The sequence below is a fragment of the Achromobacter sp. ACM04 genome (assembly GCF_014851465.1).
In the GTDB taxonomy this organism is placed as follows: domain Bacteria; phylum Pseudomonadota; class Gammaproteobacteria; order Burkholderiales; family Burkholderiaceae_B; genus Achromobacter; species Achromobacter aegrifaciens.
The window spans coordinates 274,759-502,377 of the sequence record NZ_JACUZS010000001.1; the positions used below are offsets into that span (position 1 = coordinate 274,759).

The 227,619-nt window shown below is 66.7% G+C and carries 201 protein-coding genes, 1 tRNA gene, 1 pseudogene and 1 riboswitch (2 of these 204 cut by a window edge); of the genes and pseudogenes, 104 read left to right on the forward strand and 99 right to left on the reverse strand.

Translation table 11 applies throughout. The annotated features are described in order from the left end of the window. The 4 genes from napA to IB259_RS01470 all read right to left on the reverse strand — a co-directional run. On the reverse strand, positions 1-1,664 hold the 5' portion of the coding sequence (gene napA / locus IB259_RS01455; RefSeq protein WP_054459212.1) for a periplasmic nitrate reductase subunit alpha. Its footprint begins 832 nt before the window's first position; 1,664 of the gene's 2,496 nt are visible here — the first part of the coding sequence; the start codon lies at positions 1,662-1,664; its stop codon lies beyond the left edge, outside the window. Beyond that, positions 1,648-1,965 (reverse strand): chaperone NapD, encoded by a 318-nt coding sequence (locus IB259_RS01460; protein ID WP_054459214.1) that lies wholly within the window; start codon positions 1,963-1,965, stop codon positions 1,648-1,650. The genes napA and IB259_RS01460 overlap by 17 nt, the downstream gene beginning before the upstream one ends. A 23-nt stretch (positions 1,966-1,988) precedes the next feature. Then, positions 1,989-2,147, reverse strand: a complete 159-nt coding sequence (gene napE / locus IB259_RS01465; RefSeq protein ID WP_013393095.1) for a periplasmic nitrate reductase, NapE protein — start codon at positions 2,145-2,147, stop codon at positions 1,989-1,991. Between the two features lie 127 nt (positions 2,148-2,274). Next, positions 2,275-3,183, reverse strand: a complete 909-nt coding sequence (locus tag IB259_RS01470) for a LysR family transcriptional regulator (RefSeq protein ID WP_192328827.1) — start codon at positions 3,181-3,183, stop codon at positions 2,275-2,277. A gap of 450 nt (positions 3,184-3,633) precedes the next feature. Here IB259_RS01470 and IB259_RS01475 point away from each other — a divergent pair, with 450 nt between their 5' ends. Further along, positions 3,634-8,898 (forward strand): YadA-like family protein, encoded by a 5,265-nt coding sequence (locus tag IB259_RS01475; RefSeq protein WP_192327185.1) that lies wholly within the window; start codon positions 3,634-3,636, stop codon positions 8,896-8,898. A 71-nt stretch (positions 8,899-8,969) separates the two neighbouring features. After that, positions 8,970-9,494 (forward strand): preprotein translocase subunit SecD, encoded by a 525-nt coding sequence (locus IB259_RS01480; protein ID WP_156337482.1) that lies wholly within the window; start codon positions 8,970-8,972, stop codon positions 9,492-9,494. Between the two features lie 16 nt (positions 9,495-9,510). Here the strand turns inward: IB259_RS01480 and IB259_RS01485 are convergent, their stop codons facing one another. After that, the gene (locus IB259_RS01485) at positions 9,511-10,365 is read right to left on the reverse strand and encodes a 3-keto-5-aminohexanoate cleavage protein (protein WP_175182201.1); all 855 of its coding nucleotides are present in this window, start codon (positions 10,363-10,365) and stop codon (positions 9,511-9,513) included. After that, complete coding sequence (locus IB259_RS01490) at positions 10,362-11,324, reverse strand: 3-hydroxyacyl-CoA dehydrogenase family protein (protein ID WP_192327188.1); 963 nt, start codon at positions 11,322-11,324, stop codon at positions 10,362-10,364. The genes IB259_RS01485 and IB259_RS01490 overlap by 4 nt, the downstream gene beginning before the upstream one ends. A 122-nt stretch (positions 11,325-11,446) precedes the next feature. Between IB259_RS01490 and IB259_RS01495 the strand changes: the two genes are divergently transcribed. Further along, positions 11,447-12,388 (forward strand): LysR family transcriptional regulator, encoded by a 942-nt coding sequence (locus tag IB259_RS01495; RefSeq protein ID WP_175163839.1) that lies wholly within the window; start codon positions 11,447-11,449, stop codon positions 12,386-12,388. Between the two features lie 87 nt (positions 12,389-12,475). Then, the gene (locus tag IB259_RS01500; protein WP_370127811.1) at positions 12,476-12,943 is read left to right on the forward strand and encodes a MarR family winged helix-turn-helix transcriptional regulator; all 468 of its coding nucleotides are present in this window, start codon (positions 12,476-12,478) and stop codon (positions 12,941-12,943) included. Positions 12,944-12,964: 21 nt separating this feature from the next. Here the strand turns inward: IB259_RS01500 and IB259_RS01505 are convergent, their stop codons facing one another. Beyond that, positions 12,965-13,954, reverse strand: coding sequence for an XdhC family protein (locus IB259_RS01505; protein ID WP_192327191.1), 990 nt, complete (start codon positions 13,952-13,954; stop codon positions 12,965-12,967). A gap of 61 nt (positions 13,955-14,015) precedes the next feature. Between IB259_RS01505 and IB259_RS01510 the strand changes: the two genes are divergently transcribed. From IB259_RS01510 to IB259_RS01530, 5 genes are all read left to right on the forward strand, one after another. Next, complete coding sequence (locus IB259_RS01510; RefSeq protein WP_192327194.1) at positions 14,016-14,642, forward strand: NTP transferase domain-containing protein; 627 nt, start codon at positions 14,016-14,018, stop codon at positions 14,640-14,642. Positions 14,643-14,890: 248 nt separating this feature from the next. Continuing rightward, entirely contained in the window at positions 14,891-15,853 is a 963-nt protein-coding gene (locus IB259_RS01515) for an amidohydrolase family protein (RefSeq protein ID WP_059378445.1), read from the forward strand. 20 nt (positions 15,854-15,873) lie between these two features. After that, a complete protein-coding gene (locus IB259_RS01520; protein WP_175163647.1) occupies positions 15,874-16,698 on the forward strand; it encodes an alpha/beta fold hydrolase in 825 nt (274 codons plus the stop codon). 30 nt (positions 16,699-16,728) lie between these two features. After that, positions 16,729-17,778, forward strand: coding sequence for a 2,5-dihydroxypyridine 5,6-dioxygenase (locus tag IB259_RS01525; protein WP_054459034.1), 1,050 nt, complete (start codon positions 16,729-16,731; stop codon positions 17,776-17,778). Between the two features lie 30 nt (positions 17,779-17,808). Then, positions 17,809-18,429: an N-carbamoylsarcosine amidohydrolase gene (locus IB259_RS01530; RefSeq protein ID WP_119451813.1), complete on the forward strand. Its 621-nt coding sequence runs from the start codon at positions 17,809-17,811 to the stop codon at positions 18,427-18,429. A 77-nt stretch (positions 18,430-18,506) separates the two neighbouring features. On the opposite strand, the gene IB259_RS01535 is transcribed toward IB259_RS01530, so the two are convergent. From IB259_RS01535 to IB259_RS01550, 4 genes are read right to left on the reverse strand one after another with little or no spacing between them, the layout of a single operon-like run. Beyond that, positions 18,507-19,025 carry an aromatic-ring-hydroxylating dioxygenase subunit beta gene (locus IB259_RS01535; RefSeq protein ID WP_054459037.1) on the reverse strand — a complete coding sequence of 173 codons (519 nt, stop codon included), beginning with the start codon at positions 19,023-19,025 and terminating at the stop codon, positions 18,507-18,509. A gap of 17 nt (positions 19,026-19,042) precedes the next feature. Further along, positions 19,043-20,332 (reverse strand): aromatic ring-hydroxylating dioxygenase subunit alpha, encoded by a 1,290-nt coding sequence (locus IB259_RS01540; RefSeq protein ID WP_119451812.1) that lies wholly within the window; start codon positions 20,330-20,332, stop codon positions 19,043-19,045. A gap of 38 nt (positions 20,333-20,370) precedes the next feature. Next, complete coding sequence (locus IB259_RS01545) at positions 20,371-21,669, reverse strand: NAD(P)/FAD-dependent oxidoreductase (RefSeq protein ID WP_192327198.1); 1,299 nt, start codon at positions 21,667-21,669, stop codon at positions 20,371-20,373. A gap of 2 nt (positions 21,670-21,671) precedes the next feature. Further along, complete coding sequence (locus IB259_RS01550) at positions 21,672-21,986, reverse strand: non-heme iron oxygenase ferredoxin subunit (protein WP_054459045.1); 315 nt, start codon at positions 21,984-21,986, stop codon at positions 21,672-21,674. A 403-nt stretch (positions 21,987-22,389) separates the two neighbouring features. Here IB259_RS01550 and IB259_RS01555 point away from each other — a divergent pair, with 403 nt between their 5' ends. The 9 genes from IB259_RS01555 to IB259_RS01595 all read left to right on the forward strand — a co-directional run bounded on the left by IB259_RS01555 (position 22,390) and on the right by IB259_RS01595 (position 33,162). Next, entirely contained in the window at positions 22,390-23,493 is a 1,104-nt protein-coding gene (locus IB259_RS01555; protein WP_054459047.1) for a TRAP transporter substrate-binding protein, read from the forward strand. A gap of 185 nt (positions 23,494-23,678) precedes the next feature. Further along, positions 23,679-26,081 (forward strand): xanthine dehydrogenase family protein molybdopterin-binding subunit, encoded by a 2,403-nt coding sequence (locus tag IB259_RS01560; RefSeq protein ID WP_192327201.1) that lies wholly within the window; start codon positions 23,679-23,681, stop codon positions 26,079-26,081. Continuing rightward, positions 26,078-26,905 carry a xanthine dehydrogenase family protein subunit M gene (locus IB259_RS01565; protein WP_192327204.1) on the forward strand — a complete coding sequence of 276 codons (828 nt, stop codon included), beginning with the start codon at positions 26,078-26,080 and terminating at the stop codon, positions 26,903-26,905. The genes IB259_RS01560 and IB259_RS01565 overlap by 4 nt, the downstream gene beginning before the upstream one ends. Before the next feature lie 5 nt (positions 26,906-26,910). After that, the gene (locus IB259_RS01570) at positions 26,911-28,131 is read left to right on the forward strand and encodes a 2Fe-2S iron-sulfur cluster-binding protein (protein WP_192327207.1); all 1,221 of its coding nucleotides are present in this window, start codon (positions 26,911-26,913) and stop codon (positions 28,129-28,131) included. Positions 28,132-28,195: 64 nt separating this feature from the next. After that, a complete protein-coding gene (locus IB259_RS01575; RefSeq protein ID WP_192327210.1) occupies positions 28,196-29,221 on the forward strand; it encodes an ABC transporter substrate-binding protein in 1,026 nt (341 codons plus the stop codon). Then, complete coding sequence (locus tag IB259_RS01580; RefSeq protein WP_054459062.1) at positions 29,218-30,027, forward strand: ABC transporter ATP-binding protein; 810 nt, start codon at positions 29,218-29,220, stop codon at positions 30,025-30,027. The genes IB259_RS01575 and IB259_RS01580 overlap by 4 nt, the downstream gene beginning before the upstream one ends. Continuing rightward, a complete protein-coding gene (locus tag IB259_RS01585) occupies positions 30,024-30,800 on the forward strand; it encodes an ABC transporter permease (RefSeq protein ID WP_054459065.1) in 777 nt (258 codons plus the stop codon). Before IB259_RS01580 ends, IB259_RS01585 begins: the two co-directional genes overlap by 4 nt. 74 nt (positions 30,801-30,874) lie before the next feature. Continuing rightward, a complete protein-coding gene (locus IB259_RS01590; RefSeq protein WP_054459069.1) occupies positions 30,875-31,501 on the forward strand; it encodes a TRAP transporter small permease subunit in 627 nt (208 codons plus the stop codon). 2 nt (positions 31,502-31,503) lie between these two features. Next, positions 31,504-33,162 (forward strand): TRAP transporter large permease subunit, encoded by a 1,659-nt coding sequence (locus IB259_RS01595; RefSeq protein ID WP_054459071.1) that lies wholly within the window; start codon positions 31,504-31,506, stop codon positions 33,160-33,162. Between the two features lie 35 nt (positions 33,163-33,197). Here IB259_RS01595 and IB259_RS01600 read toward each other — a convergent pair whose 3' ends face one another. The 4 genes from IB259_RS01600 to IB259_RS01615 form a co-directional block, all read right to left on the reverse strand. After that, the gene (locus IB259_RS01600; protein WP_192327213.1) at positions 33,198-33,995 is read right to left on the reverse strand and encodes a class I SAM-dependent methyltransferase; all 798 of its coding nucleotides are present in this window, start codon (positions 33,993-33,995) and stop codon (positions 33,198-33,200) included. 301 nt (positions 33,996-34,296) lie between these two features. Continuing rightward, a complete protein-coding gene (locus tag IB259_RS01605; protein ID WP_119451805.1) occupies positions 34,297-35,121 on the reverse strand; it encodes a class I SAM-dependent methyltransferase in 825 nt (274 codons plus the stop codon). Positions 35,122-35,243: 122 nt separating this feature from the next. Continuing rightward, entirely contained in the window at positions 35,244-35,927 is a 684-nt protein-coding gene (locus tag IB259_RS01610) for a GntR family transcriptional regulator (RefSeq protein ID WP_125471616.1), read from the reverse strand. Positions 35,928-35,938: 11 nt separating this feature from the next. Beyond that, a complete protein-coding gene (locus tag IB259_RS01615) occupies positions 35,939-37,714 on the reverse strand; it encodes an IlvD/Edd family dehydratase (RefSeq protein ID WP_192327216.1) in 1,776 nt (591 codons plus the stop codon). Positions 37,715-37,934: 220 nt separating this feature from the next. Here IB259_RS01615 and IB259_RS01620 point away from each other — a divergent pair, with 220 nt between their 5' ends. Together IB259_RS01620 and pdeR are read left to right on the forward strand one after the other, a co-directional pair. Then, positions 37,935-38,930, forward strand: coding sequence for a tripartite tricarboxylate transporter substrate binding protein (locus tag IB259_RS01620; RefSeq protein ID WP_054459082.1), 996 nt, complete (start codon positions 37,935-37,937; stop codon positions 38,928-38,930). A 287-nt stretch (positions 38,931-39,217) separates the two neighbouring features. Next, the gene (pdeR, locus tag IB259_RS01625; RefSeq protein ID WP_192327218.1) at positions 39,218-41,215 is read left to right on the forward strand and encodes a cyclic di-GMP phosphodiesterase; all 1,998 of its coding nucleotides are present in this window, start codon (positions 39,218-39,220) and stop codon (positions 41,213-41,215) included. A 24-nt stretch (positions 41,216-41,239) separates the two neighbouring features. Here the strand turns inward: pdeR and IB259_RS01630 are convergent, their stop codons facing one another. Together IB259_RS01630 and IB259_RS01635 are read right to left on the reverse strand one after the other, a co-directional pair. Beyond that, positions 41,240-42,124: a crotonase/enoyl-CoA hydratase family protein gene (locus IB259_RS01630; protein ID WP_054459094.1), complete on the reverse strand. Its 885-nt coding sequence runs from the start codon at positions 42,122-42,124 to the stop codon at positions 41,240-41,242. 346 nt (positions 42,125-42,470) lie between these two features. Further along, a complete protein-coding gene (locus IB259_RS01635) occupies positions 42,471-43,214 on the reverse strand; it encodes an SDR family oxidoreductase (RefSeq protein ID WP_119451801.1) in 744 nt (247 codons plus the stop codon). Between the two features lie 114 nt (positions 43,215-43,328). Here IB259_RS01635 and IB259_RS01640 point away from each other — a divergent pair, with 114 nt between their 5' ends. Further along, positions 43,329-44,240: a LysR family transcriptional regulator gene (locus IB259_RS01640; RefSeq protein WP_054459096.1), complete on the forward strand. Its 912-nt coding sequence runs from the start codon at positions 43,329-43,331 to the stop codon at positions 44,238-44,240. Here the strand turns inward: IB259_RS01640 and IB259_RS01645 are convergent. The 4 genes from IB259_RS01645 to IB259_RS01660 form a co-directional block, all read right to left on the reverse strand. After that, positions 44,219-45,613: a GntP family permease gene (locus tag IB259_RS01645; protein ID WP_175163626.1), complete on the reverse strand. Its 1,395-nt coding sequence runs from the start codon at positions 45,611-45,613 to the stop codon at positions 44,219-44,221. The genes IB259_RS01640 and IB259_RS01645 overlap by 22 nt on opposite strands. Before the next feature lie 86 nt (positions 45,614-45,699). Then, complete coding sequence (locus tag IB259_RS01650) at positions 45,700-46,509, reverse strand: aminoglycoside phosphotransferase family protein (RefSeq protein ID WP_175163624.1); 810 nt, start codon at positions 46,507-46,509, stop codon at positions 45,700-45,702. Between the two features lie 28 nt (positions 46,510-46,537). Then, complete coding sequence (locus tag IB259_RS01655) at positions 46,538-47,803, reverse strand: MFS transporter (protein WP_192327221.1); 1,266 nt, start codon at positions 47,801-47,803, stop codon at positions 46,538-46,540. Positions 47,804-47,811: 8 nt separating this feature from the next. After that, positions 47,812-49,236 carry an amidase gene (locus tag IB259_RS01660; RefSeq protein ID WP_192327224.1) on the reverse strand — a complete coding sequence of 475 codons (1,425 nt, stop codon included), beginning with the start codon at positions 49,234-49,236 and terminating at the stop codon, positions 47,812-47,814. A 124-nt stretch (positions 49,237-49,360) separates the two neighbouring features. Here IB259_RS01660 and gcvA point away from each other — a divergent pair, with 124 nt between their 5' ends. Then, entirely contained in the window at positions 49,361-50,257 is an 897-nt protein-coding gene (gene gcvA, locus IB259_RS01665) for a transcriptional regulator GcvA (protein ID WP_054459106.1), read from the forward strand. Positions 50,258-50,261: 4 nt separating this feature from the next. On the opposite strand, the gene IB259_RS01670 is transcribed toward gcvA, so the two are convergent. Continuing rightward, complete coding sequence (locus IB259_RS01670; RefSeq protein ID WP_175163618.1) at positions 50,262-50,705, reverse strand: NUDIX hydrolase; 444 nt, start codon at positions 50,703-50,705, stop codon at positions 50,262-50,264. A gap of 149 nt (positions 50,706-50,854) precedes the next feature. Here IB259_RS01670 and IB259_RS01675 point away from each other — a divergent pair, with 149 nt between their 5' ends. From IB259_RS01675 to IB259_RS01690, 4 genes are all read left to right on the forward strand, one after another. Beyond that, a complete protein-coding gene (locus tag IB259_RS01675; RefSeq protein WP_192327227.1) occupies positions 50,855-51,730 on the forward strand; it encodes a LysR family transcriptional regulator in 876 nt (291 codons plus the stop codon). A 130-nt stretch (positions 51,731-51,860) separates the two neighbouring features. Continuing rightward, positions 51,861-52,646, forward strand: a complete 786-nt coding sequence (locus IB259_RS01680; RefSeq protein WP_192327229.1) for an aldolase — start codon at positions 51,861-51,863, stop codon at positions 52,644-52,646. A gap of 45 nt (positions 52,647-52,691) precedes the next feature. Next, complete coding sequence (locus IB259_RS01685) at positions 52,692-54,029, forward strand: MFS transporter (protein WP_082401350.1); 1,338 nt, start codon at positions 52,692-52,694, stop codon at positions 54,027-54,029. A gap of 11 nt (positions 54,030-54,040) precedes the next feature. Beyond that, positions 54,041-54,634 carry a 2-hydroxychromene-2-carboxylate isomerase gene (locus IB259_RS01690; RefSeq protein WP_119451794.1) on the forward strand — a complete coding sequence of 198 codons (594 nt, stop codon included), beginning with the start codon at positions 54,041-54,043 and terminating at the stop codon, positions 54,632-54,634. 60 nt (positions 54,635-54,694) lie between these two features. Here IB259_RS01690 and IB259_RS01695 read toward each other — a convergent pair whose 3' ends face one another. Together IB259_RS01695 and IB259_RS01700 are read right to left on the reverse strand one after the other, a co-directional pair. Continuing rightward, complete coding sequence (locus tag IB259_RS01695) at positions 54,695-56,017, reverse strand: MFS transporter (protein WP_225590486.1); 1,323 nt, start codon at positions 56,015-56,017, stop codon at positions 54,695-54,697. A gap of 247 nt (positions 56,018-56,264) precedes the next feature. Continuing rightward, a complete protein-coding gene (locus IB259_RS01700; RefSeq protein ID WP_125473083.1) occupies positions 56,265-57,155 on the reverse strand; it encodes a LysR family transcriptional regulator in 891 nt (296 codons plus the stop codon). 99 nt (positions 57,156-57,254) lie between these two features. Here IB259_RS01700 and IB259_RS01705 point away from each other — a divergent pair, with 99 nt between their 5' ends. Further along, positions 57,255-58,610 carry a dihydroorotase family protein gene (locus IB259_RS01705; RefSeq protein WP_175163603.1) on the forward strand — a complete coding sequence of 452 codons (1,356 nt, stop codon included), beginning with the start codon at positions 57,255-57,257 and terminating at the stop codon, positions 58,608-58,610. Between the two features lie 11 nt (positions 58,611-58,621). After that, a complete protein-coding gene (locus IB259_RS01710) occupies positions 58,622-59,884 on the forward strand; it encodes a Zn-dependent hydrolase (protein ID WP_192327236.1) in 1,263 nt (420 codons plus the stop codon). Between the two features lie 34 nt (positions 59,885-59,918). Here the strand turns inward: IB259_RS01710 and IB259_RS01715 are convergent, their stop codons facing one another. The 4 genes from IB259_RS01715 to IB259_RS01730 form a co-directional block, all read right to left on the reverse strand. Next, a complete protein-coding gene (locus IB259_RS01715) occupies positions 59,919-61,157 on the reverse strand; it encodes an ABC transporter substrate-binding protein (protein ID WP_175182363.1) in 1,239 nt (412 codons plus the stop codon). Positions 61,158-61,281: 124 nt separating this feature from the next. Continuing rightward, a complete protein-coding gene (locus tag IB259_RS01720; protein ID WP_119449196.1) occupies positions 61,282-62,025 on the reverse strand; it encodes a GntR family transcriptional regulator in 744 nt (247 codons plus the stop codon). Positions 62,026-62,027: 2 nt separating this feature from the next. Then, positions 62,028-63,644, reverse strand: a complete 1,617-nt coding sequence (locus IB259_RS01725) for an AMP-binding protein (RefSeq protein ID WP_370528685.1) — start codon at positions 63,642-63,644, stop codon at positions 62,028-62,030. 3 nt (positions 63,645-63,647) lie between these two features. Continuing rightward, positions 63,648-64,688 (reverse strand): cyclase family protein, encoded by a 1,041-nt coding sequence (locus IB259_RS01730; protein ID WP_192327239.1) that lies wholly within the window; start codon positions 64,686-64,688, stop codon positions 63,648-63,650. Positions 64,689-64,791: 103 nt separating this feature from the next. Between IB259_RS01730 and IB259_RS01735 the strand changes: the two genes are divergently transcribed. Together IB259_RS01735 and IB259_RS01740 are read left to right on the forward strand one after the other, a co-directional pair. Then, complete coding sequence (locus IB259_RS01735; protein ID WP_175164493.1) at positions 64,792-65,787, forward strand: tripartite tricarboxylate transporter substrate binding protein; 996 nt, start codon at positions 64,792-64,794, stop codon at positions 65,785-65,787. After that, a complete protein-coding gene (locus IB259_RS01740; protein WP_125473708.1) occupies positions 65,784-66,506 on the forward strand; it encodes an SDR family oxidoreductase in 723 nt (240 codons plus the stop codon). Before IB259_RS01735 ends, IB259_RS01740 begins: the two co-directional genes overlap by 4 nt. A 24-nt stretch (positions 66,507-66,530) precedes the next feature. Here the strand turns inward: IB259_RS01740 and IB259_RS01745 are convergent, their stop codons facing one another. After that, a complete protein-coding gene (locus IB259_RS01745) occupies positions 66,531-67,430 on the reverse strand; it encodes a GlxA family transcriptional regulator (RefSeq protein WP_054454793.1) in 900 nt (299 codons plus the stop codon). Between the two features lie 90 nt (positions 67,431-67,520). Between IB259_RS01745 and IB259_RS01750 the strand changes: the two genes are divergently transcribed. After that, complete coding sequence (locus IB259_RS01750; RefSeq protein WP_054453759.1) at positions 67,521-68,195, forward strand: DJ-1/PfpI family protein; 675 nt, start codon at positions 67,521-67,523, stop codon at positions 68,193-68,195. A gap of 19 nt (positions 68,196-68,214) precedes the next feature. Here the strand turns inward: IB259_RS01750 and IB259_RS01755 are convergent, their stop codons facing one another. After that, positions 68,215-68,697, reverse strand: a complete 483-nt coding sequence (locus IB259_RS01755) for an Lrp/AsnC family transcriptional regulator (RefSeq protein WP_054454795.1) — start codon at positions 68,695-68,697, stop codon at positions 68,215-68,217. Positions 68,698-68,839: 142 nt separating this feature from the next. On the opposite strand from IB259_RS01755, the gene IB259_RS01760 reads away from it, so the two are divergent. Further along, positions 68,840-69,463 (forward strand): LysE family translocator, encoded by a 624-nt coding sequence (locus tag IB259_RS01760; RefSeq protein WP_225596758.1) that lies wholly within the window; start codon positions 68,840-68,842, stop codon positions 69,461-69,463. Positions 69,464-69,507: 44 nt separating this feature from the next. On the opposite strand, the gene IB259_RS01765 is transcribed toward IB259_RS01760, so the two are convergent. Both IB259_RS01765 and IB259_RS01770 read right to left on the reverse strand, forming a co-directional pair. Further along, positions 69,508-71,394: an ABC transporter ATP-binding protein gene (locus IB259_RS01765; protein WP_192327245.1), complete on the reverse strand. Its 1,887-nt coding sequence runs from the start codon at positions 71,392-71,394 to the stop codon at positions 69,508-69,510. A gap of 350 nt (positions 71,395-71,744) precedes the next feature. Continuing rightward, positions 71,745-72,458 (reverse strand): GntR family transcriptional regulator, encoded by a 714-nt coding sequence (locus IB259_RS01770; RefSeq protein ID WP_054453767.1) that lies wholly within the window; start codon positions 72,456-72,458, stop codon positions 71,745-71,747. Positions 72,459-72,597: 139 nt separating this feature from the next. Here IB259_RS01770 and IB259_RS01775 point away from each other — a divergent pair, with 139 nt between their 5' ends. From IB259_RS01775 to IB259_RS01840, 14 genes are all read left to right on the forward strand, one after another. Further along, the gene (locus IB259_RS01775; RefSeq protein WP_054456504.1) at positions 72,598-73,461 is read left to right on the forward strand and encodes a VOC family protein; all 864 of its coding nucleotides are present in this window, start codon (positions 72,598-72,600) and stop codon (positions 73,459-73,461) included. After that, a complete protein-coding gene (locus IB259_RS01780; RefSeq protein WP_233564475.1) occupies positions 73,458-74,183 on the forward strand; it encodes a class II aldolase/adducin family protein in 726 nt (241 codons plus the stop codon). Before IB259_RS01775 ends, IB259_RS01780 begins: the two co-directional genes overlap by 4 nt. Further along, a complete protein-coding gene (locus tag IB259_RS01785; RefSeq protein WP_175162561.1) occupies positions 74,180-75,634 on the forward strand; it encodes a 2-hydroxymuconic semialdehyde dehydrogenase in 1,455 nt (484 codons plus the stop codon). The genes IB259_RS01780 and IB259_RS01785 overlap by 4 nt, the downstream gene beginning before the upstream one ends. Positions 75,635-75,708: 74 nt before the next feature. Next, positions 75,709-76,884 carry an ABC transporter substrate-binding protein gene (locus IB259_RS01790; RefSeq protein WP_054456506.1) on the forward strand — a complete coding sequence of 392 codons (1,176 nt, stop codon included), beginning with the start codon at positions 75,709-75,711 and terminating at the stop codon, positions 76,882-76,884. A gap of 18 nt (positions 76,885-76,902) precedes the next feature. Further along, entirely contained in the window at positions 76,903-77,823 is a 921-nt protein-coding gene (locus IB259_RS01795; RefSeq protein WP_042793142.1) for a branched-chain amino acid ABC transporter permease, read from the forward strand. Positions 77,824-77,851: 28 nt separating this feature from the next. After that, a complete protein-coding gene (locus tag IB259_RS01800; RefSeq protein ID WP_192327248.1) occupies positions 77,852-78,883 on the forward strand; it encodes a branched-chain amino acid ABC transporter permease in 1,032 nt (343 codons plus the stop codon). Beyond that, positions 78,880-79,653 carry an ABC transporter ATP-binding protein gene (locus IB259_RS01805; protein ID WP_054456507.1) on the forward strand — a complete coding sequence of 258 codons (774 nt, stop codon included), beginning with the start codon at positions 78,880-78,882 and terminating at the stop codon, positions 79,651-79,653. The genes IB259_RS01800 and IB259_RS01805 overlap by 4 nt, the downstream gene beginning before the upstream one ends. A gap of 9 nt (positions 79,654-79,662) precedes the next feature. Then, complete coding sequence (locus IB259_RS01810) at positions 79,663-80,361, forward strand: ABC transporter ATP-binding protein (protein WP_118932987.1); 699 nt, start codon at positions 79,663-79,665, stop codon at positions 80,359-80,361. Position 80,362: 1 nt separating this feature from the next. Beyond that, complete coding sequence (locus IB259_RS01815) at positions 80,363-81,133, forward strand: SDR family NAD(P)-dependent oxidoreductase (RefSeq protein WP_119449067.1); 771 nt, start codon at positions 80,363-80,365, stop codon at positions 81,131-81,133. Positions 81,134-81,223: 90 nt separating this feature from the next. Next, positions 81,224-81,667 (forward strand): aminoglycoside 6'-N-acetyltransferase, encoded by a 444-nt coding sequence (gene aac(6'), locus IB259_RS01820; protein ID WP_119449068.1) that lies wholly within the window; start codon positions 81,224-81,226, stop codon positions 81,665-81,667. 98 nt (positions 81,668-81,765) lie between these two features. Continuing rightward, entirely contained in the window at positions 81,766-82,017 is a 252-nt protein-coding gene (locus IB259_RS01825; RefSeq protein WP_082401205.1) for a hypothetical protein, read from the forward strand. Positions 82,018-82,020: 3 nt separating this feature from the next. Further along, positions 82,021-82,689, forward strand: a complete 669-nt coding sequence (locus IB259_RS01830) for a hypothetical protein (protein ID WP_225588702.1) — start codon at positions 82,021-82,023, stop codon at positions 82,687-82,689. Positions 82,690-82,757: 68 nt separating this feature from the next. Further along, positions 82,758-83,060: a helix-turn-helix transcriptional regulator gene (locus tag IB259_RS01835; RefSeq protein ID WP_054456511.1), complete on the forward strand. Its 303-nt coding sequence runs from the start codon at positions 82,758-82,760 to the stop codon at positions 83,058-83,060. A 61-nt stretch (positions 83,061-83,121) separates the two neighbouring features. Then, positions 83,122-84,108: a zinc-dependent alcohol dehydrogenase family protein gene (locus tag IB259_RS01840; protein WP_192327251.1), complete on the forward strand. Its 987-nt coding sequence runs from the start codon at positions 83,122-83,124 to the stop codon at positions 84,106-84,108. A 529-nt stretch (positions 84,109-84,637) separates the two neighbouring features. Here IB259_RS01840 and IB259_RS01845 read toward each other — a convergent pair. The 9 genes from IB259_RS01845 to IB259_RS01885 all read right to left on the reverse strand — a co-directional run bounded on the left by IB259_RS01845 (position 84,638) and on the right by IB259_RS01885 (position 94,138). After that, positions 84,638-85,147 (reverse strand): flavin reductase family protein, encoded by a 510-nt coding sequence (locus IB259_RS01845; protein WP_054456513.1) that lies wholly within the window; start codon positions 85,145-85,147, stop codon positions 84,638-84,640. A 73-nt stretch (positions 85,148-85,220) separates the two neighbouring features. Continuing rightward, a complete protein-coding gene (locus IB259_RS01850) occupies positions 85,221-86,249 on the reverse strand; it encodes a methionine synthase (protein ID WP_118933039.1) in 1,029 nt (342 codons plus the stop codon). Between the two features lie 27 nt (positions 86,250-86,276). Beyond that, the gene (locus IB259_RS01855) at positions 86,277-87,260 is read right to left on the reverse strand and encodes a DUF1852 domain-containing protein (protein ID WP_192327254.1); all 984 of its coding nucleotides are present in this window, start codon (positions 87,258-87,260) and stop codon (positions 86,277-86,279) included. Between the two features lie 243 nt (positions 87,261-87,503). After that, the gene (locus IB259_RS01860; protein ID WP_054456516.1) at positions 87,504-88,394 is read right to left on the reverse strand and encodes a LysR family transcriptional regulator; all 891 of its coding nucleotides are present in this window, start codon (positions 88,392-88,394) and stop codon (positions 87,504-87,506) included. Between the two features lie 56 nt (positions 88,395-88,450). After that, positions 88,451-90,829 carry a TonB-dependent receptor gene (locus tag IB259_RS01865; RefSeq protein ID WP_225596759.1) on the reverse strand — a complete coding sequence of 793 codons (2,379 nt, stop codon included), beginning with the start codon at positions 90,827-90,829 and terminating at the stop codon, positions 88,451-88,453. Between the two features lie 239 nt (positions 90,830-91,068). Further along, on the reverse strand, positions 91,069-92,037 hold the full coding sequence (locus IB259_RS01870) for a FecR domain-containing protein (RefSeq protein ID WP_192327259.1): 969 nt from the start codon (positions 92,035-92,037) through the stop codon (positions 91,069-91,071). Continuing rightward, positions 92,034-92,546, reverse strand: coding sequence for a sigma-70 family RNA polymerase sigma factor (locus IB259_RS01875; RefSeq protein WP_054456519.1), 513 nt, complete (start codon positions 92,544-92,546; stop codon positions 92,034-92,036). Before IB259_RS01875 ends, IB259_RS01870 begins: the two co-directional genes overlap by 4 nt. Before the next feature lie 52 nt (positions 92,547-92,598). Beyond that, a complete protein-coding gene (locus IB259_RS01880) occupies positions 92,599-93,741 on the reverse strand; it encodes an NADH:flavin oxidoreductase (protein WP_192327262.1) in 1,143 nt (380 codons plus the stop codon). Between the two features lies 1 nt (position 93,742). After that, on the reverse strand, positions 93,743-94,138 hold the full coding sequence (locus tag IB259_RS01885) for a RidA family protein (protein ID WP_054456521.1): 396 nt from the start codon (positions 94,136-94,138) through the stop codon (positions 93,743-93,745). Positions 94,139-94,277: 139 nt separating this feature from the next. On the opposite strand from IB259_RS01885, the gene IB259_RS01890 reads away from it, so the two are divergent. Beyond that, on the forward strand, positions 94,278-95,186 hold the full coding sequence (locus IB259_RS01890; RefSeq protein ID WP_054456522.1) for a LysR substrate-binding domain-containing protein: 909 nt from the start codon (positions 94,278-94,280) through the stop codon (positions 95,184-95,186). 31 nt (positions 95,187-95,217) lie between these two features. On the opposite strand, the pseudogene IB259_RS01895 reads toward IB259_RS01890, so the two are convergent. Beyond that, positions 95,218-95,909, reverse strand: a pseudogene (locus IB259_RS01895) (TetR/AcrR family transcriptional regulator). A gap of 15 nt (positions 95,910-95,924) precedes the next feature. Between IB259_RS01895 and IB259_RS01900 the strand changes: the two are divergent. Then, a complete protein-coding gene (locus IB259_RS01900) occupies positions 95,925-97,352 on the forward strand; it encodes an MFS transporter (RefSeq protein ID WP_175162573.1) in 1,428 nt (475 codons plus the stop codon). Here the strand turns inward: IB259_RS01900 and IB259_RS01905 are convergent. After that, a complete protein-coding gene (locus IB259_RS01905; RefSeq protein WP_054456525.1) occupies positions 97,330-98,259 on the reverse strand; it encodes a LysR family transcriptional regulator in 930 nt (309 codons plus the stop codon). The two genes, IB259_RS01900 and IB259_RS01905, sit on opposite strands and share 23 nt — an antisense overlap. Positions 98,260-98,411: 152 nt before the next feature. On the opposite strand from IB259_RS01905, the gene IB259_RS01910 reads away from it, so the two are divergent. Then, complete coding sequence (locus IB259_RS01910; RefSeq protein WP_175182262.1) at positions 98,412-100,994, forward strand: penicillin G acylase; 2,583 nt, start codon at positions 98,412-98,414, stop codon at positions 100,992-100,994. On the opposite strand, the gene IB259_RS01915 is transcribed toward IB259_RS01910, so the two are convergent. Beyond that, complete coding sequence (locus tag IB259_RS01915) at positions 100,966-104,577, reverse strand: ABC transporter ATP-binding protein (RefSeq protein WP_192327265.1); 3,612 nt, start codon at positions 104,575-104,577, stop codon at positions 100,966-100,968. The genes IB259_RS01910 and IB259_RS01915 overlap by 29 nt on opposite strands. Before the next feature lie 92 nt (positions 104,578-104,669). On the opposite strand from IB259_RS01915, the gene IB259_RS01920 reads away from it, so the two are divergent. Continuing rightward, entirely contained in the window at positions 104,670-105,638 is a 969-nt protein-coding gene (locus IB259_RS01920) for a LysR substrate-binding domain-containing protein (RefSeq protein ID WP_054456528.1), read from the forward strand. A gap of 15 nt (positions 105,639-105,653) precedes the next feature. On the opposite strand, the gene IB259_RS01925 is transcribed toward IB259_RS01920, so the two are convergent. The 10 genes from IB259_RS01925 to IB259_RS01970 all read right to left on the reverse strand — a co-directional run bounded on the left by IB259_RS01925 (position 105,654) and on the right by IB259_RS01970 (position 115,818). Then, the gene (locus IB259_RS01925) at positions 105,654-106,382 is read right to left on the reverse strand and encodes a GntR family transcriptional regulator (protein ID WP_054456529.1); all 729 of its coding nucleotides are present in this window, start codon (positions 106,380-106,382) and stop codon (positions 105,654-105,656) included. Continuing rightward, the gene (locus IB259_RS01930) at positions 106,379-107,908 is read right to left on the reverse strand and encodes an AMP-binding protein (protein WP_054456530.1); all 1,530 of its coding nucleotides are present in this window, start codon (positions 107,906-107,908) and stop codon (positions 106,379-106,381) included. Before IB259_RS01930 ends, IB259_RS01925 begins: the two co-directional genes overlap by 4 nt. A gap of 29 nt (positions 107,909-107,937) precedes the next feature. Next, entirely contained in the window at positions 107,938-109,176 is a 1,239-nt protein-coding gene (locus IB259_RS01935) for a thiolase family protein (RefSeq protein ID WP_054456531.1), read from the reverse strand. After that, entirely contained in the window at positions 109,173-109,880 is a 708-nt protein-coding gene (locus IB259_RS01940; protein WP_192327268.1) for an ABC transporter ATP-binding protein, read from the reverse strand. Before IB259_RS01940 ends, IB259_RS01935 begins: the two co-directional genes overlap by 4 nt. Beyond that, the gene (locus IB259_RS01945; protein ID WP_175162579.1) at positions 109,877-110,632 is read right to left on the reverse strand and encodes an ABC transporter ATP-binding protein; all 756 of its coding nucleotides are present in this window, start codon (positions 110,630-110,632) and stop codon (positions 109,877-109,879) included. The genes IB259_RS01940 and IB259_RS01945 overlap by 4 nt, the downstream gene beginning before the upstream one ends. After that, complete coding sequence (locus tag IB259_RS01950; protein ID WP_054456534.1) at positions 110,629-111,645, reverse strand: branched-chain amino acid ABC transporter permease; 1,017 nt, start codon at positions 111,643-111,645, stop codon at positions 110,629-110,631. Before IB259_RS01950 ends, IB259_RS01945 begins: the two co-directional genes overlap by 4 nt. Then, positions 111,642-112,499, reverse strand: a complete 858-nt coding sequence (locus IB259_RS01955) for a branched-chain amino acid ABC transporter permease (protein ID WP_054456535.1) — start codon at positions 112,497-112,499, stop codon at positions 111,642-111,644. The genes IB259_RS01950 and IB259_RS01955 overlap by 4 nt, the downstream gene beginning before the upstream one ends. An 85-nt stretch (positions 112,500-112,584) precedes the next feature. After that, a complete protein-coding gene (locus IB259_RS01960) occupies positions 112,585-113,766 on the reverse strand; it encodes an ABC transporter substrate-binding protein (RefSeq protein WP_192327271.1) in 1,182 nt (393 codons plus the stop codon). A 176-nt stretch (positions 113,767-113,942) separates the two neighbouring features. Then, on the reverse strand, positions 113,943-114,746 hold the full coding sequence (gene hutG / locus IB259_RS01965) for an N-formylglutamate deformylase (protein WP_192327274.1): 804 nt from the start codon (positions 114,744-114,746) through the stop codon (positions 113,943-113,945). 118 nt (positions 114,747-114,864) lie between these two features. After that, entirely contained in the window at positions 114,865-115,818 is a 954-nt protein-coding gene (locus IB259_RS01970; protein WP_175162587.1) for a LysR family transcriptional regulator, read from the reverse strand. 105 nt (positions 115,819-115,923) lie between these two features. Here IB259_RS01970 and IB259_RS01975 point away from each other — a divergent pair, with 105 nt between their 5' ends. Then, entirely contained in the window at positions 115,924-117,189 is a 1,266-nt protein-coding gene (locus IB259_RS01975) for an MFS transporter (RefSeq protein WP_192327277.1), read from the forward strand. Here the strand turns inward: IB259_RS01975 and IB259_RS01980 are convergent. Continuing rightward, entirely contained in the window at positions 117,150-117,788 is a 639-nt protein-coding gene (locus IB259_RS01980) for a TetR/AcrR family transcriptional regulator (RefSeq protein WP_192327280.1), read from the reverse strand. The two genes, IB259_RS01975 and IB259_RS01980, sit on opposite strands and share 40 nt — an antisense overlap. Positions 117,789-117,940: 152 nt before the next feature. Here IB259_RS01980 and IB259_RS01985 point away from each other — a divergent pair, with 152 nt between their 5' ends. Genes IB259_RS01985 through IB259_RS02000 form a run of 4 tightly spaced genes read left to right on the forward strand, consistent with a single transcriptional unit; the run spans position 117,941 to position 121,764 of the window. Then, a complete protein-coding gene (locus IB259_RS01985) occupies positions 117,941-118,624 on the forward strand; it encodes a MarC family NAAT transporter (protein ID WP_054456540.1) in 684 nt (227 codons plus the stop codon). Next, on the forward strand, positions 118,611-119,645 hold the full coding sequence (locus tag IB259_RS01990) for a DUF4105 domain-containing protein (protein ID WP_192327283.1): 1,035 nt from the start codon (positions 118,611-118,613) through the stop codon (positions 119,643-119,645). Before IB259_RS01985 ends, IB259_RS01990 begins: the two co-directional genes overlap by 14 nt. Further along, positions 119,642-121,546 carry a triacylglycerol lipase gene (locus IB259_RS01995; RefSeq protein WP_175162592.1) on the forward strand — a complete coding sequence of 635 codons (1,905 nt, stop codon included), beginning with the start codon at positions 119,642-119,644 and terminating at the stop codon, positions 121,544-121,546. Before IB259_RS01990 ends, IB259_RS01995 begins: the two co-directional genes overlap by 4 nt. Further along, entirely contained in the window at positions 121,546-121,764 is a 219-nt protein-coding gene (locus IB259_RS02000) for a hypothetical protein (protein ID WP_175162594.1), read from the forward strand. The genes IB259_RS01995 and IB259_RS02000 overlap by 1 nt, the downstream gene beginning before the upstream one ends. A gap of 47 nt (positions 121,765-121,811) precedes the next feature. On the opposite strand, the gene IB259_RS02005 is transcribed toward IB259_RS02000, so the two are convergent. After that, positions 121,812-123,092 (reverse strand): LLM class flavin-dependent oxidoreductase, encoded by a 1,281-nt coding sequence (locus IB259_RS02005; RefSeq protein ID WP_054456544.1) that lies wholly within the window; start codon positions 123,090-123,092, stop codon positions 121,812-121,814. Positions 123,093-123,266: 174 nt separating this feature from the next. After that, positions 123,267-123,373: riboswitch (TPP riboswitch) on the forward strand. A 107-nt stretch (positions 123,374-123,480) separates the two neighbouring features. Between IB259_RS02005 and IB259_RS02010 the strand changes: the two genes are divergently transcribed. Further along, entirely contained in the window at positions 123,481-124,932 is a 1,452-nt protein-coding gene (locus tag IB259_RS02010; RefSeq protein WP_119449093.1) for a sodium:solute symporter family protein, read from the forward strand. A 47-nt stretch (positions 124,933-124,979) separates the two neighbouring features. On the opposite strand, the gene IB259_RS02015 is transcribed toward IB259_RS02010, so the two are convergent. Genes IB259_RS02015 through IB259_RS02025 form a run of 3 tightly spaced genes read right to left on the reverse strand, consistent with a single transcriptional unit; the run spans position 124,980 to position 128,856 of the window. Beyond that, a complete protein-coding gene (locus tag IB259_RS02015) occupies positions 124,980-126,485 on the reverse strand; it encodes an AMP-binding protein (protein ID WP_192327286.1) in 1,506 nt (501 codons plus the stop codon). Further along, on the reverse strand, positions 126,482-127,696 hold the full coding sequence (locus IB259_RS02020; protein ID WP_192327289.1) for a thiolase family protein: 1,215 nt from the start codon (positions 127,694-127,696) through the stop codon (positions 126,482-126,484). The genes IB259_RS02015 and IB259_RS02020 overlap by 4 nt, the downstream gene beginning before the upstream one ends. Before the next feature lie 26 nt (positions 127,697-127,722). Continuing rightward, complete coding sequence (locus tag IB259_RS02025; RefSeq protein WP_192327292.1) at positions 127,723-128,856, reverse strand: ABC transporter substrate-binding protein; 1,134 nt, start codon at positions 128,854-128,856, stop codon at positions 127,723-127,725. Between the two features lie 121 nt (positions 128,857-128,977). Between IB259_RS02025 and IB259_RS02030 the strand changes: the two genes are divergently transcribed. Both IB259_RS02030 and IB259_RS02035 read left to right on the forward strand, forming a co-directional pair. Continuing rightward, a complete protein-coding gene (locus tag IB259_RS02030; protein ID WP_119449089.1) occupies positions 128,978-129,934 on the forward strand; it encodes a LysR substrate-binding domain-containing protein in 957 nt (318 codons plus the stop codon). A gap of 161 nt (positions 129,935-130,095) precedes the next feature. After that, positions 130,096-130,809: an autoinducer binding domain-containing protein gene (locus IB259_RS02035; protein WP_192327295.1), complete on the forward strand. Its 714-nt coding sequence runs from the start codon at positions 130,096-130,098 to the stop codon at positions 130,807-130,809. A 134-nt stretch (positions 130,810-130,943) separates the two neighbouring features. Here the strand turns inward: IB259_RS02035 and IB259_RS02040 are convergent. Together IB259_RS02040 and xth are read right to left on the reverse strand one after the other, a co-directional pair. Beyond that, positions 130,944-131,019 (reverse strand) — tRNA-Ala (locus IB259_RS02040). A 66-nt stretch (positions 131,020-131,085) separates the two neighbouring features. Continuing rightward, on the reverse strand, positions 131,086-131,868 hold the full coding sequence (gene xth, locus IB259_RS02045; RefSeq protein ID WP_054456551.1) for an exodeoxyribonuclease III: 783 nt from the start codon (positions 131,866-131,868) through the stop codon (positions 131,086-131,088). Between the two features lie 360 nt (positions 131,869-132,228). Between xth and IB259_RS02050 the strand changes: the two genes are divergently transcribed. Next, a complete protein-coding gene (locus IB259_RS02050) occupies positions 132,229-132,750 on the forward strand; it encodes a sigma-70 family RNA polymerase sigma factor (RefSeq protein WP_175162606.1) in 522 nt (173 codons plus the stop codon). Positions 132,751-132,901: 151 nt separating this feature from the next. Next, positions 132,902-133,150: a DUF4880 domain-containing protein gene (locus IB259_RS02055; RefSeq protein WP_175214466.1), complete on the forward strand. Its 249-nt coding sequence runs from the start codon at positions 132,902-132,904 to the stop codon at positions 133,148-133,150. 430 nt (positions 133,151-133,580) lie between these two features. On the opposite strand, the gene IB259_RS02060 is transcribed toward IB259_RS02055, so the two are convergent. Further along, complete coding sequence (locus tag IB259_RS02060; protein ID WP_225596760.1) at positions 133,581-135,794, reverse strand: TonB-dependent siderophore receptor; 2,214 nt, start codon at positions 135,792-135,794, stop codon at positions 133,581-133,583. A gap of 248 nt (positions 135,795-136,042) precedes the next feature. Here IB259_RS02060 and IB259_RS02065 point away from each other — a divergent pair, with 248 nt between their 5' ends. From IB259_RS02065 to IB259_RS02085, 5 genes are all read left to right on the forward strand, one after another. After that, entirely contained in the window at positions 136,043-136,876 is an 834-nt protein-coding gene (locus tag IB259_RS02065; RefSeq protein WP_192327298.1) for a N(5)-hydroxyornithine transformylase PvdF, read from the forward strand. A gap of 66 nt (positions 136,877-136,942) precedes the next feature. Then, the gene (locus tag IB259_RS02070; RefSeq protein WP_225596761.1) at positions 136,943-139,450 is read left to right on the forward strand and encodes a penicillin acylase family protein; all 2,508 of its coding nucleotides are present in this window, start codon (positions 136,943-136,945) and stop codon (positions 139,448-139,450) included. A 126-nt stretch (positions 139,451-139,576) separates the two neighbouring features. Then, the gene (locus tag IB259_RS02075; RefSeq protein WP_192327302.1) at positions 139,577-141,238 is read left to right on the forward strand and encodes a cyclic peptide export ABC transporter; all 1,662 of its coding nucleotides are present in this window, start codon (positions 139,577-139,579) and stop codon (positions 141,236-141,238) included. 200 nt (positions 141,239-141,438) lie between these two features. Then, complete coding sequence (locus IB259_RS02080) at positions 141,439-141,681, forward strand: hypothetical protein (RefSeq protein ID WP_054456554.1); 243 nt, start codon at positions 141,439-141,441, stop codon at positions 141,679-141,681. A gap of 18 nt (positions 141,682-141,699) precedes the next feature. After that, positions 141,700-141,918, forward strand: a complete 219-nt coding sequence (locus IB259_RS02085; protein WP_125472666.1) for a hypothetical protein — start codon at positions 141,700-141,702, stop codon at positions 141,916-141,918. 31 nt (positions 141,919-141,949) lie between these two features. On the opposite strand, the gene IB259_RS02090 is transcribed toward IB259_RS02085, so the two are convergent. Continuing rightward, entirely contained in the window at positions 141,950-142,735 is a 786-nt protein-coding gene (locus IB259_RS02090; protein ID WP_175162609.1) for a 3-oxoacyl-ACP reductase, read from the reverse strand. A gap of 18 nt (positions 142,736-142,753) precedes the next feature. Next, positions 142,754-143,557 carry a FadR/GntR family transcriptional regulator gene (locus IB259_RS02095; protein ID WP_054456557.1) on the reverse strand — a complete coding sequence of 268 codons (804 nt, stop codon included), beginning with the start codon at positions 143,555-143,557 and terminating at the stop codon, positions 142,754-142,756. Between the two features lie 245 nt (positions 143,558-143,802). On the opposite strand from IB259_RS02095, the gene IB259_RS02100 reads away from it, so the two are divergent. Together IB259_RS02100 and IB259_RS02105 are read left to right on the forward strand one after the other, a co-directional pair. Continuing rightward, complete coding sequence (locus IB259_RS02100) at positions 143,803-145,239, forward strand: aldehyde dehydrogenase family protein (RefSeq protein WP_119449139.1); 1,437 nt, start codon at positions 143,803-143,805, stop codon at positions 145,237-145,239. A 90-nt stretch (positions 145,240-145,329) separates the two neighbouring features. Then, the gene (locus IB259_RS02105; RefSeq protein ID WP_192327303.1) at positions 145,330-146,034 is read left to right on the forward strand and encodes a riboflavin synthase subunit alpha; all 705 of its coding nucleotides are present in this window, start codon (positions 145,330-145,332) and stop codon (positions 146,032-146,034) included. Between the two features lie 37 nt (positions 146,035-146,071). On the opposite strand, the gene IB259_RS02110 is transcribed toward IB259_RS02105, so the two are convergent. The 3 genes from IB259_RS02110 to IB259_RS02120 all read right to left on the reverse strand — a co-directional run bounded on the left by IB259_RS02110 (position 146,072) and on the right by IB259_RS02120 (position 149,476). Next, positions 146,072-146,593 carry a 2'-5' RNA ligase family protein gene (locus IB259_RS02110; RefSeq protein ID WP_054456560.1) on the reverse strand — a complete coding sequence of 174 codons (522 nt, stop codon included), beginning with the start codon at positions 146,591-146,593 and terminating at the stop codon, positions 146,072-146,074. A 64-nt stretch (positions 146,594-146,657) separates the two neighbouring features. Next, positions 146,658-148,151, reverse strand: a complete 1,494-nt coding sequence (locus tag IB259_RS02115; protein ID WP_192327306.1) for a M81 family metallopeptidase — start codon at positions 148,149-148,151, stop codon at positions 146,658-146,660. A gap of 23 nt (positions 148,152-148,174) precedes the next feature. Then, the gene (locus tag IB259_RS02120; protein ID WP_175162611.1) at positions 148,175-149,476 is read right to left on the reverse strand and encodes an MFS transporter; all 1,302 of its coding nucleotides are present in this window, start codon (positions 149,474-149,476) and stop codon (positions 148,175-148,177) included. Between the two features lie 195 nt (positions 149,477-149,671). On the opposite strand from IB259_RS02120, the gene IB259_RS02125 reads away from it, so the two are divergent. Together IB259_RS02125 and speG are read left to right on the forward strand one after the other, a co-directional pair. Beyond that, positions 149,672-150,586 carry a LysR family transcriptional regulator gene (locus IB259_RS02125; protein WP_175162613.1) on the forward strand — a complete coding sequence of 305 codons (915 nt, stop codon included), beginning with the start codon at positions 149,672-149,674 and terminating at the stop codon, positions 150,584-150,586. A 57-nt stretch (positions 150,587-150,643) separates the two neighbouring features. Then, positions 150,644-151,228 (forward strand): spermidine N1-acetyltransferase, encoded by a 585-nt coding sequence (speG, locus tag IB259_RS02130; protein WP_013393257.1) that lies wholly within the window; start codon positions 150,644-150,646, stop codon positions 151,226-151,228. Between the two features lie 60 nt (positions 151,229-151,288). Here the strand turns inward: speG and rtcR are convergent, their stop codons facing one another. Continuing rightward, positions 151,289-152,902 (reverse strand): RNA repair transcriptional activator RtcR, encoded by a 1,614-nt coding sequence (gene rtcR / locus IB259_RS02135; protein WP_175162615.1) that lies wholly within the window; start codon positions 152,900-152,902, stop codon positions 151,289-151,291. Positions 152,903-153,110: 208 nt separating this feature from the next. Between rtcR and IB259_RS02140 the strand changes: the two genes are divergently transcribed. The 3 genes from IB259_RS02140 to rtcA all read left to right on the forward strand — a co-directional run bounded on the left by IB259_RS02140 (position 153,111) and on the right by rtcA (position 157,369). After that, positions 153,111-154,673, forward strand: coding sequence for an RNA-binding protein (locus tag IB259_RS02140; RefSeq protein WP_175162617.1), 1,563 nt, complete (start codon positions 153,111-153,113; stop codon positions 154,671-154,673). Between the two features lie 283 nt (positions 154,674-154,956). Continuing rightward, complete coding sequence (locus IB259_RS02145; RefSeq protein WP_192327309.1) at positions 154,957-156,180, forward strand: RtcB family protein; 1,224 nt, start codon at positions 154,957-154,959, stop codon at positions 156,178-156,180. Positions 156,181-156,325: 145 nt separating this feature from the next. Further along, positions 156,326-157,369: an RNA 3'-terminal phosphate cyclase gene (gene rtcA / locus IB259_RS02150; protein ID WP_192327312.1), complete on the forward strand. Its 1,044-nt coding sequence runs from the start codon at positions 156,326-156,328 to the stop codon at positions 157,367-157,369. Between the two features lie 12 nt (positions 157,370-157,381). Here the strand turns inward: rtcA and IB259_RS02155 are convergent, their stop codons facing one another. After that, a complete protein-coding gene (locus tag IB259_RS02155) occupies positions 157,382-159,790 on the reverse strand; it encodes a cation-translocating P-type ATPase (protein WP_225596763.1) in 2,409 nt (802 codons plus the stop codon). Between the two features lie 133 nt (positions 159,791-159,923). Here IB259_RS02155 and cadR point away from each other — a divergent pair, with 133 nt between their 5' ends. The 6 genes from cadR to IB259_RS02185 all read left to right on the forward strand — a co-directional run bounded on the left by cadR (position 159,924) and on the right by IB259_RS02185 (position 165,209). Beyond that, the gene (gene cadR, locus IB259_RS02160) at positions 159,924-160,358 is read left to right on the forward strand and encodes a Cd(II)/Pb(II)-responsive transcriptional regulator (RefSeq protein WP_054456564.1); all 435 of its coding nucleotides are present in this window, start codon (positions 159,924-159,926) and stop codon (positions 160,356-160,358) included. A gap of 188 nt (positions 160,359-160,546) precedes the next feature. Beyond that, the gene (locus IB259_RS02165) at positions 160,547-161,728 is read left to right on the forward strand and encodes a CaiB/BaiF CoA-transferase family protein (RefSeq protein ID WP_054456565.1); all 1,182 of its coding nucleotides are present in this window, start codon (positions 160,547-160,549) and stop codon (positions 161,726-161,728) included. Between the two features lie 81 nt (positions 161,729-161,809). Beyond that, on the forward strand, positions 161,810-162,556 hold the full coding sequence (locus IB259_RS02170; RefSeq protein WP_054456566.1) for a FadR/GntR family transcriptional regulator: 747 nt from the start codon (positions 161,810-161,812) through the stop codon (positions 162,554-162,556). Then, on the forward strand, positions 162,553-163,368 hold the full coding sequence (locus IB259_RS02175) for an enoyl-CoA hydratase (RefSeq protein ID WP_054456567.1): 816 nt from the start codon (positions 162,553-162,555) through the stop codon (positions 163,366-163,368). The genes IB259_RS02170 and IB259_RS02175 overlap by 4 nt, the downstream gene beginning before the upstream one ends. A gap of 177 nt (positions 163,369-163,545) precedes the next feature. Further along, positions 163,546-164,529 carry a tripartite tricarboxylate transporter substrate binding protein gene (locus tag IB259_RS02180; protein ID WP_192327315.1) on the forward strand — a complete coding sequence of 328 codons (984 nt, stop codon included), beginning with the start codon at positions 163,546-163,548 and terminating at the stop codon, positions 164,527-164,529. Positions 164,530-164,615: 86 nt separating this feature from the next. Further along, positions 164,616-165,209, forward strand: a complete 594-nt coding sequence (locus IB259_RS02185) for a nitroreductase (RefSeq protein WP_041653427.1) — start codon at positions 164,616-164,618, stop codon at positions 165,207-165,209. A gap of 60 nt (positions 165,210-165,269) precedes the next feature. Here IB259_RS02185 and IB259_RS02190 read toward each other — a convergent pair whose 3' ends face one another. Next, positions 165,270-165,596 (reverse strand): hypothetical protein, encoded by a 327-nt coding sequence (locus IB259_RS02190; protein ID WP_119449127.1) that lies wholly within the window; start codon positions 165,594-165,596, stop codon positions 165,270-165,272. 144 nt (positions 165,597-165,740) lie between these two features. Between IB259_RS02190 and IB259_RS02195 the strand changes: the two genes are divergently transcribed. The 7 genes from IB259_RS02195 to lpdA all read left to right on the forward strand — a co-directional run bounded on the left by IB259_RS02195 (position 165,741) and on the right by lpdA (position 174,868). Then, the gene (locus tag IB259_RS02195; RefSeq protein WP_175162625.1) at positions 165,741-166,253 is read left to right on the forward strand and encodes a sigma-70 family RNA polymerase sigma factor; all 513 of its coding nucleotides are present in this window, start codon (positions 165,741-165,743) and stop codon (positions 166,251-166,253) included. Then, positions 166,250-167,221, forward strand: a complete 972-nt coding sequence (locus IB259_RS02200) for a FecR domain-containing protein (protein WP_175182245.1) — start codon at positions 166,250-166,252, stop codon at positions 167,219-167,221. The genes IB259_RS02195 and IB259_RS02200 overlap by 4 nt, the downstream gene beginning before the upstream one ends. Before the next feature lie 61 nt (positions 167,222-167,282). After that, the gene (locus IB259_RS02205; protein ID WP_192327317.1) at positions 167,283-169,679 is read left to right on the forward strand and encodes a TonB-dependent siderophore receptor; all 2,397 of its coding nucleotides are present in this window, start codon (positions 167,283-167,285) and stop codon (positions 169,677-169,679) included. A gap of 172 nt (positions 169,680-169,851) precedes the next feature. Next, on the forward strand, positions 169,852-171,084 hold the full coding sequence (locus IB259_RS02210) for a 3-methyl-2-oxobutanoate dehydrogenase (2-methylpropanoyl-transferring) subunit alpha (RefSeq protein ID WP_054456572.1): 1,233 nt from the start codon (positions 169,852-169,854) through the stop codon (positions 171,082-171,084). 2 nt (positions 171,085-171,086) lie between these two features. Next, complete coding sequence (locus IB259_RS02215) at positions 171,087-172,130, forward strand: alpha-ketoacid dehydrogenase subunit beta (protein WP_054456573.1); 1,044 nt, start codon at positions 171,087-171,089, stop codon at positions 172,128-172,130. 3 nt (positions 172,131-172,133) lie between these two features. Then, the gene (locus tag IB259_RS02220; RefSeq protein WP_192327319.1) at positions 172,134-173,462 is read left to right on the forward strand and encodes a dihydrolipoamide acetyltransferase family protein; all 1,329 of its coding nucleotides are present in this window, start codon (positions 172,134-172,136) and stop codon (positions 173,460-173,462) included. Between the two features lie 2 nt (positions 173,463-173,464). Next, positions 173,465-174,868, forward strand: coding sequence for a dihydrolipoyl dehydrogenase (gene lpdA, locus IB259_RS02225; RefSeq protein ID WP_054456575.1), 1,404 nt, complete (start codon positions 173,465-173,467; stop codon positions 174,866-174,868). A 56-nt stretch (positions 174,869-174,924) separates the two neighbouring features. Here the strand turns inward: lpdA and IB259_RS02230 are convergent, their stop codons facing one another. After that, positions 174,925-175,812: a LysR substrate-binding domain-containing protein gene (locus IB259_RS02230; protein WP_233564481.1), complete on the reverse strand. Its 888-nt coding sequence runs from the start codon at positions 175,810-175,812 to the stop codon at positions 174,925-174,927. Between the two features lie 113 nt (positions 175,813-175,925). On the opposite strand from IB259_RS02230, the gene IB259_RS02235 reads away from it, so the two are divergent. Together IB259_RS02235 and IB259_RS02240 are read left to right on the forward strand one after the other, a co-directional pair. Further along, positions 175,926-177,209 carry an amidase gene (locus IB259_RS02235; RefSeq protein WP_192327321.1) on the forward strand — a complete coding sequence of 428 codons (1,284 nt, stop codon included), beginning with the start codon at positions 175,926-175,928 and terminating at the stop codon, positions 177,207-177,209. Between the two features lies 1 nt (position 177,210). Further along, positions 177,211-178,188, forward strand: a complete 978-nt coding sequence (locus IB259_RS02240; RefSeq protein ID WP_192327323.1) for a tripartite tricarboxylate transporter substrate binding protein — start codon at positions 177,211-177,213, stop codon at positions 178,186-178,188. Positions 178,189-178,191: 3 nt separating this feature from the next. Here IB259_RS02240 and IB259_RS02245 read toward each other — a convergent pair whose 3' ends face one another. Further along, positions 178,192-180,201, reverse strand: a complete 2,010-nt coding sequence (locus IB259_RS02245) for a PEP/pyruvate-binding domain-containing protein (RefSeq protein WP_192327325.1) — start codon at positions 180,199-180,201, stop codon at positions 178,192-178,194. 431 nt (positions 180,202-180,632) lie between these two features. On the opposite strand from IB259_RS02245, the gene IB259_RS02250 reads away from it, so the two are divergent. Both IB259_RS02250 and IB259_RS02255 read left to right on the forward strand, forming a co-directional pair. Beyond that, positions 180,633-181,559 (forward strand): tRNA U-34 5-methylaminomethyl-2-thiouridine biosynthesis protein, encoded by a 927-nt coding sequence (locus IB259_RS02250; RefSeq protein WP_054456579.1) that lies wholly within the window; start codon positions 180,633-180,635, stop codon positions 181,557-181,559. Between the two features lie 16 nt (positions 181,560-181,575). Then, entirely contained in the window at positions 181,576-182,394 is an 819-nt protein-coding gene (locus IB259_RS02255) for a tRNA U-34 5-methylaminomethyl-2-thiouridine biosynthesis protein (RefSeq protein WP_175182094.1), read from the forward strand. 46 nt (positions 182,395-182,440) lie between these two features. Here the strand turns inward: IB259_RS02255 and IB259_RS02260 are convergent, their stop codons facing one another. The 8 genes from IB259_RS02260 to IB259_RS02295 are packed head-to-tail and all read right to left on the reverse strand — an operon-like array spanning position 182,441 to position 190,686. Beyond that, positions 182,441-183,994, reverse strand: coding sequence for a fumarate hydratase (locus IB259_RS02260; RefSeq protein WP_192328837.1), 1,554 nt, complete (start codon positions 183,992-183,994; stop codon positions 182,441-182,443). Between the two features lie 38 nt (positions 183,995-184,032). Then, positions 184,033-185,385, reverse strand: a complete 1,353-nt coding sequence (locus tag IB259_RS02265) for an MFS transporter (protein WP_175163930.1) — start codon at positions 185,383-185,385, stop codon at positions 184,033-184,035. Positions 185,386-185,438: 53 nt separating this feature from the next. Then, positions 185,439-186,107: a maleylacetoacetate isomerase gene (gene maiA, locus IB259_RS02270; protein ID WP_119449485.1), complete on the reverse strand. Its 669-nt coding sequence runs from the start codon at positions 186,105-186,107 to the stop codon at positions 185,439-185,441. Between the two features lie 12 nt (positions 186,108-186,119). Beyond that, positions 186,120-187,154 carry a fumarylacetoacetate hydrolase family protein gene (locus tag IB259_RS02275; protein ID WP_192327327.1) on the reverse strand — a complete coding sequence of 345 codons (1,035 nt, stop codon included), beginning with the start codon at positions 187,152-187,154 and terminating at the stop codon, positions 186,120-186,122. A 56-nt stretch (positions 187,155-187,210) separates the two neighbouring features. Then, complete coding sequence (locus IB259_RS02280; RefSeq protein ID WP_054456584.1) at positions 187,211-188,170, reverse strand: MBL fold metallo-hydrolase; 960 nt, start codon at positions 188,168-188,170, stop codon at positions 187,211-187,213. 35 nt (positions 188,171-188,205) lie between these two features. Further along, positions 188,206-188,787, reverse strand: coding sequence for a VOC family protein (locus tag IB259_RS02285; RefSeq protein WP_192327329.1), 582 nt, complete (start codon positions 188,785-188,787; stop codon positions 188,206-188,208). 17 nt (positions 188,788-188,804) lie between these two features. After that, the gene (locus IB259_RS02290) at positions 188,805-189,011 is read right to left on the reverse strand and encodes a hypothetical protein (protein WP_054456585.1); all 207 of its coding nucleotides are present in this window, start codon (positions 189,009-189,011) and stop codon (positions 188,805-188,807) included. Next, positions 188,986-190,686 carry an FAD-dependent oxidoreductase gene (locus IB259_RS02295; RefSeq protein ID WP_192327332.1) on the reverse strand — a complete coding sequence of 567 codons (1,701 nt, stop codon included), beginning with the start codon at positions 190,684-190,686 and terminating at the stop codon, positions 188,986-188,988. The genes IB259_RS02290 and IB259_RS02295 overlap by 26 nt, the downstream gene beginning before the upstream one ends. A 148-nt stretch (positions 190,687-190,834) precedes the next feature. On the opposite strand from IB259_RS02295, the gene IB259_RS02300 reads away from it, so the two are divergent. From IB259_RS02300 to IB259_RS02315, 4 genes are all read left to right on the forward strand, one after another. After that, positions 190,835-191,644 carry a helix-turn-helix transcriptional regulator gene (locus tag IB259_RS02300; protein WP_192327335.1) on the forward strand — a complete coding sequence of 270 codons (810 nt, stop codon included), beginning with the start codon at positions 190,835-190,837 and terminating at the stop codon, positions 191,642-191,644. A 56-nt stretch (positions 191,645-191,700) separates the two neighbouring features. Further along, positions 191,701-191,925, forward strand: coding sequence for a LysR substrate-binding domain-containing protein (locus IB259_RS02305; RefSeq protein WP_225596764.1), 225 nt, complete (start codon positions 191,701-191,703; stop codon positions 191,923-191,925). A gap of 162 nt (positions 191,926-192,087) precedes the next feature. Continuing rightward, positions 192,088-192,273: a type II toxin-antitoxin system HicA family toxin gene (locus IB259_RS02310; RefSeq protein ID WP_119449491.1), complete on the forward strand. Its 186-nt coding sequence runs from the start codon at positions 192,088-192,090 to the stop codon at positions 192,271-192,273. Positions 192,274-192,328: 55 nt separating this feature from the next. Further along, complete coding sequence (locus IB259_RS02315; protein ID WP_054456849.1) at positions 192,329-192,748, forward strand: type II toxin-antitoxin system HicB family antitoxin; 420 nt, start codon at positions 192,329-192,331, stop codon at positions 192,746-192,748. Between the two features lie 83 nt (positions 192,749-192,831). Here IB259_RS02315 and argH read toward each other — a convergent pair whose 3' ends face one another. Beyond that, on the reverse strand, positions 192,832-194,250 hold the full coding sequence (argH, locus tag IB259_RS02320) for an argininosuccinate lyase (protein WP_054456589.1): 1,419 nt from the start codon (positions 194,248-194,250) through the stop codon (positions 192,832-192,834). Positions 194,251-194,385: 135 nt separating this feature from the next. Between argH and IB259_RS02325 the strand changes: the two genes are divergently transcribed. The 3 genes from IB259_RS02325 (at position 194,386) to IB259_RS02335 (ending at position 198,349) form a co-directional block, all read left to right on the forward strand. Then, positions 194,386-195,735, forward strand: coding sequence for a mechanosensitive ion channel family protein (locus IB259_RS02325; RefSeq protein ID WP_119449493.1), 1,350 nt, complete (start codon positions 194,386-194,388; stop codon positions 195,733-195,735). Between the two features lie 90 nt (positions 195,736-195,825). Continuing rightward, positions 195,826-197,883, forward strand: a complete 2,058-nt coding sequence (locus IB259_RS02330; RefSeq protein WP_054456590.1) for an NAD(+) synthase — start codon at positions 195,826-195,828, stop codon at positions 197,881-197,883. Between the two features lie 127 nt (positions 197,884-198,010). Continuing rightward, positions 198,011-198,349, forward strand: coding sequence for a P-II family nitrogen regulator (locus IB259_RS02335; RefSeq protein ID WP_013393295.1), 339 nt, complete (start codon positions 198,011-198,013; stop codon positions 198,347-198,349). A 117-nt stretch (positions 198,350-198,466) separates the two neighbouring features. On the opposite strand, the gene gspF is transcribed toward IB259_RS02335, so the two are convergent. Next, on the reverse strand, positions 198,467-199,672 hold the full coding sequence (gspF, locus tag IB259_RS02340) for a type II secretion system inner membrane protein GspF (RefSeq protein WP_059374497.1): 1,206 nt from the start codon (positions 199,670-199,672) through the stop codon (positions 198,467-198,469). Between the two features lie 176 nt (positions 199,673-199,848). On the opposite strand from gspF, the gene gspD reads away from it, so the two are divergent. Continuing rightward, positions 199,849-202,206, forward strand: coding sequence for a type II secretion system secretin GspD (gene gspD / locus IB259_RS02345; protein WP_054456591.1), 2,358 nt, complete (start codon positions 199,849-199,851; stop codon positions 202,204-202,206). Beyond that, positions 202,203-203,630, forward strand: a complete 1,428-nt coding sequence (gene gspE, locus IB259_RS02350) for a type II secretion system ATPase GspE (protein ID WP_175163913.1) — start codon at positions 202,203-202,205, stop codon at positions 203,628-203,630. Before gspD ends, gspE begins: the two co-directional genes overlap by 4 nt. Positions 203,631-203,666: 36 nt before the next feature. On the opposite strand, the gene gspN is transcribed toward gspE, so the two are convergent. The 9 genes from gspN to IB259_RS02395 form a co-directional block, all read right to left on the reverse strand. Continuing rightward, positions 203,667-204,419 (reverse strand): type II secretion system protein N, encoded by a 753-nt coding sequence (gene gspN, locus IB259_RS02355; protein WP_192327338.1) that lies wholly within the window; start codon positions 204,417-204,419, stop codon positions 203,667-203,669. 1 nt (position 204,420) lies between these two features. Continuing rightward, on the reverse strand, positions 204,421-205,008 hold the full coding sequence (gspM, locus tag IB259_RS02360; RefSeq protein WP_192327341.1) for a type II secretion system protein GspM: 588 nt from the start codon (positions 205,006-205,008) through the stop codon (positions 204,421-204,423). Next, on the reverse strand, positions 205,005-206,015 hold the full coding sequence (gene gspL, locus IB259_RS02365) for a type II secretion system protein GspL (RefSeq protein WP_225596765.1): 1,011 nt from the start codon (positions 206,013-206,015) through the stop codon (positions 205,005-205,007). The genes gspM and gspL overlap by 4 nt, the downstream gene beginning before the upstream one ends. Then, positions 205,994-206,938, reverse strand: a complete 945-nt coding sequence (gene gspK / locus IB259_RS02370) for a type II secretion system minor pseudopilin GspK (protein WP_192327344.1) — start codon at positions 206,936-206,938, stop codon at positions 205,994-205,996. The genes gspL and gspK overlap by 22 nt, the downstream gene beginning before the upstream one ends. Continuing rightward, a complete protein-coding gene (locus IB259_RS02375; RefSeq protein ID WP_175213206.1) occupies positions 206,935-207,540 on the reverse strand; it encodes a type II secretion system protein J in 606 nt (201 codons plus the stop codon). The genes gspK and IB259_RS02375 overlap by 4 nt, the downstream gene beginning before the upstream one ends. A gap of 2 nt (positions 207,541-207,542) precedes the next feature. Beyond that, positions 207,543-207,944: a type II secretion system minor pseudopilin GspI gene (gene gspI / locus IB259_RS02380; protein WP_175163274.1), complete on the reverse strand. Its 402-nt coding sequence runs from the start codon at positions 207,942-207,944 to the stop codon at positions 207,543-207,545. Beyond that, complete coding sequence (gene gspH / locus IB259_RS02385) at positions 207,931-208,419, reverse strand: type II secretion system minor pseudopilin GspH (RefSeq protein WP_119449500.1); 489 nt, start codon at positions 208,417-208,419, stop codon at positions 207,931-207,933. Before gspH ends, gspI begins: the two co-directional genes overlap by 14 nt. Further along, positions 208,391-208,819, reverse strand: coding sequence for a type II secretion system major pseudopilin GspG (gene gspG / locus IB259_RS02390; RefSeq protein WP_054456600.1), 429 nt, complete (start codon positions 208,817-208,819; stop codon positions 208,391-208,393). Before gspG ends, gspH begins: the two co-directional genes overlap by 29 nt. 133 nt (positions 208,820-208,952) lie before the next feature. Beyond that, a complete protein-coding gene (locus tag IB259_RS02395) occupies positions 208,953-209,387 on the reverse strand; it encodes a general secretion pathway protein GspC (RefSeq protein WP_192327347.1) in 435 nt (144 codons plus the stop codon). Between the two features lie 211 nt (positions 209,388-209,598). Between IB259_RS02395 and IB259_RS02400 the strand changes: the two genes are divergently transcribed. The 4 genes from IB259_RS02400 (at position 209,599) to IB259_RS02415 (ending at position 217,668) form a co-directional block, all read left to right on the forward strand. Beyond that, the gene (locus IB259_RS02400; RefSeq protein WP_192327350.1) at positions 209,599-211,605 is read left to right on the forward strand and encodes an alkaline phosphatase family protein; all 2,007 of its coding nucleotides are present in this window, start codon (positions 209,599-209,601) and stop codon (positions 211,603-211,605) included. A gap of 18 nt (positions 211,606-211,623) precedes the next feature. Next, complete coding sequence (locus tag IB259_RS02405) at positions 211,624-211,806, forward strand: hypothetical protein (protein WP_054456602.1); 183 nt, start codon at positions 211,624-211,626, stop codon at positions 211,804-211,806. A gap of 35 nt (positions 211,807-211,841) precedes the next feature. Continuing rightward, positions 211,842-214,013 carry a phosphocholine-specific phospholipase C gene (locus IB259_RS02410; protein WP_192327353.1) on the forward strand — a complete coding sequence of 724 codons (2,172 nt, stop codon included), beginning with the start codon at positions 211,842-211,844 and terminating at the stop codon, positions 214,011-214,013. A gap of 235 nt (positions 214,014-214,248) precedes the next feature. After that, positions 214,249-217,668 (forward strand): methyltransferase regulatory domain-containing protein, encoded by a 3,420-nt coding sequence (locus tag IB259_RS02415; protein WP_192327356.1) that lies wholly within the window; start codon positions 214,249-214,251, stop codon positions 217,666-217,668. Between the two features lie 136 nt (positions 217,669-217,804). Here the strand turns inward: IB259_RS02415 and IB259_RS02420 are convergent, their stop codons facing one another. The 8 genes from IB259_RS02420 to IB259_RS02455 all read right to left on the reverse strand — a co-directional run bounded on the left by IB259_RS02420 (position 217,805) and on the right by IB259_RS02455 (position 225,163). Continuing rightward, positions 217,805-218,581, reverse strand: a complete 777-nt coding sequence (locus IB259_RS02420) for a cephalosporin hydroxylase family protein (RefSeq protein WP_192327359.1) — start codon at positions 218,579-218,581, stop codon at positions 217,805-217,807. An 11-nt stretch (positions 218,582-218,592) separates the two neighbouring features. Then, entirely contained in the window at positions 218,593-219,258 is a 666-nt protein-coding gene (locus IB259_RS02425) for an acetyltransferase (protein ID WP_192327362.1), read from the reverse strand. Beyond that, positions 219,255-220,361 carry a DegT/DnrJ/EryC1/StrS family aminotransferase gene (locus IB259_RS02430; RefSeq protein WP_192327365.1) on the reverse strand — a complete coding sequence of 369 codons (1,107 nt, stop codon included), beginning with the start codon at positions 220,359-220,361 and terminating at the stop codon, positions 219,255-219,257. The genes IB259_RS02425 and IB259_RS02430 overlap by 4 nt, the downstream gene beginning before the upstream one ends. Then, positions 220,358-221,581, reverse strand: coding sequence for a class I SAM-dependent methyltransferase (locus tag IB259_RS02435; protein WP_192327368.1), 1,224 nt, complete (start codon positions 221,579-221,581; stop codon positions 220,358-220,360). The genes IB259_RS02430 and IB259_RS02435 overlap by 4 nt, the downstream gene beginning before the upstream one ends. Next, the gene (locus IB259_RS02440) at positions 221,578-222,144 is read right to left on the reverse strand and encodes a dTDP-4-dehydrorhamnose 3,5-epimerase family protein (RefSeq protein ID WP_192327372.1); all 567 of its coding nucleotides are present in this window, start codon (positions 222,142-222,144) and stop codon (positions 221,578-221,580) included. The genes IB259_RS02435 and IB259_RS02440 overlap by 4 nt, the downstream gene beginning before the upstream one ends. After that, the gene (rfbG, locus tag IB259_RS02445) at positions 222,141-223,271 is read right to left on the reverse strand and encodes a CDP-glucose 4,6-dehydratase (RefSeq protein WP_192327375.1); all 1,131 of its coding nucleotides are present in this window, start codon (positions 223,269-223,271) and stop codon (positions 222,141-222,143) included. The genes IB259_RS02440 and rfbG overlap by 4 nt, the downstream gene beginning before the upstream one ends. Beyond that, entirely contained in the window at positions 223,232-224,005 is a 774-nt protein-coding gene (rfbF, locus tag IB259_RS02450; protein WP_192327378.1) for a glucose-1-phosphate cytidylyltransferase, read from the reverse strand. The genes rfbG and rfbF overlap by 40 nt, the downstream gene beginning before the upstream one ends. A gap of 255 nt (positions 224,006-224,260) precedes the next feature. Continuing rightward, positions 224,261-225,163 carry a LysR family transcriptional regulator gene (locus IB259_RS02455; RefSeq protein WP_192327381.1) on the reverse strand — a complete coding sequence of 301 codons (903 nt, stop codon included), beginning with the start codon at positions 225,161-225,163 and terminating at the stop codon, positions 224,261-224,263. A 93-nt stretch (positions 225,164-225,256) separates the two neighbouring features. On the opposite strand from IB259_RS02455, the gene ggt reads away from it, so the two are divergent. Next, on the forward strand, positions 225,257-226,885 hold the full coding sequence (gene ggt / locus IB259_RS02460; protein WP_054456605.1) for a gamma-glutamyltransferase: 1,629 nt from the start codon (positions 225,257-225,259) through the stop codon (positions 226,883-226,885). Between the two features lie 35 nt (positions 226,886-226,920). Further along, positions 226,921-227,619: the 5' end (the start) of an ABC transporter substrate-binding protein gene (locus IB259_RS02465; RefSeq protein ID WP_175182115.1), read on the forward strand. It continues 813 nt past the right edge of the window; 699 of the gene's 1,512 nt are visible here — the first part of the coding sequence; it begins with the start codon at positions 226,921-226,923; its stop codon lies off the right edge, out of view.

Here is a 227,619-nt window from a genome sequence, read left to right on the forward strand (position 1 = left end):
GGCGCGTTGACCAGCTGGTGCCAGAACTGGGTGCGGCGTTCCGCGTTGCCGTAGGCGCCTTCCTTTTCGACCCACATGGCGGCCGGCAGGATCAGGTCGGCCGAAATAGTGGTGACGGTGGGGTAGGCGTCCGACACCACGATGAAGTTGTCGGGGTTGCGGTAGCCGGGCAGGCCTTCATTCATCAGGTTGGCCGCGGCCTGCATGTTGTTGTTGACCATCACCCAATAGGCGTTGATCTTGCCGTCCTTGAGCATGCGGTTCTGCAGGACCGCATGCGCACCCACCTTGCTGGGGATCGTGCCGTCGGGTAGCTGCCAGATTTCCTCGGCGTGCGCGCGGTGCTTGGGATTGGTCACCACCAGGTCGGCCGGCAGGCGGTGCGAGAAGGTGCCCACCTCGCGGGCGGTGCCACAGGCCGAGGGCTGGCCGGTCAACGAGAACGGGCTGTTGCCCGGCGTGGAGATTTTGCCGGTCAGCAGATGGATGTTGTAGACCATGTTATTGGCCCATACGCCGCGGGTGTGCTGGTTGAAACCCATGGTCCAGAAGGATGTGACGCGCACCTTCGGGTCGGCATAGAGTTCGGCCAGCTCTTCCAGCTGCTTCTTGGGCAGGCCGCTCAGCTTGGCGGTGTAGTCCAGGTCGTACTTGGCAACGAACTTGGCGAAATCGTCGAACGTGATGGGCTTGGAGCCGCCGGCGTCGCCCGCGTTCTTGGCGGCCTTCTGCAGCGGATGATCGGGCCGCAGGCCGTAGCCGATGTCGGCATTGCCTTCGCGGAAAGTCGTGTGCTTGTCCACGAAATCCCGGTTCACGCGCTTGGTCTGGATGATGTGGTTGGCGATGTAGTTCAGGATCGCCAGGTCCGTCTGCGGCGTGAAGGTCAGCGCGATGTCGGCCAGCTCGTAGGAACGGTGCTCGAAGGTGGACAGCACGACGACTTTGGTCTTGGGCGCGGACAGTCGGCGATCGGTCACGCGGGTCCACAGGATCGGGTGCATCTCCGCCATGTTGGAGCCCCACAGTACGAAGGCATCGGCGTTCTCGATGTCGTCGTAACAGCCCATGGGCTCGTCAGCGCCGAAGGTGCGCATGAAGCCCACCGCGGCCGAGGCCATGCAGTGGCGCGCGTTCGGGTCCAGGTTGTTGCTGCGAAAGCCCGCCTTCATCAGCTTGAGCGCGGCATACCCTTCCCAGACGGTCCATTGGCCCGAGCCGAACATGCCCACGGCCTCGGGACCCTTGTCCTTCAGTACGCGCTTGAACTGCTCGGCCATGACGTCGAAGGCCTGGTCCCAGGACACCGGGGCAAATTCACCGTCCTTGGCGTACTTGCCGTCCTTCATGCGCAAGAGCGGCGTGGTCAGCCGGTCGTTGCCGTACATGATCTTGGACAGGAAATAGCCTTTGACGCAGTTCAGGCCCTTGTTCACCTCGGCGTTGAAATCGCCGTGCGTGGCCACGACCTGGTTGTCCTTCACGGCGACGTTCACGCCGCAGCCGGTCCCGCAGAACCTACAGGGCGCCTTGGACCACTTGAGCTTGGCGGCCTCGGATTCGGTGACGATGTTCTGCGTGTAGCCGACGATGGGTATGCCAGCCACAGTCGCGGCCGCGGCCGCGGCAGATTGCTTGATGAAGTCTCTACGAGCCATTGCCATCGTCAATCTCCTCGTTCATCGCGTCCAGCGAGTCGGCGTGCTGGTAGACCAGCGCCGAAGCCAGCACGCCATCCAGGCGCTGGATCTCTGAGATCCGGGCCATCATGTCGTCGGTGGAGGGGGCTTCCAGGGTGACCACCAGCTTTCCGGTGTCGGAAGCGCCATGGATTTCCGCTCCGGCAATTGCAAGAATCGCCTGGCGGACGTCGGGCAAGCGGCGCGGCGCGGCGTGCACCACCATGCTGGCGATGTGCAGCTCTGGCGGCGCCGCAGGCGGCGCGGAGTGGGGGAGCGCGGACATGGGAGGGGTTCCGTCGCGTCGCATCAGCTACCGGGAGGGCCGGCAATCAGCTGATAGAACCAGACGAGGAAACCGTAGCCTGCCACGATGATGACCGACAGGACGGGGGCCATGACGGCCGTCAGGAACAGGAAACTTCGTAGTTCCTGAGGCTTGGTGTAGCCATCGGACTCGTTTTGCACACAGCACCTCACTACGACAGTTGGGGCATTGCGTTTAACGTGCGGATACCGAAGCTTTTAGCAGATGGCTTTGAAGGGCGTCAATGTTGCACCACGGCGTAACAATGTGCTGGGACGGATGGGCGGTTCAAGCAGCTGGCGGGAGCAGCGCTGGAATGTCCCGCTTCAACAGGTCCAGGACCGCCCGCACGCGCTGCGGCATCGGACGCAGGGGCGGAATCAGCGCATTGAGCGGAAGCGGCGGAACGCGATAGCCGTCCAGCAGTTCGACGAGGCGTCCTTGCGCCAGTGCCTTGGCGCACGCGGGATGCTGCAGGATGCCGATGCCGCCGCCGCAGAGGATCAGATCGTACATGGGACGCCAGTGGCTGACCGTCATGGCGGTCTTGATGCGCGTCTGGACCACCGGCCCGTTTTCGCGCGAGAGCGGCACCTGGTCGTTCGCGAAAATGGCCTTCAAACGAATGAACGGATGGAAGGCCAAGTCCGCCGGCGTTTCTATGGGGCCGTGAGCCGCAAGGTAACAAGGCGCCGCGACCAGCTTGCGGGCCACCCAGCCAAGCGGGAAAGCTATATAGCCTCCGTTTTCATTGAGGCGGCCCAGCCGCAGCGAAATGTCGAGGCCCTCGGTGACCGGGTCGGCGATGGTGTCGTTCAGCATGAGATCCACGTGCAGATCGGGGTGTGCCGTGCGCACGTTCATCAGGGCCTTGGGAACCACGATCTCGCCCAGGCACTGCGGCGCGGCGAGTCTCAGGCTTCCTTGTATCTTGGCGTTACTTAACGATACGGAATTTATTGTCAATTCCGCCGCGTCCAGCAGCTGCTTGCCCTGTTCGTAGAACGTCCGGCCTTCAGCCGTGCAGCTCAGCTTGCGCGAACTGCGCACCAAGAGGCGGGCGCTTAGGAAACGCTCCAGCTTGTCGATGCGTTCGCTCACGGATGGTTGGCTCATGTCGAGATCGCGCGCCGCGCCCGAGATGGTTCCGCGTTCCACCACGCGGAGAAAAATGCGTATCGCTGCCAACAAATCCACGGAACGCTCCTCATGAAACCAATGCCCCGATTCTGAGACGGATGAGCGGTCCATTTGTTTAGTGGGTGGAACGGCGGAAATGTTGGTTTCCGCTGTTACCTACCTGCGGCCAGCCGGCATAGGAAGGCTGCGCCGATACGTCCCATAGGCCCAAGTGCAATGTGCGATTGCAATTGCGCGCCGTAGTCTTGGCCTCAATGCATCACCCGATGCAGTCGCTGCGGGACTCCTCCGCCGGCAAGCGAGGCGTCCCGCGTTGGTCCTGGCGCATTTCCTTTTCCATCTCCATCAATAGATCGACCGCTTGCGTGGCGCAGTTGGCGAGAGCCCGGCCGCTTGCATAGCGGGTGGCGTTAGTCGCCGCAGCGTGTTCCGGGTGCCGTTTGAGTCACACGTAATGGCTGCGTAGACGAGAACTTCCCTAGAGTTTTTGAACTGGAGCATCCATTCATGAACAAGATACTCAGGAACGTTTGGATCGATGCGGACGAAGACGCGGCGGGAGGCCGGCAGTCCATTCGGAAGCGCCTGAAGCTGAACATGCGGCTGGATATCGCAGCGGGGCTTGCGATACTTGCCGGTCTGGCGGGTACGGGTCCGCAGGTTCATGCATCAACGTACAACCCGAATGGTTGCGCCTCTCCCAAGGCGACGGGACCCGACGGCGTAGCCTATCCTGCGGGCAAGACTCCGAGCGATGGATCCGGCCTGTGGTCCAACGTTATCGGATGCGATGCCGATGGCGGCGGCTACACCGGCGTGCAGGTCCTGGGCTTTCAAGCGACGGCGACGGGCAATGCCGCGACCGCCCTGGGGTTTGCGGCTACGGCGGCAATTCGGAGCACCGCTGTAGGCATGCAGGCCGGAGCCCTTGCCCTGGGTTCGACCGCTCTTGGTCAATGGGCGCGTGCCACGGCCGTCGGCAGCGTCGCGATCGGCGGCAATAATTCCTCCAATTCGGCGGTGGCGGGTGCGCAGGCATCGGGGCTCAACGCCGTTGCGGTCGCAGGAGAATCGCGTGCCATGGGGGCGGATTCCGTTGCGATAGGCACGCGTGCGCAGGCACGGCGCGATGGCGATGTGGCCCTGGGCATCGGCAGCGTGGCTGATGGCGCAACAGGAAACTTCTCCGCGGTGGCTATCGGTCGCGGCAGCTCGGCGATCGGTGAAAACTCGGTGGCGTTGGGCAATGCCAATCGGGCCTCGGGACCAGGCGCCGTCGCGCTGGGCAATAGCTCGGCGGCTGCGGGCGCCGCGGCGTTGGCCGTAGGCAACGATGCCAACGCGCTGGCGGCGCGGAGCATGGCGTTGGGGTTCGATTCGGTCGCAACCAACTCGGACGACGTCGCGCTGGGGGCGGGCTCCGCGACTGCTGCCGCCGTCGGCACGTCTGGCGCCGCGATCGCGGGGCGGTCCTATTCGTTCGCCGGGTCGGCGCCCGCCAGCACGGTCAGCGTGGGCAGCACGGGTGCGGAGCGCTCCATCACGAACGTTGCGGCGGGGCGGCTTGGCGCCCTTAGCACGGATGCCGTCAACGGTTCGCAGCTCAATGCGACGAATCAGGCGGTGAATGCCCTGGGCGACCGGGCGGTGACGTATGACGGCAACGAAGGTGATTCCAAGAGCCTGATCACGCTGGCGGGATCGGCATCCACGGACGGCGGCATGACGGGCGGCACCAGGCTCACCAACCTGGCGCGTGGGGCCGTGTCGGCCACCAGCACCGATGCGGTGAACGGTGCGCAACTGCATGACACGAACCAGGAGGTGCAGCGCGTGGGCGACAGGGTGACGACCATGGGCGATACGGTGACCAGCATGGGCAACACCGTCACGACCCTGGGCGACACCGTGACGAATCTCGGCGATACGGTCACGACCATCGGCGGTACGGTCACGACCTTGGGCGATACGCTCACCAACCTCGGCGGCTCGCTGGCGAATCTCACCGGGGACACGAACGCGACATACACCGACGCCAACGGCCTGGGCATCCGCTATGCGCGGACCAACGAGCGCGGGTTGACGCCCAGCGATGCCTACGCGCAGAACCCCGGCAGTACGGCGCTGGGCTACAACGCGCGAGCCACGGCCGACAACGCGCTGGCGCTGGGCCGCGAGGCCCAGGCAAGCCACGCCGGTAGCGTGGCGTTGGGCGCGAACGCGGTCGCCAACGGCGCAACGCTGGGCGCGGCGGCGTACCGCTCAGGTACGGCGGCGGTGGCGGGCGCTGCCCCGGTGGGCGAAGTGAGCATAGGTTCGGCCGGTGCGGAGCGCCGTCTCAGCCATCTGGCTGCGGGCGCGTCCGACACGGATGCGGTGAACGTAAGCCAGCTCAAGTCCGTGGCCGAGAACGTGGGCAGCCTGGGCGACCGGGCGGTGACCTATGACGGCAACGCGGGCGATCCCAAGAGCCTGATCACGCTGGCGGGATCGGCATCGACGGACGGCGGCATGACGGGCGGCACCAGGCTGACCAACCTGGCGCGCGGGGCCGTGTCGGCCACCAGCACCGATGCGGTGAACGGTGCGCAACTGCACGAGACGAACCAGGACGTGCAGCGCGTGGGCGACAGGGTCACGACCATGGGCGACACGGTGACCAGCATGGGCAACACCGTCACGACCCTGGGCGACACCGTGACGAATCTCGGCGATACGGTCACGACCATCGGCGGTACGGTCACGACCTTGGGCGATACGCTCACCAGCCTCGGCGGCTCGCTGGCGAATCTCACCGGGGACACGAGCGCAACGTACACGGACGCCAACGGCCTGGGCATCCGCTATGCGCGGACCAACGAGCGCGGGTTGACGCCCAGCGACGCCTATGCGCAGAACCCCGGCAGCACGGCGCTGGGCTACAACGCGCGAGCCACGGCCGACAACGCGCTGGCGCTGGGCCGCGAGGCCCAGGCAAGCCATGCCGGCAGCGTGGCGCTGGGCGCGAACGCGGTCGCCAATGGCGCGACGCTGGGCGCGGCGGCGTACCGCTCAGGTACGGCGGCGGTGGCGGGCGCTGCGCCAGTCGGCGAAGTGAGCATAGGCTCGGCGGGCGCGGAACGCCGCCTCAGCCACCTGGCCGCGGGCGCGTCCGACACGGATGCGGTGAACGTAAGCCAGCTCAAGTCCGTGGCCGAGAACGTGGGCAGCCTGGGCGACCGGGCGGTGACCTATGACGGCAACGCGGGCGATCCCAAGAGCCTGATCACGCTGGCGGGATCGGCATCGACGGACGGCGGTATGACGGGCGGCACCAGGCTGACCAACCTGGCGCGCGGGGCCGTGACGGCCACCAGCACCGATGCGGTGAACGGTGCGCAACTGCACGAGACGAACCAGGACGTGCAGCGCGTGGGCGACAGGCTGACGGGCATGGGCGATACCCTGACGACCATGGGCGACACGTACACACACCTGACGGGGAACCCTAGCCTGATCAGCAAGGCCGACAATGGGCTGGGCTTGCGTTATGCGCGGACCAACGAGTTGGGGCTGGCGGAAGATGATGCCTACGCGCAGGGCGTGGGCAGCACGGCGCTGGGCTACAACGCGCGGACGTCGGCCGGCGACGCGCTGGCGTTGGGACGCGATGCCCAGGCGAGCCAGGAAGGGAGCGTGGCGCTGGGTTCAGGCTCCGTGTCCGCCCGGGCGCTGACGCCGACCTCGGGCAGCCTTGCGGTCGGCAGCGGTGGCGCCCTGGTGCCGTTCAACACGGCGGATCTCACCTTGCTGGGAGCGGTATCCGTGGGTCGCGATGGCGCGTACCGCCAGATTACCAACGTGGCGGACGGGACCGAGGAGCATGATGCGGTGACTTTGCGCCAACTGACCGGCGCGATCGGCTCCTTGACGACCACTGGGACCCAGTACTTCCATGTGAACTCGACGACTTCCGATTCGCTGGCGGTAGGGCTTGAGTCGATCGCGGTCGGCCCGCAGGCCGTGGTCAATGGGGACCGCGGCCTGGGGATCGGGGATCGGGCGGTAGTGGACCAGGGGGCGCCCGGCGGCATCGCCCTGGGACAGCAGGCGCGTACCACGTCAGCGGATAGCATTGCGGCGGGAACGCAGGCCCTGGCTGATGCCGTCCAGGGGGTGGCCCTGGGCGCCGGCAGCCAGGTTGTCGCGGGCGGTGGCGTAGCGCTGGGTGCGAGATCGGTCGCCAAGACGGTGGCCGGGGCAGCAGGATATGTGCCCCTGGGCGCCAATGGCGCGTCCGTGAACGCCACGCGCAGCACCTTGGCCGCGTTGTCTGTGGGTGACGCCGATGCCGGCATGTATCGGCAGATCAACGGGGTGGCTGCGGGTACTGTGGATTCCGACGCCGTGAACGTCAGCCAGTTGAAGGCGCTGGCCTCGAATGTGAGCGGGCTCGACGCGGGAGGGGTGAAATACGACCTCAATGCGGACGGCACCAGCAACTACGGCATGGTGACCTTTAATCCCGGCGGGGCGGCCACCGTGCTGAGGAATGTGGCGCGGGGCGCGCTGTCGGCGGACAGCACGGATGCGGTCAATGGTTCGCAGTTGTTCGAGACCAACCAGTACGTGAAGGCTATAGGCGATACGGTTGACAACTTCACCAAGGGCGGCGCCGGAATCAAGTACTTCCATGCCAACGGCGGGGCGTCGGCGGCGCTGCCGGATTCACAGGCCAATGGTCCAGGCAGTATCGCGGTCGGACCGGGCGCGGCCGCCAATGGGGTGAACTCGGTGGCCTTGGGCAACGGCGCGGTCGCAGGGAAGGATGGCGACGTGGCGTTGGGCGGGGGCGCCGTGGCGGACCGGGGAGCGCAGAGCTATGCCGGCAAGTATTCGGAGGTGCAAAACAAGTCGGCCGGCACGGTGTCGGTGGGCTCGTCGGGCGCGGAACGCACGCTCAGCAATCTGGCCGACGGCCGCGAGGCCACGGACGCCGTGAATCTGCGGCAGCTGGACGGCGCGCTCAAGCAGGCCAACGACTATACCGACAAACGCTTGCAGGACGTGGCAGGCAATGTGCTCCAGGTCGGGGACCAACTCACCGCGCTGGACGAACGCATGACCGGCATCGAAGGCGATGTGACGAACATCGGCAATGGCGCCGCGGGCATGTTCCAGACCAGCCAGGAAGTAAAGGCGGCCAAGCCGCCCAAGGCCAGCGGCGGCAACTCGGCGGCGGGCGGCGCGGGCGCCGTGGCCTCGGGTAAGAACAGCACCGCGATCGGCAATGGCGCGCAGGCGTCCGGCGCGGGAGCCACGGCGTTGGGCAACGGCAGCAAGGCGTCGGGCAGTAATGCCGTGGCGCTGGGCGCGGGGTCTGTCGCCGACCGCGACGACACGGTTTCGGTCGGCGCGGCCGGAGCCGAACGCCAGATCACGAACGTGGCCCGCGGCGCTGCGGGAACCGACGCGGTGAACGTGAGCCAGTTGCGAGAAGTAGAAAGCGGCCTGAGCAACCAGGTGGCGGGCTTGCGCAAGAACGTGCAAGGGCTGGACAACCGGTTGAGCGCCGGCGTGGCTTCCGCTATGGCGATGTCGGCGCTGCCGCAGGCCTATCTGCCCGGCAGGAGCATGTTCAGCATGGGCGGCGGTACGTGGCGCGGGGAAAGCGGCTTCGCCATGGGGCTGTCCACGGTGTCCGACAGCGGAAGATGGGTGGTGAAGGGCCTGGCCAGCAGCAGTTCGCGCGGCGACTACGGCGCTAGCGTGGGAGTGGGATATCAATGGTGAATACATGTGGCACGAACGCAGGCTCGCGGCCCGCAGCTGCGGCCTCAATGATTCATGAGAGGTATACAGCCATGACACGTCGCATCATTCTTCCGGCTTTGATTGCATCGAGCGCATTGCTGGCGGCTTGCCAGCCCATGGTGGCTCAGAAGGGCGCGAATGCCGCGCCCCGCGCCGCCCAGCCTGCGCCGCAAGACACCGCGGCGCGGGCGCGGATGGCCATCCCGGCGGTCGAGTTCCGCCTGGCGCAGGACCAGCCGGGCGCCGATCTGCGCGAGCTGCGCATGTCCGACAAGACCTACTACTTCCTGCTGGCGCCCGCGCTTACCCGGGCAGACCTGAATACCGCCACGCCCATGAAGACCCGGGAGGGGCAGCCTTTTGTCAGCTTGCGATTCACGCCGCCAGGCGCGCGCAAGCTGGCGCAGATCGGCCGCCAGTACCCCGGGAAGTGGCTGGTGTTCACGATAGACGGCAGGCTGGTGGGCGTGCCGCGCATCGCAGGCCCCATGGAGGAGGGCATCCTGAACCTGACGATGAACTCGGAGGAGCAGGCAATCAGCGTTGCGCAAGCGATAGAAGGGGCGGCGCAGTAGCGCCGCCCAGGCGGAGTCAGCCGATCGCCCCGTAGATGCGGCGCGCGTCGGCGGCCGTGGCCAGCGGGCGGCCCAACGCCTGCGCGCCTTGCGCGGCCTGCAATACCAGCGCCGAGTTGCCCGGTGCGGTGCTGCCGTCGCGCAGCTTCAGGTTGTTCTCGAAACCCACGCGCATGTGGCCGCCGAACGCTGCGGCCGTGGTGACGCAGGCGTTTTCCTCGGGGCCGAAGGCGCATACCGCCCACGGCAGGGACTGGTCGTACGCGGCCAGGAAGGGCAGCAGGTCATAGGCCGAAGAGGTCTGGCCCGCGCTGTAGCGGCCCAGCACGAACAGCACCGACCACGCTCCTGGCGGCACCAGGCCGCGCGCGCGCAGGGACAGCCAGCGGCGCACGTCGCCTTCGTCGTACAGGATGATCTGGGTCATGATGCGGCGCTCGGCGATCCAGGCGAGGAAAGCCGCCAGCTCGCTTTCCGGGATCTCCGGCACGGCGATCTCGCGCAGCCCGATGGACACGGCCTCGGGTTGCAGCTCGCGCACCAGGGCGATCTGTTCCGCCGCCTTGTAGACGCCGGCGGCTTCGCTGGTCACCTGCACCAGCAGTTCGTCGCCCACGGCGCCGCGCACCGCGGCCAGGGCGTCACGGTAGGCCTGGGCGTCCAGCAGGTGGCTGCCGTCAGGCTTGCGCACGTGCATGTGCATCATGGCGGCGCCGGCGTCCAGGCAGGCGCGCGCTTCGTGCGCCAGAGCCTCGGCGGTAAGCGGCACGGCCGGATGGTCGGCGGCCTTTTTGTAGGCGCCATTGGGCGCCACGGTAATGATGACGGGCGAGTCGGCCAGCGCGGCGCGGGGCAGGGGGGTGTTGCTCACGGCTTGATCTCCGGCAGTTCGGGTGCAATCAGGTCCAGGCCGGCGCGTAACAGGCGGTCGTAGCGCGCGCGCTCGGCAGCAATGGTTTCGGGCGTCCAGGTGTAGAAACCTTCGCCCGTCTTCATGCCGTGGCGTCCGTCCTGGGCGCGTTCGGTCAGGCAGCGCGCCGGCTCGCTGGCGTTGCAGAAGGTGGGGTACATGGTGGCGCCGGCGGCGGCATGCACATCGATGCCGGCATGGTCGCGCTGCATCACCGGGCCGGCCGCCAGGAAGCGGAAGCCGAAGCCGAAACGCACTGCCGCGTCCACGTCTTCCGGCGAGGCGATGCCGCGGTCGATCAGGTCGAAGGCTTCGCGCGACAGCGCGTGCTGCAGGCGGTTGGCCAGAAAGCCAGGCAGGTCCTGGCGCACCTTCACCGGCACGCTGCCGCAGCGCCGCATGAATGCGATCAGCGTGTCGGCGCAGGCGTTGTCGCTGGCTTCGCCCAGCACCACTTCCACCAGCGGCACCAGATGCGCGGGCATGAAGAAGTGCAGGCCCAGCATGCGGCCGCGGGTAGCCAGGCCCTGGCTGATGGCGCTGATCGGGAAGCTGGAGCTGTTGCTGGCCAGGATGGCATCGGGCCGGGCGCGTTGCGCCAGGTCCGCAAACAGCGCCTGCTTGATGTTCAGGCGTTCGGGTATGCACTCGATGACCAGGTCCACGCCGGACCAGTCCACCTCGTCCAGGCTGGCGGCGGTGGACAGCAGGGCGGCGTTCGCTTCCCGGCCTATGGTCTTGAGGTTTTCCGCGACACGGGCGGGTACGCCCGCCGCGCGCTCGGCATTCGATTCGATCACCGTGGTCCGGCAGGCCGCGCGGGTCAATACCACGGCCACGTCGGCGCCCATGGTGCCGCCGCCCACCACCACCGCATGCGCCGCGCCCGGATTGGGCAGCGCGATCGCGTCCGTCTGCATGGTTCGCTCCTTCATCTGAAACTACGCTGCGGGCGAGTGTAGAGAACCTGTTTTGATTGATGAATCAGATTTTTTGGATAGAATGATCTTATATTTAGATCAATAGAGGGACCGCGCCAGGCATGCAGATCAATCTTTCGATGCGCGATATCGATACCACGCTGGTGCTGGGCCGCACGCTCAACTTCCGCCAGGCCGCCGCGCAGTTGCACCTGTCGCAATCGGCTCTGTCCACGCAGATCCAGCGCATCGAAGAGGCGCTGGGCGTGCGCCTGTTCGACCGCACCACGCGCACCGTCCGCCTCACCGCCGCCGGCGAGGTCTTCATGCAGCAGGCTGCTGCGCTGCAAGTGGCCTTCCGCGACGCCATTGCCGCGGTCAGCGGCATCGTCAACGCGGAACAGGGGCAGGTGTCGGTGGCGGCCTTGCCCTCGATTGCGGCCCGCCTGCTGCCGCGGGTGCTCATGACCTATCGCCAGGCCCATCCGCTGGTCGCCCTGAAAGTACGCGATACCTTGTCCGGGCCGGCTTTCGACCTGGTGCGCGCGGGCGAAGTCGACTTCGCCCTGACCGCGGCGGACCCGCAGCATGCGGATCTGCACTACGTGCCGCTGATGTCCGACAGTTTCCTGCTGTTGATCCCCGAAGCCCATCCACTGGCGCGCGCCCGCGGTCCGCTGCGTTGGGCCGATACGGCGGATGCGGCGCACGTGTCCATGGTGCAGCCCAGCAGCGTGCGGCAGTACACGGAATGGGCTTTCCTGCAGAACCGGATACGCTTTACGCCGGCCTTCGAGGCCGAGCATCTGACCACCATCGTCGCCATGGTCGAATGCGGATTCGGCGTTGCCGCGCTGCCCGAAATCGCCGCCGCGGCGGTAGCGCAAAATGGCATCGTCCAGCGTCCGCTGATCGGACCGGTGGCCGAGCGTTCGATCGGGCTGGTCACGGCCCGCAACCGCAGCCTGTCGCCCGCCGCGGCGGCGTTGGTGCAGACCTTGAAGGAGTATCTGGCGCAGCAGGCGCGCCAGGCCGGGCCGGTGGTATTATCCTCAGTACACTAACTAAACTGGAGCTGCCTCAACGTGCCGGATGTACAGAAAAAGACGACGTCCCAGAAGCGCGTCGCAACTCATAAGACAGACACCAAGATCTTCGATCCGGCCAAGCAGGTGCTTTGGTCGCGTCCGGGATATCTGGTGCGGCGCCTGAACCAGATCCACTACGCCATGTTCTACGAGGAGTGCAAGACGCAGAACGTGACGCCGGTGCAGTATGGCGTGCTGACCGCGCTGTCGCTCAGTCCCTGGCTGGACCAGACCGCCATCGGCATGGAGCTGGGGCTGGATCGCACCACCACCGCAGACGTGGTCAAGCGCCTGCAGGAGCGCGGCCTGGTGGAACGGCGCATCAATCCCAACGACAAGCGCTCGCGCCAGGCCGTCATCACCCAGGAAGGCCTGCGCATCATGGGCATCCTGCAGGAAGGCATGGCGCGCGCCCAGCAGCGCCTGCTGGAGCCGCTGTCCACGCGCAATCAGGAAATCTTCATGAAGCTGCTTTCCACCCTGGTGGAAGCCAATAACCAGTACAGCCGCACCACGCTCAAACCCATGTAGGGCCGAGGCCGGCTGCCTGGCTCAGCCTTGCAGCGCGCTGGTCTGCGGCGCGCTGCGGGCGGCTTCGCCGTCGCCCAGCGTGTTGCGCACCCAGATCAGTTCGGCCGCGATCGCCACGGCGATCTCGGCCGGCGTCTTGCTGGCGATGCGCAGGCCCACCGGGCCGTGCAGGCGGGCGATCTGGCTGTCGTCCAGGTCGAACAGCCGCAGCCGCTCGCGGCGCTTCTGCTGGTTGGCGCGCGAACCCAGCGCGCCCACATAGAAGGCCCGCGATTTCAATGCTTCCAGCAAAGCCATGTCGTCGAGCTTGGGATCGTGGGTGACCGCCACGATGGCGGTCCGCTCGTCGGTGCCGATTTCCAGCACGGCGTCGTCGGGCATGCTGGTGAGCAAGGTAGCCTGGGACTGGTTCCAGTCGCCGTAGAACTCCTCGCGGGGGTCGCAGACCGTGACGTGGAAATCCAGCGTGGCGGCGATGCTGGCCAGCACCTGGGCGGTCTGGTTGGCGCCGATGATGAGCAGCCGCCAGCGCGGGCCGTACACGCTGCGGAAGATGCGGCCGTCGAAGTCCGGGCCGTCGGCCGGACTGGCGGGAGACACCGAGCTGCTGCCGTCCTGCAGGTCCACCGTGCGTTGGATCAGGCCATGGCCGCGTATGGCTTGCAGCACCAGGTCCAGCCATTGCGTGTCGCGCAGCGGTTCGCTGATCAGGCGCAACGTGCCGCCGCAAGGCAGGCCGAAGCGCGCGGCCTCGTCGCGGGTGACGCCGTAGGTCAGGCGCGCCGGGGCATCCTCGAGCGTGCCTTCGCGGGCGCGCAGCATCAGGTCGTCTTCGATGCAGCCGCCGGAAACCGACCCGACCATGCGGCCGTCCTCGCGCAGCGCCAGCATGGCCCCGGCCTGGCGCGGGGCCGATCCCCAGGTCTGCACCACGGTCACCAGGTGCACGCGGCTGCCCGCGGCTACCCAGTCCCGCGCATGTTGCAATACGTCCAGATCCAGAGCGTTCATCGGCTTCTCACAGTGAAAGGCCGCGGCGCTGCCACGGCTTATATTCACTATACTGATCATCATGGCGACTGTCTCTAGTGTCTATCCCTACCCGATCCCCGCGCGCGTCGGCATCCTGTTGGCTGCGGGGCGGGGCTCGCGCTACGCCGCGCAGCGGCCCGGTGCCGACAAGCTGCTGGCGCCGCTGCCGCAGGGCGCGCGCGTGGCGGCGGCCAGCGCGCGCACGCTGCGCGCGGCGGTGGAGATGGTCGTCGCCGTGGTACGGCCCGGCAGCGCCGCGTTGGCCGGATTGCTGCGGGCCGAAGACTGCGTGGTGTTGGAGACCGACCGGGCAGAGGAGGGCATGGGCGCCAGTCTGGCCGCGGCGGCGCAGTATTTGCAGGGCCTGCCCGGCACGCCTGCCACGGTGCTGGTCGCGCTGGCCGACATGCCCTGGATCCAGCGCGCCAGCCTGGCGAGCGTGCTGGAGGCGCTGCGCGATGCGCCCAGGGCCGCGCCCTCGTACCAGGGGCAGCGCGGCCACCCGGTGGGATTCCGCGGAGACCTGCTGGCGCAACTTGCCGCGCTGAGCGGGGACGAAGGCGCGCGGCGGCTGCTCAAAGGGCCCGGCCTGCAATTGGTCCCCGTCGATGATCCCGGGGTGTTGCGCGATGTCGACACGCCTGCCGACCTGGACGAAGACGGCTGAACGCCGCCTGCAGGCAAGGCCGCCGCGGCGGCTTTTTTTTGCGCTTCGGGATTTCCCTAATTTGTCAGTACGCTGACTATAAAGTCAGTATACTGACGTAAATTCGGAAGCCCTCGCAGGGCTTTTCCCAATGGGAAAGCGGCTGCGCACGATTCCGGTTGTTCCGATGTAATAGTCAGTGTACTGATAAACAATGCTGACGCGCCGTGGCAGGACAGGGTCCGCGCCATCAAACTGGGAGTAGGGGAATGAGCAAAGTACGCAAGATCGCGTTTGAGGAGCACTACACCGCGGTCGGATTCAAGGACTATTCGAAGAGCTTCGCGCAGCACATCGATCCCGCCGTGCTGGCCGACCTGGCCGCGCGCCTGGTGGATTTCGACGAAGTCCGGCTGGGCGAAATGGACCGCGGGGGCATCGACTATGTCATCCTGTCGCAGACCGGGCCGGGCGTGCAGGCCGAAGCCGACGCCGCCGTCGCGCTGCGCCGCGCCAAGGAGAACAACGATTTCCTGGTCGAGCAGGTGGCCCGCCACCCGACGCGCTACGGCGCCTTCGCCACCGTGCCCATGCACGATCCTCTGGTCGCCGCCGCAGAACTGGAGCGCTGCGTCAAACAGCTGGGCTTCAAGGGCGCGCTGATCAACGGCCACACCAATGGCGTGTACTACGACGGCCGCGCCTATGACCCGTTCTGGGAAAAGGTGCAGGAGCTGGACGTGCCCGTCTACCTGCACCCGTCCGATCCCTACGTCATTCCGCAGGCCTACTCGGGCCACCCCGAGCTGGTGGGGGCATGCTGGGGCTGGGGCGTCGAAACCGCCACCCATGCGCTGCGTTTGCTGTTCGGCGGCGTGTTCGACCGGTTCCCCGCCGTCAAGCTGATCCTGGGCCACATGGGCGAAGGCCTGCCGTTCCTGCGCTGGCGCTTCGACAGCCGCTTCGCGGTCTATTCGCATGGCATCAAGCTGGCGCGCGCGCCTTCCGAATACCTGGGCAGCAACATCCTCATCACCACGTCCGGGGTCTGTTCGCCTCCCACGCTGATGGCCGCCATCGCCGAAATGGGCCGCGAGGCGGTGATGTTCTCGGTCGACTATCCCTACGAATCGACCGCGCTCGCCGTGGAATTCATCGAGCAGACGCCGATGGACGACGCGACCCGCGAACTGATCTGCAACGGCAACGCGCGACGCCTGTTCAAACTCTGAATCCAGCCCGGGAGACCGACATGAACAACTTCCTGTACGGCGGCAACGTCCATGCCAATGGCATCCGCCAGCATTACCTGCGCTACGGCGGCGAACGTGGGGCGGGGCGCGATCCGGTCATCATCGTGCCGGGCATCACCAGCCCGGCGGTCACCTGGGGCTTCGTCGGCGAGCGCTTCGGCGCGGCCTTCGACACCTATGTGCTGGACGTGCGGGGCCGCGGCCTGTCCGCAGCCGGCGCGACGCTGGACTACAGCCTGGACGCGCAAGCCGCCGACGTGCTGGCCTTCGCAGAGGCGCTGGGCCTGGCGCGCTACAGCGTGGTCGGCCATTCGATGGGCGGACGCATCGGCGTGCGCGCCGGGCGCGGCAAGCCGGCAGGACTGAGCCGCCTGGTCCTGGTGGACCCGCCGGTGTCCGGTCCCGGCCGCCGGCCGTATCCCGCCAAACTGCCCTGGTACGTCGATTCCATGGCGCAGGCGCGGCACGGCATGGACGCCGAGGCCATGCGCGCGTTCTGCCCGACCTGGACCGAGGAGCAGCGCCAGCTGCGCGCCGAATGGCTGCACACCTGCGACGAGCGCGCCATCATCCAGAGCTTCGAGGCCTTCCAGAGCGACGACATCCATGCCGACCTGCCGCGCCTGGACGTGCCGGTGCTGCTGATCACGGCGGAGCGGGGCGACGTGGTGCTGGACGCCGACGTGGCCGAGATCCAACGGCTGGCGCCCGGCACGCAACACCACCGCGTGCCCGCCGCCGGCCACATGATTCCGTGGGACAACGAGGAAGGCTTCTATGCCGCCTTCGGCGATTTCCTGGGCGCGCCGCTGGCGCGCGGCTGAAGCGCGCGACCGTCAAGCAAGGAGGGCATCATGCCTATAAGCGACTATGAAATGGTGAAGGCCTGGCAGCAGGTGCTGACCCTGTCCAAGCTGCAAGCGGGGCAGACCGTCACGGTGCTGACCAGCGCGGCCACCCATCCGCAAACCCTGGCGACGGCGCTGATCGCGACGCAAGCCATGGGCGCCATCGTGAACCGCCTGGACCTGCCGCCCGTCAATGGCGAGCGGGCGCTGAGCCGGGACTCGCTGGCCTACCTGGGCACCACGCCGCTGACCGGCAACAAGGCCGCCATTGCGGCCTTGAAGGAAAGCGACCTGGTACTGGACCTGATGACGCTGCTGTTCTCTCCGGAACAGCACGAGATCCTGGCGACCGGCACCAAGATCCTGCTGGCGGTGGAGCCGCCGGAAGTGCTGGCGCGGCTGGTGCCGACCGAGGCCGACCGTGCGCGGGTCAAGGCGGCCGCCGCGCGCATCGGCGCGGCACGCGAGATGAGCGTGGTATCCGAGGCGGGTACGGACCTGCGCTGCCCGCTGGGCGAGTTCCCGGCCATCAGCGAATACGGCTTCGTCGACGAACCCGGGCGCTGGGACCATTGGCCCAGCGGCTTCGTGCTGACTTGGCCGAACGAAGGCGGCGCCAACGGCAAGATCGTGATCGACGTCGGCGACATCCTGCTGCCGCAGAAGCTCTACGTGCGCTCGGCCATCGAGCTGACGGTCGAGAACGGCTACGCCACGCGCATCGACGGCGGCGTGGACGCGGAACTGCTGCGCGAGTACGTGGCCTCGTTCAAGGACCCGGAAGCCTACGCGATTTCGCACATAGGCTGGGGCCTGCAACCGCGCGCGCACTGGACCACGCTGGGGCTGTACGACCGCGAGGCCACCATAGGCATGGACGCGCGCGCCTACGAGGGCAATTTCCTGTTCTCGCTGGGTCCCAACAACGAGGCCGGCGGCAACCGGACCACCACCTGCCACATCGACATCCCCCTGCGCGCCTGCACGGTGCGGCTGGACGGGGAGGACGTGGTGCGCCAGGGCAAGGTGCTGGACGGTGCCGGCCTCCAGGCTTAGCACGCAATCACCGTACTAGGAGTTCCCTACATGAATGACGATATCTCGGCCTACGCGCGCCAGGGTTTCGGCACGGCGATGGCGCCCAAGGCGCCCTATGGCCTGCTGATCGTGGACCTGGTCAACGGCTTTGCCGATCCGGCTGTGTTCGGCGGCGGCAACATCCCCCAGGCCATCGAGCAGACCGTAGGCCTGCTGGCGCATGCGCGCAAGCAGGGCTGGCCGGTGGCGCACAGCCGCATCGTGTTCGCCGACGACGACGCGGACCACAACATCTTCACCTTGAAGGTGCCGGGCATGCTGACCCTGAAGGAAGCGGACCACAACAGCGCCATCGTGCCGCAGCTTGCGCCCGCGGCCGGCGAACTGGTGGTGCGCAAGACGGTGCCTTCGGCGTTCTTCGGCACCAGCCTGGCGGCCTGGCTGTCGCAACGCGGCGTGCAGACGCTGCTGGTGGCGGGCGCGGTCACCAGCGGCTGCGTGCGGGCCAGCGTGGTGGACGCCATGCAGTACGGCTTCCGGCCGCTGGTGGTGTCGGATTGCGTGGGCGACCGCGCCATCGGCCCGCATGATGCCAACCTCTTCGACATGCAGCAGAAGTACGCCACCGTGTTGACGCGGGACGAAGCCATGCGCGCTACGCAGGCCTGAGCTGGCGCCGCAGACCGGCACAAAAAAAGGGTTGCGCCCCGTGGCGCAACCCTTTTTTTGCATTGCTCTTCCGCGTTCTAGACGGGATAGACCAGGTCGTTGGCCAGGATGGTGGTGTCATACACCACCTGCCGTTCCTTCAGCTTGAGCACGCCGTCCTGCCGCGTGTAGCGGTCGTAGTAGGTGCCGGCCAGGTGCAGGGTGGTGGGACCTTCCACCAGCGTCTGCATCAGCATGAATGCCGCCTGGGACTCGATCTCGCCATCCGCGGATTCGCTGATGACGCGGGTGTTGCTGACCAGATGCAGCATGTAGCGCGGGGCGAACATCTGGGTGCGAGAAATGGCCACGGCGCGGTCATGCATCATGGCGCGGCCTTCGGAGTACACCAGGCCGACGGGCAGGCCCAGTTCGGCGTTCTCGCGCGCGGTGACGCGGTACAGGCCGTCCTCGGTGAAGAAGTCTGGCCAGGCCTCGACCTGGCCCGCGTCCAGGGCGGCGCAGTAGTCGGCGTGGAATTCCTCGATCTCCAGTCGCAGCGCGATGGCGCGCGCGGGATCGATCTTGCGGGGGGAGTATTCGAATCGGGTTCTCATGTTTCCTGGTTCCTGCCTCAGAAGCCCATCACGCTGCGGTAATAGCTGTACATGGAGCGGATCGCGGCTTCCGAGATCAGCGTGTTGGAGGTGCCTTGCTTGCCGGACTCCAGCTTCAGCACGTTGACGTCGGTGCTGGCGCGGCGCACGCCTTCCTGCACGAACTTCATGGCTTCGTTGTCTTCCAGGCCGAGGAAGCCCGCCGGCCCCATCAGGTTGCCCTGGCGCAGACGATGGCGCTCCATCTCGGGCGTGTCGTCCTCGTAGCCGAACATGGTCCATTGCATGATCATGCTGTCGGGCCCGTTGGGCACGATCTGGCGCACGCCCAGCGTGTTCATTTCACGTTGCACGATCAGGTTGGGCCAGACGGTCTGCATGGTGACCGACCAGGGCGAGTCGAATTCCTTGACGAACTCCAGGAAGCGGTCGTCCTGCAGGTGCAGGCCGTCGTGGAAGGAGCGCATTTCCTTCTTGTTCTCTTCGCTGACGTTGGCGTACTTGTCCTCGCTCTTGGCCGAGGCCATGGTGCCATGGCGGCCATGCACCGGATCGACCAGCATGGCGGACTTGTTGCCCGCCACCAGCAGCCCGAACACCACCAGGAACGAATGCAGCAGGGTTGCGTGGTACGGATCCTTCAGGTTCTCGTGATACATCTTCCAGTTGCACGGCAGCTCGTTGCGGTAGTAACCGTGGATCTTGAGCTTCTTGCCCGGGAAGACGGTGTCGAAATCGGCCAGGATTTCGGGTGTCAGGTATTCCTCGATGGGTTCGACCTCATCGCTGTAGGACGCGAAGATGACGCCGTTGCGCGTGGTGACGCGCAGCTTGCGCAGGCCGTGGTCTTCGTTCTTGAAGTCCTTGGGCATGCCGCCCTCGCGGTTCACGCCGCGCTTGAAGGGGATGCCCTGCAGATTGCCCTTCAGGTCGTAGGACCACTGGTGGTAGGGGCAGACGAATTCCTTGGCGTTGCCCTGGCTGTGGCGGCAGAACTCCGCGCCGCGGTGGGCGCAGCGGTTCTCGAACACATTGACCGAGCCGTCTTCGGCGCGCGACACCACCACCGGGGTCGGCCCCACATAAGACCGCTTGTAGTCGCCCGGGTTCGGCAGCTCGGCTTCCAGGGCCACGTAGTTCCAGGTCTTGCCGTGGAAGATCTTTTCCACTTCCTGGTCGTAGACGGCGCGGCTGGTGTAGACCCAGTCGGGGATGTAGTGCAGCGCGTCTTCCGGCCAGACACAGTCGGCCAGGGCGGTGTCCTTGGACGCCATCGTAAGGCCGATGACGGTTTGCGATTGATACATGAAAAGCTCCTGTCGATGCGGGGGCGGTAATGGTGGGGTCAGGACGCGGTGGCGTTTTGCTGGCAGGCTTTCACCAGCGGCTTGAGCGCCACGGTCTCGTCGGCATAGCGCTCGGGATCGATGGCGATGCCTTGTTCGAACAGCACGCGCAGCTGGCGCAGGTCGCCGCCGGCGTTGATGGCGATGGCATGCACCGGCACGCCGTCGCGGTGGCCAAGCCAGATGAACTTGGGCGCCTCGGCCTGCGCCTGGGGCACGCCGCGGCAGGCATAGACGAGGTCCGGCTGGGGCAGGCCCAGCATCTGTACGTTGCAGCCATATTGGTCCGTCCAGAACCACGGATAGGGCTCGGCCGGCGCGGGCTGGTCCAGCATGCCGGCCGCGGCCGCGCGCGCCTGTTCGTTGGCGTTCTGCCAGGATTCCAGCCGCAGCGCCATGTTCAGGTGACGCCGGTGCTGGCTGGCGCAATCGCCGGCCGCATATATATTTGGGTCGCTGCTACGGCAGGCGGCGTCCACCGCGATGCCGCCATTGGCGGGATCCAGCGCCAGACCGGCTTGTGCGGCCAGCGATACGTCGGGCACCAGGCCGATGGCCACCACCACGACGTCGGCCTCGATAGAGGAAGCGTCTTGCAGTTCTATATTGAAGCGCGCCTGATGCCGCACAGCGGCATCCGCATGGGGCTGCCAGTAGGTGCGCGCGATGCGCGCGTCCAGGCGCAGGTCCACGCTGGCGTGGCGGGCGCGTTCGGCCAGCCAATCCGACAGGGCCGCGGGCAGCACGCGTTCCAGCAAGCGGGGCGCGCTTTCCAGCACGGTGACTGCGGCGCCCAGGGCGCGCGCAGTGGACGCCACCTCCAGGCCCAGGAAGCCGCCGCCGATGACGGCCACGCGCGACTGCGGCGTGAGGGCGGCGCGCAGCGCCGCGGCATCGTCCAGCGTCCTGATGTAATGCACGCCCGGCGTGCCGCGCGGCAGGCTGGGCAGTTCGCGCGCCCGCCCGCCGGTGGCGAGCAGGCAGCGGCTATAGGGGAGGCTGCGGCCGTCGGCCAGTTCGACCAGACGGTTGGCAGCGTCGATCCGCAAGGCCTGCATGCCGGTCAGCAGGGTGACGCCTTGCTGCGCATAGAAGTCTTGGGGGTGCACAGCGGTCTGGCCATGCGCGCCGGGGCTTTGCAGCACGTCCTTGGACAGGGGCGGGCGCTCATAGGGCGCGTGCGCTTCCTGGCCGATCAGCGTGATGGGGCCGGCATGGCCCAGGCCGCGCAGCGTGGCCGCCGCCACCGCGCCGGTCTGGCCGGCGCCGATGATGAGGATCGGATCTGCGTCAGCCATGGTCAGCCTTGCAGGTTGGCATAGATGTCCTGGCCTTCGACCTTGACCGGATAGATGCGGATGCCAGTGGTGGCGGGTGCGCACATGGCCTGGCCGGTGCGGATGTCGAATTTGGCCTGGTGGAGCGGGCATTCGATGCAGCCGTCTTCCAGATAGCCGTCGGACAGCAGCGCGTAGGCGTGGGTACAGACATTGTCGGAGGCGTGGAACTCGCCTTCGATGCGATACAGCGCAAGCTGCTTTTCGCCGGCGGCGACGGGGATCACCTCGTCGTCTTCGGTCAGTTGGTCGGTAGAGGCAATGCGGATCCAGTTCATATCAACTCGCTCGTCAGTATGCTGAGTAATTGTCGTCAGTGTACTGCCTAAAAAAACAAGTCAGGAGCTAGGGATTTCCCCGACAGGCGGCGGGTCGAAGGGCGGCGGCGCGGGCCTATTATGCACGGCGTTCGCGGCGTGCAATCGCGACCGTCCGCTATATGTAAGGAGTACCCGCAAATAGCCCTCGGACCCGTGAAAAAAAACCGCCGGAATGAGTGGAAACCCAGGCGTTTCGCGGGCGTCGGCAGTGGGGATTTACCTTGTTGACACTCAAAATTACTGTCAGTATGCTGATCAACAATTCAGTGTGCTAACGTTTTTTTCGGATGTACGCGAGTGGCGTTGGCATGAGTTGAGGCGGGTCCAAGGGGACTCAATCGAACCAGATCGGGAGCAATGAATGCAACGACGCCGTTTCCTCGCACAAGCCGCCGGCGCAGCCGGCGCGGGCCTCGCCACCGTGGGCATGCCCGCCGTCGCGCAATCCGCGCCGTCGGTGCGCTGGCGCATGTCCACCAGCTGGCCCAAAAGCCTGGACACTATCTACGGCTCGGCCGAAGAACTCTGCAAGCGCGTGGCGCAGCTGACCGACGGCAAGTTCGAGATCCGCGCCTTTCCCGGCGGCGAACTGGTGCCCGCGGCGCAGAACATGGACGCGGTCAGCAATGGCACGGTGGAATGCAACCACGTGCTGAGCACGGCCTACATCGGCAAGAACACCGCCCTGACCTTCGACACCGGCCTGTCCTTCGGCCTGAGCGCGCGCCAGCATAACGCCTGGATCGCCTACGGCGGCGGCTTGAAGATGCTGCGCGCGCTCTATAAGAAGTACAACATCGTCAACCACGTCTGTGGCAACGTCGGCGTGCAGATGGGCGGCTGGTACCGCAAGGAGATCAAGTCGGTCGCCGACCTGAAGGGCCTGAACATGCGCATCGGCGGCATCGGCGGCATGGTGCTGTCCAAGCTGGGCGCGGTGCCGCAGCAGATCCCGCCGGGCGACATCTATCCCGCGCTGGAAAAGGGCACCATCGACGCGGCCGAATGGATCGGCCCCTACGACGACGAGAAGCTGGGCTTCAACAAGGTGGCGCCGTACTACTACTCGCCGGGCTGGTTCGAAGGCAGCGCCTCGATCACCAGCATGGTGCACGACAAGGCATGGGAAGCCCTGCCGCCGGCCTACCAGGCAGCGTTCGAGGCGGCGGCCGGCGAGCAGACCATGCGCATGCTGGCCAACTACGATGCGCGCAATCCGCTGGCGCTGCGCAAGCTGATCGCCGGCGGCGCCAAGGTCAGTTTCTTCCCCAAGGAAGTGATGGACGCGGCGTACAACGCCTCGCAGGAACTGTGGGCCGAACTCTCGGCCAAGAACCCGGACTTCGCCGCCATCTTCCCCGATTGGAAGAAATTCCAGGCCGAGCAGGCGGCTTGGTTCCGTGTGGCTGAAAGCCCGCTGGACAACTACACCTTCGCCGCCGTGGCGAAGGCCCAGGCCAAGTAACCAGTGTCCTGCCCCGCAGATACGCCCGCACGAAATCCCCCCATGAACGTCGGGGCGTCGTTGCAAATCCTCGCGATACCTTCGGGTATCGCTGCGGTTTGCGCCTAGCCCCGACGCTCGTGGAGGAATTTCGCCAGGCGGACGCATCTACGGGACAGGACACTAACAGGAGATAAAGGGTAGTCATGACGACAGCAAACGCCGATACGCACGGCCGGCCAGGCAAGCCGCAGGGAGTGGGCGCGCGGGTGCCGCGCAAGGAGGACGCGCGCCATCTGCACGGCAAGGGCAATTTCGTGGCCGACATGGCCATGCCCGGTCTCTGCGAGGTGGCCTTCCTGCGCAGTCCGCTGGCGCATGCGCGCATCGCTTCGGTGCGCGTGGCCGAGCAGATCGCGGACAAGGCGTTTGTGCGTCAGGCCATGGCCGATGCGCGCGACATCGTGGCGGATTCCACCTTGCCCAGCTACCAGGTGTCGGCCCAGCCGCCGCTGGCCTCGGGCAAGGTGCGCTTCGTGGGCGAGCCCGTGGCCATGGTGTTCGCGCCGACCCGCGCCGAAGCCGAGGACTACGCCGAGATGATCGAGGTCGACTACGACGACCTGCCGGTGTATGCGGACGTCGTCAGCGCCCAGGCGGCCCAGGGCGATTTCGTGCATGAGCAGTGGCGCGACAACGTCTTCGTCACCCTCAATGTCGACAAGCAGTTCGATGAGCTGGCAGCGCAGGCGGACGTGGTCGTGCGCCGCAAGATCGACCTGTCGCGGCAATGCATGGTGCCGATGGAAGGCAAGGCCGTGCTGGCCTACTGGGACCATCAGGCCGACCAGCTGGTGGTGGTCAGCGCGACCCAGGTGCCGCATATGATCCGCAGCGTGCTGGCCCAGTGCCTGGACCTGGAGCAGGGCCGGGTGCGGGTGGTGTCGCCGGACGTGGGCGGCGCCTTCGGCTACAAGTGTGTGCTGCAGCAGGAAGAGCTGTGCGTGGCTTGGCTGGCCAAGACCTTCAAGAAGCCGTTCCGCTTCATCGAAGACCGCCGCGAACACCTGACCGCGGGCGCCAATTCGCGCGAGCACCATTATGAAATGGTGGCCTACGCGGATCGCCGCGGCAAGCTGCTGGCGCTGGACGCCAAGATCACCATCGACGGCGGCGCCTATTCAGTCTGGCCGTTCACCATCGGCCTGGAGCCGGGCCAGGCCATCGGCAACCTGCCGGGACCCTATGCATTCAAGGGCTATCGCTGCGTGACGCGGGCGGTGGCCACCAACAAGCCGGGCTTCGTGCCGTATCGCGGCGTGGCGCGCACGGGCGTGTGCTTCGCCATGGAATTGACGATGGACGCGATCGCCCGCGAGGTCGGACGCGAGCCTTGGGAAATCCGCCAGGAAAACCTGGTGCAGGGCGAGCAGATGCCCTACGTCAACGTCACCGGCAAGCACCTGGACAGCGGCGATTATCCCGCCAGCCTGCAACAGGCCATGGACATGATAGGGGTGGACGCGATCCGCGAACGCCAGCGCCAGGGCGAGGCCGACGGCCGCCTCATTGGCGTGGGGCTGGCGACGTACACCGAACAGGCCGCGCACGGCACCTCGGTGTTCGCGGCCTGGGGCACGCCCGTGATACCGGGCTTTGACCAAGCCACCGCGCGGGTCACGCCGGACGGCGGGCTGGAACTGCGGGTCGGCGTGCATTCGCACGGGCAGGGCATGGAAACCACCTTCGCCCAGATCGCCAATGAAATCCTGGGCGTGGACGTGGCCAGCATCAAGCTGCTGCATGGCGACACCGGTCAGACGCCGTTCTCCACCGGCACCTACGCCTCGCGTTCGCTGGTGATGTCCGGCGGCGCCGTGTCGCAGGCCTGCAAACGCCTGCTGCCGCGGCTCACGCATATCGGCGCGCATCTGCTGCAGGCCGATCCCGCCAGTGTGACCTGGAACGGCGACCGGCTGGAAGCCGGCGGCAAGTCGGTGTCGGTCAAGGACGTGGCCGACGCCTGGTACTTGCGGCCGCAATTGCTGCCGCCCGACGTGGACGCCGCTGGCCTGGAAGTCACCGTGGGCTACAAGCCCAAGGTCGACACCGGCTGTTTCACCTATGCGACCCATGCGGCGGTGGTGGCGGTGGACCCGGGCACGGGCGGCGTGGAAATTCTGGATTATGTGGTGGTGGAGGACTGCGGGACCATGATCAACCCCATGGTGGTCGAAGGCCAGACCATAGGCGGCGTGGCCCAGGGCATAGGCACCGCGTTCTACGAGGAAACGCCTTACGACGACAATGGCCAGCCGCTGGCTTCGACCCTGGCGGACTATATGCTGCCTGGGGCCACCGAGGTTCCGAACATGCGCCTGCATCACTTCGAGACGCCGTCGCCGCATACCGAGTTCGGCGCCAAGGGCATGGGCGAGGGCGGCGCCATCGCGCCGCCGGCGGTGCTGTTCAACGCGGTCAACGACGCGCTGCGGCCGTTGGGCGCGGCTGAACTGCTGCGCACGCCGCTGTCTCCGACCCGGGTGCTGGCCGCCATCGCTCAGGGCAGCCGCAAGACCGCCACCGTTGCCGCGGAGGTGACGGCATGAAGGCCGCTGCATTCGAATACTCCCGCCCGGACACCCTGCAGGACGCCTTGCGGGCGCTGCGTGGACACGAGGGCCGCGCCAAGCTCATGGCCGGCGGCCAATCGCTGGGCCCCATGTTGAACCTGCGCCTGGCGCGTCCGCCCGTCGTCATCGACATCTCCGGCCTGTCCGAACTGCGCACGGTTTCGCGCCAGAACGGCAAGCTGCGCGTCGGCGCGGCCGTGACCCATGCCGAGATCGAGGACGGCGTGCACGAACTGCTGCGCGGCACGCCCATGCAGCAGGTGGCGCCGGGCATCGCCTATCGCGCCATCCGCAACCGCGGCACGCTGGGCGGCAGCCTGGCGCATGCCGATCCGGCGGCCGACTGGGTGCTGACCGTGGTCGGCCTGGGCGCGACGCTGGAGATCGCGGGGCCGGACGGCGTGCGCATGCTGCCGGCGGAAGACTACATGCAGGGCGCCTATACCACCGGGCTGCGCGAAGACGAGCTGATCGCCGCCGTGCACATCCCGGAAGCCGGGCCGCAGGCGCGCTGGGGCTACTACAAGTTCTGCCGCAAGACCGGCGAGTTCGCCGAGGCCAGCTGCGCCGCGTGGTTCGATCCGTCCTCGAAGACGGCGCGCATCGCGGTGGGGGCCCTGGACGGCGCGCCCAGATTGCTGCCCCAACTGGCCGCGCGCATCGCGCAGCAGGGGCTGGCGGGCCTGGATGAAGCGCTGCTGGCCAACGAGCTGGCCGGGGTCATGCAGGACAAGGATGAACACCATCGCAAGCTGCACGGGACCGCGGTGACGCGCTGCCTGGCGCAGGCCTTGGGTTGACAGGAATGAGCATGGTTCAGGTGACATTGGAAGTAAACGGCAAGCGCGTATCGCACGAGGCGCCCGCGCGCATGCATCTGGGGGATTTCCTGCGGGATCAGGCACGCCTGACCGGCACCCATCTTGGCTGCGAGCACGGCGTCTGCGGCGCCTGCACGGTGCTGGTGGATGGCGCACCGGTGCGCTCCTGTATCTCGTTCGCGGTGGCCTGCGAAGGCCGGCAGGTGACCACCATCGAAGGCTATGACGCCGATCCGGTGATGCAGCGGCTGCGCGCCGCCTTTACCAAACACCACGCCCTGCAATGCGGCTATTGCACCCCGGGCATGCTGGCGACCTCGCGCGATATCGTGCTGCGCCTGCCGGATGCGGACGAAGGCCGGGTGCGTGTGGAGCTGTCCGGCAATCTGTGCCGCTGCACCGGATACATGGGCATCGTCGCCGCCGTCATGTCGGTGCTGGCCGAACTCAGGGAACAGCCCGATCCCGCGGTAGAGACGCTGCGCGCCGCTCAGGCGCAGGGCCGGGGCGCCGCGCCAGCAGCGGAAAAACCGGTGGCGTTCGCGGGGTTCACGCCAGCGTCGGCCAGCCAGCCGGCCGCAAGCGCCGCTGCGGCGCCGGCGCCGGCCGCAGCCCCGGCCGGTAAGAAGGAAGGCAAGAAAGAGGGCCGTGGCAGCCACATCGACGGCGGCTTCAAGGTGCCTTTCCCGGCTGCGGACGTCTGGGCCTTCATGGTGGACCTGCCAGCCCTGGCCAGCTGCCTGCCGGGCGCGTCGATCGAGGAACACGAAGGCGACCGGGTCAAGGGCAAGATCGCGATCAAGTTCGGCCCCATGTCCGCCGCCTTCAATGGCGCGGCCCGCCTGGAACGCGACGACGCGGCCATGCAGGCGGTGTTTCGCGGCGCGGGGCAGGACTCGCTCAGCCAGTCGCGCGCCAACGGCGACATCACGTATCGCCTGGAGGCGCTGTCGGCCAACGAGACGCAGGTCCACGTGAACCTGCTGTATTCGCTGCAGGGGCCGCTGGCGCAGTTTTCGCGTTCGGGCCTGGTGCAGGACTTCGTGCGCCGCATGATCGCGGACTTCGGCAACAACGTCACGGCCAGACTGCGCCGACCCGCTGCCGCGGGTGAGGCGCCGGTCCAGGCCAGCTTCAATCCCACAGCCATGTTCTTCAGCGTGCTGTGGGCGCGCATCAAGCGGTGGTTCGGCCGCGGCGGCTGAACACGCGGGGTACCAGCGGCCGCGGGGCGCGGCCGCGCTGTGTCGGCACATAACGGGGAAAATCATGCTCGCGGTATTCGCAAGAAACTGGCGCAACGCGTTGTTGGGCCTGGCTGCTGTCGCGCTCAGCGCGCCCGCCTGGTCCCAGGCTTTGGAGCCTTTGAAGGTGCGGCTGGATTGGACGCCCTGGGGCGTGCACGGCGCATTCCATCTGGCGCAGCAGAAGGGCTGGTACAAGCAGGCCGGCCTGGACGTGACGCTGGAGGACGGCAATGGATCCGTGACGACGGTGCAGATCGTTGGCGCCGGCGACAGCTTCGATCTGGGGCATGCCGCCCTGGCCTCGGCCATGATCGCCCGCGAGAAAGGCATGCCGGTCAAGGCCGTGGCTGTGTTCGCCAGGCAGAGCGACATCGGGCTGCTGGTGCCGTCCGATGCCGGCATCACCGGCCCGGCGCAGCTCAAGGGCAAGAAGGTGGCCTATACGGCGGGCTCCTTGGAAGCGCCGTTCATCGATGCCTTCCTGGCCGCGGGCAAGCTCAAGAAGAGCGACCTGGAACTGATCAACGTGGACGCCGCCAGCAAGGCGTCGACCTATGCCGTGGGGCGGGCCGACGCGGCATTCTCCACCATTCCGTTCTTCCTGCCCGTGGTGTCGCAGAATCGCCCGTCCAGCGCGGTGCGCTTCGCCGATTTCGGCCTGAACATGCCCAGTTTCGGCCTGTTCGCCAATGAGTCCAAGCTGGCGCAGCGGCGCGACGCCATCGCGCGCTTTGCGAGCGTCAGCGCGCGGGCCTGGGAGTACATCTACGCCGGTCACCAGGACGAGGCGGTCGCCGCCATCCTGGCGCAGCGGCCGCAGGCCCGGTTGGACAAGAAGGTGCTGCGCGGGCAGATCGACGCCTTGCAGCCGTATTTCGGCCAGCCGGCGGCGGGCGCGCGGCTGGGCGCCATCGTGCCGCAGGACTGGACGCAGGCCGTCGCCACCTTGTCGACGGTCGGGCTGATCAGCGCCAGCGCGCAGCCCGCCACGTTCTATGCGCCCGACCTGGTGCATCCGGAACGCTACGACAGCCTGGTGCAACCATGACGCAGTGGGCCGTGTCCGCAACGGACGTGCGCAAGCGCTACCCCGGCGCGGCGGGGGTGGAAGCGCTGGCGTCGGTGTCGGTCGACGTGCCGCGCGGCCGCTTCGTCAGCATCCTGGGACCCAGCGGCTGCGGCAAGAGCACCTTTCTGCGTTGCGTGGCCGGGCTGGAGACCGTTTCCAGCGGCGAGCTGCGGGTGGAGGGCGTGCCCGTGCAGGGGCCGCCGGACGGCATGGGCATGGTGTTCCAGCGCGACGCGCTGCTGGAGTGGCGCAACGTGCGCCGCAACATCCTGCTGCCGGTGGAGTTTGCGCACAAGCCGGTGGCCGCCTATGCCGACAAGGTGCGCGCGCTGCTGGCCCTGACCGGGCTGGAAAAGTTTGCCGAAAGCTATCCGCGCGAACTGTCCGGCGGCATGCGGCAGCGCGCCGCCATCTGCCGGGCGCTGGTGGACGATCCGAAGCTGCTGCTCATGGACGAACCGTTCGGCGCGCTGGACGCGCTGACGCGCGACCAGATGAACGTCGAGCTGCAGCGGATCTGGATGGAAACTCGCAACACGGTGTTGTTCGTGACGCACGGCATCGCCGAGGCGGTATTCCTGGGCGACGTGGTGATGGTGTTCTCGCCGCGCCCGGGCCGGATCCTCGAAACCATAGAAATCGACCTGCCGCGGCCCCGGCCGCTGGCGTTGCGCGAGACGCCGCAATTCGGCGAATACGTGCGGCACATCCGCGGCATGTTCCAGAGCATGGGCCTGATAGATGAGGGCGCGCGCGCCGCGTCCGGACTGGAGTCCGTCCAATGAGCGCGCTCTTGAAAGGGGCGGGCCGGCGCATGGCCGGATTGGTGTCGGTGCTGGTCTTCCTGCTGCTGTGGGAAGCCGCCGCGCGGATCTTCCATGTACGCGCCATCATGCTGCCGCTGCCCGGCCAGGTGGCGCTGGAGCTGGCCGCGGAATGGAGCTGGTATGCCGGCCACGCCGCCTACACACTGATGACCACGCTGGCGGGCTTTGCGCTGGCAGTGGTGGCCGGGGTGGCGATTGCCGTCATGCTGGTGGGGTCGCGCTGGTTCGAACGCTTCATCTATCCCCTGATCGTGGCGCTGAACAGCGTGCCCAAGGTCGCCATCGCGCCGCTGTTCGTGATCTGGATGGGCACGGGCGCGGAACCCAAGATCGCCATCGCCTTCCTGATCGCCGTGTTCGCGATGATCGTGGACACCGTCCATGGCCTGCGCTCGGTGCCGCAGGACGTGCTGGACCTGGGGCGCGTGCTGAAGGGTTCGCGGCGCGATTTCTTCTTCAAGGTGCGGCTGCCCAGCGCGTTGCCTTCGATCCTGGCGGGCATGAAGGTCTCGATTTCGCTGGCGCTGGTGGGCGCCATCGTGGGCGAGTTCGTGTCCTCGCAGCGCGGTTTGGGCTACGTGATCATGAGTGCCCAGGGCACCTTCGACACGGTGCGGGTGTTCGCCGCGATCTTCGTGCTGGCCCTGATGGGCATGCTGCTGTTTGCCTTGCTGGTGTGGCTGGAACGGCGCCTGACGCCCTGGCTGCGCCACCACCGCGAAGACGATTGATGGGTTCAAGCCCGGGGCACCACGGGCTGAATGTGGGGCAGGTGCGTGATTAGAAACGATTCTGGGGAAAACAGATGCAAGCACTACTCGCCTTGTCGCGTGGCATAGACGCGATCAATCTACGCATGGGCCGGGCCGTGTCCTGGGTCACGCTGCTGGTTGTGCTGGTCAGCGCCGGCAACGCCATCATGCGCAAGATATTCCACGACAGCTCCAACGCCTGGCTGGAGCTGCAGTGGTACATGTTCGGCGCCATGTTCCTGCTGACCGCAGGCTACACCCTGCTGAAAAACGACCACGTCAGGGTGGACATCATTGCGTCGCGGCTGTCGCGCCGCGCGCAGATCGGGATCGAGATCTTCGGCGTGCTGTTCTTCCTGATGCCGGCCTGCCTGCTGATCATGTACCTGTCCTGGCCGGTGTTCATGGATTCGTACCTCAGCAACGAATATTCCTCCAATTCGGGCGGACTGATCCGCTGGCCGGTGAAGCTGCTGATTCCGGTGGGCTTCGCGCTGCTGGTGCTGGCCGGGCTGTCGCATCTGATCAAGTGCGTGGGCTTCCTGATGGGACGTTGCCGCGATCCGCGCGAACGCGAGGGAGCCAAGAGCGCGGAAGAAGAACTGGCCGAGGAAATCGCCCGCGAAGCGCAGGCGCGCGAGGCGGCCGCGCAGAACGAACTGAACAACAAGGGTCGCTGATCATGGAGTTTCTCATTGCCAATCTGGCGCCGATCATGTTCGCGACGCTGATCATCTTTCTACTGTTGGGCTTTCCGGTGGCGTTCGCGCTGGCGGCCAACGGCATCCTGTTCGGCCTGGTCGGCATGGAGCTGGGCCTGCTCAACTCCTCGCTGTTCCAGGCGCTGCCGCAGCGGGTGTTCGGCATCATTTCCAACGACACGCTGCTGGCGGTGCCGTTCTTCACGCTGATGGGCCTGGTACTGGAGCGATCCGGCATGGCCGAGGACCTGTTGGAGACCATAGGCCAGCTGTTCGGCTCGATCCGCGGCGGCCTGGCCATCGCGGTGGTGTTCGTGGGCGCGATGCTGGCCGCGACCACGGGCGTGGTGTCGGCGTCGGTCATTTCCATGGGCTTGATATCGCTGCCGATCATGTTGCGCAACGGCTATGACCGCAAGCTGGCCAGCGGCGTGATCGCCGCGTCCGGCACCTTGTCGCAGATCATTCCGCCTTCGCTCGTGCTCATCATCCTGGCGGACCAGCTTGGACGTTCCATCGGCGACATCTACCGCGCCGCCATGGTGCCGGGCTTCATCCTGGCCGGCCTGTACATCGTCTATGTCGTCATCATGAGCCTGCTGAAGCCGGATTCGGCGCCCGCGCTGCCGGAAGAGGCTCGCCGCTTCCAGGAGCCGAATGGTGGCCGCGGCGGACGTTCGCTGCTGGTGCTGATGACGATTTCCGCCGTGTCGGCATACTTTCTGGGCCGCTGGGTCGAGAACCACACCGCGCCGATGGATGAGCGCATCGTGGTGGCGCTGCTGTTCTGGGGCGCGACCGCCTTCGTCATCGCGCTGGTGAACAAGGCGCTGGGCCTGGGCCTGCTGTCGGCCCTGGCCGAGCGCGTGACCTTCGTGATGATCCCGCCGCTGGCGCTGATCTTCCTGGTGCTGGGCACCATCTTCATCGGCGTGGCCACGCCGACCGAGGGCGGCGCCATGGGCGCGGTGGGCGCCATCCTGATGGCGGTGGCGCGCCGCCGCCTGTCGCTGGACCTGCTCAAGCAGGCCATGGACACGACCACCAAGCTGTCTTGCTTCGTCGTGTTCATCCTGGTGGGTTCCACCGTGTTCGGCCTGACCTTCCGCGCCGTCAACGGCGACCTGTGGGTCGAGCATCTGCTGACCGGCCTGCCGGGCGGACAGTGGGGCTTCCTGATCGTGGTCAGCATCCTGACCTTCGTGCTGGCATTCTTCCTGGACTTCTTCGAACTGGCGTTCATCATCGTGCCGCTGCTGGGGCCGGTGGCCGACAAGCTGGGCATCGACCTGATCTGGTTCGGCGTGATCCTGGCCGTCAACATGCAGACCTCGTTCATGCATCCGCCGTTCGGATTCGCGCTGTTCTACCTGCGGTCGGTGGCGCCACGGGACCGCTACAAGGACCGGGTCACGGGCAAGATGATCGAGCCGGTCACGACGGGGCAGATCTACTGGGGCTCGGTGCCGTTCATCGTGATCCAGCTGCTGATGGTGGCCGCGGTGATGGCCTTCCCGGGCATGGTGATGCACTACAAGGGGACGGCTGCGGTGGTCGACCCGAGTTCGGTCTCGCTGGAGGTCGGGGGCAGCGGCTACGGGGGCAGCGCCTACGGCGCGGACGCCAATCCGTTCAAGTGAGGTGGCAGGGGCGTCCAGGGGACGCCCCTTGATCTTTAGGGCTTGACTGCGTATGTGGCCAGGAACGTCGGCAGGAAGCGGTCGATCAGGAAGCGCGGCTGGGGCTGTTCATCTTCATAAAACCCCTTCAGCAGGAACCCGGCTTCCAGCTGGCCGCCGATCTGTTCGCCCAGGCTGTGCCCGAACACCAGCGCGTCGCCCCGGCCTTGCTTTTCCGCCAGTTCCGATGCGCTCAGGTCGCGCAGGTCCGAGTAGGGCAGCCGGAAGCGCGGCCGGATCAGGCCCTGCTCGGCCAGTTCCGGCGCGCGGTCGCCGACGAACACGACCGGGTTGTAGAAGCTGCTGAGCAGCCTGCCGCCATGCTTCAGCACCCTGAAGCACTCCCGCCAAACAGGCCGCACGTCGGGCACGTACAGGTTGGAGATCGGATGCACGATGCAGTCGAAGGACGCGTCGGCGAACGCCGAGAGATCCCGCATGTCTCCCTGCACGGTTGCGAGCGCCAGGCTGTCGCGGCGCGCGACCATGTCGTCCTGGGCCAGTTGCAGCGGCGAAGCGTCGAACACGGTCACGTCCGCGCCGGCCGCGGCCAGCACGGGCGCCTGTTGGCCGCCGGCGGAGGCCAGGCACAGGATGCGCGGAACCGGATACATCGCCGGCAGCCAATCCGCGGGCAGGGCGCGCGGCGTGATGTGCACCTGCCAGTCTCCGCGGCGCGCGGCCTCGATCGTTTCGGGGCCGACAGGTTGCGACCAGGCGCATTGCTGCGCGGCCTGGCGGTCCCAGGCGGCGCGGTTGTGTTCATAGATATCGATGGTGTCAGTCGCAGGCATTGCGTTTTCCTTCTGTCAAAAGGGGAAAACTGCCGATGGACACGCGATCCGCGAGCCTGTGCCTGAAGGGAGCAGGACGCGGCGCGCCGATAGGGGCCAGGTCCTGCAAGACATCAGAATCGAACAAGCAATGCGGCTCGCGCGCCAGGCAGCGAGGGGGGCAAGATGCGTGGGCATCCCGGCATTTACTTGTTCACTCTGAGTGCTCCGGTGGAAGGGGAGAAGGTTGCAAGCTTAACCGGGACGGCGCGGCGGGACAAACGGCCGCCCGCCGCCGGTTCATCGCGCGGCCGTCGCGCAGCTATGCGCCGCGCGGCGCCGTGATCACATGCGCCTGGATCTTTCCTGCGATGGGCCCCGCGCCGTAGCGCGCACGCAGCGCATCGGTCGCGGCATGGACCGCCTGCCCCAGCATGTCCGCGCCGCGGGCCTCGATCTCGTTGCGCAGCGGCGTGCCCTGGCAATAGGCGATTGCAGCCGTCTGCGGCGTGTCGGCGCGGCTTTCGAATGCAATGGTTTCCAGCGTCTGGCGGCCGGTGAATCCGGCGCGGGCCAGGTCGGCTCTGATGACGGCCGCGTCGTAATAACCATGCGGAATCCGGCTCATGAACCTGGGAGGATCACCGGGGAACAGCCGCGCCAGGGCCTGTTCCACCGTATCGGCAAACGCGTTGTCCTCGATGCGGTCCCAGACGTTGAACAGGAAGGCGCCGCCCGGCCGCAAGACCCGGCGCGCTTCGGCGTAGGCCGCAGCCTTGTCCGGCAGGAACATGTAGCCGAACTGGCACACCACGGCATCGAAGGCCTGGTCCTCAAAAGGCAGTTGCAGGGCGTCGGCCTGGCGCCAGGTGATGGCGCGGCTTGCGCCCAGCGTCTGGGCTTGTTCCAGCATGGCCGGGTTCAGATCGGTGGCGACGATGGCCGCGCCGGCGGGCAACTGCTCCGCGAGTTGGCGCGTCACTACGCCTGTGCCTGCGGCGATCTCCAGCACGGCCGCAGGATGCAGCGCCGCCGTTCGTGCGGCGATGTCTGCGGCATAGGGCTGGAAGACGAGAGGAACCATGTACCGCTGGTAGAACTGCGGGATGGATCCGGAGAAAACACGATCACTAGGAGCAGTGTTCATGATGTTCGACTCCAAAGCGGCCGCGCGGGGCGGTCTTCAGATTCAACGCAGCCGCGTCCTGCGGCTGGGAACACCATTTTAGGCGCGGCGCGGTCGCCTGGCGACCGGCGCCGGGTGTGGGCTCATGCCCCCAGCCGCGCCTGTTCCGCCGCCAGATAAGCGTCCCGCGACGGCAGCAGGTGCTCCCGGCACAGCGCCATCAATCCCTCCCGGTCGCCATCCCGCAGTGCGTGGATCATGGCCCAGTGTTCCTGGCGGGCGCGTTCGCGGTAGCCGGCCGCGGCCAGCGAACCGAAGCGGATGGGGTGGGTGCGCCGGGCGTATTCCTCGATGGCCTGGCCCAGCACCGCGTTGTCCAGCAAACCGAAGAACTCGCGATGAAAGCGCTGGTTGCTGCGGAACACGCGGCGCGCGTCGCCATCGGCTACCGCCGCATCGTGTTCGCGCTGCACGGCCACCAGCGCCGCCAGCCGCGCCTGCGGCACGGGCAGCGGGATCTGGCTGGCGGCATGCACTTCCAGCATTTGGCGCAGCGCATACAGCTCCATGACTTCGCGCACCGCGTATGCGCGCACGACCGCGCCGATGTTGCGCTTTTTTTCCACTACGCCCAGCGCCTCGAGGTCGGCCAGGACCTGGCGCACCACATGGCGCTTGAGCGAAAAGCGCGCCATGAGTTCATCTTCGGTCAGGCGCTGGCGCGGGTGCAGCCGGCCGAAGACAATGTCTTCTTCCAGGATGGCGACCGCGGCCTGCGCGGCGTCCGGGGCCGGCATCGGCATGGAGTCGGGTGCGATGGCGTCCATGGGCTTGCCGCCTACTTTTTCGGCACGGTGTCGCGCGTGACGGCGGCGCGCAGGAAGTCGAAGTCGACGCCCTGGTCGGCCTGGGTCACGGTCTGCAGGAACAGCTTGCGGTAGCCGCGTTCGGCGACGGGGCGGACGATGGGCTGGGCCGCGGCGCGGCGCGCCAGTTCGGCGTCGTCCACCAGCAGCGCGATCTCGCGGTTGGCCACCGACAGGCGGATGCGGTCGCCGTTCTGCACGTAGGCCAACGGGCCGCCGATGGCGGCTTCGGGCGTGACGTGCAGCACGATGGTGCCGGCGGCAGTGCCGCTCATGCGGCCGTCGGAGATGCGCACCATGTCCTTCACGCCGGCGCGCGCCAGCTTCCTGGGGATGGGCATGTAGCCGGCTTCGGGCATGCCGGGCGCGCCGGTCGGGCCGATGCGCTTGAGCACCAGGATGTCTTCGGCGGTGACATCCAGCGCCTCGTCGTCGATGCGCCGCGCCATGTCCTCGGCGTCCTCGAACACGACGGCGCGGCCCTCGTGCTCCATCAGCTTGGGATTGGCGGCGGATTGCTTGATGATGGCGCCGCCCGGCGCCAGATTGCCGCGCAGCACGGCCAGGCCGCCCACCGGGTAGATGGGCGAGGCCGCGGTGCGGATCACGTCCTGCGCGAAGGCGGGCGGGGCGTCGTCGAGTTCCTCGCCCAGCGTGCGGCCCGACACGGTCAGCGCGTCCAGGTGCAGGTAGGGGCGCAGCTCGCGCAACAGGGCTGGCATGCCGCCGGCGTGGTGGAAGTCTTCCATGTAGTGCTGGCCGGAGGGCTTCAGGTCGACCAGCACGGGCGTTTCGCGGCTGATGCGGTCCAGGCCGGCCAGGTCGATGTCTATGCCCAGGCGGCCGGCGATCGCCGTCAGGTGCACGATGCCGTTGGTGGAGCCGCCGATGGCCAGCAGCACGCGCAGGGCGTTCTCGATGGATTTGCCGGTAAGGATACGGTCGGGCGTCAGGCGCGAGGCGGCCATGGCGACCGCCGTGGCGCCGGTCTTCTCGGCGACGCGCACGCGGTCGGCGGTGACGGCCGGGGCCGACGCACCGCCGGCCACCATCATGCCCAGGGCTTCGGTGATGCAGGCCATGGTGCTGGCCGTGCCCATCACGGAACAGGTGCCCACGCTGGCGACCAGCTGGTTGTTCACGTCCGAGATCTCGGCCGCGTCGATCTCTTCGGCGCGGTAGCGGCCCCAGTAGCGGCGGCAGTCGGTGCAGGCGCCCACGCGCTCGCCGCGGTGCGAGCCGGTCAGCATGGACCCCGTGACCAGCTGGATGGCGGGCACGCCGGCAGACGCCGCGCCCATCAGTTGGGCCGGCACGGTCTTGTCGCAGCCACCGATCAATACCACCGCGTCCATGGGCTGGGCCCGGATCATCTCCTCGGTGTCCATGGACATGAGGTTGCGCAGGTACATGCTGGTGGGCTGGGAGAAGCTCTCGTGCACCGAAATGGTGGGAAAGTCCATGGGCAGGCCGCCGGCCAGCATGACGCCGCGCTTGACCGCTTCGATCAGTTGCGGCGCGTTGCCATGGCAGGGGTTGTAGCTGCTGCCCGTATTGACGATGCCTATGATGGGGCGCGACAAGGCGTCGTCGGTCAAGCCCGCGCCCTTGATGAAGGCCTTGCGCAGGAACAGCGAAAAGCCGGTGTCGCCGTAGTTGGTGAGCCCGCGGGCCACGCCTCGAGCGGTGGCGCCGTCACTGCTGAAAGGGCCCGGCGCGGCTGCGTCCTTCTTGATCTCGTCCTTCATTATTTATCTCGATAATATTATTGATAATCTGATGGCGGCATCATATCCAGCCTTTGGAAATGGCTGCAAGCGATTTATCGGCGCCTTTTGATTGATCCTTTATGTAGATCAGTCGATAGAAAAATTCTGATTCTTCAATCAAGAAGGTGAACCTACACTGGCGCGGTTGACGAGCCGGGCGTCCGTTTCATTCCTATACTCATCCCGGCAGGAGACCTACATGTCAGACCTGCGTCTGCGGCCGCGCCGCGCCGTGTTGTTTTCCCTGCTGGCCTTGTGCGCCGGCGTGTCCGCTCCCGCCCTGGCCGCCGACGCCTACCCCGACAAGCCCATCCGCATGATCGTGCCGTACCCGCCCGGAGGCGCGACCGACGTCATCGGCCGCGTGCTGGCGCAGGAGCTGACCGGCGCGCTGGGCCAGTCGGTGATCGTGGAGAACCGCGCGGGCGCCGCCGGCAACATCGGCGCCGACCAGGTCGCCAAGGCGCAGCCCGATGGCTACACGCTGCTGATGGGCGCGCTGACCAGCCATTCCATCAACGCCGCCTTGTACCGCGGCCGCGTCACCTATGACGTGGAGAAGAGCTTCGCGCCGGTGTCCATCGTGGGCACGGTGCCGCTGGTGTTCGTGGTGAATCCGTCGGTGCAGGCGAAAACGCTGGCCGAGTTCATCGCGCTGGCCAAGTCCAAGCCCGGGTACATCACCATGGGTTCGGCCGGCAACGGCTCGCCGCAGCATCTGGCCGCCGAAATGTTCAAGCGCACCGCCGGCGTGGACGTACTGCACGTACCCTACAAGGGCAGCGGCCCGGCGATGACCGACCTGATGGGCGGGCAGGTGCTCAGCATGATCGAGACCGTGCCCGCGGCACAGGGCAACATCAAGGCCGGCAAGCTGCGCGCGCTGGCGGTGACGTCGGCGCAACGCGTGGACGCGCTGCCGGACGTGCCGACCGCGGCCGAAGCCGGCCTGAAGGATTTCGAGGTCAGTTCGATGTTCGGCATTGTGGCGCCCGCCAATACTCCGGCGCCCGTGATCCAGCGCTTGAATGGCGAACTGAAGAAGATCCTGGCCAAGCCTGAGGTCCAGGCCTCGCTGCTGAACCAGGGCGCCATCGCCACCTGGACCACGCCGGCCGACGCCGGCGCCCGCGTGTCGGCCGAACTGGCGCGTTGGACCAAAGTCATCGACGACGCGGGCGTGAAGGGGGATTAATACCCCTAAAGTTGTGGCTATACGTCACCCGCCGGAAGTTCCGCCCGGAACCTCCGGCGATTTTGTTTGCGCGCGCGCTCGTGAAAGACGCAACAAGGCTTGCGCGCAAACTGGGGAATACGCACTGAAAAAAGGGTGGATGCAAACTTTTGCGCTATGAACCGCCAAAGGGGACGCAATAAACCGCAATAAAACCCTCGCGAGATTGTATACAGTGGTTGACCCCGAATAGACTAGGCCGTAATGTAGTTTGCGGGCCTTCCCGGGACGGCAGAAGGGGGATAACAATGACAGACGACCAGGACGAAAAGTCGATTCTGTACACGCATTTCGGAACGCACAGTCCGTATTGGCGTCTGTCCGCCGATAGCGACGCGTTCGAACTTGCAGCAGTCAAGGGCGCAGCCAATATCGCAATGGCATTGCGCCCGGAACAAGCCGAGACGATACGCAGCCTGACGGGCATCACTTCCAGCGTGCGCATCGACATCTCGTTGTACGGCGACATGCTCCGGCTCCATCTGGTGGGCCGCAAGATCAATCCCAACGAATGGGCCGGCACCGCGTCCGCCCATTCCGATACCGAATCCGTGGCCAAGGATCTGGTCGAAGGCCTGTCCTTCGCCGAGACCGTCGTGTCCGAGGCCAACTCGGTTATCGTCATCGTGGACCAGAACGGCCGGGTGCAGCGCTTCAACAAGCTCAGCGAGGAATACACCGGCAAGCGCGAGCAGGACATCATCGGCCGCAGCGTGTTCGAGATGTTCATGACGCGCGAAGAGGCGATCGCCTCGCGCCGCAATATCGCCGAGTTCTACAAGCGCGGGCAATCCTACGAGGCCGAACGCCTCATCAATACGGTCAAGGGGCCGCGCCTTTTCCTGTTCCGCAACAAGTTCGTCACCAGCGGCAGCGGCGAAAAGCGCGTCTACCTGATCTGCTCGGGCACCGACATCACCGAGGAACGCCAGGCGCAGGAGCGCCTGCGGGTGCTGGCCAACACCGACATGCTGACCAACCTGCCCAACCGCCACGCGATCACCACGCGGCTGAAGGCGGCGCTGGCGGCGGGCCAGGATGGGCGCGGCGGCGTGCTGTTCCTGGACCTGGACAATTTCAAGCGCATCAACGACCACTACGGCCACGGCTTCGGCGATCGGCTGTTGAAGTCGGTCGCGGTCGCGATTTCCTCCTGCCTCTCCGAAGGCCAGACCCTGGCGCGGTTGGGCGGCGACGAATTCATCGTGCTGCACGAGGCCGCGCAGACCTGGGAACTGGAGGCGACCGCCCAGCGCATCATCGAACGGCTGCGCGAGCCTTTCCGCCAGGGGCTGATCGAGGTCTACACCAGTTGCTCCATCGGCATCGCCATGTATCCCGACCACGGCGCCGACCTGGACAGCGTGGTGCGCAGCGCCGACATCGCCATGTATGTGGCCAAGGAAGCGGGACGCCATACCTACCGCGTATTCCAACCCGAGATGGACCGCCGCAACGCGGACTACGTCTGGCTGGACACCAATCTGCGCAAGGCGCTGGCCGAAGACCATCTGATGCTGTACTACCAGCCCAAGCTGGCCGGCCGCAACGGCGAGGTCGATGGGGTCGAAGCCCTGGTGCGCTGGCGCTCGCCGGAGCGCGGCATGGTAGGCCCCAGCGTTTTCATTCCCTATGCCGAGGAATCCGGCCTGATCTCGCCGCTGGGCGTGTGGGTCATGCGTGAAGCGGCCAGGCAGGCCGCGGCCTGGAAGCGCGACGGCCTGAACATCCGCATCGCCATCAACGTGTCGGCGCGGCAGTTGAACGACAAGGGCGTGGTCAGCGACTTCATGCGCGCCATCGGCGACGCCAGCCTGGATCCCTGCCTGCTGGACATCGAACTGACCGAAAGCTGCCTGATCGACGACGAAGGCGCCGCCATCGAACTGATCAAGCAGTTCCGGCAACTGGGCGCGCGCGTTCATCTGGACGACTTCGGCACGGGCTATTCCTCGCTGTCGCAGCTTGCCCGCATTCCGCTGGACGCGATCAAGCTGGACGCGAGCTTCGTGCGCGGCGTCAACGAGAACCCGGTGTCGCAGGCGCTGGCGCGCGCCATCGTCGCGGTGGCGCGCACGCTGGAGCTGAAGGTGATCGCCGAGGGCGTGGAAACGACCGAAGAGGCCGTGTTCGTCGACACCCTGGGCGTGGACGCCAAACAGGGCTACCTGTACGCCAAGCCCATGCCGGCGGCGGAGTTCACCGCCTGGCTGGCCCAGCGCCGCCGGCTGCATCTCATTGCCTGACGCAGCCGGCAGCGCCTTACCGCATCAATGCATGGTGGCTTCCAGCGCGGACTCCGCGCTGGAAGAACTGCGGCGGTTCTGCGCCATCACCAGGCGCTCCATGTAGGCGCGGTCCTTCGGGTCGATCGAAAACGCGGCTTCGACCCAATCTTCCGTGATGTCCATCAGCTCCGAGCGCGACAGGCTCAGCACGCGCTGGCGCGCACGCAGCATGGCGCGCATGCCGTTGAGCTTGGGCCGCATCACGTCGATGAAGGTGCGCGTGGCCTTGTAGGCGTCGCCCGGCTCGAACAGCACGTCGACCAGGCCGCGGCCATGGAACCATTCGGCGGTGTGGGATTCGCCCGTGCCGATCAGCTCTTCGGCCAGCTTCATGCCCGAACGCCGTGCCACCAGCGAGTAGCCGCCCATGCCAGGGAAGAGGTTGAACGCCATTTCAGGAAAGCCCATGCGGGCGGTGTTCTGCGCCAGCACGAAGTGGTGGGCCAACGCGGCCTCGAAGCCGCCGCCCAGGGCGGTGCCTTCGATCATCGCCAGCGAGATCGCGCCGGTGTCGAAGCCGCGGGTGGCGGCATGCACGCAATCCACGCAAGCCCGGGCGTACGCCCGCAGCGCTTCGCGCTTGCCGGTGCGTATGGCTTCCGCGAAGAAATTCAGATCGCCGCCCACGTTGTAGATCTGAGGAACGAGCGAGCCGGTGACCCAGAAATCGATGGGCAGGCCGGAGTCCTTGGCGGCGCGCGCCAGGGTCATGATCTCGTCGATCAATTCATGGTTGAAGCACGGACGCGGTTGAGCGCGCAGCATCATCCACATGACCCGACGTCCCTCCTCGTAGAACGCCGAGAGCTGCTTCAGGTTGCCTGCGGCGGTGAAGGGGTGGCAATCCGGATGAATGAGTTGATTCATTTACTTTCGTCCAATTGATCAAGGTGAGTCGGAGTACTACGGGATCAGCCTAATACAGACCTTCCGGCTCTCGTCTCATGCAAACCTCGTCCAGCTGGCCAGACTTGTCCGTAAGTCAAAGGCCCGAGTGATCAATGGAGAAACGCGGCGAGCGGGCGCAGCCGCTCAACCCATCAGGCGATGGGGGCATGGGTAAAACGGATGAGGGATACACGCAAATTCGCGGCTGTCGGGGCGATGCGCCGCGCACGCGCCGAAAGCGGCGCGCTCATGCGTAGGGATGAGGGATGGCGCGGCCGAATGGCCGCGCGCGGGCTTGCGTTGTACCGCTTCGGAATGCGGCGGATCAGGCGACGCCGCCGTTGGCGCGCAGGATCTGCCCGTTGACCCAGCCTGCCTCGGGGCCTGCCAGGAACGACACCACGTTGGCAATGTCATCGGGCTGGCCCAGGCGTTCGAGCGGCGGCATCTTGGCGTAGTGCTCGATCAGCTCGGGGCTCTTGCCGTTCAGGAAGAGGTCGGTGGCGACGGGGCCGGGCGCCACCGCGTTGACCGTGATGCGGCGGCCGCGCAATTCCTTGGCGAACACCTGTGTCAGGCTTTCCACCGCTGCCTTGCTGGCGATGTAGACGGAGTAGTTCGGCAGGTTGAGCGCGATGGTGGTGCTGGACACGTTGACGATGCTGCCGCCGTCGGCCAAGCGCGTGGCAGCCTCGCGCAGCGTGTTGAAGGTGCCGCGGGTGTTGATGCCGAAGGTCTGCTCGTAGAGCTCGTCGCTGGTCTCGGCCAGCGGCACCATCTTCAGGATGCCGGCGCTGTTGACCAGGACGTCGATGCGGCCCAGTCCCGCTTCCACCTGGTCGAACATGGCGCGCACCTGGTCCGCCCGGGACACGTCGGCGCGCACTGCCAGGGCGCGGCCGCCCGCGGCGCGGATTTCGTCGGCAAGCGCCTCGGCCTCGGCGGCGCTGGAGGCGTAGTTGATGGCGACGGCGTGGCCGTCGCGCGCCAGGCGGCGGACGATGGCGGCGCCTATGCCGCGCGATCCGCCGGTGACGAGCGCGATGCGTTGCGTGGCCTGGGTGTTCATGTCGTATCTCCGGTTGGATGGGGGTGAGGCGTATCTTGAACTATTCCAGAAAAAAGATAATTACTCTATATCCGCTAATATAATTTCATATGCATTAATAATGGGCGAGTGACAATGGACCGGTTCCAGGAAATGCAGGTGTTCGTGCGCATCGCCGAAAGGCGTAGCTTTTCCAAGGCGGCAGAGGACCTGCAGATTCCGCGGCCCACGGTCACCAATCTGGTCAAGCGGATGGAAGCGCGCCTGGGGGCGCGCCTGCTTGAACGCACCACGCGCCAGGTACGGCTGACCCATGATGGCGAGGCCCACTACCAGCGCTGCGTGCGGCTCCTGGCGGATCTGGAAGAGGCCGACGGCGCCTTCCTGGACACCTCGCCCAAGGGCCTGTTGCGCGTCAATGCGCAGGGCACGCTGGCCAGGTTCTTCGTCATGCCCGGCCTGCCGGCCTTTCTGGAACGCTATCCCGACATCGTGCTGCAACTGGGCGAGGACGACCGGCTGGTGGACCTGGTGCGCGAAGGCGTGGACTGCGTGCTGCGCACCGGCACGCTGCAGGATTCCTCGCTGGTGGGACGCCAGATCGCGCTGATGCCGCAAGTCACGGTGGCCAGCCCCGCCTATCTGGCGCGCCACGGCGAGCCGCGGCGGCTGGAAGATCTGGAAGGCCATCGGGCGGTGGACTACCTGTCCAGCGCCACTGGGCGCAGCCTGCCGCTCGATTTCATGGTCGACGGCAAGAACGTGCAGGTACGCCCCAGGGCCGTGGTCAGCGTGACTGGCGCGGAGCTCTACACCGGTGCGGCGCTGGCCGGCCTGGGATTGGTGCAGGTGCCGCGCTACCGCGTCGAGCGCGAGCTGGCGGCGGGCGAGTTGAAGATCGTGCTGCCCGGCGCGCCGCCCGCGCCCATGCCCGTGTCGGTGCTGTATCCGCAGAACCGCCAGGTGTCGGCGCGGGTGCGCGTCTTCACGCAATGGCTGGCGGAGGTCATCGCAGCCGGCCTGGCTCAGACGATGCCGGTCAGGTAGTACACCGCGATCGCCAGGAAGACCGAAGTGGTCGATATCAGCGTGATGGCGAAGATGTCGCCGTAGGACTGCCGGTGCGTCAGGCCCGTGACCGCCAGCAACGTGATCACCGCGCCGTTGTGCGGCAGCGTGTCCATGCCGCCGCTGGCCATGGCGGCGATCCGGTGCAGCACTTCCATCGGGATGCCCGCCGCGTGGGCGCTGTCGATGAAGGTCTGCGCCATGGCCGCCAACGCGATGCTCATGCCGCCCGAGGCGGAACCCGTGATGCCGGCCAGCGAGGTCACGGCCACCGCCTCGCCCACCAACGGGTCGGGGATGGCCTTGAGCGCGTCGGCCACCAGCAGGAAGCCGGGCAGGGCGGCGATGACGCCGCCAAAGCCGTATTCCGCTGCGGTGTTCATCGAGGCCAGCAACGCGCCCGACACCGCGCTCTTGCTGCCTTCGGCGAAATGCGCCTTGATGCCGCGGAACGAGAACAGCAGGATGGTGACGATGCCCGCGATCAGCGCGCCCATCACCGCCCACAGCGCCACCTGGTCCTCGGCGTTGACGGGCATGGGCTTGGGCAGGCCCGGCAGCGCGACTTCGGAGCCTGCCGGATACCAGTCCGGTATCCAGCGCGTCAGCAGGTAGTTGGCGACGCCCACCACCACCAGCGGCAGCAGCGCGATCAGCGGATGGTGCTCGCGTTCATTGGGCGGCGTGACCGGTTCGTTGCGCAGGTCGGTGCCGTAGGTCTCGCCCGCGGCTGCCGCGCGCTTGCGCCGCCACTCCAGGTAGGCGATGCCGGCGGTCAGCGTGAAGCAGGCGCCGATCAGGCCCAGCCACGGCGCGGCCCAGGTGGTGGTTTCGAAGAAAGTGGTGGGGATGATGTTCTGGATCTGCGGCGTGCCGGGCAGCGCGGTCATGGTGAACGTGAACGCGCCCAGCGCGATCGCGCCCGGCATCAGCCGTTTCGGGATGCCGCCCTGGCGGAACATCTCGGCCGCGAACGGATACACCGCGAACACCACCACGAATAGCGACACGCCGCCGTAGGTCAGCACCGCGCAGACCAGCACGATGGCCATGATGGCGCGTTCGGCGCCGATCAGGCGCAGCACTGCCTGCACGATGGCGCGCGAGAAGCCCGACAGCTCGATCAGCTTGCCGAACACGGCGCCCAGCAAAAACACGGGGAAGTAGAGCTTGGCGAAGCCCGCCATGCGCTCCATGAAGATGCCCGAGAACACGGGCGCCAGCGCCGACGGGTCGGTCAGCAGCACCGCGCCCATGGCCGCGATGGGCGCGCACAGGATCACGCTATAGCCTCGATACGCCGCCAGCATCAGGAACGCCAGCGCCGCCACCACGATGAACAATCCGGTCATTCGGTACTCCGGGAATGAAGAGATAAGGGGTGTGGGGCTACACCTTACCGCATCGAGCCGAATGCCTTGTTTACAACGGCGGCGATTCAGCGTTCCAGCAGCGCGTGCGCCTGGCGGGCGATGTCCAGGTCGATCGCGGCGTCTTCGCCGCCGCCCATGAACCAGGCGGCGGAGAGTCCGCACCAGGCCAGGATCCATTGCAGCAGCCTGCGGCGCTCCAGGCCCGACTGAGCAACGATGAGCTCCAGCCGCCGCTCGAAGCGCCCAGGCACGATGGCGACGGGCGGAACGGGATCCGCCAGGTCCGGGTTGCAGAAGATGTTGGCGTAGTCGAAGGCGCGCTCGCCATGCAGGCGCTTGGGGTCGATGACCAGCCAGCCGCGTTCGCCGAAGTCCAGGATGTTGTCGTGGTGTACGTCGCCGTGCAGCACCGTCAGGTCGCGCGGACTGTCGAGCAGGGCGCGGGCGTGGCGCGCGCTGTGCGCCAGGATGCCGCCTTGCGCCTGCGCCATGGGCCACAGTTCCTCGAACCATTCTTCCAGCGGACGCAGCGCGGGCAGCGGCTGGGCTCGTGGGGCATGCAGGTCCCGCAGCACGCTGCAGATGATGCGGGTGGCCTCGTCGTCGCGCCCGTTGCGGGCGTAGTCCGCCAGCGAGCGCGTGCCGGTGGCCCGCTCCAGCAGGATGGCTGCGTCGTCGTGAGCCAGCACGCGCGCCGCGCCCTGGCCGTCCCACCAGCGCATCAGCACGCCGCCTTGCTTTTCGTCTTCCTCGTGCGAGACCTTGAGCATGGCGGGCAGGCCGCGATGGCGCACGGGCAGCAACTGGGCGGCGTGCGTGATGACGGGAGCGCCGTCGGGAGTAAGTTGCCAGCGGGAAAGGTAGGTGTCGAACATGGGGCGCCGGAAGTGCCTGGATGGACCCCTATAGTAGAGCTGGGCGCGGCGCGGCCTGCGTCGCGCCTTGCCGCGGCAGCAGTGCCGTGATCGCCGCCGCCAAAGCGTTGCCCGCCGCACTGGCGACGATGGGCAGCAGATAGGAGCCGCTGAGGTCGTACGCATGGCCCGCCGCCACCGGACCGATCAGCGTTCCGAACGCCACGCTGGTGTAGAGCGCGCCGATGATGCCGCTGACGTGGCGGCCGCCGAAGTAATCCATGACCACCGCCGGCATCAGCGCCACCCAGCCGCCGTAGAACGCGCCGAACACCAGGGCGAACAAAGCCAGCGTCCAGAACTGGCCGCAAGCGCCCCATAGCGCCAGCGACGCCGCCATGCCGCCATACATCGTGGCGAGCGAGGCGCGCCGGCCCAGGCGGTCGGCCAGCGTGCCCAGCAGGAATCGGCCGGCCGTGCTGCCCACGCCGACCAAGCCCAGCAGCAGCACGGCCAGCCCCGGCGCGATCCCATGATCCAAGGCGTACGGGATGAGATGCACGAAAGGCACGAAGACGCCGAAGGCGCCGGCCATGGCTGCCAGGTACAGCAGCAGGAAGACCCTGCTGCGGATGGCGGTGAGCACCGGCACGCCGGCGGGCGGGGAGGCCGACGCTGCGCGGACGGTGGAGGCTGCGTCGCCGTCGGGTTGCAGTCCGCGGTCTTGCGGCGAATTTTCAACCCAGCGCGCCGCGGCGCAGCCCAGGACAGCCACCGCCGCGGCCAGCGCCAGATACGCGGCGCGCCAGCCCCACAGTTCGATCAGCGCCGACGCCAGCGGCGGCACCAGCAGCGTGCCCACGCCGATGCCGCTGACGGCCAGCCCCGAGGCCAGCCCGCGGCGGCGCAGGAACCAACGCTGTACCGCGCCCACCACCGGCACATAGGCGCAGCCCACGCCCAACCCGACGCCCAGGCCGTAGGCCAGGTAGATCTGCATCATGCTCTGCGCGGCGCTGGCAAGCGCCAGGCCCAGCGCCACCAGCAGCATGCCTATCCAGGCCATGCGACGCGAGCCGTAGCGGTCCGCCAGCGGACCGCTGACCACGCCGAAACCGAAGTAGAGAAAGCCCGCCAGCGAGAACACCAGCGACACCGCGCCGCGCGTGGCGGAGAAGTCGCGTTGCAAGGCGTCGACGAAGGCGCTGAAGGAATAGGCGCTGCCAAAGCCGAGCAAGGTGATGGCGAAGGCCGCGGCCACCACCCGCCAGCCGTGGAAGATCCGGCTGGCGCCGTGCCGCGCATGCATGTTCATCTTTGGCCTCACAGTGCCGGCCGGCGCAGATGCCAGCTTGTCGCCGCCTGGAAAGCGGCGCCCAAGCGGAACAGCACGGGCTCGCCCAGATGGGCCGCCACCAGTTGCAAGCCCATGGGCATGCCGGTTTCGCACTGCCCGGCGGGCAGCGTCAGGCAGGGATGCCCGGTCATGTCGAACACGCAGGTATAGCGTTGCAGCGCTTCGACCAGCCCGGGCTGTAGTCCCAGGACGCTGATGGCTTCGAGCGTGAGCGGCGCCATGGGCTGCACTGGCGTCAGCAGCGCATCGACGCGGCCGAACAAGGCGTCGACCTTGCCTCGCATGGCCATGCGACGCAACAGGATGCGCTGGTAGTCGAGGCCGGATAGCGAGCGTCCCGCTTCGATCACGCCGGCCAGCACCGGTCCGTACTCCGCCTTGCGGGATGGATAGGTGCTGGCGTGCGCCACCGCCGCTTCGACCGCGCAGAGCGGCGCCCAGTCGCGCACGGCCTGCGCCGCGTCTTCGATGGGGAACTGCAGCGGCACCAGGGTTGCGCCCAGCTGTTCGAAGGCCTGCATTGCCGATTCCATCATGCGTTGAGTCTGCGCATCGACGTTGCGGTGGTTCCAGTTCATATCCACGCCGATCCGCAGGCCGGCAGCGGGAACGGCGGCCTCCAAGGCGTAGCGCGGCACGGGCGCTTGCAACGCGGTCGGATCCTTCGCGTCGGGTCCGGCAATCGCTTCCAGCAGCGCCGCGGCGTCGGCCGCGCTGCGCGCGATGACGCCGGCGTGATCCAGCGAGGCCGCCAGTTCGAACATGCCGTGGCGGCTGACACGGCCCCAGGTCGGCTTGATGCCGGTCAGCCCCGCGGCCGCGCAAGGCCAGCGGATGGATCCGCCGGTGTCCGAGGCGGTCGCGCCGAAGCACAAGCCCGCGGCCGTCGCCGCCGCCGATCCGCTGGATGAGATGCCGATCCAGTAATCCGCGTGCCAGGGGTTGCGCGGCGGCGCGACGTCGGGGTGATGGTCGGAGTACGCGCCTTCGGTCATTTGCAGCTGCCCCAGCAGCACGGCGCCCGCGTCGCGCAGGCGGCTGGCTACCGTGGCGTCATGGTCGGCGGGCACGCCCCGGTGGATCGCGGCGCCGGCAGCCGTAGGCACGCCCTTGCGCCGGAACAGGTCCTTCAGCGCGAGGGGGACGCCATGCAGGGGGCCGCGGTAGCGCCCCTGGCGTATTTCGATTTCGGCGGCCTGGGCTTCCTGCAGCGCAGAGGCCGCGGTCACATGGGCGTAGCTGCGCAGGTCGCCGTCCAGCGCTTCGATGCGCCGCAGTTGCGCGCGCGTGATCTCCACGGGCGAGACCTCGCCCGACTGGATCAGGGCGGCAAGCGCCAGCAGATCGAGTTGGTACAGGTCGGCGGCCTTGATGTCTTCCGTATAGTTCATCTATTCTTTATCCATCTTCTATTCGTCACAGACCCGATCAAGTTAATGTCTGCTGGAACAGCGTACAAACCATGATTTCTATTCGGTTTGAATTAGAAAAACTAAATCATTGAACTCTTCGGAAATGACCGCTCCACGACTGCCTCCGCTCAACGCGTTGCGCGCCTTTGAAGCCGCGGCCCGCCATCTGTCGGTCAAGGACGCGGCGCAGGAGCTATGCGTGACGCCCGGCGCGGTCAGCCAGATGATCAAGTCGCTGGAGCAGCATCTGGGCGTGGCGCTGTTTCTGCGCGTGAACCGCGGCATTCAGTTGACGGATGCCGGCCACGGTTACCTGCCGCCGGTGCGCAATGCCTTCCGCCAGATCCTGGCCGCGTCCGCCCGTGTCGCCCAGCCGCCCGAGAGCCGCGTGCTCACCCTCAGCACCACCGCGTTCTTCGCGTCGGCCTGGCTGATCCCTCGATTGCATGACTTCCATGCCCGCCATCCGGAGATCGACCTGCAGCTCGTCACCAGCAACGCGCTGGCGGCCTTCGGCCGGGACGGCGCGGACATCGCGATCCGCCACGGACTGGGCCGCTATGCGGGATTGCAAAGCGAACACCTGCTGACCGTGGAAGTCGTGCCGGTGGCATCGGCCGGCTTGGTGGCGAAGCTGGGGATGCCGGCTGGCGCGCGGGAACTGCTGCGCTGGCCGCGCGTGCATGACGAAGCGCGCAACGGCTGGCAACTGTGGTTTGCGGCGCAGGGCGTGGAGGACGCGGGCATGCCGCGTGGGCCCGCGTTCGATGATGGCAGCCTGCTGCTGCAGGCCGTGGCCGCTGGCCAGGGCGCAGGACTGCTGCCCGTGGCGATGGTGCAGGATGACGTGGCTGCTGGACGCCTGGTCCGGCTGGCCGGCGACGCCTGGCTGGAGGAGTTTGGCTACTACCTCGTGTGGCCGGGCAGGGGCGCCATGCCGGAAAAGGCGCGGGTGTTTCGCGATTGGCTGCTGGAAAGCGGCCTGGGGGAGCCAGCCTGAAACGCTACGGCGCGGCCGATGATAGCGCCGCCGCCTTGCGCGCCAGTTCGGCCACGCCGAAGCTGGTCGCGAGCGAATGATTGTCCAATGCTTCCAGCGGCACCCAGCGGGCGTCGGCGGCATCGTCGCCCGCCACCGGCTCGCCGGATTGCCAGCGGCACAGCACCGCGATCAGGATGAAGTGGCGGCGTAGCGCGCCCGCGTCGTCGCGGTCGTAGACGTCCACCGCGTCGAACACGTGCAGCGGTTGCGCGCGCACGCCGGTTTCTTCCAGCAGTTCACGCGCGGCGGCGGCAAGCACGCCTTCGCCCGCGTCGATCTTGCCGCCGGGAAAGGCCCAGCGGCCCTGGTCAGGCGGGTTGGCGCGTTGCACCAGCAGCACGCGGCCGTCGCGCACGACTGCTGCGATGGTGGCGGCGATGGGACGCTGGGGCGGGGACGCGGTCATGCGAGGTTCCTTTTCGTGGCAGAGGCCTGGGTATGCCAGGGTACGCCAACCCGGCCTTAGCGCAAATCCCCGTAGTGCCGGACCGGTCGCTGGTGCACACTGTCAACCGCGCCAGCATGAGCGCATCGAAAAGGGGGCGGGAGGGCAGCATGGATACACCGGACCGGCAGTTGCGCTATTTCTTGCGCATCGCGGAACTCAAATCGCTATCGCGTGCTGCGGAGGACCTGGACCAGACCCAGTCCGGGCTGAGCCGGCAACTGGCGGCGCTGGAGGCCCACGTGGGCAAGCCGCTGTTCGTGCGCACAGGCCGCGGCGTGGAATTGACCGAAGCCGGCGCGCGGCTGCTCGACGGCATCCAGCCCGCCTATCGGAACATCGACCGGGTACTGGAGGCCGTGCGCCAGCGCGAAGGCGTGACGCAGGGAACGGTCCGGCTCGCCACCGTGCACACGCTCAGCTACTACTTCATGGCCGAGGTGGTGGCCAGTTTCGTCAGCAGCCATGAACACGTGAACCTGTCGGTGATGGGCCGCAGTTCGCCCGAGGTGGTGGCGCTGGTGGAAAGCGGCAAGGCGGACGTGGGCTTCGTCTACGACGCGGCGGTCGCCTCGGACAACCTGGCGTCGGCCACGCTGTTTGACGACGACATGTGCCTGATCGTGCGCGGCGAGGTGCAACTGCCGGACGACGTCGACCTGGCCGGCATGGACCTGCGGCTGGTGGGCTTTCCGCCGCATTACGCGCTGCGCAAGATGATCCACAGCGCGGGGCTGGAGCCGGAGTTCGTGGCCGAGGCCGAAACCATAGACGCCATGCTCAAGCTGGTGTCCTCGGGCGTGGGCGCCTGCATCCTGCCGTCCCGCATCCCCGACAAGCTGCTGACCGAGTACGGCCTGCGCAAGGTCCGGGTCCATAGCCCCATCTTGCGGCGGCGCGTGGTCGCCATCACGCTGGCCAACCGCCAGCCCCTGCCGCTGGTGAGCGAGCTGCTGGCCGTCGCCCACCGCATCGCGGCGCAATAGCCGGCCTGGCGGGTCGAATAGCAGCTATGACCGTGGCTGCATGGCTGTATTGCGCATGGCTTTCCATACTGTGCATACCTCGCGCGGCGTCCGGTGGCGCCGATGGCGCGGGCATTACACAGGGGAAGACATGAGCACCGCATTACGAGAGAAATCCTATTTCGACACCCGCGCCACGCAGGAAATGGCGCACCATCTGCGCGCCGTGCCGCGCAGCATCCAGGAAACCATGGCCTATGCCTGTCGCATCCTGGCCATGACCGAGCAGGAAGCCGGGCTCGCCGGCCAGATCAGCGTGCGTTCGCAGCGCCCGGGGGCCTACTGGACCCTGCGCTTCGGGCTGGGCTTTGACGAAGCCACGCCGGCCGACTTCATCGAAGTAGACCGCGACCTGCACACGCTGACGGGCGAGGGCATGGCCAACCCGGCCACCCGCTTTCACCTGTGGGTATACGAAGCGCGGCCCGACGTGCAATCCATCATCCACACGCATTCGCCGTGGGCCTCGGCGCTGGCCGCGGCGCGCCAGCCGCTGGTGATCTCGCAGATGGACATGACGCCCTTGCACGACGACTGCGCCTTCCTGGGGGAATGGCCAGGCGTGCCGATCGCTGACCAGGAAGGGGTGATCATCTCCGGCGCGCTGGGCAAGAAGCGCGCCATCATCCTGGCGCATCACGGCTACCTGACGGCCGGCGTGTCTTGCGAAGAGGCGACCTACCTGTCGGTCTACCTGGAACGCGCGGCGCGCATGCAGATCCGCGCGCAGGCCTTCGGCCCGCTGACGCCGGTGGACGACACGCTGGCGCGCGAAGCGCACGACTATCTGCTCAAGCCCTCGATCGTCAATGCGACGTTCAATTACTGGGCCCGGCAGACGCATGGCATTGCGCCCTTGCCGCTGCCCGCCGCCTGATACCGCGCAGCCCCATTCCTCCAGAACTTTTTTCGGGGAGTCATGATGATGACGACCAAGCCTGCGGCTGCGCGCTCGCGCCGCGATTACGTGACGGCCGGACTGGCCAGCATGATGGGCACCACCATCGAGTGGTACGACTTTTTCCTTTACGGCACCGCTGCCGCGCTGATTTTCAACAAGATCTTCTTTCCTTCCTTCGATCCGCTGACGGGCACGCTGGCGGCGTTCGCCACCTATTCCGTGGGCTTTTTCGCACGGCCGCTGGGCGGCGTGATCTTCGGCCACTACGGCGACAAGATCGGCCGCAAATCCATGCTGCTGATCACCCTGTTGCTGATGGGCGTGCCCACCATCCTGATCGGACTGATCCCTTCCTATGAACAGATCGGCTACTGGGCCGCGGTGCTGCTGGTGCTGATGCGCTTCCTGCAAGGCATCGCGGTCGGCGGCGAATGGGGCGGGGCAGTGCTGATGGCGGTGGAGCATGCGCCGGATGGCAAGAAGGGCTTTTTCGGCAGCCTGCCGCAAGCCGGCGTGGCGCCGGGCCTGATCCTGTCGTCGTTGGCGATGGGGGCGGTCGCGACCTTGCCCGAGGCCGACATGCTGGCCTGGGGCTGGCGCCTGCCTTTCCTGGCCAGCGTGGTTCTGCTGCTGGTGGGCTGGTTCATCCGGGTCAAGGTGGCCGAGTCGCCAGACTTCGAGCAGATGAAGGAGAAGGGCGCCAAGGTCGAAGTGCCGGTGGCGGAAGTCCTGAAGCACCATCGCCGCGCGCTGTTGGTGGTGGTGGGCGCAAGGCTGGCGGAAGTGACCTGGTTCTATACCGTGGTGACGTTCTCGCTGGCCTACGCCACGGGCACGCTGGGCATTGCGCGTTCCGTGATGCTGGACGCCACGATCTGGGGCGCGGCCGTGGCGCTGTTCACCATGCCGCTGTTCGGCATGCTGGGCGACAAGATCGGGCACAAGTGGGTGTTCATGGCCGGCACCCTGGGCATCCTGGCGTGCGCGCCGGTGTTCTTCCATCTGCTGGGCACGCGGGACACGGGCTGGATCATCCTGGCGGTTTGCCTGGCGGTCGGCCTGGTCTACGCTTGCCTCTATGGGCCGGAAGGCACCTTGTTCTCCAGCCAGTTCCCGGCCGAGGTGCGCTACACGGGCATATCGCTGGCGGTACAGGTGTCCGGCGCCATCGGCGGCGGCCTGGCGCCCATCGTGGCGACCTGGCTGCTGGCCAAGGGCGGGGGCGATCCCCAGTACGTGGTGTGGTACCTGAGCATCCTGGGTGTGATCGCCCTGTTCAGCGCCTGGCTGATGCGCAGCGAGGCGCCTGCGGTTGCGGCCTTGCGGGTGCCGGCCCGCGCCAACCTGAGGACGCCATGATTGTGGACGCCATGAAGACCATCGACTATTACTTCTGGATGAACTCCGACTGGGCCTACCTCGGCGCCGACAGGCTGGAGGCGCTGGCGGCGCGCCAGCAGGCGGTGATCCGCTACCTGCCGGTGGACCTGCCCGAGGTCTACGCCCGCACCGGCGGCATCCTGCTGGGCCTGCGCGCACCTGAGCGCCAGGCTTACCGCGTGACGGAGCTGGCGCGCTGGTGCCGCAAGCTGGACATCCGCGTCAATCCGCAACCGGCCTATATGTGCCCGGATGCCAGCCTGGCTTCGCGCATCGTCATCGCGGCGGACCATGCCGGCCTGCCGGTGGCGGCGCTGTACAAGGCGATCCTGAAAGCGGAGTGGTGCGACGAGCAGGACATCTCCGACGAGGCCACCCTGCGCGCCATCCTGGCACAGCAGGGGCTGGATGCTCCGGCGCTGCTGGCCGCGGCGGCCGAGCCCGGCATCGAGGCCGTCTACCGCCGCAACACCAACGACGCGGTCGCGGCTGGGGTGTTCGGATCGCCGTCGTATGTGTACCGGGGCGAGGTGTTCTGGGGGCAGGACCGGCTGGAGATGCTGGAGGAGGCGGTGGCGGCCTGAATGAAGCAGGGGCTGGCGGGCTGTCGCGCACTTTTGGCACGGCGGCCCGCCAGGGCGATTTCAGATGTGCTTGCCCTGCGGCAGTACGGTCAGAGCGAGCAGCGCGACGAGACTGGCGGCCATGACATACAGCGCCGGGGCAAAGGCCACGCCCGTCGTGTAAGTGATCCAGGTCAGGATGGCCGGAGCGAAGCCTCCCAGCACGGTTACGGCGGTGTTGTACGTCAGGGACATGCCCGAGGAACGCACCGCGGTGGGGAACACTTCGGACAGCGCGGCGGGCGCCACGCCGACGTACATCGCTACCATCAGGCAGAACAATGACTGCACCACGATCAGCGTCATCTGCGTGTGCGATGCCTGCAGCCACATCATCAGCGGGTAGACAGCAACCAGCAGCACTGCGGCGGCTGCGCGCAGCATGTTGCGGCGTCCGTAGCGGTCCGACAGGGTGCCCGAGAATACACAGCCACCGGTCAGGAATAGATTGCCTACCAGCGCAGCCAGGAAGGCTTCCGAACTCGTGAATCCCATCGATTTCTGTACGTAGATCGGCATGAAAATGATGAGGGCATAGGGGCCGACTGCCCAGAGCACCGACATGCAGAGGCCGGTCAGCAGTTCCTTGGGATAGTCACGGATGACAGCCAATAGCGGCGCCTTGACGCGGGCATTCTGGCGGGCCTGGCGTTCCTGTTCCTCGCGGAAGTGGGGCGTTTCGTCCAGCGCCGCGCGCATCCACAAGCCCACCGGTGCGATTGCCAAACCCAGGATGAAGGGTATGCGCCAGCCCCATTCGCCAACCTGTTCTTCGGTAAGCAGGGTGGTGACCAGGGTTGCCACCAGTGCGCCCAGCAAGTTGGAGATGCCCATGCTTGCCTGCAGCCAGGACGCGTACTGGCCGCGCTTGCCTGCGGGGGCGTGCTCCACCAGGAACGCAGTGGCGCCACCAACTTCGCCGCCGGCGGAAAAGCCTTGCAATACACGGCCGCAGACGATCAACAGCGGAGCGCCCACGCCGATGGCGGCATAGGGAGGCGCGGCGGCGATCAGCAGTGTGCCCAGGGCCATCAGCATGATGGTCAGCGTCAGGGTCGCCTTACGGCCGGCCCGGTCGCCATAAGAGCCAAGCACCAGCGCGCCCAGCGGGCGGACGACGAAGCCCAGGCCAAAGGCCAGGAACGACGTCATCAATTGCACGGTCGGGTTGGCGTTCTGAAAAAAGTTCTGTCCGATGTAGACCGCGAACAGGGCATAGACGGTGAAGTCATACCATTCGAGCGCATTGCCGGCCGAAGCGGCAATGACTGCCTTGCGGCCGCTGTGATGCCGCGCGGATTGGGTCGCGTTGCGGGTCGGCACGGCCTCGGCTCCCAGGTTCATCGAGATGTCCTTCATTGTTTCCCAGTTCAGATCGTGAGCGTTCGGGGGGCGTTGTGGCGAGTAGGTGGCCAGTTCCCCGGAACAGACGAGCGCATCATAGGAACCAATGCCGATAATGTCGTATTACCTTTTGTTCCTGGTCCATAACATCAGATTAATCGCTCGCCCACGCCATAGCGGGGCTGGGGGACGGTTCGGCTCGGGCTAAGGGATAACCCCAGGGGAGGTTAAGCGGGGCCAGATGAGCCTAATTGTGCCGTTCCAACTCGTGCAGCACGTTGATGAAAGCCAGCGCGGGGCGCGACAAGGGCTGCAACTGCAAGTAGAAGACGTTCACTGGCGCGTTGACGGTGCCCCGGATGGGCACCGCCACCACGTTTGACCACGTAGGGCCAGCCACCGTGATTTCGTCCACCAACGCCACGCCTGCGCCTGCCTGCACCAGGGCGCAGGCGACATGGGCCTGCTGCACTTCGATGAGCGGCTCGGGCCGTGAGTCCTCGTTGCCGAACAGCCGGTTGATCAGCATGCCAAAAGGGATGTCGGCGCTGTAACCGATCAAGGGTTCCTTGACCAGATCGCGCACCTCTACCTGGCCTTGAGCCGCCAGCGGATGCCCCTTCGGCAAGACCGCGACGATCTTGTTTTCGTAAAGAGGCTGCGAAGCCAGGCTGGGGTGTTCCACCGGCATGTAGGCCACACCCAATTCAATCTGCTGCGTCAACAGCGCCTGTTGCAGCGTTGCCGGTATCTGAGTCTGCAGCACGATGCGCATCTGGGGATACCGCTTGCGGAACAGCGCGATGGCGCGGGGCAGCAAGGACTGGCCCAGGCTGGGGCTGCAGGACAGGCGCAGTTGCCCCTCGCGGTTTTCGGCGAGATTGTCGGCGACCTCGTTCACGCGCTGCACGTTCTGGTACAGCGCCGTGACCTCCACGAACAGCCGGTGGGCCTCAGGGGTGGGGTACAGCCGGCCCTTGATGCGCTGGAACAGCATCAAGCCCAGGCGCTGCTCCGTATAGGCGATCAGCCGGCTGACCGCGGGCTGCGAAACAAACAGCAGCTTGGATGCGCCGCTGATGGAGCCGCTGAGCATGATGGCCCGGAAGACTTCGATCTGCCGCAGATTCAATTTCATATGCTTAACCTGATGTTAATTCTCACGCACATATAAGCATAAGACGTTTTGGATGACCGCTCCTACACTGCCTGCACTCAACACAGGATGGAAGCGGTCATGAGCGATTTCGATTTGGTGGTGCGCGGCAACATCGTCGACCCGGATGGCGTGGTGATGGACGGCTGGCTGGCGGTCAGGGACGGCAAGGTCGCGGCGCGCGGCGCTGGCGAGGCCCCCGCGGGCCGCGACAGCGTGGATGCGCGGGGCCAGTGGATCGTGCCCGGCGTGGTCGACGGCCAGGTGCATTCGGGCAGCCAGCTGAACCAGGAAGGACTGGGCTGGGCATCGCGCGCGGCTGCCGCCGGCGGGGTGACGGTCATGGTCGACATGCCCTACGACGATCCGGAACCCGTGGCTTCGCGTCCGCAGCTCGACGCCAAGATCGCCGAGGTGGAGCGCGATTGCCATGTGGACGTGGCGCTGTTCGGCACCCTGAACACCCAGCACGGCCTGGCGGCCGCGGCGGGGCTCATCGAAGGCGGCGTATGCGCCTTCAAGTTTTCGACCTTCGAAGCGACCCCGGGCCGATTTCCCCGCATCGAGGAAGACGATCTGTACGAAGCCTTCCGCCTGATCGCTCCATCCGGACTGGTTTGCGGCGTGCACAACCAGATGCAGGAACTGACCCGCAAGAACATCGCGCGGCTGGTCGAGGCCGACGACACCGGCTGGGACGCGTTCATGCGCGCGCATACGCCGCTGATCGAGAACCTGGCGACGGCGCTGATCTATGAGATCGGCGCCGAAACCGGCGCGCGCGCCCATGCGGTACACGTGTCGACTTCCCGCGGTTTCGAGATCTGCAACATGTACCGCCGCAACGGCCATCGCGCCAGCATCGAAACCTGCGTGCAGTATCTGATGCTGAACCACGAAGAGCACACCCGCCGCTTCGGCGCGAAGACCAAGCACTATCCGCCGATCCGTCCCAAGGCCGAGGTCGACCTGCTCTGGACCCATATCGCCAAGGACGAATGCACCTTCGTGTCGTCGGACCATGTCAGCTGGGGCCTGGAGCGCAAGCAGAATCCGAACGTATTCAAGAACTCGTCCGGCGGCCCGGGCCTGGAAACGCTGTTGCCCGCTTTCTGGACCGGCTGCGAAGAGCATGGCATCGCGCCGTCCATGGTGGTGCGCCAACTGAGCCGCAACCCCGCGCAGCACTTCCTGCTGGATGACCGCAAGGGCTCGTTGGAGGTGGGCAAGGACGCCGACATCGTCATCCTCAAGCCGGAACGCTATGCCTTCGATCCGTCTACCAGCCTGTCGGCGGTGCAATGGAGTTCGTTCGAAGGCCGCGAGTTCACCGTGCGCGTCGCGGGCACCTGGTGCCGCGGCCAGCAGGTCTACGATGGCAAGGGCATCGTCAATCAGAAGGGCGACGGCCGCTTCCTGCGTCCGCGCCAGGCCTGAGGGAAACGGCAATGTCTGTGCAGTTTCCTCCCCTGAACGCCGAGCGCCTCTGGGCCCGCGTCGAAACCCTTTCCCGCTTCACCCTGCCCGACGTCCCCTGGACGCGCCGCGCGTTCTCGCCGTTGTTCGACGAGGCCCGCGCCTGGCTGCGCAGCGAGTTCGAGGCCGCGGGCCTGGCGACCCGCCTGGATGCCGGCGGCAACCTGATAGGCACGCTGGCCGGGCGCGATCCCGCGCGCAAGCCCATCGCCACCGGCTCGCATTGCGACACCGTGATGGCCGGGGGCCGTTTCGACGGCATCATCGGCGTGCTGGCCGGCATCGAAGTGGCCCACACCCTGCGCGAGCAAGGCGTGCAGCTGGAACATCCCTTCGAGGTCATCGACTTCCTGTCCGAGGAGCCCAGCGACTATGGCATTTCCTGCGTCGGCAGCCGCGCGCTCTGTGGCCAGCTGACGCCCGACATGCTGGCGGCCCGCAATCCCGAAGGCGAGACGCTCGCCGCCGGCATCGCCCGCATCGGCGGCGACCCCTCGGCGCTGGGCGCGCCGCTGCGCGGCCCTGACGGCACCGCGGCGTTCGTCGAACTGCATATCGAACAAGGCCCGGTGCTGGAAAGCCGCGGCCTGCCTATCGGCGTGGTCACCAACATCGTCGGCATCCGCCGCGTGCTGATCACGGTGGAAGGCCAGCCGGATCATGCCGGCACCACGCCCATGGACATCCGCCGCGATGCCTTGGTGGGCGCGGCCCGTATCATCGATGCCGCCCACCGCCAGGCCAGCGCCGCCAGCGGCAATCCGCACTACGTGGTCGCCACCGTGGGCCGGTTGTCCATGACGCCGAACGCCGCCAACGCGGTGCCGGGCCGCGTCGAGCTGACGCTGGAAATGCGCAGCGACAGCGACGCGGTGCTGGACGCCTTCCCCGAAACGCTGATGGCCGGCGTGGCCACCGACCTGACCGCGTTGCGCCTGTCCGCAAGCTTCACCCAGCTGAGCCGCGCGCGGCCCACGGACTGCACGCCGCTGGTGATGGACGCGGTGCATGCCGCCGCCGACCAGCTCGGCTACGCCTCCATGCGCCTGCCCAGCGGCGCGGGCCACGACGCGGTCTACATGGCGCCCACCGGCCCCATCGGCATGATCTTCATCCCCTGCCTGAACGGCCGCAGCCACTGTCCGGAAGAGTGGATCGAACCCGCGCAGCTGCTGGATGGCACCCGCGTGCTGTACCAGTCGGTGCTGGAACTGGACCGCAAGCTGCGGGCATGACATGGCGGGCGCCCACCGGGCGCCCGCGTCACCGCTACTTCTTCACCAACGGGCAGGACGAGCGCGACAGCGGCATGAAGGCCTGGTCGCCGGGCAGGGTGGCCACCAGCTTGTAGTAGTCCCAGGGCCGCTTGGACTCGGACGGCTTCTTGACTTCGAACAGGTACATGTCATGCACCATGCGGCCGTCCTCGCGGATGCGGCCGTTGGTGGCGAAGAAGTCGTTGATGGGCATGGACTTCATCTGCTTCATCACCGCCGTGGGCTCGTCGGTGCCGGCTGCCTGCACCGCCTTCAGGTAGTGCATCACCGACGAGTAGGTGCCGGCCTGGCTCATGTTGGGCATTTTCTTGAGCTTGTCGTAGTAGCGCTGGGACCAGGCCCGGGTCTGGTCGTTCATGTCCCAGTAGAAGGCCTCGGTCAGCGTCAATCCGGCGGCGGCGTCCAGGCCGATGGCGTGGATGTCATTGATGTAGAGCAGCAGCCCGGCCATTTTCTGGCCGCCCTTGGTCAGCCCGAATTCGCTGGCGGCCTTGATGGCGTTGACCGTGTCGCCGCCGGCGTTGGCCAGGCCCACGATCTGCGCGCGGCTGGCCTGGGCCTGCAGCAGGTACGAGGCGAAGTCGCTGGAGCCCAGCGGGTGGCGCGATGCGCCCAGCACGGTGCCGCCGTTGGCCTTGACGACTTCGGTGGCGGACGCTTGCAAGGTGTGGCCGAAAGCGTAGTCGGCCGTCAGGAAATACCAGCTCTTGCCGCCTTGTTCGACCGTGGCGCGCGCCGTGGTGTTGGCCAGCGACCAGGTGTCGTAGGTGTAGTGCACGGAATAGGGCGAGCACAGGTCGTTGGTGATGCGCTCGGTGCCGGGTCCGCTGAACACCACGATCTTCTTTTTCTCGCGCGCCACTTCCAGCACGGCCAGCGCGGGGGCGGAGCCGGCCACGTCCATGATGGCGTCGACCTTCTGGGTGTCGTACCACTCGCGTGCCTTGGCGGCGGCGATGTCGGCCTTGTTCTGGTGGTCCACCACCATCAGGTCGATCTTCTTGCCCAGCACCTTGCCGCCGAAGTCGGCGATGGCCATTTCGGCGGCGGTCGCGCTGCCCTTGCCCGTGACGTCGGCGTACACGCCGCTCATGTCCAGGATCAGGCCCAGGCGGACCACGTCGTCGGAGATCGCCTGCGCCATGGCGCAGGGCGCGGCGGCAAAGGCGGATAACAGGGCTAGCGTGCTGCGCAACTTCAGGGAAATCCGGGGGGGTCTACGGCATTTCATGGTGGGTCTCCTTTATGCCGGATCTTGTTCGGATACTGCTGGCGCTTGGGGATCTGCTGCGGCGCTCTGTTCTGGCTTGACGCTGGCGGGTCGAGGTGGGATGCCTCCTTGTCTTGAATGTGGTCTAGCGATGGGACAGCAGGTCGAATTCCATCCGCACCTTGCTGAACGGGAACTCCAGCCGCGCGAAGTACACCACGCGGCCATCGATGCAGGCGTAGCGGCGTATTTCCGCCACGGGCGAGGACACGGGAATCTGCAGGGACTCGGCGGATTCCTGGCCGGCCTGGATCACGTTCAGCACCTGGCGCGCTTCGCTGATGCGTGCGCCGTAGTACTGGTCCAGCACCGGCGCCACGGTGCTTTTGCGGATGCGGGCGCGATGCTTGCGGAACAGCGCGCTATCCAGGAAGACCTCGCTATAGCAGAAGGGGGCGCCATCGGTCGTGTGCACCCGTCGCAAATATTGGAAGCTGCCGCTGCGGTCGGCGCCGCAAGGCATGCCCAGCGTGTCGGGCAGGGGCGAATCGGCGTTGGACTCCACCAGTGAAACCGTGCCCAGCTGATTGCTGAGTTCCACGGTTTCGGCCCAGGTCTTGGGGATCAGCAGGGTGGGCGTTTCGGGCAATTCGGCATTGACGAAGGTGCCCGACCCGCGCGAGCGGCGGATCAGGCCATCGTCTTCCAGCAGGCCGAACGCCTGGCGGATGGTCGCCCGCGATATGCCATAGGTTTCCATCAGCGCTTCCAGCGGCGGGATCTGCTGGCCGGGCCGCCAGGTGCGGTTCTGGATATTGCTACGAAACAGCGCCGCCGCCTGCAGATACAGCGGCTGGGGACTGCGCGAGAAGAGCTTGGGGTCGGGCATGTTCAGGCGGAAGGCGTCGTGGTCGGGGCCGCGAGTATGGCATCGGCCATTTCGCGCAGCCGGTGCTTCTGGATCTTGACCGAGTTGGCGCTTTCCACCGAGGGGAATGCATCCAGCACGGTAAAGCCCGCCGGCGTCTTGAAGCCCGCCATCGCGGCTTTGCACGCGGCGGTCCAACCCGCGGGGTCGGCGGCTGCGCCCGGCTGCAGCAGCACGAAGGCATAGGGCACGGTCTTGCCCTTTTGCGTGGCGCCGACCACCTGGCAGGCGCGCACGCCCGGCAGGGTTTCGACCACCTGTTCGATTTCCACCGGATTGACCAGAAAGCCGGACAGGCGCAGCGAATCGCCCATGCGGGTCTGGAACACGAACTGGCGCGGATTCAGCGTGTAGCCGAGATCGCCGGTCTTGAAGTAGCCGTCATCCGTGCAGGCGCCGCGGGTGGCCTTGGGATTGTCCAGATAACCCTGCATCAGGCTGGGCGAGAGGATTTCGAGTTCGCCGGATTGGCCATGCGACAGGATTTCGCCCGTGGCGGGATCGCGGGCGCGCACGCGCGCCTCGGGGTAGATCAGCGTGCCGCCGGGCTGGTGGCGCGCGGACACGTCGCCCTCGGCGGGATCGCGCGGCTGGCCGGCGACCAGAGCCACCAGCTCGCTGGAACCATACAGGCCGGTCAGCGGCACGCCGGCCTCGCGGGCCAGGTCCAGCATGTTGTCCAGCGCCGGCGTGAAGCTGGCGAAGCCAAACAGCCGTACCGAGGCGAAGTCGCCTTGGGCTCCCGCCCGCATCATGCCGACCAAGGCCTCGTTGTTGGCGTAGGTGTGCGTCACCGCGTGGCGGCGCACCGCTGCGGCGGATTGGGCGGCGTCGAACACCGGCGCGCAGACCACGGGCGCGCCTTGCGCCAGGCCGCCGACCAGCGTCGCGAAGCCAAAGGCGCCGCAGAACGGCGCGCTGGCGAGTACGCAGCTTCCCTCGTCATAGCCATAGGCCCGCGCCACGGCCGCGCCGTGATTCAACAGGGTGCGCTGGTCGTGCAGCACGAACTTGGGCTTGGAGGTGGTGCCGGACGTGGTGAAGCACAGCACGCCCGCATTGGGCTGGGCCGGCGGCGCTGTGTCGGTGCAGGACTGCAGGTCCTGGTAGCGGTGCGCCGGCTTGCCATGGAAGCTGGGGGGCAGCGCCTCGTCGGCATTCGTCAGCGCGATCACGCCTTGCAGGCGCTCCAGGTGTTCCGGCGCGACTTCGCCCAGGATGCCCTGGAAGTCTATGCCCTTGAACCCCGGCCAGAACACCAGCCAGTCCGCCTTGCCGCGTCCCAGGATGTCGGCCAGCTCCAGCGCCCGAAAGCGCGTGTTGACCGCCAGCACCAGCGCGCCCAGGTGCGCGCAGGCCAGGAAGGATTCCACCCAGGCGGCGCAATTGGGTAGCCAGACCGCCACGCGCTGTCCCGGGCGCACGCCGATGCGGGCAAGGCCGGCGGCCAGCGCGCGGCTTTGCGTCCGCAGTTGCGCGGCGCCGATGGGCTGGTCCTGGTCGATCAGCAGCGGCGCATCGGGCCGGCGCGCGACCAAGGCGTCCAGGTGTTCGGAGAACGTCGAGTACGGCATGTTCATGGCTTACACCGTGGCGATGGGCGTCACGGGAGAACCCACCGCGCCAGGCATGCGCAAGGGCGGGGCAGTCAGCAGGAAGCGGCTGCGGCCTTGCGCATGCAGCCAGTCGGCCAGGTCCTTCAGGTACCAGAGTTCGGCCAGCGGCAGGCCCAGCTTGAAGAGGCAATGGTGGTGCAGCGGCAGGATGGAGTGGCCGGGGCCGGAGGTGCGCGCCGGATAGGCTTCGACCGCGTAGTTGTCGGCGCAGATCGCGGCGATGCCGGATTGCGTGATCCAGTCCAGCAGCGCCGGGTCGGAGCCGTCCAGCACGGCGCCGGTCTGCTCCAGCTTGTGCGGATCGGGCTGGCCGTCCATGGCAACGATCGCCTCGGCAAAGCCCGTGCGCAGCACCAACATGTCGCCGTGTTCGACCGTCACGTTCTGTGCCCGCATGGCGGCCTGCAGGGCCGCCAGGTCGACGACCGTGCGGCCGGGGCCGTAGGCGCGCGCCAGGTCCACCAGCACGCCGCGGCCCTGCATGCCTTTTTCGGCGTAGCGGTTGATACCCAGCTTGCGCGCGTACGAGCCGCCGGGCGGGCAGCAGGCGTCGTCCGATTTGTCGGGATCCGCGCCGCCGAACACGTCCACGCCGGCCGCGTAGCCGTTGTAGTAGACGCGGCGCGCCTGGCCATCCCCTTGGATGTCGAACAGCGCGCCCACGTGGCACAGGCCGTCCCACTGGGTGGAGTACTGCATGGACAGCGTGACCTGGTCGTCGGACAGCACGTCCACGGCTTCGGGCTGCACCTGGGACATCTGGAAGTTCAGGTAGGGCGTGCCTTCGCGGAAGGTGGGCTGGAGCGTCGGCGCGTGGCGGCGCGGGTTCAGCACGTTGCCGCCCGGCAGGTCCAGCGGCAGCGACAGGCAGAACACCTTGCCCGTGCGCACCTCCCGCACCGCCTGCAGTACTTTTTCCTCAGTCAGCAGGTTGAGGCGGCCGATCTCGTCATCCGGGCCGAAGTCGCCCCAGGTGGAGCCTTCGGGGCGTTGGGTCCAGCGTTTCATCTGCTTGTCTCCTGGAGGTTTTCTATGTTCTTATGAATATAGTACGTATTTACGTACTTTAAAAAGAAATCCGCAATCAGCGGGTTCGATAGGAGACAAGCCCATGACGCAATTCCTGCAGCGCAGGTTGGCGATCACTGCGCCGGCCCTGGCCGCGCTGGCCTTCCTGACCTTGCCCGCGGCCCAGGCCGCCGGCTATCCCGATCATCCCGTGACCGTCGTCGTGCCGTATCCGCCGGGCGGCGGCGCCGACATCTTTGGCCGCGCCATCGCTCACGCGCTGGAGCCGGGCCTGAAGCAGACCGTGCTGGTCGAGAACAAGCCCGGCGCGGGCGGCAATATCGGCATGGCCTACGTGGCGCGCGCCAAGCCCGACGGCTACACGCTGGGCCTGGGCACCATCGGCACCCAGACCATCAACCAGTTCCTCTACAACAACATGGCGTTCGACCCCGAACGCGACCTGGTGCCCATTGCGCTGGTGTCCACCACGCCCAACGTCATCGCCGTCAGCGCCAAGTCGCCCTACAAGACGGTGGCCGACGTGATCAAGGCGGCCCAGCAGTCCAAGGACAAGAAGCTGACCTATGCGTCGCCGGGCATAGGGTCCTCGGTGCATCTTACCGGGGCCTATTTCGAGGCCATGGCCGGCGTGACCATGCTGCACGTGCCTTTCAAGGGCACGTCCGCCTCGCTGCCGGCGGTGGCGGGCGGGCAGGTCGACCTGCTGTTCGACAACCTGCCGGGCGCGCTGGCGCAGATCAAGGATGGCAATCTGGTGCGGGGCGTGGCGGTCACGTCGGCCGCGCGCGACGCCTCGGTGCCCAACCTGCCCACCGTGGCGGAATCGGGACTGCCGGGCTTTGACGTCACCGCCTGGTTTGCGCTCTACGCCCCGCGCAATACCCCGGAACCCGTGGTCAAGCAGTTGATCGAAGCCGCGCGCAGCGGGCTGAAGAACCCGGCCGTCGCGGCCAACTTTGCCGGCATGGGCGCCAAGCCCGGCACGCTCTTCGGCGCGGACCTGGCGGCCTTCGAAGCCGGGGAACGCAAGAAGTGGGGCGGACTCATCAAGGACAAGGGAATCACCGCGCAATGAAAACGCCCACCGCACTGGTCACCGGCGGCAGCCGGGGCATAGGCCGCGCCATCGTCGCGCGCCTGATCGAAGATGGCTTCGAGGTCGTCAACTTCAGCCGCGGCGCGCCCGCAGCGCTCCTGCCCGGCGAAACGTTCCGTTCGGTCGACCTGGGCGACGCGCTGGCCACCATTGCCGCGGCGCAGGCGTTGGCGGCCGAGCGCCAGGTCCTGCATCTGGTCAACAACGCCGGCATGATCCAGGTCGCGCGCATCGGGGACGTGACGCAGGAACAGATGGCGCGGATCATGGCGCTGAACGTCACGGCGCCGGTGCTGCTGATGCAGGCCCTGCTGCCCGGCATGCGGGCGGCGGGCTACGGGCGGGTGGTGAACATTGGCAGCCGCGCCGCCCTGGGCAAGGACGGGCGCACGGTTTACGGCGCTTCCAAGGCGGCGCTGGCCGGGATGACGCGCACCTGGGCGTTGGAGCTGGCGGGCAGCGGCATCACGGTGAATACCGTGGCGCCCGGACCCATCGCGACTGAACTGTTCAACCAGTCCAACCCGCCGGGCGCGCCGCAGACGCTGGCTTTGGAGGCGGCAATCCCGGCGGGGCGCGTGGGCCGACCCGAAGAGGTCGCCCATGCCGTGTCCATGTTCATGGACCCGCGGGCGGGCTTCATGACGGGACAGATGCTGTATGTGTGCGGGGGAGTGTCGGTGGGGCTTGCCGGCTAGCCGCTTGTTGCGTTGCGCGGTTGCTCAGGCTTGCGGCGCCGTCCCTTGCGGCGGCGCGTGTATGGCGAACTCGCGCGCCATTTCCTTCCTGGACACCTTGCCGGACGCCGCCAGCGCCTGCGCACGCTCCAGGCGCAGGCGCTTGAGCACTTCCGTGGGCGCGACGCCGAAATGCGCGGCGAATTTACGCTGGAAGGTGCGGCGCGACATCTGGCAGGCGTCGGCCATGTCGTCGACCGACCAGCGCGCCGATAGCTGCGCCTCAATTTTTTCCACCAGGTCCCGGAATGGCGCGGCCACGCGGTCCTGCAAACGCAGCGCCTGGCTGTACTGGCGCTGGTCGCCGTTGCGGCGCATGAAGACCACCAGCCGCCGCGCAACCCGTTGCGACAGGTCCGCGCCGAAGTCGCGTTCGATCAGCGCCAGCGCCAGGTCGATGCCGGCGGTGACGCCGGCAGAGGTCCAGTATTTGCCGCTTTCGACGTAGATGCGGTCGTCTTCGACGCGCAGGGCGGGATGAAGCTGGCGCAGCCGGTCGGCCGATCGCCAGTGGGTGGTGACGGCGCGGCCGTCCAGCAGGCCGGCGGCGGCCAGCACGAAGGCGCCGGTGCATACGCTGCAGGTGCGCCCGGCGGTCGCGTCGCGGCGGCGCAGCCAGGCGCGCGTCTCGCCATGGGCGCCCGCGAAATCGGCGCCGGGGCCGCCGGGCACGAACATCATGTCCAGGCGCTCATCGCCATCGTCGGCAAAAGTGCCGTCCACCTGCATGCGCAGGCCCTGTTCCCAGGTGGAGACCAGCGGCGTCGCGGCGATGGTGCCCAGGCGGTACAGCTTGCGGCCGGCTTCCTCGTTGGCCGAACTGAAGGCTTGCCACGGTCCGGCCAGATCCAGCGGCTGGAAGCCGTCATACAGGACGAACTGCACGCGCAATGGCGCATCCGGCGCAGTATTTGGCGCACGCGTCCGGGCGCGTCCGCCTATGCTGGGAGTCGTCGTTTCTAACGGAGCATCGTCATGCATGTGAATTTTCTCTTGTTCGAAGGGCTGACCCAGCTGGATATGACCGGGCCGTATGAAGTGCTGGCAGGCGCGCCGGGCTTCACCGTGGATTTTGTCGCAAAAACGCGCGATCCGGTGCGCAGCGATCGCGGGCTGTGTTTCGTGCCCACGCAGACCATCGCATCGGCGCCGCCCTGCGACCTGCTGGTGGTGCCAGGCGGGCCGGGCACGGATGATGCCATTGTCGACGCCGACTGGGTAGCGTTCACGCGCGCGCAGGGGCTGGGGGCACGCTACGTATTCGGCATCTGCACCGGTTCGCTGTTGCTGGGCGCGGCTGGCCTGTTGCGCGGCAGGCGCGCTTCCAGCCATTGGCGCGCGCGCGAACTGCTGTCGCGCTTCGGCGCCATCCCCAGCGACGAGCGCATGTGCGTGGACGGCAACCTGTACACCGCGGGCGGCGTGACCTCGGGCATCGACATGGGGCTGAAGGTGGTGGCGGACCTGTGCGGCGAGGACGTGGCCAAGCTGATACAGCTGCAGATCGAATATGACCCCCAACCACCGTTTCCCGGTGGCACGCCCAAGACCTCGGAGCCGGCCGTGGTGCAGCGCTATCTGGAGATGTCGCAAGCGCGCTTCGAACGCCGCTCGCAGGCGGTGGACCGGGCCGCGGCCGCGATGGCCTGAGTTCGAGCGCGCGGCGCGCTCACTTCGCCAGATGATCCAGCGGCAGCGGGCTTTGCGGCTTGACGGTCTGGATCGCGAAGTTGCTGCGTATGTCCTTCACGCCGGGCAGCTTCAATAGCGTGCCCAGCAGGAAGCGTTCGTAGGCGCGCAGGTCGGGCACCACTACCTGCAGCAGAAAGTCGGACTCGCCCGACACCAGATGCGCGGCGATGACTTCCGGCAAGGTGCTGACCTCCTCGCGGAACAGGGCGGAGTCGCGCTCGTGGTGCCGCTCCACCTTGATGCCGACGAAGACGGTCAGGCCCAGGCCGACTTCGTCCGGCGCCAGGCGGGCTTCGTACCCCTGGATGACGCCGGCTTCTTCCAGCAGCCGCACCCGCCGCAGGCAGGGCGAAGGGGACAGGCCAATCTGCTCGGCGAGTTCGACATTGGTCAGCCGGCCGTTCTGCTGCAGGGCCTCGAGGATCCGGCGGTCGTAGGCGTCCAATTCGCGTTTTGGCATGAAATCAGGATAAGGATTATTGGATTGGCGGAATATGCCAATCATCATAAATCGAATGGCATGAATAGGATGCACATGCCAGCCTGGTTTTCCTAGAATGATCGCCTGAGCCAGGACGAAAAGGAGCGGGAAAATGGCGGATATGGCGATGTTTCTAGGGGCTTTGCTGATCGTCTACGTGGTGCCGGGACCCGACATGATCCTGCTGCTGGAAACCGGCGTGCTGCGCGGCAGAGGGCAGGCGCTGGCGGTGGCCGTGGGGCTGGCCATCGCGCGGGCCGCGCACGTGACCCTGGCCGCGCTGGGACTGGCGGCGCTGTTCAAGACGCATCCCTGGGCGTTCGACGCGGCGCGCACGGTGGGGGGATGCTATCTGGTCTGGTTGGGCGTGCGGCTATTGCGCGCAGGACCCGTGTCCTACGATGCCACCGGGCAGGCGCCCGCGAGCCGCGCGGGGCTGGGGCCGGCGCTATTGAGCGGCGTGCTGACCAATGTGCTCAATCCCAAGGCCTTGCTGTTCTGCTCGGTGCTGCTGCCGCAATTCGTGTCGCCCGCCCAGGGGCCGATAGGCCAGCAGTTCGCCGTGCTGGGCGTGATCCTGGTCAGCCTGGGCCTGGCGCTGGACGTGCTGTGCGCGTTGGCGGGCGGGGCGGTGGGGCGCTGGATGTCGGCCAGCCCCCGTGCGCAGAAGATCCAGAGCCGGGCGTTCGGGCTGGCATTGATCGGCTTCGGCCTGCGCCTGACCGTGGCCCAGCGTCCGGCCTGAAGCGGCCGGTCCCGCAGCTTGCGCTACGGGACCGGCTGTCCGCCCTATTTGGCGTAGGCGTACGAGGACTCGTCGGCTTCCTCATCCTTCGGCAGCGGCGGAACCGCGCCGTCCTCCAGCAGTTCGGACTGCGTCAGGCCCTTGGTCAGCTCCAGCGCCTGGCGTTCGAACAGGCGCCGGTACAGACCGCCCTTCAGGCGGATCAGTGCGTCATGGCTGCCTTCCTCGATGACGCGGCCGCGGTCCATCACCAGCAGGCGGTCCAGCGCGCGCACCGTCGACAGGCGGTGCGCCACCACCAGCGTGGTACGACCCACCATCAGACGGTCCATGGCCTGCTGGATCAGCACCTCGCTTTCGCTGTCCAGGCTGGACGTGGCTTCGTCCAGGATCAGGATGGGCGCATCGGCCAGGAAGGCGCGGGCCAGGGCCACGCGCTGGCGTTCGCCGCCCGACAGCTTGACGCCGCGTTCGCCGACCAGCGTGTCGTAGCCCTTGGGCAGCGCCATGATGAAGTCATGGGCGCTGGCCAGCCGCGCCGCCTGCTCGATCTCGGCCTGCGTGGCGCCGGGGCGGGCATAGGCGATGTTCTCCGCCAGCGTGCGGTGGAACAGCACCGGCTCCTGCTGCACGATGGCGATCTGGCTGCGCAGGGACGCCTGCCGCGCCTGGGCGATGTCCTGCCCGTCGATCGTGATGCGGCCGTCGTTCACGTCATACAAACGCTGGATCAGTTTGATGAACGTGGTCTTGCCCGAACCCGAATGGCCGACCAGGCCGACCCGTTCGCCCGGGGCGATGCGTACCGAGAAATGGTCGTACAACGCCTTGTCGTGCGCGCCATAGCGGAACGTCACGTCCTCGAAGCGGATCTCGCCGGCCGTCACGCGCAGCTCGCCCGCGCCGGGCCGGTCGTCCACGCCCAGCGGTTGCTTTTCCAGCGCGACCAGTTCTTCCATGTCATTGACCGAGCGTTGCAGGTTGCGGATGTGCATGCCTACGTCGCGCAGGTAGCCCTGCAGCATGAAGAACATCGTCAGGGCGAAGGTGATATCGCCCACGCTGGCCTGGCCGCGCGACCACAGCAGCAGCGACGCGCCCAGGATGCCCGCCTGCATGGCGACCAGCATGGCGCCCTGGATGCCGCCGTTGATCGTGCCGCGGATCCAGGTGCGGCGCGTGCGGCGGCGCCATTTGTCGACCACGCGGTCCAGCCTGACTTCTTCGCGGTCTTCGGCGCCGAAGGCCTTGACCACCGCGTTGCAGCTGACGGCGTCGGCCAGGGCGCCGCCCATGCGCGTGTCCCAGGCGTTGCCCAGGCGCGCGGCCGGCGCCACATAGCCCAGCGACAGCGCCGCGGTCACGGCGATGTACAGCACCGAGCCCAGGCCCACCACCAGGCCCATGATGGGCCAGTGCACACCCAGCAGCGCGGTGGCGCCCACCAGCATCACGACCGACGGCAGCAGCGCGATCAGCAGCGTGTCGTTCAGGATGTCGACCGCCCACATGCCGCGCGTGATCTTGCGCACCGTGGAGCCGGCAAAGCTGTTGGCGTGCCAGTCCGTGGAGAAACGCTGCACGCGGTAGAACGCGTTGGAGACGATGCCGTTCATCATCTTCAGCGTGAAGGTGATGATGTTCTGGAACACGGCCTGACGCAGCAGCGTGCCGCCGATGCCCAGCGCGAGCAGCAGCCAGAACGCGGTCAGCGCCGCGCTCCAGACGATCTCGTCGCCAGCCGCGCCCGAGGCCACGGCGTCAATCAGTTTGCCGGCGTACAGCGGCGTCAGCACGTCGGTCACCGCCGACAGCAGGGCCAGCACGATGATGCCGGAGGTGCGCCAGGGCTGCGCGCGCCAATGGCGGAAGGTAAAGCCAAGGACATCCTTGAAGGTCTGTCCTCGTAGATCGATTTTTTTTCTGGCCATTGCAATGGCCCGGCGTCACCAGGACGCCGGGAGTCCTTGTGTGGAAAGAGGAAGGAGCGGCCTGCGCGGCGAGGCGCGGGCGATTGCGTTCAGGTTTTTGGGGCGGGCACGGAGGACCGGTCGCTAGATAGGCATCCAGCGATGGGTCCGCGCGGGCGACGACTTAATGACGTCGCGGGGACACGCGCGGGATGGCGGTATGCGGATTCATCATCTTGCGCCTCCCAATGGTGTGAGATGTGGGGAAAGGGAATGGGCAGAGGCCCGAATTGAAGATTCTATAGAAGTGGTGTAGGCGAATCAACGGGTAGGCGCGTGCCGGTGTGGGTTTTTTTCAACTGACGCGGCGTTCAATCCGGGGTGAACAGCGTGGGCGGCAGGCGCGCCACGGCCTCGTAGGTCAGGCGGATGTGGGCGGCCAGCAGTTCACAGGCGCGGTCCGCATCGCGCGCCAGCGTGGCGTCCAGGATGCCTTTGTGTTCGTCGTCCAGGTCGCGCGCGATGGGCTTGCGCGTGACGGTCAGGCGGCGGTAGCGTTCGGCCTGCTGGTACAGGATGCCCAGGAAATGATGCAGCCAGCGCGACGGACAGGCGCGGATCAGTTCGCGGTGGAACTCGCGGTTGCGCTGTTCCCACTCTTCAAAACGGGTGTCGGGGTCGGCGGCCAGGCGCTGTTCGGCCTTGCTCAGACGGTGGAAGGCGGCCAGCACCGCGCTTTCCCAGTCGTCATCGCCCAGGGCGATGGACTGGCGCAGGGCCTGGGTTTCCAGCAGCACGCGGTTCTCGGTGATGTCGCGGAAGTCTTCCAGCGAAATCGGCGTGACGTGAAAGCCGCGCTGTCCTTGCGCGATGACCAGCGCGTCCGACACCAGCAGCGCCAGCGCTTCGCGCAACGTGCCCGCGCCCACGCCGTAATCGTCCTTCAGGTGTTCGACCCGCAGGCGCGAGCCCGGCGGATGCACGCCCTGGATGATGTCGCGGCGCAGGTTGACATAGGCCGCGCCGACCAGGGTGTTGGCCGAGGCGGAATGGGCAAGCGGGGGGAGGGTGGCGCCGTCTGACATGGGAGCTACTTTATCACTGGCTTTAAAAAATCTCGATAAAAATTATTGACGCCGAGATTTATGCTGCTTATCGTAGAAAAAAAGCGTCGAGACTACGACCGGTAATCAGCCGGCGGCAGGCGCAACCTGGAGACAAGCAGTGATACGGCTACACGACATCCGGTACGTCCGGCTGGGTACCCGCGACCTGGAATCCGCGGTCCGCTACGCGACCGCGGTGCTGGGGCTGGAAGTGGCGCGCAAGGAGCACGGCGCGGTCTATTTCAAATCCGACTCGCGCGACCACACCCTGTGCTATTTCGAAGGCGATCCGCGCGACCACACCACGGCGTTCGAAGTGGACACGTCCGAGGAACTGGAGCATGCCGGCGCGGTGCTGGAGCGCAGCGGCTATCAGGTCGCCGCGGGCAAGCGCGAGGACGCCGAGCAGCGCTACGTACGCGATTTCCTCAGTTTCATCGACCCGTCCGGCAACCGCATCGAGCTGGTGCACGCGCCGCACCACAGCGGCCGCCGCTATTTCCCCAGCCGCGATGCCGGCGTGACGGGCTTTTCGCATATCGGCCTGCGCACGCTGGACGCGCGACGCGACGAGGCCTTCTGGACCGGGCTGCTTTCAGCCCGGGTCAGCGACCGCATCGGCGAAGCGCCCTTGCTGCGCATCGACGAAGTGCACCACAAGATCGCGCTGTTCCCGTCCAGCTATCCGGGCGTGCAGCACATCAACCACCAGGTCGAAAGCATCGACGACATCATGCGTGCCTGGTACCAGCTGAAGGAATGGCAGGTGCCGATCCGCTTCGGCCCGGGGCGCCATCCGACCTCGGGGGCGATGTTCCTGTACTTCGACGGCCCCGACGGCATGATCTACGAGTACTCCACCGGCGTGCGCCTGATCACCGCCGAAGACGAGAAGACCTACCGGCCGCGCAGCTTCCCCGCAGTGCCGTCCTCGTTCTGCATGTGGGGCGCCAAGCCCGACATCCCGGAGTTCAAGACGTGAGCGCCGCGCCGATGAAAGCCGACGCCGGCCAGGAAGCGCTGGTGCGGACGGCGGCGCGCGGCCTGGCCCGCGCCGGCCTGGTCCACGCTTACGGCCATTGCAGCAGCCGCCTCGACGCCGATCACTTCCTGGTATGCGCCGCGCGGCCCATGGGCCTGATCGAACCGGGCGAGGCGGGCACGGTGGTGCCGGTGCACGGCGAACTGCCCGAGGGCGTGCTGGGCGAGGTCCGCATCCACCAGCACATCTACCGCATGCGCCCCGAAGTGGGCGGAGTGGTGCGCTCCATGCCGCCCACGGTCATGACGCTGTCCTCGGCCCGCGTGACGCCGCAGCCGCGCCATGGGATGGGTTCGTATTTCTCTCCGTCCGTGCCGCTCTGGGATGACCCGCAACTGGTGCGCAGCGACGCCCAGGCGCGCGGCGTGGCCCAGACCCTGGGCGCGGCCCGCGCCGTGGCCATGCGCGGCAACGGCGCGGTGGTGGCAGCCGAATCGCTGATGCATGCCGTGGTGCTGACCTGGTATCTGGAGGATGCCGCGCGCATCGAATGGCAACTGCGCTCGGCCGGCCTGGCCGACGGCGCGCCCACGTTCTCGCCCGAAGAGGCGGCGACCCGCGCCGTGGGCACGGGCCGGATCTACGAGCGCATGTGGGAATACCTGACCGCCGGCGACCCTGAAGCGGCGCTGGCAGACCTGTCACAACCGAGGACGCAATGACCGATTTCCGCAATTTCATCAACGGCGAATGGGTCGCCACGGACAAGACGTTCGACAACCGCGATCCGGTCGACAACCGGCTGATCGGGCGCATCCACGAGGCCGGCGACGCCGAGGTCGATGCCGCCGTGCGGGCCGCCAAGGCGGCGTTGCGCGGCCCCTGGGGCAAACTCAAGACGCAGCAGCGCGTGGAGCTGCTGCACGCGGTGGCCGACGGCATCATCCGGCGCTTCGACGAATTCGTCGACGCCGAGATCGCCGACACCGGCAAGCCCTACGATCTGGCCAGCCATCTGGACATTCCGCGCGGCGCGGCGAACTTCAAGATCTTCGCCGACCTGGTGCGCAACATCCCCAACGAGACCTTCGACCTGGAAACGCCGGATGGCGGCCATGCCCTGAACTACGGCGTGCGAGTGCCGCGCGGCGTAATCGGCGTGATCTGCCCGTGGAACCTGCCGCTGCTGCTGATGACCTGGAAGGTGGGGCCGGCGCTGGCCTGCGGCAACACCGTGGTGGTCAAACCTTCCGAAGACACCCCGGCCACGGCCACGTTGCTGGGCGAAGTCATGAACGAGGTCGGCGTGCCGCCCGGCGTCTATAACGTGGTGCATGGCCGCGGCCCCGGTTCGGCGGGCGAAAAGCTCACGCGCCATCCGTTGGTCGACGGCATCACCTTTACCGGCGAAACCCGCACCGGCGAAGCCATCATGCAGGCCGCGGCGGTGGGCGTGCGTCCCGTGTCCTTCGAACTGGGCGGCAAGAATGCCGGCATCGTGTTCGCCGATGCGGACTTCGACAAGGCGGTGGCCGGCATTGCCCGGGCCGCCTTCGACAACACCGGGCAGGTCTGCCTGGGCACCGAGCGCGTCTACGTGCAGCGGCCGATCTTCGACCGCTTCGTGGCGGCGCTGGGCGAGCGCGCCCGCGGCTTCAAGCTGGGCCGTCCGAAGGATCCTGGCGTCAACCTGGGTCCTCTGATCTCGCAGCGCCATCGCGATAAGGTGCTGGGCTACTACGCCCGCGCCCGTGAAGAAGGCGCCACGGTGGTGGCCGGCGGCGGCGTGCCGGACATGCCGGACGACCTGGCCGGCGGCGCCTGGATCCAGCCCACGGTCTGGACCGGCCTGCCGGAAAGCTCGGCCGTGATCCAGCAGGAGATTTTCGGCCCCTGCTGCCACATCGCGCCCTTCGACACGGAAGAAGAAGCCGTCGCCCTGGCCAACGCCACGCCCTACGGCTTGGCGGCCTCGGTCTGGACCAGCAACGTGGGCACCGCCCATCGCATGGGACAGGCCCTGGAAGTGGGCATCTGCTGGATCAATTCCTGGTTCCTGCGTGACCTGCGCACGGCCTTCGGCGGAGCCAAGCAGTCCGGCATCGGCCGCGAGGGCGGCGTGCATTCGCTCGAGTTCTACACGGAGCTGCGCAATGTCTGCGTGAAGCTCTGACCTGTAAGCAGGCCTTAGTACCGGCAGGCGCCGCGCAGAACGGCGCCGCCGTCCATCCCCCAAGGAGACTTAGCATGCAAGCATACGCACGCGGCCTGTCCGCGCTGGCCGCGGTCGCGGCCCTGACCGTGGCCAACGCCGCAATGGCGGACATCCGCATCGGCTTTACCGGGGTGCTGTCCGGCCCCCAGGCGGCATTGGGCCAGGATCAGTACGACGGCCTGATGTTGGGCATCGAGCAGCTGGGCGGCAGCCTGGGCGGCCAGAAGGCGGTGGTGATCCGCGACGACGACCAGCTCAAGCCCGACGTGGGCGCGCAGATCGTGCAGAAGTTCATCGAGAAGGACAAGGTCGACGTGATCGTCGGCCTGGGCTTCTCCAACGTGCTCATGGCCGAACTGCGGCGCATCAAGGAATCGGGCGTGGTGGCGCTGTCCACCAACGCCGGACCCGCGCCCATCGCCGGCCGCATGTGCCTGCCCAATCTGTTCGTGCTCGGCTGGCAGAACGACAGCATGTCCGAAGCCATGGGCAAGTACGTCAAGGACCAGGGCTACAAGCGCGCCTACCTGATGTCGTCCAACTACCAGGCCGGCAAGGACAAGCTGGCGGGCTTCAAGCGCTTCTATGGCGCCGCGCCCGCCGACGAGATCTACACCCAGCTGGGGCAGCTGGATTACTCGGCCGAGATCTCGCGCATGCAGTCGGCCTCGCCCGACGCGCTGTTCGTGTTCTATACCGGCGGGGTGGGCGTGAACTTCGTGCGCCAGCTGCGCCAGGCCGGCCTGATGGAAAAGCTGCCGTTCTTCTCGGAAAGCCTGATCGATTCCAACACGCTGACCGCGCTGAAAGAGCAGGCGGTGGGCGCGATCTACGGCACGCCTTGGGCCACCACGCTGGACAACCCGCAGAACCGCAAGTTCGTCGAGGCCTTCAAGGCCAAGTACGGCCGCTTGCCGTCGGAATATGCGGTGGGCGGCTATGACGCGGCGTTCCTGCTGGATACCGCCATCAAGCAGCAGGGCGGCAAGGTCGGCGACAGCAAGGCCCTGGCCGCGGCGGTGAAGGCGGCCGGCGCCAACTTCCCCACGGTGCGCGGCAAGTTCCGCTTCAACAGCAACAACATGCCGGTGCAGGACCTGTATGCCTACCAGGTCGTGAAGGAAGGCGACGGCGTGGGCTTGAAGCAGCTGGCCAAGGTGTTCACCGACCATCAGGACGCCTACGTGGCCGACTGCCCGCTGAAGTAACGTCCCGGGAGACGCCCCATGAACGGATCCTTGCTGTTGTCGCAGATGCTTAATGGCCTGCAGCTCGGCGCCTTGCTGTTCCTGCTGTCCTCGGGGCTGACCCTGATCTTCGGCATCATGAACTTCATCAACCTGGCGCACGGGTCGCTGTATATGATCGGCGCCTTCCTGGGCGCCACCGCCTACAACGCCAGCGGCTCGTTCGCCTTCGCCATCCTGGCGGCGGTGACGGGCAGCGGCCTGGTGGGGGTGGCGCTGGAACGCCTGATTGCGCGGCCGCTGTACAAGCATGATCACCTCTATCAGGTGCTGGCCACCTTCGGGCTGATGATGTTCTTCAATGAACTGGCTTCGGTCATCTGGGGCAGCCGGCCGTACTACGCCGCCGTGCCGCAGGGGCTGGAAGGAGCGGTCAGCCTGTTCGGCAACGACTATCCGGTGTATCGCCTGATGATCATCGGCGTGGGCGCGCTGGTGGCGGTCGGCGCCTGGTTCCTGATCCAGCGCACGCGCTTCGGCATGCTGATCCGCGCCGGCGCCAGCAATGCGCCCATGGCCAGCGTGCTGGGCGCCAACGTGGACCTGCAGAAGACGCTGCTGTTCCTGCTGGGCGCGGTGCTGGCAGGCGTGGCGGGGGCGCTTGCGGGGCCGATCCTGTCGGTGCAGTCCGGCATGGGTGAGCCGGTGCTGATCCTGGCGCTGGTGGTGATCGTCGTGGGCGGCATCGGCTCGGTGCGCGGCACGCTGGTCGCGGCGCTGCTGATCGCGATGATAGACACGCTGGGCCGGGCCTTCCTGCCCGACATGCTGCGCGCCGTGTTCGACGCTTCCGTCGCCAATGCGGTCGGGCCGGCACTCGCCTCCATGCTGATCTACGTGCTGATGGCCGTGGTGCTGGCGTTCCGGCCGCAAGGCCTGGTCTTCTCGGCGCGGCGTTGACGCGCGCTTGTACTGGGGTTGGATCATCATGCAAGAACACACATACCGGCGCTGGGCGCTGCCTTTGCTGTTCCTGGTCCTGGCCGGCGTGCCTTTCGTGGCGCAATGGCTGGGTGAACCGTTCTACGTGACGCTGGGCGCGCGCATCCTGATCTATGCGCTGGCCGCGCTGGCGCTGAACCTGGTGCTGGGCTTTGCCGGACTGGTGAGCTTCGGCCACGCCATGTTCCTGGGCCTGGGCTGCTATGCCGTGGGCATTCTCAGCTATTACGGGTTTGGCAACGGCTGGCTGCAGCTGGCCGTGTGCATCGCGGTGTGCGCGCTGGTGGCGCTGATCGTCGGCACGGTCTGCCTGCGGACCTCGGGCATAGGCTTCATCATGATCACGCTGGCGTTTGCGCAAATGTTCTATTTCCTGGCGGTCAGCCTGCGCGAGTACGGCGGCGACGACGGCCTGAACATCTACGAAGCCAGTTCCTTCGGCCTGTTCGACCTGGGCGGCAGCCAGCCCGTGTACTGGGCGGCCTGGGCGGTGCTGCTGGTGTCCAGCCTGGCGATGCTGCGCCTGCGCCGCTCGCCCTTCGGCATGATCCTGCGCGCCACCCATGCCAACCCGCGCCGTGTTGACGCGCTGGGCTATTCGGTGTTCGGCGTGCGCCTGACGGCCTACGTGGCCTCTGGCGTGCTGACCGGCGTGGCCGGGCTGCTGCTGGCCAACCTGACCGCCTTCGCCTCGCCCAGCTACATGTCCTGGCCGGTGTCGGGCGAACTCATCGTCATGGTGGTGATAGGCGGCCTGGGCAATGTGCTGGGGCCGATTTTCGGCGCCGTTGCCTATCTGCTGATGGAAGAGGCCTTCAAGAGCATGACGCAGCATTGGATGCTGCTGATGGGGCCGGCGGTGGTGGTCATCGCCATGGTGGCCAAGGGCGGCTATGCCAACTCCCTGGTCTGGCTCCGGCGTCCGCCGCCCGCCGCGCCGACGGCCCAGCCGCCGGCCGCGGGTGAACAACAGGACCGCCGCCCGCCGGACGCGATCGCCAAGGAGGCTTCGGCATGAGCATGCAAACCGCAGCCGCGCCCGTTGGATTGTCCACGCAGGACCTGGTGCGCCGCTTCGGCGGCCTGAAGGCGACCGACGGCGTGTCGCTGGACGTGGCGCCTGGCGAACTGCACGCGCTGATCGGCCCCAACGGCGCGGGCAAGACGACTTTGATCAACCTGCTGTCGGGCGAACTGCGGCCCGATGGCGGCGCCGTGCGCCTGGGCGCCGCCGACGTTTCCCGCGCCTCGGTGCAGGAACGCGTGGCGCTTGGCATGCTGCGCTCCTATCAGGTGACCTCGGTGTTCGACAGCTATACGGTGCTGGACAACGCCTGCCTGGCAGCCTTGCGCAAGCGCCGCCGGCGCCTGTCGGCCTGGACCGCCTTGCGCGATTGCGCCGACGTGGTAAGCGCCGCGACCGCGGCGCTGCGGGCCTGCAAGCTGGAAGACGTGGCCGAGGCCCAGGTGGACAGCCTGGCCTATGGCCAGCGCCGCCAGCTGGAGATCGCCATGGCATTGGCGGGCGAGCCGTCGGTACTGCTGCTGGACGAGCCCATGGCCGGCATGAGCGCGGCCGAAAGCGCGGGCGTGATCGCCTTGCTGCAAAGCCTGAAGGGCCGCTACACCATCGTGCTGGTCGAACACGACATGAACGCCGTGTTTGCGCTGGCCGACCGCATCAGCGTGCTGGTCTACGGCAAGGTCATCGCCACCGGCAGCGCGGAACAGATACGCAACCATCCCGACGTGCGCCGCGCCTATCTGGGCGACGACGCCGACGCATAAGGAGCCGCCATGTTGAGCATCAGCGGATTGACGGCGGCCTATGGGCATTGCCAGGCCTTGTTCGGCGTAGACCTGGACGTGGGCCAGGGCGAGGTCGTCGGCCTGATCGGCCGCAACGGCATGGGCCGCAGCACCGTCATCAAATGCCTGTTCGGCCTGCTGCCGGCCAGCCAGGGCAGCATCCGGTATGGCGAGCGTTCCCTGCGCGGACTGGCGCCGTACCGCATCGGCCGGTTGGGCCTGTCGCTGGTACCCGAAGGGCGCCAGATCTTCCCGACGCTGACGGTGGAAGAAAACCTGATCGCCACGGCTATACACCGCGGCGGCGGCCGCGGCTGGACGCTGGAACGCGTGTATGAGCTGTTTCCGCGCCTGCACGAACGCCGCGCCAACCTGGGCACGCAGCTATCCGGCGGCGAGCAGCAGATGCTGGCGCTGGGCCGGGCGCTGATGACCAACCCCAGCCTCTTGGTGCTGGACGAAGCGACCGAAGGGCTGGCGCCGGTGGTGCGCGCCGAAATCTGGCGCGTGCTGGCGCAATTGAAAGCCGAAGGTTTGTCGATGATCGTGGTGGACAAGAACACCACGGCCTTGCTGCGCCTGTCGGACCGCAACGTCATCCTCGACAAGGGCGTGACGGTGTGGCGCGGCAGCTCGGCGGAATTGTCCCAGCGGCCCGACCTGGTGGCCGCCTACGTAGGAGTCTGAGATGAGATTGCAGGACAAGGTGGCGCTGGTCACCGGCGCGGCCGGTGGCATCGGACTGGCGATCGCGCGGCGCTTCGCGGCCGAGGGTGCATACGTGCTGCTGGCCGACCGCAAGGAGGCCGAACTGATGGCCGCGGCCCGCGCGCTGGGCGATCGCGCCGCCGCGCTGGTGGCGGACGTGACCGATCCGGCTGATGCCCAGAAGCTGGCCGACGAGTGCGTGCGGCGCTGGGGCGGCCTGGACATCTGCGTCTGCAACGCCGGCGTGATCCGCGCGGCGGACTTCCTGGACCTGAAGCTCGAAGACCTGGATGCGGTCATGAACGTCAATGTGCGCGGCACCTTTCTGGTCGCACAGGCCGCCGCGCGCGCCATGGTGGCTGGCGGACGCGGCAACGGCGCCATCGTGACGCTGTCCTCGATGACGGCGGAACTGGCGATGCCGGACCAGCTGGCCTACGGCGCCAGCAAGGGCGCGGTGCGCCAGATGACCAAGTCGATGGCGCTGTCCCTGGCGCCGCACGGCATCCGCGTCAACGCCATCGGCCCCGGCAGCATCGACACCGAAATCCTCGCCACGATCACCAGCAATCCCGCAGCCCGCAGGACCGTGCTGTCGCGCATACCGATGCAGCGCCTGGGATCGACGGACGAAGTCGCCAAGGTGGCGGTGTTCCTGGCCAGCGATGACGCCAGCTACGTCACCGGGCAGACGGTGTACGCGGATGGCGGCCGGCTGGCGCTGAACTATACGGTGCCGGTGCAGGAGTAGGGCGGGGCAGGCCGAGGCCGGATACGCTTCGACAGCAAGAAGGGCAGGGTGATAAATTTCCACGCGTCATCCGGAACACAAACCCTGCCCATGAAAACCGCCCCGATTACCTCCTCCCGGGATGCCGCCTGGCTGCAACTGCGCATGGCGCTCTGGCCTGACGCGTCAGCGTCTGAGCATCAGGAAGACATGGAGGATCAGGTTTGCGCGCCGGACCGATACGTCCAGTTCCTGGCGCGCGCCGACAACGGGCAGGCGATCGGCCTTGCCGAAGCTGCGATCAGGACGGACTACGTCAATGGCACCGACTCCAGTCCCGTGGCGTTCCTGGAGGGCCTGTATGTCATGCCCGAGGCCAGGCGACAGGGCGCGGCCAGGGCCTTGATCGACGCCGTCCGGGCATGGGCGCGGGACAGGGGCTGCAAAGAGCTGGCCTCGGATACCGCGCTGGACAATGTCGTGAGCCAGGCCGCGCATACGCGTCTGGGGTTCAGGGAGACGGAACGGGTCGTCTATTTCAATATGCCGATCTGAGGCGCCAACGCTGGCTTTGCATTGCGAGTAAGGTATGGGCTGGAGGCCCTGATTTTCCGGCACGTTGGCCTGTGCCCTTCAGCGGGAACCTGAATACCATGAAGATATTCCGTCCGGCGCTGCGGACCGTCCTTGCCGCGGCCGCATGCACCTTGATCGCCGCCTGCGCGGATAAACCTCCCCAGCAAACCGAGCTGGACTATCGCAGCCGCGCGCCTTCCACGGGACAGGGCAAGAGCGATACCCCCGGCTCCTCGGACCAACGCTTGACCATACAATCCGGCGAAGGAGAGCGCCTGAACCTGCCCTGGTTCGTGCGGGATGCACAGGACTGGATCAACAGCAACTGACATATGACCAAGCCCATGACCATGCGACGGATTTTCCTGGCGCTTGCCGCGCTGGCCGTGTCGCCGGCCATCAACGCCCAGACGCCTTCCAAGCCTGCCGCCTGGACCCCGCCGGGCCCGACCGCATGCAGCTTCTCCGGATGGACGACGAACGATAAGCCTGCCATCCAGGTGCGCGCGGCGGCATCCGCCCAGGCAGCGGTGGTGGGCAGCCTGCCGACGACTCGTGGCGACGGTCCTGATCCCGAGATCGACTACTACAGCGTGACCTTCGACGTGACCGAGGCGCGCGACGGCTGGCTCAAAATCAGGAACGCCAGCGACGACAAGACCGGCGACGAACAGAGCAAGCCGCGACCCGTATATCGGGGCGAGGGTTGGATCGAAGCCGCGGATGCGCAGGTCGGCATCCAGTCTGCGCGCGGCTACGCCCGCCCCGACGCCGGCAGTGAACGGTTGCTGGATCTGGGCAGCGACTGGCTGACCGAAAGAGCTACGCTGCGCGGCATCGCCGCCTGCGAAGGCGAGTGGCTGTTGCTGGACTACCAGATGCGCAACAGCGACACGTTCGAGCCGCTGGCGCCCAAGGACCGCACGCGGGGACGGGCGTGGTTTCGCGGCGTCTGCTCGTCGTCGGAGACGACTTGCGACATGCGGTCGGTGGACAAGTGAGCAGACGAGCAGGCGTTCGTGCGAGTCCAATTTATTGACATATCGGGAAATCCCGATATCATGGCGCCATGGATCTGCTCGAAATATTCAAAGCCCTCTCCAACCGTACCCGCCTTGAGATCCTCAAAGGACTGAAGGACCCCGCCAAGAACTTCCCGCCCCAGGACGAGGGCGACGTTCATACGGTGGGGGTCTGCGTCAGCAGCATCCAGGAAGGCGTCGGGCTGTCGCAGTCCACGGTGTCCGACTATCTGGCGACGCTGCAGCGCGCGGGCCTGGTGGAAGCCAGGCGCATTGGGCAGTGGACCTACTACAAGCGGAACGAAGCAACCATACGTGCTCTTGCCGGGCTCATCGGGAAAGAGCTGTAATTTTTTTGCAGGTAAATATCGGTATTTCCCGATATCCCTATTTTTCGAAACAAGGAAAACCATGAAAGCGATGACACTCAAATCATTCGGCGGCCCGGAATCGTTCGAACTCCGCGACCTGCCCAAGCCGGTGCCGCTGGCGGGACAGGTCCTGGTCCGGGTACATGCGACCTCGATCAATCCCCTGGATTACCAGGTCCGGCGCGGCGATTATGCCGATCTGGTGCCGCTGCCGGCCATTACCGGGCACGACGTCTCGGGCGTGGTCGAAGCGGTGGGGCCGGGCGTGACGGCTTTCGTTCCTGGCGACGAAGTCTGGTACACCCCGCAAATCTTCGACGGGCCGGGCAGCTATGCCGAGTATCACGTCGCCGCGGAAGGCATCGTCGGGAAGAAGCCGCCGGCGCTGAGTCATCTTGAAGCGGCCAGCCTGAGCCTGGTGGGCGGCACGGCTTGGGAAGCGCTGGTCGTGCGCGCGGGGCTGAGAGTCGGGGAGAGCATCCTGGTGCACGGCGGCGCGGGCGGCGTCGGCCATGTGGCGATCCAGCTGGCCAAAGCCATCGGAGCGCAGGTGTACACGACCGTGCGCGCCGCCAACGCCGAGTTCGCGCGCAGCATGGGCGCCGACGTGGTCATCGACTACGAGAAGGAAGACTACGTCGAGGCCGTCATGCGGGAAACGGGCGGGCGCGGCGTCGACGTCGTGTTCGATACCATCGGCGGCGACACGCTTGCGCGCAGCCCCGATGCGCTTGCGCAATTGGGGCGGGTCGTCTCGATCGTGGACATCGCCCAGCCGCAAAACCTGATCCAGGCCTGGGGCAAGAACGCGAGTTACCACTTCGTGTTCACGCGGCAGAACCGCGGCAAGCTGGATGAATTGAGCGCGTTGGTGGCGCGTGGCCGGTTGCGGCCGCACGTGGGCGCGGTCTATGGGCTTGCCGACATTGCGCAGGCTCATGCGCGGCTGGAAAGTCCCAACAATGGTATCCAAGGAAAGATCGCGATTGCCGTCGCGCCGTCGGCGTACCTTCAGTGCGGGGGGTAGGGCTTCGAGGTCGCGGACGCCGGCGACTCAAGAACCCCGCCTCACAACACCGAAGCGGCAGAGCCTCGAGCTTGCGGATGTCGGAGTTCTTTAGCCGCCGAGGCTGCCCTGCGCCATTCCGATGCTCGCCCCGGTGGGGCTGCGCTTCGGATGGCTCCGGGGTCCTCGGCTGGCAGTCGCCTAATGCGTTGGTTTCGGACCCGATCATGGGCAGATGCCGTGAGGCGGGGGCCGGACGGAGGGATCCGAAGCGCAGCCCCACCGGGGCGAGCATCGGAATCCCGCAGTCCGGACGTCGGCGACTCAAGAACCCCGCCTCACAACACCGAAGCGGCAGGGCTTCGCGCTTGCGGACGTCGGCGTTCTTTAGCCGCCGAGGCTGCCCTGCGCCATTCCGATGCTCGCCCCGGTGGGGCTGCGCTTCGGATGGCTCCGGGCTGCCTCGGCTGCAGTCGCCTAATGCGGTGGCTTCAGACCCCGTTCATGGGCAGATGCTGTAAGCCGGTGTCCGGGCGGAGGAGGCGAGACCTTATATCGCGCCATGCGCGGCGATATTCCGATACTGCCCTTTGAAATACAGCAATGGCTGCGTGGAAGCAGCGATTTGCAGATCCAACGCTTTCACCTCGCCAATCACGATCAGGTGATCGCCTGCGGCGTGTTCGGCATAAATCTCGCAATCAAGCCAATGCAGGCTGCCGGCAATGATCGGGTTACCTAGCGGCGATTCCTGCCAGTCCACGTCGTGCCACTTGTCCGTGCCGCGCTGCGCGAATTGGTTGGAAATCCTGACTTGCTCGTCGGACAGGATATTGACTACGAATCGACCCGCCTGGCGAATTTTGGGATAACTGGCCGAACTGCACATCACATTGAACGACACCAACGGCGGATTCATCGAAACGCTGTGGAATGACTGGCAGGTGAAGCCTATCGGCTCGCCTTCGATCTGCGATGTGATTACCGTGATGCCGGACGCGTAGTGCCCGAGAGCTTCGCGAAAGCGCCTGGGCTCGATCGCAGTACTGGAAAGTGACATAGTGGGGGTTGAATACTGGGTGCAGCTCGATTTGGTCGTCGCGAGCCGCGCGACGACCATTTCCGCCAGGGAATCAGTTCGAGAGTTCCCGGCGGACGATTTCCGCGCCGGCGCTCAAGGCGCTCAGCTTGCCTCGTGCGACTGCGCGGGACAAGGGAGCCATGCCGCAGTTGGTGCAAGGATAGAGCTTGTCGGCATCGACAAACTGAAGCGCCTTGCGCAGGGTGTCGGCGACTTCCTCGGGAGTTTCAATGGTATTGGTTGCCACATCAATGGCGCCCACCATCACTTTCTTGCCCCGGATGAGTTCGATCAGATCCATAGGGACGCGCGAGTTCTGGCATTCCAGCGAGACGATGTCGATACTGGATTTTTGCAGCTTGGGAAAAGCCTCTTCGTATTGCCGCCACTCCGATCCCAGCGTCTTCTTCCAATCCGTATTGGCCTTGATGCCATAGCCATAGCAGATATGGACGGCGGTTTCGCACTTGAGCCCTTCAATGGCCTTTTCCAGCGTGGCCACGCCCCAATCATTCACCTCGTCAAAGAACACGTTGAATGCGGGCTCGTCAAACTGGATGATGTCGACACCCGCAGCCTCCAGCTCCCTGGCTTCCTGATTGAGAATCTTGGCGAATTCCCACGCCAGCTTTTCGCGGCTTTGATAGTGGCCGTCGTAAAGCGTATCGATCATCGTCATGGGACCCGGCAAGGCCCATTTGATCGGTTGCTTGGTCTGCTGGCGCAAGAACTTGGCATCTTCGACGAACACCGGCTTGCGGCGCGCCACGGCGCCCACAACCGTCGGCACGCTCGCATCGTAGCGGTCGCGGATCCTGACGGTCTTGCGGTTCTCGAAGTCCACGCCTTCCAGGTGCTCGATGAACGTCGTCACGAAATGCTGACGCGTTTGTTCGCCATCGCTGACGATATCGATGCCGGCGTGCTGCTGTTCCTGCAGCGACAGACGCAGCGCATCCTGCTTGCCTTCGGCCAAGCCCTCGTCCTGCAATTTCCAGGGCGACCAGAGTTTCTCGGGTTCAGCAAGCCAGGAGGGTTTAGGCAAGCTGCCGGCAGTGGAAGTAGGGAGCAATTTTTTCACAATAGATGCCTTGATATTTTTGATTGGTCAAAGAGGGTAGTTGGCGGACCACTGCTCAAGAATCGCCTGGTGCGGTTTGATGAAGTGTTCCTCGACAAACCTTCCCTGCTCGATAGCCAATTGGCTACGCTCCTCTCGATCGTAGACAATCCGGGTCAAGGAATAATCCTGATGCTTCAAACTGGGCTGGTAGGATTTTCCTGCCGCGGAGTTCGCGTTGTAGATCTCTGGCCGGTATATCTTCTGGAAGGTATCCATCGTGCTGATGGTGCTGATCAGCTCCAGATTGGTGTAGTCGCTCAGCAAATCGCCGGAAAAGTAAAAAGCCAAAGGCGCGGCGCTGTTCGGCGGCATGAAGTAGCGGACCTTCATGCCCATTTTTTTGAAATATTCGTCAGTCAGGGAATATTCATCCTGCTGATATTCAACGCCCAGTACAGGGTGCTGGTTTTCAGTCCGATGATAGGTCTTGCTGCTCGATACGCTCAGGCATATGACGGGCGGCTTGCTGAAGTGCTGCCTGTAAGTGCTTGAATTTACAAAGCACTTGAACAGCTTCCCGTGCAGGTCTCCGAAGTTCTCTGGAGCGCTGAATACCGGCTGGTTCTTGGTGTGTTCCAGCAGCAGCACGCTGAAGTCATAGTCCCGCACGTACGAGGAAAAGTTATTCCCGACGATGCCTTCGATGCGTTCGTTGGTCTTCTTGTCGACGATGCTCGTCTTCAGTATTTCGATCAAGGGGAGGGCATTGCCGCTGCTTGCGCCGGGGATGCTCATCTCGACGGAAATGATCTCAAGGTTGACGGCATAGCGGTCGCCCTTGGGATTGTCCCAATGCGCCAGGGCATTGAAGCGGTTGTCGATCATCCGGAGGGTGTTGCGCAGGTTCTCCTGGCGACTCGTGCCCCGGGCCAGATTGGCGAAGTTGGTTGTGATCCGCGTATTGTCTGAAGGACGATAGTCCTCATCGAAACAAATGCTCTTGATGGCAAATGCAAACTCTTTACTCATGGTGCTCTGCTGCCCTGAATCCTGAGATAAAACCCGCGTCTATTTCCTGCTTTTCCAGCGCTGCCTGTTTTCTTTCTTTATTCAGCAGTCTTGACTTTGGCGGTACAGGGGGCGTAGTTTATGTCGGGCAATCCATGAATAAAAGTGAATTGATCTAATGGATCAATTAGTCTGATTCATGGATGAGCGCGCGGTCGATCTGCCGGAAGATCAGACCGCCTGACGAGCAGCCGCAGCCGCGAATCAAGCCGTGGCAGGCTTTTTCGCTTGTTCAATGAATGCGCGCAGATAGTCGATGCCGATATCTGCCTCGCGTGCACCCAGATAGATGTGTTTGGCAATGCCTTTCTTGCCCAAGCGGACTGGCACCACATGCATCGTGTCCGCGTACTCCAGCACCAGCCACCGCGGCAACGCCGCCACCCCACGGCCGCTGGCGACCATTTGCAGCATGATGTCGGTGGTCTCGATGGCCTTGTGGCGCTTGGGTATGATGCCGGCCGGCGTCAGGAACATGTTGTAGATGTCGAGCCGGTCTACCGGCACCGGATAAGCCACCAGTACTTCGTTGGCAAGCTGTTTGGGAGTGACGTACTCCTCCCGGGCAAGAGGGTGGTTGCCGGCGACGACCAGCACTTGTTCGTAGTCGAACACGGGCTCGAACACGAGCCCGGGTTTGTTCAGCGGGTCAGGCGTGACCAGCAGGTCGATTTCGTAGCCGAACAGCGCCCCGATGCCGCCGAACTGGAATTTCTGCTTCACGTCCACGTCCACATCCGGCCAGGCTGCCAGATACGGCGAGACGATCTTCAGCAGCCATTGATAGCAGGGATGGCATTCCATGCCGATGCGCAGCGACCCGCGTTCTCCCTGGGCGAACTGGCGCAGTCGTTCTTCGGCCAGGGTCAGTTGCGGCAATACCCGGTTGGCCACCGCCAACAGGTATTGGCCGGCTTGCGTGAGCCTCAGGCTGCGGCCTTCGCGCAGCCAGATGTCGGTGCCCAGTTGCTGCTCCAGCTTCTTCATGCTGTGGCTCAGGGCCGACTGCGTCACGTGCAGGACGCCAGCGGCGGCAGTCAGCGAACCCTGCTTTTCGACCTCCTGCACGATGGATAGATGGACACGATCAAGCATGATGAAAATTCATGGTTTATTGAGATAAAACCATTTTACTTAATCGTTTCGCTCTATCAGAAGGTCCCGCGCACCGTCAGCGTCGCGTTGCGGGGCTCGCCGTAGAAGCTGCCCCAGCCCGGCGCGCCTATTGTCTGGTAATAGGTCTTGTCGAACAGGTTGTTCACGTTCAATGCCGCCGACCAGTTCTTGTTGATCTTGTAGCCGATGCGTGCATTCCAGACGGCGTACGGCGCCTGCGAGACCCGCACCGAGCGGGTTTCCGTGTAGCTGCCGGTCTGGTAGTTCACGCCGCCGCCCAAGGTCCACGCCGACCATTCGCCGGGCAGGCGGTAGTCGGACCACAGGCGCAGGATGTGCTTGGGCGTTACCGTGCGGCCGAAGTTGGTGCTTGATACCTCGGTGTCGTCCAGGAACTTGAGGGTGTTGAAGGTGTAGCCGGCAAACAGCTGCCAGCCCGGGGCCACCTCGCCGCTGATTTCGGCGTCCACGCCCTGGCTGCGCACCTTGCCGCTGGACAGATAGCAGATGTCGCCCACGGTGCATGCGCTGACCAGGTCTTGCTGGGCGCGGTTCTTCTGGTCGACGCGGAAGAGCGCGAGCGAGGCGTTGACCCGGCCGTCGAGCAGCTCGCCCTTGATGCCTGCTTCGTAGTTCTTGCCCATGATGGGGTCGAGTATCTGGCCCGACGCGTCCACGGCGTTCTGCGGCTCGAAGATTTCCGCAAAGCTGACATAGCCGGACCACTGGGGATTGAAGGCGTAGATCAGGCCGCCGTACGGTGTGACGACGCCGTTTTCCTTGTAGGGGTCGGTGTACTGCTTGCCGTCGTCCCGGTACTTGCCGGTGTTCTCGTACCAGCTGACGCGGGCGCCCGCCACCAGCGTCAACGGATCGGCCAGCTTGAAGCGGCCGACGCCATAGACGCCGGTCTGCTTCATCGTGATGACGGTCGCGGCGCCGCGGTAGGCATTCTCGCGCAGCCAGTCGTCGGTGGGTTCGGGCACATGGTGATCCGGGTCCCAGACGTTTACGGCGCGGTTCAGTCGCGCGGTCGCGAAATCGTTCTTGCTGGTCAGTTCGTTGATGCTGGCGCCCACGCTGATCGAATGCTTGCGGCCCAGGGCCTCAAACGCGCCGTCCACATCCAGGTTGAGCGCCTTGTTGTGCGTGGAGAAATCGAAGATGCCGGCGTACATCGTCGGCCCCAGTCCGGTGGCCGGATTGACCGCGCCTTCGGTGAAGGCGTATTTGGAATCGTTGGACTCCTGGGTGGAAGTCCCGGTGAGTTTCAGCGACCAGTCCTGGTTGAAGCGGTGCGCAAGCTCGGCGAACACGGTGGTCTGCTTGCCGTTCCAGCGGTTCCAGTCTTGCGAGAGCGAAGTCGAACGCTTCAGCCCGATGTCGTCGCCGTTGGTGTAGTGGGGCAGGCCGTGGAAGAACGGCGTGGATCGCAGTTCTTCGTAGCTGACGCCGCCGGTCAAGGTGGTGGCGGGGCCCAGGTCGTAGCTGAGTACGCCATACAGCACGCCGGTGCGGCTGTCGGCGTTATCGTAGAAGTAGTCCCGGTCGTTGTAGCTGGCCACGGCGCGTCCGCGCAGGGAGCCCGACGCGTTCAAGGGGCCGGTCGCATCGATGTCGGCGCGGTAGTTGTTCCAGGAGCCGCCGCTGGCTAACAACTGCACCTGGTTTTCGGCCAGCGGCCGCTTGCGCACCAGGTTGACCGCGGCGCTGGGCGAGCCGGCGCCCTGCAGCAGGCCGGTGGCGCCGCGGATGATTTCGACCCGGTCCAGGATCACGGTGCTGCTGGTGAAGCTGTTGGCCTGGGGGTAATAGAACGCGCGGTTGACGCCGTCGAACTGGTAGCTGTCGACGCGGAAGCCGCGCGAGAACACGTAGTTGCCGCCCATCGGGCTCTTGTAGAGCGTCATGCCGGTGCTATTGGCCAGCACGTCGTCCAGCGTGTTGGCGTTCTGGTCGTCCATGCGCTGGCGCGTCACCACCGTAACCGATTGCGGAATCTCTTTCAGGGTCTGCTCGCCCTTGCCTATGGTCACGAACCCGCTGGTATAGCTGCCCGTGCCTTCGGTGACGGCCGGGTCGGCCATGCCGGTCACCGTGACTGGCGCGAGCGTGGTCGCGTCGCCCTGCGGAATGCGGCGCAGGTGATAACCCTCTCCGTTGGCGTTGGCCACGGCTTGCAGGCCCGTGCCTGCGAGCAGGCGCGTGAGGCCCTGTTCCGCGGTGTAGCGGCCTGTAAGCCCTTGCGTCATCACCCCGCGGGTCAGCGTCGGCGACGCGGCCACGGTGACGTTGGCGGCGACGCCGAACTGGCCCAGCGCTTCGTCCAGCGTCGTGGGGGCGATGGCGAAGGCGACCCCTTGCGCGGTCGCGGGCTGGGCCCAGGACACGGCGGGCGCGGCGAGCGGGGCCATTGCGGCCAAGGCCAGATGGACGGCAAGGCGCAAGCGCGCCGGGACTGCCCCGGGGGTCTGGGGCGCGGCAAGAGTAGAGGGTGTATGGCGTGCTGCCATGAGGGCTTCCTGGTTCGTCGATGGGTAAGGCCAGACCGCGGGCGCCTCGGGTCTGTCTCTATGTCTAACGAACCACATCCGAAAATCTTCGCCGTCGTTACAAATTTCCTGGAAGACCGCCCAGGCTGAGGCTCTGCACGTCAGGCGCGATCGACGCTGACCCAGTAGCGCGTGCGGTATCGCAGCCTCAGGTCCAGCACGCCGGCCAGGACTTCCAGCGCCCGGTCGGTGTCGTCGATGCGGAACGCCCCGGTGACTTCGAGGTCCGCCACCCTGGGGTCGCAACGCAGGATGCCGACGCGGTAGCGCCCCAGTTCCGCGAGGAACTGGTCCAGCCGCATGCGGTTCGCGACCAGCATGCCGGCGGCCCAGGCAGGCTCCGTGCCGTCGACACGGGTTGCGGGGGCCAGCGTGCGTCCGTCGAATTCCGCCTGTTCGCCGGCATGCACGACCCGCCCGGCGGGATCCACGCGCACAGCCCCTTCAAAGACGGCAAGCCGCGTCGAGCCATCGCTGTCGTCCAGCTGGCGGACGGTAAAGCGCGTGCCCAGCGGCGTGAGCAGGCCGTGCCGGGTCTGCACGCTGAAGGGGCGTCCGGCGCCATCCGCGCCCGTTGAGATCAGGATTTCTCCGCTGCGCAGCGTGACGCGGCGTTGCTGCGCGTCGTAGCGCAACGCCACGGCAGTGTCGGTGTTCAGCGTCAGGAGGGTGCCGTCGGGCAGGGTCATGGTCCGCTGCTCGCCGGTGGCGGTGCGATAGACGGTGCTGCCTTCCCACCAGCCTTCGCGCGCGCCCGCCCATGCCAGCGTGCCCAGGCAGATGCCGCCCGCGGCCCATTTCATGACGCTGCGGCGCGAACGCTGCTCGCAGTAACGCAGGATGGTCTGGCTGGCGGCGCCCTCGGACACCTTGCCGATGTTGATGGTGTGGACCTCGCGCCCGATGCCCTGCAGGCGCTGCCAAGCCAGTTCGTGGCGCGCGTCTGCCTGACGCCATGCCGCACAGGCGGCTTGCGTGGCCGCATCGGGCGCGTCCCCGGTCCGCATCATCCAGAGCGCCGCCTGCTTGATGATGTCGGGATGCAGCCGTTCGGCTTGGGTGGCGCTCATGCGTACAGCACCGCGTAGCAATGCTCCCAGGCCTTGACGATGTCGCGCTGCACGGCCGCCACCGAAATGTCGAGCTGCTGGGCGATGTCGCGGTAGGGCAGGCCTTCCACCTGCGCCAGCACGAAGACCCGGCGCGCCCGCGGCGGCAACTGCTCCAGCATGCGGCATACGGCGTTCAGCGCCTCCATCACCAGCGCATGCGTTTCGGGACTGGGCTCGACGGCCTCGCTGCGCGAGGCCAGCGTTTCCAGATAGGCCTGTTCCACCGCGCGGCGGCGCGACTGGTCGATAAGGAGGCGCTTGGCGACGGTGGTGAGGAAACCGCGCGGCTCGGCGAACGCCGCGCGCGACTCGCTGCGCATGACGCGTTCGAAGGTGTCGTGCGCCAGGTCCGCGGCGTTTTCGGTATTGCCGCTGAGCCGGCGGCGCAGCATCTGCACGAGCCAGCCATGATGCTCTCGATACAGGCTGACGAAATCGTCGGAGGAGGCAAAGTCGGCGCTAGGCAAGGGGGCTTCCGTTCAAACGCTAATGGGAATGATTGCTAATTGTATAGGATCATCATTCCGGGCGTGCCTCGCGATGCCGCGCCGCATTGGCCAGATCCGCAATCGGCGCCAGCAACCCCCGATCAAAACTCTCCAGCGCCGCGCCCGCGCGCAATCTTGCGGGCCAATCGGAATGTGTCAGCGCGCCACGCCCGAGCGAAACGAAGTCCGCTTCCTGCCGCGCCATCATCCCGTTGGCCGCCATCGGGTCATGCAACGATCCGTTGGCCAGCACCGGGACCGCGACGTGCCGCCGCGCCAATGCCGCGAGGCTTGGGCCCTGATCTCCAAAAGCCGGACGCCAGGCCTCGAACTCGGTCGTGTGCAGGTAGTCGATGGGCTGGGCGCCCAGCGTGCGGTAGATCTGCGCCGCATCCGCCTCGCCGCCTTCCCACTTGTGGGTGAAGTCATTGACCTTGCCCTGGGAGCTGCGCACGCCCACGACATAGCGCTGCCCCGTAGCCTGGCGTACGGCCTGGATGACTTCCAGCGTCAAGCGCAGCCGGTTGTCCAGGTTGCCGCCATAGCGGTCTGTGCGCAGATTGGTGTGGGTGGTGAGGAACTGGTCCAGCAGGTAGCCGTTGGCGCCGTGTATCTCGACGCCGTCGAAGCCGGCCTCCTGCGCCCGGCGCGCGGCCTGGGCAAAGCCGTCGATGGCCTCCGCGATGTCCACGTCCGACATGGCTTCAGGCGTCCGGTACGGCCCATCGCCCCGATAGAACGCCATCTGCTGTCCCTTGGGCTGTACGGCCGAGGGACCCTTCGTCGTGCCGCGGTATGGGTTGCCCTGCGACAGCGCACCCGCATGCATGAGCTGCGCGACGATGCGGCCGCCGTGCGCATGTACACGGTCGACCACGGCGCGCCAGGCGTCACGTTGGGCGTCGTCGGTCAGGCCGGGCTGGAACAGGTAGCCCTGCGCATGCGCCCGGTCGGTATAGATGCCCTCGGTGATCACCAGGCCGAAGCCGCCGGCCGCGAAGGCTGCGTAGTAATCGGCCATCTGCGGCGTGGCGCGGCCATCTTCCGTGGCGCTGACGCGGGTCATGGGTGCGACGGCGAGACGATTGGTCAGGGTCAGGCCCCTTTCCAGCTGCAGCGGCGTGAACAGTGCGGCCTGCGCCGCGTCGTTCGTACGATAGTCGAGCGCGCCCATGTCAACGGCCCTCCTGCGGACGGACGGCCGCGATGGCCTCGATCTCGATCATGGCGGCCGGGTCGTAGAGCGCCTTGATCTCGGCGATCGTGTCGGCGGGGTAGGGGGCCGAGAAGTGGCGGCGGCGCAGCGTGACCACGTCCTGGAAGTGCCCCATGTCGGTGACGAAGATGGTCACCTTGATGACGTCCTTCAGGCTGGAGCCGCCGGCTTCGAGCGCGCGGCGCAAGTTCAGGAAGGCTTGTTCGCCCTGGGCCAGAAAGCCGCCCTCGACGATCTTGCCGTCATCGCCGGCGCCAGCCTGGCCGGAGATGAACAGCAGATTGCCGAACTGGATGCCTTGCGACAGCAGGAAGGGTTCGTAGTTGTCGGGCTGGGTGATGACGCGCTGTAGCATGATGCGATTTCCTTCATTTATGGTTGATCTGTGAATCAGCGCGAGAATCGCTGGTCCATGCCGTAAATGTAGGAATCTGCCGGGACGCTGACAAAGGTTCATTTATCAGCTATAAGATGAGAAAATCTCATCCATGACCATGCAACGCCGATCTCTTCCGCTCTCTGGACTGCGCGTATTCGAGGCCGCTGCGCGCCTGGGCAGTTTCAAGGCCGCCGCCGAGGAACTGGCCGTCACGCCGACCGCCGTCAGCCATCAGATCCGCGCGTTGGAAGCGCAGACCGGGCTGGCGCTGTTCGATCGCCACGTGCGCAGGGTGTCGCTGACCGAGGCGGGCGCGCAGCTCTATCCTGTGCTGCGGGATGGTTTCGATGCCTTCGAGGCGGCGCTGGCGCGCCTGACGCAGCAGCGCACGCGGATGCAGGTGACCATCTCCGCGACCAACGCGTTCACGGTGAAATGGCTGGTGCCGCGCATGGCGGATTTCCGCAGCAAGCATCCGGGCATCGATCTGCAGTTGCAAGCCAGCGACGACGTGGTCGATCTGCGATCGGCCGCGGTCGACATCGCGATCCGCTATGGCCGCGGGCCGTATCCGGGCCTCGTCGCGCAGCCGCTGTTCACGGACCGCTTCGCGCCCGTGGCGAATCCGCGGCTGGGCGTGGCATCGCCGGACGATCTGGCCGGCGTGCCCTTGATCCGTTTCAACTGGAAGTGGTCCCATCCGGACAATCCGACCTGGGAGCGCTGGTTCGCGGTCGCGCAGCGTTCCTTGCCGCGGCAGGCGGGCCAGTTGCGCTTTTCCGATGAAGGCCACGCCATACAGGCCGCCGTCGCCGGCCATGGCGTGGCGCTGGTCAGCCTGGCGTTGATCGCCGAAGAATTGGAAGCGGGCCATCTGGTGCAGCCCTTCGGCCCGGAGATCGCCGGGCATACCTACCATCTGGCCATGCCCGCCGACCGGCCGCCCTCGGCGCCTGTCCAGGCGGTTGCGCATTGGTTGAGCATGCAGGCGGCGGCGCAAGAACCGGGCCGCAAGAAAGCGTAGGCGGCCTGGCCGGAACCCGGGTTCGCCGTTGTCAGCGAGCCGCTTTTGCAAGCACTTCCATGGCAGCCGCCTTGGCGCGGCCGAACTCCGCATGGTCGTCCATCGACGCGGCGACGTTGGCATATGCCTGGTAGGCCAGCAGCTCCATGACCAGTTTTGCCTCGTCGGCGTCGGCTGCGATTTGTCCCTGCGCCCGGGCCTCGCGGATCAATCCGTAAAGACGCGTGCGTCCTGCTTCGCGGTATTGCTGGATGGCGTCGCGCAAGGGGCCGGGACGCGCACGATATTCGCTGCTTACCGCGGTGATGACGCAGCCGCCCGGAAGCTGGCGGGTTTCCACGAAGTCGAACCAGCCGTTCATCAGGGCGCGCAGCCGCGTCAGCGGCGTGCGCTTGCGCATGGCTGGCTCGACAACCTGGGTCTGGTACAGGCCTATCGCATGGGCCAAGGCCGCCAGTTGCAGGTTTTCCTTGTCGCCGAACAGAACCTGAAGATTGCTTTTTCCCACTTCAGCCAAGTCGGCCACCTGGCCGAAGGTCAGGCCGCCCAGTCCTTCGACGGAGAGGAGCTTTACGGCTTCGTCGAGCACGCGGGCTCGCGCGCGCTCGCCGCGCAAGCGGCGGCCATCGGATGGGGGAGAGGGGGGCAACGGTTTCATCGGACCTTGTTTTTCTGCTTGCACGGGTTTCATTCTTTCACGATACTATAAATACGATCGTACATATATAAATGTGAAGAATGAACGCTGAATTTGCGCTGCAAGCTGAAAAGAACCGCCCCTGGCGCGCCCTCGCTGTGCTGTTGACGGGCAACTTCGTGACGATCCTGGATCTCTTCATCGTCAATGTCGCATTGCCCAGCATCCAGAGCGGCTTGTCGGCATCGGATACCGATTTGCAGCTGATCGTGGTGGCTTACGCTTTGGCTTATGGCTTGTGCCTGATCAATGGCGCGCGTTTGGGCGACCTGTTCGGGCGGCGGCGCTTGTTCCTGGCCGGCATGGGGCTGTTCACCGTGGCTTCGGCGTTATGCGGGGTGGCGGTCACGCCGTGGCAGCTCATCCTGGCGCGCGCCCTGCAGGGCGTGGGGGCGGGCGTGCTGATGCCGCAGGTGCTGGCTTCGATAAGAGTGGTGTTCGAGGGCGAGGCGCGCAGGCGCGCGTTCGGCATCATGGGCGCGGTGCAGGGCGTGGCCGCAAGCATTTCACAGTTGCTGGGCGGCATGCTCATCACGCTGAATCCGCTGGACTTGGGGTGGCGACTGGTGTTTCTCATCAACGTCCCGATCGGCATTGCTGCATTGCTGGCGGGGCGGCGGGCGCTTCCCGAATGGCGCGCGCCGGTTCCGACGCGGGTGGACCTGCGCGGCGCGCTTGCGGGCGCTGCCGGGCTGGCCCTGATCCTGGTGCCTGTCATGGAGGGACGAGAGCATGGATGGCCCTGGTGGTCGCTTGCGGGGCCCGTGCTGGCGTTGGGTGTGCTGGCGTATTTCGTCCGCTATGAGAAAGCGCTGGCCCGGCGCGGTGGCGTGCCTGTGCTGGATATGGGCTTGTTTGCCAACCGGCCATTCGTGGCAGGCATAGGCGCGGTGTTTTTCTTTTTTTCAGCCATCAGTTCGTTCTTCTTCGCGTTGACGCTGCTGTTGCAGTTCGGGCTGGGGTTCGCGCCGCTGGCGGCGGGCGCCGTGTTCACGCCTTCGGCGCTGGCGTTCTTTGGCGCGTCGCTTGCCGGTCCGAAACTGGCCACCCGCTATGGACGCGGGGCGCTGCTGTTCGGTGTGCTGGTCTTTACCGCGGGCTTGGCGCTGTCCGCGGTTACCGCCGCCACGCAGCCCCAGAATCTGGCGCTGTTGGTGGCGTCACTGGTGCTGAATGGCGCGGGGCAAGGGCTGGTGATCCCGCTGGCATTCAACGCCATTCTGGGGGCGGTGCAGGAGGAACAGGCCGGCATGGCTTCCGGCATGCTCAGCACCTTGCAAGTCGTCGGGACTTCCGCGGGCGTGGCGGTAGTGGGCGGCGTCATCTTCACGATGCTTGAGGCCGCGGGGAGCTTGCCCGCCAGCGACGGCGCATCGATCTACGGAGGCGCGCTGGCGGCGGCCATGCTTTACAACATTGCGGCTGCGCTGCTCAGCTTCGTCCTTTTCAGGCTGGCGACGCGCCGATAGGCGCCAAGAATCCGTTCCAACATTCCCGGGTGAACTCATACAGCGCATCCTGTGCCGTCAACGGAGTGCGCCCCGCCAGCCGGGCCAGCGCATAGTGCCCCTGGCGCTGCGGGTCGGACGGGATCGGCACTTCGACCAGCAGCCCGGCTTCCTGCTGCTGCCGCGTGACGCAGATCACGCCCAGCAGCAAGGCGTCCGTGCGCAGCGCCAGTTCCACCAGCGCGTCCAGATTCTCGCAGCGGTGGGTGACCATTTGTTCCGGCGCGCCGCCCGGCCCCAGGGTTTCCGCGAGCCGCAGCGAGACTTCCGGGCTGAGAGTGGTGGATGCCACGGGGTACTGGCGGACCTGTTCTATGCCGGGCCGCTTGTGGGCAAGGATGGGATGGCCCTTGCGACACACCAGGCCCGCGCGCAGCGGGGGCAGGGCGCGGGTCTCCAGGTCGGCCGCGTCATACAGCATGCGGGCGTCGCAGACCATGGCGTCGATGCGTTCGTCGCGCAGCATTTCCAGCAAGGCGGCGGTGGCGCCCAGTTCGACGCCGACGCGTACCTGGGGATGGCGCTCTGCCATGTGGGCCAGGAAGGGCGACAGCAGCAGCGATGCGGGCGCCGGGCTCAGGCCGATGGACAGCGTGCCCGATTCGCCGCTGTGCAGTGTTTTCAGTTCGCGCTGCAGCTCCGCTTCTTCGAAGCGCATGCGGCGCGCGCGTTCGGCTACGCAGGCGCCGTAGGGCGTGAGGCGCACGCGACGGGTGCCGCGGTCGAGCAGAGGCAGGCCCAGTTCGGCTTCGAGCGCCTGGATGCTGCGGCTGAGCGCCGGTTGCGACAGGTTGACCGCCTCTGCGGCGCGCGAGTAAGTGCCGTGTTCGACCACCGCCAGCAGGTGTTTGAGTTTCTGGAAATCCATGTCCAAGCCGCATAAATACTATGAAATAAATGCATTGGAATTATAAATAGGCTGTTCGTATCATGGTCCCAGACGACGCCCGCAGAGGCGCCGCAAACCGTGCCCGGGACTCGCACCGCGGCGCGGCTCGTCAAATACGGAGACAGATTCGAATGAAGCAGCACTTGTTGTCGGCCGCCATCCTGGCGGCCTGCGCGGCCATGGGCGCCCAAGCCCATGCCCAGGAAGTCCAGCAGCACGCTCAGAAGCAGTCCGAGGCCGCGTTGCGTCCGGCCGGCGCGGCCAGCGGCCAGGTCACGATCCGGCGCGACGGCTATGGCATGCCCCATGTGTACGCCAACACCGTGTACGGCATTTTCTATGGCTACGGCTATGCGGTGGCGCAGGACCGCCTGTTCCAGATGGAAATGGCGCGGCGCAGTACCCAGGGCCGCGTGGCCGAGGTGCTGGGCCAGCCCATGGTGGCGTTCGACAAATCCATCCGCGGCAATTTCTCGCCCGAGCGCATCCAGCGCCAATTGGCCGCGCTGCCCGCATCCGAGCGGCAGATTCTGGACGGCTATGCGGCCGGCATGAACGCCTGGATCGCGCGGGTGCGGGCCGAGCCCGGCAGCCTGATGCCCAAGGAATTCAACGATCTGCGCTTCCAGCCCGCGGACTGGACGGCCTATGACGTGGCGATGGTGTTCGTGGGCACTATGGCCAATCGTTTTTCCGATGCCAACAGCGAGATCGACAACCTGGCGCTGCTGACTGCCCTGAAGGACCAGCATGGCGACGAGCGCGCCATGCAGATCTTCAACCAGCTGCGCTGGATGACCGACAGCCGCGCGCCCACCACCGTGCCCGAGGAAGAGGGCGTGTACCGGCCCGATGGCGCCAAGCCGTCCGCCAGGCTGTCCTATGCGCTGCCGCGCTACGACGGCACGCCGCCCATGCTGGAACGCGTGGCGCGCGATCCGCAGACGCGCGGCGTGCTGGATGAGACGCCCGCGGCCGCGTCGGCGCGCCTGCTGGCGCAGTTCGCGGAATCGGGGCAGCCGGGCATCGCCGGTTTTCCGACCACCAGCAACATGTGGATCGTGGGCCGCGACCACGCCAAGGACGCTCGTTCCATCCTGCTGAACGGGCCGCAGTTCGGCTGGTGGAATCCCGCCTACACCTACGGCATTGGCCTGCACGGCGCGGGTTTCGACGTGGTGGGCAACACGCCGTTCGCCTATCCCAGCATCCTGTTCGGCCACAATGCGCACGTGACCTGGGGCTCGACCGCGGGCTTTGGCGACGACGTGGACATCTACGCCGAAAAGCTCGACCCGAACGACCGCACTCGCTACTTCCACGATGGCGTCTGGAAGACGATGGAAAAGCGCACCGAGCTCATCGAGGTCAAGGATGGGCAGCCGGTGGTGATGGACGTGTACCGCACGGTGCACGGCATCGTCACCAAGTTCGACGACAAGCAGCACGTGGCCTATGCCAAGGCGCGCGCATGGGAAGGCTATGAGCTGCAATCGCTGATGGCCTGGACCCACAAGGCGCAGTCGCGCAACTGGGACCAGTGGAAGCAGCAGGCGGCGCGCCACGCGCTGACCATCAACTGGTACTACGCCGACGACAAGGGCAACATCGGCTACGCGCACACGGGCTTCTATCCCAAGCGTCGTCCGGGCCATGATCCGCGCCTGCCCGTGCCGGGCACGGGCGAGATGGACTGGGACGGCATGCTGCCGTTCTCGACCAATCCGCAGGTCTACAACCCGCGCCAGGGCTTCATCGCCAACTGGAACAACCAGCCCATGCGCGGTTATCCGTCCACTGACCTGTTCGCCATCGTGTGGGGCCAGGCCGACCGCTACGCCGAGATCGAGACCCGCCTGAAAGCCATGACGGCCAACGGCGGCAAGGTCAGCGCGCAGCAGATGTGGGACCTGATCCGCACCACCAGCTATGCCGACGTCAACCGCCGCCACTTCCTGCCGTATCTGCAGCAGGCGGTGCAGGGCTTGCCGGCGGACGATGCGCGGGCCGGGCTGGTTGCGGGGCTGGCGTCCTGGGACGGCATGGCCACCAGCGACAAGCAGGCCGGCTACTACGACAACGCGGGACCTGCCGTGATGGACGCCTGGCTGCGCGCCATGCTCAAGCGCACGCTGGCCGACGAGATGCCCGCGGACTTTTTCAAGTGGTACAGCGCCACCGGCTATCCGACACAGGCGGCGCCCGCCACGGGTTCGGTCAACCTGACGGTGGGGGTGAAGGCGCTGTTCAACGCGTTGGCCGGCCGCGATTCGGGCGTGCCGCAGAAGTACGACTTCTTCAATGGCCAGCGGCCGCGGGACGTGAGCCTGGCCGCGCTGGACGATGCGCTGGCGGCCTTGCAGAAGGCCTATGGCCAGGATCCGGCAAGCTGGCGCATACCCGCGCCGCCCATGGTGTTCGCGCCCAAGAATTTCCTGGGCGTGCCGCAGGCGGATGACAAGGCGGTGCTGAGCTTTCCGGCCACGCAGAACCGCGGCACCGAGAACAATATGACGGTGTTCGATGGCAAAGGCGTGCGCGCGGTGGACGTGGTGGCGCCGGGGCAAAGCGGTTTTGTCGCCCCGGACGGCACGCCGTCGCCCCACATCCGCGACCAGTTCGACCTGTACACCAGCTTCGGCAACAAGCGGGTCTGGTTCACGGATGCGGAAGTGCGCGCCAACGCTAAGTCGGTAGAGACGTTGCGCTATTGACGGCGTAGCCGCCCTGGTGGCTGGCCAGGCGCGCATAGACCCCTTGCCGTCTGAGCAACTGGTCGTGCGTTCCGGCCTCCGCCAGCGTGCCGCGATCCAGCACCAGGATCAGGTCGGCATCGCGTATCGTCGACAGGCGGTGCGCGATGACCAGCGTGGTCCGATGGCGCATCAGCACGTCCAGCGCGCCGCGCACCTGCATTTCCGACAAGGTGTCCAGGTGCGAGGTGGCTTCGTCCAGGATCAGCACGGGCGCGTTCTTCAGGAAGGCGCGGGCAATCGAGATGCGTTGGCGCTGGCCGCCGGATAGCTGCATGCCGCGTTCGCCCACGCGCGTCGCCAGGCCTTCCGGCAGGGCGCGCACGAAGTCCGCCAGCGCAGCCTGTTCCAGCGCGCGCGCCAGGTCCTCGGGGCTGGCTTCGGGGCGGGCCAGGCGGATGTTGCCTTCCAGCGTGTCGTTGAACAGATAGGTGTCCTGCGTCACCAGCGCTACGCGTTCGCGCAGGCCGTCCAGCTGCAGTTCCCGCAGGTCCACGCCATCGAGCTTGACCTGTCCCGCGCGCGGATCCCAGAAGCGCAGCAGCAGGCTGGCCACGGTGCTCTTGCCCGCGCCCGATGCGCCCACCACCGCCACGGTGGCGCCGGCCGGCACCTTGAAGCTCAGGTCGCGCAAGGTGTCCGCGGTCTTGCCTGGATAAGCGAAGCTCACGTGGTCGAAGGCCAGCGACAGGCCGTGGGCGGAGACGGGCGCCGGCAGCGGTCCGTCGGTCACGGGTTCGGGCTCGTTGGCGACCACATGCAGGCGGCGGGTGGCGGCGATGGTGTCCGCCAATTGCCGGCTGACCTGCGAGATCTCGGAGACTGGCAAGAAGGTCGCCAGGGCGATCAGCACCAGCAAAGGCAGCATGCCGGCCGACAGCGCGCCGGCCGATACCTGCAGCGCGCCCACGACGGCCACCGCCAGGCCGCCCAGGCCCATCGCGATTTCAAAGCCCGCGGTCTGGCGCGACAGGTCGTCCAGGATGTCCAGGCGGCGCGTACGGTAATGGTCCGCCACCCGCAGGAATTCATCGCGCCGGCGGCCGGTGGCCTGGAAGGCGGTCAGGTCGGCCAGGCCCTGGATGGTGTCGGTGGTGTGGGCGCTCATCTCGCCCAGCGCCTCGCGCGCCTTGTCGCCCAGCGCGTCGACCTTGCGGCGTCCGCGCACCGGCGACACCAGCGCATAGGCCAGGAAGGGCAGCAGCGCCAGCGCCACCGGCCAGCTGTAGACGCCCAGGAAACCCAGCACCGACAGCGGCACCAGGACCGAGACGATGGCGGGGGCGATGGTGTGCGCGTAGAAGTACTCCACCATTTCCACGTCCTGGGTGGCCAGCGCCACCAGGTCGCCGGAGCGGCGCTGCAACAGGTAAGCCGGGGCCAGGCGCTCCAGCTTGTCGTAGAGCTTGACCCGCATGTCGGCCAGCAGCTGGTACGCCATGGCGTGGGCCAGCCAGGATTCGAGCCAGTGGAACAGCGCGGCCAGCGGCGCGGCGACCAGCAGGCCCGCTATCAGGGCCGAGTAGTCGCGGCCGTCGCGGATGGCGGCGACGATCAGCGCGCTGAACACGCCCACGCCGATGTAGGCCGCGACCCGCGCCACGCCCAGCAGGATCGTGGCGGTCAGCGTGCCGCGCCACGGCCGCACCACCGAGAGCAGGGTGCCGAGCGTGGCGCGCCAGCCGACCTGGACCGCGTCCGCGTCCAGCGAGCGCAGGGCCGGGCCTTGCGCGCCGGATTCTTCGCCGGAGGCGTTGCGGTCGGTCGTTTCCGCGGGGACGGCAGCGGCGGAGGCAGGCGATCCCGCCGACGGATTGCGGTGCGCGGCCGCCTGTTCGTGCATCAGGCGGTAGTACAGGCCGTTTTGCCGCATCAGTTCTGCGTGCGGTCCTTCCTCCGCGACCCGGCCCTGGTCCAGCACCAGGCAGCGGTCGGCGCCGATGACGCTGGCCAGGCGGTGGGCCAGGATCAAGGTCGTGCGGCCGGCCATCAGGCGGTCCAGCGCCTGCTGGATCAGCGCTTCGTTTTCCGTATCCACCGACGACAGCGCCTCATCCAGGATCAGGATGGGCGCGTCGCGCAACAGCGCGCGGGCGATCGCCACGCGCTGGCGCTGGCCGCCGGACAGCTGCAGGCCGCGCTCGCCGATGCGGGTGGCGTAGCCCTCGGGCAGCGCCATGATGAAGTCGTCGATATTGGCGGCGCGGGCGGCGGCGCGCACCTGTTCGGGGGTGGCGTCGGGGCGGCCCAGCCGCAGGTTGTCGTCGATGGTGCCATGGAACAGCGTGATGTCCTGGCTTACCAGCGCGATGTGCGACAGCAGCGCCTGCGTATCCAGTTCGTTCACGTCATGGCCGCCGATGCGGATGCTGCCGGATTGGGGCAGGCATTCGCGCAGCAGCAGGCGCACGATGGTCGACTTGCCGGCGCCGCTGGGGCCGACCACGCCGACGCGTTCGCCCGCGGCGATCCGGAAGCTCAAGCCCTGGTGGGCGCGGCGCTCGGGGGTGTAGGAAAACGCCACGTTGTCGAATTCGATGGTGGGCGCGAGCCGGCCCGGGGTCTTGCCGCCGGCGGCGGGGGCGGGTGTCAGCGGCTGCGCATCCGTCAGCGCATGGATGCTGGCGGCGGCCGACTGGCCCAGCATGCCCCGGTGCAGTACCGAGCGCAGGTCGCGCAGCGGGCGGAAGATCTCGGTGCCGGCCATCAGCACGATCAGCAGGGCTTCCACGCTCATGTCGCCGTGAGCCACGCGCCAGGCGCCCAGCGTCAGCGCCAGCGCCGCGCCCAGGGCCACGCCCAGGTCGCTGATGCCGCGCGTCAAGAGGCTGACGGAAAGTACCCAGAAGGTGTTGTCGGACAGGCTGCGGGCGCGGGCGGCCAGCCGCTGGCCCCAGGCCTTGCCCTGGCCATAGGACTTCAGCGTGGGCAGGCCCTGCACGGCGTCCAGGAAGTCCTCGCCGAAATCGTTCAGGGACTTGCTGCGGGCCAGGCTGGCGCGGCGGTCCAGCATGTGCACGGCCATGGGGCCGAACAGCGCGAACAGCGCCGCCGCCAGGAACACCAGCGCGGTGGGCACGTCCCAGAACGCGATCACGGCGAAGATGGCGAAGGGCGCTGCGGCGGCGATCGCGACTTGCGGCAGGTACTGGCCGAAGAAGGCTTGCAACTGCTCGACTCCGTCGACCACCGTCAGCATCACGCCGCCCGTGCGCTGGTTGGCGAACCAGGCCGGGCCCAGGCTCACGATGCGGTCATAAAGCCGCGCGCGCAGCGCATGCTGCACGGTGGCGGCGCAGCGGTTGGCCTGCACGGTGCGCCAATGGTCCAGGAAGGCGCGCAGCAGCACCATGGCGGCGGCCCACAGCGCCGGCGCGAGCCAGTCCTGCGACGGTGCGCCATCGAATACGCGGGCCAGCAACTGGCCCAGGAACACGTAACGGGCGATGCCGGCGGCCAGGGCCAGCAGGCCCAGGAAAATGCCGCCCGCCATGCTGGCGCGCAAGCCCGCCGTCAACTGCCAAAGGCGCGAATCGAAATACATAGCAAACTCCTTTCAGTGCTTGCATGGTCCCCGATCCCGCGACCCGGCGATAGCGATAGTTTTTCAATCTAGGGTTGAGCTAGACTTGACCCATGGCCGATCTTCCCAACCACACGCCGCCCCTGGCGGCCCTGCGCGCCTTCGAGGCCGTAGCCCGCCTGGGCAGCTTGAGCCGCGCCGCCGCCGAACTTCACGTGACCAAGAGCGCCGTCAGCCATCAACTGCGGGCGCTGGAGGCGGACCTGGGGGTGGCGCTGCTGCGCCGCGGAGGCACGGTGCGCCGCGCAGAAACCACCGCGGCGGGCGCGGACCTGTTGGCATCCGTGCAACAGGCCTTGACCCTGCTGGAGACCGCCTGCCGCAACGTGCGGGCCTCCGCCCGGGGCAAACGGCGCAATACCCTGAACGTTTCCGCCAACCCGTCGCTGGCCGCCATGTGGCTGGCCCCGCGCATCGGACGCTTCATCGAGCTGCATCCCGGCATCGACATCCAGGTGTACCTGCACGCCAGCCAGGACCCGGCCTGGAAAAGCCAGGACATCGACCTGGCGTTCCTGCACGTGCGCGCCATGGGGCCGCATATCGCCGAGCCCGGCGACATCCCGTTGATGACCGAAACCGTGGTGCCCGTGTGCAGTCCGTCGCTGGTCGATCCGGCCGAGCGCGGCGATCCTGGCGTGTTCCTGCGCCATCGCTGGCTGGAGGAAAAGCACGTCGACAGCCCGGAGACCGACTGGCGCACCTGGAGTCCGCGGCTGGGCCTGGCCGAATCCGACTGGCAGGAACCCATGGTGCTGAGCGGCCTGAGCACGGTCGCGGCAGCCGCGGCTGCCGGGGTCGGCATCGCGCTGGGCCGCGCGCCGCTGATTGACGAGGAACTGGCCAGCGGCCGGCTGGTGCCCCTGGTGCCGCACCTGCGCATGCCGGGCTCCTGGGGCTACGTGATGCGGATCCAGGCCAACCGGCCGATGGACGCCGCCTTGCCGACGCTGGTGGAGTTCCTGGCGGAAGAGGGGCGCAGCACCGGCGCCTGGCAGAACCTGGCGGACGCGGGGCGCTGAGGCCGCGCCCGGGCGTCAGTCTGCGCCGCTGCGGCCTCGCGGCGGCTTGCTGATGGTGACCGCCGAGGTGACGATCAGCTCCATCAGGATGTTGCGCGCCAGGTTCTCGGCATAGTCGTTGCGCGCCTCCGCCGTGGCGATGGCGCGCTCCACCGATCCCTCCACGATGGCGTTGATCTGCTGGATGTGCAGCTCGCAGATCTGCACCAGGTCCGGGTGGCGCTTCTGGTGGAAGTACAGGAAACGCCGCGCCAGCGTCTGCAGCATGGCGTGGAACTCGGCCGCGTAGCTGTTGCGCGAGGCGGCGCCGATCTGGCTGGTCAGGGTGAAATGCAGGCGCATGTACATGCGCATGTCGTTGACGGCCTTCAGGTCTTCGAGTTCACGGGCCAGTTGCGCCAATTCGGCGCGTTCGCCGTCGTCGGCCCACTGCGCGGCCTGGGCCACGATCAGCCGTTCGATCTCGCGGCGCGCCTGGATGATCTTCAACTGGCCCTGGTAGTCGATCTCTGAGATGAAGATGCCCTGGCGCGGGGCGATTTCCACCAGGCGTTGGAACGCCAGCTTCTGCAGGGCGTCGCGCACCGGCGAGCGGCCGATGCCGACGCGTTCGCTCAGGGTGGTTTCCGACCACTGGCTGCCAGGCGGCAGTTCGCCGGTGACGATCATTTCCTCCAGGGCGCAATAGGCCTTTTCGGTCTGGCTGACAGCGGTGCGGCCAAAGAGGGGGAAAGCTTGGGTCATGGAGTCGGAAGCGCGCGTTGTTGGAGTTCGCGTTTTAACACTTTGCCGGTGCTGTTCTTGGGCAGCTCCTCCAGAAAGACGTAGCGCTTGGGGCGCTTGAAGCGCGCGATGGATTCCAGGCAGAGCCGGTCCAGATCCTGCTCGGAGGTCCGGGCGCCGGGCTTGAGCACCACGAAGGCCAGCACCGACTCGCCCCATTCGGGGTCGGGGCTGCCGACCACCGAGACCTCCTGCACCGCGTCGTGGCGCATCAGCGCCTCTTCCACTTCGCGCGGATAGATGTTGGTGCCGCCGCTGATGATGACGTCCTTGGAGCGGTCCTTCAGGTGCAGCAGGCCGCGTTCGTCCAGGATGCCGATATCGCCCGTATGGAGCCAGCCGCCAGCCAGCGTGTCGGCGGTGGCGCGCGGATTGTTCCAGTAGCCCTGCATTACGGTCGGCCCGCTGACGACGACTTCGCCCAATTCGCCAGGGGCTGCCGGCCGGCCGGAGGCCTCGCGGATTTCGACGTCCATGGCCGACTGGATGTACCCCACCGAGCCCAGCAGCGCGTCATCGTTGCGGGCCACGGCGTCGGCGATCTGGACGGCGGACAAGGCCGATATCGACATGGGGCTTTCACCCTGTCCGTAGATCTGCGCCACGCGCGCGCCGTAGCAGGCCACCGCGTCCTTGATGTCTTCGATGTAGAACGGCGCGCCGCCCACGATCAGCGTGCGCAGGCCGGGCGGCGGGCCGCCTGCCTGACGGGCGTGGCGCACCATGCGCTGCACGATGGTGGGGGAGGCGAACAGGCTGACGTTGCGGTAGTGCGTCAGCAGCCCGGACAGTTCTTCTTCGTCCAGGCCGCCGCTGTCGGGCACGATCTGCAAGGCGCCGTGCAGCCAGTACGGAATGCTGTAGAGGCCGCCGCCGTGCGACAGCGGCGCCACGTGGACCATGGCGTCGCCGGGCTGTACCGGCTGCACGTCGGCATAGAAGTTCAGGCACATGCCGACCAGGTTGGCATGGCTGAGCATGACGCCCTTGGGCTTGCCGGTAGTGCCGCTGGTATAGAACAGCCAGGCCAGGTCCTGGGGCGGACGCGTTTCCAGGGGCAAGGGCTGGCCCAGGGCGCCGGCCGCGTATTCGGCCGACTCCACGTCCACCACGCGCGTCGCTGGCAAGCTGCGGGCGACGGGCGCCAGCGCCTGCAGCAATTCGCCTTGCGACAGGCACAGGCGCGCATCGCTGTCGCGCAGGATGTATTCGAGTTCGTTGGGATGCAGTTTGGCGTTGACCGGCACGGCGCAGAGGCCGGCGTGCCAGATGGCCAGCATCGATTCGATGTAGCTGGGGTGGTTGCGCAGCGCCAGCATGACGCGCTGGCCGGGCAAAAGGCCCAGCGGGCCGCGCAGCCAGCCGGCCAGCGCCTGCACCCGGGCCTGAAGCTGGGCGTAGCTGAGGGGATCGCGGGTGCCGGCTGCCAGCGCGGGCTGATCGGCGTAAATAGTGGCGCTGCGGTGAAAGAGAGAGCTGAGATGCATGGCGGTCTCTGGGTTGATGGGGGCGCGGATCAGCGGCCAAGCAGGGTGATGCAGGTCACCGCCTCTTCCACGCCGTTGAAGCCGCCGCCGTTCTCGGCGATGGCGAAGCGCGCGCCTTCGACCTGGCGGGCGCCGGCTTCGCCGCGCAGCTGGATCACCATTTCGTGGACTTGCGCCAGCCCGGTCGCGCCAATGGGGTGGCCGCGCGACAACAGGCCGCCGGACACGTTGATGGGGATGCGGCCGCCCAGGCTGGTGGCGCCGGACTCGGCCATCGGTCCGCCTTCGCCGAAGGCGCAGAAGCCCAGCGCCTCGGTCTGCTGGATCTCGGCGAAGGCGGTGGCGTCGTGCACTTCCGCCAGCGACATGTCCTGCGGGCCGACGCCGGCGCGCTCGTAGGCCTCGAGCGCGGCCAGATGGCACAGGTGCCGGTCGTAGCGGTCGGCCGGGCGGTCGGTGGCGGTTCGCAGCACGCTGGCGTACAAGCGCACGGCGCGGGCGCGTTGCAGGCGCTTCAAGCCCTGGGCGTTGCAGACGATGGCGGCGGCCGCGCCGTCGCTGATGGGGGCGCACATGGGCAGGGTCAGCGGCCAGGACACGGGCCGGGCGGCCAGGGCCTCGTCTATCGTCATGGGGTACTGGAACTGGGCCAGCGGATTGCGGGTGGAATGCATGTGGTTCTTGGCGGCCACTGCGGCAAGCTGGCGCTGGGTGGTGCCGAAGGTCTTCATGTGCAGCCGCGCCAGGCTGGCGTAGATGTCCATGAACACGCTGCGTTTGCCCGGCTCTTCGAAGCCGGGCGGGGGCGTCACGTCGGGCGCCAGCGCCATCAGGCGCGCCATCTGCGCCGGCGCGTCGTGCACGTCCCAGGCGCCGTCGAACACGGCGAAGCTCTTGGCCTTGTCCTCGGAAAACAGCTTGTCCACGCCCACGGCCAGGCAGATGTCGCCCGCGCCCGAGGCTACGTACAAGTGCGCGGCGTTCAGCGCGGTGCTGGAGCTGGCGCAGGCATTCTCCACGTTGACGACGGGGATGCCGGCGATGCCCATGGCCTTCAGCGCAACCTGGCCGGCCACCATGTATTGGCCTTCGATGGAACCCTGGCCGGCGGTGGCGAAATAGGCCGCCTGCAGGTCGGCGGCGTCGCAACCCGCGTCGGCCAGCGCCTGCGTGACCGCGTCGCGCACCAGGTCCTTGACGCTTTTGGCCGGCTGCTTGTCGAAGCGGGTGATGCCCACGCCCGCGATGTAGGTGGTGTCGTTGCTCATGCTTGGATGCCCGTGGTGAGGATGGATTCGATGATGTGGCGGTCGGCCTGGACTTCCGCGGCCGATCCGCTCCAGGCGATTTCGCCGTGGTCCAGCACGTACTGGCGGTGCGCCAGGCGGGCAGGCACCTTCAGGTTCTGCTCGACCAGCACGATGCCGGTGCCCTGACGGTGGACTTCGGCGAAGACCTCGATCAGTTCGTTGACGATGCGCGGCGCCAGCCCCTCGGTCGGCTCGTCCAGCAGCAGGACGCGCGGATTGCCCAGCAGGGCGCGCGCGATCGACAGCATCTGCTGTTCGCCGCCGGATAGCTGGTCGCCATGGAAGCCTATGCGTTCGCCCAGCCGCGGAAAGACCTGCAGCACCCGGTCCTGCGTCCAGTAGCCGGGCTGGTGCGCCAGTGCGCCCATGCGCAGGTTTTCGCGCACCGTCAGGTTGGGGAAGATGCGGCGCGTGTCGGGCACCAGCGCGATCCCGTCGCGGCTGATCTGTTCGACGGCGCGGCGCGTGGCGTCCTGGCCGGCGATCAGGCGGTTGCCGGCGGACAGCGGCATGAGCCCGATCAGCGTCTTGAGCACGGTGGACTTGCCAGCGCCGTTGCGCCCGACGATGGCGACGATCTCGTCCTGGGCCGCGCGCAAGCCTATGTTCTTGAGCGCCAGCGCCTGGCCGTAGTGCACGCTGGCATGTTGCAGTTCGATCATGCCGCCACCTCCTCGCCCAGATAGACGGCGCGCACGGTGGCGTCGTCGCGGATGGCGGCCGGCGGTCCCTCGGCCACCTTGCGGCCGTTGGACAGCACCACGATGTGTTCGGACAGCGTCATGATCACGTCCATGTTGTGTTCGATCAGCAGCACCGTGCGGCCGGCGGCGGCGTGGCGGATCAGGCGGGTGGCGGCGGCTATCTCATGGTGGCCGACGCCGGCCAGCGGTTCGTCCAGCAGCAGGATGCGCGGGTCCGGCAGCAGCGTCAGGCCCAGCTCCAGCGCGCGCTGCAAGCCGTAAGACAAGGTACCCGCCACGGTGTCGCGCCATGCCGTCAGGTCGGTCAGTTCCAGCATGGCGTCGATGGTGGACGCCAGGCGGCGGTCGTAGCGCGGCGCCAGCCAGAACGGCAGCAGATGCGAGTGGCTGATCTGCGCGGCGATGCGCAGGTTCTCCAGCACCGTCATTTCAGGAAAGATCTTGGTGATCTGGAAGCTGCGGCCGATGCCATGCCTGGCGCGCTCATGGGCCCGCAGGCGCGAGATGTCCGCGCCGTGGCACAGGATGCGCCCGCCATGTCCGGGCAGGTTGCCGGACAGCACGTTGAGCAGGGTGGTCTTGCCCGCGCCATTGGGGCCGATCAGGCCGTAGACGCGGCCGGTTTCGAAGGCGTAGCTGAAGTCCTCGATGGCGCGCAGCGCGCCGAAGGTGACGCTGACCTGTGCGCATTGCAGTGCGATATCGCTCATGACGGGCTCCCTTCGCGCGGCGCCAGCGGCACGGCGGGCGCGGGTGGACTGGCGGGGGCGGGCGCCGCGGGGCGCTTGCGGCTCCAGCGGGCCTGCAGCGCGCCCAGCACTCCTTGCGGGAAGTACAGCGTGGCCAGGATGAAGACCAGGCCCAGGATGCCGTACCAATAAGGCGTCCAGCCGCTGAGCCATTCCTTCAGCGCCTCGAACAGCAGCACGCCGGCCACCGGTCCCCACAGGGTGCCGGCGCCGCCCAGCAGGGTCATGATGATGACGTCGCCGGAGGTGGTCCAGTGCAGCATCTGCGGGTTCATGTACATCAGCACCGCGGCCAGCAGTCCGCCCGCCAGGCCGCCGACGGCGCCGGACACGAGGAAGGTGATCTGCTTCAGGCGCTGCACGTTGTAGCCCAGCTGGGCGGCGCGGATCTCGTTCTGGCGCACGCCCGCGACCGCGCGGCCGAAGGGCGAAGCGCGCAGCATCGCCATCAAGGCCATCACCAGGGCGAACACGGCGGCGACATACCAATAGAAGTTCACGGTATCGAAGAAGTCTATCCCCGCGAGTTCCGGCCGGCCGATGCCGGGCAGGCCGTCGGCGCCGCCGGTCCATTCGCGCAACTTGCTGTCGGCCAGGATGTACATGAGCTGCGACAGCGCCAGCGTGACCAGGGCGAAGAAGATCCCCGAGACCCGCAGCGCGAACACGCTGAAGATCCAGGCGCAGGCCGCGCCCGCCACGACGGCCAGCGCCAGCCCGGCCTCGAACGGCAGGCCGTAGCGCTGGGTGGCCAGCGCCAGCGCGTAGCCGCCGGTGCCCAGGAAGGCCGCGTGGCCGAAGGACACCATGCCCAGCAGGCCGAACACCAGGTCGAAACCCACGGCGAAGATGGACCACACCATGATCAGGATGGTCAGGTTCAGGAGAAAGTCGTTTTGCGTGCAGAAGGGCACCGCGATCACCGCGGCGGCCACGCCTGCCGCGATGGCGGCATCTTGGCGGGAAGTCGTCATGCCAGCCTCGCTTGGCGGGAGAACAGTCCTTGCGGACGGGTGAGCAGGGTGGCGATCAGCATGGCGAACGTCAGGATGTCGACCCAGCTCGGCATGAAGGTGTAGCCCACCGCACGCACCATGCCGATCAACAGCGACGCCGCGACCACGCCGCGGATATTGCCCAGCCCGCCCAGGATCACCACGATGAAGCAGTCGATGATGGTGTTGGTGGCCATGCCCAGCTCTATCGGGAACAACGGCGCGGAGATGGCGCCGGCCAGCCCGGCCAGCGCCGCGCCCACGCCAAACACCGCGCTGCGGATGGTGGCGGCCGGCAGGCCCAGGATGCGCACCATTTCGCCGTCGCTGCTGGCCGCGCGCACCAGCATGCCGAAGGTGCTTTTCTCCAGCACGAAGAACAGCGCGGCCGACACCAGCAGGCCGAAGACGATGACGAACAGGCGGTAGACGGGGATGGTGCTGCCGGCCAGTTCGACCGTGCCCGCCAGCAGCGCCGGCATCGGCGTTTCCTGGTAGCCCAGGCCCCAGACGAACTTCACGGCCTCGCTGATGACGAGGATGAAGCCGAAGGTCAGGATCAGTTGATAGAAGTGCGGGCGGTTGTACAGCGGTCGCAGGGCCAGCCGTTCCATCGCCACGCCGACGAGGCCGACGCCCACCGTTGCCACGACCAGCCCGGCGATGAAGGAACCGGTGCGCAGCTGGATGTCGAAGGCCAGGTAGGCGCCCAGCATGTACAGCGCGCCATGGGCGAAGTTGATGACGCCCAGCATGCCGAAGATAAGCGTAAGGCCGGACGCCAGCAGGAACAGCAGCATTCCCAGGCTCAGGCCGATGATCACGGTGGACATGGCAAAAATCCGTCAGGCGGCGCGCAGGGGCGCGCCGGGGGGAAAACCGGTCCACGAGGACCGGCGGGTGCGTCACTCGGCGGCTTCAGCCCGCGCAGGGTTCGAAAACCTGATCCGGCGGGAACACCTTGACGATGTCCATGACGTAGGCGGGCTGCGGCGGCTTGCCCGTGTCCACCACGCCCCACAGGCCGTTCTGCATGGCCTGGTGGTCGCAGGCGCGCATGGTTTTCTTGCCTTCCACGGAGTTGGTGCGCTCGCTGGCGGCAAACGCCTCGACCCACTTTTCCTTGTCCCAGGTGCCGGTCTTGTCGACCACGTCCAGCCACCAGCTCATGCCGTCGTAGGCTTCGCCAGCGGCGGCCGAGGGGAACTCGTTGTATTTCTTGCGGAAAGCCTCGACGAATGCCTTGTTGGCGTCGTTCTCGACGGTGAAGTGATATCTCACGCCGGACTGCACGCCGACCGCGGTGGAGCCGACGCCGGCCGCCATGGTCTCGTCGGCGATCACCGGGCCGAAGATCTTGCGCGTCTTGCCCAGTTCGATCTGGCCGGCCTGCTTGACCATGGTGACGGCGTCCGAGCCCGTCATGAACAGCGCCACGCCGTCGGCGTTGGAGCGCGCGATCTTGTCGGCGATGGAGGAATAGTCGCGATTGCCCAGCGGCGGGAAATCGGCGCCCACGATCTCGATGCCGGCCTTCTCGGCTTCGCGCCGGTACCAGTCCCAGCTGTCGCGCGTGGCCTGGTAGTCGGCCGTCACGCCGTAGATGCGCTTGAGCTTCTGCTCCTTGGAGTAGGCCAGCGCCATGCGCTGCTCCATGCCCAGCGTGTTGGAGGTGCGGAAGGTATAGCGCGAGCCGCCCGGCACCGTGATCTTGTCGTCGGCCGACATGGTGACCAGATGGGGAATCTTGCGCTGCTTGGCGATGTTCATGATGGCCAGCGTGCTGGCCGAGCTGACCGCGCCGAAGATCATCTGCGATCCATCGGAGATCAGGCGGGTGGTTTTCTGCACCGCGGGCTGCGGCTTGGTTTCATCGTCTTCCCAGGTGACCTGGATGGGCTTGCCCAGCACCTTGCCGCCGCGCTGCTCGATGGCGATGGTGACGCCCTTGCGCATGTCTTCGCCAAAGATGCCGTAGGTCCCCGACAGCGAGACCACGCCGCCGATCTTGAACGTGTCGGGATCGGCGGCGCGCGCCCCTGTCGCATACAGGGCGCACAGCGCCAGCGCGCCGCAGGCGGCGTGACTCCATGTCTTCATTTTCTGTCTCCGCGTATTTTTCGTTATGGCTCGTAATGTTTTACGTAGCGCGGTTGAGATACTACGTTTTGGATTGTGATGTGAAAAATTGGGGAATACCCGAGCGCCGAGACAAAAAAAAACCGCCCCGAGGCGGCAAGCGCCTGGGGCGGTTCGGGGTGGGGACCGGCTTGCGGTCAGCGCTGGCGCGCTTCGGTCTGTTTCAGCGCCGACTGCACCATGCTTTCGACCAGCGGGATGACCTTGCCCGCCAGGTCGGGGCGATAGGCGTAGGGATGCGTTTCGTCCATGTAGGTGGACTGGCACATTTCCAGCTGGACGGCGTGGACGTTGTCGGCGGGCTTGCCGTAGTGGCGCGTGATGTAGCCGCCCTTGAAGCGGCCGTTCACCGCCCAGGTGTAGGCGGTGTTTTCGCGCAGCCGCTCTTCGACGGGCGCCAGGATGTCGGGCGCGCAGGCCGCGCCGTCGGCGGTGCCGATGTTCAGGTCGGGCAGCTTGCCTTCGAACAGGCGCGGCAGCACGCTGGCGATCGAGTGCGCTTCCCACAGCAATACGGTGCCGTGCTCGGCCTTGATGCGGTCGATCTCCTCGCACAGCTTGGCGTGGTAGGGCTTCCAGTAGGTCTGCAGCCTGTGTTCGCGTTCCGCGTCGGTCAGGACGGCCTCGTTGCGGTAGAGGGCGTCGCCGCGGAAGGTCTGGGTCGGGCACAGGCCGGTCTTGGTCTGGCCGGGATACAGGCTTTCATCGTTGGGCGGGCGGTTCAGGTCCACCACGTAGCGCGAATAGCGCGCGCCGATGACGGACGCGCCCAGCGCCTCGGCGAACCTGTACAGCGTGTCCAGGTGCCAGTCGGTGTCGCCCGACTGCAGGCCCAGCGGCGTCATCTGCGCGCGCTGCGAGTCGGGGATCATGCTGCCCAGATGGGGAATGGAGATCAGCAGCGGCGCCGTGCCGCGGCTGAATTGGTAGATGTCGCTCAAGTAAAACTCCGGGGGAAATGGCGGGGCGCAGGCAAGGGCATGCCTGGCAGCGTCCCTGGGTGTCCGGTATTGCGCCCGGCGGGGCAATGCCGGCAATCATAGTGGATCGGGCGCACGCCTATGGCCGCGGCGGCGCGGCGTCGCTGGTCCAGGGCGCGCCGCCGCGCCATCTGTCGGCGATGGCGTCGATCAGGACGCGCACCTTGGGCGCCAGGTGGCGCCGGTGCGGATAGACCGCGCACACCGGCGCGCCGGCCGGCGCTACCGATTCCAGTACCGGCGCCAGCCGGCCGGCGCGCAGATCCTCGCCCACCAGGAAGGCGCCTAATTGGACGATGCCTTCGCACGCCAGCGCGGCGTCGCGCAGCGCTTCCGTGTTGCCCAGCCTCAGCCGTCCAGCGACATGAACACTGCGTTCCTGTCCGTTGACGGCAAAGCGCCAGGGCACCAGTGCGCCGGCATGGGTGTAGGCCAGGGTGCGATGGCCAGCAAGGTCATCCGGGCTGGCTGGCGCGCCGTGGCGGGCCAGGTAGCCGGGCGCGGCGCAGGTGATCAGGCGATGCGGCGCCAGCACCCGGCGCACCAGCCGGCTGTCGGTTTCGCCGCCGATGCGGATGGCGACGTCCACGCCGTCACGCACCAGGTCGATGTAGTCGTCGGAAAAGCTGACGTCCGCCTCGACTTCGGGCCAATCGCGCAGGTAGTCGCGCAGCAGCGGCATGATGTGCAGCCGTCCCAGCGATACCGGCAGGTCGATGCGCAGCCGGCCGCGCGGCGCCTGCTTGCGGCTGGCCATGGCGTCGGTGGCGTTGTCCACTTCGGACAGGATGCGCTGCGCATGTTCGTAGAAGACGCGCCCTTCGTCGCTGAGGCTGACGCTGCGCGTGCTGCGGTGGAGCAGCCGCGCGCCCAGGCCCAGTTCCAGGCGCGCGATGCACTTGCCGATGGCCGAACGCGACAGGCCCAGCTTTTCGGCCGCGGCGGTAAAGCTCTGGGTGTCGGCCACGCGCACGAACGCGAGCAGATCGCCGATGTGGTCCAGACGGGCGGGTGGGTAGGATGAATTGCGCACGATTCGTCCCTTGTGTTTATTGGTTTTCCTACTTTATCAGCGAAATGGAAACAGTAGACTGCCCAGGAGTCGGCCCGGCCTGGGCCTTGCCTGGAACCTTTGACCATGACTCGCGGCATTTCCCCTGAAGACCACGCCATCGCCGGCGCTTCGTTTACCGAACCCATGCCTGAGCGCGCTGGCTGGCGTGCGTGGCTGGGCGTGATCGCCGTCGGCCTGGCTACCTTCTGCGTGGTCACCACCGAAATGCTGCCGGTGGGGCTGTTCGTGCCCATTACCGCTGCGCTCGACGTTTCGGTGGGCATGGGCGGCTTCATGCTGTTCGTGCCGGCCATCCTGGCGGCGCTGTTCGCGCCGCTCGTCGTCATCGGCGCGAAGGGGGCGGACCGCCGCGTGATCCTTTGCGGTTTGCTGGCGCTGCTGGCCTGCGCCAACGCGGCCAGCGCCTGGGCGCCCAGCATGGCGTGGTTCCTGGCGGCGCGGGTGCTGGTGGGCTTTTGCATCGGCGGCATCTGGGCGATCGCGGGTGGATTGGCGGGCAGGCTGGTCGGGGCGGGCTCGGTGGGACTGGCCACTTCCGTCATCTTCGGCGGGGTAGCGGTGGCGTCCGTGCTGGGCGTACCGCTGGGCGCCTTCATCGGCGAGCTGGCTGGCTGGCGCGCGGCCTTCGGCGCCATGGCCGCGCTGTGCGCCGCCGTGCTGCTGCTGAATCTGCTCAACCTGCCGCCGTTGCCCACCGCGCGTTCGCTGCGTCCGCGCCAACTGGTGTCGCAGCTGGCCAATCCGGGCCTGCGGCGGGGTCTCCTGATCACGCTGTTCCTCGTCGCGGGCCATTTCATGGCCTACACCTTCGTCCGTCCGCTGCTGCAGATCCACGCGGCGTTCGGAGAGAACTGGATCGGACCGCTGCTTTTCGCCTACGGCGCGGCGGGTGTGGTGGGCAACTTCCTGGGCGGGACTGCGGCCGCCAGGCGGCCGGCCGCGACGCTGCTGATGATCGCGGTCAGCCTGCTGATGGTCTTGCTGCTGCTGGGCATGCTGGGGCAGTTGCGCCCGGCCGTCGCGGTCTTGCTCTTGCTGTGGGGCCTGGCTTATGGCGCGGTGTCGGTGTCGCTGCAAACCTGGATGATGAAGGCCGCGCCGGATGCCGCGGAAGCCGCCACATCGCTGTTCGTCGCGGTGTTCAACCTGGGCATCGCGGCAGGTTCGCTGCTGGGCGTGCCCAGCGTGGACGCATTGGGGCTGCGGGCCAATCTATGGCTGGCCGCGGCCTGCATGCTCTGGCCGGCGCTGATGCTGGCGCGGGCTGGGTGGGGCGAGTGGCGCGGCGATTACGCGCGGAAGGCGCGCAACAGGGTATCCACCCCGTAGCGGCAGGTGGCCAGATGGTCTGCGTCGGGGCCGTCGGCGCGGCCGCCGGTCAGCCGCGCGTGCGAGGCGATGCCGTTGATCAGGTTGCCCAGGGTACGCGCTGCCAGGCGCGGATCGTCGATGCGCAATTCGCCGCGCGCGCAAGCGCGTGTCAGGCATTGTTCCAGGGGCGCGTGCAGTTGCACTTCCACCGCCTGCCGCAGGGATTCGGCCAGGTGCGGCAGGCGATGCGATTCCGACACGATCAGGCGGTAGAGCGCAGCCGATTTGGGCTGCAGGGCGTAGGTCAGCAGGCGTCGCGCAAGTTCATGCAGAGCGGGACCGACAGGCTGGTCCAGCATGGCGTCGGCGAAGACCGCCGCGCGCATGCCGTTCAATTCGTGCTCCAGCACCGCAACCAGCAGGCCTTCCTTGTTGCCGAATAGCAGGTAGGCGGTGGCCGCCGACCCGCCCGCCTGGCGCACGATGCGCTGGATGGAAGTTTGCGCGTAGCCGTGCTCCAGCAGTGACTGGGTTGCGGCTTCGAGCAGGCGCTCGCGGCGCGCCTCGCCCCGGCTGGTCAGCGCGCGCGGCGCCGTATCGTCTGGAATCGTATTCACTTCATTCCCATGGCCGCGTATCGGTCGCGGACTCTCTTGCACCAGGCGGATGTCTGGTTGAATTTGTGTAATGTATAGTACATTACGCGCTTGCAACATCATCCAAGCAGCTGTGACCCGCCGCAACGCCGGCGCCCGCAGCGCTCATCACCATGATCGACGACCTGGTTCAATTGGGAAAACTGGTCAGCCTGGGGCTGGCCTTGATGCTGCCCCTGGCCAATCCCCTGACCTCCATGACATTGCTGCTGTCCCTGGGCCAGCAGATTCCCTATAAAGAGCGCGAACGCCAGGTCAGGCAGGCCGCCTTCTACGTGGTCGGCATCATGCTGGTCACCTACTACGCCGGCGCCTGGATCATGCATACCTTCGGCATTTCGATCCCGGGGCTGCGCATCGCCGGCGGGCTGATCGTGGCCAGCATCGGCTTCAGCATGGTGTTCCCATCCGCGCCGTCGACCGCCTCCGAGGCCGACGTGGCTGATGCCCAGGCCAATCGGCAGACGCCCAACATCGCCTTCGTGCCGCTGGCGATGCCTGGCACGGCGGGCCCGGGCACCATCGCCATGATCATCAGCGGCGCGGCGACCCTCGATGCCTCGGTGACGCAGACCTATGCGCCCTGGGTGCTGGCGGTGACTCCCATCCTCGTGTTCTCCCTGCTGGGCCTGCTGTTCTGGATATGCCTGCGTTCGGCCGGGCGCATCGTGGCCGTGATCGGGCAGGGCGGGGTGGAAGCCATCTCCCGCATCATGGGCTTCCTGCTCGTGTGCATGGCGGTGCAGTTCGTGATCAACGGCGTTCTGGAAATCGTGCAACAGCATGGCGGCATGTAATCGACCCGGGCGCGGCTGCCTGGCGATCGCCGGACGCGTCATCTTCAGTCTTGTTCTTATCCTGTCCGCGCTGTGGGGCGGTCTGGCGCTGTTCTACCGCATGCCGGGCGGCACAGTGGTGCAAGGCGCAGCGGCGCTGGCCTGGGCCGCGCTGTGCCTGTATGCGGCCGTCGCGCTGTGGCGCGGACGCACGCGGCGATCCGCCTGGACCTGGTTGATCGGCATGGCCGCGCTGTGCGTCTGGTGGCAGACTCTGGCCCCGTCCAACGACCGGATCTGGGCGGACGATGTGGCGCGCACGCTGCGCGGCAGCGTCTCCGGATCCATCGTCACGTTGGACAGCGTGCGCAACTTCGACTGGCAGGCCGATACCGACGCGCGCTACACGGCGCGCTGGGAAAGCCAGCAGTACAACCTGAACGAGCTCGTTTCCGTGGACATGGTCCTGTCGTACTGGGGCAGCCCGGCCATCGCCCACACGCTGGTCTCCTTCGGTTTCACCGACGGCCGTCACGTCGTGTTTTCGGTCGAGATCCGCAAGGAACGCGACGAGCAGTTTTCCGAGATCGGCGGCTTCTTCAAGCAGTTCGAACTGAGCGTGATCGCCGCGCAGGAGCGCGACATCCTCTACGTGCGGGCCGGGCCGCGCGCCGAACGCGTGTACCTGTATCCCGTCGACATGCCCGTGCCCGCCATGCGCGAATTGTTCTTGTCCTATGTGCGCACCGCGAATGAACTGGCCGACGCGCCGCGCTTCTATCACACGGTGACCGCCAATTGCACGACGCTGGTCTACAGCATGGTGCGCGCCATCGTGCCGGGCCTGCCGATGGATTACCGCATCCTCCTGTCCGGCTACCTGCCGGAATACCTCTACGAACAAGGCGGGCTGGATACCCGCAAGCCGCTGGCCAAGCTGCGCGAACAAGCCTACCTTGGCAAGCCCGCTTTGCCGGGCCCCGATCCGGTCGAGTTTTCGCGGGCCATCCGCCAGCCGGCATCCGCTGGGGCCGCGCAGTGAGCGGAATCCGGGCGGCCGGCGCGAAGGGCGGCGCGATCCTGGCCCTGCTGCTGTGCGCCGGCTGCGCAGGTGTCAAGGTGTCTTCCGTCAGCACCCAGGACTACATCGCCCAGCGCCGCGGCGACGTGCTCACCACCGGCCAGTTGAGCGCCTCCGCGCGCGAGTCCATGGCCGTGCTGGGCCTGAACGCGCAGGAATGCCGCAAGGATCGCGACGCCTGTACCCGCGCGCTTGCCACCATGGATGGGCTGGACAGCGAACGGCGCCTCTCCACGCTGTCCGAAGTCTGGCTGATGGAGGCGTTGGCCACGGAGAAGCAGCGCCCCGACGGCCAGGCCGGCCAGGACGAGCTGCTGGACGCCTATCTGCAGACGGCGCGGGCCGCCTATGCCTATCTGTTCTTCACGCCGCGCTCGCCCAGCGACCGCGCCTTCGAGGACCGCCAGACCCAGGTGCGCGACTATTACAACTACGCGGTGCAGCAGGCCGTCACGCGCCTGTTCGAGCAGCATCGCGGCCGCCCGCCGGAACCCGGGGCCAGCATGGCGGCGGGGCCCTGGCAGGTCGTGGGCGAGATGTCCGATGTCAAGCTGCCCGGCGGCAAGCAGTTTCCGCACGAACTGGTGCCCGCGGCTAACTTGACCTTCCGGGGGCTGCGCAGCATGTACCGGCGCGACGGCTTCGGCGCCGAGTTGGTGGCGGTCACGGCGCGCCGTGTCAACGATGCCGACACCTTCAAGACGCCGTACAGTGAAACGCCGTTTCCGGCAGTGACCGTCATCATGGCTTTTCCCGGCGGCACGCTGGAGGAAGTCATGGCCACGCACAATGCGACCCTGGCGGCCTACGATCCATACAAGCGGGACTCGGTCGAACTGGCCGGCACGAAGGTGCCGCTGGCCGCCAACTTCACGTCGGGCTACGGCCTGTGGCTGGCGCGGTCGGGCTTCGCCACCCAGGCGCTGCGCAACGTGCTGGGCAAGGAAGAGGGCATCGAGGCGCCGCACGTATACCTGTTACAGCCCTACGACCCGGACCGGCGCACCGTCGTCATGCTGCACGGTCTGGCGAGCAGCCCCGAGGCCTGGATCAACGTCGCCAACGAGGTGCTGGGCGATGAAACCCTGCGCCAGAATTACCAGATCTGGCAGGTCTATTACCCGACCAACACGCCGCTGGCGCTGAACAACCGCGCCATCCGCGATGCGCTGCGCCAGACGATCGAGCATTTCGATCCCATGGGGGCGGCGCAAGCTTCACGCGATGCCGTTATCATCGGGCACAGCATGGGGGGCGTGCTGAGCCGGCTGCTGGTATCCTCGTCCGGCACCGTGCTCTGGGACGCATTGCGCGACCACGCCAAGCTGGACGAGACCCGCCTGGCCGAGGCGCATGCTGAATTCGACCCGGTGCTGAGCTTCGAGCCATTTCCCGGCATCTCGCGCGCGGTGTTCATCGCGGCGCCGCACCGGGGTACGCCATTTGCCGAGAACACTTTGTCGCGTTGGCTGTCCAACCTGATCACGCTGCCTGTGACCGTAGTCAGGCAGTTCGCCAAGCTCAACAGGCTGGCCGACGCCGATGGGCCGCCCCGGCCAGAAACCTCGATCCGGGTGCCCAATGGCGTGGACAACCTGAGCGAAAAGGACCGATTTGTGAAACTGACCGAGTCCATGCCGATTTCGCCGGCGGTGCGCTACCACAGCATCATTGCGAACAATACGCCCGGCGTCCCGCTGGCGGATTCGGACGACGGGCTGGTGCCGTACCGCAGCGCGCATCTGGACGGAGCCGAGTCCGAGAAGATCATTCCGTTCTCGCACAGCGTGCAGGAGACGCCGCAGGCGATCCTGGAGCTCAGGCGCATTCTGCGGCTTCAGCTGGAACAGGGAGCGCGCTGATGCACGGGTTGTTGTTCGGCCTGCTGGGCGCCGCCGCCGGTATCTTGATCGCGGCGCTGTTGCGCCAGCCGGGCGTACTGCTCTATGACTGGATCGCGACGCGCGCAGCGGCCAGGCGCCAGGCCACTTTCCGCAAACGCCAGGCCCGGATCGTCGAGGCAGCCGCGCGCGATGCGGCGAAGGCCAAGCACAGGCGGCCTGTCACGCAAGCCGGATAATCCTGCGCGCAGGACCGAAATGGCCGGCCAGGGACCGCTGCGCCGGCCTATCGGGATTCCAGCCCCAGGTGCCCGCGCAGCGTGCGGTGCTGGTACTCGGTGCGGAACAACCCCCGGCGTTGCAACACCGGAATCACTTGCTCGACGAAATCGTCGATGCCTCCGGGCAGGGAAGGCGGCATCAGATTGAAGCCGTCGGCGCCTTCGTTGCGGTACCAGTGTTCCATCCTGTCGGCGATCTGTTCGGGCGTGCCCACCATGGTGCAGTGGCCGCCGCCGGCCGCCAACCTTCCGAGCAACTGGCGCACGGTGGGCTTTTCGGTTTCGATGATGCGCAGGATGGTGGCGTAGCGGCCCTTGGGGCCGGTGAATTCGGCCAGGGGCGGCAGGGTGGGGACGGGCGCGTCCAATTCCCAGGCGGAGCAATCCTGCAGCACGAACATGCCCAGCTGGCGCAGCGATGCGTCGCTGGGCAGCAGCGTGTCCAGTTCGCGCTGCTTGGCCCGGGCTTCGGCCTCGGTCGAGCCCACGTAGGTGACCAGGCCCGGCATGATGGGCACGAAATCCGGGCGTCCGGCGGCCAGCACGCGCCGCTTGATGTCGCGGTAGTAGGCCTGCGCCGCGGGCAGGTCGTAGGCGACGGCGTAGATCGCTTCGGCGCGCCGCGCGGCCAGATCGCGGCCCTGGTCCGAGGCGCCGGCCTGGAACAACACCGGGCGGCCTTGCGGGGGACGCGGCACCGTCAGGGGGCCATCGACCAGGAAATGCTCGCCATGATGGCCGATCTTGTGTACGCGCGCAGGCACGCCATAGTCGCCGGCGCGATCGATGGCCAGGGCATCCGCGTCCCAAGAGTCAAACAGCTTCAATGCGACGTCGACGAACTCCTCGGCGCGCGCATAGCGCCAGTCGTGCCCCGGCATGGACTCGTAGCCGTGGTTGCGCGCTTCGGCGTCGAACATGGACGTGACCACGTTCCAGCCCATGCGACCGCCCGAAATATGGTCCAGCGAGGCCACCATGCGGGCTGCGTGAAAGGGCGTGAAGAAGGTGCTGGAGACCGTGCTGATCAGGCCGATGCGGGAGGTGGCGCGCGCAATCGCGGCCATGGCGGTCAGCGGTTCCAGGTGCCAGCGCGGGCCGTCGCCGATGTTGTCGACCGATTGTCCGTCGGCAAAGAAAATGGCGTCCAGCTTGCCGCGTTCGGCGGTGCGCGCCAGTTCCTCGTAATAGGCGATGTCGCCCAGCCGCTCGGCGGCCGAATCCGGATGGCGCCAGGCGGCGCGATGGTGGCCGCAGCCGAAGATGAACAGGTTCAGATGCAGCATGGCGATCCGGCCCGGGCAGGGGCGGTAAAAGGCGCGATAGGCATGGTCAGGCTCTACGATTGCGGCGGCGGACAGGAAAACTGCCGCCGCACGCGGGCGAACTTAGCACAAAAGCCGTGGGCGGTCGTCCGTGCCTGGCGCGTTGACATTGCCGTGCCGCTCTCCTAATCTTGCGGCAATTCCTGGGGGAGCCCTGCAAGGGCTGAGATTCCGCGGCATCGCGGTAACCCTTTGAACCTGATCCGGGTAATGCCGGCGAAGGGAAGGACATCGCGCAGTCCGCGCGCCCTCCCTAGACTTTCATTCATCTTGCGGCCTGCGCACCAGCGTGGCGGGGCCGCCGCGTTGCGCGTCCGGCTGTCCGCCGGCAGCGGGAGGACCGATACCCATGTTGACCCAATCAACCGCCCTGATGTGGCTGCTGCTGTTTTCGGGCGGCTTTGCCGTGGCCAGCGTGCTGTACACCCGCCGCAAGCGCGGCACGCTGGAAGACTACATCGTCGCCCGCAACAGCCAGGGCGCCTTCGGCACCATCCTGACGCTGATGGCCTCGACCCTGGGCGCCTGGATCCTGTTCTCGCCGGCGCAGGCGGCGACCTGGGGCGGCCTGGCTGCGGTCATCGGCTACGCGCTGGGATCGATGTCGCCGCGCCTGGTCATGATTCCGCTGGGACGGCGCATGCGCGAACTGATCCCCCACGGCCACACCCTGACGGAATTCCTGATGGCGCGCTACGGCCGGCCCATGTACGGCCTGGCGCTGTTCATCATGCTGTTCTATCTCTTCATTGCGCTGTCGGCCGAAGTCACGGCGATCGCCAAGCTGGTCACCATGCTGGCCCCCGTGCCGCTATGGGCCACCGCCGCCATCGTGATGGGCACCACCTTGCTCTACACCACCTACGGCGGCCTGCGCTCGTCCATCTTCACGGACCAGGTGCAGATGATGGTGATCGTGCCCCTGCTGGTGATCCTGTGCCTGGTCGGCTGGCAAGCCGCGGGCGGGGCCATGCCCACCATCGAAGCGCTACAGGCCAAGGCGCCGCAGTTGCTGGACCTGACCGATCCGGTGGGCATCAAGGCGGGGCTGACCTTCTTCGTCGCCATCCTGCTGACCGGGATATTCCACCAGGGCAACTGGCAGCGCATCTATGCCGCCCGCGACGCGCGCTCCATGCGCAACGGTTTCCTGCTGGGCGGCCTGCTGGTCGCGCCCTTCATCTTCCTCATGGGATTGTTCGGCCTGGCCTTCGTCGGCCTGGCGCCGCAGGGAGACAGCTCCATCGCGCTCTTCAGCGTCATCATGCCGCATGCCCCCGCATGGTTCGTGATCGCGCTGATTCCATTGGGGCTGTCGCTGGTCATGAGCACCGCCGACACGGCGATCAGCGCCGTCTCCAGCATCATCGCGGTCGACATGCGCCGCCTGATGCCCAACGCCAGCTCCATGACCATGAAGCGGCTGGCGCGCTGGCTGGTGCTGTTGATGGCCATTCCGGTCATGATCGTGGCCTCGCAAGGCTACAGCGTGCTGTACCTGTTCCTGCTGGCCGACCTGCTGTGCTCCGCAGCCGCCTTCCCGGTCTTCTACGGATTGTTCAGCCGCAAGCACGACGGCCTCACCGCCACCGTCGCCACCATCTCCGGCTTGGCGGCCGGCCTGTTCTACTTCCCGGCGCCGGGCGACAAGCCCTCGTTCCTGCTGGAGTCCTTCCTGCTGGCGGCGGTGGTGCCGGTGGTGACGACCGTGCTGATGCGCTGCCTGTTGCGCGGCCGCAAGGAGTTCGATTTTTCGACGCTGAGCGCGGCGGTGCGCCGGCTGGATCGGGATCCCGTCTAGGCGCCCGCTTTGCAGCGCGGCGCTTTTCAGCGAGCGCCGCGCTGCGTTCATGGCGCGCGCAGCGCCTTCTTGTCCACTTTGTTGGCGCCCGTGTAGGGCAGGGCGTCGAGTATGCAGATGACCGCCGGCACCTTGTAGCGCGCCAGATTCGATTGGCAGTGCGCGATCAGCCCGGCTTCGTCGATTGCCGCGCCCGGCCGCAGGACGACGAAGGCGCGGATGACCTCGCCGCGGTAGCTGTCGGGCCAGCCCACCGCCGCGGCTTCGGCCACGTCGGGATGCAGGTACAGCACTTCGTCGATCTCGCGCGGGTAGACGTTGTAGCCGCCGGAAATCACCAGATCCTTCTTGCGGTCCCGGATGTACAGGAATCCGTCCTCCGCGAATTCGCCGATGTCGCCCGTGTACAGCCAGCCGTCGCGCAGGGTTTCAGCGGTAGCGTCGGGCCTGGCCAGATAGCCTTGCATGATCTGCGGCCCCCGCGCGCGGATTTCGCCGCGCTGGCCGGGCGCCAGCACGACCGAGCCTGTTTCCAGGTCGACCACCTGCACCTCGGTGCGCGCGACGGGCGTGCCAACCGAGCCATGGCGGGTTCCGGCCGGGCCGTTGTAAGTCAGGATGGGGCCGGCCTCGGTCTGGCCATAGCCTTCGTAGATCGGCGCGCCTACCGCAGCTTCCCAGCGCCGGTGCACCTCTTCGGCCAGCGGCGCGGAACCGGAATAGCAGGCCCGCACGCTGGACCAGTCGGTGCCGCCAAAGCGCGGATGCGACAGCAGGCCGGTATAGATCGTGGGGCTGCCCGGAAACATCGTGATACGCTCGCGCTCCACCGCGTCGCAGACGTCGTCGGGCCGGTAGCGCGGCAGCACCACCAGCGTGGCCGCGGCGCTGGCGGCCAGGAACAGGCCCATGGCCATGCCATAGGAATGGAATAGCGGCATGGCGCAAAGCACGCTGTCGGCGCCGTAGCGGGTGGGCAGCGCCAGTTCCCGCTGCAACACATTGGTGGCGATGGCGTCGCGTCCGAGGATCACGCCCTTGGGATGTCCGGTCGTGCCGCCGGTGTATTGCAGCAGGGCCGGCGCCTGGGCCTCGGCATCGTCCAGCGGCGCATCGTCCATGCCAGGCTTCAGCCACGCACGGGCTTCGTCTTCCGCGACCAAGCGGATGCCCAGCGCCGCAGCCAGCGGCGCCGCAACGGCGATGGACGCGGCATCGGCAATCAGCAGCGCGGGCTGCGCGTCGCGCAGGATGAATTCCAGTTCGCGCGCCGTATAGAGCGGATTGAGCGGCACATGCTGGTTGCCGGAGCACTGCAACGCCAGCGTCACCACACAGGCCAGGTCTGAATTGCCCAGCAGGGTTGCGATCCGCGCGCCGGACACCGTACATGCTTGCAGACGGCGGGCCGTCGCCCAGACTTCGGCGGCGTAGCGCCGGTAATCGACGCGCCGCGCGCCGCAGACCAAGGCCGTGCGTTCGGGCCAGTCGCGCACCGCGCGGGCCAGCAGCGCGGGAATGCGCAGGACGCCTTCGAGGCTGGATTGGCTCATCGTGCAGCTCCGCCAGCGTCCACGCGCAGGACCACTGCCATTGCACTGTCGCCGGCCGCGCAGCCCGTGAAGAGGCCCAGTCCGCCGCCGCGCTCGGCCAGTTCCTCGATAAGCTCGATGACGGACCGCAGGCCGGTCGGGCTTTGGGGATGGCCCCACACCAGCGAGCAGCCATAGTTGTTCATGGCCATGACGTCTAACCCCGTGGCGCGCGCCAGCGCGATGTCGGAGACCACGAAGGGATTGTGCGTCTTCACCGCATGCAGGTCGGCCGCGGCCAGGCCGGCGCGTTGCAGCGCATGGCCGGCGGCTTCGATGGGCGCCTGCGGCATGTAGCCCTTTTCGGTGCGCGACTGGCCGAAGCCCAGTATCTCGATGCCGATTTCAGGACGTTGCGACAACTCACGCGCACGTTCGGCGGTTGCCAGAATCATGCCGGCGTTGCCGTCGGCCGGATGCGTCTGCCCGCCATAGGTGATGGTGCCGCCGGGCAGCACGGGCGTCAGCCGCGCCAGACCCTCCGCCGTCGTCGCGTGGATGCCTTCATCGCCTTCCAGCACCGATGCGGTCTTGGCGTAGCGCGCGTCGGGCACCTGGAAGGGCAGCGTCATGTAGCGCTGCTGGAACCGGCGGCCGTCGGCGCAGGCCTGCGCATATTGCTCGTAGCGGCGCAGCGTGACCGCATTCTGCTCGTCCGTGGAAATGCCGTGGCGCTCGGCCACGCGCTCCCCGGTCTGCAGCATGGACAGGCCGCTCCAGGGATCGTGGGAAAAATTGTCCAGCACCCAGTTTTCATGCGCGCCGGAGCCACCCGGGCCGGCGGGATCGGGATGGTAGAGCTGCGGTCCGTTGGACACGCGGTCGGCCATGAGGACCAGCGAGATCTCGGCGTTGCCGAGCATGAGTTCGGCCGCGGCGGCGGCCAGGCCCCGCACCGAGGTGGCGCAGGCCTGCGAAACCAGCGGCCCGGCCAGATGGGGCGCGCCGAGCATGCCGGCCACCCAGGGCAGACCGTAGAACGAGCCCTGCTGCGGCACCGAGCAGCCCAGCACCGCGCTTTGCAACGCCGCGGGCGCGATGCCGCGGCGCTCCAGTTCACGGCTTGCGGTCCAGGCCGCGAAACGCAGGCTGTGCAGTCGCGACAGGCTGCCCTGCCAGCGCGAGAAAGGCGTGCTCCAATACACGCCATAAGGAATGTGTACGCCAGTCATGCGGACTCCTGCTGCAAAGGGGCGGCTTACGGCAGGAACTGCCAGGCGCCCGAACGGGCCTGCATCAGCACGACGCCGCGCTCGTCCAGTCCGTTGTGGTTGGTGGGCGACATCATGTAGATGCCCTGTGTGCCGACGGTGCCCTGCAGGCTTTCCAGGGCGTCGCGCAGCGCCTGACGGAAGGCCGGGGTGCCAGGCTGGGTGCTCGCCGGAATCTTGGCCACGGCCGCGTCCAGCAACAGATAGGCGTCGTAGGTATATGGCGCGAAGGCGTTGCGAGAGTCGGCGCCGTAGGTCGATTCATACTGCTGGGCGTAACGCGTGGCGACCGGCTTGATTGGGCTGTCCGCGGGCAGCTGTTCCACCACCTGCACGGGCCCGCTGGGCACGATCACGCCATCGACTCCCTTGCCGCCGAGCTTCAGGAAATCCTTGTTGATCACACCATGCGTGTTGTACTGAACGCCCTGATAGCCGCGTTCGCGCAACGACAGATGGGGCAGGGCGCCCGGCGTGCCCGAGCCCCCGACCAGCACCGCGCCCGGATTGAGGGCGACGATCTTCAGCACCTGCGCCGTGACCGAGTTGTCGGTGCGCGCATAGCGTTCGTTGCTGAGCACCTTGATGCCGCGCTTGGCGGCCGATTCCTGCAAGGCGCGGTAGACAGCGTCGCCCCAGGCGTCCGAAAACCCGATGTAGGCCACGCTCTTCACGCCGCGCTTGAGCATGTCGGCGGTCAGCGAGTCCACCATGAGGTCTATGCCGTGGGCCACCACGAAGATCCATTCGGCGCGGTCCGGGCTGACCGCGATGGGCGCCAGCGAGAGTTGCGGCGTGCGGGCTTCGCGGGCGACTTCCGTGACCGCCATCGAGGTTGGCACGTTGCTCGGGCCGATGATGGCGTCCACCTTGTTTTCGGTGATCAGCTTGCGCGCGGTCCTCACCGCGGACGACGGATCGGTCGCATCGTCCAGCGCGATGTACTCCACCGGCTGGCCGCCCAGCGTCTTGGGCAGGAGCGGCACGGTGCTGCGGTACAGCGAACCCATGGAGGCTCCGGGTCCGGTGCTGCTGGCGATCACGCCAATGCGGATGTCGGCGGACGCAGCGGCAGGCGCCAGGGCGCAGGCCAGCGCCAGCGCGGCAAGACGATGAAACATGGCTATTCCCCTTTTTTGAATATCGCCCGACTAGCGGGATGCCCCCAGTATGGGCGTGTCGGCGATAACTGGATAATTGCGGTTCCTTATCAATCGATAACCAACTCACCGACCGCATTCCATGCCGGACATCCCCACTCTGCAGCAGCTGCGATCGCGCCTGCGCATCCGCCACCTGGTCTTGTTGCACGAGCTGGGACGGGTCGGAAATCTGCACCGGGCAGCCGAAGCCATGCACCTTAGCCAGCCCGCGCTGAGCAAGCTCCTGGGCGAGGCCGAGGCGCTGGCAGGGCAGCCCTTGTTCGAGCGTTCGCATCACGGCGTCGCGCCGACCGCGCTGGGCCTGCTGATGATCGATCGCGCGCGTCTGCTGCTGAATGAGCTGGACGCCACGCACGCCGAACTCGCGGCGGCCGCCAACGGCGCGACCGGCAAAGTCCGGGCAGGCATTTTTCCGGTGGTCGCGCACCTGCTGGTGCCGCTTGCGGTGCAAGGCCTGCAAGAAAGCCATCCAGCTCTGCGCATAGAGCTGTCCGAGGGCCTGGAAAAGCAGTTGCTGCCCGCCCTGCGTGCGGGCGAGCTGGACTGCGTCGTGGGACGGCTGGGGGTGGAGGGTGCGGACGCGGATCTGCAATGCGAGATCCTTTACGACGAGGCTACCGCGGTCGTCTGCGGCCCCGCCCATCCGCTGGCCTCGCGCAGCCGCCTGAGCGGCGCCGCGCTGGACAACTGCCGCTGGGTGCTGCCGTCGCGCAACGCCGCGCTCTACAGCATGGTAGCCGCCGCCGTCTCGGCGCGCGGCGCGGGCTTTCCGCAGGTAGCCATCGAATCCAGCGCCATCCTGACCATCGTCTCGTTGTTGCAGCGGACCTCGCTGCTGTCGGCCATCCCGCTGCGTGTGGCGCGCTCTCTGGCGGCAAACGGGCAACTGGCCATCCTGCCGCTGGCCTTGCAGGCGCGGCTGCATCCCGTGGGCATCATGACGCGGCGAGATGCGCGCGCCGCGGCTGCGGCATCGTTGTTCCTGGATGCGCTGCGAGTCGCTGCGACGACGGTGCGCGCCGACGCAAGCGTTTGAATGCCGGCAGTCAATAAATAAAATATAAACAAGTAATCATGTTTGTTTATATTTTGAAATATTTCAGGAGTTTAACTATATTGCGACAGCGGCCTTTTCTTGATTTCAGCCGTGCGATTTTCAAATGATTGCGATGCAAATGCACGGGGACGGAATTCAGAATGAAGCCGTGGGCACAAGACCTTCTATTGGCGACTAATAGCGCAACCACTGAGCAAGCTGTTTTCACGAAGGTGGCAGCCGCTGCATTGGATTTGGGGTTTACTTATTGCGGGTATGCAGTGGGGACGGCCTTGCCGTTTACCAACCCTCAGGTCATCATGATCAGCAATTATCCGACTGTGTGGCAGGAGCGCTACGCGCAGGCGCGTTACGTGGAAGTCGACCCTACCGTAAAACACTGCAGCCAGTCTGCGCTGCCTATCGTCTGGTCGGAGAGGGTGTTTGCCAAAACGCCAGAGCTTTGGGACGAGGCGCAGGCAGCCGGGCTTTGTGTGGGATGGGCCCAGTCGAACCTGGACGCGTACGGAACCGGCGGAATGCTGACGCTGGCCAGGCAGAAGGAGCAACTCTCCGATGAGGAACTGCTCAGCAAGGAATTGCGCATGCGATGGCTGGTGACCGTTGCGCACCTGGCGCTCAGCAGGGTCTTGCTGCCGCGATTTAAATTAACGCCAGATACTCCGCTGACGCGTCGCGAGACCGAAATTCTAAAATGGGCGGCGGACGGCAAGACCAGCAGCGACGTGTCCGAAATACTGGCGATTGCCGAGTCGACGGTCAGATTCCATACGAAAAACGCCATTTCCAAGCTCGGCGCCCGGAATCGGACTGCAGCCGTCGCTCGCGCCGCGTTGCTCGGACTTCTACGATAAGTGGGCGGCGCCTTGGCAGCCAGTCGATTTCCGCACGTTGCGGGATCGAGATTCGGCAGATGCCGGAACCCGGCGCATAAAGCAAGACAGGGCACTACATCGTTAAATGTAGCGCCCTGTCTTGGCGGGAATTTTGGTGGAGCGGAGGAGGATCGAACTCCCGACCTTCGCATTGCGAACGCGACGCTCTCCCAGCTGAGCTACCGCCCCAATGAAGCAAGACCAAGACTATACAGGAATGTTCTTGGCCTGCGCAATATGCCGCCGAACAAAAAATCAGGCGAATGCCAAGGTCGCAACGACCGGGGCGTGATCGGACGGTTGTTCGTTGCGGCGCGGCTCCTTGTCGATGACGCAGGCGGTGCAGCGCTTGACCAGCGGCGCGGACAGAAGGACATGATCGATGCGCAGGCCGGCATTGCGGCGGAACGCGAACTGGCGGTAGTCCCACCAGCTGAAGGATTTCTCCGGTTGCTCGAAAAGGCGGAAGGAATCCGCCAGTCCCAGGTCGAGCAGGGCGCCGAAAGCCTTGCGCTCCGGCTCGGACACCAGCACCTGGCCTTCCCATTTTTCGGGGTTGTGCACGTCTTCGTCGGCCGGCGCGACGTTGTAGTCGCCCAGCACGGCCAGCCGCGGATACTGCTTGATCTCGTCGGCCAGCCAGGCTCGCATGGCTTCGAACCAGTCCAGCTTGTAGGCGTACTTGTCCGAACCCACCGACTGGCCATTGGGACAGTAGGCGCAGACCACGCGCACATCGCCTTCGGGGCTGGGGAAAGTCAGCGCCAGGACGCGCTGCTGCGGATCTTCATACCCGGGAATGTTGCGCACCATCGACGTGCCGGGCACGCGCGAAATGATGGCGACGCCGTTATAGGTTTTCTGGCCCGCCCAGACGGCGTGGTAGCCGGCTTCGGTGAAGGCGGCCTCGGGGAACTTGTCGTCCGTGAGCTTGAGTTCCTGGATACACAGCACGTCGACGGGATTGGCTGCCAGCCAGTCCAGCACCTGCGGCAGGCGCACATTTAGGGAGTTCACGTTCCAGGTGGCTAATTTCATGGTTTTTGTAGACCGTTCATTCATGCGGCTTGCGGCGGCGTCGCCTGCCACGGTCCCGGTTCCAGTTAATCATCTGGCCATACATCCGGGGCGTGGTCGGCGGTCGCCGGGGACAGACGCAGATGATACCGTGGCCGCGCCGCTCGAGCCGGCGGGCTGTCCATTCTGAAGTTGACGTAGAGGCTTTCGAGGCTTCGTGCCGCAAGCAATCTGGAGCAGATTCGAAGCCCTGTAAAAAGCGCCAGGTTAGGGCGAAAACGAGGGCGCGGCGATAGACATTCGATTTTTCATTAATGATAATTGTTCGCAATAAATTGAATTATTACAAGTCACCATAAATCTATGCGCGGAGGCGCTTCAATGTCCATGGGTACGCAGGGAGTGGGGCTTGGAGACATATTCATTACGCATCGGGCGCAGCTTCGTCGCATCGCGCAAAGAATCGTGGGCACGCCGGAGATCGCGGACGAAGTCACGCAAGACGCCTATCTGAAACTCATGGAAGGGGCATGCGCGCGCGATGTCAGCAAACCTTATAGCTATTGTTGCCAAGTGGTTCGCAATCTGGCGTTGGACCACTGTCGCCGTCAGGCCGTCGAATCTACGTATCGCATCTATACCGACGACGGGGAGTTGCCGCAGGTCGCCGGCGGCTGCGTGCCGGACCGGCGCTTCCAGGAGCGGCAGGTGATCGATGCCATTGACCAGATCCTGGGCACCTTGCCGCCCAGGACGCGGCGCGCCTTCGAACTCTACAGGCTCGGTGGTTTGACGCAGCGGGAGGTTGCGCGGCAAATGGGCTGCTCAGCCACGCTTGTGAACTTCATGCTCCGGGATGCCACCGAGGCCGTCGCCAGCTGCCGCGATTTGCTGGAGGCCTGAGCCCGCAGGCATCAGGCTGCGCAGTTGCCCCTTCGGCCAGGTGGGCGCAGGCATGCAGTTTGGACAGCATGTCGTCCCTCAGAGAGGTTATCGTGGATAACCTTTTCCTTTACCATAGCGCCAACCAGCCTTTTAGCCCCCAAGGTAGCCTATGGGCGATGACATCAATTCGAAGCAAGACCCGGTCTGGGATGTTGCCTGGTCCTGGGTGCTGCGCCAGCACGAGCACGATAGTTTCGATGCAACCGACGAAGCCGAGCTGGTGCAATGGCTCGCCGCCGATGCGGCACATCGCCAGGCCTACGACAAGGCTGGCCGCTTGTGGTTGATGGCGGGTCTGGTTCCTTCCGCGAACGATATCGATGTTCCGGGCGCCGAGGACCTCGGCGGCAAGGCCTAGTTTTCAGGCCTGTTCTCGCCACGTCTGCCTCCATTGACGCCATGCCGCCATGCGCGGCTTGCATCTCCTGCCGCGCAGCAAACTCGATCAGCGTGGCATCCGCAAGGATGCGTTTGCATGTGCCCGCGCGCAACCAACGTGTGTAGAGAAGTTCGCCGCGGCGGCAGTCGCTGGCAACAGGGCCCACAGGTAGTCCAAGCTCCAGGCCGAGGCGGCGGCCCGCAAATCGTTGCCCGAGACGTTCAGGTGCGCGGCGTACTGTCGTATCGTGTCGCGAAAAAGCGGGTCGCGGCCCAGCAGGCGCGTAACGGGAACCGCGCCTGCCGGCCATTCAGGGGCGCAGTGCAGTGCCTCTGCGTAGGCCGCCCAGTCACCCTGGAACAACGGGGAAAGCAGGGGAATCATCGCCGCTTTCCGGACATGATGCGGCTCAAAAGCGATACCGTGCGTTGAGCACGACGGTCCGTTCCTGGCCATACTGGCACTGGCTGCCATCGCCGACCGACTGGTAGCAAGTCGCGACATACTCCTTGTCGGCCAGGTTCTGGACGTTCAGCGCGAGGCGCCAGGGTCCCGTGTCGTATTGCAGGGCGGCGTCAAAGAGTGTGAACGACGGCGTTTTCCAGGTGTTGGCTTCGTCGTTGTAGACGGATCCGACATAGCGCACGCCAATCCCGATGCCGAGGCCGCGCAGCACGGAGTCCGGCAGGCGGTAGTTCAACCAGGCCGATGCCATCTGCTTTGGCGTCGCTGTCGGCACCTTGCCCTTATCGGGGCCGTTGCTGTCGGTGATCTTGACGGCGCCATAGGTGTAGGTGGCGATGAGGTCCATGCCGGGGGCCAAGGCCGCTTTTGCTTCCAGTTCGATGCCCCGCGACCGCACGGCGCCGTTCTGTGTCTGATAGTCGGGGTTCGTCGTGTCCACCGTCAGCGCATTGGTCTTGCGCAGGTCGTACAAGGCGACCGTGTACAAGCTGCGTCCGTTGTCGGGGGTGAATTTCAGGCCCACTTCGTATTGCTTGGCTTCCGTAGGCTTGAAGGGCGTATTGTCGGCATCGCGTCCGACGGTCGGCAGGAACGACTCGGCATAGCTGAAATATGGCGTCCAACCCGTGCCGGTGAGATAGCTGATCCCGAGGCGCTTGGTGAACTTGTTGTCTCTCTGCGTGGTATCGGTTTCCGCCAGACGATCGAGGGATCTCAACGTTGTCCAGTCCATGCGTCCACCCAGCGTGATCAGCCAGTGCGGCGTCAATTTGATCTGGTCCTGCACGTACAGCCCGAGTTGACGCAAGCGCTGCTTGGAGTCGTCGAAGTCCGCGATCGGCGACACCGTCACGGGCTGGCCGTACACGGGGTCGTAGATGTCGAGCGGTCCCGTCTCGCCCGTGTAGACCCGCCTGGCATTGTTCTGCCTTTCTGCGTCCAGGCCGAACAGCAACGTGTGCGCGATGCTGCCGGTCTTGACCTGGCCTTCGACCTGCGTGTCTATCGCAATTTGTCGGTTTTCGTCCTTGAACTTGCGTACCTGGCGTTGCATGGTCCTGCCATCGTCCTCCAGGCTGAGCGACATGATGCGACGATAGGTCACGTCGACCTCGGACAAACGCGTGTTCTGGCGCAGGGTCCAGGCGTTGCTCAGCTTGTGCTCGAACAGGTAGCCGACGGCAGCCTGGTCCTGATCGAAGCCCGAATACCCGGGTTCGCCTTCGAGCAGCGACGCGGATTTCCGGGTCGACGCACCGGGCGGTGCATAGCGGAATGCAAACCCGTCGTTGCGATCGCGGAGGAATTCGGACAGCAGCGTCAGCGAGGTGTCCGGGGTCGGTTTCCAGGTAAGCGATGGCGCCAGATAGCGGCGCGTGTTCGAGACTTCGTCACCGCTGGCATACCTGTCCTGCGTGTCCGCGTTCATCCCGAGGCCGATGATCCGATACCGGATCCGTTCCTCTTGGTCCAGCGCGCCGCCCACGTCCACAGCAAGCTGGCGCCGGTCCTCGTTGCCGATCTGGACCTCGATTTCGCGCGGCGAGTCGGCTGCGGGGCGCTTGCTGACGCGGTTCACGATTCCGCCCGCGTCGCCTTTTCCATAAAGCACTGAGGTGGGCCCGCGTAGGACTTCGATGCGTTCCAGACCGTAGGATTCGCTGCGCTGACTCGCAAAGGTGCCTGCGTTGGTGTTCATCCGCAAGCCGTCCTGGTATAGCGACGTGCCGTAGCCCGAGAAACCGCGCAGATTGATCCAGTCGTCTTGTCCGCGGATGTCCGCGCCATACGTCTGGCTGGCCACGCCAGGTACGTAACGCAGCGCCTCGACCACGGACAAGGCGCCACGATCATCCAGCTCGTCTCGGCCGATGACGGAAATGGACTGCGGTACTTCGGTGATCGGCGTGCTGGTCTTGGTGCCGGTAAGGCTGCGTTCGGCAACATAGCCGGACACCGGTCCGGTGGCGGAATCCCGGTCTGCCTCCACTCTTACTGTGGGGAGAGTGACCACGATGTCGGCTTGGCCTGGTTCTTGGGCCAGGGATGTGCCGGTGACGGCGATGGTCAATAGGCCGGCCTGGGCGACGCGCGCTATGGGTGCGAGAGGCCGCGCCGGCGGTTCGCTGTTACGCAGCGGATAGTGGATTCTCATCATTTTGGTTTTGACGGTTGAAATGGCGATGCGTCGGCGGGTAGGTTCGCGAGTTCGCTGGCTGCATCGATGTAGCGAACTAGACGTTGCGCATCGGGTTTTGTTTAGGCGGGCCGAGCCAACTTTTCCCGGGACGTACCGCGGAAGGGCGGGCCGGGAAGTTGCTGCTAAACAAGCGAGTGGTTATTTCGTCTTGTTTGCGTGGCGTGCGGGGTCTTGTGGCTTTTCAAATCTTCTTTCTATTGGCGCAGATGACGAAGACGAAGCTGGTTTACGTTTGGTCCTTGAGAAATGCCGCGGCCGACAGGGCCGGGCAGCACATTGAGTACAAGGGCGGGCGGCGCTATATGAAGTCGCCGCTGGAGTACCTGGCTGAAACCTTGAACGGGACCGAGCTGGGGGATGCCTATTCGTTGGAAGCGGTCATCTTCGACGACGACGAGGGCTCGGTCCGGGACCGCGAGAGCGTGGGGGACTATGGTTTTTCATGGCGGCCCGGCGGGCAATGGTTCTATCCGCCTGCGCTCGAGGCGGGTGGGCGGCGGGTGAACGACCTGCTCTGTTCGGTTCCATCGACCTATCGGCGGCTGCCGCTGGACGCGGCGGACCGGCCCGCTGGTAAGCGCACCTTCGAGGCGCGCCTGCTGGACAAACTGCTGGTCCTGGGCGCCGAACTGGTGGTGCTCGATGGCCTGCTGGTCATACTGGACGAACTGGTGCGCCCTGGTGCGCCGTTCCATCGGAAGATCGTCAACATCCACCCTGGCATCACCAGGATCGAATCACCCTATGAGCGACGGGGAGCCTGCGCGACGCTCGACGCCTTGCATGGGGCTCGCGGACAGAAGGTCGTGGATTGGCAGACCGGCGAAACGAAGCAGGTGCCGGTGGTGGACATGACCGGAGCGTCGTTTCACTACGTCGACAATGGCATCGATTCAGGCGAAGTGATTCTGGACGTGCTCAATACGCGCATCGACCCGCGGGACACGATCCTGGAACTGCGCTGGAACAACTTCAACAACAGCCTGTTTCCGGCCCTGCGCCAGGGGCTGGCGCATATGGCGGCGATGCTGGCGGCATGACGCCTCAGGGCGCCGAAGCCGGATGGTCGGCATCGGCGCGCCATACCTACAGGAAGGATTTGAAGGATGGGCTTCGCGTACCGGTTTGCGGCGAAACGGCGCCAGATCATTGCGTGTGTCTGGAGATTGATGCTGGGCGGTGCGTTGGCGCTGGCCGGCGGCGCCCATGCAAAGGCGGATGAACCTGGAGTTCGAGCGCAAGCAACAGGCGTCGAGATTCGACGCACCACCGATGGTATCCCTCATGTTCGCGCGGAAAGCTGGCTAGGGCTCGGCGTCGGCGTCGGCTACGCGCAGGCCCAGGATGCGCTGTGCACCCTGGCCGAAGCGTTCGTGACCTACGAGGGCAGGCGGGCGTGGTTCTTCGGCGCCGAAGAGCGGCCGGTGCGGGACTCCACCTTCGGGCGGCCGAAGAACGTCGATCTGGATTTTTTCTTTCGCGCCTACGCCGATGGAGAGGTCCTGGCCCGCTATCGGGAGCAGGAGCCGCCCGAACTGAACCAGCTCGTCGAAGGGTTCGCCGCGGGCTACAACCGTTACCTGGCCGATGTCCGCGCCGGTCGGGCGTTGGCGGTCGGCCGTCCTTGTCTGAATCAGCCCTGGGTGCGCGATATTTCGGCGGACGACGTCCATCGGCGCATGTATGCGGCCCAGATCGCCGCCGGTTATGCCAAGTTCGTCACAGAGATGGCCAACTCCAGGCCCGCTGATCCCGCTGCCGTGCCGCAGGAAGGGGCGGGCGGACGCGCCGCGTTGCGCAGCCGGTTGGCTCAAACCATCGGTGCGCAGCCCGGCATCGGCAGCAATGTACTGGCCTTTGGAAGCGCGGCCACCGGCGGCGACGGCGCGGTGCTGTTCGGCAACCCGCACTGGTATTGGGGCGGGCCGGATCGCTTCTACCAGATGCAGCTGACGATTCCTGGGAAGCTCGACGTGGCGGGCGTGGCCTTTCTGGGCTTGCCGATAGTCATGATAGGTTTCAACCGCGATGTGGCCTGGAGCCATACGGTGTCGCAGGCGCGCCGCTTCGGATTGTTCGACCTGGCGCTGGATGCGGCGGATCCGACGCGCTACCTAGTCGACGGCAAGATGGAGGCGATGACGACGCGCGAAGTCGCCGTCGAGGTGCGCGCGGAAGACGGAAGTCAGCGGCGCCTGACGCGTACCTTCTACCGGACCCGATACGGGCCGGTGGTGGATCTGGGCGGACACCACGCGGCATTTGGCTGGGGCACGGCGCACGCCTTGGCGATCCGCGATGTGAACGCCGACAACTTTCGCATCTTTCGCAATTTCTTCTACTGGAACCAGGCGAAGTCGCTGGACGACTTCATCGGCATCCAACGCCGCGAGGCGGCTATTCCCTGGGTCAACACGGTGGCGATAGGTCGTGGCGAGGGGCGTGGGGCCGGCCGGGTCTGGTTTGGAGACGTCGGCGCGGCGCCAAATGTTCCGGATGCGCTGCGCAAAGCGTGCGTCACGGCGCTGGCGGAAGCGTTCGCCAGCGTGGACCCTATCACGCCGGTTCTCGACGGCAGCCGTTCGGATTGCGAATGGCAGTCGGATCCGGCGGCGGCGCAGGCCGGCGCGATGCCGGCTGCGGCAATGCCTTCGCTGCTGCGTGAGGACTATGTGGCGAACATGAACGACAGCTACTGGCTCAGCAATGTCGCCCAGCCGCTGGAGGGATACGCGGCGGTGTTGGGCGGAGAGCGCCAGCCGCTGGGGCTGCGGGGGAGACTGGGGCACCGCATGGCGCTCGACCTGATTCAAGACAAGGCCGAGTCCTCGGAAGCCCTGAGCCGGCGACTGATGCGGGAGGTGCTCGCGCCCAGGAACCATGCCGCCGAGTTGTTCAAGGACGAGGTGCTGGTCCAGGCTTGCGTGCGGTCGGAGGTCGAGCTGGATGCCGATGCGTTGGCGGCTGGGGAGCCGGGAGCATTGCGTAAAGGGGAGTCGGTCTCGCAAAAGGTCGACATAGCGCCAGCGTGCGAAATCCTGCGTCGTTGGCCGAACAAGGCTGATGCGCATGACCGGGGCGCCTTGCTGTGGGAGGCGCTTTGGGCCCGCTTGGAACGGATTCAGGCGGACGATCTTTATGAGGTGGCGTTTGCCAGCGAATCGCCGCTGGAAACTCCTCGCGAGCCGCGCGCGGGGCGGGGCGCGGCGGCCCGGGCATTGGCGGCGACCGTGCTCGAGTTCAGCGACAAGGGTTGGCTGTTGGATGGCGCGCTGGGAACGCGCCGCTTTGTGACCAGCGGCGGGAGACACCTTCCGCTCTATGGCGGATGCGACTCGGCGGGCTATTTCACCGTGGCTTGCAATGAAGATCGCGGTGACCGGATGGGCCCGGACACCCTGGGCAACAGCTATCTTCAGGTCGTGCGTTTCAGCCCGTCCGGCGTGCAGGCGCATACGCTGCTGGCGCACGGCCAGGATGAGAACGCGGTGGCCAACGGTCAGGGCTGGGGGCCCGTGCTGCGGTACGCCCGCAAGGCTTGGCTGTCTTTCCCATTCAATGAGGGGGAGATCGAGCGGGATCCTGCGCTGGAGCGGTTGCGGCTGCTTCCTTGATGCCGTTGGCGCGTCGCTCACGTAAACATATGGCCGCGCCGCTCGTCTAGGTGTAGATGGTTCCCGAAGCCATGGCCGCGCGAGCCGTGCCCGCGTCCCTCTCCATCCCAGTCCGAGGCGATTCCCTTGCTTTCTTACCTGATTCGACAGTCGCGCAAGCTGCTGATGGCCGCGGCATTGGCCAGCATTGCCCAGGGCGTGTGCGGCGTGCTGCTGCTCACTCAGATCAATGCGGCCTTGACCGCGGCCTCTTCGGCGGAGCGCGCGGCGCTGGCATGGCGCTTCGCGGCCTTCGCGGTGGCGGCCATGCTGAGCCAGATGACGGCCTCGGTGCTGTTCGAGCGGTTGAACCAACGCGCCCATGCCGACCTTCGGCGCTTCATCTCGGCGCGGGTTGTCGCCGCGGATTACCGGCGGCTGGAAGAGATCGGCGGTCCCAAGGTGCAATCGGCCCTGTCGGAACACAGCGCGCGGGTGGCCGAGTTCTTTGTGAGCTTTCCGACGATCCTGGTCAACGCCATCATCGTGGCGGGATGCCTGGCCTATATGGCATGGCTATCCTGGCAGGTGTTTCTGGCGGCGGTAGCCGTCATCGGGCTCGGTTCTCTTGGGTACCATCTGGCGCATCTGCGCGCGATCCGGCATTTGGAGGTGGCTTCCAAGGAGCAGGACCGCTTGTTCGGCCATTTCCGTTCGCTGGTGGAGGGGGCCAAGGAACTGCGTCTGCACGCCGTCAAGCGCCGCCGCTTTGCCGACGACGTGTTGGGCCGCTCCATCGAGACCGTGCGACGCGAACGCGCGCTGGGCATGTCGATCTTTCTGGTGTCGTCGGCCTGGGGCAATTTCCTGCTCTACGGCTTTATCGGCTTGACCTTGTTCGCGCTGGTGGGCGATGTGCCCGACCGCGCCAGCGTCATGACCGGCTTCGCGCTGATCTTCGTCTACATCGTGGGGCCCCTGGAAAATCTGTTGATCGCCTTGCCGCGCGCCAATCTGGCTCAGGTGTCGGGTGCGCGCATCGACGAAATCACCTCGCAGCTTGAACATGATGAGGGCGATGGCGCCCCCGCGACTACACCGGGTTTGACGAGGGTGGCGCTGCGGGGCGTTTGTCATCGCTATTACCACGAAGGGGCTGACGACATGTTCACCCTGGGGCCCGTAGACCTGGATTTTTCGCCGGGTCAGATCACCTATCTGGTCGGGGGGAACGGCAGCGGCAAGACCTCGCTGGCCAAACTGCTTGCCGGGCTATATCGGCCGGAGCAGGGCGCCATCCTGCTCAATGGCGAGCCGGTGGACGACCGCAGCCGTGATCGCTATCGCCAGACGTTTTCGGCCATTTTTTCTGACTTTCACCTGTTCGAACATACGCTCGATGCCGCGTCCGCCGAACTGGACGCGCAGGGCAACGCCTTGCTTGAAAAGCTGCGTTTGCAGCACAAGGTGCAGGTGCGCGACGGGGCCTTCACCACGCAAGCCCTGTCGCAGGGGCAGCGCAAGCGCCTGGCCCTGGTGGTCGCGTACCTGGAGAATCGGCCTTTCCTGTTGTTCGACGAATGGGCGGCCGATCAGGACCCGCTGTTCAAGGACGTGTTCTACCGCGAATTGCTGCCGGAGTTGCGGGCCCGCGGCAAGGCGGTGCTGGTGATCTCCCACGACGACCGCTATTTCCATCTGGCCGACCGCCTGATACGGATGGAGAACGGCCAGATCGTGGCAATCGAAACGACGGTTGCGCGCGATCCGGCGACCTTGGCGCCCGCCGAGCTGGCTGCCGCGCAATGAGAGGCAGCCGTTCCTCGGCGCCACCCAGATAGTTTATGTGTGAATTTTTATTTCCACCCGGCGTGGCGTGCTCAGCCAGGGATGATTGCTCCGCGCCGCTGGCGGGGAATACACAAAATGTTCTATTTTTTGCGGTTTTCTAATGCCTGAGAATTGACCCGGCGTCTACGCTCCCTACAGTTCCCTGAACGGAGAGGAGTATGAAGCCCCTTGATTTGGATCAGGTTTCTCCTGGTGTGGCTGTCATGCCTGGCGTCCCCATCGTCGGCTGGTTGCTGGACGGGCCGCAACCCGAGTTCACCGATGTCGTCAGCGTCGCCCGCCAATGGATGGCGGACGGACAGCGCGTGTCAGAAGTGGTGCGGGCGCAGGACTACCGCGCAACGCCCGCGGGGCCTGGGCACATCCTGATGCGCGCCTGCGCCATCGCGGGCCAGCGTTGAGGCGCCGGGGAGAAAACAATGAGAACCGGAGTGATCAGGCTCAACGGGCATCAGCTCGAATACGAACTCAGGCCGCTTGCGTCGCAGCAAGGCTACGAAGCCTGGGTGCGCACCGCGCCAGGCCGCGAATGGACGCGGATAGGCGTGGGCGATTCCGCCTTCGTGAGCGAGGACGCCGCGCTCAAGGGCATCAAGTACGCCGCAGTGGAAATCAGCGCGAGACGATTGCAGGCATAGCGCGCGGCGCGCCGTGTTGGCGCAGCGCGGCTCAACCCTTCACCAGTCCGCCGTCGACGATCAGGTTCTGGCCCGTCACCGCGCGCGACCAGGGGCTGGCGAAGAACAGCACGGCGTCGGCGAATTGCTCGGGCGTGGTGACTTCGCGCAGCGGCGTGCCCGCGGCAATCATGTCGAAGACCGCGTCCGGCGTGGCCGCCGAGGCGTCGGTGGTGCGCAGCAAGCCTCCCGACACCATATTGACGGTGATGCCGTCCGCGCCCAGTTCATGCGACAAGGTGCGGGTGAAGGCCAGCAGCGCCGCCTTGGCCGCGGTGTAGTCGTGGTACGGCACCACCGGGTTCTGGACCAGGTTGGTGCCCACGTTGATGATGCGCCCGCCGCCAGCGGTCCGCATGGCGGGCAGAGCGGCCTGCGTGGTGTTGAGCGCGGCGCGCACGCTGCCTTCCAGCTGCGCGTTCATCTGCGTCCAGTCCAGCGCGCCGGCATGCGGACGGGCATCGCCGTTGAACTGGAAGGCGGGCAGGGCGTTGTTGACGACGGTGGTCACGGGCTGGCCGAAATGCTTGGCGGCTTGCGCGAACATGGCGGCGACGGCGGCCGGGTCGCGCACGTCGGCCTGCAGCGCGATGGCGCGGTCAGGCGCACTGGCGGCCAGTGCCTGCGCGCGTTCGGCGCTGTTCAGATAGTTGACGACGACCTTGGCGCCTTCGCGCAGGAAGGCGCGGGCGATGGCGGCGCCCAGGCCGCGGCTGGCGCCGGTGACGACGACGAGCTGCTGGTTCAGGTCCAGGGAGGGGCGTTGTTGCGATGACATGTGGTTAAGGCTTCCTGCTCAATGTTCCGAGCCGCTGTTCAGCATGCGGCTGCGGGCTTTTTCAATATGGGCGCGCATGACGTTGCGCGCGCCTTCGGCGTCCTGTTCCTGGATCAGCCGGTAGATGTGGCGGTGTTCTTCGATGGCGGCGCGGGTGCGCTTCCAGGGTTCGCTGTGGACCAGGTGGCGCATGACGTTCACGGCGTGGCTGACGTCGTACTCCAGGGATTTCAGCACCTGCACGAAGCGCTGGTTGCTGGTGGCCGCGGCGATGGCGCGGTGGAATCCGTAATCGTGATGGTGGGCGATGGCGCCGGAAGCGTCGGCTTCTTCGTAGCCGGTCAGCATGCGGTCCATTTCGCGCAGGTCTTCGTCGGTGCGGCGCAGCGCAGCCAGGTAGGCGCATTCGGGCTCGATCACCATGCGCAGTTCCAGGCCTTCCAGGATATGGCCGACGCGGCGCGCCGGGTCGACCGCGGGCATGCCGCCCATCAGGTCGGGCTTTGCGCGCACATAGGTGCCCGAGCCGCGGATGGAGTCCACCAATTGGTCTTCGCGCAGCCGATCCAGCGCCTGCCGCACCACCGGCCGCGATACCTCGAACAGCGCGGCCAGCTCCAGTTCCGTTGGCAGCTTGTTGCCGGGCGCGATCTTGCCGGTGGCAATGGCATAGAACAGGCTTTCGTAGACGCGCTCGGCAAAGCGTTCGGCGCGCACGTAGCCCAGGCCCGAAGCCACTTCCGCCAGCACGTCCAATTCAGGACGGGGGCGGTCCACGGCTTGCAGCAGCGATTCCAGCTGTGGATCCCGCACATTGCTCATCGTCATTCCTACATGCATTGCCGGGCTTGTCAGTCACCATGACAAATCCGGGGTGGCGTTAAGCCGCTGAATTATTAGGGATTACCCGAGGTGGCCGGGAAATATCCTGACTCTTGGGACAAAAGCTGTCAATTCAATTGACAAGTTGCGGCGCGCTCCCGTACCTTGATCCGAAACCAAAACGCAACCCGCGCGCGACGCCATATCCCCGCAACCGGCCGTTCGGCCGCTACTTTACTCCGCACATCGTGACTCAGAAGAACTTTATCGCCAACCAATGGGTGGCCGCCGCCACCGGTGAAACCATTCCCGTCCTGAACCCGTCCGATGGCAAGCCCTTCGAGGCGATCGCGCGTTCGGGCGCGGCGGACGTGGACCGTGCCGTGACTGCGGCGCGCGAGGCTTTTGAAGGCGAGTGGGGCCAGATGGCGCCCGCTGCGCGCAGCCGCCTCTTGATGCGTATCGCCTTTGCGCTGCTGGAGCGTCAGGAAGAGCTGGCGCAGCTGGAATCGGCCGACACCGGCAAGCCGATCAAGCAGGCGCGCGCCGACGCCGCCGCCGTTGCCCGCTACTTCGAGTTCTATGCCGGCGCGGTCGACAAGCTGCATGGCGAGACCATTCCCTACACCCCGGGCTTCACCGTGCTGACGGTGCGCGAAGCTCACGGCGTCACCGGCCACATCGTGCCCTGGAACTATCCGCTGCAGATCTTCGGGCGCAGCGTCGGCGCGGCCCTGGCCGCGGGCAACGCCTGCGTGGTCAAGCCCGCGGAAGACGCCTGCCTGTCGCTCTTGAAGCTGGCGGAGATCGCGGCCGAGGTCGGCCTGCCGGCCGGCGCCTTGAACATCTGCACGGGCTATGGCCATGAAGCCGGCGCGGCGCTGTCCGCCCACCCGGGCATCGACCACATCTCCTTCACCGGTTCGCCGCAGACGGGCAAGATGGTGGCGCATGCCGCCGCCGAAAACCACGTGCCGGTCACGCTGGAACTGGGCGGCAAGTCGCCCCAGATCGTGTTCGACGATGCCGACCTGGACGCCGCCATGCCGGTGCTGCTGGCCGCCATCATCCAGAACGCGGGCCAGACCTGCTCGGCCGGCAGCCGCGTGCTGATCCAGCGCGGCGTGTACGAAACGGTGCTCAAGCGCCTGTCCGACGCGTTCTCGGCCACCGTTACCGGTCCGGCCGCGGCCGACCTGGACGTGGGCCCCCTGATCAACGCGCGCCAGCAGGACCGCGTGCGCGGCTTCCTGGCTGAAGCCGAAGCTGAAGGCATGAAGGTCGCGGCCCGCGGCAAATTGAAGGAAGGCACGCCCGAGGCCGGTTTCTACCAACCGCCCGTGCTGTTCCGCGACGTGCCGCCCAACAGCCGCCTGGCGCAGGAAGAAGTCTTCGGCCCGGTGCTGGCCGCCATGGTGTTCGACACCGAGGAAGAGGCGCTGGAAATCGCCAACGGCACGCTGTACGGCCTGGTGGCCGGCGTCTGGACCCGCGACGGCGGCCGCCAGCTGCGCCTGGCGCGCAAGCTGCGCGCAGGTCAAGTCTTCATCAACAACTACGGCGCTGGCGGCGGCGTGGAGCTGCCTTTCGGCGGTTCGCGCCAGTCAGGCTATGGCCGCGAGAAGGGCTTTGAAGCGCTGTACGGCTTCACCACCCTGAAGACGATCGCCATCCGCCACTGATCCCGGCTTGCGGGCGGCCCGGCCCCTGGCAAAATATCGGTTAACGTTGATGTTTTGCTTCAGGGGCGCCGCCCCGCATTCAGGATCCGTATGTTCACCGGTATTGTTCAAGGCACCGCGAAGATCGCCAAGATCGCGGATCGCGAAGGCCTGCGCACTTTCACGCTGGATTTCCCCCCTGGTTTTTGCGTGGACCTGGCCATTGGCGCCAGCGTGTCCACCGATGGCGTCTGCCTGACCGTCACGGAAATCCTGTCCGAGAACCAGGCCACTTTCGACGTCATGCTGCAAAGCCTGGCCATCACCACCCTGGGCAGCTACCAGGAGGGCGACCGCGCCAACGTCGAGCGGGCCGCCAAGGACGGCGCCGAGATCGGCGGCCATCCCTTGTCCGGGCACGTGGATTTCACCTCTGAAGTGGTGATGGTGAAGTCGTCCGATACCAACCGCCTGATGCGCTTCAGCATCCCCGAGGCATTCCGCAAGTATGTCTTCGCCAAGGGCTATATCGCCATCAACGGCGCCAGCCTGACCGTATCGGAGGTCAACCGCGCCGAGGGCTGGTTCGAGGTCTGGCTGATTCCGGAAACCCGCCGCATGACGGTGTTCGAGGACAAGCAGGTGGGCGATTTCGTCAACATCGAGATCGAACGCAGCACCCAGGTGGTGGTCGATACCGTGCGCGAAACCGTGCAGGAAAGCCTGGGCAAGCTGCAGCCGCTGCTGGAAGCCATCCTGAAGGAAAAGGGGCTGACGCTGGAAGACTTCGTCAGTCCGCAGGGCAAGCTGAAGTAGTGAGCGGGGGCGGGCGGGGCAGGCGGCGCCTGGCCCCTCAGCCGGAAAGCCGGGCCGAAGTCAGGTCCGTCAGCACGCCATTTTCCAGGACAGCCATCGTCAACTTGTCGACCGTGCCGCGAATTTCAAGTCCGTTGCGGTTCAATTCATCGCACAGCGATTTCATCAGTGCCCGGTTGGTGGACGACCCCATGGTGATGTGCGGCACATAAGGAATGTCCAGGCGCAAGGTCGGCGCCAGCACCTGGCGGTACAGGGCGTCATGCAGCCGCGACAGCTGGCTGTGGCCTTCATCGGGAACCAGGTACGCGTAAGCGTGCGCGGGGTCGGCCCCCAGCATGGCGTAACGGCATACGAAGTCTATCGGGCCGTGCAGGCCTGCGACCTCTTCGAGGTGCTGCTGGTAGGCCTGTTCGTCGATGCCCGCGCAGCCGAATGCCATGGTGAAGTGCGCCTGCACCAGCGGATGCTGGCCGTCATGCTGGCGCCGGAACTCCTCGATGAACGCGGAGTCCGACGCGCCGAGGCGCGGATAGGCGAGCGTGTGGAGCTTTTTCATGCTTCCAGTCTGCCACTGCGCCGCGCGAAAGCAAACCCCGCCGGCTGGCGGCGGGGCGGGGCGTTCAGTAAGAGAACGGCTTGCCTTGCGGCCGCACGCGGATGCCGGGCTGCAGCCGGGTCCAGGGCAGGTCGGCCGGGTCGGCCTGCATCGGGCCGGGCGCCTTGGCCACCAGCACTTCGTGGGCGATGGGCTGGAAGTCCGCGCGGAAGTGCACGGAACTCTTCACCACCAGTATCGCCATCTCCTCGGGCTGCACGCCGCCGACGCGGAACAGGTTGCGGTCCAGCATCTGCGACTTGGTGGCGCTGACCACCACCCGCACGCCGCCGATGCGCAGGCCGGCCACGGCTTCCAGGTCCACGTCCATACCGTTCATCATCGGCCCGTCAAAGCGCAGCTTGCCGGGCGACAGGGTTTCGACCACGAACTCGCCTTCGAAAGCGGAGTCGCCCGCCACGCCCGATTGGCCTCCCAGGCTCAGGCGGACCTTGCCGCCGATGCCGGCCGCGGTGGCCTGGCGTACCGCCTCGGGGTCGTAGAACAGCCCCAGCGCGGCATTCTGGGCATCGGCCTGCACCAGCGCGCGCAGCATGCCGGTGGTGTTGGCGTCGCCGCCAGCGCCCGGATTGTCCTGCGTGTCGGCGATGACCACGGGGCGCGATGCGCCCGCCGCCAGCGCCTGCGCGCGGCGCACGGCCTCGGACGGATCGAGGAAGTCGGGCGACCATTGCGGCTCCAGTTCCAGCACGCGCTGGTACAGGGTTTCGGTCACGCGTTCGACGGCTGCCGCATCGGTGCCGTAGGCCCAGACCACCGGGCCGCACTCGGGGAAGTCCGCAGCCGGAAAGCCGGGCGCGAACGAGATGGAGGCCACGCCCGGAGTCTGCTCCAGGTTTTCCAGCAGCTCGTACACACCCTTGGACGGCTGCAGCATCGTGCACATGCCGTTGATCGGAATCAGGAAAGGCAGGCGGCGTTCGCTGCGGCTCCAGCTGTCGCCGGCCGCGATGCGGGCCTGCAGCAGGCGCGCCGCGTGCTCGCCGGTGTCGGCCATGTCCACATGCGGATAGGTGCGGAACGCGGCCAGGCCGTCGGCTTCCTGCAGCATCTGCGCGGTGACGTTGGCGTGCAGGTCCAGGCTGGCGATCACCGGCACGTCGGGCCCGACGATCTGGCGCACGCGCGCCAGCAGTTCGCCTTCACCGTCGTCCAGGTGTTCGGCGACCATGGCGCCGTGCAGGTCGAGGTAGACGGCGTCGTAGCTGCCGTTGCGGGCCGCGTCCAGGATTTCGCCGGCGATTCGTTCGTAGGCGTCGCGGGTTACATGGGCCGAGGGGCTGGCGCCCGCCCAGATCACGGTCTCGACCGTATGGCCCTGGGCCAGCGTCGCGTTGATGAAGCCGCCGGCGGGGATGTTGACCTCGCGCAGCGCCAGCATGTCCTTGCCGCGCACCATGGCGGGGAATCCTTCGCCGCGCACGAAGTTGTCGTAGGCGGCGAGCGACGGCGCGAAGGTGTTGGTTTCGTGCTGGAAGCCAGCAACCAGAATATGCATGATCGTTTCCTGTGGGTTGGACTTCAGGCGCGGGCGGGCGCGGAACGGGGCGGACGGTTCACCAGCAGGAGCAAGGCGCCTGCCACCAGCAAGGCGGAGATCACGTACAGGCCGCCAGCCAGCGTGCCCGTGGCTTCCTTGGACCAGCCGATGATGGACGGGCTGAGGAATCCGCCGAGCAGGCCGATGCTGTTGATGAGGGCGATGCCGCCGGCTGCTGCCTCTCCTTTGAGGTACTGCGAAGGAATCGCCCAGAATACCGTGTAGGAGGCCCACATGAAGCCCGTGGCCAGGGTGATCGCGCTCAGGGATAGCGCGAATTGCGTCGGCGCGGCGGTGGCGATGCACAGGGACACGCCGGCCAGGAGCGCCGGAATCAGCGTATGCCAGCGCCGTTCCTGCATGCGGTCCGAGCTGCGCGCGAACCACAGCATGAAGACCGCCGCGGCGATGTAGGGGATGGCGGAATACAGGCCGATCTCCATGGTGTCGTGCACGCCCGCCAGCTTGAGCAGCGTGGGCAGCCAGAAGCTGACGGCATAGATGCCGCAGATCAGGCAGAAGTAGGTCAGGGCCATGCCGTAGATGACGGGGTCGCGCAGCACCTGCTTGAAGGCGTGCTTTTGCTGCGTGCCGCGGGTCTCCAGGTCGGCCGCCAGCAGCGCTTTTTCGTCGGCGCTGAGCCACTTGGCCTCGGCCGGCTTGTCGTCCAGGTAGCGGTACGCGATGACGCCCAGCAGCACGCAGGGCAGGCCTTCCAACAGGAACATCCATTGCCAGCCGTCCAGGCCGTGCGCGCCCGAGAACGCGGTCATGATCCAGGCCGACACGGGGCCGCCGACGATGCCGCCGATGGGGCCGGCCAGCATCACCACCGCCATGACGCCGGCCATGCGCGACTGCGAGTACCAGTAGGTCAGGTAGAAGATCATGCCGGGCGCGAAGCCGGCTTCGAACACGCCCAGCATGAAGCGCAGGACGTAGAAGCTCCATTCACCCTGCACGAACAGCATCGAGGCCGAGGTCAGGCCCCACAGCACCATGATGCGGCTGATCGTGCGGCGCGCGCCGATGCGGGTCAGCAACAGGTTGCTGGGTACTTCGAAGATGACGTAGCCCAGGAAGAAGATGCCGGCGCCCAGGCCGTAGACGGCGTCGGAAATGCCGATGTCCTGCTGCATCTGGAGCTTGGCGAAGCCGATGTTGATGCGGTCCAGGTAGGCAAAGACGTAACAGAGCAGCAGGAAGGGCAGCAGGCGCCACGTGATCTTGCGATAGAGCGGGGCCAGGCGCGGGTCCGCGCCCGGCGTGGTCGGATGGGGCATTGCATGTCTCCTCGCGCGGGTCTGGCGCCCGCGCTGGCTGGGGTTGGGCCGGAAACCCTGTGGCTTCCGCGGCCGCCATTATTGGAAGACAGGGGCGTTCCGAACAATGACCGGGGTGATAAATTATCGTTGCCCTGTGGGCAACGCTTGAATCACCTTCAACCGGCGCCACCCGGCGCCCCAGGAACGCGGGATATGCAGGAAATCAGCCAGGTCCGCCTGAAGTACTTCAACGAGGTCATGGCCTGCGGCTCGATACGGGGCGCGGCCGACAAGCTGGATACCGCGGCCTCCGTGATCAGCCGGCAGATCCAGCTGCTGGAAAAGGAACTGGGCGTGCAGTTGTTCGAGCGGCGCTCGCGCGGGCTGACGCCCACCGAGGCCGCCGACATGCTGCTGGAGTACCACCGCGGCTGCCGCGCCCAGCAGGAACACCTGAACGCGCGCCTGCAGGAATTGCGCGGCATGCAGCGCGGCAACGTGCAACTGATGATCAGCGAAGGCTTCATCGACGGCCTGATGGAACACGTGATCGGGCCGTTCTGCATCGAGTATCCGCAGATCAACATCAGCGTCAACGTCGGTTCGGTCAATGAGGTGGTCGAGGCGGTGGCCTCGGACGCGGCCCACATCGGGCTGGCCTACAACCCGCCGGTGGACCCGCGGCTGCGCTGCCGCGCTAGCCGCAAGCATCCGGTCTGCCTGCTGGCGGGCCGCGGCCATGCCCTGGCCGCAAGGCGCGGGCCGCTGACCATCGCCGACATCATGCCCTATCCCTTCGCGCTGATGTCCGCGCCCTACGGGCTGCGCCAGGCGGTGGACCTGCTGGAATTCACGGAGCGCATCCATCTGACGCCCAGCCTTACCACCAATTCGCTGCGCGTACTGAAGCAGTACGCGATGACCGGGGCGGGCGTGACGCTGATGCCGAACCTGGGCGTGCATCATGAGCTGGCCAGCGGCGAACTGGTGGCCATTCCCATCGCGCATCCCATCCTGAGTGCGCCCGAATGCCAGGCGCTGCTGCGCCTGGGGCGGCCGCTGTCGTCCGCCGCCAATGAGGTCATGCGGCGCATCGAACAACGCCTGCCGGCGTTCGCGGGCGGCTGAGCGCCAGCGCGTCGGGCCGCGCCCGCTTACAATGGGCGCACTTTCGGAGGTATCACCATGTCGGTCACAACCGATATCAAAATACGCCCCCTGGAGCGTGGCGACCTGCACTTCGTGCACAAGATCAACAATAACGACGTCATCATGCGTTATTGGTTCGAAGAGCCTTACGAGGCCTACGACGAACTGGTCGCCCTGTATGACCGCCACTTGCACGACCAGAACGAGCGGCGGTTCATCATCGAGCACGACACCGGGCAGCCCGCCGGCCTGGTCGAGCTGGTGGAAATCGACTACATCCACCGCCGCGCCGAATTCCAGATCATCATCGCGCCCAGCTATCAGGGCCGGGGCTACGCCAAGGCGGCGACGCGCATCGCGGTGGGCTATGCCTTCCGCGTGCTGAACCTGCACAAGGTCTATCTGGTGGTGGACAAGGACAACACCGCTGCCGTGCACATCTATGAGCGCTGCGGCTTCCAGATCGAAGGGCTGTTGAAGGAAGAGTTCTTTTCCAACGGCGGCTATCGCGACGCCTACCGCATGGCGCTGCTGCAGCACGACCATCTGCGCGACGTGGGGCCTGGCGCGCCGGACGCGCCGGTGCTGCGCGACTGGCCGCAGGAAGAGCAGGCGGGCTGAGGCTGGCGTTGGCGCCAGCAAGACGCCGGACAGCGTCTGTTCGTTGCGGGCTGGGCGGCTTCAGCCTTCCCGGCCCGACACGCTTTCCCAGTTCAAGCCGAATTTCAGCAGATATTTGCGTAGACGGTCAGCGTCGTTGACCACGGTGCGTTGCGCGCGAGAGCGGTTGTACAGCTTGCGCCCCGCCTCGGACAGCGAGTCTGATTCCCGGCACACGCCGATGACGGCTTGGAGCTGCAAACGATCGAACAGGTCCAGGCCGTCGGCCGTGTCGCCCGGCAGCAGCGCGTCCAGGCGCGTCTTGTCGCCGTCGCGGTCCGCGGGCGCTCCCCGCTGCCATAGCCAGTTCAGGCGCTGGATTTCGGCTTCCACCAGCTCCAGCGGGATCCGGCCGCCGTCGGCCAGCGTCGCGAGCCGCGTGATGCTGGCCGACAGGTCGCGGAAGTTGCCGATCCATTTGGCCTCGGACGACTTGGCGAACTTCAGGTAGCGCGTGCGCGCTTCGGCGTTGAACCGGACCACGGCGCCCGTTTCCTCGGCGGACAGCATGAGCAGATGGTCGACGTTGGGCTCGATGTCTTCGGGCCGTTGCGCCAATCCGGGCAGGTCATAGGACCACAGGTTGATGCGCGCATACAGGTCTTCGCGGAAGCGCCCCTGCGCCACGTCCACGCGCAGGTCGCGGTGGGTGCCGGCGATCAGCTGGAAGTCGCTGCTGGTTTCGCGGTCGCTGCCCATGGGCAGGAAGCGCTTTTCTTCCACGGCCTTGAGCAGCATGGCCTGCTCGTCCAGGCCGAGTTCGCCGATTTCGTCCAGGAATAGCACGCCCTGGTGGGCCGTGCGCAGCAGCCCGGCCCGGTCCGCGGCCGCGCCGGTGAAAGCGCCTTTCTTGTGGCCGAACAGCGTCGAGGCGGCGCCGTCGCCGCGCAGCGTGGCGCAATTTACCTCGACGAATTCGCCCTGGACCTGGTGACGGGACTTTTTCAGTTCGTACATGCGTCGCGCCAGGTGCGACTTGCCCGCGCCGGTGGGGCCGGTAAGCAGGATGGGCGCCTGCGAGCGCACCGCCACCCGTTCTATCTCTTCGATCAGCGTATTGAATGCCTTGTTGCGCGTGGCAATGCCGCTCTTGAGGAATTGCAGCGCGTCCTCGCGCGCCTGACTGAAGCGGCGGGCCAGCACGTCGTAGCGCGACAGGTCCAGATCGATCAGCGTGTACTTGCCAGGGCCTTCGCCCGCCTGCTTCCTGGGCGGCGCGGTCTGCAGCAACACGCCAGGAATGGCGCGCGACTCCACCATCAGGAACATGCAGATCTGCGCGACGTGCGTGCCGGTGGTGATGTGCGCCCAGTATTGCTCGCGCTCCGGGTCGAAACGATAGCCGCGCGTCCAGTCGTAAAGCGCCGCGTACATCTCGCCAAAATCCCAGGGATCGGCGAAGTCCATCGGGATCAGGTTCACGACGGTGTCGGGCGAAAGGTTGGCGATGTCTTGCTGCATCACCTGGGCCAGCGCCTTGTAGCGCGTCGGATAGAACAGTTCGAGCCGGTGGATCAGCGTGTCTTCGTGCTGGACCAGCGATACCGTGGGCCGCCATTTCGCCCAGCGGCCCGCGCCTTGGCCAGCATCCAGCTGGGTGCCAAGGAAGCCGATGACGACGTTCTTCTTTTGCATAGTTTTTTGGATAAAAATACTAGCTAATATTCTATATAAATTCAGGAGGCGATGAGGCGGGATTCTCTTTCCACTAGCTTTTGAAATTAATTAGTAGTTAAAAATCAATGGCTTGAGGAAAATTTGCGAGCGACCAGGCAAAGTTGGCACGCCATTTGCATAAGGGGATACATAGACAACGAATCGCATGTAAGAAGGAGAACGCTCCATGGTCAACACACAACTCTTCCAATCCCTGCGCGGCGCGCTGCTGCCGGCAGCCTTGGACGCCAATCGGGAACAGGCGCCGGCCTACGAATTCGGCCCGCGCCATCAACTGGCCCAGCTCGCCGTTACCGGCTGCCTGCGCCAGACGTTCTACGCGCAGGCGCAGGATCAGTTGGATCGCGTGCTGGCGCTGGCCGCAGCCGTGGAGCCGACCTTCGTGGCCAAGACCGCGATCCATGCCCGCGAATCCGGCCATATGAAGGACATGCCGGCGCTGCTGGCCGCAATCCTGGCGGTGCGCGACCTGAGCTTGCTGGCCCAGGTGTTCCCGCGGGTGGTGGACAACGGCAAGATGCTGCGCAACTTCGTGCAGATCCTGCGTAGCGGGGCCGTGGGCCGCAAGTCGCTGGGCACTCGGCCGAAGAAGCTGGTGCAGCGCTGGTTGCTGCAAGCCACGGAAAAGCAGTTGCTGAACGCGGCCGTGGGCAATGCGCCGTCGCTCGCCGACGTGGTGAAGATGGTGCATCCCAAGCCTGCCGAGGCATGGCGCGCGGCCTGGTTCGCCTGGCTGATCGGCAAGCCTTATGACGAAGCTGCGCTGCCGCCCGCGACGCAGGCGTTCGAACGCTACAAGCGCGATGCCACGGGCGCGCCGCCGGACGTGCCGTTCCAGATGCTCACCTCGCTCGAAATGGGGCCGGCGCAGTGGGCGCAGGTCGCGCGGGCCGGATCCTGGCAGATGGTGCGCCAGAACCTGAATACCTTTGCGCGGCACGGGGTGTTCGAACTGCCGGGCATGGCGAAGGCCATTGCCGCCAAGCTGCGCGATCCGCAGGCCGTGGCCCAGGCGCGGGTGTTGCCGTACCAGCTCATGTCGGCCTTCAAAGCGACGGGCGAGGCGGTTCCGGCGGTGGTGCGGGGTGCGCTGCAGGACGCGATGGAGCTGGCGATCGCCAACGTGCCTCGCTTCAGCGGCCGCGTCGTCGTGTGTCCCGACGTGTCGGGGTCGATGCAGTCCGCGGTAACGGGTTGGGCCGGGTCGGCGACGTCGGCGGTGCGTTGCATCGACGTGGCGGCCTTGGTGGCAGCCGCAGTGCTGCGCAAGAATGGCAGCGCCCGAGTGCTGCCATTCGAGTGCGACGTGGTCGATGTGCGGCTGAATTCGCGCGATTCGGTCATGACCAACGCCCAGAAGCTGGCTGATGTCGGCGGAGGCGGCACCAGCTGCAGCGCGCCGCTGGCTTACCTGAACCGGGAACGGGCGAAGGTGGACCTGGTGATCCTGGTCTCGGACAACGAGTCCTGGATGGATGCGCGGCGCCAGGGCGCGACCGAAACCATGCGCCAGTGGGAGGCGCTGAAACAGCGCAACCCGCGTGCGCGGCTGGTGTGTATCGACATTCAGCCGCAGGCGACCACGCAGGCGGCGGAGCGTTCCGACATCCTGAACGTGGGCGGTTTTTCCGACGCCGTGTTCGAGATGGTGGCAATCTTTGCCGAAGGACGGATGGGCGCCGAGCACTGGATGGGCGAGATCGAGGCCGTGTCGCTGGGAGTCCAGTAGGCGGCGCAGGCCGCCGCAGGAAATTGATGTACCGATTACGCGCGAATGCCGGCAGGACTACATCGGATGCCACGGGGTTCAAATCCCCAGGCCGGGAAACCGGAGCAGGCTACGTCTTGCCAATCTGGTCGCGCATTGTCTTGCTCCGGAGGAGGTTCCTCCGGGGCGGGTTGGACGAATGCGGGCGGGACTACATTCCAAGTTGTCCGTCTCGCCCACCAACTAGTCGTCCGTTGCTCGCCGTATGCAACAGTATTGTCCAATAGAAAAACAGAAGATCAACATGTCGAATCAGAACTACAACGTGGAAGAAATCGCCGGCGGCGTGCCGGTGAAAATGTGGACCAAGGGCGTGCCCGTCGAAGACGACGCCAAGCGCCAGCTGGCGAACGCCGCCCGCCTGCCCATCGTGTTCAAGCACATCGCGGCCATGCCGGACGTGCACCTGGGTATCGGCGCAACCGTGGGATCGGTGATCCCGACCGTCAAGGCCATCATCCCGGCGGCGGTGGGCGTGGACATCGGCTGCGGCATGATGGCTGCCAAGACCACTCTGCGCGCCGAGGACCTGCCCGACAACCTGGGTCCGCTGCGTACGGCCATCGAGCAGGCCGTGCCGCACGGCTCGGCGCCGCGCGGGCGCCGCGACACGGGCAGCTGGGAGAACCCGCCCGTGTCGGTGGACCTGGTCTGGGCCACGCTGGCAGACGAGTTCGATGCCTTGTGCGAACTGCATCCGCGCCTGCGCAACACCAACAACCGCAAGCACCTGGGCACGCTGGGCACGGGCAATCACTTCATCGAGGTTTGCCTGGATGAGGCGGGTTTCGTATGGTTCATGCTGCACTCGGGTTCGCGCGGTGTGGGCAACGCCATCGGCACGCATTTCATCGAGCTGGCCAAGAAGGACGCGCAGCGCCATCAGAGCAATCTGCCGGACGAGAACCTGGCCTACTTCGAGGAAGGGGCCCAGTATTTCGGCCACTATGTGCGCGCGGTGTCGTGGGCGCAGCAGTTTGCGCTGCGCAACCGCGAGGTGATGATGGCAAACCTGATCGCGACGGTGCGCAAGGTCATCGCCAAGCCCTTCGAGTCGCATGTCGAGGCGGTGAACTGCCACCACAATTACGTGCAGCGCGAACGCCACTTCGGCGAAGACGTGTTCGTGACCCGCAAGGGCGCGGTCAGCGCCAAGCGCGGCGAACTGGGCATCATTCCGGGCAGCATGGGCGCGCGCAGCTATATCGTGCGCGGCTTGGGCAACCCGGAGAGCTTCGAGAGCTGCAGCCACGGCGCGGGCCGCCTCATGAGCCGCACCAAGGCGAAAAAGATGTATACGGTCCAGGATCAGGTCCGCGCAACAGAAGGCGTGGAATGCCGAAAAGACGCCAACGTCATCGACGAAATCCCGATGGCCTACAAGGACATCGACGCCGTCATGGCGGCGCAGCGCGACCTGGTGGAAGTGGTGCACACCCTGAAGCAGGTGGTGTGCGTGAAAGGTTGACGGAGCGGGGCGCAGGCCCCGTTCCCCAAGGAGAAGGACATGAAGCGGAAAAGCATCATGAGCGCGCATCCGGTGTCGGACTATGCCTGCATGATGCAGTCCTGCATTTCGATGCCGGACCCGAGTGATACAGAATTGGAAGAGTATGAAAGTGATAGAAGTCGACGGGGCCGCCGGAGAGGGTGGCGGCCAACTCCTGCGGACCTCGCTGGCGCTGTCCATGTGCACGGGCCAGCCGTTCGCCATGACCCGCATCCGGGCCGGGCGGGCCAAGCCCGGGTTGATGCGGCAGCATCTGGGCTGTGTCAACGCCGCAACCGAGATCAGCGGCGCCTGCACGCAGGGCGCGGAACTGAACTCGCAGTCGCTGAGCTTCGCACCAGGCAAACCGCGGGCGGGCGACTACCGTTTCCATCTGGGGACCGCGGGCAGTTGCGGGCTGTTGCTGCAGACGCTGTGGCCGGCCCTGATGATGGCGGACGCGCCCAGCCGCCTGTCGCTGGGCGGCGGCACGCATAAACCGGCCGCGCCGCCGTTCCATTTTCTGGCGCGCAGCTATGCGCCCCTGCTGGGCCGGCTCGGCGCGCGGGCGGAGCTGAATCTGCGGCGATTGGGCTTCTACCCCGCAGGCGGCGGCGAGATCGACGTAACGATCTGGCCTGCCGCCGACGCGCTGGAGCCGTTCGACCTGACCGAGCGCGGCGCGCCCGCCGCGCGCTACGCCGAGTGTTTTGCGCCGGCCCTGCCGCGCGCGGTCGCGCGGCGCGAACTGGAGCATCTGGGCGAGGCGCTGGGCTGGACCGCGGAGCAGCTGCGCGTCGCGCCCGCGCGCCAGCACGAGGGGCCGGGCAACGCGCTGCTGGCGACGTTGGAGCATGAGCATGTTTGCGAGGTCTACACCCGTTTCGGCGCCAAGGGCGTGGGTGCTGAACAGGTGGCCCAGGAGCTGGCGCAGGACCTGCGCGGCTATCTGGACAGCGATGCGGCGCTGGGGCCGTACCTGGCAGATCAGTGGGCCTTGCCGCTGGCCCTGGCCGTTTGGCGCCGTGGCCGGCCCGCGCGCTACACCTGTACCGAACTGACCGCGCATGCGCACAGCAACTTCGCGGTCATTCAGCAGTTTTTGCCGTTGAGGTTCGCCGCCGTCCCGCAAGGGACGGGCTGGCGCGTATCGGTCGAGCCGGCCTAGGGCGGGCTGGTCCTAGTGTGCCGCAGGCGCCGCCCGCAACAGCCGCAGGCCGTTCGCCACCACCAGCAGGCTCGCGCCCACGTCGGCGAACACCGCCATCCACAGCGTGGCGTTGCCGGTCATGGCCAGGGCCAGGAACACGGCCTTGATGCCCAGCGCCAGCGCGATGTTCTGCACCAGCACGCGATGCGTGGCGTGGGACAGACGCAGGAAAGTGCCGATCTTGCGCAGGTCGTCGTCCATCAGGGCCACGTCCGCCGTCTCGATGGCGGTGCCGGTGCCCGCCGCGCCCATGGCGAAGCCGATGTCGGCGCGCGCCAGGGCGGGGGCGTCGTTGATGCCGTCGCCCACCATGCCGACGCGACCGCCAGACGCCAGCTTGCTTTCGATGGCGGCCAGCTTGTCTTCGGGCAACTGGTCGCCGCGCGCTTCGTCGATGCCGACTTGTTGCGCGATGGCTTGCGCGGTGGGCGTGTTGTCGCCCGTCAGCATCAGGGTGCGCACGCCCAGGGCGTGCAGGTCCGCGATGGCGGCGGCGCTGGTCGGCTTGACCGTGTCGGCCACGGCGGCTACGGCCAGCACGCGATTGCCGTCGGTCAGCGCGATGGCGCTCTTGCCCTGGCGCTCCAGTTCGTCCAGGCGCGCTTCCAGCTTGGGGCTGGAGACGCCCAGTTCGCGCATCAGACGGCGGTTGCCCAGCTGGAAGGTCACGCCGTCCAGCGTGGCGCTGACGCCGCGGCCGGGCAGGGCGGTGAAGTCCTGCACGTCCAGCAAGGCCGTGCCGGCGTCGCGCGCGGCATTGGCCACGGCCAGCGATACCGGGTGGTCGGAGCGGGCGGCCAGGCTGGCGGCGACCAGCGCGGCCGGCTGGCGGCTTTGGTCGGACACGTCCCAATCCTGGATGTCGGTCTGCACCGGCTTGCCGTGGGTCAGGGTGCCGGTCTTGTCCAGCGCCAGCCATTTCAGGTTGCGGCCTTCTTCGAGGTACACGCCGCCCTTGACCAGGATGCCGCGGCGCGAGGCCGCGGTCAGGCCGCTGACGATGCTGACCGGCGTGGAAATGACCAGCGCGCAGGGGCAGGCGATGATCAGCAGCGCCAGGGCGCGGTAGATGGCGTCGAACCAGGGCTGGTTCCAGAACAGCGGCGGCAGCACCGCCACCAGCACCGCGATGCCCACCACGGCCGGCGTATAGATGCGCGAGAAGCGGTCGATGAAGCGCTGGGTCGGCGCGCGCGCGCCTTGCGCCTGTTCGACGGCGTGGATGATGCGCGCCAGCGTAGTGTTGCCGGCGGCCGCGGTGACGCGGTATTCGAAGGAGCCGGCCGCGTTCACGGTGGCCGCGTAGACCGGGTCGTCCTGCGTCTTTTCCACGGGCAGGCTTTCGCCGGTGATGGGGGACTGGTCCACCGCCGAGCTGCCGCTGACGATGATGCCGTCGGCGGCGATGCGTTCGCCCGGGCGTACCCGCACGATATCGCCCACCTGCAATCTGGCGGCGGGCACTTCCAGCCAGTCGCCATTGGCCTGGCGCACGGTCGCCGTTTCCGGCGCCAGGTCGAGCAGGCCACGGATGGCGTTGCGCGCCCGGTCCAGGGAGCGGGCTTCGATCAGTTCGGCCACGTTGAACAGGAACATCACCATCGCCGCTTCTGGCCATTGGCCGATCAGCACGGCGCCGGTGACGGCGATGCTCATCAGGGCATTGATGTTGAGGTTGCCGTTGCGTACGGCGATCCAGCCCTTGCGGTAGGTGCTGATGCCGCAGGCCAGGATGGCGGCCACGGCCAGGGCTGCGGTGACGCCCAGCGGCCAGCCGGCGAAATGCGACAGTTCCGACAGCGCGGCCAGGACGCCGGAGCCGCCGATCAGCCACCAGTTCACCGGTTTGGCGGCAGGGGCTGGCGTGCCGGGAGCGTTGTCGGCCAGGGGCTCGGGCGTCATGTCCAGCGACTTGATGGCGGCCATGACACGGTCCAGCGCGCCTTCGGCGTGGACCACGGTCAGCACGCGCTGCATCAGGTTGAAGTCCAGCGCGTGGACGTCGGCCATGTTGTCGAGCTTTTTGCGGATCAGCGTTTCCTCGGTGGGGCAGTCCATCTGGCCGATGCGCAGGCGCGCCAGCGACTGGCCCGGGCCCGCGGTAAGCGTGGCCGCGCCGGCGCCCGAGACGGTGAAGGGCTGGCCATCGCCATGGCCGCAGCAGGCGTCGCCGCCGTGGTCGTGCTTGTGGCTGCGATCGTGCTTGTGATCGTGCGCGTGGTCATGGCCGGCATGGTCGTGGCTGTGATCGTGGCCCGCGTGGCTGTGATCCGCGTGATCATGGCCCGCATGATCGTGTCCGGCCTGGGCCTGGGCGTTCTTGGCGGGCGCGTCGCAGCCGTCGTGCGCGCAGCAGGCGCCGCCTTGCCCGGCGGGCATATGTTCGTGTTTTTTGACCGGAGGTAAAGACATCGTCCTCTGCCTTGAAATAAGCTGGTGACGCTATTCCACACCTTGGAGTTACTATAGGGTCAACCCCCTATATCAATCGGATGCGATCCGGGAGGCAGCGATGCGTATCGGCGAATTGGCCACGGCGGCCGGAACCACGGTCGAGACCGTCAGGTATTACGAGAAAGAAGGGCTGTTGCCGGCCCCGGAAAGGGGACTGAACAACTACCGCAGCTACGGCCAGCCCCATCTGGAGCGGCTGCGCCTGATCCGCAACTGCCGCGCGCTGGACATGACGCAGGACGAGATCCGCGCCATCCTGTCGCTGGCGGATAACCACCAGAGCGGTTGCGGCCCCATCAACGAACTGTTCGACGAGCACATCTCCCACGTGGATGAACGCATCGCCGAACTGACCCAGCTCAAGACCCAGCTCACGGAATTGCGCCAGCGCTGCCTGTCGGCCCGGCCCGACACGGAAGACTGCGGCATCCTGCATGGCCTGAGCGAAATGCAGGTCGAAGAGCGCCAGGAACGCCACACGCACCTGGGCTGACAGCGGCCCTGGACAGGGCGGCATCACGGAGCACGGGCCTGATGGCCTAGGGAAAACCCGCCGCGCAAAAAGCGCGGCGGCGTCTTGTTGCGTCCAAAATCAGCATGTAAGATGTCCAACATCCAACAAATAATGACAAGGCAGCCGCGGTCGACGATTGGCGGCGCCATACAGAGAGGCAGACAAGCATGGATTCCAAGCCCTTGGGCCGATTCACCGTTCTGGACCTGACGCGAGTGCGCTCGGGTCCCGCCGCCGTGCGCCAGTTCGCGGACTGGGGCGCCACCGTCATCAAGATCGAAGAGCCGGGCGACGAGCAGGACGACAAGCCGGGCGGCTCCGCCCAGTTCGCGGACTACCAGAACACCCACCGCAACAAGCGCAGCGTCACGCTGAACCTGAAGCATCCGCAGGGCCGGGCGCTGTTCCTGGACCTGGTGCGCCAGGCTGACGTGGTGGTGGAAAACTACCGGCCCAACGTCAAGTTCAAGCTGGGCATCGACTACGAGACGCTGCGCCAGGTGAACCCGCGCATCGTCTACGCCAGCGTGTCCGGCTTCGGCCAGGACGGCCCTTACGCCGGACGCCCGGGGCTGGACCAGATCGCGCAGGGCATAGGCGGGCTGATGTCGGTGACGGGCGAACCCGGCCGCGGCCCCATGCGGGCGGGGATTCCGGTGGCGGACCTGACCTCCGGCCTGTTCTGCGCCATCGGCATCTTCATCGCGCTGCTGGAGCGCGAGGTGTCGGGGCAAGGGCAGTGGGTGCAGACATCGCTGTTGCAATCGCAGGTCTGGATGATGGATTTCCAGGCGATGCGCTGGCTGATGAACGGCGAGGTGCCTGGCCAGAGCGGCAACGACCATCCCACCAGCAGCCCGACCGGCGTGTTCCCCACCAGCGACGGCTATATGAACATCGCGGCCATGGGCAACGACATCTATGCGCGCCTGTGCCGCGTGCTGGAATTGCCGGAACTCATCGAGGACGAGCGCTTCCTGACGGTGCCGCTGCGGGCGCGCAACCGACCCGCGCTGAACGCGGCCATCGGCGCGCGCACCGCGACCCGGCCCACCGCCGAATGGATCGCGCTGATGAACAAGGAAGGCGTGCCTTGCGGTCCGATCCTGGGCATGGACCAGACATTCGAGGATCCGCAGGTGCGCCACCTGGGGCTCAGCCGCGAGATCCGCCATCCCGCGCTGGGGCCGATTTCGGTGGTGGGGCAGCCCATGATCCTGAGCCGTTCCACCACCGGGGAAATGGCGCCCGCGCCCGAACGCGGCCAGCACAACGGCGACGTCTATGGCGGCATGCTGGGATTGGCGCCTGCCGACTTGCAGCAGCTGGCCCGCGAAGGCGTCATTTAAGGGATACGTCCAGGCACCGAGCATAAAATCGCCGCCAAGGCCGCCCGCGTATCCGGCGGCCCAGACGGAGACAGCCCAGACATGAACGCACCATCCACCGCCGCCGCCGACCAGGTCTTTTCCAGCCTGGGACGCCCCGACAACCTGCCGGACGAGATCGCTTCGCAGATCCGCCAGAAGATCGTGGCGCGCGAATTCGAGCCCGGCCAGCGCCTGCCCACCGAGTTCGAACTGGCGCAGATGTTCGCCGTCAGCCGCAATGTGGTGCGCGAGGCGATCGCGAGGCTGAAGCTGTCGGGGTATGTGGATACACGGCGCGGCGTGGGGTCCTTCGTGGCGCAGGACGTGGGCACGCGCAATTTCGAAATCGCGCCGGAAGACCTGCTGCAGCCGGAGCCGCTGGCGCACATCTTCCAGCTGCGCGTGGAACTGGAATCCGGCGCGGCCGCGCAGGCGGCCCTGCACCGTACCCCCGAACAAATCGAAACCCTGCGCCAGGCCCTGCAACGGGTCGACGCGGCAGGCAATGACTGGCAGGCCGGCGCCGACCACGCGCTGGACTTCCACATGGCCGTGGGCGAGGCCACCAACAACCCTTATTTCGTGCGCCTGTTGGCGCACCTGCGCCACGTGTTCCGCGGCGCCGTGCGCACGCTGCGCTACACCAGCGCCGGCACCGAGCGCGTGCCGGAAATCGAACGCGAACATCACCGCATCTTCGATGCCATCGTCGCCGGCGACAGCGAGGCAGCGCGCCTTGCCATGCGCGTCCACCTGACCAACGGCATACAACGGCACCAGACAGTCATACAAGGAAAGCAACCGTGACCATACAACGCATCCTGCAGGGCGACATTACCGACAACATCGTGGCCGAGAAGCGTGGCGCGATAGGTTGGCTGACTTTCAACGATCCGCAGCGGCACAACGCCGTATCGTTCGCCATGTGGGAAGCGGTGCCGGTAGTGCTGGAAGCCTTTCGCCACGACCCGGAGATCCGCGCAGTGGTGCTGCAGGGCGCGGGCGGCAAGGCCTTCGTCAGCGGCGCCAATATCTCGCAGTTCGACAAGCTGCGCAGCGGCGAAGACGCGGTGGTGGAGTACGAGCGCGTGGCCGAAACCGCGCAACTGGCGCTGTACGACTACGACAAGCCCACGATCGCGTACATCCAGGGCTATTGCATCGGCGGCGGCCTGAACATCGCCCTGTGCTGCGACATCCGCATCGCTTCCGACAACAGCAGCTTCGCGATTCCCGCAGGCAAGCTGGGCCTGGGCTACCGCCTGACCGCGATCCGCAACCTGGTGACGGCGGTCGGCCCGGCCAACGCGCTGGAAATCTTCCTGACGGCGGCGCGCTATGACGCCCGCGAAGCCAAGGAGCTGGGCCTGATCCGCAGGGTCGCGCCGGTGGACGAACTGCCGCAGGTGCTGGAAACCATGCTGGCCCAGATCCAGGCCAACGCCCCGCTGACGCTGCGCGCCGGCAAGAAGATGATCCGACAGCTTCAGCAGCTGGGACCGGAGGTCGACGTGGAAGGCATGCGCCGTCTGGTGCTGGAGTGTTTCGAAAGCAATGACTACCGCGAAGGCCGCAAGGCGTTCGCGGAAAAGAGAGCGCCGGTGTTCACCGGTACCTGATCTCCGGCCGCGGGCCGGATTCCCTACGCGGCTTTCAGGTCCGCGCCGTCGCCGGCGCGGCCCGGGGAGGCTTGCGTCCTGAATTCGCCGCGGACCGGATCAACCCGGCCACCGATCCCACCGGGGACGGCCTGGCCATAGACCGCGCAGCAGAAGCGCGGCGACGAGGAGACAGACATGAAAGCGGTTTATCTGAGGGCAGGCCTGGCTGGCTTGGCGGCGTGGCTGTGCGCGGCGCCGCTGCACGCGCAGGGGGCGTACCCAAGCCAGCCGGTGCGCATCGTGGTGGGCTACGCCGCCGGCGGCACCACGGACATCCTGGCGCGGGCGCTGGGCGAGCAGTTGAGCAAGGAGCTCAAGCAGCCCGTCATCATCGAGAACAAGGCCGGCGCCGCCGGCAACATCGCCGCGGCCTCCGTGCAGCAAGCCGCGCCGGATGGCTACACCTTGTTCATGGCGACCGTGTCCAGCCATGGCATCAATCCGGTCGTGTACAAGAAATCGCTGGGCTACGACCCGGTGGGCGGCTTCACGCCGGTCAGCATGATCGCGTCCATCCCGCTGGTGCTGGTGGCCAATCCCAAGCTGCCCGTGGCGTCGGTGGCCGACCTGGTCAAGCTGGCGCGCGAGAAACCGGGCGACCTGAACTATTCCTCCAGCGGCAATGGCTCGCCAGTGCACGTGGCCGGCGCCATGTTCGCCTCGGAGGCCAAGGTGCAGATCCAGCACGTGCCGTACCGCGGCGGGTCGCTGGCCAATTCCTCGGTCATGAGCGGCGAAACCCAGTTCAGCTTCGCCACCTTGCCGGCAGCCTTGCCGCAGGTTCGCGCGGGCGCGCTGCGCGCCCTGGCCGTGACCACCCGCGACCGTTCGGCCGAACTGCCCGACGTGCCCACGGTGGCGGAGGACTCGATGTTCAAGGGCTACGAGATCAACACCTGGAATGCGTTGATGGCGCCCAAGGGCACGCCCGATGCGGTGGTGGCGGTGCTGAACCAGGCGGTGGCGCGCTCGCTGGCCGTGCCGGCCTTGCAGACCCGCTTCAAGGGTGAGGGCGCCACGCCCGGCGCCAGCAGCCCGGCCGAACTGGGCCAGTTCGTCAACGCGGAGCTGACGCGCTGGGCGGGGGTCATCAAAGAGGTCGGCATCCAGATCGAATGACCTCTGGCGGTCCGGGGGGATGACGGCCTGGGGCGGCGGAGTGGCGTAATATGAATTGTGTTTCTTTCTCATTGACGCCCGATCCGATGACCACGACCCAGACCGCCACCCCGCTGCACGCCCTGAATACCCGCCGTTCCTTCAAGTTCCTCCGCGCCCCGGCGCCCAAGCCCGAGGAACTCGAACAGATCCTGCAGGCGGCGATGTCGGCGCCCGACCATGGCGCCTTGCGCCCGTGGCGTTTCGTGGTGATCCAGGGCGAGGCCATCGGCAAGCTGGCCGATCTGGCGTTGGACGCCGTCAAGCGCAGCGGCGATCCGCGCATGACGCCGGAAAAGGAAAAGTCGGTGCGCGAATGGATGGCCGGCGTGCCGCTCTTCGTCGCGGTGGCGCAGAAGATTGCGCACGACAACACCAAGATCCCGGAGCAGGAACAACTGCTGGCCACCGGCGCCGCCACCATGAACCTCCTGAACGCCGTGCACATGCTGGGCTACGGCGCGTTCTGGAGCACCGGCATCGGCACCTACGTCGAAGACGTGCAGAACGCGCTGGGCCTGGACGCGCTGGACTACCGTTTCCTGGGCTTTCTGGCCATCGGCACCCCGGCTTGCGCCGTACCGCCGGCCAACCGCCCGGACTACCGCGAATTCGTCACGGAGTGGACCGGTCCGGTCTGAGTCTGCCGCCCTGGATGAAGCAAACCGGCCCATGGCCGGTTTTTTTATGGCATCTCCGGCTTAGCGCCGGCCCGGGATCGGCCGGAATGCGGCGCGCACGAGCTTCTCCAGGCCCCAGCCCGCGAAGTAGAAGAGGGCCAGCGTGGGCAGCCCGATCAGCAGATAGCCGCCGACCCAGGACAGGTCTCCCAGCAGGCGGTCCAGGTTCAGTTCATGCAGCAGCGCCAGTTGCGGCGCCAGCGGCAACTGCAGCAGCACGAAACGCCCCTTGTCATCGCCGTCGGCCGAGAGCGCGCCGGCAACGCAGAGGATGACGATGGCGAGGTACAGCGCGGCGAAGACGATGCCGGTCCAGCTGAACCATCTTGAGGCTGTCGATCCGGGCACGTGGCTTTCCAGGGAATCAGGGACGGCAAGTATAGAGCGCTCTAAGCCTGGGATGGGGCAGGCGGGGCGCATGCCGCGCTTGCGTGGCGGGGAATAAATAACAATAATTCTTATTTTTATTGACCCGCTACCGCGCCTTCCCCCATGTCCCATTCTGCGCAGCCGACGCAGCCTACCGCCGCCCAGCTGTACGAGGCCCATCATCCATGGTTGCAGGAATGGCTGCGCCGCCGGCTGGGCTGCCGCCACGATGCGGCCGACCTGGCGCACGACACCTTCGTGCGGGTGCTGACCGGCAGTCGGGCCGAGGTCATCCGGGAACCGCGCGCCTTCCTGACCACGCTGGCACAGCGCACGCTGTACACCTTCTGGCGTCGCCGCGAACTCGAGCGGGCCTATCTCGACAGCCTTGAACTGCTGCCGCAGGCTCATGCGCCCAGCGAGGAACAACGCGCGCTGGCGGTCGAGGCCCTGATGCAGATAGACCGCGCCCTGCAACGCCTGCCGGCGCGCACGCGCCAGGTCTTTCTGCTGAACCAGCTGGAAGAACTCACGTATCCGCAGATCGCCGAGCGCCTTGGCGTGTCGGGCATCACCGTCAGGCGCTGCATGAAACAGGCCGTCACGCTCTGCGTCGCGGCGCGCCTGGCGGCATGAGCGGGCCCACGCTGCCGGCGGACCTGGAGGCCGCGGTCGACTGGATGGTGCTGTTGTCGTCGGGCGTGGCTGGCGACGCCGACCGTGCCGGCTTCGACGCCTGGCGCCGCGCCGACCCGCGCCACGCAGCCGCCTGGGAGACGGTCGCCGCGGCGTTGAAGAACACGTTCGCGCCGTTACCCGACGGGGTCCCGGCGCGCGCCGCGGGAGCCGCCCTGGCTACCGCGCCGGCGCGGCGTCGGGCCTTGCGCAACGCATTGGGGCTGGCATTGGCGGCCGGGGGCCTGGCTGTCCTGGTCGACCGGCAGACGCCATTGCGCACGTTGGCCGCCGATCTGCATAGCGGCACCGCCGAGCGCAGCACGCACACATTGCCGGACGGCAGCCTGCTGACCCTGAACGCCCGCTCCGCGGTGGACCTGGAATTTGGCGGCCGCGCCCGCGTGCTGCGGCTGCGGGCCGGCGCGGTGTACGTGCGGGTGGCGGCCGATGCTGCACGGCCGTTCATCGTCGCCAGTCCCGATGGCGAGGTGCAAGCCCTGGGCACGGTGTTCGGGGTGGCGCGCGATGAGCGGGGCAGCATCGCCAGCGTGATTGAACACAGTGTCGAAGTGCGCGCGGCCGGCCAGCGGCGGGTCCTGGCGGCGGGCGAGGGCGCGCGTTTCGGCGCGGATGGCGTCGGCGCGCCGGACGCAGCGCTGGCCGAGGCTGCAGCCTGGCGGGACGGCATGCTGGTGGTGCGCGACCGGTCGCTGGGCGAGGTGGTGTCGGCCTTGCGGCCGTACCGGCGCGGTTTCCTGCGTATCACGCCCGAAGCCGCCCGGCTGCGGGTGCTGGGGGCCTTTCCCCTGGACGACACCGATCAGGTGCTGGAGTCCTTGCGCCAGACCTTGCCGATCGAGGTGCGCGCCCTGACCGGCTGGCTGGTCAGCATCGACCTGCGCAGCCCGTCAGTCGAAAAAAAATGATCGCTTGCGCCGGGTCCGCTGGACATACCTCCTGAAGCACACACTTGCAGCAGGAGATTCCATGTTCCCCGTTCGTTCCGCGCCGCGCCTGGCGGCCGCGTTCCTCATTGCCCTGGCGGTGCCGGCCGGCACCGCCCAGGCGCAATCCAGCACCCAGGCGGGCGCATCCGCCGCGCTGCGCTACGACCTGCCGGCTGCGCCGCTGGCCGACACCTTGACCCGCATCGCGCGCCAGAGCGGCCGTGCCGTGTCGGTCGAGCCGGCGCTGGTGGCGGGTCGCCAGGCCCCCGCCGTGGTCGGCGTCTACACCGCCGAACAGGCCTTGCGGCTGGCCCTGATGGGTAGCGGGCTGGAGCTGCGGATCACCGCCAACGGCACCTTCAGCGCGCAACCCCTGCCGCAGGGCGGCGCGGCCATGCTGGAGCCCGTGCGCGTGACCGCCGCGGCCGAATCGCCCACCGGCCACGTCGACGGTTACGTGGCCCTGCGCAGCATGGCCGGCGCCAAGACCGACACGCCGCTGATCGAGACGCCGCAATCGGTGTCGGTGGTCACCAGCGACCAGATCCGCGTCGTCAAGGCCGCCAGCGTCGCCGACGCGCTGGGCTACACGCCGGGTGTGGCGGCCCAGTCGCCGGCTTTCAGCCGCATGGTGGACGACCTGATGTTGCGCGGCTTCAACGTGGCCACCGGCAATTCGGGCCTGCTGCGCGACGGACTCAAGCTGCAGTCCAACGTCTACGATGGCGGCCAGGAACCCTATGGACTGGAACGTGTCGAGGTGTTGCGCGGCGCGGCCTCGGTGCTGTATGGCCAGCTCACGCCGGGCGGGGTGGTCAACACCGTCAGCAAACGCCCGACCACCGAGCCGCTGCGCGAACTGAATCTTGAGACCGGCAGCTACGCCCGCCGGCAGGTGTCGGGCGATTTCGCTGGCGCGCTGACGGAAGATGGCACCTGGTCCTATCGCCTGACCGGCCTGGCGCGCAACGCCGACAATTGGGTCGATCACGTGCCCGACGATCGCACCTACCTGGCGCCGGCCCTGAGCTGGCGGCCCAACGCGGCGACCTCGCTGACGCTGCTGGCCAGCTACCAGCGCATCCGCACGCGTTTCGCGGCTCCGATGCCGGCGGCCAACACCTTGAACGGCCAAATCCCGCGCGACCTGTTCATCGGAGAACCGGACTTCGATCGCTATGACACTGACACCTACACCGCCGGCTACGTGTTCGAGCACGCCTTCAACGAGCGCGTCAAGCTGCGCCAGAGCGCGCGCTACTTCACCGCTTACGGCGAGTGGGACTATCTGTCGTTCGGTGGCCTGCAACCCAATGGCACTACGCTGCGGCGCGGGGTTGTGAGCCGAACCGAGAACTCGTATGGCATCGCCGCCGACACCTCGCTGGAATTCAAGCTGGAGGGGGGCGGGTTGCAGCACACGGTGCTGGCAGGCCTGGACTATTACCGCAGCAACTACGACACCAGCCGCCACTCGGGCACGGTGGCGCCCTTGGGCGACATCTATCATCCCGTCTATGGCGCGGTGCCGGTGGTGAACACCGCGCGCAACAACGGCTTCGTGACGCGTTCGAACGGCATCGGCTTCTACCTGCAGGACCAGATCAAGATCCATGACCAGTGGGTGGTGGTGCTGGGCGGGCGCCAGGACTGGGCCGATACGGACCAGCGCAGCCATGGCAGCGGCGCCGCCACCCGGCAGCGGGACAAGGCCACCACCGGGCGGGTCGGCCTGGTGTACCTCGCGCCGGCGGGCCTGGCGCCTTATGTGAGCGTGAGCCAGTCTTTCGCGCCCACCGTGGGCATGGACCGCGCCGATAATGCCTTCAAGCCGACCAAGGGCGTGCAGTACGAATTGGGTCTGCGCTACGAGCCGCCTGGCAGCGACATGCTATACAGCGCTGCCGTCTATGACCTGACGCAGACCAACGCCCTGACCGCCGATCCGGTGGATCCGACCTATTCGGTGCAGACCGGCAAGGCGCGCTCGCGCGGCCTGGAACTGGAGGCCAAGGCGCGGCTGGGGGCGCTGAACCTGACCGCGAGCTATGCCTACACCGATGCGCGCACCATCCGCAGCACCTTGCCCGAACTGGTCGGCCAGCGCACCACGCTGGTGCCGCTGCATAGCGCCGCGGTGTGGGCCGACTACAACCTGACGGCGGCGGGCGTGCCCGGGCTGACCCTGGGCGCCGGCGTGCGCTACGCCAGTTCGACCAATCTGCCGGGCTATCCCGCGGAGGTGCCGGGCCAGTTCCTGGTGGACGCGATGGCCGCGTACGACTTCGGCGCGGTCTCGCCCCAGTTCAGCGGCCTGTCCTTGACCGTGAACGCGCGCAACCTGTTCAACCGTGGTTACCTGTCGTGCGCCGGCGCCACCGGTTGCCGCTACGGCGATCCGCGCACGCTCTACGCGACTCTCAGCTACCGCTGGTAGCGAGGCCCGGCGCGGCCCCTGTCTCGGGGCTGCGCCCTGTGCTACTCTGGCTGCCGGTCGTGCATGTTCATCCCTTTGCACCGGCCGACGATGGCAATGTCCGAGGTCACCCCCTTGGGCAGTGTCTTGGTAAGAAGAATGCGCATGACACGATCAAGCGTGGAGACAATACATGAGCCAATATGGGCCGTTGAAGTTGCACGTCCCGGAGCCTACAGGGCGCCCGGGTTGCAAGACCGATTTTTCCTACCTGCACCTGTCGCCGCCCGGCGATGTGCCCAAACCCCCCATTGATGTTGCCGCGGTCGATACCGGCGGACTGGCCTACAGCCTGGTCCGGGTGATCGCGGACGACGGCAGCGCCGTCGGACCGTGGGCGCCGGAACTCAGCCACGAGCAGCTGCGCGCGGGCATGCGCAACATGCTGAAGACGCGTCTGTTCGATGCGCGCATGCTGACCGCCCAGCGCAAGAAGAAGATCTCGTTCTACATGCAGAGCCTGGGCGAAGAGGCCATCGGCACGGCCCACGCCATGGCGCTGGAGCAGGGCGACATGTGCTTCCCGACCTACCGCCAGCAAAGCATCCTGCTGGCGCGCGACGCCTCGCTGGTCACCATGATGTGCCAGTTGATGTCCAACGAACGCGATCCGCTCAAGGGCCGCCAATTGCCGGTCATGTACTCCGACCGCGAACGGGGCTTCTTCAGCATCTCGGGCAACCTGGCCACGCAATTCATCCAGGCGGTGGGCTGGGGCATGGCCTCGGCCATCAAGGGTGACACCCGTATCGCCTCCGGCTGGATCGGCGACGGCGCCACCGCCGAGGCCGACTTCCACACCGCGCTGACCTTCGCCCACGTCTACCGCGCGCCGGTCATCCTGAACGTGGTCAACAACCAGTGGGCCATCTCCACCTTCCAGGCGATCGCCGGCGGCGAGGGCGCGACCTTCGCGGGCCGCGGCGTGGGCTGCGGCATCGCCTCGTTGCGGGTGGACGGGAACGATTTCCTGGCGGTCTACTCCGCCTCGCGCTGGGCCGCCGAACGCGCCCGCAGCAATCTGGGACCGACCCTGATCGAATGGGTGACCTACCGCGCCGGGCCGCACTCCACGTCCGACGATCCCTCCAAGTACCGCCCCGGCGACGACTGGAGCCACTTCCCGCTGGGCGATCCGATCGCGCGCTTCAAGAAGCACCTGATCTCGCTGGGCATCTGGTCCGACGAAGAGCATGAAGCCGTCAAGGCCGAGCTCGACGCCGAGATCCTGGCGGCGCAGAAGGAAGCGGAAAGCTACGGCACCCTGGTGGACGGCCACGTTCCCAGCGCCGCCAGCATCTTTGAAGACGTGTACAAGGACATGCCGGAGCATCTGCGCCGGCAGCGTCAGCAGCTCGGAGTCTGATCATGGCTATCGATAACAACGCTGGTCCGGCCTCCGCGCCGATGACCATGATCCAGGCTTTGCGCTCGGCCATGGATGTGATGCTGGAGCGCGACAACAACGTGGTGGTGTTCGGGCAGGACGTCGGCTATTTCGGCGGCGTGTTCCGCTGCACCGAAGGCCTGCAGACCAAGTACGGCAGCTCGCGCGTGTTCGACACGCCCATCTCCGAAGGCGGCATCGTCGGCGTGGCGGTGGGCATGGGCGCCTACGGCCTGCGTCCCGTCTGCGAGATCCAGTTCGCCGATTATTTTTATCCCGCTTCGGACCAGATCGTGTCCGAGGCCGCGCGCCTGCGCTACCGCTCGGTCAACGAATTCGTCGCGCCCATGACCATCCGCATGCCTTGCGGCGGCGGCATCTACGGCGGCCAGACGCACAGCCAGAGCCCCGAGGCCATGTTCACGCAGGTCTGCGGGCTGCGCACGGTGATGCCGTCCAACCCGTACGACGCCAAGGGCCTGCTGATCGCGGCCATCGAGAACGACGACCCGGTCATCTTCCTGGAGCCCAAGCGGCTCTACAACGGCCCGTTCGACGGCCACCATGACCGGCCCGTCACGCCCTGGACCGGACGGCCGGGCAGCGTGGTGCCCACCGGCTACTACACCGTGCCGCTGGATACGGCAGCCATCGTGCGCCCCGGCAACGCGCTGACCGTGCTGACCTACGGCACCACCGTGCACGTGTCGCTGACGGCCGCCGAGGAAACCGGCATCGACGCCGAGATCATCGACCTGCGCAGCCTGTGGCCGCTGGACCTGGACGCCATCGTCAACTCGGTCAAGAAGACCGGCCGCTGCGTGGTGGTGCACGAAGCCACGCGCACCTGCGGCTTCGGCGCCGAGCTGATTTCGCTGGTGCAGGAACACTGCTTCCATCATCTGGAGGCGCCCGTGGAGCGCGTGACCGGCTGGGATACGCCGTATCCCCACGCGCAGGAATGGGCGTACTTCCCCGGCCCGCGCCGGGTCGGCGAAGCGTTCAAGCGCGCGATGGAGGGTTGAGAGATGGGTATTCATGTCATCAAGATGCCCGACATCGGCGAAGGCATCGCGGAAGTGGAACTGGTCGCCTGGCACGTGAAGATCGGCGACATGGTGGCCGAGGACCAGCCGCTGGCCGACGTCATGACGGACAAGGCCACGGTCGAGATTCCCGCGCCGGTGGTCGGCCGCGTGGTCGCGCTGGGCGGGGACGTGGGCCAGGTCATGGCGGTGGGCGGTGAACTGATCCGCCTGGAGGTCGAAGGCGAGGGCAACCTGAAGCAGGGCGCCGATGCGCCGCCGGCCAAGGCGGCTGCGGCTCCCGCTGCGGCACAGCCTGCCGCCGCAGCGTCTGCGCCGCAGCCTGCGCCAGCGCCGAAGGCTGAGGCTGCCGCACCCGCGAAACCGGCCGCGCCGCCCGCTGCGCCGGCCAAGCCCGCGCGCCAGGCGTCCGCCGCCGTCGCGCGCCAGCCCGGCGACAAACCGCTGGCCTCGCCGGCGGTGCGCAAGCGCGCCTGGGACCTGGGCATCGAACTGCGCTACGTGCACGGCAGCGGCCCGGCAGGCCGGATCCTGCACGAAGACCTGGACGCCTATCTGCAAGGCCAGGGCGGGGGCGCTCAAGCCCGCGGCGGCGTGGCCTACGCCGAGCGTAACGACGAGGAAAACGTGCCGGTCATCGGCCTGCGCCGCAAGATCGCGCAGAAGATGGCCGAGTCCAAGCGCCGCATTCCGCACTTCAGCTACGTCGAGGAAATCGACGTGACCGAGCTGGAAGAGCTGCGCGCCAGCCTCAACCAGAAGTGGGGCGCGACGCGCGGCAAGCTCACGCTGTTGCCGCTGCTGGCGCGCGCCATGGTGGTGGCGCTGCGCGATTTCCCGCAGATCAACGCGCGCTACGACGATGAGGGCGGCGTGGTCACGCGCTACGGCGCGGTCCACATCGGCATCGCCACGCAAAGCGACGGCGGCCTGATGGTGCCGGTCATGCGCCACGCCGAGGCGCGCGACCTCTGGTCCATGGCGGCCGAGATCGTCCGCCTGGCCGAGGCGGTGCGCACGGGCAGCGCCAGCCGCGACGAGCTGTCGGGGTCGACCATCACCATTACCAGCCTGGGGCCTTTGGGCGGCATCGTCACCACGCCGGTGATCAACCATCCCGAGGTCGGCATCGTGGGCGTGAACCGCATCGTCGAGCGGCCCGCCATCCGCAATGGCGCCGTGGTGGCGCGCAAGCTGATGAACCTGTCGTCGTCCTTCGACCACCGCGTGGTGGACGGCATGGACGCGGCGCGCTTCATCCAGGCGGTGCGCGCGCTGCTGGAGCAACCCGCGCTGCTTTTCGTGGAGTAAGCATGAGCCAGATCACTAAGACTACGACTTTGCTGGTGATCGGCGGCGGCCCTGGCGGCTACGTCGCCGCCATCCGCGCCGGCCAGTTGGGCGTGCCGACCATTCTGGTCGAAGGCGCCCAGCTGGGCGGCACCTGCCTGAACATCGGCTGCATCCCCTCCAAGGCGCTGATCCACGCGGCCGAGGAATTCGACAAGGCGCGCCACTACGCGGGCAAGTCGGCGCTGGGTATTTCCGTGTCGGCGCCCGCCATCGACCTGGCCCAGACCGTGGCCTGGAAGGACGGCATCGTCGGCAAGCTGACCGGCGGCGTTGCTGCGTTGTTGAAGAAGAACGGCGTGGAAGTGGTGCGCGGCTGGGCCCGGCTGCTGGACGGCAAGACCGTGGAAGTGGATGGCGGCGAGTCCGGCGCCATCCGCATCCAGTGCGAGCATCTGCTGCTGGCGGCGGGCTCCGAACCGACGCCGCTGCCGTCCATGCCGTTCGGCGGCATGGTGGTGTCGTCCACCGAAGCCTTGTCGCCTTCCAGCATTCCCAAGCAATTGGTGGTGGTGGGCGGCGGCTATATCGGCCTGGAACTCGGCACCGTGTACCGCAAGCTGGGCGCCGAGGTGGCCGTGGTGGAAGCGCAGGACCGCATCCTGCCAACCTACGACGCCGAACTCACCAAGCCGGTGGCCGCCGCCTTGGCGAAAATGGGCGTGGAGCTGCATCTGGGCCGCAAGGTGCTGGGCCTGAATGGCGCCGGCAACGCGGTGCGCGTGCAGGACGCGGCGGGCGTCGAAACCCTGCTGCCGGCCGACCGCGTGCTGATCGCGGTAGGACGGCGTCCGCGCACGCAGGACTGGGGGCTGGAAAGCCTGCAGCTCGACCGCAAGGGCAACGCGCTGCGCATCGACGACCAGTGCCGCACCTCCATGCGCGACGTCTGGGCCATCGGCGACATCGCCGGCGAACCCATGCTGGCGCACCGCGCCATGGCGCAGGGCGAGATGGTGGCCGAGCTGGTTTCGGGCAAGCGCCGCCACTTCCTGCCTGCCTCGATCCCGGCGGTCTGCTTCACCGACCCCGAGGTCGTGGTGGCGGGCCTGTCGCCTGCCGAGGCGGAAAGCGCTGGACTGGACTGCCTGACGGCTTCCTTCCCCTTTGCCGCCAACGGGCGTTCGATGACGCTGGAATCCACCGACGGCTTCGTGCGCGTGGTCGCGCGCCGCGACAACCACCTGATCGTGGGCTGGCAGGCGGTGGGGCGCGGCGTATCGGAGCTGTCGACGGCCTTCGGCCAGTCGTTGGAAATGGGCGCCACGCTGGAAGACGTGGCGGGCACCATCCATGCGCATCCGACCCTGGGCGAAGCGGTGCAGGAAGCGGCGCTCAAGGCGCTGGGGCACGCGCTGCATATCTAGGAGGTGCAATGGAACGCCGCGCTTGCGCGGCGTTCCACCGCAAGCCCGGACAGTGCCTAGCGAGGGGTTACGGCTTGCGCCAATGCGGCGCTGAATCCTTCCACCGCAGGGTTGCCTTGGTCGCGCAACGCTGCCAACACCACCTGGGCCGTGGCTCCAGCCACATCGCGCAAAGGCAGGAAGCGCAATGAATCCGAACGCATTCGGGACAACGATTGGGGCACCAGTGCAGGGCCGACGCCGGCTTCCACCAGCGTCAGCAAGGTGGGAATGACGCTTTCCTGCGCGATTTCCGGCTTCAGCTGCGCACGCGCGTACAGCGCCTGGATCATATTGCGGAAGTACGGCGAGATGTCCTGGCGGTAGCCCACCAGGGGAAATTCCAGCAGTTCTTCCAGCGAAACATCACGCTGATGCGCCAGCGCATGATCATGGCGCAGCGCCACGCGCAGGGGCTCTTCGTAGATGACGCGGGTCACGATATCCGCATCCAGCGGATGCGGACGCATCAGCGCCACATCGACCGCGCGCGACCGCAGCGCGGGCTCCATGTCGACGGAGTTCATTTCGCGCAGATCGATGCGGACTTCGGGGTGCGCATCGCGGTAATGGCTGAGCGCCGACACCAGCGGCGAGCTTGCCGCGCTGGGCGTGATGCCTATCACCAGCGACCCGGTTTCGCCGCGGGCCGTGCGCCGCGCCTGCCGCAGCATCAGCTGGGTGTCCGCCGCGATCTTGCGCGCCCGCTCGTACATGATTTCGCCGGCGGGCGTCAATTTCACCGAGCGCGTGGTGCGCACGAACAGCGGCACGCCGACGATCGCTTCCAGTCGCTTGATCTGCTGCGTGAGGGGCGGTTGGGTCATGAACAGGCGTGCCGCCGCCCGCGCGAAGTGCAGTTCTTCCGCCAGCGTGCAGAACAGGACCAGCAAGCGACCGTCCACGAAGATTAATTCTGATTTCGACATAATTAGGGCGAAATTACATATTGGACATAGATTAGTCGAGTTCCTAAGATGCCGCATCGCTACACACCGCCGGCATTCCGGATCCGCACATGTCCCTCGCTTCCATTTCTCCGTCAGTCGCTGCCATCGCTCAAAGAGTGCGGGATGGCGAAGCGGCGGTGTTCGCGGCGGCGCGCCAGAGCCTGGCGGCCATCGCGCGGCAAGATCCGGCAATCCGCGCATGGAGCCATGTGCTGCCCGCCGTGGCGCTGGAGCAGATGGAACCGGCGTGGCACGCCGCCGGCGCGCTTGCCGGCGTGCCCATCGGCATCAAGGACGTGATCGACGTGGCCGACATGCCTACCGGTTTTGGGGCGCCCGCCTTGATTGCCGGCAATGCGGCGTTCGACGCCTGCAGCGTGGGCATGTTGCGCGCGGCGGGCGCGATTCCGGTGGGCAAAACCGTGACGGCCGAGTTTGCGTTCAGGACGCCGGGCCCCACCCGCAATCCGCATGCGCTGGCGCACACGCCTGGCGGCTCCTCGAGCGGTTCCGCGGCCGCGGTGGCGGCCGGCATGGTGCCAGCCGCGCTGGGCACGCAGACCGGAGGTTCGATGATCCGCCCGGCGGCGTATTGCGGAGTGGTGGGATTCAAACCGAGCGCCGGGCGCGTGTTCCGGGACGGCATGAAGCTCACCTGCGAATCGCTGGACACCATAGGCTGGTACGCGAATAGCGTGGCGGACGCCCAGCTCATCGCGGACGTGCTCGTGGGCGGCGCGCACGCGCCCGTACCGTCCGGCCGCCAACTGACCGTCGCGGTGCAATTGAACAATCCGAAAGCCGGATTGTGTGCCGAGAGCCATGCCGAGATCGATCGCGCCCGTGCGGTTCTGGCCGCGCATGGCGTGCAGTGCGTGCCAGTGCAAGCCGAGCGCGAGACGGCGCTTTTGCTGCAGGCGCACGATGTGATCATGCACTACGAGTTCGCGCGCAGTCTGGGGCCGGTGGTGGAGCGCCAGTGCCATGCATTGAGTGCCGTCTTGCGCCAGGCGGTGGCGCGTGGCCTGGCCATCGGGGCAGGGGAGTACCACGAGATGCTCGGGATTCAGGCCGCGCTGCGCCACGGCTGGGGCGCGCTTTATGGCGGCGCCGACCTGGTGCTTACGCCCAGCACGCCAGGTCCGGCGCCCCTTGGGCTGGAGCACACCGGCGACGCTTCATACAACAAGATCTGGTCGGTGCTGGGGTGGCCTTGCCTGCACCTGCCGACCGGATTCAGCCGCGCGGGACTGCCCATGGGCATGCAATTGGTCGGCGATCTGGGCAAGGACCTGGCCTTGCTCGCCGTCGGCCGGGATTTACATCATCTGCTGAAACAGCAAGGGGAATGAAATGAGATTCAAGAAACTGAGGCAGGGCGTGCTGGCCCTGTGCGCCGCCGCGGCGGTGACGGGATTGGGGCAGGCGCATGCCGCTTTTCCCGACCGTCCGATCAATGTCGTCGTGCCCACCGCGGCCGGCGGCACGGTGGATATCGTTGCGCGCATCATGGCGGAAAAACTCGGCGCCGAACTGGGACAGCCGGTGGTCGTCATCAACAAGCCCGGCGCTGGCGGCGTCGTGGGCACGCAGGCGTTCCTGCGCGAGCCGCAGGATGGCTACACCGTGCTGTTCACGGCGAACAGCAATCAGCTGATCGTGCCTTGGGTCTACAAAGACGCGAAGTTCGATCCCATCAAGGACTTCGCGCCGATCGCCGCAGTGGGTGAAGTGCCCAACGTGCTGTGCGTGAACCCGGCCTTTCCCGCGAAGGACATGAAGGAATTCATGGCCTTGATCAAGGCCAATCCGGAGAAGTACCAGTACGCCTCGGCCGGGGCGGGAACCTTGAACCATTTGCTGGGCGTCATGCTGGACCAGATGGGCGGGCTGCGCATGCAGCACATCCCCTATCGCGGCGTGTCGCCAGCCATGGCGGATGTGATGGGCAATCAGGTGCCGATGCTGTTCGCCAGCCTGCCCTCGGCCGTGGAAGGCATTAAGGCCGGCAAGCTGCGCGCGCTGGGCGTCAGCAGCGAAAAGCGCAACGCCTTGCTGCCCGACGTCCCTGCCATCAACGAAGCCATACCGGGATTCCGCGGCGACCTGTGGGTGGCGTTTTATGGCGCAAAGGAAGCGCCCAGCGCGGCGATCGACACCTTGCATCTGGCCATCCGCAAAGTCCTGGCCGACCAGGCGCTGCAACAGAAGTTCGACCAGCTGGGGGTCACCATGATGCACGACGGCCCGGCCGAGCTGGCGGCGCGGCAGCAGGCCGAGTACATGCAGTGGAAGCAGGTCGTGCAGGCCTCGGGAGCGAGTCCGGATTAAGGCCTAACGGCTGCCGTCGATATACGGCCGGGCCTGCAGGATCAGGATGTTGTCGCCCTGCACGGCCCATTCGATATCCTGGTCCGCGCCGCCCAGGCGCTGCTTGACCTGGCTGCCTACCGCGGCCAGGCGCGCCACCAGGGCATCGTTCAACACCTGGCGCGCGCCCTCGATCGGCACTTCGCGCACGCCGCCCGCTGCGTCGGCTACCAACTGGGTGTCCTCGGCTGAGCGGGTCAGTACCTGCACTGCCTTGGACCAGCTGGAGTACATCAGCTGTTCGGCCTGCCGCTTGCCTTCCACCACCTTGATGCCCAGGCCGCGCTTGGCCGAGATGTAGGTGACGTAGCGGCGCGAGGCGTCGAAGGGATCGCGGGTGATCATGACGCCCGAGCTGTCAGACGCGGCGGCCTGTTGCACCAGCACCGCCATCACCACACCGTCCTGGCCGATGCCGGCCGCGCGCCGGGCTTCGTAGGCTTCGTAGTTGTAGACCGAGGCCCACACGGTCTGCACGGCTTGCGCCAGCGCGTCGGCCTGCGTCACGTTGGGTACGGTGGTGTAGAGCCCGGCGCCGCTGAATCCCGGCAGGTCTTCGGAGTTGGACGAGCTGCGCACGAATACGCCGCGGCCCTGCAACTGCTTTTGCCAGCGTTCGCGCCAGGCCGCGGCCAAGGCCGGATCGGGCTGGGCCTGGATGATGTCCTGGCGCAGCGCGGCCAGTTCGGCGCGGCGCACGTTGGCATCGCTGGCGAAGTCCGCCCGCTGTTCCAGCGCGGCGATGCGTTGCGGCACGCGCAGCTGCGCCATGAATGCCGCGTACTGCGCGAAGGGGATGCAGAAGCCGTCCGGCACGGTGGCCGCGGGTGGCAGCGCCGACTTCAGCGCGCCCAGGTTGGCCGCCTTCACGCCGCAATGGCGGCTGTCGCGTGTGACCATGCCGGAGAGCGGCTTGATTGCCTTCACCGTCAGGTCGGGCTTGGGCAGCGGCCGCGCGGTCTTGGGCGGCGGCGCGGTTTCAGGCTTGGCGATGCGCTGCACCTGATAGGCATTATTGGTGACGGTCAGCTCGACCCACTGGCCGTCGTGCTCGCGCAGCGTCGCCACGGCATCGCGCACATAGGCATTGGGGATGCGCCAGCCCTTGGCCAGCAGATTGACATGGGACAGCAGGGTGGAGGGCCGTTGCGTGACCAGGCCGGCCACGGGCGGCAGCGCGACCGGGACCTCGTCCAGCACCAGGATATCGGTCGGCGCCAGATCCGGCGTGTCGTCAACCGAGGCCACGATGCGTAGCCGGCCCTGGGCCTGACCCGTGTTCAGCGGCAGGAAGGTCTGTTCGCGCAGCAGCGATTCCTGCGTCACGGCCTTCAGGCCGGCGTCTTGCGCGAGCTGTTCATGCAGCGTGGAATTGGCCTTGAAGCGCACCGGTTGGTAGAAGCTGGCCTGCAGTTTCTCCTCGGTCAGCTGCAGCAGTTCCGGAGTGAGCCGGTCGCCTTCCCAGAATTCATAGGTGTAGCCGGGCAGGTCGCGCTGCCAGCTCAGGGTGCCGAACAGCAGACGCCGCTGCGGGTCCTTGTACTGGGCGATCAGCGTGGCTTTGTCGTCGGCGGGCAAGAGGCGACGTTCACGTGCGAAGTTCTCGTGCAGCGAGTAGCGCGGTGTGTTGAGGTAGTAGATCTTGCCGCCCTGTTTCCGGTCGATCACGAACAGTACGTGCGGGATTTCCAGCGGCGTGCCGGGGTTGTAGACCCGGGCCAGCTGCTGGAATTCGGCCTGGGTCTGGATTTTCCCCAGAAAGGCCGGCCCCGCCTTTTTGGCGTCTTCCGCTGGCTGCGCCGCGCGCTCGTCGGGAGTCAACGGCCGCGAGTTCTCGTAGGGCGAAGGCTTGCGGGCAGTCTGCGCCTGGACGGACGGACCGAAGCCGGCGGCTGCCCCAGCCAATGCGGCCAGGACGATCAGGCGGGTCAGGTGGCGGGAGGAAAGGCGGCGGCGGGCGGGTGATGGACGCATGGACGGGCGGGCAGGGCGCAGGGAGCCGCGATGATATCGGAGTGGCGCGGGCGGTTGTTTCTGGATGTGGCCAACTATGCGTTGACGTTGCTGCCGGACGCAAAATACCCAATTTCAGTGATATGCATGGGGCCAAAGATGGCGTGTAATGCCGCCCAAGGCTATATCGCGCCCGCCGGCGCCGCGAGAAACCGGCCATCTCCGCACGCGATGATGGAAACGGTTTTTTCGTAGGGTCTTTTCAAAGGAGCAGCTATCACTGCTCCTTTTTTTCGTGGCCGCTCGGGGAAACTCCCTATCTTCTGAGGACGCGCCGCCCGTTGACAGCGGCCTTGCACGAATCGATACTTGAATCAAGTACGTATACGTACAAAATGACAGGCGTCGCATCGGCCTAACGGGTTCCCACTGCTCTCGCAAAGGAGTAAGCAATGAAGGACGGCGAAATTCTTTCCGGATTCCTGGCTCCCCACCCGCCGCACCTGGTGTACGGCGAGAACCCGCCGCAGAACGAGCCGCGCTCGCGCGGCGGCTGGGAAAGCCTGCGCTGGGCCTACGACCACGTGCGAGAGAGCATCGAACGCCTGCAGCCCGACGTGCTGCTGGTGCATTCGCCGCACTGGATCACCCAGGTGGGCCACCATTTCCTGGGCGTGCCGCGCCTGGCGGGCCGCTCGGTCGATCCGATCTTTCCCGACCTGTTCCGCTACGACTTCGGCATGGACGTGGACGTGGAACTGGCCGAAGCCTGTTGCGAGGAAGGCAGCAAGCTGGGCCTGGTCACCAAGATGATGCGCAATCCGAAGTTCAGGGTGGACTACGGCACCATCACCACGCTGCACATGGTGCGGCCGCAATGGGACATCCCGGTGGTGGGGCTGTCGGCGAACAACACGCCGTACTACCTCGACACCCAGGAAGGGCAGAAGGAAATGGACCTGCTGGGCCGGGCCACGCGCGAAGCCATACGCAAGAGCGGGCGGCGGGCGGTCCTGCTGGCCAGCAATACGCTGTCGCACTGGCATTTCCACGAGCAGCCCGAGGTGCCCGAGGACATGTCCAAGGAGCATCCGGCGCGTTACGACGGCTATCTGTGGGACATCCGCATGATCGAACTGATGCGCAAGGGCAGGATGGGCGAGGTGTTCGAACTCCTGCCCCAGTTCATCGACGAAGCCTTCGCCGAAGTGAAATCCGGCGCGTTCACCTGGATGCACGCGGCCATGGGCTATCCGCAGCTGGCGGGCAAGTTCCATGGCTACGGCACCGTGATCGGCACGGGCAACGCGGTGATGGAATGGAATCTGCAGGAGGCCGGGCTGTCCCGCCTTGAAGCCCCCGCTGGCGTTACGGCCTAGCCGTTGGAGACATGCCATGACTCTCGTTTCCGCATTTCTCGTTCCCGGCAGCCCGCTGCCGCAGTTGCGCAGCGACGTGGCGCCCTGGGGGCGGCTGCATCAGGCGCTGCGCGCGGCCGGCGAGTCGCTCGCCGCTTCCCGGCCCGACGTGGTGCTGGTGTATTCGACGCAGTGGATGGCGGTGCTGGACCAGCTGTGGATCACCCGCGCGCGCAGCACCGGTGTGCACGTGGACGAGAACTGGCACGAGTACGGCGAGCTGCCCTTTGACATCGCCAGCGACACGGGCTTGGCAGAAGCCTGCGTGCAGGGCTGCCGCGACGCCGGCATCCATGCGCGCGGCGTGGACTACGACCAGTTTCCCATCGATACGGGCACCATCACGGTCAGCACGCTGATGGGCTTCGGCACCGACAAGCTGCCCGTGACGCTGGCGGCCAATAACCTGTATCACGACAACGCGCAGACGGAGCAGCTCAGCCGCATCGCCTTGCAGGCGGCCGCGGCCCAGGGCAAGCGGGCGGCGGTCATCGGCATAGGCGGCCTGTCCAACACCATGTTCCGCGAGCCTGTGGCGCCGGAATCCGACCGCTTGATCTCCCAGACCGACGACGACTGGAACCGCCGCATGCTGGCGCTGCTGGAAAGCGGCGACGCCGGAAAACTGCGTGAACTCATGCCCGAGTACGCCGGGCAGGCCAAGGCGGAGATGGGCTTCAAGCACATGTCCTGGCTGCTGGGCGCGTTGGGCGACCGGTTCCGTGGCGCCAATGTGCTGGAATATGCGCCTCTTTATGGCAGCGGCGGAGCCGTGGTGGAATTCAAGCTGGATTGAAGACGCGTACCGCGCGGCGCCTTCGAGGGGGCGCCAATCCCCGTGGTCAGGCAGCGCCCGCCAGCGCCACCGGTATCTCCCTGGCCCCCGCCGTGCGGCGCCATTGCGCCGGCCCCGACACATGCAGGTTGCCGCCCTCCGCGTCCACCGCCACGGTCACGGGCATGTCCTGGACTTCGAACTCGTGGATCGCTTCCATGCCCAGGTCCTCGAACGCGACCACCCGGGCGCTGCGGATGGCGCGGGAGACGAGATAGGCCGCGCCGCCCACGGCGATCAGGTAGGCCGCCCGGTGGCGTCGGATTGACTCGACCGCCTGCGGGCCGCGCTCGGCCTTGCCTATCATCGTCAGCAGTCCCGTGCGCTCCAGCATCATGTCGGTGTAGCCGTCCATACGCGTGGACGTGGTCGGGCCGGCAGGGCCGACGGCCTCGTCGCGCACGGCGTCCACCGGGCCCACGTAGTAGATGGCGCGGCCGCGGAAGTCGGCGGGCAGGGGCTCGCCGCGGGCCAGCATTTCGCGGATGCGCTGGTGCGCGGCATCGCGTCCGGTCAGCATGCGGCCGTTTAGCAGCAAGGTTTCGCCGGCGCGCCAGGACCCGACCTCCTCGCGGGTGAGGGTGTCCAGGTTCACGCGCCGACCGGCGCTGGATCCGCGCCCGGGTCCCAGGTCGGGCCAGAGATCCAGCGAGGGCGGGGCCAGGTGTGCGGGGCCGGATCCGTCCAGCACGAAGCTTGCATGGCGCGTGGCCGCGCAATTGGGGATCAGCGCGATGGGCTTGGCGGCCGCATGCGTGGGGTAGGTCTTGATCTTCACGTCCAGCACGGTGGTGAGGCCGCCCAGGCCCTGCGCGCCCACGCCCAGCGCGTTGACGCGCTCGTGCAGTTCCAGCCGCAGCGCGTCCTCGGGCTCCAGTATTTCGCCGCGCTGCGCCCGCGCCTGCAGTTCGTGCATGTCCAGCGACTGCATCAGGCTTTCCTTGGCCAGCAGCACCGCTTTCTCGGCGGTGCCGCCCACGCCTATGCCCAGCATGCCGGGCGGACACCAGCCCGCGCCCATGGCGGGTATCTGCGCCAGCACCCAGTCGACGACGCTGTCGGCCGGGTTCAGCATGGCCAGCCGCGCCTTGTTTTCCGAGCCGCCGCCCTTGGCCGCGACCGTGACGGCCACGCTTGCGCCCGGCACGATGCGTGTGTTGATAACGGCGGGCGTGTTGTCGCGGGTATTGCCGCGGCTGAACAGCGGGTCCGCCACCACCGAGGCCCGCAGCGGATTGTCCGGGTCCAGGTAGGCGCGCCGCACGCCGGCGTTGACGGCGTCCTCCAGGCTGCCGCCAAAGCCCTCCCAGCGCACGTCCATGCCGACTTCCAGGAAGACGTTGACGATGCCGGTGTCCTGGCAGATCGGCCGCTTACCGATGGCGGCCATGCGCGAGCTGGCCAGGATCTGAGCCATGGCGTCGCGCGCCGGCGCGCTGGCTTCGCGTTCATAGGCGCGGGCCAGGTGCGCGATGTAATCGGCCGGATGGTAATGGCTGATGTATTGCAGCGCGCTGGCGATGGATTCGATCAGGTCGTCCTGGCGGATGAAGGTGCTCATGGCGTGCGAGGGCAGGTGGCTTTGGCAGAGGATCAAGTTCAATCGGCGTGCAGCGTGACGCCGGGCCGGTCCTTGACCAGGCTCACGGCGACGAACGACACCACGGCCATGGCGATGACGTAGACGCCTACGTGCCAGGACTGTCCGGTGGCGGTGATGATGGACTGCGCGATCATCGCGGCGAAGGCGCCGCCCAGGATGGAGCCCAGCGCGTAGCCTGCCGACACGCCCGAGTAGCGCACGTCGGCCGGGAACATCTCGGCGTACAGCGCGGCCTGCGGGCCGTAGGTCAGGCCCAGCGGCACCGACAGCACGGCCAGGGCGAAGGCAAATTGCATGACGTCGCCGGAGTCGACGAAGGACCACATCGGTATGGCCCACAGCGCCAGCAGCACGTAGCCGAGCTGGAAGGTGCGCACGCGGCCGATGCGGTCGCCCAGCCAGCCGCCCAGCAGCGTGGTGCCCAGCCAGCAGGCCGCGGCCAGCGTGCAGATCATCAGCACCTGCTGTGGCGGCATGCGCAGCGCCCGGCTGCCGTAGCTGATGAAGAAGCCGACCAGCAGGTAACCCGCCGTGCTGTTGCCCACGAAGATCAGCGTGGTCAGCAGGATCTGGCGCGGATGTTTGCGCAACAGCGTGCCCAGCGGCGCCGAGGAATGGCTGCGGCGCGACTGCATCTCCAGGAACACCGGCGATTCCTCGACTGCGCGGCGGATGAAGACGCCGACAATGATGAGCGCGATGGACAGCAGGAAAGACACGCGCCAACCCCAGGCCATGAAGTTGTCGGGGCCGACCAGGGAGGTAATGCACCACAGCACGCCGGTGGCGACGATCATGCCCAGCGGTACGCCGATCTGGGGGAAGGCGCCGAACAGCGAACGCCGGTCGCGCGGCGCGTGCTCGACCGCCATGAGCGCCGCGCCGCCCCATTCGCCGCCGGCGGAGAACCCTTGCAGCACGCGCAGCGTCACCAGCATCACCGGCGCCCAGATGCCGATCTGCGCGTAGGTGGGCAGCACGCCGATCAGCGCGGTGGACACGCCCATCAGGATCAGCGTGGCCGCCAGCACCCGCTTGCGGCCGTAGCGGTCACCCAGATGGCCGCAGACGATGGCGCCCAGCGGCCGGAACAGGAAGGCCACGCCCACCGTCGCGAAGGACAGGATCAGCGACAGCTCGGGATTTTCCTTGGCGAAGGGCGCGAAGAACAGCGAACCCAGCACCAATCCCGCGGCCTGGACGTAGATGAAGTAGTCGTACCACTCGATGGCCGAGCCGACCAGGGTGGCGGCCAGTACCTTGCGGTCGTCGGCGCTGACCAGCGGGCCGGATGCGGACCGGCGGGCGGAAGCGACGGCGGCGCCGTCGGCGGGAATTTCTGTCTGCATGGTTGTCTCCGTGGGGGAATGCGGCGATTCAGCTTCTTATTGGGAGGCGTTGCCTAGGCCGCGGCGCTCTGCGGCGCGTCGGGCTGGTTTTCCGGACGGGCCGCTACGAACGCGGGCAGGCTGGCGCAGGCCTGGACGATGGCGCGGACCCGTTCGAAGGGCGTCAGGTCCGCGCCGTAGCGCAAGGCGTTGTAGACCTGCGGGATCAGATAGCACTCGACCAGCGTGGGCGCGGCGCCCAGCGCGTAGCCGCCGTCCTGCGCCACGGGCAGCGCCGCCTCGAAGGCCTGGAAGCCCTCGGCGCACCAGTGGCGGTACCAGTCCTGGATCTGTTCGTCATCCGCGCCGAACTGGGCGCGCAGGCGCTTGAGCGCGCGCAGGTTGTTGAGCGGATGCATTTCGCAGGCGACCAGTTGCGCCAGCGCGCGGGCCTGCGCGCGCAGCGCCGGATCGGCCGGCAGCAGCGGCGCGCCGGGATGCCGCTCGTCCAGGTACTCGATGATGGCCAGCGACTGCTGCAGGCGCAGGCCGTCGATTTCCAGCATGGGCACCAGGCCGAAGGGCGCGAGCGAGCGGTAGGCGGGCTGCTGGTGCTCGCCCTTGACCATGTGCCAGGTGACCTGCCGGTAAGGCAGGCCTTTCAAGGCCAGGGCGATGCGGACCCGGTAGGCCGCGGAACTGCGCCAGTAGCTGTGCAGGGTGAGGGCAGGCGTATCGGCCATGGCGGTCTCCGGTCAGGCAGCGGCGGGCTCAGAAGCGTCGGCCGATACGGTGCCAGGCAAGGGGCGCGTGCCGGGAATGCGCACCTGCTGGTCGATGTCGCCGAACAGGCTTGCGCCCGCGTCGTCGCGCATGCCGATGCACACACGGTCGCCATGCTTAAGGAAGGGCGTGCGCATTTCGCCGTCGCGCAACTTCTCCCGCACGCGCGCCTCGACCAGGCAACACACGCCGGCCGCGTCGCTGGCATTCGAAATGGTGCCGCTGCCCACCAGCGTGCCCGCGCCCAGGCGGCGCGTGCGGGCCGCGTGCGCGATCAGTTCGCCGAAGTGGAACTGCATTTCCTCGCCCGCCTGGGGCCGGCCGATCTGTTGGCCGTTGAGCCACACCTGCATGGCGCGGTGCAGCTTGCCGCCGCGCCAGTAGGGGGCGAGCTCATCAGGCGTGACGAGCACGGGCGACAGCGCCGAGGCGGGCTTGCCCTGCAGGAAGCCGAAGCCCTTGGACAGCTCTGGCAGCACCACGTTGCGCAGGGTCACGTCGTTGACCAGGCCCAGCAGCACGATGTGTTCGAGCGCCGTGTCGGCGTCCACGCCCAGCGGCACGTCGTCGGTCACCACCACGATCTCCGCTTCCAGGTCCACGCCCAGTTCCTCGCTGGCGGCGGTGATGTCTTCGCAGGGGCCCATGAAGTCATCCGACGCGCCCTGGTACATCAGCGGATCGGTCAGGAACGAAGGCGGCATCTCGCCGCCGCGGGCGCGGCGCGTCAGCTCCACGTGGTTCAGGTAGGCCGATGCGTCCAGCCATTGGTAGGCGCGCGGCAGGGGGGCGGCGCAGCGGGCGGGGTCGAAGGGGAGGCTGGCGCCGTCGCCGGCGTTCAACGATTCGTATTCGGCCTGCAGCAGCGGCGCGGCGCGGGCCCAGTCGTCCAGCGCCTGCTGCAAGGTGGCCGCGATGTGCGGCACGGCGCGCATGCAGGTCAGGTCGCGGTTGACGATGGCCAGGACGCCGTCGCGGGCGCCGTTGGTCAGGGTGGCGAGTTTCATCTTCAGGTACTCCGTATCGGATAGGCAGGCCCGCGCCGGGGCCTTGTCGTGCGGGATCAGGCGGTGAGTTCAGCCCACATGTCGCGGTCGCGCTGGGCGGTCCAGACGCGCGGATCGGCGATGCCGCTGGCCTCGTCATAGGCGCGCGAAACATCGAAGGGAATGGCGTGTTCGTAGATGACGACGTGGCCGAACTCGGGGTCCATGACGCGGCGCGTGTCCTCATAGACCTGCTTCAGGCTCTTGCCTTGCTCCACGCCCTGGCGCGCGCAGCCGTACAGCGTTTCGACCCAGCTGCGCGTGTAGCCGATGGCTTCGCGGCAGGCGGCGGGCGTGGTCAGCGCGGGGCCGCGGCCCGGCACCATCTGGCGCGGCTCCAGCGCCTGCAGGGCGTCCAGCGTGGCGGGCCAGTCGGACAAATAGGCATCGCCCGTGTACACGCCCGCGTTGAATTCCACCAGGTCGCCGGAAAAACAGATGCCCTGCGACGGAATCCAGACGATGGAGTCGCCCCGGGTGTGGCCGGCGCCCAGGTGCAGCATGCGCACTTCGAGGCTGCCCAGGAACACGGTCAGTTCGCGCTCGAACACCACGGTGGGCCAGGTCAGCCCGGGTATGGTCTCGGCGGACTGGAACAGCCGCGGGAAGCGGCCGATCTCCGAGTCCATGTCGGCCTGGCCGCGTTCGACGATGAGCTCATGCGTGCCGCGGCTGGCGTACACGTTGGCCGCGCCCTCGGCGGCGAAGGCCGACGCGCCCAGCACGCGCACGGCGTGGTAGTGCGTCAGCGCCACGTGGCGGATGGGCTTGTCCGTGACGCCGCGGATCGCGCGGATCAGCGCCTGCGCCATGGCCGGCGTCGCGGTCGCGTCGACCACCATCACGCTGTCGTCGCCGATGATCACGCCCGAGTTGGGGTCGCCGTCGGCAACGTAGGCGTAGGCGTTGTCGGACAGGCGTTCGAAGGAGATCTTCTTTTCCGCCAGGTCGGCCTGGGAGGCGAAGGGTTTGCTCATGGTGTTCCTTTAATGAATGGAAAGTGGGCGGCGGTTCAGCTGGCGTGGACTTGGCCGCGCTGCTGGCTGCTGGTGCCGGTGGCGCCGGGCATCAGCCCGGCGGCCTTGTCGCGGGTCCAGGCGGCCAGGTCGTCGTGGGCGCTGCGGCGCTTGCGGGCCACGTAGTCGTCCACGGGCAGGCGCAGGGTCAATTCGAGCCGGATGCCATTGGGGTCGAAGAAATAGATGGAGCGGATGAAGTGGTGGTCGGTCGGCCCCACCACGTCGACGCCGTGGGACAGCAGTCGCTGGCGCATCCCTTCCAACTCGGCCTCACCGCGGATTTCCATGGCGAAGTGGTTGACCCAGCGCGGCGTGGCGGGATCGGGCTGGCTGAGTCCGTTGTCGCCCAGATCGAAGAAGGCGATGTGGGAGCCATCGGCGAATTCGAAGAACAGGTGCACGAAGGGGCAGTGCTCGCCCGTGGAGGGCACGCGTTCTTCCTTGACCACGTGCACCAGCGGCAGGCCCAGGATGTCTTCGTAGAAATGCCGGGTTTCTTCCGCGTCGCGGCAACGCCAGGCGAAGTGATGCAGGCCCTGGATGGCGGGGCAGGCAGGGGGGGGTTGCAGCGTCATGGCGCCGTCTCCGTGGTTCATGGAATGTTCAAGGCGGGCGAACCGGGCTGGCTCGCCAGCATCTCGTCGACCGCCGCCTGCACACGGGCCGCGTCGTCCACGGCTTCGATGAGCAGAAGCGACAGCCGGGCCAGGCTGTCGCGCTGGGCCGCGGGGTCGGGCACGTTGGTCAGTGCAATGAGGCGCTCGAGCAGGTCGTCAAGCTGTTGCTGGGATAGCGGCATGGCTGGCGCCTCCGGTTGAGCGGTAGAGGCCGCGGGCCTCGGGCAGGGATTCGGGACAGGCGACGGGCGCATCCAGCGCCGCGCTGATCCAGGCCTGCACGGCCTGGGGATCGCGCGTCTCGGGCGTGGCGGCGGCCATGACGTGCTGGTCGGGGCGCAGCAGCCAGGCCTGGCCATCCAGCGTCTGGCCGAGCTGGTGCGCCAGAGCCGCGCGTCCACGCTCATCGCACAGCGGCCCGACGGCGGTCCAGCGCAGCAGGCCGTCGTCGTCCTCTACGCCGGCGGGCAGGGCATCGCCGAACACCAGCACGGTGAACCAGGGGCCAAGCAACCCGTGCAGGGTCAGCCCGTCGCTTTGCCGCAGCACCACGTTGGGTAGCGCGCGCCCGGCCAGGGCGTGCGGACCGCAAGCCAGCGCAGATTCGGGATAGATGGCCGGCATGCACAGGCGGCCGGTGTTGATCATGCGGGCGGCGACGGCGTGGCGCGGCGCCAGGTCGATGATGGCGTCGCGCCACAGCGCGGCCGAGCGGGCCGCGCCCGGGTAGACGAAGCGCGAGGAGCGGCGCGCCTGGCGGATGTTCTCCATCGCGGCGTGCTTGCGCTCCACGCTGTAGGTGTCCAGCAGGGAGTCGCCCGCGCGGCCTTGCAGCAGCAGGGCCAGCTTCCAGCCCAGGTTGTCGGCGTCCTGGATGCCGCCGTTGCCGCCGCGCGCGCCGAAGGGCGCGACCAGGTGGGCCGAGTCGCCTGCGAACAGCACGCGGTCGTGGCGCAGGCTGTCCAGGCATTCATGGCGGTAGGCCCAGACGCCGTGCCAGGCGATGTCGAATTCCACGCGTTCGCCCAGCAGGTCCCACACGCGCTGGCGCATCGCCGCGTCCGTTGCCGCCTCGGCCGGATCTTCGTCCGCGCGCAGTTGGAAATCCAGCCGCCAGGTGTCATCGGCCATCTTGTGGCGCCAGACCGCGCGGCCATGGTTGCTGCGCGCGTCCAGCCAGGTCCAGCGTTCCTCCGGCCAGGTGGTGTCGCGCAGCACGATGTCGATGATGATCCAGCGGTCTTCGGTCTGGTCGTAGACCCGCGGACTCAGGCCCAGCATGCCGCGCACCGCGCTCTTCGCGCCGTCGCAGGCGACGACCCATTGCGCGCGGCACAGATAGACGCCGTCGGGCGTCTCCACCTGCAGCGTCGCCGGGCCGTCCGCTTGCGGTTCGATGCCGGCGACGCGGTTCAACCAGCGCAGCTCGGCCAGCGGCTCGCGCATCAGCGCGTCCACCAGGAAGGCTTCCAGGTAGTACTGCTGCAGGTTGACGAAGCCGTTGTGGCGCATGTCGGGCTGGTCTTGCAGCGTGAATGAGGCCACCGCCATGTCGCGGCACAGCACGCGGCCCACGTTCCAGCGCACGCCCTTGCCGACCACGTCGCCGGCCATGCCGAGCCGGTCGAAGATGTCCAGCGTGCGCTGCGCCCAGACCATGCCGCGCGAGGCCAGGCCACGCACGCCGACGGTGTTGTCGTCGTCCAGCACGACCACGGGGATGCCGCGCCGCACCAGATCCAGCGCCAGCGTCAACCCGGTCAATCCGGCCCCCACGACCGCCACCGGATGCGGATCGCGGCGCGGGCGGTCCATTTCCTCGGGCCTGACGTATGGATAGATGGGAAGCTCTTTCATCGTTTTCCCTAGTTCGATGTGGTTTGTTGCAGGCCCCACTCTAGGAGCGCCGCGCGGGTCCGTCATGTCCTCACGGAAGAGGACATCGCGGCGGCGGGGGATGACCTTAGAATCGGGAAAACACGCGCAAGCGGGGGAAAACGACACCATGGAAGAGACAAACAACCCTATGCCCGCGGGCGGGGGGCCGGACCGTTGGGCCGAGTCCGCCGTCATGGACCTGGGCGGTCCGATGTTCCATGCCGCGCTGTTGCTGGCGTTGCGCGAAACCGTGGCCGCCGACCACGTGTCGCACGTGTTCTACGGCCACGAGGGCTCGGTGCAGTATTCGTCGGCCGCCAGCCTGCTCAACCAGTCCCTGATCGAATGGACCACGAATGTGTTCGTGGACAACGAGTTCTACCGGCGCGACCCCAATTACGGACTGCTGCGCGACATGGCGTGCCGGCCCGGCCACCATCCCGACCTGGTCGTCCAGACCGCGTCGCCCGAACGCATCGCGGATGACGAGTACCGCCGCGTGCTGTTCGAGCGCCCGGGCTTTGCCAGCAAGATTTCGCTCATCGGCTGCCGCGACGAGGGCATCAGCTACCTGAACCTGTATTTCTCGCACGCCCATTCGCCGGACGTAGCCGAACTGATGCGCGGGCGAGCGCCCCTGCTGATCGCGTTGGCGCGGCGTCATCACCAGTTGTGCCGCGCGGAAACGGACGCGCCGCGCGCGCCGTCCTGGTGCAGCGGACTGTCGCTGCGCGAGATCCAGGTGGCGGACTTGCTGCGCCAGGGCCATACGGCGAAGGAAGTGGGGCGCGAACTGGGCCTGTCGCCCACCACCGTGGTCACCTACAAGAACCGCATCTTCAAGAAGAACAACGTGGCCAGCCTGAAGGAGTTCCTGATCAAGGCGCCGGCCGCGTGCGCCGTGCCGGCCTGTATGCCGGAGGCGGGCGGGCGCTGAGCGTCGGGGCTGCTGCTGCCGGGTTTCGGCGCCGGCTCGCGGGCGTCGGGTAGCGCTTGCCCGCGGCCCAGGTCGACGCCGTCGCCGCCGGCTTCGGCATCGCGCAACTGGCGACCTGGCTCGCGGCCGACGCCTTGCGCGACGGCCGGGTGATCGAGGTGCTGCCGCAATTGGCCACCGAAGGCCTGCCGCTGTACCTGGCGTGGCCGCTGGGCAAGCAGTTACTGCCCAAGGTGGACGCGGTGGTGGAAATGCTGGGGGAGTCACTCAGCATCGTGTAGCGGGCGGCCGCAATATCGTTTGGTCTGAGAAAGTGACGGCCCTGCGCCGCGCTGTTCCTACGTCTTCTACGCTCATGGTGGGAGGAGGACGGCTCAAGTAAACAGTTCTGTTTATTTATTCAACATTTTTGTTTATGCTCAATCAGGCCGTGACCATCGGTCATGAAATACAGCGAATTCAAGAGATGGCTGGAACGACAAGGGGCAGTGTTTGTGCCGCATAAGTCAGGCAGCAGCCATTACCGGGTTACCTTGAACGGCGTGACCACTATCTTTCCACATCATGGGTCCAAGGAAATGGGCAAGCATCTGGAAAGCGAAATCAAGAAACAGCTCGGTTTGAAATGACGCCGTGCGTCACGTGGACAGCCTTGCCTGGCACATTCATCAAACGGAAGCCCAAATGCTGACCTATCCCTATACCCTGACTCGCGACTCCAACGATACGTGGCTAGTCCGGTTTCGCGATATTCCAGAAGCGCTAGCCGTAGGGCAGGACGTCGATGAGGCGGCAATCAACGCCGAAGAGGCGCTCGAAGCTGCGCTGGAGATCTACTTCGAGGCGCGTCGCCCCATTCCCATGCCCTCCAAACCTGCCAAGGGCCAGGCGTCAGTAACCTTGCCCGCCTTGGTCACCAGCAAGGTTTTTCTGTCGAACGAGATGATTCTTCAGGGGGTGCGCAAGGCCGAGTTGGCGAGGCGCATGGGGGTTCACATGCCGCAAGTGGACCGGTTGCTCAACGTGCGACACGCATCCCGGATCGAGCAAGTCGAATCCGCTCTCGGGCAGCTTGGGCGCCGCCTGGACGTGTCGATTGCCTGAGGCTGGCAAGCCTGCAAGTCCCGCATGTCAATGAAAATCGGCCCCGCTAACGGGGCCGATCATCTTGCATCGGAAAACCAGGCTTACTCCGCCGTTTCCTGCAGCACGCGCCGGGCTTCCTCGGCCACGCGCTCGGGGGCGGTGCCGCCCACGTGCTTGCGGGCCGCGACCGAGCCTTCCAGGGTCAGGACCTGGTGCACGTCGTCGCCGATGCTGGCGTGGTAGGCCTTGAGTTCGTCCAGCGACAGGTCGGCCAGGTCGCAGCCGCGCTGTTCGCAGTCGCGCACGGCGTGGGCCACGACTTCGTGGGCGTCGCGGAACGGCACGCCGCGCTTGACCAGGTAGTCGGCCAGGTCGGTGGCGGTGGCGAAGCCTTGGAGGGCGGCGGCGCGCATGTTGTCGGCCTTGACCTTGATGCCGCCGGCCATGTCCGCGAAGATCGTCAGCGTGTCGCGCACGGTGTCGACGGTGTCGAACAGGCCTTCCTTGTCTTCCTGGTTGTCCTTGTTGTAGGCCAGGGGCTGGCCTTTCATCAGGGTCAGCAGGGCGACCAGGTGGCCGTTGACGCGGCCGGTCTTGCCGCGGGCCAGCTCGGGCACGTCGGGGTTCTTTTTCTGCGGCATGATCGAGCTGCCGGTGCAGAAGCGGTCGGCCAGGTCGATGAAGCCCACGCGCGGGCTCATCCAGAGCACCAGCTCTTCGGACAGGCGCGAGACGTGCGTCATGATCAGCGCGCCGGCGGCGCAGAATTCGATGGCGAAGTCGCGGTCGGACACGGCGTCCAGCGAATTGCGGCACACGCCGTCAAAGCCCAGGGTCTTGGCGACGCGCTCGCGGTCGATCGGGTAGGACGTGCCGGCCAGGGCGGCGGCGCCCAGCGGCAGGCGGTTCACGCGGCGGCGGCAGTCGGCCAGGCGCTCGGCGTCGCGGCCGAACATTTCGGCGTAGGCCAGCAGGTGATGGCCGAAGGTGACGGGCTGGGCGACTTGCAGGTGCGTGAAGCCGGGCATGATGGTGCCGGCGTTGTCCAGGGCCACCGTGGCCAGGGCGTGGCGCAGCTGGCGCAGCAGGTCCAGCAGGTTGTCGATTTCGGCGCGCAGCCACAGGCGGATGTCGGTGGCGACCTGGTCGTTGCGCGAACGGCCGGTGTGCAGGCGCTTGCCCGCGTCGCCCACCAGTTCCACCAGGCGCTTTTCAATGTTCAGGTGGACGTCTTCGAGGTCGAGCAGCCATTGGAAGCTGCCGGCGTCGATTTCGGACAGGATCTGTGTCATGCCGCGCTGGATGTCGGCCAGGTCCTGGGCGCCGATGATGCCCTGGGCGGCCAGCATGTCCGCGTGCGCGAGCGAACCCTGAATGTCGTAGCGCGCCAGGCGCTTGTCGAAATCCACGGACGCCGTATAGCGCTTGACGAGTTCGGAAACCGGTTCCGAGAACCGGGCGGACCAGGCCTGCGCCTTGTTGGCGAACTGGTTTTGATCGGGGGAGGGAGTGTTTGCCATGATGGGCGGAATTATAGGGCCTGGCGCGCAAGGCCGCGCCGCCGGGCGCGGGTTCCGCGGGGGCGAACCCTCCGGCCCGGCCTTTGTCGGATAATCCTGGATTAGTTTCAAGACCTTAGAGCAGGAAGAGAGTCTATGCCCCTGGAATGGGAAGAGCTGGTCACCCAATTGGATACCCATCTGCCGCGCGAAGCCTGGGCGCAGACGCTGATCGGAATCGCCGCGCTGATCCTGACGGCGCTGTTCGTCCAGTGGGTCGTGGCCCGGGTCGTGCTGTTGCTGGCCCATCGCGTGCTGGTGCTGAGCGGCCGGGGCGACTGGGACAAGGCCCTGCAACGCCGCCGGGCGTACCAGAACCTCTGGTACGCGGTGCCGTTCGCCGTGGTGTCGCTGGGCATAGGCCTGGTGCCGCACGTCGAGCGGGCGGTGACCATCGTCGGCCGGCTGGCGCATGCCGGCGCCTGGATCTGCGTGTTCGTGGCGTTTTCCGGGGTGCTGAGCGCCTGGCAGGATACCTATTCCGCCACCACCCGGGCGCAGACCCGCTCCATCAAGGGGTATATCCAGATCGGCAAGCTGATCCTGATGGCGGTATGCACCGTTTTGGTGCTTTCCATCCTGATCGACCGCTCGCCGCTCTGGATGATTTCCGGCCTGGGCGCGCTGTCCGCCGTGCTGCTGCTGGTGTTCAAGGACACGCTGCTGTCGCTGGTGGCCAGCACCCAGCTGACCAGCAACGACATGCTGCGCATCGGCGACTGGATCGAGATGCCGCAATCGAACGCCGACGGCTTCGTCAAGGACATCGCGCTGCACACGGTCAAGGTGCAGAACTGGGACAACACCGTCACCACGGTGCCCACCTACAAGCTGTTTTCGGAAAGCTACCGCAACTACCGCCACATGTTCGAATCGGGTGGACGGCGCATCAAGCGCACCGTGCGCATCGACTCGGCCAGCGTGCGCTTCCTGACCGACGACGAGGCGCAGCGGCTGATGCGTTTTCGCCTCTTGCACGACTACCTGCAGGCCAAGACCCACGATATCGCCCAGGCCAACCAGACCATGGGCGAACTGGCCAGCGTGCCCGCCAACCGCCGCCGCCTGACCAATATCGGCACCTTGCGGGCCTATGCGTTGGCCTATCTGAAACAGAATCCCGAGGTCCGCCAGGACATGGCGATGATGGTGCGCATGATGGAGCCCACCTCCGAAGGCATCCCGGTCGAGGTCTATTGCTTTACCGCCGTCACCGCCTGGGTCGAGTACGAGCGCATCCAGGGCGACATCTTCGACCATCTGCTGGCCATCCTGCCCGAACTGGGCCTGCGCCTGTACCAGCAGCCGTCCGGCGCCGATATCGGCGCAATGGGCGTCCACCTGCGCGAAGGCGCCTTGCAGGCCGCGCTGGCGGGCGAAGGCGGCCGTCCGGGCCTGGCCGCGCCGTCGGAACGCGGCCTGACCGACGAGAAGATGCCGCGCTAGCGGACAGCAGGCGCGGCAAGGCGTGGGGGCGGGGCCGGCGGGTGGCCCCGTGAGATAATCCAGGCGTTGAAATCCCTGGCGATAGACCCGATGTCGAACCCGTTCTTCAACCTGTATTCCCACGGCTTTGCCCGGGTGGCCGTCGGCGTGCCCGAATGCAAGGTCGCGGACCCCGCCTTCAACGCCGCCCAGACCATCGCGCTGGCGCAGCAGGCCGCCCAGGGCGGCGCGGTGCTGGCGGCGTTTCCCGAGCTGGGCCTGTCCGCCTATACCTGCGACGACCTGTTCCACCAGAAGGCCCTGCTGGACGAATGCGAAGCCGCGCTGGCCCAGGTGGTGGCGGCAACCGCTGAAATGGACATCGCCGTCGTGGTCGGCGCGCCGTTGCGCGTGGCCCATCAGCTGTTCAATTGCGCCGTGGTCGCCGCCGGCGGCCGCGTGCTGGGCGTGGTGCCCAAGAGCTACCTGCCCAACTACGGCGAATTCTACGAAGCGCGCCAGTTCAGCGCCGGCGATTGCGCCACCGCATCCGAGATCCGCCTGCTGGGGCAGACTGTGCCGTTCGGGTCCGAGCTGGTCTTCCAGATGGAAAAGCTGCCGCTGTTCCAGTTCCACGTCGAAATCTGCGAAGACGTCTGGGTGCCGATCCCGCCGTCTTCCTACGCCGCGCTGGCGGGAGCCACCGTGTTGGTGAACCTGTCGGCCTCCAACATCGTGGTCGGCAAGTCGGAGTACCGTCACCAACTGGTGGCGCAGCAGTCGGCGCGCTGCCTGTCGGCTTACATGTACACCTCCGCCGGGCGGGGCGAGTCGTCCACCGACATGGCCTGGGACGGCCAGGCGCTCATCTACGAAAACGGCGAACTGCTGGGCGAATCCGAACGCTTCCTCGGCCATTCCCACCTGCTGTTTGCGGACGTGGACCTCGAACGCCTGTCGCGCGAACGCATGCGCCAGACCACATTCGGCCAGTCCGTGCGTCGCCACCAGGACGAAGTCCGCAAATTCCGCAGCGTGGCGGTCCCCGTGAATCCGCCGCTGGAAGACGCCGAGCTGCCGCTGGAGCGGCGCGTGGCGCGCTTTCCCTATGTGCCGGCCGACCCGCAGCGCCGCGACGCCCGCTGCAAGGAGGTTTACAGCATCCAGGTCCAGGCCCTGGTCCAGCGCCTGTCGGCCAGCCGCATGTCCAAGGTCGTCATCGGCATTTCCGGCGGGCTGGATTCCACCCATGCGCTGCTGGTCTGCGCCAAGGCCATGGACGCGCTGGACCTGCCGCGCTCCAACATCCTGGCCGTCACCATGCCGGGCTTCGCCACCAGCTCGCGCACGCTGCAGCAGGCGCGCAAGCTGATGGAGGTGGTGGGGTGCACGGCTTCCGAGATCGACATCCGGCCCAGCTGCCTGCAGATGCTCAAGGACCTGGGCCATCCCTATGCCGACGGCAAGCCGGTCTATGACATCACCTTCGAGAACGTGCAGGCCGGCGAACGCACCAACCACCTGTTCCGCATCGCGAATTTCAACAACGCCATCGTCATCGGCACCGGCGACCTGAGCGAGCTGGCCCTGGGCTGGTGCACGTACGGCGTGGGCGACCACATGTCGCACTACAGCGTCAATGCCAGCGTGCCCAAGACGCTCATCACCCACCTGGTGCGCTGGGTCGCGGAATCCGGCCGCCTGGGCGACGAAGGCGCGCAGGTGCTGCTGGACGTGCTGGGCACCGACGTCAGCCCCGAACTGGTGCCGGGCGGCGCGGACGACAAGCCCGTGCAGAAGAGCGAAGACTCCATCGGTCCCTATGAACTACAGGACTTCAACCTGTACTACACGCTGCGCTACGGCTTTGCGCCGACCAAGGTGGCGTTCCTGGCGCTGGCGGCCTGGCGCGACCGCGAGGCCGGCGCCTGGCCCGAGGGCGGCCACGTGGCCCGCAACCAGTACGATCTGGCGGCCATCAAGCGCAACCTGAAGATCTTCCTGGACCGTTTCTTCCGCCTCAGCCAGTTCAAGCGTACCTGCGTGCCGAACGCGCCCAAGGTCGGCTCCGGCGGTTCGCTGTCGCCGCGCGGCGACTGGCGCGCGCCCAGCGACTCCGAGTCAGCGGTGTGGATGCGCGACGCCGAACGTATTCCCGACGAGGCCTGACCGGGATTTCCCGCCCAAGGGGGACCCGGCGTCCGGGCCCCCGCGGGTGGTATTCTCTTATCCGATGCGCCCTGCAGCCATGCCGTGTCAGGGCGACGCAACAGATCAAAAACCCAGGACGACCAACGTGAAACAAGTCACCGCCATCATCAAACCCTTCAAGCTCGACGAAGTCCGCGAAGCGCTGGCCGAAGTCGGCGTCAGCGGCCTGACCGTTACCGAAGTCAAGGGTTTCGGCCGCCAGAAAGGCCATACCGAGCTCTACCGCGGCGCCGAGTACGTGGTGGACTTCCTGCCCAAGATCCGCGTTGAAGTGGTGCTGCCCGACAGCCAGGTCGAAGCCGCCATTGAAGCCGTGGTCAAGGCTGCCCGCACCGGCAAGATCGGCGACGGCAAGATCTTCGTCACGCCGGTCGAACAGGCCATCCGCATCCGCACGGGCGAAAGCGACGAAGAGGCGCTGTAAGTTCCTGGGGACTTGCGGCTGGCCGGATCCGCCGGCAGCCGCGAGACCGCAGCAGGATATTGCGGGCTTGGCGCGGCGGGGAAGCTGCCGCACCAAGCCCGCAACGCATTTTCCAGCCTAGCGGATGAGCTGATTCATCTCCAGGATCGGGCTCATCACCGCCAGCACGATCAGCAGCACGAATCCCCCCATCAGCAGTATCAGCGCCGGCTCCAGCAAGGCCGTCATGGCCATGGCGCGCCGCTCCAGATCGCGCGACAGGTTCTGCGCGCCGCGGTCCAGCAGTTCGGGCAGGCGGCCGGTCTTCTCGCCGCTGGCGATCAGATGCACCAGCAGCGACGGAAACACCTTTTGCGCGCCCAGCGAGGCCGACAGCGACGCGCCTTCGCGCACGCGCGCAGAGGCTTCGTCCACCGCCTGGCGCAGCACATCGTTGCCCAGGGTGCGGCGCGCCGCCTCCAGCGCCGTCAGCAATGCCACGCCGCTACCTGAGAGTATCGCCAGCGTGGAAGCAAAGCGCGCGGCATTCACACCCAGCACGAAGCGTCCCGCCAAGGGCAGCTTCAGCACGCGCGCATGCCAGGCCCGCCGCGCAGCGGGCGCGCGCAACGCATACCGCCACAGCGCGACGGCCGCCGCCAACGCCGCGCCCGTCGCCACGCCCCATTCGCGCACATAGTCCGACAACGCCAGCATGATGCGCGTCAAGAGCGGTAGTTCCTGCTTGGCCTGGCTGAACGCCGACACCACCTGCGGCACCACATAGCCCAGCAGGAAGATCACGATGATCACCGACACGCAGGCCACCACCGCCGGATAGATGAACGCGGTCAGCACCTTGCTGCGTAGCGCGTTGCGCTCCTCGATGTAGTCCGCCAGCTTCTCCATCACTTGCGCGAGATCGCCCGATTCCTCGCCAGCGCCGATAAGCGCGCGATAGATCTCCGGAAAGTCGCGCGGCCGTGCGGCCAGGGCGGTCGACAGCTTGTGGCCCGCGCGCACGTCGTCGCGCACGCCGCCCAGGGTGGCGGCGATATGTTTTTTCTCGGCCTGCTCCAGCGTGGCGCTCAGGGCCGCGTCCAGCGGCAGGCTCGCGGCCAGCAGGCTGGCGAGCTGGCGCGTCAGCCAGGCGAGATCCGCATCCGACAGGCGCGTGCGCAGCGATGCGCCGAACCCTTCGGCGCGCGCCGCGAGGGACGTGGACAGCGGCAGCAGGCCGCGGCCGCGCAGCTGGTTGCGGGCGCCGCGTTCGCTGTCGGCGTCGATCGTGCCGCGCACGATCTTCCCTAGTGCGTCGGTGGCTTCGTAACGGAAGGAAGGCATCTGGAAAGCATGGCCGGCACGCATTCAAAAAGCGCGCAAAGCCCCGAATTTAAAGGGTTTCAAGGCCGCTACGATGCCTGCGGATTATGACCGTAGTGTTGCACTGTCACCACGTATACTCCGACGCGCTTTCACGTTTTTTCACACGATTTCACGTTTCAGGCACCTATCCCGTCATGCGTCATATTGCGCAATTCAGCCTTGCGGTACTGCTCGCCGCAAGCCAGCTCGGACCCGCAGCCAGCAGGGCTCACGCTCAACAGACCGACAATCGCGTCAGTCTGAATTTCGTCGACACCGACATCCCCGCCGTGCTGCGCGCGCTGTCGTTGTTCACGCAGCGCAACTTCCTGGTGGATCCGCGCGTCAAGGGCAAGCTGACGCTGGTGTCGGACCGTCCCGTGGACAGCGCGCAGGCGTTGTCGATGCTGACGGGCGCGCTGCGCATGCAGGGTTTTGCCATCGTCGAGGTCGACGGCGTGACGCGCGTGGTGCCCGAGGCCGACGGCAAGCTGCAAGGCAGCGTGGTCGCGGGCAGCGCGCGTCCCGCGCAAGCCGTGGGCGGCGCGGGCCGCGGTCCGGTGCCAGTATCCGCGTTTGCCAAGGGCAGCAGCGGCGAAATGCTGACCCGCGTCTTCCCGCTGAAGTACGAAAACGCCGCCAACCTGGTGCCGGTGCTGCGCCCCATGGTGCCGCCCAACAACCCGATCAACGCCTATCCCGGCAACAACACGCTGGTGGTCACGGACTACGCCGACAACCTGGAGCGGATCGCGCAGGTCATCGCGCGCATCGACGTGCCCAGTTCGATCGACACCGACGTGGTGCCGGTGCGTTCGGCCGTGGCCACCGACCTCGCCATCCTGGCCTCGCAACTGCTGGATACGCAAAGCAGCGACCCGACCCAGCGCATCGCCGTGGTGGCCGATCCGCGCAGCAACAGCGTGCTGGTGCGTTCCGGCAGCCCGGCGCGCACGCGGCTGGCGCGCGACCTCATCATGAAGCTGGACGCGCAGCAGAACCGCGCCGGCAACCTGCACGTGGTCTACATGCGCAACGCGCAGGCCACGCGCATCGCCGAGGTCCTGGGCGGGTTGCTGACGGGGCAGGCGAATTCCGCGCCCGGCGCCACGGGCGGCGCCAGCGGCGGCACGGGCGCGCAGGGCGGAGCGCGCACGCAGAACGCCGCGGCTGGCATGCCGGCCCAGGCGACAGCGGGCATGGCCGGCATGTCCGGTTCGAACACGGGCGGATTGTCGGGCGAACAGGAACGCATCTCGCGCGAAGACAACAGCACGCAGGCCGTGTCGTATTCGGCCGGCGGCGCCACCATCCAGGCCGATCCGGCTACCAACTCGCTCATCATTTCCGCGCCCGAGCCGCTGTACCGCAGCCTGCGCGAAGTCATCGACCAGCTCGACCAGCGCCGCGCGCAGGTGCTGGTGGAAAGCCTGATCGTCGAAGTCAGCGAGGCCAAGGCGGCGGAGTTCGGCATCCAGTGGATGACGGGCGCCGGCAACATCAACAGCGACGGCACCAGCTTCATCGGCGGCACCAACCTGGGCGGCAGCGGCATCACCGGCAAGGGGCCGACCACCATCGACGGCATCGGCAGCGGCCTGAGCCTGGGGGTGGTCAAGGGCACGGTCGACGTGCTGGGCAACAAGGTGATCAACCTGGGCGTGCTGGCCCGTGCCATGGAGAACACTGGCGAAGCCAACATCCTGTCCACGCCCAACCTGCTGACCCTGGACAACCAGTCGGCCAGCATCCTGGTGGGCAAGACCGTGCCGTTCGTGACCGGGCAGTACGTGACCTCGGGCAGCAACGGCAGCACCAATCCATTCCAGACGATCGAACGTGAGGACGTGGGCCTGAAGCTGAACATCCGGCCGCAGATTTCCGAGGGCGGCGCGGTAAAGCTGGACATCTACCAGGAAGTCAGCAGCATCGACGAAAGCCGCTCCAACTCCACTACCGGCATCGTGACCAACAAGCGGGCCATCGACACCAGCGTGCTGATCGACGACGGCCAGATCATCGTGCTGGGCGGCCTGCTGGAAGACAACGTCACGCTCTCCACCAACAGCGTGCCGCTGCTGGGATCCTTGCCGGTGATCGGCTCGCTGTTCCGCTACGACACGCGCAAGCGCACCAAGACCAACCTGATGGTGTTCCTGCGCCCCTATGTGGTGCGCGACGCCAACCGCACGGCGGGCGTCACCATGGACCGCTACGACTACATGCGCCGCGCGCAGGCGGCGGTGCAGCCGGGCCAGCACTGGGCGCTGCCCGACATGCAGGCGCCGATGCTGCCGCCGCCGGGCTCCGCGCCCTCGGTGTCCAACAACGCCTATGACCTGCGTCCGGAACATCAGGCTGAAACGCTGCGCCGGCCGGCGCCGGTCACGGCTCAGTCCTTCGCCGTGCGCCAGTATGCCGGCATGGAACCCGCGCGCGACGCGTCGGGCGCCATCCGCGTGTCGCGCACGCTGATGCACAGCGTGGCCGTGGACCCCGATACGCTGCTATGAGCGCGCACCCCTTGCCTTATGCCTGGGCGCGGGCGCAGCGCGCGCTGCTGTCGCTGCGCGGCGGCCAGGCCCGGCTGACCGTCAGCCCGCGCACGCCGGAATGGGCGGTGCGCGAGATCCGCCGCTGCCACGGCGACATCGAGTTGGCGCAGGTCGAGGACCAGGCGCTGGAAACCTTGCTGACCGCGGCCTACAGCCATTCGGAGGATGCGGCCTCGGTGATGGGCGTGGCCGAGAACGAGATCGACCTGGACCGCCTGATGCAGGACATGCCCGAGGTGGCGGACCTGCTGGAGGCCCAGGACGACGCGCCCGTGATCCGCATGATCAACGCGCTGTTCGCCCAGGCGGCGCGCGACGGCGCCAGCGACATCCACATCGAACCCTTCGAGACCCACTCGGTGGTGCGCTACCGGGTCGACGGCACCCTGCGCGACGTGGTGTCGCCGCGCAAGGCGCTGCACGCCGCGCTGATCTCGCGCATCAAGATCATGGCGCACCTGGACATCGCCGAAAAGCGCTTGCCGCAGGACGGCCGCATCGCGCTGCGCGTGGGTGGACGGCCCATAGACGTGCGCGTGTCCACCTTGCCCACCGGGCACGGCGAACGCGCGGTGCTGCGCTTGCTGGACAAGGAAGCGGGGCGCTTGCAGCTGGAGAAGCTGGGCATGGACGCGGGCGTGCTGGGCCAGCTGGACCGGTTGATCCGCCAGCCGCACGGCATTGTGCTGGTGACGGGGCCCACCGGCAGCGGCAAGACCACCACGCTGTACGCGGCTTTGAGCCGCCTGGACGCGTCCACCAGCAACATCCTGACGGTCGAGGACCCGATCGAATACGACCTGGCCGGCATCAGCCAGACGCAGGTCAACGCCAAGATCGACATGAGCTTCGCGCTGGCCCTGCGCGCGATTCTGCGGCAGGACCCCGACGTCATCATGATCGGCGAAATCCGCGACCTGGAGACCGCGCAGATCGCGGTGCAGGCCTCGCTCACCGGTCACCTGGTGCTGGCTACGCTGCACACCAACGACTCGGTGTCCGCCGTGACCCGACTCACGGACATGGGCGTGGAACCTTTCCTGCTGGCGTCATCGCTTTTGGGCGTGCTGGCGCAGCGCCTGGTGCGCAAGCTCTGCCCGGCCTGCAAGAAACCCGCCACGCAGGACGGCGCGCGTGTGTTCCATCCGGTGGGCTGCGACGCCTGCAACCATACCGGCTACAGCGGGCGTTCCGGCATCCACGAACTCTTCACGGTGGACGACGAGGCGCGCCGGCTGATCCACGAAGGGCGTGACGAACGCGAACTGCGCCGCGCGGCGGCCGCGTCAGGCATGCGCACCATGCGTGAGGATGGGCAGCGCTGGGTCGACAGCGGGCAGACCTCGCCGGAGGAAATCCTGCGGGTGACGCGGGACGCCTAGCGGACGATGGGGAACGCCAGCGACTTGTCGCTGTGCCTAGGTGCCGAACGACGCCACATCCCCCGAACGCCGCCCCAGCGCCGACAACAGTCCGTCCAGCGCCGCCCGATCCGCCTCGCGCGCGGCGCCGGCGTAGGTTGCCTGGCCCTGGAACTTCAGGCCGCCGCGCCCGCCCGCGCTGCCCTGGCCGCTGACGTCCAGCAGGCCGCTTTCCGTACTCAACGCCAGCGTGGCGCCAGACTTGCCGCCTTGTACCCGCAGCAGATACGAGCCCACGGGCGCCACCGGCGTCAGCGCGGTGCTGGCGTTGCGCCAGCGCAGTTCGGCCACGGGGCCGGCGGGCAGGGGCGCGCCCAGCCGCAGCGGCTGCCAGCGGACTTCCAGCGTGCCCTGGGGGGCAATGGTGTTCCACGGCGCGCCCAGCGCGGACAGGATGGAGGCGGGCGCGCGCAGCGACTGGGCCGGCACGGACACGCCGTTCCAGCCGGGCGTGGCGCGCAAGGGACCTTGCAGCCAGGGGTGGGAGATATCCAGAGCGAGCACGTCCCAGCGCCATTGCCATTGCACCGGTTGCGGCAGCATGCGGCGCGCGCCAGGCGGGCCCAGCGCGATCCAGGCGCTGCCGCGCCACAAGGTGCCGCTGGCGTCGGCCAACGTGACCGGCGCCTTGTCCGGCAGCAGGGCCAGCAGCCAGCGCGCGGGCAGCACGGTGACGGCGCCCGCGGCGGCGCAGACGGCGCCGGCCAGGAGCAGGGCGGCGGAACGTTTGGAAAGCGGGAAGCCGGACATCTCAGCCACGCTCCGAAGCTTGCGGCGCCATCAGGCTCACCTTGCCATTGACCAGGCCGGGCAGCGGCCGCCCGTTGACATTGGCGGCACGGGTGAGCTGCACTTCCTTGACCGCCAGGCCCCAATCGCGCGCTGCTCCGTCGAGCCAGCGCAGCAAGGCCGAAGAGGGCGCCTGCTTCAGCGTCAGCAGCACGCCCGGGCCGTGTTCGGGCTCGCCCAGCGCCCACTGTTCCGCGGCGAGTCCGGCGCGCTCCAGCGAGGCGCCGATTTCCGCGGCGCTGGGCAAGGCGCCGGCGGGCGCCGCGGATTTGCGCCGCAACGCCGTGGCTTGGGCGGTCAGGTCCGCGACCGTGGCCGCCTGGCCGCGCAGCGCGGGCAATTCCGCCTGCAGTTTGCGCAGCGTGTTCAGGGGCGGTTCGATCAGGGTCACGAAGACCAGCGCGCCGCCCAGCAGCAGGGCAGCCGCGGTCACCAGCCGGCGCTCGCGCGGCGCCAGCGCCTGGTAGCGTAGTCCGGCGCGCGCCAGCGCGGGAGTCAGGGTCTTGGCCAGCGACTGTCTGGCCGCATGCAGGGCTTGCGGGAGTTTCATGGTTGCGCGCGCACGATGCGCCAGGTGGTGTCGTTGTCGCCGCGTTCGAGCTTCAGGCCCAGGGCCGCGGCTTGCTGGATCAGCGCGGGCGTCTCAGCCACGCGTTGCGACTGCTCGCCGGCATCCGCCAGTTGCAGCGTCAGCGCCTGTTCGGCGTAGCCCAGGCGGGCTACCTTGTCGGCGGCGAAGGGCAGGGCCTGGGCCGCGGCGCGCGCCAGGGGCAGAAAGTCGGCGGCATTGGCCGCGCCGCGGTTCGCCTGCAGCGCGTCCAGGCCTTGCTGCGCCTGGCGCGGCGGATCCAGGACCACCGGCAGGTCGGGGAACGCGGCCAGGACCTGCGCGTGCATGCCGTTGCGCAACGCGTCGGCTTCGGCTTGCAATTGCGAGGCGTACAGGTTCAGCCCGCCTATCCAGACCACTGCCGCGGCCGCGCCCCAGCGCCAGGCGGGGCGCCAGGCCGAGACGCGGGCCGGCGCCAGCTGGGGCATGGCCAGCGACCACGAAGGCGAGGGCGCCTGCCAGCGGGGATCGGCAGGGTCGCGCAATGGCGCCGTGGTTTCGGCCCCCAGCGCTTGCGGCGCGATGAGCGCCTGCGTGCGCAAGCCCTGCGCATTCAGCAGGCTCCAGCCGCGGCGCACGGGTTCGCGCGCGGCCCAGGCCAGCGGCACCGTGCCGTCGGTCGAGCGCGGGCCGTGGCCGATGGCCAGCGCGTCCAGGTCGCTGAGCACCAGCGGCTCCAGGGCGCTGTGCACCGCGGCGGCAAATCGGGCGCGCGCCACCGCGGGGATCTGCACGCTGGCGGCGATCACGTCGGCGGGATGCAGCACGGCTTCGCAGGCGGCGTGGGGATAGGCATGGCCCAGCGCCTCAAGCGCGAGCTCGCCCTGGCGGGCGCAGCGGCCGCGCCGGTCGAACCAGGCATAGGGCAGGAGAGAGCCGGCGCCGAACTCGTCCAGCGGCGGCAGCGCGATGCGCAGGATGTTCTTCAAGGTATTTCTCTGGTCCATAAGGTGTCTGGGGCGGCGGGCGGTGAACTGCGCAGCAGCGCCTGCATGGAGATGCGCGCCCGCTCATAGGCCACGGTGCCGCTGGCCAGGAACCAGCCGCTGGTGGTGGCGACGGCGGGCGCAGGCGCTTTGACCCCCGCGCCCGCCAGACGATTGGCGAAATCGCCGGAATTGTTGAACCAGTTGCCGCGGTCGCGCTCGCCCGCCATGGAACGCGCCTGGCTGAGCGACAGGCCGGGCACCAGTGCCGCAAGCACCTCCGCGGGCGCGGTGTTGACGTTGACGCTGGTGGAAACGGGCAGCACCGTCATCGTGCGGCGCAGCTCGTTGCGAGCCGACGGCTCCAGCGCCAGCAGGGCCGCCACTTCGTCCACGCCGCGCGGCAAAGGGGCGCGGGCGTCGGGCGCGGGCCGTCCTGGCGGCGCCGCCGGCGCATCCGCCGGCGGCGCCACGGGCTGCGCGGCCGACATGATGTCCACCATGCGCGCGGCCAAGGTGTCGGGCAGTTGCAGCGTGTTCAGCAGCCGGCGCAGCACCCGTTCCTGCTCGGGCTGCGGCACGCCATTGTTCGCCAGGTTATAGAGGTTGTACTTGCCTTGTTCGTCCTGCACGCGGCCGGAGAACACCGCGACGCGTTCGTCGCCGGGGCGTTCGATGCGCGTGTCGAGTACCGGGGTGGCCCAGATCTGGTCGCCGCGGGTGATGGATTCGCGCTTGCTGTGGTCGCGCACGATCAGGCGGGCCCAGTCTATGCCGCCCGCCAGCATGGCGCGCGCCTGCACCCGCGCCATCTCGTTTTCCACGCGCCGCGTGCTGGCGGTCTGGCGCTGGAACAGGCTGGTGGTCAAGGCCGCGACGATGGCGACGATGATGAGCGCACTGATGACCGCTGCGCCGCGTTCTGCGTTACTCGGGCGTCTCATGGCAGCTCCAGCACGCGGGTATAGCGCTCGGGGGATCCCGGGGCGCCGCGTTCCAGCACGATCTCCAGGCCGGTCGGAGCGGCGGCCTGATTGCCTTCGCCATTCACCCAACCGGTACCCGGCACCCAGGCGCGCAGCGTCAAGGCTCGCGTGCCGGGCAGCAGGAGGATGCCGTTGTCCGCCGCGGGCAGCGGACTGCGCGCCGCCGATGGCCCGCTGGCGCGCCACAGGCCGTCCTTGCGCACCTGCCATTGCACGCGCTGCCACAGGCCGTTGCCGTCAGGGTCGGGGCGCAGGATCTCGAACACGGGCCCGCCGCCTGCACGGCGCAGCAGGCGCAGGCCGCTGGTGTAGGCCTGCGCGTCCAGACCCGCCGGCTCGAAGCCGGGTCCGGTGTAGGACAGCTCCACATCGCGCGCCATCTGGCCCAGTGTGCGGACGATGGCGTCGATGTCCTCGGCCTGTTCCTCGATCCGCTCGCGCGCGCCGGACACGCTGGCCAGGCCGCGCCAGGCCATCAGGCTGACCAGCGCCATCAGCGCCAGGGCCACCAGCACTTCGATCAGCGTGAAGCCGGCTTGGGATCGGGGAGGGCGGCGCATGGCTATCTCAGGCTGGACAAGAGGCCATCCAGCTGCAGCAGTACGGCGTCCGCCTGCGCGGCGCCGGCGTCGCGCACCCTGATCGACACCTGGCGGAAGCTGCGGTTCATCGAATTCGTAAACTCCATTTCGCACTGCAAAGCCCGGCCGCCCTGAGCACAGGGCGCGCTGCGCGTGCCTGCGCGCGGCAGCGCTTGTTCCAGCCGCAACTGGGCCAGCGCGTTCTGCGCAGCCAGCAGCGCCAGCGTCTTGTCCTGCAGGGCGCGGTTGTTTTCCGCCATGACGCCGGTCGCGCGCAGGGCGGCGCCCATGGCGACGGCGATGATGGCCAGGGCCACCAGCACTTCGATCAGCGTGAACCCGCGCTGCCGATCGGGCGGGCGGGGCGGCTCATTGAATTTCATAGCGGCCCGCGGCGTCGCGCTGCAAGGTGACGCGGGCATCGCCCGCGCTCAGCGTCAGCGTGACCGGCGCGGCGACCCATTCCGTGTTGAACACCAGCGGCCGGTCCGGATCGAGCCGTAGCGCCACCGGCGCCGCCGACCAGGATTGCGGGCGCAGCACCTCGTCGCGCTCCAGCCGGTCCGGCGGCAGCGGCCTGTCGTCCTCGGCGTTCGGGCCTGGCAGCCGCCCCTGGCGTTCGAACGACCAGCCCTGGCCGTTGGCGAGCCAGCGGATGGGACGGCCGTCGCTGCGGGCCTCGCTCTGGGCCACGGTGAAGGCGTCGGCCAGGCGCAGGGCGTCGCCGCGCAAGCGGTTCTCGCCGCGGCCCACGGACAGGCTCACCATGCTGGCCGCGATCGCCACGATCACCAGCACCACCAGGACTTCGACCAGCGTGAAGCCGCGTTCAGAGTTCCCAGGAGCCGATGTCGGCATCGCCGCTCTCTCCGCCGGGCTTGTTGTCGGCGCCGAACGAGAACACGTCGATATCGCCTTTGACGCCAGGGCTCAGGTATTGGTAGGGATGGCCCCAGGGATCGTTGGGCAGCTTGTCCAGGTACCCGCGCCAGTTGTTCACGCCTTCGGGCTTCTGCACCAGCGCGCGCAAGCCCTGCGCAGTGCTGGGGTAGCGGCCATTGTCCAGGCGGTACAGCTTCAACGCCTGCATGATGCCGGCGATGTCCTGGCGCGCGGCGACCTGGCGGGCCTGGTCGGGACGATCCAGCACGCGGGGGACGATCAGCGCCGCAAGTATCCCCATGATCACAATCACCACCATGATCTCGATGAGGGTGAAACCTTGCTGGCGGGCAAGCCCGCGCGGTAACTGACGCACTTGATGACTCCGGTCTTTCAGTAGGAGCGGAGGATTGTGGACATGAAATATGACAGCAATAGTGACGGCGCGGCCAAATGCGGGCAGGTCCGGTCTGCGCCCGGGGCGCGCGTCGCAGCGCCTGCGGCGCGGCTCACTTTTCGCGCGATATGCCTGCGGGAGCGGGCAGGGCGGCCGGAGCCGGCAGGCGGCTGGCGCGCCCAGCCTGTTCCACCGTCACCGCGTCCGCGGCGACTTCGCGCAGCACGATGCCGGGGGCCACTTCGCCGCCCGCGCGCCAGGCCAGCGGCGGACCGCCGTCGATGCTGAGCACGGCGGCGCCATCGGCGCCTGCGGCGATCACGCCCAGCACGGAGATCTGTGTGCGCATGGCCTCGTCCTTGCCGAACCACAACGCCACGGGCGTGTTGTCGGCAGCGCGCGGCGCTTGCGCCGACACCGCGGGAGGCAGGGCGCCAGCCTTGGGCGCAAGCAGGATCGACGTCCATACGCCCAGGCCGGCGGCCAGGGCCAGCACGGCGAGTATGCGGAATGCGGCGGGCAGGGTCGGGCGCAGGAACAGGGGCATGGATTGAACGTGCGTGGCGGGTTGAGACCGCGCCGACTATAGCCGCCGCACATGACAAGCCCGCGATGCGCGGCGCCTGCGCCATGGCTGCGCGCAAAAGAATCCTGATCCGTCGATCAAGGTTTCTCTTCTTTGCTTCACGGGGCTTTCACCTTGGCTGGCCATCATGTGGCCCTGCATAAAACCCTGTTCATGACTAGAGAAGAGAAGCATGCAAGCATTGAATTGGAGAAGATGGTGCGCGGCCCTGCTGGCGACCAGTGCCCTGGCGGGCTGCGGCGGCAGCGACGATGACGACGACACCGACGCGCCGCCGACCCAGCCGCCTGTGACCCAGCCGGACCCGACGCCCGCCGACAAGGTGCTGTTCATCGGCGTCGACGGCCTGACCTATGACGCGATGCGCCGCGGCGTGGCCGACAAGGCCTTGCCGAACCTCGCGCAGCTCAACGCCACGCGCGCCTGGACCGGCGGCGTGACGGACGCGCCCACGCAGCAGCCCACGTTACTGGCGCCGGGCTGGGCGACGCTGCTGACCGGGCAATGGGCCGACCAGCACGGCGTGCGCTACAGCGTGCAGGGCGAAACGCTGCAATCGCCGACCCTGTTCCAGCGCATCAAGCAGGCGCGCCCCGAAGCGCGCACCGCCGCCGCCTTCAATTCGACCGTGGTGGCCGGCCTTATCGCCGGCCAGCGCGACGCGGGCTATCTGCAGTCGCTGACCGACTGCGCCGGCGCGGACGATTGCGTCGCCGCCCAGGCGCGCGACCGCATCACCGAAGGCTATGACGTGGTGGTGGCGCAGTTTGGCGCGCCGGAACGGATTGCCTCGGAGAACGGCTTCGGCTCGGCCTATGACAGCGCGATCCGCCAGGCCGACGCCGCCATCGGCGCGCTGACCAAGCAGATCGCCGACCGCAAGGCGGAGCACCCCGGCGAGAAGTGGCTGGTGATCGTGGCTTCCAGCCACGGCCTGGGCAAGACCGGCGCCAGCGACGGCCGTCCCATGTCCTCGAACAAGACCATCCTGTTGGCCGCCAACCAGCCTGCGCTGCTGGGCGGCAGCGCCGACGACGCGTCGTTCGACGGCCTGTGGGACAACAACTGGTACGCGCTGCCCAGCGCGGCCGATGTGGCGCCGACGGTGCTGGACCACCTGAAGGTCCTGCCGCCCGCCGCCAAGTACGACATGGCGGGCACCTCGCTTGCCGGCAAGCTGGCACTGCGCCACACCGCGGCCCGCACCTCGACCGACAACAAGAGCGTGACGCTGAGCTGGGTGCGCGTGGGCGAGCCGGCCGGCGACATCGTGGTCAGCCGCGACGGCGTGGAGATCGCACGCGTGGCCGGCACGGTCGCCGAGTATGTGGACAAGGGCTTCAAGTTCGACACCGAGGGCGTGCACACCTTGAACTACAGCGTGGCGGTCGGCAACGCGGTCAGCGCCGCGCGCACCACCGTGGCCTACACCAAACCGCTGCCGCTGCTGGCTTCGCTGCGCACTGGCCTGACGATGCTGTTCCCGTTCGAAGGCAATATGACCGACATCGCCGCGGGCGGCGGAGCCATCACGCCGTTCGACGGCACGCAGGCGCCGGCCTACGCCGACACGGGCGTGTTCGGCAAGATGTTCAAGAACGACCGCAGCGCGGCGGCCCTGGGCGGCTTCAAGCTGGACTATCCGGCAGGCATGCTGGACGCGGCCCAGGCCTTCACCATCGGCTTCTGGTACCAGTCCGACGGCACCGCCAACGACCGGTCCATCCTGGGCAACAAGGACTACAACTCCGGCGGCAACCCTGGCATCACCATCGCGCAGTGGGCAGGTCCGGTGCTGTATTTCAACCTGGCTGGCGGCGGCTCGCGTGTCGACATCAACAACGTCAAGTTCACCCCGAACAAGCCGGTCTACGTTGCGATGACCGTGAACAAGACGGCCAAGACTCTGACGGCCTCCGTCTACGACAGCGAACTGGGCTTCTCGCAGCGCACCATCGGCACGGGCTCGGTCGACCTGACCAAGATCGCGGGCGTCTACGGGCCGCACCTGGGCCTGAACGAAGACGGACGCGGCACCTATGGCGTCTGCTGCGCCGGCACCAAGGGTCCCTACACGATGTATTTCGACGACCTGGCGTACTGGTCGCGCGCGCTCACCGAAGCTGAAGTGAAGTCGCTCGCCCTGTCCGGCAAGTCCGTTTCCGAACTGTTTCCCTGATGTACCGAGGATAAAAAAATGAGCATGTCCATGATCTTGCGCGGTTTCCTGCGCCTGGGCGCGGTGCTGATGCTGAGCGCCACGCTGGCTGCCTGCGGCGGCGATGACGGCGACGACGACGGTGGCAAGGACCCCGGCACCGGCCAGCCCGAAACGCCGAAGCCCGAGCCCGTCAAACCCGAATTGCGTTGCGCGCCTTGAGCGGCGCTCCCTCCAGATCCATAGGAATAGAATCCGTGACGTTCGATAAAGACCAGGTCCACGCCGGCAAGCGCCGCTTCCTGCGCAACGCCGCCGCCTCGACCGCAGGCCTGACCGCGCTGTCGATGTTCCCGCCGGCGATCCGCCGCGCGCTGGCCATCCCCGCCAACAACCGCACCGGCACCATCAATGACGTCGAGCACGTGGTCATCCTGATGCAGGAAAACCGCTCCTTCGATATGTACTTCGGCACCTTCAAGGGCGTGCGCGGCTTCGGCGACCGCATCACCATTCCGCTGCCTGAAAAGCGTTCGGTCTGGGAGCAGAGCAACGGCACCCGCGTGGTGATGCCGTATCACCTGGACAGCAGCCAGGGCAACGCCCAGCGCGTGGCCGGCACGCCGCACGACTACGTGGACGCGCAAATGGCCTGGGACGGCGGCCGCATGGACCACTGGCCGCGCTACAAGCAGAACCAGTCCATGGGCTACTACAAGAAGAAAGAGGTGGAGTTCCAGTTCGCGCTGGCCGAAGCCTTCACGCTGTGCGACGCCTATCACTGTTCTACCCACGGCGGCACCAACACCAACCGCCTGTTCCACTGGACCGGCACCAACGATCCGCTGGCCCTGGGCAACGGCCCCTCGACCCGCAACCAGTGGGACAGCCTGGGCGCTTCGTCCACCGGCTGGACCTGGAAGACCTATCCCGAGCGCCTGCAGGAAGCCGGCGTCAGCTGGAAGGTCTACCAGAACCTGCCCGAAAACTTCGGCGACAACCCGCTGGCCGGCTTCAAGCAATACCGCCGCGCCAACGAGCTGGCCGGCAACAGCGCCAACGGCGCGCCCTATCCGGCCTGGACGCCGTCCATGGATGCCGCCAATCCGCTGTACAAGGGCACGGCCAACACCATGCCCGACGGCGGCTTCCTGAAGGCGCTGCGCGAGGACGCCGTCAACGGCACGCTGCCGCAGGTGTCGTGGATCGTGGCGCCCGCCACGTATTCCGAGCACCCCGGCCCGTCCAGCCCGATCCAGGGCGCCTGGTACATCCAGGAAACGCTGGACGCGCTGACGGCCAACCCCGAGGTCTGGAGCAAGACCGTGCTGCTCATCAACTTCGACGAGAACGACGGCTATTTCGACCACCTGCCGCCGCCCGCCGCGCCCTCGCTGAACCCGGACGGCTCGATGGCCGGCGCCTCCACCGTCAACACCGACCTGGAGCGCCATACCCATGCCTCCGCCCAGGACGCCGCCGACGACCGCGTCTACGGCCCGGGCCCGCGCGTCCCCATGTACGTGGTGTCGCCGTGGAGCCGCGGCGGCTGGGTCAACTCGCAGGCCTTCGACCACACTTCGGTGCTGCGCTTCCTGGAAGCCCGCTTCGGCGTGGCCGAAGACAACATCAGCCCCTGGCGCCGCGCGGTGCTGGGCGACCTGACTTCGGCCTTCAACTTCGCCACGCCCAACAACGAAAAGCTGCCCGACCTGAACCTGCTGACCCGCGCGGGTTCGGACAGCGAGCGCAGCGCGCAGGAAGCGCTGAAGGCCGTGCCGCTGCCCGATCCCAGCACCCAGGCCAAGCCGGTGCAGGAGCAGGGCGTGCGCTATTCCCGCGCCTTGCCCTACGAACTGCACACCAGCGCACGTGCCCAGCCGGACACGGGCGCCATGCGCCTGGTGTTTTCCAACACGGGCAAGCAGGCGGCGGTGTTCCACGTCTATGACCGCCTGCACCTGGACCGCCTGCCGCGCCGCTACACGGTGGAGCCGGACAAGCAGCTGGAAGGCAACTGGGACACGGCGGCCGACGGCGGCAAGTACGACCTGTGGGTGCTGGGCCCCAACGGCTACCACCGCCATTTCGCGGGCGACCTGGCCCTGGCCCGCACGTCGGCGCTGGCGCCGGAGATCCGCGTCTGCTACGAAATCGCCAAGGGCGACGTCTACGTCAGCTTCATTAACGGCGGCAAGAGTCCCTGCACCTTCGAAGTCGCGCCCAACGCCTACTACGCCAACCACGAGCGCTGGAAGTTCACGGTGCCCGCGGGCGGCCAGGTCGAACAGCACTGGGCGCTGGAAGGCAGCCAGGGCTGGTACGACTTCACTGTGCGCCTGGCCGAAGATCCTGCCTATCTGCGCCGCTTTGCCGGTCGCGTGGAAACCGGCCGCCCGTCGGTGACGGACCCGGCGATGGGGCTGTAAGCCGCCCCGAGGCCATTGAGAGGTTTGCCGCCAGCGGCTTTGGCTAGCCAGGCTCGGTGCTTTACAGGCACCGAGCCTGGTGCGCTGCGGCATCGCCAGGCGAAAACGCAATTCGGCCGCCGCCGTTCGATTGCATGCCGTACACCCTTCTTAGGCCGTTTTTCAAGGCTTTCTCCGAGCGGTCCGCTCTGTATCATCGTGCGCATTCTCGTATTCCTACAATTACGCACGAATCATGCCCACGACTCCCATTGTCACCTTGCCCAGCCTGGATCGATTGCGCGCGGCTGCCTATCTGTACGGCATCGAAGCCCCGGCAATAGATCAGGCGCGCGTGTTATGCATTGGCATGGGACCCGAGCCGGCGTTGGCGCCACTTGCCCTGGCGTACCCGCGGGCGCAATTCCTGGTCGTGAGCATCGGCGGATCCCAACACGCCACGCCTCAGGCCACGCCGGACAATCTGCAATACCTGTTGACAAGCCTGGACCAGATCGACGGGAACCTGGGCCGATTCGACTACATCCTCGTCCCAGGCCTGTACGGCTACCTGCCCGCAGAAGCGGCCACCTATCTGCTGCAGACCTGCGAAAGCCTGCTCTCGCCCTCCGGCCTGGCCTGCATCGGCTATCCGGTCTATCCCGGCGCCAAAGCATCCGAGATCGTGCGCGACGCGATCCTGCTGCATCTGCACAACAGTTCCTCGGATACGCCGCCTGAGTCGCTACGCGATCAAGCCTTGGCAGCCTTGAGCCTGTTCGAAGATGGCTTGGCCAACGCCAATTCGCTGGCACCGGCGCTGCGTGAAGTTGCTGGCGTCATGAAAGCTGACATCCAGCGCGGCCATTTGGACGTCATCCTCAATAGCCCCACGGTCGCGGGCAGCTATTTTGTGGAATTCGCGCAACGGGCCCTGCAGGCTGGCCTGGCCTGCGTGGGCGATGCCCGTCCTCAGCTGGATGTGGCGCGGCATTGGGGCGATGGCGTGCGGGCCACCAACAGCTTGCTGGGTCTCGGTCAGGCCGAGGCCACCCGACTGCAGTACCTGGATTTCGCCAGTGGTCGCGCGCAGCGTCACGCACTGCTGGCGCGCGCAGATCTCGGGACCGGCATCCGGACTCAACCCGACCTGGAACGCTTGGCCGACCTGCGTTGGGCAGGCTACTCCGAACCCAGCGACTGGCGGCCGGCGCAGGCGGGCCAGATCTACCGGAATGAGCAGGGACGCTCCTGGACGATTGCCGGCGCCAACGACGCCCGGCTGTTGGACGCGCTGGCTGCCAGTTGGCCGCGCAGCCTGTCGGTTGAGCAATGGTCACATGCTTCCGGCCTTTCCTGCAACGAGGTGCTGTCCTTCCTGCGTCCGCTTTTCGCCGCGGACATGCTCCATTACTGCTTGGGCGCCGGTCCTTGCGATGGGCTACAAGAGGGGCGTCTGTATCTGGCGCCTTCGTTGGCGCAATTGCGCCCGTCTCCTATTGGCGACCAGGCTGAGGGCAACGGCGGTCCGTCGCAGGCTCTGGCGCATTGGAACTTCTGGGGGGGGGCGGTCGATCCCGGATTGACGAGCCATGAAACGGAGTTCGTGGCCGGCCAGGGCGGTCGGATCGACGCGGAAGCATTCCTCCCCGAAACCCTCGACAGGGGTCAACTGGACGCTCATGGCTTGTCTGATTTGGCAAGCGTCCAAGAAGTTGTGCACAGCGGAGTCCTGTCCAAACTTTGGAAATCAGGGCTGCTGACCGGTTCGAAGACCACGTGGTTGGACCTGCTCGGACGGAATCTCGACGCACATCACGGGAAGTCCGCCGGCTGGTCGCTTTATGTCCAGGCCTGCCTGGCCGACATTGACCCACAGGCTCGTTTCGGGCCCAGCACGCCGCAGGACCAGGCACGGCTCGATCATCTGCAAAGACTTCTCGAGGAACTGGCCTACGGCCAGGTGGAACCGCTGGCCCGCCGCGAAATCGAGAAGCAGCCGGCTCGCATCGAAGGTTGGACGGCGTTGGTGCGCAGCCTTTCGGGACAGGGACGGTACGATGAAGCGCTTGGCGTTCTCAGGCAGATGCGCGACAGCTTTCGAGCTGATCCAGGCTATGGCGAGCTGCTGGCCATAGTGCTGTCACAGGCCGGCCATAACGATGAGGCCATCCGCGTAGGTCGGCTCGCAATGCATGGCCGGCCTGGCTCGGGGCAGCTGATCAATGCCGTCGCGTTGGCTTGCCTGCATGCGGCCCGCGTCGCGGCGGCGGAGCAGTATTTAAGCCATGGGATGGCCGTTGATCCGGAATTTCGCCCATTGGGAGTTAATCTGGTTGCCGTCTACACGCGCCAGGGCAAGATCCGCGAGGGCATCGCCCATTGCCGCGAGCTGCTGAACCGCGCCGACGCGGTGGGCGATTACCGGGCTGCGATTTACCACAATCTCTTGTTCTTTGCGAACTACGATCCCGACCGCAACGCCGACCAGATTTTCCAGGACTACCAGGCGTTCGAAAACGAACTGTGCCGACCGCATTACACAAGCTGGAAAACGCACAGGAATTCACGTAGCCTGAAAAGAAAGCTCAGGATCGGCTACGTATCCGCGGATTTCAAAGATCACGCGGTCGCGCGGTTCCTGGAACCGATCTTTGCCTGTTACGACAAGTCGGCCTTTGAAGTCTATGCCTATGCCAACATGGGGGCGGAAGATTCCGCCACGGCGCGCTTTCGCAAGATGGCCGATCAATGGGTTTCGATCTACGGAATGAAGGATGATCAGGCCGCCCAGCGTATTCGCGACGACGGCATCGATATCCTGGTTGATATGTCCGGCCACACCGGCGGCCACCGGCTAGGGGTTTTCGCTCGCAAACCTGCCCCGGTTTCGCTGACCTGGCTGGGCTACGGTTACACCACGGGTGTCTCGGCCATCGATTATTTCCTGGGCAACGAGGCGTTATGTCCTCAGGGCTCGGAGCAGTTGTTTGCCGAAAAGATCTGGCGCCTCGAGGGTAGCTGGACGGTCTACCAGCCGCATTGGGCCGATATTCCTGAGCCGGGCGCCCTGCCAGCAGTGGCCGAGGGTTTCATTACCTTTATCAGCCTTTCGCGCGTCATTCGCATCAACGAGCGGGTGATCCGGGGCTGGGCTCGGATTCTGATGGCTGTTCCTCGGTCGCGGCTGGTACTTAACAGCATGGATTTCGCCGACCCGGAAACCTGCGCCACAATCCAGGCAAAGTTTGCTGAGCACGGCATCCCGGCACATCGGCTGATGATGGGGTACACCAGTCCTCCCTGGCATTCCTTGCGCCATGCCGACATAGGGCTTGATTGCTTCCCGCACAATGCCGGCACCACCCTGTTGGATATGCTGTGCGCGGGGGTTCCCTATATCACCATGGCGGATCGACCCAGCGTGGGACGGATAGGTTCCTCACCCTTGCATAGCCTGGGGCACACGGATTGGATCGCTGTGGATGACGCGGATTATGTGGAAAAGGCCGTGTCGCTAGCCTCTGATGTGCAAGCGCTGGCTGACATACGCCGGACCCTGCCGGCGCGCTTTGCGAAGAGCGATCTTATGGATCAGGGCGCCTTTATTGAGAAGCTGGAAGCAGCTTACCGTGAAATGTTCGCCGTCTGGGCTGAAAAGCGCGCAGGCTCCTGAACCGAGTAGGCATTGCTCGGACGCCGGTCCGGATTTTGCTTCAAGACGTCATCGGCCGCCGCATTCTTCAGCGCCAACTCAGCAGTCTGCCTGAGTTGGCGCTCGCCCCAGTGGCGGCTGGCCTAGCGGCAAATGCCTAACGGCGCTTGAGAAAACCGTCTGGCGCCACAGTAATCTGCAGCTTGTCGGGAATCGTCCGGTCGATTTCGAACTCGGCATGCGACTTCAGATACTCCCATACCGCCGTCTTCGGGTTGTTTCCAGGGCCCCAGGGTCGATCTGGAAACATGGAAGCGGGCAGGTCTTCTATAACGGTATCGAATACGACGCAATAGCTGCCAGGGCTGGTCAAGGGCGCATACGCTTCCAACTCTGCAAGAACATGCTCATGCGTATGGTTGCTGTCCAGGCAAACCAGGATTCGTTCATATCCCGCAGCGGCCGCAAGTACCTGCGCGACGGTCTCAGGGGCGATGCTGGAGCCTTGGATCATCTGTATGCGCGTAGCCATGGGATGCGCCTCGATGGCGGTCCGATTATGGTCGCGAATGTCGATGTCCACCCCGAGCACTTTCCGTTTCGATTTCCTCGGGTCGATAGTCGTGCCGGTTTCGATGGCGTCAGCCATGTCCAGCAGGGCGAGCATGGACGCGCTGAACACCAGCGATCCTCCCCTTGCAATGCCCGTCTCTATGATCAGATCTGGCTTGACTGCCCAGATCAATTCCTGCATTGCCACGATGTCCTGCGGGTACTGAATGATCGGCAAGCCCAACCAGTCGAAATGGTAGGAGTACTTCTGGCCATTTGCGGTCTGCAGCCACGAGGATGTTTTGCTTCCAAGATCCGAATCTTCTCCCATACGTTGTATTTCGTGGATGCGTGATTCTCTGAAAATTGCTGAATCGTCCATTGATAATCCGATTATTGATTGCTGGTGCACTTGATGGTTCTGGCCGGATTGCCGACCACAACGGAAAAATCCGGTACGTCTCTTAGCACCACTGAGCCTGCGCCTATGATGCAATTGGCTCCGATTTTCACTCTTGGAAGAATGCAGGCGCCGGCGCCGATCATGGTGTTTTCGCCGACCGAGACACAGCCGCATAGCGTCGCGCCTGGGGCTACATGCACGCCGGGGGAGAGCAGACACTCGTGATCGATGTTTGCGGAACTATTGATGATGCAATCGCGCATCATGCGCACGCCAGATCCGATCATGCTATTTGCCAGTAGTTGGCAGCCCTCCGAAATCTGCGCCGAGGGTGCAACATATGCGGTCGGATGGATCAGCGGCGGCAGGGTGAAGCCCTGATTGCGCAACAGATCCGAGATGCCTTGCCTGTCCGACCCACGGCTTCCTCCGATGGCGACGGCGGCCTGGCCAGGCTGCTGGCCGTCCAGCGTTTCAACCCAGTTTTTCAGGGCTTGCGTGCCATGGTAGAGCGGCACGCCCTCAATCACCGAAGAGGCATCTGGATTGTTGTCAAACAAGGCCACGACGCTTTCACCCTTCAAGAAGAGCAAGTCTGCCAGCACGAGCGCGTGGCCCGCGCTTCCCCAGATCAGGTAGCCGTTGTCGGTCTTCATCGGAGCATCCGGTGAAGCACGTCGATCACCCGCGCAATCTGCGTGGCGTCCATATCGTGGTAACTAGGCAAATTAATCGCGCGTCCCGGGATGGACCACGCCTGCCTGTTGCTGCGCACAGGCTCGAACATTTCCAGGCTGGACAGCGGCCAGAAAAACACGCGCGCATCCACGTTCTCGGCGTTCAGGGCGGCCTGCAGCTTTTCCCGGCTGACCCCGGTGCGTTCGTCGAACACCGCGGTGGGCATCCATGCGCCATTGATCGTGCCTGCGGGTTCGGGGTTCATCGATACGCCGTCCAGCACGCTCAAGCCGCTTCGGTATGTCGCCAGGATCTCGCGCTTGCGCGCGATCAGTTCGTCGATGCGCTCCATCTGTGCGCAACCGAGAGCCGCCTGGATGTTGGAGAGCTTGTATTTGAATCCAACCTCATTCGGCCAGAACTGTTTCGTCTCGCCCCGCGCGCGGCCATGATTGCTCAAGGTCAGCACGCGTTCGTACAGCTCGGCGTCCTGAGTGACAAACATGCCTCCTTCGCCCGTGGTCATGGTCTTGGAGCCATGGAACGAGAACGATGCAAAACGTCCCATGGAACCGGCGCGCTTGCCATGATAGACAGATCCGATCGCTTCGGCGGCATCTTCGATCACAGGGATGTTGTGGCGCGCGCCTATCTCCAGCAACGCGTCCATGTCACAAAGATTGCCATACAAATGGACAGCCACGATGGCGCGGGTTCGAGGGGTGATGGCGGCTTCCACCGCACCCGGGTCTATGCACCAAGTGCTGGGCAAGATATCGACGAAGACCGGTTTGGCCCCCAAGTGCACAATTGGCGAGGCCGTTGCGATCCAGTTGGTGTCGGCCAGGATGACCTCATCTCCTGGACCGATGCCGAGCGCCGCCATCCCCAGGTGCAGGGCTCCCGTGCAGCTTGAGGTGGCCATCGCATGTTCAACGCCCAGGTGTTCCCGGAATGCCTGCTCGAACCGCCCGATGTACTCGTAGCAGCGATCGCCCCAGCCGTGGGCTGCCGCATCCGTGGCGTAGCGCACTTCCAGATCGGTAATGGACGGCTTGGTGTAATAGATGCGGGATTTCACAGAATCTCCAGTTTCGGCACTGCCACCACGAATTTCGTTCCCTGCTCGGCAAGGCCCCGGTTTTGTTCCTTGACCTCCGTCGCGATGTTCCACGGCAGGATCAGGACGTAGTCCGGTCGCTGCGAGGCCAGCGCCTGTGGTTCAAATATGGGGATGTGGCTGCCTGGCAAATACATGCCTTGCTTGGCCGGCGCTGCATCGCAGACGAATGGCAGCAGATCGGGTTTGACGCCGGCATAGTTCAGCAGCGTGTTGCCCTTGGCCGCGGCGCCGTAGGCCGCCACGGTCTTGCCCAAACGCTTTTGCTCGATCAGGAAGGCCAACAGATCGTCCTTGACGCGGTCGGCACGCGCCTGAAAGGCCTGGTACGTGGCCAGATCCAACAAGCCGCCTTCCTTTTCCAGCTGTAGCACACGCTCGACGTCGGGCTGCTGCGCGAGCGCAGCCGCGGCGTGGCAGCCATAGACCCGCACGCTGCCTCCGTGCGTGGGCAGTTCCTCGATGTCGTAGATGCGCAGCCCGCAGGCTTCGAAGATCCGTCGCACTGCATGCACGGACAGGTATGAGAAATGTTCGTGATAGATGGTGTCGAACTGGTTGTTCTGGATCAGGCGCAGCAGATGCGGAAACTCCAGCGTGATCGTGCCTTCCGGCTTCAGGGCGGCGGCTAGGCCACGCGTGAAGTCGTTGATGTCGGGCACGTGCGCGTAGACGTTGTTGCCCGCGATCAGGTCGGCCCGGCGGCCTTCGCTGGCTAGCTGGCGGCCCAGCGCCTCGCCGAAGAACTCGCGCAGTACCGGTACGCCGATGCGCTCAGCCACCGCCGCCGTGCTGGCCGTCGGTTCGATGCCCAGGCAGGGAATGCCGTCGGCGACAAAGTTCTTCAGCAGATATCCGTCGTTGGAGGCGACCTCGATGACGAAGCTGTCCTTGTGCAGTCCGAGACGGCGTGTCATGGCCTGCGCATACTGGCGCGCGTGGGCCAGCCATCCGCTGGACGTGCTGGAAAAGTAGGCGTAGTCCGGGCCGAACAGTGCATCCGCCTGCGCGTAATCCTCGGTTTGCACCAGCCAGCATTGGTCGCAGACGCGGGTGTTCAGCGGGAAATAGGTTTCGGGCCGTTTGAGATCCTCGGCCCGCAAGTAGGCGTTTGAGGGCGGAGCGAAGCCCAGGTTAAGGAATGCATGACGCAGCAGGGCGCCGCAATGACGGCAATTCATTGATTCAGGTCCAATCCGGTAAAGCCCTCGGGCAGCCTGGGAAACGTTTTATCGCGCGCAGACTGCAGGGCGAGGGGCAGGGGCCATTCGATCGCGAGCGCCGGGTCGGTGGCCGATATGCCACCCTCGGCTTGGGCGGCATAGGGCGCGGAGTGCAGGTACAGCAGTTCGCAGTCCTCGCTCAGCGCCTGAAAACCGTGCGCGAACCCCTCGGGAATCAGCAAGGCGCGGGCGTTGTCGGCCGATAATTCGACGGCGCGCCATTGCAGGAAAGTGGGCGATCCGGCACGCAGGTCCAGGGCTACATCCCATACCGCGCCACGCAGGCAGCTCACGAGCTTCATCTCGGCGTGCGGCGGGCGTTGGAAATGCATGCCACGCACCGTGCCTTGGATTCGGGTCCTGGTGTGATTGATTTGTGCAATGGGTTTGCGCCAGCCAGCGGCCGCCAGTTCCTCGGCGCAGAACAACCGTGACAGGAAGCCTCGTTCATCGCCCAGACGCTGGCGTTCGACCACGTGCAAGCCCTCGATGCCGGTTTCGGTGATAGAAAAACGGCTCATGGCGCGGCTCCCAGCGCCTCGAAAGCCTGGATGTCGGCCTCGCATAGCGCACGGGCATTTGCGCCCGCGCGCTGGTTGCGGTACCAGGTCATGGTCCTGTGGATCGACGTCTCCAGGTTCCAGCGCGGGTGCACGTTCAGCGCTTCGCGCGCCCGGGCGATTTCCAGCGCCAGCCAGCCGGCCTCATGTGGCCCTTCGGTGCCGTCGCCCCACTGGATGTCGCCACGACCGTAGGCCTGCCGCGCCAGGGCGATTACCTGGCGCACCGTGGCGGCCTCGTGCGTGTGCGGGCCAAAGTTGTAGGCGGCGGCCGGCGCCGACCGGGCGTGCAGGGCCTCAGCCAGGCGCAGATAGGCGCTTACTGGTTCCAGCACGTGTTGCCAGGGCCGGATCGCCTGAGGGCGGCGTATCGGCAAGGGTTGACCTGACTGCCAGCAGCGGATCGCATCGGGAATCAGCCTGTCGGCCGCCCAATCGCCGCCGCCGATCACATTGCCCGCGCGCGCCGAAGCCATGGCCGTGCCCTGCGGCGAAAGCCAGGTGTCGCGGTAGCTGGCTATCACCAGCTCGCTGGCCGCCTTGCTGGCGCTGTAGGGGTCGTGCCCGCCCAGCGCATCGTCCTCGCGGTAGGGATAGGCGTGTTCCAGGTTGCGGTAGACCTTGTCCGTGGTCACCATCACCGCGGCCGCTACGCTCTCCAGGCCGCGCAGCGCATCGAGCACATGAGCGGTGCCCATCACATTGGCGGCGTAGGTTCCCAGGGGATCCGCATATCCGGTGCGCACCAGCGCTTGCGCGGCCAGGTGGAAGACGATCTCGGGCCTGGAGCGGCGGATCTGCTCAGCCAAGGCGTGCGCATCGCGGATGTCGATGTAGTGGCTGTCGCATAGGTCGCCGACGCGCGCCAATTCGTACAGATTGGGTTCGCCGGCAGGCGCCAGCGCAATACCCGTTACCTGGGCGCCCAGGCGATGCAGCCACAGGGCGAGCCAGCTTCCCTTGAACCCGGTGTGCCCGGTCAGCAGCACCCGCCGGCCTTGCCAGAAGGCGGGATTGGGATTGGCCAGGACATGGTCGTCCGGCTGCTTCACGCCCAGACCTTCCACGGCGCTTGACCCGATGCCCATAGGTCTTCCAGCAGGTTCTTTTCCCGCAGGGTGTCCATGGGTTGCCAGAAACCCTCATGTTCGAATGACATCAATTGACCGTCGCGCGCGAGCGAAGTCAGCGGATCGCCCTCCCAACTAGTCTGGTCGCCCTCGATACGGTCCAGGCAGGCGGGAGACAGCACAAAAAAGCCGCCATTGATCAGGCCGCCGTCGCCACGGGGCTTTTCCGTGAAGCCCGTCACCTGATTGCCCTCGCGCTTGAGCGCTCCGTAGCGTCCCGGCGGCTGCACTGCCGTGACCGTCGCCAGGCGGCCGGCCTCGCGGTGAAAGCGGATCGACGCGCCGATGTCCACGTCGCTCAGGCCGTCTCCGTAGGTGAAGCAGAAAGCGTCCTCATTCTTGACGTAGTCGCGCACCCGCTTCAAGCGTCCGCCCGTCAAGGTGCTTTCGCCCGTATCGACGAGCGTCACGCGCCAAGGCTCGGCGTGCCTCTGGTGAACTTCCATGCGATTGGTGCTCATGTCGAAAGTGACGTCCGACATATGCAGGAAGTAATTGGCGAAGTACTCCTTGATGACATAGCCCTTGTAGCCGCAGCAGATCACGAAGTCGTGAATGCCGTGATGCGAGTACAGCTTCAGGATGTGCCATAGGATGGGCTTGCCGCCTATTTCCACCATGGGCTTGGGCTTCAGGTGCGTTTCTTCGGAGATCCGGGTGCCCAGACCCCCGGCCAAAATGACTGCCTTCACGTCGATGCCTTTGAAGAAGGAACCCCGTCCTGTCAGATCGCGAGGCATCTGGAAGGGCCGGGAATCGGCTCAAAATTTCGTGATGCAGTATAGGAAAAGCAGCCCCTAGTCAATCTATTGAAAAAGGGGTGGAAAAGCCGGGTTGATGGAGCGCATGGAGACTTGGGTTTGCGCCGTGAAACCGGGGCTCGCTCGCTGCCAGGCCCATCGTTCCAGGGCGGCCAACACAGACTGGCAGTCCCCGCTCAACGTGGTTCAGGCGGCCGTCTGCCCGTCGCGTTCACGGAACGCCGCGGCGCAGCTTGCGCAGATCGCCGCCGTGATGCCCTGGCGCGCATGCTCGCGCCGCTCCAGCATGCCGATGGCGCGCGCCATCGGTCCCAGGTCCTGGGGCAGGGTGAGAATCCGCAGTTCCGGGCTGTGCTGCCAGTTGGAGCCGTTGATCAGCGGCAGCAGCGTCACGCCAACCTCCTGGCGCACCAGCTCGACCAGGGTCTCGATGGCGTTGAGTTCCAGGTATTCGTTCAGCGGCACCGCCAGGCGGCGCAGCAGCCGGTCTATTTGCAGGCCGGTGCGCTGGGTGCGGTCAAAGCGCAGGAAGGGGTTCTGCGCCAGTACCTGGCGCGCGTCTTCGCCCGGCGCCGAGCGCGGCGCGATGACGACCAACTGCTCTTCATATAGCGCGGTCCAGCGGGTGCTGGCCATCTTGCGCCCGGCCTCCACCAGGAAGGCCGCGTCCAGCTCGCCGTCCTCGACCTTGCCCGCCAGCTCGCTGGCCTTGCCCGACAGGATGCGCACGTCCAGCTTGGGGTGCTGCTTCTTCATGCCCGACACGACCTTGGACAGGGTCCCCATGCACGACACGATGCTGCCCACGGCGACCGACCCGGCCAGCTCGCCGGGCACGGTGCGCGGCAGCCGCATGCGGTCGTAAAGATCCAGCAAGTGCTTGATTTCCGGCAGTAATTCCCGGCCGGCGGCATTCAGGATGGCGAGCCGTCCGCTGCGGTCGAAGAGTTCGCGGCCCAGTTCCGTTTCCAGGGAGCGCATCTGGAAGCTGACCGCGGCCTGGGTCAGCGCCACCTGTTCGGCCGCTTCGGAGAAGGAACCGTGGTGCGCGACCGCCAGGAAAGTGCGCAGAAAACGGATGGTACTCACAAAAATCTCTTTTATGACGGAACAAAATTTCAAATTGATTTAATTAAACCACGGGAGTAACTTCGGCCGCTTACCCGTTATGAGACTAGCCACATGAAATCCTTCGACTGGGGCAACCCGTATCCTTCCGTCCGCATTCCGCTGTTCGCCCGCAACGTGGTGTCCACGTCGCATCCGCTGGCGGCGCAGGCAGGGTTGCGCATGCTGCTCAAGGGCGGCAATGCCGTGGACGCCGCCATCGCTGCGGCCGCCACCATCGTCCTGGTCGAACCCGTGTCCTGCGGCCTGGGCGGCGACTGTTTCGCCATCGTCTGGGACGGCAAGGAATTGCACGGCCTGAACTCCTCGGGCGTGGCCCCCGCGGCCTGGAGCACCGAATACTTCAAGCGCAAGCACGGCGTGGGCGCCGACGGCCTGGCGATCCAGCCCAAGCGCGGCTGGGACGCCGTGACGGTGCCGGGCGTGGTGGCCGGCTGGGCCGCGCTGCATGAAAAACTGGGCAAGCTGCCGTTCGAGCAATTGTTCGAACCCGCCATCGAGATCGCCGAGCGCGGCTACGCCGTGCCGCCGGTGGTGGCGCACAAGTGGGCCGCAGCCGCCGAAGAACTCAAATCGCAACCGGGCTACGCCCAGGCCTTCCTGCCCGAGGGCCGCGCGCCCAAGGTCGGCGAACACTTCCGCTTCCCGGACGCCGCCAACACGCTGCGCCGCATCGCCGCTTCCAAGGGCCGCGACTTCTACGAAGGCGAACTGGCCGAGCGCATCGCCGCCTTCAGCCAGGAATGCGGCGGCGCCATGACCCTGGAAGACCTGCGCAACTACCGCCCGGAATGGGTCAAGCCCATTTCCAAGTCCTACCGCGGCTACGAGCTGCACGAGATCCCGCCGAACGGGCAGGGCATCGCCGCGCTGATCGCGCTGGGCATCGTCGAGCGCTTCGACATGGCCGACATTCCGGTGGACTCGGTACAGTCGCAGCACATCCAGATCGAAGCCATGAAGCTGGCCTTCGCGGACCTGTACAAGTACGTGGCGGACCCGCGTTCCATGCAGGTAACGCCGGAGCAGATGCTGTCCGACGCCTACCTGGACAGCCGCGCCAAGCTGATCCGCCTGGACCGCGCCACCCATTTCGAGGCGGGCCGTCCGCACGCCGGCGGCACCATCTACCTGACCGCCGCCGATGAAAACGGCATGATGATCTCGTTCATCCAGTCCAACTACATGGGCTTCGGCTCGGGCGTGGTGGTGCCGGGCACCGGCATCAGCATGCAGAACCGCGGCGTGGGCTTCTCGATGGATCCGAAGTCGGCCAACGTGGTCGAAGGCGGCAAGCGTCCGTTCCACACCATCATCCCGGGCTTCCTGACCCGCGGCGGCAAGCCGGTCATGAGCTTTGGCGTGATGGGCGGCGACATGCAACCGCAAGGCCACATGCAGACCGTGGTGCGCATGCTGGACTATCACCAGAATCCGCAGGCCGCCTGCTGCGCGCCGCGCTGGAAGGTCAACCGCGATTTCACGCTGGACATCGAGACCAATATGAAGGCTTCCACCATTGCGGGCCTGAAAGACCTCGGGCATGCTTTGAAGTCGGTCGACGATCCGTACATGGATTTCGGCGCGGGCCAGTTCATCTGGCGCATGTCCGAAAACGACAACGAGCTTGGCTACGTCGCCGCCAGCGACAGCCGGCGCGACGGTCAGGCGGTCGGCTTCTAATACGCAATAGCGCAGCCACAAGGGGAATCTAAATAATGAAACGCTTGACCTTGACCTTCGGCGCCAGCCTGCTGGCGCTGGCCGCGGGCGCGGCTTCCGCCCAGAACATCCGGATCGGCCTGCAGGAAGATCCGGACGTGCTGGACCCGCACCGGGCGCGCACGTACGTGGGCCGCATCGTCTTCACCTCGCTGTGCGACAAGCTGATCGACATCGATCCCAAGCTGCACTTCGTGCCGCAACTGGCCACCTCGTGGTCGTTCAGCCCCGACAACAAGGTGCTGACCTTCAAGCTGCGCGAGGACGCGCTGTTCCATGACGGCTCCAAGTTCGATGCCGCCGCGGCCAAGGCCAACCTGGAACGCGCCATGTCCCTGCCGGACAGCCTGCGCAAGGGCGAACTGGCCTCCGTGGAAAAGGTCGACGCGCCTGATGCCACGACGCTGGTGCTGACGCTGAAAAAGCCCGACGCCACCCTGCTGGCGCAGCTGTCCGACCGCGCCGGCATGATGCTGTCGCCCAAGACCTTCAGCGACGACGTGGCCGCCGTGGGCCGCAAGCCCGTGTGTTCCGGTCCCTACAAGTTCGTCGAACGCATCCAGAACGACCGCATCGTGCTGGAGAAATTCGACCAGTACTACGACGCCAAGGATTTCGCCTTCAAGCGCGTGACCTTCCTGCCGATCCCGGACACCACCGTGCGCCTGTCCAACCTGCGCGCGGGCGACCTGGAC

What these genes read in the sequence shown, in the direction of transcription:
- IB259_RS01510 (WP_192327194.1), top strand. Translation starts at nt 14,016, where the DNA reads ATGGCGACTGTCTCTAGTGTCTATCCCTACCCGATCCCCGCGCGCGTC.
- IB259_RS01585 (WP_054459065.1), top strand. Translation starts at nt 30,024, where the DNA reads ATGAGCGCGCTCTTGAAAGGGGCGGGCCGGCGCATGGCCGGATTGGTG.
- IB259_RS01920 (WP_054456528.1), top strand. Translation starts at nt 104,670, where the DNA reads ATGGCCGATCTTCCCAACCACACGCCGCCCCTGGCGGCCCTGCGCGCC.
- IB259_RS01620 (WP_054459082.1), top strand. Translation starts at nt 37,935, where the DNA reads ATGTCAGACCTGCGTCTGCGGCCGCGCCGCGCCGTGTTGTTTTCCCTG.
- IB259_RS02030 (WP_119449089.1), top strand. Translation starts at nt 128,978, where the DNA reads ATGCCGGACATCCCCACTCTGCAGCAGCTGCGATCGCGCCTGCGCATC.
- IB259_RS02120 (WP_175162611.1), bottom strand. Translation starts at nt 149,476, where the DNA reads ATGCCCCATCCGACCACGCCGGGCGCGGACCCGCGCCTGGCCCCGCTC.
- IB259_RS01580 (WP_054459062.1), top strand. Translation starts at nt 29,218, where the DNA reads ATGACGCAGTGGGCCGTGTCCGCAACGGACGTGCGCAAGCGCTACCCC.
- rtcR (WP_175162615.1), bottom strand. Translation starts at nt 152,902, where the DNA reads ATGCAAAAGAAGAACGTCGTCATCGGCTTCCTTGGCACCCAGCTGGAT.
- IB259_RS01570 (WP_192327207.1), top strand. Translation starts at nt 26,911, where the DNA reads ATGAGCATGGTTCAGGTGACATTGGAAGTAAACGGCAAGCGCGTATCG.
- IB259_RS01865 (WP_225596759.1), bottom strand. Translation starts at nt 90,829, where the DNA reads ATGGCCCCGCTCGCCGCGCCCGCCGTGTCCTGGGCCCAGCCCGCGACC.
- IB259_RS01525 (WP_054459034.1), top strand. Translation starts at nt 16,729, where the DNA reads ATGCCTATAAGCGACTATGAAATGGTGAAGGCCTGGCAGCAGGTGCTG.
- IB259_RS01800 (WP_192327248.1), top strand. Translation starts at nt 77,852, where the DNA reads ATGCAAGAACACACATACCGGCGCTGGGCGCTGCCTTTGCTGTTCCTG.
- IB259_RS02405 (WP_054456602.1), top strand. Translation starts at nt 211,624, where the DNA reads ATGAGCATGTCCATGATCTTGCGCGGTTTCCTGCGCCTGGGCGCGGTG.
- IB259_RS02145 (WP_192327309.1), top strand. Translation starts at nt 154,957, where the DNA reads ATGTCGAATCAGAACTACAACGTGGAAGAAATCGCCGGCGGCGTGCCG.
- IB259_RS01755 (WP_054454795.1), bottom strand. Translation starts at nt 68,697, where the DNA reads ATGCCAAAACGCGAATTGGACGCCTACGACCGCCGGATCCTCGAGGCC.
- IB259_RS01545 (WP_192327198.1), bottom strand. Translation starts at nt 21,669, where the DNA reads ATGGCTGACGCAGATCCGATCCTCATCATCGGCGCCGGCCAGACCGGC.
- IB259_RS02105 (WP_192327303.1), top strand. Translation starts at nt 145,330, where the DNA reads ATGTTCACCGGTATTGTTCAAGGCACCGCGAAGATCGCCAAGATCGCG.
- IB259_RS01495 (WP_175163839.1), top strand. Translation starts at nt 11,447, where the DNA reads ATGCAGATCAATCTTTCGATGCGCGATATCGATACCACGCTGGTGCTG.
- IB259_RS01490 (WP_192327188.1), bottom strand. Translation starts at nt 11,324, where the DNA reads ATGCAGACGGACGCGATCGCGCTGCCCAATCCGGGCGCGGCGCATGCG.
- IB259_RS02330 (WP_054456590.1), top strand. Translation starts at nt 195,826, where the DNA reads ATGTCGAACCCGTTCTTCAACCTGTATTCCCACGGCTTTGCCCGGGTG.
- IB259_RS02310 (WP_119449491.1), top strand. Translation starts at nt 192,088, where the DNA reads ATGAAATACAGCGAATTCAAGAGATGGCTGGAACGACAAGGGGCAGTG.
- IB259_RS01845 (WP_054456513.1), bottom strand. Translation starts at nt 85,147, where the DNA reads ATGTCACTTTCCAGTACTGCGATCGAGCCCAGGCGCTTTCGCGAAGCT.
- IB259_RS01770 (WP_054453767.1), bottom strand. Translation starts at nt 72,458, where the DNA reads ATGTCAGACGGCGCCACCCTCCCCCCGCTTGCCCATTCCGCCTCGGCC.
- IB259_RS02275 (WP_192327327.1), bottom strand. Translation starts at nt 187,154, where the DNA reads ATGAAACTCGCCACCCTGACCAACGGCGCCCGCGACGGCGTCCTGGCC.
- IB259_RS01990 (WP_192327283.1), top strand. Translation starts at nt 118,611, where the DNA reads ATGGCGGCATGTAATCGACCCGGGCGCGGCTGCCTGGCGATCGCCGGA.
- IB259_RS02115 (WP_192327306.1), bottom strand. Translation starts at nt 148,151, where the DNA reads ATGCATATTCTGGTTGCTGGCTTCCAGCACGAAACCAACACCTTCGCG.
- IB259_RS02085 (WP_125472666.1), top strand. Translation starts at nt 141,700, where the DNA reads ATGAGAACCGGAGTGATCAGGCTCAACGGGCATCAGCTCGAATACGAA.
- IB259_RS02290 (WP_054456585.1), bottom strand. Translation starts at nt 189,011, where the DNA reads ATGCCGCTATCCCAGCAACAGCTTGACGACCTGCTCGAGCGCCTCATT.
- IB259_RS02205 (WP_192327317.1), top strand. Translation starts at nt 167,283, where the DNA reads ATGTTCCCCGTTCGTTCCGCGCCGCGCCTGGCGGCCGCGTTCCTCATT.
- IB259_RS01855 (WP_192327254.1), bottom strand. Translation starts at nt 87,260, where the DNA reads ATGAGTAAAGAGTTTGCATTTGCCATCAAGAGCATTTGTTTCGATGAG.
- IB259_RS02375 (WP_175213206.1), bottom strand. Translation starts at nt 207,540, where the DNA reads ATGCGCCGCCCTCCCCGATCCCAAGCCGGCTTCACGCTGATCGAAGTG.
- gspI (WP_175163274.1), bottom strand. Translation starts at nt 207,944, where the DNA reads ATGAAATTCAATGAGCCGCCCCGCCCGCCCGATCGGCAGCGCGGGTTC.
- IB259_RS01900 (WP_175162573.1), top strand. Translation starts at nt 95,925, where the DNA reads ATGAACGCTGAATTTGCGCTGCAAGCTGAAAAGAACCGCCCCTGGCGC.
- IB259_RS02170 (WP_054456566.1), top strand. Translation starts at nt 161,810, where the DNA reads ATGAACGCACCATCCACCGCCGCCGCCGACCAGGTCTTTTCCAGCCTG.
- IB259_RS01985 (WP_054456540.1), top strand. Translation starts at nt 117,941, where the DNA reads ATGATCGACGACCTGGTTCAATTGGGAAAACTGGTCAGCCTGGGGCTG.
- IB259_RS01730 (WP_192327239.1), bottom strand. Translation starts at nt 64,688, where the DNA reads ATGAAACGCTGGACCCAACGCCCCGAAGGCTCCACCTGGGGCGACTTC.
- IB259_RS02070 (WP_225596761.1), top strand. Translation starts at nt 136,943, where the DNA reads ATGGGCTTCGCGTACCGGTTTGCGGCGAAACGGCGCCAGATCATTGCG.
- maiA (WP_119449485.1), bottom strand. Translation starts at nt 186,107, where the DNA reads ATGGCCGATACGCCTGCCCTCACCCTGCACAGCTACTGGCGCAGTTCC.
- IB259_RS02140 (WP_175162617.1), top strand. Translation starts at nt 153,111, where the DNA reads ATGGTCAACACACAACTCTTCCAATCCCTGCGCGGCGCGCTGCTGCCG.
- IB259_RS02035 (WP_192327295.1), top strand. Translation starts at nt 130,096, where the DNA reads ATGAAGCCGTGGGCACAAGACCTTCTATTGGCGACTAATAGCGCAACC.
- IB259_RS02180 (WP_192327315.1), top strand. Translation starts at nt 163,546, where the DNA reads ATGAAAGCGGTTTATCTGAGGGCAGGCCTGGCTGGCTTGGCGGCGTGG.
- IB259_RS02095 (WP_054456557.1), bottom strand. Translation starts at nt 143,557, where the DNA reads ATGAGCAATGTGCGGGATCCACAGCTGGAATCGCTGCTGCAAGCCGTG.
- IB259_RS01925 (WP_054456529.1), bottom strand. Translation starts at nt 106,382, where the DNA reads ATGACCCAAGCTTTCCCCCTCTTTGGCCGCACCGCTGTCAGCCAGACC.
- IB259_RS02295 (WP_192327332.1), bottom strand. Translation starts at nt 190,686, where the DNA reads ATGAAAGAGCTTCCCATCTATCCATACGTCAGGCCCGAGGAAATGGAC.
- IB259_RS02240 (WP_192327323.1), top strand. Translation starts at nt 177,211, where the DNA reads ATGAGATTCAAGAAACTGAGGCAGGGCGTGCTGGCCCTGTGCGCCGCC.
- IB259_RS01505 (WP_192327191.1), bottom strand. Translation starts at nt 13,954, where the DNA reads ATGAACGCTCTGGATCTGGACGTATTGCAACATGCGCGGGACTGGGTA.
- IB259_RS01575 (WP_192327210.1), top strand. Translation starts at nt 28,196, where the DNA reads ATGCTCGCGGTATTCGCAAGAAACTGGCGCAACGCGTTGTTGGGCCTG.
- IB259_RS01600 (WP_192327213.1), bottom strand. Translation starts at nt 33,995, where the DNA reads ATGCCTGCGACTGACACCATCGATATCTATGAACACAACCGCGCCGCC.
- IB259_RS01530 (WP_119451813.1), top strand. Translation starts at nt 17,809, where the DNA reads ATGAATGACGATATCTCGGCCTACGCGCGCCAGGGTTTCGGCACGGCG.
- IB259_RS01630 (WP_054459094.1), bottom strand. Translation starts at nt 42,124, where the DNA reads ATGAATCAACTCATTCATCCGGATTGCCACCCCTTCACCGCCGCAGGC.
- IB259_RS01475 (WP_192327185.1), top strand. Translation starts at nt 3,634, where the DNA reads ATGAACAAGATACTCAGGAACGTTTGGATCGATGCGGACGAAGACGCG.
- IB259_RS01550 (WP_054459045.1), bottom strand. Translation starts at nt 21,986, where the DNA reads ATGAACTGGATCCGCATTGCCTCTACCGACCAACTGACCGAAGACGAC.
- IB259_RS02300 (WP_192327335.1), top strand. Translation starts at nt 190,835, where the DNA reads ATGGAAGAGACAAACAACCCTATGCCCGCGGGCGGGGGGCCGGACCGT.
- IB259_RS01720 (WP_119449196.1), bottom strand. Translation starts at nt 62,025, where the DNA reads ATGCCCGACCCCAAGCTCTTCTCGCGCAGTCCCCAGCCGCTGTATCTG.
- IB259_RS02060 (WP_225596760.1), bottom strand. Translation starts at nt 135,794, where the DNA reads ATGATGAGAATCCACTATCCGCTGCGTAACAGCGAACCGCCGGCGCGG.
- IB259_RS02210 (WP_054456572.1), top strand. Translation starts at nt 169,852, where the DNA reads ATGAGCCAATATGGGCCGTTGAAGTTGCACGTCCCGGAGCCTACAGGG.
- IB259_RS02065 (WP_192327298.1), top strand. Translation starts at nt 136,043, where the DNA reads ATGACGAAGACGAAGCTGGTTTACGTTTGGTCCTTGAGAAATGCCGCG.
- IB259_RS02280 (WP_054456584.1), bottom strand. Translation starts at nt 188,170, where the DNA reads ATGAGCAAACCCTTCGCCTCCCAGGCCGACCTGGCGGAAAAGAAGATC.
- IB259_RS02215 (WP_054456573.1), top strand. Translation starts at nt 171,087, where the DNA reads ATGGCTATCGATAACAACGCTGGTCCGGCCTCCGCGCCGATGACCATG.
- IB259_RS02265 (WP_175163930.1), bottom strand. Translation starts at nt 185,385, where the DNA reads ATGCAGACAGAAATTCCCGCCGACGGCGCCGCCGTCGCTTCCGCCCGC.
- IB259_RS02260 (WP_192328837.1), bottom strand. Translation starts at nt 183,994, where the DNA reads ATGAGCACCTTCATCCGCCAGGACGACCTGATCGAATCCATCGCCAGC.
- IB259_RS02195 (WP_175162625.1), top strand. Translation starts at nt 165,741, where the DNA reads ATGTCCCATTCTGCGCAGCCGACGCAGCCTACCGCCGCCCAGCTGTAC.
- IB259_RS01935 (WP_054456531.1), bottom strand. Translation starts at nt 109,176, where the DNA reads ATGAGCAACGACACCACCTACATCGCGGGCGTGGGCATCACCCGCTTC.
- gcvA (WP_054459106.1), top strand. Translation starts at nt 49,361, where the DNA reads ATGACCGCTCCACGACTGCCTCCGCTCAACGCGTTGCGCGCCTTTGAA.
- IB259_RS01685 (WP_082401350.1), top strand. Translation starts at nt 52,692, where the DNA reads ATGATGACGACCAAGCCTGCGGCTGCGCGCTCGCGCCGCGATTACGTG.
- IB259_RS02420 (WP_192327359.1), bottom strand. Translation starts at nt 218,581, where the DNA reads ATGGACGATTCAGCAATTTTCAGAGAATCACGCATCCACGAAATACAA.
- IB259_RS01700 (WP_125473083.1), bottom strand. Translation starts at nt 57,155, where the DNA reads ATGAAATTGAATCTGCGGCAGATCGAAGTCTTCCGGGCCATCATGCTC.
- IB259_RS02185 (WP_041653427.1), top strand. Translation starts at nt 164,616, where the DNA reads ATGACCACGACCCAGACCGCCACCCCGCTGCACGCCCTGAATACCCGC.
- IB259_RS02435 (WP_192327368.1), bottom strand. Translation starts at nt 221,581, where the DNA reads ATGAATTGCCGTCATTGCGGCGCCCTGCTGCGTCATGCATTCCTTAAC.
- gspD (WP_054456591.1), top strand. Translation starts at nt 199,849, where the DNA reads ATGCGTCATATTGCGCAATTCAGCCTTGCGGTACTGCTCGCCGCAAGC.
- IB259_RS01535 (WP_054459037.1), bottom strand. Translation starts at nt 19,025, where the DNA reads ATGAGAACCCGATTCGAATACTCCCCCCGCAAGATCGATCCCGCGCGC.
- IB259_RS02005 (WP_054456544.1), bottom strand. Translation starts at nt 123,092, where the DNA reads ATGCTGCATCTGAACCTGTTCATCTTCGGCTGCGGCCACCATCGCGCC.
- IB259_RS01515 (WP_059378445.1), top strand. Translation starts at nt 14,891, where the DNA reads ATGAGCAAAGTACGCAAGATCGCGTTTGAGGAGCACTACACCGCGGTC.
- IB259_RS01830 (WP_225588702.1), top strand. Translation starts at nt 82,021, where the DNA reads ATGACCAAGCCCATGACCATGCGACGGATTTTCCTGGCGCTTGCCGCG.
- IB259_RS01605 (WP_119451805.1), bottom strand. Translation starts at nt 35,121, where the DNA reads ATGAACACTGCTCCTAGTGATCGTGTTTTCTCCGGATCCATCCCGCAG.
- IB259_RS01650 (WP_175163624.1), bottom strand. Translation starts at nt 46,509, where the DNA reads ATGTTCGACACCTACCTTTCCCGCTGGCAACTTACTCCCGACGGCGCT.
- IB259_RS01675 (WP_192327227.1), top strand. Translation starts at nt 50,855, where the DNA reads ATGGATACACCGGACCGGCAGTTGCGCTATTTCTTGCGCATCGCGGAA.
- IB259_RS02440 (WP_192327372.1), bottom strand. Translation starts at nt 222,144, where the DNA reads ATGAGCCGTTTTTCTATCACCGAAACCGGCATCGAGGGCTTGCACGTG.
- IB259_RS01945 (WP_175162579.1), bottom strand. Translation starts at nt 110,632, where the DNA reads ATGAGCGATATCGCACTGCAATGCGCACAGGTCAGCGTCACCTTCGGC.
- IB259_RS02025 (WP_192327292.1), bottom strand. Translation starts at nt 128,856, where the DNA reads ATGTTTCATCGTCTTGCCGCGCTGGCGCTGGCCTGCGCCCTGGCGCCT.
- IB259_RS01810 (WP_118932987.1), top strand. Translation starts at nt 79,663, where the DNA reads ATGTTGAGCATCAGCGGATTGACGGCGGCCTATGGGCATTGCCAGGCC.
- gspN (WP_192327338.1), bottom strand. Translation starts at nt 204,419, where the DNA reads ATGTCCGGCTTCCCGCTTTCCAAACGTTCCGCCGCCCTGCTCCTGGCC.
- IB259_RS01740 (WP_125473708.1), top strand. Translation starts at nt 65,784, where the DNA reads ATGAAAACGCCCACCGCACTGGTCACCGGCGGCAGCCGGGGCATAGGC.
- IB259_RS02400 (WP_192327350.1), top strand. Translation starts at nt 209,599, where the DNA reads ATGCAAGCATTGAATTGGAGAAGATGGTGCGCGGCCCTGCTGGCGACC.
- IB259_RS02010 (WP_119449093.1), top strand. Translation starts at nt 123,481, where the DNA reads ATGTTGACCCAATCAACCGCCCTGATGTGGCTGCTGCTGTTTTCGGGC.
- IB259_RS01840 (WP_192327251.1), top strand. Translation starts at nt 83,122, where the DNA reads ATGAAAGCGATGACACTCAAATCATTCGGCGGCCCGGAATCGTTCGAA.
- IB259_RS02250 (WP_054456579.1), top strand. Translation starts at nt 180,633, where the DNA reads ATGAAGGACGGCGAAATTCTTTCCGGATTCCTGGCTCCCCACCCGCCG.
- IB259_RS02425 (WP_192327362.1), bottom strand. Translation starts at nt 219,258, where the DNA reads ATGAAGACCGACAACGGCTACCTGATCTGGGGAAGCGCGGGCCACGCG.
- IB259_RS01805 (WP_054456507.1), top strand. Translation starts at nt 78,880, where the DNA reads ATGAGCATGCAAACCGCAGCCGCGCCCGTTGGATTGTCCACGCAGGAC.
- IB259_RS01560 (WP_192327201.1), top strand. Translation starts at nt 23,679, where the DNA reads ATGACGACAGCAAACGCCGATACGCACGGCCGGCCAGGCAAGCCGCAG.
- IB259_RS01725 (WP_370528685.1), bottom strand. Translation starts at nt 63,644, where the DNA reads ATGAACATGCCGTACTCGACGTTCTCCGAACACCTGGACGCCTTGGTC.
- IB259_RS01815 (WP_119449067.1), top strand. Translation starts at nt 80,363, where the DNA reads ATGAGATTGCAGGACAAGGTGGCGCTGGTCACCGGCGCGGCCGGTGGC.
- IB259_RS01670 (WP_175163618.1), bottom strand. Translation starts at nt 50,705, where the DNA reads ATGACCGCGTCCCCGCCCCAGCGTCCCATCGCCGCCACCATCGCAGCA.
- IB259_RS02235 (WP_192327321.1), top strand. Translation starts at nt 175,926, where the DNA reads ATGTCCCTCGCTTCCATTTCTCCGTCAGTCGCTGCCATCGCTCAAAGA.
- IB259_RS02165 (WP_054456565.1), top strand. Translation starts at nt 160,547, where the DNA reads ATGGATTCCAAGCCCTTGGGCCGATTCACCGTTCTGGACCTGACGCGA.
- IB259_RS01835 (WP_054456511.1), top strand. Translation starts at nt 82,758, where the DNA reads ATGGATCTGCTCGAAATATTCAAAGCCCTCTCCAACCGTACCCGCCTT.
- IB259_RS01640 (WP_054459096.1), top strand. Translation starts at nt 43,329, where the DNA reads ATGGACCGGTTCCAGGAAATGCAGGTGTTCGTGCGCATCGCCGAAAGG.
- IB259_RS02245 (WP_192327325.1), bottom strand. Translation starts at nt 180,201, where the DNA reads ATGCGTCCATCACCCGCCCGCCGCCGCCTTTCCTCCCGCCACCTGACC.
- IB259_RS01655 (WP_192327221.1), bottom strand. Translation starts at nt 47,803, where the DNA reads ATGAACATGCATGCGCGGCACGGCGCCAGCCGGATCTTCCACGGCTGG.
- IB259_RS02125 (WP_175162613.1), top strand. Translation starts at nt 149,672, where the DNA reads ATGCAGGAAATCAGCCAGGTCCGCCTGAAGTACTTCAACGAGGTCATG.
- IB259_RS01565 (WP_192327204.1), top strand. Translation starts at nt 26,078, where the DNA reads ATGAAGGCCGCTGCATTCGAATACTCCCGCCCGGACACCCTGCAGGAC.
- IB259_RS02415 (WP_192327356.1), top strand. Translation starts at nt 214,249, where the DNA reads ATGCCCACGACTCCCATTGTCACCTTGCCCAGCCTGGATCGATTGCGC.
- IB259_RS01940 (WP_192327268.1), bottom strand. Translation starts at nt 109,880, where the DNA reads ATGATCGAACTGCAACATGCCAGCGTGCACTACGGCCAGGCGCTGGCG.
- IB259_RS02080 (WP_054456554.1), top strand. Translation starts at nt 141,439, where the DNA reads ATGAAGCCCCTTGATTTGGATCAGGTTTCTCCTGGTGTGGCTGTCATG.
- IB259_RS01555 (WP_054459047.1), top strand. Translation starts at nt 22,390, where the DNA reads ATGCAACGACGCCGTTTCCTCGCACAAGCCGCCGGCGCAGCCGGCGCG.
- gspE (WP_175163913.1), top strand. Translation starts at nt 202,203, where the DNA reads ATGAGCGCGCACCCCTTGCCTTATGCCTGGGCGCGGGCGCAGCGCGCG.
- IB259_RS01915 (WP_192327265.1), bottom strand. Translation starts at nt 104,577, where the DNA reads ATGTATTTCGATTCGCGCCTTTGGCAGTTGACGGCGGGCTTGCGCGCC.
- IB259_RS02055 (WP_175214466.1), top strand. Translation starts at nt 132,902, where the DNA reads ATGGGCGATGACATCAATTCGAAGCAAGACCCGGTCTGGGATGTTGCC.
- IB259_RS01905 (WP_054456525.1), bottom strand. Translation starts at nt 98,259, where the DNA reads ATGGATTTCCAGAAACTCAAACACCTGCTGGCGGTGGTCGAACACGGC.
- IB259_RS02220 (WP_192327319.1), top strand. Translation starts at nt 172,134, where the DNA reads ATGGGTATTCATGTCATCAAGATGCCCGACATCGGCGAAGGCATCGCG.
- IB259_RS01690 (WP_119451794.1), top strand. Translation starts at nt 54,041, where the DNA reads ATGAAGACCATCGACTATTACTTCTGGATGAACTCCGACTGGGCCTAC.
- gspM (WP_192327341.1), bottom strand. Translation starts at nt 205,008, where the DNA reads ATGAAACTCCCGCAAGCCCTGCATGCGGCCAGACAGTCGCTGGCCAAG.
- IB259_RS01595 (WP_054459071.1), top strand. Translation starts at nt 31,504, where the DNA reads ATGGAGTTTCTCATTGCCAATCTGGCGCCGATCATGTTCGCGACGCTG.
- IB259_RS02200 (WP_175182245.1), top strand. Translation starts at nt 166,250, where the DNA reads ATGAGCGGGCCCACGCTGCCGGCGGACCTGGAGGCCGCGGTCGACTGG.
- IB259_RS01635 (WP_119451801.1), bottom strand. Translation starts at nt 43,214, where the DNA reads ATGAACACCCAGGCCACGCAACGCATCGCGCTCGTCACCGGCGGATCG.
- IB259_RS01950 (WP_054456534.1), bottom strand. Translation starts at nt 111,645, where the DNA reads ATGACGACTTCCCGCCAAGATGCCGCCATCGCGGCAGGCGTGGCCGCC.
- IB259_RS02000 (WP_175162594.1), top strand. Translation starts at nt 121,546, where the DNA reads ATGCACGGGTTGTTGTTCGGCCTGCTGGGCGCCGCCGCCGGTATCTTG.
- IB259_RS01760 (WP_225596758.1), top strand. Translation starts at nt 68,840, where the DNA reads ATGGCGATGTTTCTAGGGGCTTTGCTGATCGTCTACGTGGTGCCGGGA.
- xth (WP_054456551.1), bottom strand. Translation starts at nt 131,868, where the DNA reads ATGAAATTAGCCACCTGGAACGTGAACTCCCTAAATGTGCGCCTGCCG.
- IB259_RS01750 (WP_054453759.1), top strand. Translation starts at nt 67,521, where the DNA reads ATGCATGTGAATTTTCTCTTGTTCGAAGGGCTGACCCAGCTGGATATG.
- IB259_RS02020 (WP_192327289.1), bottom strand. Translation starts at nt 127,696, where the DNA reads ATGACTGGCGTACACATTCCTTATGGCGTGTATTGGAGCACGCCTTTC.
- IB259_RS01590 (WP_054459069.1), top strand. Translation starts at nt 30,875, where the DNA reads ATGCAAGCACTACTCGCCTTGTCGCGTGGCATAGACGCGATCAATCTA.
- IB259_RS01765 (WP_192327245.1), bottom strand. Translation starts at nt 71,394, where the DNA reads ATGGCCAGAAAAAAAATCGATCTACGAGGACAGACCTTCAAGGATGTC.
- IB259_RS02110 (WP_054456560.1), bottom strand. Translation starts at nt 146,593, where the DNA reads ATGAAAAAGCTCCACACGCTCGCCTATCCGCGCCTCGGCGCGTCGGAC.
- IB259_RS01705 (WP_175163603.1), top strand. Translation starts at nt 57,255, where the DNA reads ATGAGCGATTTCGATTTGGTGGTGCGCGGCAACATCGTCGACCCGGAT.
- gspK (WP_192327344.1), bottom strand. Translation starts at nt 206,938, where the DNA reads ATGAGACGCCCGAGTAACGCAGAACGCGGCGCAGCGGTCATCAGTGCG.
- IB259_RS02315 (WP_054456849.1), top strand. Translation starts at nt 192,329, where the DNA reads ATGCTGACCTATCCCTATACCCTGACTCGCGACTCCAACGATACGTGG.
- gspF (WP_059374497.1), bottom strand. Translation starts at nt 199,672, where the DNA reads ATGCCTTCCTTCCGTTACGAAGCCACCGACGCACTAGGGAAGATCGTG.
- IB259_RS01930 (WP_054456530.1), bottom strand. Translation starts at nt 107,908, where the DNA reads ATGCATCTCAGCTCTCTCTTTCACCGCAGCGCCACTATTTACGCCGAT.
- IB259_RS01520 (WP_175163647.1), top strand. Translation starts at nt 15,874, where the DNA reads ATGAACAACTTCCTGTACGGCGGCAACGTCCATGCCAATGGCATCCGC.
- lpdA (WP_054456575.1), top strand. Translation starts at nt 173,465, where the DNA reads ATGAGCCAGATCACTAAGACTACGACTTTGCTGGTGATCGGCGGCGGC.
- IB259_RS01890 (WP_054456522.1), top strand. Translation starts at nt 94,278, where the DNA reads ATGCAACGCCGATCTCTTCCGCTCTCTGGACTGCGCGTATTCGAGGCC.
- pdeR (WP_192327218.1), top strand. Translation starts at nt 39,218, where the DNA reads ATGACAGACGACCAGGACGAAAAGTCGATTCTGTACACGCATTTCGGA.
- IB259_RS01785 (WP_175162561.1), top strand. Translation starts at nt 74,180, where the DNA reads ATGACCGATTTCCGCAATTTCATCAACGGCGAATGGGTCGCCACGGAC.
- IB259_RS02090 (WP_175162609.1), bottom strand. Translation starts at nt 142,735, where the DNA reads ATGTCATCGCAACAACGCCCCTCCCTGGACCTGAACCAGCAGCTCGTC.
- rtcA (WP_192327312.1), top strand. Translation starts at nt 156,326, where the DNA reads ATGAAAGTGATAGAAGTCGACGGGGCCGCCGGAGAGGGTGGCGGCCAA.
- IB259_RS02285 (WP_192327329.1), bottom strand. Translation starts at nt 188,787, where the DNA reads ATGACGCTGCAACCCCCCCCTGCCTGCCCCGCCATCCAGGGCCTGCAT.
- IB259_RS01695 (WP_225590486.1), bottom strand. Translation starts at nt 56,017, where the DNA reads ATGAACCTGGGAGCCGAGGCCGTGCCGACCCGCAACGCGACCCAATCC.
- rfbG (WP_192327375.1), bottom strand. Translation starts at nt 223,271, where the DNA reads ATGGGCATCGGGTCAAGCGCCGTGGAAGGTCTGGGCGTGAAGCAGCCG.
- IB259_RS01680 (WP_192327229.1), top strand. Translation starts at nt 51,861, where the DNA reads ATGAGCACCGCATTACGAGAGAAATCCTATTTCGACACCCGCGCCACG.
- IB259_RS01715 (WP_175182363.1), bottom strand. Translation starts at nt 61,157, where the DNA reads ATGAAATGCCGTAGACCCCCCCGGATTTCCCTGAAGTTGCGCAGCACG.
- IB259_RS02050 (WP_175162606.1), top strand. Translation starts at nt 132,229, where the DNA reads ATGTCCATGGGTACGCAGGGAGTGGGGCTTGGAGACATATTCATTACG.
- IB259_RS02255 (WP_175182094.1), top strand. Translation starts at nt 181,576, where the DNA reads ATGACTCTCGTTTCCGCATTTCTCGTTCCCGGCAGCCCGCTGCCGCAG.
- IB259_RS01795 (WP_042793142.1), top strand. Translation starts at nt 76,903, where the DNA reads ATGAACGGATCCTTGCTGTTGTCGCAGATGCTTAATGGCCTGCAGCTC.
- IB259_RS01860 (WP_054456516.1), bottom strand. Translation starts at nt 88,394, where the DNA reads ATGCTTGATCGTGTCCATCTATCCATCGTGCAGGAGGTCGAAAAGCAG.
- gspL (WP_225596765.1), bottom strand. Translation starts at nt 206,015, where the DNA reads ATGGACCAGAGAAATACCTTGAAGAACATCCTGCGCATCGCGCTGCCG.
- IB259_RS01825 (WP_082401205.1), top strand. Translation starts at nt 81,766, where the DNA reads ATGAAGATATTCCGTCCGGCGCTGCGGACCGTCCTTGCCGCGGCCGCA.
- IB259_RS01460 (WP_054459214.1), bottom strand. Translation starts at nt 1,965, where the DNA reads ATGTCCGCGCTCCCCCACTCCGCGCCGCCTGCGGCGCCGCCAGAGCTG.
- IB259_RS02015 (WP_192327286.1), bottom strand. Translation starts at nt 126,485, where the DNA reads ATGAGCCAATCCAGCCTCGAAGGCGTCCTGCGCATTCCCGCGCTGCTG.
- IB259_RS01955 (WP_054456535.1), bottom strand. Translation starts at nt 112,499, where the DNA reads ATGTCCACCGTGATCATCGGCCTGAGCCTGGGAATGCTGCTGTTCCTG.
- IB259_RS01480 (WP_156337482.1), top strand. Translation starts at nt 8,970, where the DNA reads ATGACACGTCGCATCATTCTTCCGGCTTTGATTGCATCGAGCGCATTG.
- cadR (WP_054456564.1), top strand. Translation starts at nt 159,924, where the DNA reads ATGCGTATCGGCGAATTGGCCACGGCGGCCGGAACCACGGTCGAGACC.
- IB259_RS01710 (WP_192327236.1), top strand. Translation starts at nt 58,622, where the DNA reads ATGTCTGTGCAGTTTCCTCCCCTGAACGCCGAGCGCCTCTGGGCCCGC.
- IB259_RS01880 (WP_192327262.1), bottom strand. Translation starts at nt 93,741, where the DNA reads ATGGGCGCGCTCGACTATCGTACGAACGACGCGGCGCAGGCCGCACTG.
- IB259_RS02325 (WP_119449493.1), top strand. Translation starts at nt 194,386, where the DNA reads ATGCCCCTGGAATGGGAAGAGCTGGTCACCCAATTGGATACCCATCTG.
- IB259_RS01645 (WP_175163626.1), bottom strand. Translation starts at nt 45,613, where the DNA reads ATGACCGGATTGTTCATCGTGGTGGCGGCGCTGGCGTTCCTGATGCTG.
- ggt (WP_054456605.1), top strand. Translation starts at nt 225,257, where the DNA reads ATGAAATCCTTCGACTGGGGCAACCCGTATCCTTCCGTCCGCATTCCG.
- IB259_RS01910 (WP_175182262.1), top strand. Translation starts at nt 98,412, where the DNA reads ATGAAGCAGCACTTGTTGTCGGCCGCCATCCTGGCGGCCTGCGCGGCC.
- IB259_RS01975 (WP_192327277.1), top strand. Translation starts at nt 115,924, where the DNA reads ATGACTCGCGGCATTTCCCCTGAAGACCACGCCATCGCCGGCGCTTCG.
- argH (WP_054456589.1), bottom strand. Translation starts at nt 194,250, where the DNA reads ATGGCAAACACTCCCTCCCCCGATCAAAACCAGTTCGCCAACAAGGCG.
- speG (WP_013393257.1), top strand. Translation starts at nt 150,644, where the DNA reads ATGTCGGTCACAACCGATATCAAAATACGCCCCCTGGAGCGTGGCGAC.
- IB259_RS01615 (WP_192327216.1), bottom strand. Translation starts at nt 37,714, where the DNA reads ATGAAGGACGAGATCAAGAAGGACGCAGCCGCGCCGGGCCCTTTCAGC.
- IB259_RS01960 (WP_192327271.1), bottom strand. Translation starts at nt 113,766, where the DNA reads ATGAAGACATGGAGTCACGCCGCCTGCGGCGCGCTGGCGCTGTGCGCC.
- IB259_RS01790 (WP_054456506.1), top strand. Translation starts at nt 75,709, where the DNA reads ATGCAAGCATACGCACGCGGCCTGTCCGCGCTGGCCGCGGTCGCGGCC.
- IB259_RS01735 (WP_175164493.1), top strand. Translation starts at nt 64,792, where the DNA reads ATGACGCAATTCCTGCAGCGCAGGTTGGCGATCACTGCGCCGGCCCTG.
- gspH (WP_119449500.1), bottom strand. Translation starts at nt 208,419, where the DNA reads ATGCCGACATCGGCTCCTGGGAACTCTGAACGCGGCTTCACGCTGGTC.
- IB259_RS02395 (WP_192327347.1), bottom strand. Translation starts at nt 209,387, where the DNA reads ATGCCCCTGTTCCTGCGCCCGACCCTGCCCGCCGCATTCCGCATACTC.
- IB259_RS01540 (WP_119451812.1), bottom strand. Translation starts at nt 20,332, where the DNA reads ATGTATCAATCGCAAACCGTCATCGGCCTTACGATGGCGTCCAAGGAC.
- IB259_RS01660 (WP_192327224.1), bottom strand. Translation starts at nt 49,236, where the DNA reads ATGAACTATACGGAAGACATCAAGGCCGCCGACCTGTACCAACTCGAT.
- IB259_RS01885 (WP_054456521.1), bottom strand. Translation starts at nt 94,138, where the DNA reads ATGCTACAGCGCGTCATCACCCAGCCCGACAACTACGAACCCTTCCTG.
- IB259_RS01870 (WP_192327259.1), bottom strand. Translation starts at nt 92,037, where the DNA reads ATGAGCGCCACCCAAGCCGAACGGCTGCATCCCGACATCATCAAGCAG.
- IB259_RS01610 (WP_125471616.1), bottom strand. Translation starts at nt 35,927, where the DNA reads ATGGACGCCATCGCACCCGACTCCATGCCGATGCCGGCCCCGGACGCC.
- IB259_RS02155 (WP_225596763.1), bottom strand. Translation starts at nt 159,790, where the DNA reads ATGCCCGCCGGGCAAGGCGGCGCCTGCTGCGCGCACGACGGCTGCGAC.